At 48.0% G+C, this 230,686-nt stretch carries 201 protein-coding genes, 5 tRNA genes, 3 rRNA genes, 3 pseudogenes and 1 riboswitch (1 of these 213 cut by a window edge); of the genes and pseudogenes, 115 read left to right on the top strand and 97 right to left on the bottom strand.

What is annotated here, in order from left to right; genetic code table 11:
- Both JOY44_RS14500 and JOY44_RS14495 read left to right on the top strand, forming a co-directional pair.
- On the top strand, positions 1 to 874 hold the 3' portion of the coding sequence (locus JOY44_RS14500) for a CHAD domain-containing protein (RefSeq protein WP_171574385.1). Its footprint begins 176 nt before the window's first position; only the last 874 of its 1,050 coding nucleotides appear in the window; the start codon falls outside the window, past its left edge; it ends in the stop codon at positions 872 to 874.
- 123 nt (positions 875 to 997) lie between these two features.
- Positions 998 to 1,375 carry a hypothetical protein gene (locus tag JOY44_RS14495; protein ID WP_171574384.1) on the top strand — a complete coding sequence of 126 codons (378 nt, stop codon included), beginning with the start codon at positions 998 to 1,000 and terminating at the stop codon, positions 1,373 to 1,375.
- 29 nt (positions 1,376 to 1,404) lie between these two features.
- On the opposite strand, the gene JOY44_RS14490 is transcribed toward JOY44_RS14495, so the two are convergent.
- The 3 genes from JOY44_RS14490 to sufR form a co-directional block, all read right to left on the bottom strand.
- The gene (locus JOY44_RS14490) at positions 1,405 to 1,779 is read right to left on the bottom strand and encodes a hypothetical protein (protein WP_171574383.1); all 375 of its coding nucleotides are present in this window, start codon (positions 1,777 to 1,779) and stop codon (positions 1,405 to 1,407) included.
- A 56-nt stretch (positions 1,780 to 1,835) separates the two neighbouring features.
- A complete protein-coding gene (locus tag JOY44_RS14485; protein WP_171574382.1) occupies positions 1,836 to 2,330 on the bottom strand; it encodes a DUF3592 domain-containing protein in 495 nt (164 codons plus the stop codon).
- Positions 2,331 to 2,905: 575 nt separating this feature from the next.
- The gene (gene sufR / locus JOY44_RS14475; RefSeq protein ID WP_171574380.1) at positions 2,906 to 3,559 is read right to left on the bottom strand and encodes an iron-sulfur cluster biosynthesis transcriptional regulator SufR; all 654 of its coding nucleotides are present in this window, start codon (positions 3,557 to 3,559) and stop codon (positions 2,906 to 2,908) included.
- Between the two features lie 168 nt (positions 3,560 to 3,727).
- On the opposite strand from sufR, the gene JOY44_RS14470 reads away from it, so the two are divergent.
- The 6 genes from JOY44_RS14470 (at position 3,728) to JOY44_RS14445 (ending at position 9,807) form a co-directional block, all read left to right on the top strand.
- The gene (locus JOY44_RS14470) at positions 3,728 to 4,090 is read left to right on the top strand and encodes a ferredoxin-thioredoxin reductase catalytic domain-containing protein (RefSeq protein WP_171574379.1); all 363 of its coding nucleotides are present in this window, start codon (positions 3,728 to 3,730) and stop codon (positions 4,088 to 4,090) included.
- Between the two features lie 106 nt (positions 4,091 to 4,196).
- A complete protein-coding gene (gene sufB / locus JOY44_RS14465) occupies positions 4,197 to 5,633 on the top strand; it encodes a Fe-S cluster assembly protein SufB (RefSeq protein WP_171574378.1) in 1,437 nt (478 codons plus the stop codon).
- A 106-nt stretch (positions 5,634 to 5,739) separates the two neighbouring features.
- On the top strand, positions 5,740 to 6,357 hold the full coding sequence (locus tag JOY44_RS14460; RefSeq protein WP_171574377.1) for a restriction endonuclease subunit R: 618 nt from the start codon (positions 5,740 to 5,742) through the stop codon (positions 6,355 to 6,357).
- 32 nt (positions 6,358 to 6,389) lie between these two features.
- Positions 6,390 to 7,178 carry a Fe-S cluster assembly ATPase SufC gene (sufC, locus tag JOY44_RS14455; RefSeq protein ID WP_322091348.1) on the top strand — a complete coding sequence of 263 codons (789 nt, stop codon included), beginning with the start codon at positions 6,390 to 6,392 and terminating at the stop codon, positions 7,176 to 7,178.
- A complete protein-coding gene (sufD, locus tag JOY44_RS14450; protein WP_171574376.1) occupies positions 7,175 to 8,512 on the top strand; it encodes a Fe-S cluster assembly protein SufD in 1,338 nt (445 codons plus the stop codon). Before sufC ends, sufD begins: the two co-directional genes overlap by 4 nt.
- A gap of 29 nt (positions 8,513 to 8,541) precedes the next feature.
- Positions 8,542 to 9,807, top strand: a complete 1,266-nt coding sequence (locus tag JOY44_RS14445) for a SufS family cysteine desulfurase (RefSeq protein ID WP_171574375.1) — start codon at positions 8,542 to 8,544, stop codon at positions 9,805 to 9,807.
- Between the two features lie 34 nt (positions 9,808 to 9,841).
- Here JOY44_RS14445 and JOY44_RS31410 read toward each other — a convergent pair whose 3' ends face one another.
- Positions 9,842 to 10,972, bottom strand: coding sequence for an N-acetylmuramoyl-L-alanine amidase family protein (locus JOY44_RS31410; protein WP_171574374.1), 1,131 nt, complete (start codon positions 10,970 to 10,972; stop codon positions 9,842 to 9,844).
- 145 nt (positions 10,973 to 11,117) lie between these two features.
- Entirely contained in the window at positions 11,118 to 12,530 is a 1,413-nt protein-coding gene (gene rlmD, locus JOY44_RS14435) for a 23S rRNA (uracil(1939)-C(5))-methyltransferase RlmD (RefSeq protein WP_171574373.1), read from the bottom strand.
- Between the two features lie 381 nt (positions 12,531 to 12,911).
- Here rlmD and JOY44_RS14430 point away from each other — a divergent pair, with 381 nt between their 5' ends.
- From JOY44_RS14430 to JOY44_RS14415, 4 genes are all read left to right on the top strand, one after another.
- Positions 12,912 to 13,406, top strand: coding sequence for a DUF2721 domain-containing protein (locus JOY44_RS14430; protein WP_171574372.1), 495 nt, complete (start codon positions 12,912 to 12,914; stop codon positions 13,404 to 13,406).
- Positions 13,407 to 13,565: 159 nt separating this feature from the next.
- Positions 13,566 to 14,051 carry an allophycocyanin subunit alpha-B gene (apcD, locus tag JOY44_RS14425; RefSeq protein ID WP_171574371.1) on the top strand — a complete coding sequence of 162 codons (486 nt, stop codon included), beginning with the start codon at positions 13,566 to 13,568 and terminating at the stop codon, positions 14,049 to 14,051.
- A gap of 484 nt (positions 14,052 to 14,535) precedes the next feature.
- Entirely contained in the window at positions 14,536 to 16,347 is a 1,812-nt protein-coding gene (locus tag JOY44_RS14420; RefSeq protein ID WP_171574370.1) for an iron uptake porin, read from the top strand.
- Between the two features lie 244 nt (positions 16,348 to 16,591).
- On the top strand, positions 16,592 to 17,764 hold the full coding sequence (locus JOY44_RS14415; protein WP_171574369.1) for an alpha/beta hydrolase-fold protein: 1,173 nt from the start codon (positions 16,592 to 16,594) through the stop codon (positions 17,762 to 17,764).
- A 24-nt stretch (positions 17,765 to 17,788) separates the two neighbouring features.
- On the opposite strand, the gene JOY44_RS14410 is transcribed toward JOY44_RS14415, so the two are convergent.
- The gene (locus JOY44_RS14410; RefSeq protein ID WP_171574368.1) at positions 17,789 to 18,547 is read right to left on the bottom strand and encodes a DUF429 domain-containing protein; all 759 of its coding nucleotides are present in this window, start codon (positions 18,545 to 18,547) and stop codon (positions 17,789 to 17,791) included.
- Between the two features lie 81 nt (positions 18,548 to 18,628).
- Between JOY44_RS14410 and JOY44_RS14405 the strand changes: the two genes are divergently transcribed.
- The 4 genes from JOY44_RS14405 to JOY44_RS14390 all read left to right on the top strand — a co-directional run bounded on the left by JOY44_RS14405 (position 18,629) and on the right by JOY44_RS14390 (position 22,946).
- On the top strand, positions 18,629 to 18,853 hold the full coding sequence (locus tag JOY44_RS14405) for an NAD(P)H-quinone oxidoreductase subunit O (RefSeq protein ID WP_171574367.1): 225 nt from the start codon (positions 18,629 to 18,631) through the stop codon (positions 18,851 to 18,853).
- Between the two features lie 139 nt (positions 18,854 to 18,992).
- Positions 18,993 to 20,015 carry a 2-hydroxyacid dehydrogenase gene (locus JOY44_RS14400; RefSeq protein WP_171574366.1) on the top strand — a complete coding sequence of 341 codons (1,023 nt, stop codon included), beginning with the start codon at positions 18,993 to 18,995 and terminating at the stop codon, positions 20,013 to 20,015.
- 89 nt (positions 20,016 to 20,104) lie between these two features.
- A complete protein-coding gene (locus JOY44_RS14395; RefSeq protein WP_171574365.1) occupies positions 20,105 to 21,166 on the top strand; it encodes a glucokinase in 1,062 nt (353 codons plus the stop codon).
- A gap of 106 nt (positions 21,167 to 21,272) precedes the next feature.
- Positions 21,273 to 22,946, top strand: a complete 1,674-nt coding sequence (locus JOY44_RS14390) for a glucose-6-phosphate isomerase (protein WP_197985382.1) — start codon at positions 21,273 to 21,275, stop codon at positions 22,944 to 22,946.
- 37 nt (positions 22,947 to 22,983) lie between these two features.
- Here JOY44_RS14390 and JOY44_RS14385 read toward each other — a convergent pair whose 3' ends face one another.
- The 6 genes from JOY44_RS14385 to JOY44_RS14360 all read right to left on the bottom strand — a co-directional run bounded on the left by JOY44_RS14385 (position 22,984) and on the right by JOY44_RS14360 (position 30,757).
- A complete protein-coding gene (locus JOY44_RS14385; RefSeq protein ID WP_242541785.1) occupies positions 22,984 to 24,483 on the bottom strand; it encodes a RecQ family ATP-dependent DNA helicase in 1,500 nt (499 codons plus the stop codon).
- 45 nt (positions 24,484 to 24,528) lie between these two features.
- Positions 24,529 to 25,083, bottom strand: a complete 555-nt coding sequence (locus JOY44_RS14380) for a 5-formyltetrahydrofolate cyclo-ligase (protein WP_171574364.1) — start codon at positions 25,081 to 25,083, stop codon at positions 24,529 to 24,531.
- 31 nt (positions 25,084 to 25,114) lie between these two features.
- A complete protein-coding gene (gene murQ / locus JOY44_RS14375; protein WP_171574363.1) occupies positions 25,115 to 26,080 on the bottom strand; it encodes an N-acetylmuramic acid 6-phosphate etherase in 966 nt (321 codons plus the stop codon).
- 26 nt (positions 26,081 to 26,106) lie between these two features.
- Entirely contained in the window at positions 26,107 to 26,526 is a 420-nt protein-coding gene (locus tag JOY44_RS14370) for a DUF3110 domain-containing protein (RefSeq protein ID WP_171574362.1), read from the bottom strand.
- Positions 26,527 to 26,722: 196 nt separating this feature from the next.
- The gene (locus JOY44_RS14365) at positions 26,723 to 30,034 is read right to left on the bottom strand and encodes a COR domain-containing protein (protein ID WP_171574361.1); all 3,312 of its coding nucleotides are present in this window, start codon (positions 30,032 to 30,034) and stop codon (positions 26,723 to 26,725) included.
- Positions 30,035 to 30,250: 216 nt separating this feature from the next.
- Positions 30,251 to 30,757 carry a molybdenum cofactor biosynthesis protein MoaE gene (locus JOY44_RS14360; RefSeq protein WP_171574360.1) on the bottom strand — a complete coding sequence of 169 codons (507 nt, stop codon included), beginning with the start codon at positions 30,755 to 30,757 and terminating at the stop codon, positions 30,251 to 30,253.
- A gap of 165 nt (positions 30,758 to 30,922) precedes the next feature.
- On the opposite strand from JOY44_RS14360, the gene JOY44_RS14355 reads away from it, so the two are divergent.
- The 3 genes from JOY44_RS14355 to JOY44_RS14345 are packed head-to-tail and all read left to right on the top strand — an operon-like array spanning position 30,923 to position 32,730.
- The gene (locus JOY44_RS14355; protein WP_171574359.1) at positions 30,923 to 31,708 is read left to right on the top strand and encodes a YdcF family protein; all 786 of its coding nucleotides are present in this window, start codon (positions 30,923 to 30,925) and stop codon (positions 31,706 to 31,708) included.
- Between the two features lie 45 nt (positions 31,709 to 31,753).
- Positions 31,754 to 32,092, top strand: coding sequence for a DUF952 domain-containing protein (locus JOY44_RS14350; protein WP_171574358.1), 339 nt, complete (start codon positions 31,754 to 31,756; stop codon positions 32,090 to 32,092).
- 11 nt (positions 32,093 to 32,103) lie between these two features.
- On the top strand, positions 32,104 to 32,730 hold the full coding sequence (locus tag JOY44_RS14345; RefSeq protein WP_171574357.1) for a class I SAM-dependent methyltransferase: 627 nt from the start codon (positions 32,104 to 32,106) through the stop codon (positions 32,728 to 32,730).
- 1 nt (position 32,731) lies between these two features.
- On the opposite strand, the gene JOY44_RS14340 is transcribed toward JOY44_RS14345, so the two are convergent.
- Positions 32,732 to 34,153, bottom strand: a complete 1,422-nt coding sequence (locus tag JOY44_RS14340; RefSeq protein WP_171574356.1) for a Rieske 2Fe-2S domain-containing protein — start codon at positions 34,151 to 34,153, stop codon at positions 32,732 to 32,734.
- Between the two features lie 175 nt (positions 34,154 to 34,328).
- Between JOY44_RS14340 and JOY44_RS14335 the strand changes: the two genes are divergently transcribed.
- The 4 genes from JOY44_RS14335 (at position 34,329) to JOY44_RS14320 (ending at position 37,314) form a co-directional block, all read left to right on the top strand.
- Positions 34,329 to 34,508, top strand: a complete 180-nt coding sequence (locus JOY44_RS14335; protein WP_171574355.1) for a hypothetical protein — start codon at positions 34,329 to 34,331, stop codon at positions 34,506 to 34,508.
- Positions 34,509 to 34,607: 99 nt separating this feature from the next.
- Positions 34,608 to 35,780, top strand: coding sequence for an AI-2E family transporter (locus JOY44_RS14330; protein WP_171574354.1), 1,173 nt, complete (start codon positions 34,608 to 34,610; stop codon positions 35,778 to 35,780).
- Positions 35,781 to 35,855: 75 nt separating this feature from the next.
- On the top strand, positions 35,856 to 36,617 hold the full coding sequence (locus JOY44_RS14325; protein ID WP_171574353.1) for an HAD family hydrolase: 762 nt from the start codon (positions 35,856 to 35,858) through the stop codon (positions 36,615 to 36,617).
- Positions 36,618 to 36,762: 145 nt separating this feature from the next.
- Positions 36,763 to 37,314: an FKBP-type peptidyl-prolyl cis-trans isomerase gene (locus JOY44_RS14320; RefSeq protein WP_171574352.1), complete on the top strand. Its 552-nt coding sequence runs from the start codon at positions 36,763 to 36,765 to the stop codon at positions 37,312 to 37,314.
- On the opposite strand, the gene rbsK is transcribed toward JOY44_RS14320, so the two are convergent.
- The gene (rbsK, locus tag JOY44_RS14315) at positions 37,311 to 38,237 is read right to left on the bottom strand and encodes a ribokinase (protein WP_171574351.1); all 927 of its coding nucleotides are present in this window, start codon (positions 38,235 to 38,237) and stop codon (positions 37,311 to 37,313) included. The two genes, JOY44_RS14320 and rbsK, sit on opposite strands and share 4 nt — an antisense overlap.
- Before the next feature lie 3 nt (positions 38,238 to 38,240).
- A complete protein-coding gene (locus tag JOY44_RS14310) occupies positions 38,241 to 38,735 on the bottom strand; it encodes a DUF427 domain-containing protein (protein WP_171574350.1) in 495 nt (164 codons plus the stop codon).
- A 308-nt stretch (positions 38,736 to 39,043) separates the two neighbouring features.
- On the opposite strand from JOY44_RS14310, the gene JOY44_RS14305 reads away from it, so the two are divergent.
- From JOY44_RS14305 to JOY44_RS14290, 4 genes are all read left to right on the top strand, one after another.
- Complete coding sequence (locus JOY44_RS14305; RefSeq protein WP_171574348.1) at positions 39,044 to 39,559, top strand: hypothetical protein; 516 nt, start codon at positions 39,044 to 39,046, stop codon at positions 39,557 to 39,559.
- Positions 39,560 to 39,635: 76 nt separating this feature from the next.
- Positions 39,636 to 39,896 carry a glutaredoxin 3 gene (gene grxC, locus JOY44_RS14300; protein WP_171574347.1) on the top strand — a complete coding sequence of 87 codons (261 nt, stop codon included), beginning with the start codon at positions 39,636 to 39,638 and terminating at the stop codon, positions 39,894 to 39,896.
- Positions 39,897 to 39,978: 82 nt separating this feature from the next.
- Complete coding sequence (gene gshB / locus JOY44_RS14295) at positions 39,979 to 40,941, top strand: glutathione synthase (protein ID WP_171574346.1); 963 nt, start codon at positions 39,979 to 39,981, stop codon at positions 40,939 to 40,941.
- 125 nt (positions 40,942 to 41,066) lie between these two features.
- Positions 41,067 to 42,221 carry a PEP-CTERM sorting domain-containing protein gene (locus JOY44_RS14290; protein WP_171574345.1) on the top strand — a complete coding sequence of 385 codons (1,155 nt, stop codon included), beginning with the start codon at positions 41,067 to 41,069 and terminating at the stop codon, positions 42,219 to 42,221.
- An 82-nt stretch (positions 42,222 to 42,303) separates the two neighbouring features.
- Here JOY44_RS14290 and JOY44_RS14285 read toward each other — a convergent pair whose 3' ends face one another.
- Positions 42,304 to 43,326 (bottom strand): 2-hydroxy-3-oxopropionate reductase, encoded by a 1,023-nt coding sequence (locus tag JOY44_RS14285; RefSeq protein ID WP_197985378.1) that lies wholly within the window; start codon positions 43,324 to 43,326, stop codon positions 42,304 to 42,306.
- A 48-nt stretch (positions 43,327 to 43,374) separates the two neighbouring features.
- Between JOY44_RS14285 and JOY44_RS14280 the strand changes: the two genes are divergently transcribed.
- Both JOY44_RS14280 and JOY44_RS14275 read left to right on the top strand, forming a co-directional pair.
- Positions 43,375 to 43,512, top strand: a complete 138-nt coding sequence (locus tag JOY44_RS14280) for a photosystem II reaction center protein K (RefSeq protein ID WP_171574344.1) — start codon at positions 43,375 to 43,377, stop codon at positions 43,510 to 43,512.
- A 250-nt stretch (positions 43,513 to 43,762) separates the two neighbouring features.
- The gene (locus JOY44_RS14275; RefSeq protein WP_171574343.1) at positions 43,763 to 44,323 is read left to right on the top strand and encodes a DUF4126 domain-containing protein; all 561 of its coding nucleotides are present in this window, start codon (positions 43,763 to 43,765) and stop codon (positions 44,321 to 44,323) included.
- A gap of 138 nt (positions 44,324 to 44,461) precedes the next feature.
- Here the strand turns inward: JOY44_RS14275 and hemH are convergent, their stop codons facing one another.
- On the bottom strand, positions 44,462 to 45,622 hold the full coding sequence (gene hemH, locus JOY44_RS14270) for a ferrochelatase (protein ID WP_171576002.1): 1,161 nt from the start codon (positions 45,620 to 45,622) through the stop codon (positions 44,462 to 44,464).
- Between the two features lie 351 nt (positions 45,623 to 45,973).
- Between hemH and JOY44_RS14265 the strand changes: the two genes are divergently transcribed.
- A complete protein-coding gene (locus JOY44_RS14265; protein ID WP_171574342.1) occupies positions 45,974 to 46,405 on the top strand; it encodes an FKBP-type peptidyl-prolyl cis-trans isomerase in 432 nt (143 codons plus the stop codon).
- Positions 46,406 to 46,552: 147 nt separating this feature from the next.
- On the opposite strand, the gene JOY44_RS14260 is transcribed toward JOY44_RS14265, so the two are convergent.
- Positions 46,553 to 46,625: transfer RNA gene (locus JOY44_RS14260), tRNA-His, on the bottom strand.
- A gap of 228 nt (positions 46,626 to 46,853) precedes the next feature.
- Here JOY44_RS14260 and JOY44_RS14255 point away from each other — a divergent pair.
- The 5 genes from JOY44_RS14255 to JOY44_RS14235 all read left to right on the top strand — a co-directional run bounded on the left by JOY44_RS14255 (position 46,854) and on the right by JOY44_RS14235 (position 51,029).
- Positions 46,854 to 47,267: a DUF4359 domain-containing protein gene (locus JOY44_RS14255; protein WP_171574341.1), complete on the top strand. Its 414-nt coding sequence runs from the start codon at positions 46,854 to 46,856 to the stop codon at positions 47,265 to 47,267.
- Positions 47,268 to 47,381: 114 nt separating this feature from the next.
- Positions 47,382 to 47,834 (top strand): Spy/CpxP family protein refolding chaperone, encoded by a 453-nt coding sequence (locus JOY44_RS14250; RefSeq protein ID WP_171574340.1) that lies wholly within the window; start codon positions 47,382 to 47,384, stop codon positions 47,832 to 47,834.
- A 117-nt stretch (positions 47,835 to 47,951) separates the two neighbouring features.
- A complete protein-coding gene (locus tag JOY44_RS14245; protein ID WP_171574339.1) occupies positions 47,952 to 49,466 on the top strand; it encodes a hypothetical protein in 1,515 nt (504 codons plus the stop codon).
- A 197-nt stretch (positions 49,467 to 49,663) separates the two neighbouring features.
- Complete coding sequence (locus JOY44_RS14240) at positions 49,664 to 50,491, top strand: alpha/beta hydrolase (RefSeq protein ID WP_171576001.1); 828 nt, start codon at positions 49,664 to 49,666, stop codon at positions 50,489 to 50,491.
- A 10-nt stretch (positions 50,492 to 50,501) separates the two neighbouring features.
- On the top strand, positions 50,502 to 51,029 hold the full coding sequence (locus JOY44_RS14235) for a pentapeptide repeat-containing protein (protein WP_171574338.1): 528 nt from the start codon (positions 50,502 to 50,504) through the stop codon (positions 51,027 to 51,029).
- Positions 51,030 to 51,123: 94 nt separating this feature from the next.
- Here the strand turns inward: JOY44_RS14235 and JOY44_RS14230 are convergent, their stop codons facing one another.
- The 3 genes from JOY44_RS14230 to JOY44_RS14220 form a co-directional block, all read right to left on the bottom strand.
- Positions 51,124 to 54,054 (bottom strand): ATP-binding protein, encoded by a 2,931-nt coding sequence (locus JOY44_RS14230; protein WP_171574337.1) that lies wholly within the window; start codon positions 54,052 to 54,054, stop codon positions 51,124 to 51,126.
- Positions 54,055 to 54,319: 265 nt separating this feature from the next.
- Complete coding sequence (locus JOY44_RS14225) at positions 54,320 to 55,648, bottom strand: TldD/PmbA family protein (protein WP_171574336.1); 1,329 nt, start codon at positions 55,646 to 55,648, stop codon at positions 54,320 to 54,322.
- 93 nt (positions 55,649 to 55,741) lie between these two features.
- Positions 55,742 to 56,602, bottom strand: coding sequence for a Tab2/Atab2 family RNA-binding protein (locus JOY44_RS14220; protein ID WP_171574335.1), 861 nt, complete (start codon positions 56,600 to 56,602; stop codon positions 55,742 to 55,744).
- Positions 56,603 to 56,951: 349 nt separating this feature from the next.
- On the opposite strand from JOY44_RS14220, the gene JOY44_RS14215 reads away from it, so the two are divergent.
- The 10 genes from JOY44_RS14215 (at position 56,952) to JOY44_RS14170 (ending at position 67,607) form a co-directional block, all read left to right on the top strand.
- Entirely contained in the window at positions 56,952 to 58,541 is a 1,590-nt protein-coding gene (locus JOY44_RS14215; protein WP_171574334.1) for a B12-binding domain-containing radical SAM protein, read from the top strand.
- Positions 58,542 to 58,820: 279 nt separating this feature from the next.
- A complete protein-coding gene (locus JOY44_RS14210; RefSeq protein WP_203032031.1) occupies positions 58,821 to 59,114 on the top strand; it encodes a hypothetical protein in 294 nt (97 codons plus the stop codon).
- A 341-nt stretch (positions 59,115 to 59,455) separates the two neighbouring features.
- The gene (locus JOY44_RS14205; protein ID WP_171576000.1) at positions 59,456 to 62,011 is read left to right on the top strand and encodes an ATP-binding protein; all 2,556 of its coding nucleotides are present in this window, start codon (positions 59,456 to 59,458) and stop codon (positions 62,009 to 62,011) included.
- A 312-nt stretch (positions 62,012 to 62,323) separates the two neighbouring features.
- Positions 62,324 to 62,740, top strand: a complete 417-nt coding sequence (locus tag JOY44_RS14200; protein WP_171571820.1) for a helix-turn-helix domain-containing protein — start codon at positions 62,324 to 62,326, stop codon at positions 62,738 to 62,740.
- Positions 62,653 to 63,294: an IS630 family transposase gene (locus JOY44_RS14195; RefSeq protein ID WP_171571819.1), complete on the top strand. Its 642-nt coding sequence runs from the start codon at positions 62,653 to 62,655 to the stop codon at positions 63,292 to 63,294. Before JOY44_RS14200 ends, JOY44_RS14195 begins: the two co-directional genes overlap by 88 nt.
- 234 nt (positions 63,295 to 63,528) lie before the next feature.
- Entirely contained in the window at positions 63,529 to 64,542 is a 1,014-nt protein-coding gene (locus JOY44_RS14190; protein WP_171574331.1) for an ABC transporter substrate-binding protein, read from the top strand.
- Between the two features lie 10 nt (positions 64,543 to 64,552).
- Positions 64,553 to 64,846: an ATP-binding cassette domain-containing protein gene (locus JOY44_RS32395; RefSeq protein WP_197985361.1), complete on the top strand. Its 294-nt coding sequence runs from the start codon at positions 64,553 to 64,555 to the stop codon at positions 64,844 to 64,846.
- A gap of 103 nt (positions 64,847 to 64,949) precedes the next feature.
- Positions 64,950 to 66,200, top strand: a complete 1,251-nt coding sequence (locus tag JOY44_RS32390; RefSeq protein WP_197985353.1) for a sugar ABC transporter ATP-binding protein — start codon at positions 64,950 to 64,952, stop codon at positions 66,198 to 66,200.
- On the top strand, positions 66,197 to 67,189 hold the full coding sequence (locus tag JOY44_RS14175) for an ABC transporter permease subunit (RefSeq protein ID WP_171574330.1): 993 nt from the start codon (positions 66,197 to 66,199) through the stop codon (positions 67,187 to 67,189). The genes JOY44_RS32390 and JOY44_RS14175 overlap by 4 nt, the downstream gene beginning before the upstream one ends.
- A gap of 76 nt (positions 67,190 to 67,265) precedes the next feature.
- Positions 67,266 to 67,607, top strand: coding sequence for a hypothetical protein (locus JOY44_RS14170; protein ID WP_203032030.1), 342 nt, complete (start codon positions 67,266 to 67,268; stop codon positions 67,605 to 67,607).
- Positions 67,608 to 67,660: 53 nt separating this feature from the next.
- Here the strand turns inward: JOY44_RS14170 and JOY44_RS14165 are convergent, their stop codons facing one another.
- On the bottom strand, positions 67,661 to 73,477 hold the full coding sequence (locus tag JOY44_RS14165) for an alpha-2-macroglobulin family protein (protein WP_171574328.1): 5,817 nt from the start codon (positions 73,475 to 73,477) through the stop codon (positions 67,661 to 67,663).
- Positions 73,478 to 73,718: 241 nt separating this feature from the next.
- Between JOY44_RS14165 and JOY44_RS14160 the strand changes: the two genes are divergently transcribed.
- A complete protein-coding gene (locus tag JOY44_RS14160) occupies positions 73,719 to 75,914 on the top strand; it encodes a sensor histidine kinase (protein ID WP_171574327.1) in 2,196 nt (731 codons plus the stop codon).
- 181 nt (positions 75,915 to 76,095) lie between these two features.
- Here the strand turns inward: JOY44_RS14160 and JOY44_RS14155 are convergent, their stop codons facing one another.
- Both JOY44_RS14155 and JOY44_RS14150 read right to left on the bottom strand, forming a co-directional pair.
- The gene (locus JOY44_RS14155; RefSeq protein WP_171574326.1) at positions 76,096 to 76,485 is read right to left on the bottom strand and encodes a hypothetical protein; all 390 of its coding nucleotides are present in this window, start codon (positions 76,483 to 76,485) and stop codon (positions 76,096 to 76,098) included.
- Positions 76,478 to 77,035, bottom strand: a complete 558-nt coding sequence (locus JOY44_RS14150; protein ID WP_171574325.1) for a Panacea domain-containing protein — start codon at positions 77,033 to 77,035, stop codon at positions 76,478 to 76,480. The genes JOY44_RS14155 and JOY44_RS14150 overlap by 8 nt, the downstream gene beginning before the upstream one ends.
- Before the next feature lie 362 nt (positions 77,036 to 77,397).
- Between JOY44_RS14150 and JOY44_RS14145 the strand changes: the two genes are divergently transcribed.
- Positions 77,398 to 78,909, top strand: coding sequence for a UbiD family decarboxylase (locus tag JOY44_RS14145; protein ID WP_171574324.1), 1,512 nt, complete (start codon positions 77,398 to 77,400; stop codon positions 78,907 to 78,909).
- A 9-nt stretch (positions 78,910 to 78,918) separates the two neighbouring features.
- Here JOY44_RS14145 and JOY44_RS14140 read toward each other — a convergent pair whose 3' ends face one another.
- From JOY44_RS14140 to JOY44_RS14090, 11 genes are all read right to left on the bottom strand, one after another.
- Positions 78,919 to 79,140 carry a hypothetical protein gene (locus JOY44_RS14140; protein ID WP_171574323.1) on the bottom strand — a complete coding sequence of 74 codons (222 nt, stop codon included), beginning with the start codon at positions 79,138 to 79,140 and terminating at the stop codon, positions 78,919 to 78,921.
- Positions 79,141 to 79,476: 336 nt separating this feature from the next.
- Positions 79,477 to 79,869: a BON domain-containing protein gene (locus JOY44_RS14135; RefSeq protein WP_242541784.1), complete on the bottom strand. Its 393-nt coding sequence runs from the start codon at positions 79,867 to 79,869 to the stop codon at positions 79,477 to 79,479.
- A 213-nt stretch (positions 79,870 to 80,082) separates the two neighbouring features.
- Complete coding sequence (locus tag JOY44_RS31405; protein ID WP_197985351.1) at positions 80,083 to 81,264, bottom strand: YsnF/AvaK domain-containing protein; 1,182 nt, start codon at positions 81,262 to 81,264, stop codon at positions 80,083 to 80,085.
- 428 nt (positions 81,265 to 81,692) lie between these two features.
- Positions 81,693 to 82,844, bottom strand: coding sequence for a site-specific integrase (locus tag JOY44_RS14125; protein ID WP_171574321.1), 1,152 nt, complete (start codon positions 82,842 to 82,844; stop codon positions 81,693 to 81,695).
- Between the two features lie 252 nt (positions 82,845 to 83,096).
- Positions 83,097 to 84,380 carry an MFS transporter gene (locus tag JOY44_RS14120; RefSeq protein WP_171574320.1) on the bottom strand — a complete coding sequence of 428 codons (1,284 nt, stop codon included), beginning with the start codon at positions 84,378 to 84,380 and terminating at the stop codon, positions 83,097 to 83,099.
- 709 nt (positions 84,381 to 85,089) lie between these two features.
- A complete protein-coding gene (locus tag JOY44_RS14115) occupies positions 85,090 to 85,716 on the bottom strand; it encodes an RloB family protein (RefSeq protein ID WP_171574319.1) in 627 nt (208 codons plus the stop codon).
- Positions 85,716 to 87,011 (bottom strand): AAA family ATPase, encoded by a 1,296-nt coding sequence (locus JOY44_RS14110; protein ID WP_171574318.1) that lies wholly within the window; start codon positions 87,009 to 87,011, stop codon positions 85,716 to 85,718. Before JOY44_RS14110 ends, JOY44_RS14115 begins: the two co-directional genes overlap by 1 nt.
- A gap of 149 nt (positions 87,012 to 87,160) precedes the next feature.
- Positions 87,161 to 89,785 (bottom strand): ATP-dependent chaperone ClpB, encoded by a 2,625-nt coding sequence (gene clpB, locus JOY44_RS14105; protein ID WP_171574317.1) that lies wholly within the window; start codon positions 89,783 to 89,785, stop codon positions 87,161 to 87,163.
- 310 nt (positions 89,786 to 90,095) lie between these two features.
- Complete coding sequence (locus tag JOY44_RS14100; protein ID WP_245404949.1) at positions 90,096 to 90,686, bottom strand: sugar transferase; 591 nt, start codon at positions 90,684 to 90,686, stop codon at positions 90,096 to 90,098.
- Between the two features lie 507 nt (positions 90,687 to 91,193).
- Entirely contained in the window at positions 91,194 to 91,769 is a 576-nt protein-coding gene (rdgB, locus tag JOY44_RS14095) for an RdgB/HAM1 family non-canonical purine NTP pyrophosphatase (protein ID WP_171574316.1), read from the bottom strand.
- A gap of 82 nt (positions 91,770 to 91,851) precedes the next feature.
- Positions 91,852 to 92,802: a cytochrome c biogenesis CcdA family protein gene (locus JOY44_RS14090; protein WP_171574315.1), complete on the bottom strand. Its 951-nt coding sequence runs from the start codon at positions 92,800 to 92,802 to the stop codon at positions 91,852 to 91,854.
- A 399-nt stretch (positions 92,803 to 93,201) separates the two neighbouring features.
- Here JOY44_RS14090 and JOY44_RS14085 point away from each other — a divergent pair, with 399 nt between their 5' ends.
- The 5 genes from JOY44_RS14085 to JOY44_RS14065 all read left to right on the top strand — a co-directional run bounded on the left by JOY44_RS14085 (position 93,202) and on the right by JOY44_RS14065 (position 99,878).
- Positions 93,202 to 94,179, top strand: a complete 978-nt coding sequence (locus JOY44_RS14085) for a caspase family protein (RefSeq protein ID WP_171574314.1) — start codon at positions 93,202 to 93,204, stop codon at positions 94,177 to 94,179.
- Positions 94,176 to 95,852 (top strand): tetratricopeptide repeat protein, encoded by a 1,677-nt coding sequence (locus JOY44_RS14080; protein WP_171574313.1) that lies wholly within the window; start codon positions 94,176 to 94,178, stop codon positions 95,850 to 95,852. Before JOY44_RS14085 ends, JOY44_RS14080 begins: the two co-directional genes overlap by 4 nt.
- 342 nt (positions 95,853 to 96,194) lie before the next feature.
- On the top strand, positions 96,195 to 98,384 hold the full coding sequence (locus JOY44_RS14075; RefSeq protein WP_171574312.1) for a serine/threonine-protein kinase: 2,190 nt from the start codon (positions 96,195 to 96,197) through the stop codon (positions 98,382 to 98,384).
- A gap of 242 nt (positions 98,385 to 98,626) precedes the next feature.
- Positions 98,627 to 99,304, top strand: coding sequence for a TIGR04283 family arsenosugar biosynthesis glycosyltransferase (locus JOY44_RS14070; protein WP_197985347.1), 678 nt, complete (start codon positions 98,627 to 98,629; stop codon positions 99,302 to 99,304).
- 247 nt (positions 99,305 to 99,551) lie between these two features.
- Positions 99,552 to 99,878, top strand: coding sequence for a hypothetical protein (locus tag JOY44_RS14065; RefSeq protein ID WP_203032029.1), 327 nt, complete (start codon positions 99,552 to 99,554; stop codon positions 99,876 to 99,878).
- Between the two features lie 116 nt (positions 99,879 to 99,994).
- Here the strand turns inward: JOY44_RS14065 and JOY44_RS14060 are convergent, their stop codons facing one another.
- Both JOY44_RS14060 and JOY44_RS14055 read right to left on the bottom strand, forming a co-directional pair.
- Complete coding sequence (locus JOY44_RS14060; protein ID WP_197985345.1) at positions 99,995 to 100,816, bottom strand: DNA adenine methylase; 822 nt, start codon at positions 100,814 to 100,816, stop codon at positions 99,995 to 99,997.
- Positions 100,817 to 101,402: 586 nt separating this feature from the next.
- Positions 101,403 to 101,657, bottom strand: coding sequence for a DUF2281 domain-containing protein (locus JOY44_RS14055; protein WP_171574309.1), 255 nt, complete (start codon positions 101,655 to 101,657; stop codon positions 101,403 to 101,405).
- Positions 101,658 to 102,053: 396 nt separating this feature from the next.
- On the opposite strand from JOY44_RS14055, the gene JOY44_RS14045 reads away from it, so the two are divergent.
- Entirely contained in the window at positions 102,054 to 103,448 is a 1,395-nt protein-coding gene (locus tag JOY44_RS14045) for an HNH endonuclease domain-containing protein (protein ID WP_171574308.1), read from the top strand.
- 211 nt (positions 103,449 to 103,659) lie between these two features.
- Here the strand turns inward: JOY44_RS14045 and JOY44_RS14040 are convergent.
- The 3 genes from JOY44_RS14040 to JOY44_RS14030 form a co-directional block, all read right to left on the bottom strand.
- Positions 103,660 to 103,731, bottom strand: a tRNA-Val gene (locus tag JOY44_RS14040).
- 68 nt (positions 103,732 to 103,799) lie between these two features.
- Positions 103,800 to 104,378: an Npun_F5749 family FMN-dependent PPOX-type flavoprotein gene (locus JOY44_RS14035; protein WP_171574307.1), complete on the bottom strand. Its 579-nt coding sequence runs from the start codon at positions 104,376 to 104,378 to the stop codon at positions 103,800 to 103,802.
- Positions 104,379 to 105,149: a M48 family metallopeptidase gene (locus JOY44_RS14030; protein ID WP_197985341.1), complete on the bottom strand. Its 771-nt coding sequence runs from the start codon at positions 105,147 to 105,149 to the stop codon at positions 104,379 to 104,381.
- Positions 105,150 to 105,195: 46 nt separating this feature from the next.
- On the opposite strand from JOY44_RS14030, the gene JOY44_RS14025 reads away from it, so the two are divergent.
- The gene (locus JOY44_RS14025; RefSeq protein ID WP_171574306.1) at positions 105,196 to 105,897 is read left to right on the top strand and encodes a GNAT family N-acetyltransferase; all 702 of its coding nucleotides are present in this window, start codon (positions 105,196 to 105,198) and stop codon (positions 105,895 to 105,897) included.
- A 9-nt stretch (positions 105,898 to 105,906) separates the two neighbouring features.
- On the opposite strand, the gene JOY44_RS14020 is transcribed toward JOY44_RS14025, so the two are convergent.
- On the bottom strand, positions 105,907 to 106,458 hold the full coding sequence (locus tag JOY44_RS14020) for a cell division protein SepF (protein ID WP_171574305.1): 552 nt from the start codon (positions 106,456 to 106,458) through the stop codon (positions 105,907 to 105,909).
- A gap of 278 nt (positions 106,459 to 106,736) precedes the next feature.
- Between JOY44_RS14020 and JOY44_RS14015 the strand changes: the two genes are divergently transcribed.
- Entirely contained in the window at positions 106,737 to 107,222 is a 486-nt protein-coding gene (locus JOY44_RS14015; RefSeq protein WP_171571905.1) for a helix-turn-helix domain-containing protein, read from the top strand.
- A 27-nt stretch (positions 107,223 to 107,249) separates the two neighbouring features.
- Positions 107,250 to 107,816: an IS630 family transposase gene (locus tag JOY44_RS14010; protein WP_171571904.1), complete on the top strand. Its 567-nt coding sequence runs from the start codon at positions 107,250 to 107,252 to the stop codon at positions 107,814 to 107,816.
- 51 nt (positions 107,817 to 107,867) lie between these two features.
- On the opposite strand, the gene JOY44_RS14005 is transcribed toward JOY44_RS14010, so the two are convergent.
- Positions 107,868 to 108,368 (bottom strand): pentapeptide repeat-containing protein, encoded by a 501-nt coding sequence (locus JOY44_RS14005; RefSeq protein ID WP_171574304.1) that lies wholly within the window; start codon positions 108,366 to 108,368, stop codon positions 107,868 to 107,870.
- Between the two features lie 124 nt (positions 108,369 to 108,492).
- Here JOY44_RS14005 and JOY44_RS14000 point away from each other — a divergent pair, with 124 nt between their 5' ends.
- The 4 genes from JOY44_RS14000 (at position 108,493) to JOY44_RS13985 (ending at position 110,723) form a co-directional block, all read left to right on the top strand.
- The gene (locus tag JOY44_RS14000; RefSeq protein ID WP_171574303.1) at positions 108,493 to 108,684 is read left to right on the top strand and encodes a hypothetical protein; all 192 of its coding nucleotides are present in this window, start codon (positions 108,493 to 108,495) and stop codon (positions 108,682 to 108,684) included.
- A 63-nt stretch (positions 108,685 to 108,747) separates the two neighbouring features.
- A protein-coding gene (locus tag JOY44_RS13995) for an IS630 family transposase (RefSeq protein WP_197985745.1) occupies positions 108,748 to 109,702 on the top strand; the annotation gives its coding sequence in 2 pieces (ribosomal slippage) (positions 108,748 to 109,082 and positions 109,081 to 109,702; 957 coding nt in all).
- On the top strand, positions 109,675 to 110,178 hold the full coding sequence (locus JOY44_RS13990; protein WP_171574302.1) for an ISAs1 family transposase: 504 nt from the start codon (positions 109,675 to 109,677) through the stop codon (positions 110,176 to 110,178). The genes JOY44_RS13995 and JOY44_RS13990 overlap by 28 nt, the downstream gene beginning before the upstream one ends.
- Complete coding sequence (locus tag JOY44_RS13985) at positions 110,169 to 110,723, top strand: ISAs1 family transposase (RefSeq protein WP_171574301.1); 555 nt, start codon at positions 110,169 to 110,171, stop codon at positions 110,721 to 110,723. Before JOY44_RS13990 ends, JOY44_RS13985 begins: the two co-directional genes overlap by 10 nt.
- Before the next feature lie 21 nt (positions 110,724 to 110,744).
- Here the strand turns inward: JOY44_RS13985 and radC are convergent, their stop codons facing one another.
- A complete protein-coding gene (radC, locus tag JOY44_RS13980) occupies positions 110,745 to 111,476 on the bottom strand; it encodes a RadC family protein (RefSeq protein ID WP_171574300.1) in 732 nt (243 codons plus the stop codon).
- Positions 111,477 to 112,297: 821 nt separating this feature from the next.
- Between radC and JOY44_RS13975 the strand changes: the two genes are divergently transcribed.
- The 5 genes from JOY44_RS13975 to bioB all read left to right on the top strand — a co-directional run bounded on the left by JOY44_RS13975 (position 112,298) and on the right by bioB (position 117,241).
- Positions 112,298 to 112,579, top strand: coding sequence for a Nif11-like leader peptide family natural product precursor (locus tag JOY44_RS13975; RefSeq protein ID WP_197985339.1), 282 nt, complete (start codon positions 112,298 to 112,300; stop codon positions 112,577 to 112,579).
- A gap of 144 nt (positions 112,580 to 112,723) precedes the next feature.
- Positions 112,724 to 114,688, top strand: a complete 1,965-nt coding sequence (locus JOY44_RS13970) for a S9 family peptidase (RefSeq protein WP_171574299.1) — start codon at positions 112,724 to 112,726, stop codon at positions 114,686 to 114,688.
- A 67-nt stretch (positions 114,689 to 114,755) separates the two neighbouring features.
- Positions 114,756 to 115,409 (top strand): rhomboid family intramembrane serine protease, encoded by a 654-nt coding sequence (locus JOY44_RS13965; protein ID WP_171574298.1) that lies wholly within the window; start codon positions 114,756 to 114,758, stop codon positions 115,407 to 115,409.
- A gap of 2 nt (positions 115,410 to 115,411) precedes the next feature.
- Positions 115,412 to 116,239 carry an NAD-dependent epimerase/dehydratase family protein gene (locus JOY44_RS13960; RefSeq protein WP_197985337.1) on the top strand — a complete coding sequence of 276 codons (828 nt, stop codon included), beginning with the start codon at positions 115,412 to 115,414 and terminating at the stop codon, positions 116,237 to 116,239.
- A 33-nt stretch (positions 116,240 to 116,272) separates the two neighbouring features.
- Positions 116,273 to 117,241, top strand: a complete 969-nt coding sequence (gene bioB, locus JOY44_RS13955) for a biotin synthase BioB (protein ID WP_171574297.1) — start codon at positions 116,273 to 116,275, stop codon at positions 117,239 to 117,241.
- 48 nt (positions 117,242 to 117,289) lie between these two features.
- On the opposite strand, the gene JOY44_RS13950 is transcribed toward bioB, so the two are convergent.
- The gene (locus tag JOY44_RS13950) at positions 117,290 to 118,195 is read right to left on the bottom strand and encodes a S1 RNA-binding domain-containing protein (protein WP_171574296.1); all 906 of its coding nucleotides are present in this window, start codon (positions 118,193 to 118,195) and stop codon (positions 117,290 to 117,292) included.
- A 187-nt stretch (positions 118,196 to 118,382) separates the two neighbouring features.
- Here JOY44_RS13950 and JOY44_RS13945 point away from each other — a divergent pair, with 187 nt between their 5' ends.
- The 3 genes from JOY44_RS13945 to JOY44_RS13935 all read left to right on the top strand — a co-directional run bounded on the left by JOY44_RS13945 (position 118,383) and on the right by JOY44_RS13935 (position 121,252).
- A complete protein-coding gene (locus JOY44_RS13945; RefSeq protein ID WP_171574295.1) occupies positions 118,383 to 118,925 on the top strand; it encodes a hypothetical protein in 543 nt (180 codons plus the stop codon).
- Between the two features lie 273 nt (positions 118,926 to 119,198).
- Positions 119,199 to 119,819, top strand: a complete 621-nt coding sequence (locus tag JOY44_RS13940; protein WP_245404926.1) for a TRAP transporter small permease subunit — start codon at positions 119,199 to 119,201, stop codon at positions 119,817 to 119,819.
- Between the two features lie 89 nt (positions 119,820 to 119,908).
- Positions 119,909 to 121,252: a TRAP transporter large permease gene (locus tag JOY44_RS13935; protein WP_171575991.1), complete on the top strand. Its 1,344-nt coding sequence runs from the start codon at positions 119,909 to 119,911 to the stop codon at positions 121,250 to 121,252.
- On the opposite strand, the gene JOY44_RS13930 is transcribed toward JOY44_RS13935, so the two are convergent.
- From JOY44_RS13930 to urtA, 8 genes are all read right to left on the bottom strand, one after another.
- Complete coding sequence (locus JOY44_RS13930; protein ID WP_171574294.1) at positions 121,247 to 122,359, bottom strand: TRAP transporter substrate-binding protein; 1,113 nt, start codon at positions 122,357 to 122,359, stop codon at positions 121,247 to 121,249. The genes JOY44_RS13935 and JOY44_RS13930 overlap by 6 nt on opposite strands.
- A 221-nt stretch (positions 122,360 to 122,580) precedes the next feature.
- A complete protein-coding gene (locus JOY44_RS13925) occupies positions 122,581 to 124,764 on the bottom strand; it encodes an ATP-binding protein (protein ID WP_171574293.1) in 2,184 nt (727 codons plus the stop codon).
- 141 nt (positions 124,765 to 124,905) lie between these two features.
- Positions 124,906 to 125,526, bottom strand: a complete 621-nt coding sequence (locus JOY44_RS13920; RefSeq protein ID WP_171574292.1) for an SET domain-containing protein — start codon at positions 125,524 to 125,526, stop codon at positions 124,906 to 124,908.
- A 5-nt stretch (positions 125,527 to 125,531) separates the two neighbouring features.
- The gene (locus JOY44_RS13915) at positions 125,532 to 126,521 is read right to left on the bottom strand and encodes a PRC-barrel domain-containing protein (RefSeq protein WP_171574291.1); all 990 of its coding nucleotides are present in this window, start codon (positions 126,519 to 126,521) and stop codon (positions 125,532 to 125,534) included.
- Positions 126,522 to 126,572: 51 nt separating this feature from the next.
- The gene (gene smc, locus JOY44_RS13910; protein WP_171574290.1) at positions 126,573 to 130,250 is read right to left on the bottom strand and encodes a chromosome segregation protein SMC; all 3,678 of its coding nucleotides are present in this window, start codon (positions 130,248 to 130,250) and stop codon (positions 126,573 to 126,575) included.
- Between the two features lie 129 nt (positions 130,251 to 130,379).
- Entirely contained in the window at positions 130,380 to 131,474 is a 1,095-nt protein-coding gene (locus JOY44_RS13905) for a sugar transferase (protein ID WP_171574289.1), read from the bottom strand.
- A gap of 204 nt (positions 131,475 to 131,678) precedes the next feature.
- Positions 131,679 to 132,587 (bottom strand): SDR family oxidoreductase, encoded by a 909-nt coding sequence (locus JOY44_RS13900; RefSeq protein ID WP_171574288.1) that lies wholly within the window; start codon positions 132,585 to 132,587, stop codon positions 131,679 to 131,681.
- A gap of 158 nt (positions 132,588 to 132,745) precedes the next feature.
- On the bottom strand, positions 132,746 to 135,487 hold the full coding sequence (urtA, locus tag JOY44_RS31395) for an urea ABC transporter substrate-binding protein (protein ID WP_281063305.1): 2,742 nt from the start codon (positions 135,485 to 135,487) through the stop codon (positions 132,746 to 132,748).
- A 367-nt stretch (positions 135,488 to 135,854) separates the two neighbouring features.
- On the opposite strand from urtA, the gene JOY44_RS13880 reads away from it, so the two are divergent.
- Positions 135,855 to 137,258 carry a malic enzyme-like NAD(P)-binding protein gene (locus tag JOY44_RS13880; protein ID WP_171574287.1) on the top strand — a complete coding sequence of 468 codons (1,404 nt, stop codon included), beginning with the start codon at positions 135,855 to 135,857 and terminating at the stop codon, positions 137,256 to 137,258.
- A gap of 286 nt (positions 137,259 to 137,544) precedes the next feature.
- Here JOY44_RS13880 and JOY44_RS13875 read toward each other — a convergent pair whose 3' ends face one another.
- Positions 137,545 to 138,231, bottom strand: coding sequence for a universal stress protein (locus JOY44_RS13875; protein WP_171575989.1), 687 nt, complete (start codon positions 138,229 to 138,231; stop codon positions 137,545 to 137,547).
- 167 nt (positions 138,232 to 138,398) lie between these two features.
- Positions 138,399 to 138,538: riboswitch (cyclic di-AMP (ydaO/yuaA leader) on the bottom strand.
- Between the two features lie 307 nt (positions 138,539 to 138,845).
- On the opposite strand from JOY44_RS13875, the gene JOY44_RS13870 reads away from it, so the two are divergent.
- The 6 genes from JOY44_RS13870 (at position 138,846) to JOY44_RS13845 (ending at position 145,054) form a co-directional block, all read left to right on the top strand.
- Positions 138,846 to 141,524: a DEAD/DEAH box helicase gene (locus tag JOY44_RS13870; protein WP_197985328.1), complete on the top strand. Its 2,679-nt coding sequence runs from the start codon at positions 138,846 to 138,848 to the stop codon at positions 141,522 to 141,524.
- Positions 141,525 to 141,555: 31 nt separating this feature from the next.
- Positions 141,556 to 142,317: a WecB/TagA/CpsF family glycosyltransferase gene (locus tag JOY44_RS13865; RefSeq protein WP_171574285.1), complete on the top strand. Its 762-nt coding sequence runs from the start codon at positions 141,556 to 141,558 to the stop codon at positions 142,315 to 142,317.
- Between the two features lie 71 nt (positions 142,318 to 142,388).
- The gene (gene ftsE / locus JOY44_RS13860) at positions 142,389 to 143,144 is read left to right on the top strand and encodes a cell division ATP-binding protein FtsE (RefSeq protein ID WP_171574284.1); all 756 of its coding nucleotides are present in this window, start codon (positions 142,389 to 142,391) and stop codon (positions 143,142 to 143,144) included.
- Positions 143,145 to 143,302: 158 nt separating this feature from the next.
- Complete coding sequence (locus JOY44_RS13855; protein ID WP_171574283.1) at positions 143,303 to 143,626, top strand: 2Fe-2S iron-sulfur cluster-binding protein; 324 nt, start codon at positions 143,303 to 143,305, stop codon at positions 143,624 to 143,626.
- A gap of 43 nt (positions 143,627 to 143,669) precedes the next feature.
- Positions 143,670 to 143,867: a hypothetical protein gene (locus JOY44_RS13850; RefSeq protein ID WP_171574282.1), complete on the top strand. Its 198-nt coding sequence runs from the start codon at positions 143,670 to 143,672 to the stop codon at positions 143,865 to 143,867.
- 110 nt (positions 143,868 to 143,977) lie between these two features.
- On the top strand, positions 143,978 to 145,054 hold the full coding sequence (locus JOY44_RS13845) for a DUF3326 domain-containing protein (protein ID WP_171574281.1): 1,077 nt from the start codon (positions 143,978 to 143,980) through the stop codon (positions 145,052 to 145,054).
- Between the two features lie 134 nt (positions 145,055 to 145,188).
- Here the strand turns inward: JOY44_RS13845 and JOY44_RS13840 are convergent, their stop codons facing one another.
- Positions 145,189 to 145,359 carry a hypothetical protein gene (locus JOY44_RS13840; protein ID WP_203032027.1) on the bottom strand — a complete coding sequence of 57 codons (171 nt, stop codon included), beginning with the start codon at positions 145,357 to 145,359 and terminating at the stop codon, positions 145,189 to 145,191.
- A 48-nt stretch (positions 145,360 to 145,407) separates the two neighbouring features.
- Between JOY44_RS13840 and JOY44_RS13835 the strand changes: the two genes are divergently transcribed.
- The 4 genes from JOY44_RS13835 (at position 145,408) to JOY44_RS13820 (ending at position 150,265) form a co-directional block, all read left to right on the top strand.
- The gene (locus tag JOY44_RS13835) at positions 145,408 to 148,896 is read left to right on the top strand and encodes a COR domain-containing protein (RefSeq protein WP_171574279.1); all 3,489 of its coding nucleotides are present in this window, start codon (positions 145,408 to 145,410) and stop codon (positions 148,894 to 148,896) included.
- 86 nt (positions 148,897 to 148,982) lie between these two features.
- Positions 148,983 to 149,228 (top strand): hypothetical protein, encoded by a 246-nt coding sequence (locus tag JOY44_RS13830; RefSeq protein ID WP_171574278.1) that lies wholly within the window; start codon positions 148,983 to 148,985, stop codon positions 149,226 to 149,228.
- A gap of 76 nt (positions 149,229 to 149,304) precedes the next feature.
- The gene (locus tag JOY44_RS13825; protein WP_242541830.1) at positions 149,305 to 149,598 is read left to right on the top strand and encodes a type II toxin-antitoxin system RelE/ParE family toxin; all 294 of its coding nucleotides are present in this window, start codon (positions 149,305 to 149,307) and stop codon (positions 149,596 to 149,598) included.
- Positions 149,599 to 149,668: 70 nt separating this feature from the next.
- Positions 149,669 to 150,265 (top strand): CPBP family intramembrane glutamic endopeptidase, encoded by a 597-nt coding sequence (locus JOY44_RS13820; RefSeq protein ID WP_197985326.1) that lies wholly within the window; start codon positions 149,669 to 149,671, stop codon positions 150,263 to 150,265.
- A 93-nt stretch (positions 150,266 to 150,358) separates the two neighbouring features.
- Here the strand turns inward: JOY44_RS13820 and lpxA are convergent, their stop codons facing one another.
- The 5 genes from lpxA to JOY44_RS13795 form a co-directional block, all read right to left on the bottom strand.
- Positions 150,359 to 151,168 carry an acyl-ACP--UDP-N-acetylglucosamine O-acyltransferase gene (gene lpxA, locus JOY44_RS13815; protein ID WP_171574277.1) on the bottom strand — a complete coding sequence of 270 codons (810 nt, stop codon included), beginning with the start codon at positions 151,166 to 151,168 and terminating at the stop codon, positions 150,359 to 150,361.
- A 380-nt stretch (positions 151,169 to 151,548) separates the two neighbouring features.
- Complete coding sequence (locus JOY44_RS13810; RefSeq protein WP_197985324.1) at positions 151,549 to 152,058, bottom strand: low molecular weight protein tyrosine phosphatase family protein; 510 nt, start codon at positions 152,056 to 152,058, stop codon at positions 151,549 to 151,551.
- A complete protein-coding gene (locus JOY44_RS13805) occupies positions 152,040 to 153,152 on the bottom strand; it encodes an extracellular solute-binding protein (protein ID WP_171574276.1) in 1,113 nt (370 codons plus the stop codon). Before JOY44_RS13805 ends, JOY44_RS13810 begins: the two co-directional genes overlap by 19 nt.
- A gap of 72 nt (positions 153,153 to 153,224) precedes the next feature.
- Positions 153,225 to 153,947, bottom strand: coding sequence for a hypothetical protein (locus JOY44_RS13800; RefSeq protein WP_171574275.1), 723 nt, complete (start codon positions 153,945 to 153,947; stop codon positions 153,225 to 153,227).
- A 116-nt stretch (positions 153,948 to 154,063) separates the two neighbouring features.
- A complete protein-coding gene (locus JOY44_RS13795; RefSeq protein WP_171574274.1) occupies positions 154,064 to 155,785 on the bottom strand; it encodes an extracellular solute-binding protein in 1,722 nt (573 codons plus the stop codon).
- A 199-nt stretch (positions 155,786 to 155,984) separates the two neighbouring features.
- On the opposite strand from JOY44_RS13795, the gene JOY44_RS13790 reads away from it, so the two are divergent.
- Positions 155,985 to 156,890, top strand: a complete 906-nt coding sequence (locus tag JOY44_RS13790) for a carbohydrate ABC transporter permease (RefSeq protein WP_171574272.1) — start codon at positions 155,985 to 155,987, stop codon at positions 156,888 to 156,890.
- A gap of 22 nt (positions 156,891 to 156,912) precedes the next feature.
- On the opposite strand, the gene JOY44_RS13785 is transcribed toward JOY44_RS13790, so the two are convergent.
- Together JOY44_RS13785 and JOY44_RS13780 are read right to left on the bottom strand one after the other, a co-directional pair.
- On the bottom strand, positions 156,913 to 158,310 hold the full coding sequence (locus JOY44_RS13785) for an aminopeptidase P family protein (RefSeq protein WP_197985322.1): 1,398 nt from the start codon (positions 158,308 to 158,310) through the stop codon (positions 156,913 to 156,915).
- 24 nt (positions 158,311 to 158,334) lie between these two features.
- A complete protein-coding gene (locus JOY44_RS13780) occupies positions 158,335 to 158,973 on the bottom strand; it encodes a TetR/AcrR family transcriptional regulator (protein WP_197985320.1) in 639 nt (212 codons plus the stop codon).
- Between the two features lie 526 nt (positions 158,974 to 159,499).
- Between JOY44_RS13780 and JOY44_RS13775 the strand changes: the two genes are divergently transcribed.
- Entirely contained in the window at positions 159,500 to 159,868 is a 369-nt protein-coding gene (locus tag JOY44_RS13775) for a Mo-dependent nitrogenase C-terminal domain-containing protein (RefSeq protein WP_171574271.1), read from the top strand.
- Positions 159,869 to 159,915: 47 nt separating this feature from the next.
- Here the strand turns inward: JOY44_RS13775 and JOY44_RS32165 are convergent.
- Positions 159,916 to 161,030, bottom strand: a pseudogene (locus JOY44_RS32165) (ATP-binding protein).
- Positions 161,031 to 161,071: 41 nt separating this feature from the next.
- Positions 161,072 to 161,773 carry a hypothetical protein gene (locus tag JOY44_RS32160; protein ID WP_171574270.1) on the bottom strand — a complete coding sequence of 234 codons (702 nt, stop codon included), beginning with the start codon at positions 161,771 to 161,773 and terminating at the stop codon, positions 161,072 to 161,074.
- Between the two features lie 317 nt (positions 161,774 to 162,090).
- Here JOY44_RS32160 and JOY44_RS13755 point away from each other — a divergent pair.
- From JOY44_RS13755 to JOY44_RS13740, 4 genes are all read left to right on the top strand, one after another.
- A protein-coding gene (locus tag JOY44_RS13755) for an IS1 family transposase (RefSeq protein ID WP_171572708.1) occupies positions 162,091 to 162,920 on the top strand; the annotation gives its coding sequence in 2 pieces (ribosomal slippage) (positions 162,091 to 162,432 and positions 162,435 to 162,920; 828 coding nt in all).
- Between the two features lie 113 nt (positions 162,921 to 163,033).
- On the top strand, positions 163,034 to 163,801 hold the full coding sequence (locus tag JOY44_RS13750) for a hypothetical protein (protein WP_171574269.1): 768 nt from the start codon (positions 163,034 to 163,036) through the stop codon (positions 163,799 to 163,801).
- Positions 163,802 to 163,920: 119 nt separating this feature from the next.
- Positions 163,921 to 164,211, top strand: a complete 291-nt coding sequence (locus tag JOY44_RS13745; RefSeq protein ID WP_171574268.1) for a hypothetical protein — start codon at positions 163,921 to 163,923, stop codon at positions 164,209 to 164,211.
- A gap of 10 nt (positions 164,212 to 164,221) precedes the next feature.
- Complete coding sequence (locus tag JOY44_RS13740) at positions 164,222 to 165,460, top strand: murein transglycosylase A (RefSeq protein WP_197985315.1); 1,239 nt, start codon at positions 164,222 to 164,224, stop codon at positions 165,458 to 165,460.
- Positions 165,461 to 165,546: 86 nt separating this feature from the next.
- Here the strand turns inward: JOY44_RS13740 and JOY44_RS13735 are convergent, their stop codons facing one another.
- The 3 genes from JOY44_RS13735 to pyrE form a co-directional block, all read right to left on the bottom strand.
- Positions 165,547 to 167,871 (bottom strand): amylo-alpha-1,6-glucosidase, encoded by a 2,325-nt coding sequence (locus tag JOY44_RS13735; RefSeq protein WP_171574267.1) that lies wholly within the window; start codon positions 167,869 to 167,871, stop codon positions 165,547 to 165,549.
- 414 nt (positions 167,872 to 168,285) lie between these two features.
- A complete protein-coding gene (locus JOY44_RS13730) occupies positions 168,286 to 168,630 on the bottom strand; it encodes a hypothetical protein (protein ID WP_171574266.1) in 345 nt (114 codons plus the stop codon).
- 271 nt (positions 168,631 to 168,901) lie between these two features.
- The gene (gene pyrE, locus JOY44_RS13725) at positions 168,902 to 169,501 is read right to left on the bottom strand and encodes an orotate phosphoribosyltransferase (RefSeq protein WP_171574265.1); all 600 of its coding nucleotides are present in this window, start codon (positions 169,499 to 169,501) and stop codon (positions 168,902 to 168,904) included.
- A 348-nt stretch (positions 169,502 to 169,849) separates the two neighbouring features.
- Between pyrE and JOY44_RS13720 the strand changes: the two genes are divergently transcribed.
- On the top strand, positions 169,850 to 170,341 hold the full coding sequence (locus tag JOY44_RS13720; protein ID WP_203032025.1) for a hypothetical protein: 492 nt from the start codon (positions 169,850 to 169,852) through the stop codon (positions 170,339 to 170,341).
- An 88-nt stretch (positions 170,342 to 170,429) separates the two neighbouring features.
- Here the strand turns inward: JOY44_RS13720 and JOY44_RS13715 are convergent.
- Together JOY44_RS13715 and JOY44_RS13710 are read right to left on the bottom strand one after the other, a co-directional pair.
- Positions 170,430 to 170,502: transfer RNA gene (locus tag JOY44_RS13715), tRNA-Ile, on the bottom strand.
- A 140-nt stretch (positions 170,503 to 170,642) separates the two neighbouring features.
- Positions 170,643 to 172,202: a metallophosphoesterase family protein gene (locus JOY44_RS13710; protein ID WP_171574263.1), complete on the bottom strand. Its 1,560-nt coding sequence runs from the start codon at positions 172,200 to 172,202 to the stop codon at positions 170,643 to 170,645.
- Positions 172,203 to 172,522: 320 nt separating this feature from the next.
- On the opposite strand from JOY44_RS13710, the gene JOY44_RS13705 reads away from it, so the two are divergent.
- A complete protein-coding gene (locus JOY44_RS13705) occupies positions 172,523 to 172,945 on the top strand; it encodes a hypothetical protein (protein ID WP_415881126.1) in 423 nt (140 codons plus the stop codon).
- A 219-nt stretch (positions 172,946 to 173,164) separates the two neighbouring features.
- Positions 173,165 to 173,527 carry a hypothetical protein gene (locus JOY44_RS13700; protein ID WP_171574262.1) on the top strand — a complete coding sequence of 121 codons (363 nt, stop codon included), beginning with the start codon at positions 173,165 to 173,167 and terminating at the stop codon, positions 173,525 to 173,527.
- A gap of 137 nt (positions 173,528 to 173,664) precedes the next feature.
- Here the strand turns inward: JOY44_RS13700 and JOY44_RS13695 are convergent, their stop codons facing one another.
- Positions 173,665 to 173,886, bottom strand: coding sequence for a DUF4327 family protein (locus JOY44_RS13695; RefSeq protein WP_171574261.1), 222 nt, complete (start codon positions 173,884 to 173,886; stop codon positions 173,665 to 173,667).
- 362 nt (positions 173,887 to 174,248) lie between these two features.
- Positions 174,249 to 175,361 carry a 4-hydroxythreonine-4-phosphate dehydrogenase PdxA gene (pdxA, locus tag JOY44_RS13690; RefSeq protein ID WP_171574260.1) on the bottom strand — a complete coding sequence of 371 codons (1,113 nt, stop codon included), beginning with the start codon at positions 175,359 to 175,361 and terminating at the stop codon, positions 174,249 to 174,251.
- A gap of 101 nt (positions 175,362 to 175,462) precedes the next feature.
- On the opposite strand from pdxA, the gene JOY44_RS13685 reads away from it, so the two are divergent.
- Positions 175,463 to 175,564 carry a PetM family cytochrome b6-f complex subunit 7 gene (locus JOY44_RS13685; RefSeq protein ID WP_171574259.1) on the top strand — a complete coding sequence of 34 codons (102 nt, stop codon included), beginning with the start codon at positions 175,463 to 175,465 and terminating at the stop codon, positions 175,562 to 175,564.
- 167 nt (positions 175,565 to 175,731) lie between these two features.
- Here the strand turns inward: JOY44_RS13685 and JOY44_RS32385 are convergent, their stop codons facing one another.
- Entirely contained in the window at positions 175,732 to 175,821 is a 90-nt protein-coding gene (locus JOY44_RS32385) for a hypothetical protein (RefSeq protein ID WP_281063328.1), read from the bottom strand.
- Positions 175,822 to 176,364: 543 nt separating this feature from the next.
- Here JOY44_RS32385 and JOY44_RS13675 point away from each other — a divergent pair.
- From JOY44_RS13675 to JOY44_RS13655, 5 genes are all read left to right on the top strand, one after another.
- Entirely contained in the window at positions 176,365 to 177,357 is a 993-nt protein-coding gene (locus tag JOY44_RS13675) for an SDR family oxidoreductase (RefSeq protein WP_171574258.1), read from the top strand.
- 112 nt (positions 177,358 to 177,469) lie between these two features.
- Positions 177,470 to 178,387, top strand: a complete 918-nt coding sequence (locus tag JOY44_RS13670; RefSeq protein WP_171574257.1) for an NAD(+) kinase — start codon at positions 177,470 to 177,472, stop codon at positions 178,385 to 178,387.
- A 207-nt stretch (positions 178,388 to 178,594) separates the two neighbouring features.
- Complete coding sequence (gene nblR, locus JOY44_RS13665) at positions 178,595 to 179,287, top strand: response regulator transcription factor NblR (protein ID WP_171574256.1); 693 nt, start codon at positions 178,595 to 178,597, stop codon at positions 179,285 to 179,287.
- A 1-nt stretch (position 179,288) separates the two neighbouring features.
- Positions 179,289 to 179,900 carry a DUF192 domain-containing protein gene (locus tag JOY44_RS13660; RefSeq protein ID WP_197985312.1) on the top strand — a complete coding sequence of 204 codons (612 nt, stop codon included), beginning with the start codon at positions 179,289 to 179,291 and terminating at the stop codon, positions 179,898 to 179,900.
- Between the two features lie 564 nt (positions 179,901 to 180,464).
- Complete coding sequence (locus tag JOY44_RS13655; protein WP_171574255.1) at positions 180,465 to 180,656, top strand: DUF2949 domain-containing protein; 192 nt, start codon at positions 180,465 to 180,467, stop codon at positions 180,654 to 180,656.
- A 96-nt stretch (positions 180,657 to 180,752) separates the two neighbouring features.
- Here the strand turns inward: JOY44_RS13655 and JOY44_RS13650 are convergent, their stop codons facing one another.
- A complete protein-coding gene (locus JOY44_RS13650; RefSeq protein WP_171574254.1) occupies positions 180,753 to 181,907 on the bottom strand; it encodes a pyridoxal-phosphate-dependent aminotransferase family protein in 1,155 nt (384 codons plus the stop codon).
- A 98-nt stretch (positions 181,908 to 182,005) separates the two neighbouring features.
- Positions 182,006 to 182,200: a hypothetical protein gene (locus tag JOY44_RS13645; protein WP_245404925.1), complete on the bottom strand. Its 195-nt coding sequence runs from the start codon at positions 182,198 to 182,200 to the stop codon at positions 182,006 to 182,008.
- A gap of 198 nt (positions 182,201 to 182,398) precedes the next feature.
- Between JOY44_RS13645 and JOY44_RS13640 the strand changes: the two genes are divergently transcribed.
- The gene (locus JOY44_RS13640) at positions 182,399 to 184,579 is read left to right on the top strand and encodes an NAD(P)/FAD-dependent oxidoreductase (protein ID WP_197985310.1); all 2,181 of its coding nucleotides are present in this window, start codon (positions 182,399 to 182,401) and stop codon (positions 184,577 to 184,579) included.
- Here the strand turns inward: JOY44_RS13640 and JOY44_RS13635 are convergent.
- The 3 genes from JOY44_RS13635 to JOY44_RS13625 form a co-directional block, all read right to left on the bottom strand.
- Entirely contained in the window at positions 184,576 to 186,516 is a 1,941-nt protein-coding gene (locus JOY44_RS13635; RefSeq protein ID WP_171574252.1) for a hypothetical protein, read from the bottom strand. The genes JOY44_RS13640 and JOY44_RS13635 overlap by 4 nt on opposite strands.
- Before the next feature lie 392 nt (positions 186,517 to 186,908).
- Positions 186,909 to 187,391 (bottom strand): NUDIX hydrolase, encoded by a 483-nt coding sequence (locus JOY44_RS13630; protein WP_197985308.1) that lies wholly within the window; start codon positions 187,389 to 187,391, stop codon positions 186,909 to 186,911.
- Positions 187,392 to 187,635: 244 nt separating this feature from the next.
- A protein-coding gene (locus JOY44_RS13625; RefSeq protein ID WP_171573290.1) for an IS1 family transposase occupies positions 187,636 to 188,465 on the bottom strand; the annotation gives its coding sequence in 2 pieces (ribosomal slippage) (positions 187,636 to 188,121 and positions 188,124 to 188,465; 828 coding nt in all).
- A 218-nt stretch (positions 188,466 to 188,683) separates the two neighbouring features.
- Here JOY44_RS13625 and glpX point away from each other — a divergent pair.
- A complete protein-coding gene (gene glpX / locus JOY44_RS13620; RefSeq protein WP_171574251.1) occupies positions 188,684 to 189,721 on the top strand; it encodes a class II fructose-bisphosphatase in 1,038 nt (345 codons plus the stop codon).
- Positions 189,722 to 189,824: 103 nt separating this feature from the next.
- The gene (locus JOY44_RS13615) at positions 189,825 to 191,117 is read left to right on the top strand and encodes a glutamyl-tRNA reductase (RefSeq protein WP_171574250.1); all 1,293 of its coding nucleotides are present in this window, start codon (positions 189,825 to 189,827) and stop codon (positions 191,115 to 191,117) included.
- Positions 191,118 to 191,243: 126 nt separating this feature from the next.
- Here JOY44_RS13615 and JOY44_RS13610 read toward each other — a convergent pair.
- Positions 191,244 to 192,121 (bottom strand): IS630 family transposase gene (locus JOY44_RS13610; RefSeq protein ID WP_242541783.1). Its coding sequence is split into 2 segments (ribosomal slippage): positions 191,244 to 191,789 and positions 191,792 to 192,121, totalling 876 coding nucleotides; the frame shifts between segments, so codons are not numbered across the junction.
- Between the two features lie 231 nt (positions 192,122 to 192,352).
- On the opposite strand from JOY44_RS13610, the gene JOY44_RS13605 reads away from it, so the two are divergent.
- Positions 192,353 to 192,934, top strand: coding sequence for a dihydrofolate reductase family protein (locus JOY44_RS13605; protein WP_197985306.1), 582 nt, complete (start codon positions 192,353 to 192,355; stop codon positions 192,932 to 192,934).
- 46 nt (positions 192,935 to 192,980) lie between these two features.
- On the opposite strand, the gene ftsH3 is transcribed toward JOY44_RS13605, so the two are convergent.
- Positions 192,981 to 194,855: an ATP-dependent zinc metalloprotease FtsH3 gene (ftsH3, locus tag JOY44_RS13600; RefSeq protein ID WP_171574249.1), complete on the bottom strand. Its 1,875-nt coding sequence runs from the start codon at positions 194,853 to 194,855 to the stop codon at positions 192,981 to 192,983.
- A gap of 280 nt (positions 194,856 to 195,135) precedes the next feature.
- Between ftsH3 and JOY44_RS13595 the strand changes: the two genes are divergently transcribed.
- Positions 195,136 to 195,507 carry a hypothetical protein gene (locus tag JOY44_RS13595; RefSeq protein WP_171574248.1) on the top strand — a complete coding sequence of 124 codons (372 nt, stop codon included), beginning with the start codon at positions 195,136 to 195,138 and terminating at the stop codon, positions 195,505 to 195,507.
- Between the two features lie 129 nt (positions 195,508 to 195,636).
- Here the strand turns inward: JOY44_RS13595 and JOY44_RS13590 are convergent, their stop codons facing one another.
- Both JOY44_RS13590 and rpaB read right to left on the bottom strand, forming a co-directional pair.
- Complete coding sequence (locus JOY44_RS13590; RefSeq protein WP_171574247.1) at positions 195,637 to 196,803, bottom strand: cysteine desulfurase family protein; 1,167 nt, start codon at positions 196,801 to 196,803, stop codon at positions 195,637 to 195,639.
- 36 nt (positions 196,804 to 196,839) lie between these two features.
- Complete coding sequence (rpaB, locus tag JOY44_RS13585; RefSeq protein WP_171574246.1) at positions 196,840 to 197,577, bottom strand: response regulator transcription factor RpaB; 738 nt, start codon at positions 197,575 to 197,577, stop codon at positions 196,840 to 196,842.
- 194 nt (positions 197,578 to 197,771) lie between these two features.
- Between rpaB and radA the strand changes: the two genes are divergently transcribed.
- Both radA and JOY44_RS13575 read left to right on the top strand, forming a co-directional pair.
- Complete coding sequence (gene radA, locus JOY44_RS13580; RefSeq protein ID WP_171574245.1) at positions 197,772 to 199,259, top strand: DNA repair protein RadA; 1,488 nt, start codon at positions 197,772 to 197,774, stop codon at positions 199,257 to 199,259.
- 82 nt (positions 199,260 to 199,341) lie between these two features.
- Entirely contained in the window at positions 199,342 to 199,821 is a 480-nt protein-coding gene (locus JOY44_RS13575) for a DUF2141 domain-containing protein (RefSeq protein ID WP_171574244.1), read from the top strand.
- 23 nt (positions 199,822 to 199,844) lie between these two features.
- Here the strand turns inward: JOY44_RS13575 and JOY44_RS13570 are convergent, their stop codons facing one another.
- A complete protein-coding gene (locus JOY44_RS13570) occupies positions 199,845 to 200,591 on the bottom strand; it encodes a creatininase family protein (protein ID WP_171574243.1) in 747 nt (248 codons plus the stop codon).
- Positions 200,592 to 201,296: 705 nt separating this feature from the next.
- Between JOY44_RS13570 and JOY44_RS13565 the strand changes: the two genes are divergently transcribed.
- Together JOY44_RS13565 and JOY44_RS13560 are read left to right on the top strand one after the other, a co-directional pair.
- Positions 201,297 to 201,611, top strand: coding sequence for a DUF6679 family protein (locus JOY44_RS13565; RefSeq protein ID WP_171574242.1), 315 nt, complete (start codon positions 201,297 to 201,299; stop codon positions 201,609 to 201,611).
- Between the two features lie 657 nt (positions 201,612 to 202,268).
- Positions 202,269 to 203,705: an HlyD family type I secretion periplasmic adaptor subunit gene (locus tag JOY44_RS13560; RefSeq protein WP_171574241.1), complete on the top strand. Its 1,437-nt coding sequence runs from the start codon at positions 202,269 to 202,271 to the stop codon at positions 203,703 to 203,705.
- Positions 203,706 to 203,717: 12 nt separating this feature from the next.
- On the opposite strand, the gene JOY44_RS13555 is transcribed toward JOY44_RS13560, so the two are convergent.
- The 4 genes and pseudogenes from JOY44_RS13555 to JOY44_RS13540 all read right to left on the bottom strand — a co-directional run.
- Entirely contained in the window at positions 203,718 to 206,678 is a 2,961-nt protein-coding gene (locus JOY44_RS13555) for a glycerol-3-phosphate acyltransferase (RefSeq protein WP_197985304.1), read from the bottom strand.
- A 124-nt stretch (positions 206,679 to 206,802) separates the two neighbouring features.
- Positions 206,803 to 207,270 carry a bactofilin family protein gene (locus tag JOY44_RS13550; RefSeq protein ID WP_197985303.1) on the bottom strand — a complete coding sequence of 156 codons (468 nt, stop codon included), beginning with the start codon at positions 207,268 to 207,270 and terminating at the stop codon, positions 206,803 to 206,805.
- Positions 207,271 to 207,502: 232 nt separating this feature from the next.
- Positions 207,503 to 208,585, bottom strand: a complete 1,083-nt coding sequence (psbA, locus tag JOY44_RS13545; protein WP_171574240.1) for a photosystem II q(b) protein — start codon at positions 208,583 to 208,585, stop codon at positions 207,503 to 207,505.
- A gap of 125 nt (positions 208,586 to 208,710) precedes the next feature.
- A pseudogene (locus JOY44_RS13540) lies at positions 208,711 to 209,182 on the bottom strand (IS1 family transposase); the annotation flags it as partial.
- A 98-nt stretch (positions 209,183 to 209,280) separates the two neighbouring features.
- Here JOY44_RS13540 and JOY44_RS13535 point away from each other — a divergent pair.
- The 5 genes from JOY44_RS13535 (at position 209,281) to JOY44_RS13515 (ending at position 211,768) form a co-directional block, all read left to right on the top strand.
- Entirely contained in the window at positions 209,281 to 209,523 is a 243-nt protein-coding gene (locus tag JOY44_RS13535) for a hypothetical protein (protein ID WP_197985302.1), read from the top strand.
- A 27-nt stretch (positions 209,524 to 209,550) separates the two neighbouring features.
- On the top strand, positions 209,551 to 209,832 hold the full coding sequence (locus JOY44_RS13530; protein ID WP_197985301.1) for a hypothetical protein: 282 nt from the start codon (positions 209,551 to 209,553) through the stop codon (positions 209,830 to 209,832).
- Positions 209,804 to 210,124 carry a transposase gene (locus tag JOY44_RS13525; RefSeq protein WP_242541829.1) on the top strand — a complete coding sequence of 107 codons (321 nt, stop codon included), beginning with the start codon at positions 209,804 to 209,806 and terminating at the stop codon, positions 210,122 to 210,124. The genes JOY44_RS13530 and JOY44_RS13525 overlap by 29 nt, the downstream gene beginning before the upstream one ends.
- A gap of 136 nt (positions 210,125 to 210,260) precedes the next feature.
- Complete coding sequence (locus JOY44_RS13520; RefSeq protein ID WP_171571961.1) at positions 210,261 to 210,440, top strand: hypothetical protein; 180 nt, start codon at positions 210,261 to 210,263, stop codon at positions 210,438 to 210,440.
- The gene (locus JOY44_RS13515) at positions 210,440 to 211,768 is read left to right on the top strand and encodes an IS110 family transposase (RefSeq protein ID WP_171571962.1); all 1,329 of its coding nucleotides are present in this window, start codon (positions 210,440 to 210,442) and stop codon (positions 211,766 to 211,768) included. The genes JOY44_RS13520 and JOY44_RS13515 overlap by 1 nt, the downstream gene beginning before the upstream one ends.
- Before the next feature lie 126 nt (positions 211,769 to 211,894).
- Here the strand turns inward: JOY44_RS13515 and JOY44_RS13510 are convergent, their stop codons facing one another.
- Complete coding sequence (locus JOY44_RS13510; protein ID WP_171574238.1) at positions 211,895 to 213,196, bottom strand: IS701 family transposase; 1,302 nt, start codon at positions 213,194 to 213,196, stop codon at positions 211,895 to 211,897.
- Between the two features lie 337 nt (positions 213,197 to 213,533).
- Between JOY44_RS13510 and JOY44_RS13505 the strand changes: the two genes are divergently transcribed.
- Both JOY44_RS13505 and JOY44_RS13500 read left to right on the top strand, forming a co-directional pair.
- Positions 213,534 to 213,902 (top strand): IS630 transposase-related protein, encoded by a 369-nt coding sequence (locus JOY44_RS13505; RefSeq protein WP_171574237.1) that lies wholly within the window; start codon positions 213,534 to 213,536, stop codon positions 213,900 to 213,902.
- Positions 213,889 to 214,482 (top strand): IS630 family transposase, encoded by a 594-nt coding sequence (locus JOY44_RS13500; protein WP_171575977.1) that lies wholly within the window; start codon positions 213,889 to 213,891, stop codon positions 214,480 to 214,482. Before JOY44_RS13505 ends, JOY44_RS13500 begins: the two co-directional genes overlap by 14 nt.
- Positions 214,483 to 214,598: 116 nt before the next feature.
- On the opposite strand, the gene rrf is transcribed toward JOY44_RS13500, so the two are convergent.
- The 9 genes and pseudogenes from rrf to JOY44_RS13460 form a co-directional block, all read right to left on the bottom strand.
- Positions 214,599 to 214,715: ribosomal RNA gene (gene rrf / locus JOY44_RS13495) — 5S ribosomal RNA — on the bottom strand.
- A gap of 59 nt (positions 214,716 to 214,774) precedes the next feature.
- Positions 214,775 to 217,646 (bottom strand): 23S ribosomal RNA (locus JOY44_RS13490).
- 225 nt (positions 217,647 to 217,871) lie between these two features.
- Positions 217,872 to 217,944 (bottom strand) — tRNA-Ala (locus JOY44_RS13485).
- Positions 217,945 to 217,952: 8 nt separating this feature from the next.
- Positions 217,953 to 218,029, bottom strand: a tRNA-Ile gene (locus JOY44_RS13480).
- A gap of 113 nt (positions 218,030 to 218,142) precedes the next feature.
- Positions 218,143 to 219,630 (bottom strand): 16S ribosomal RNA (locus tag JOY44_RS13475).
- Together the 16S, 23S and 5S rRNA genes with 2 tRNA genes alongside form the textbook arrangement of a ribosomal RNA operon.
- Positions 219,631 to 220,056: 426 nt before the next feature.
- Positions 220,057 to 220,220, bottom strand: a pseudogene (locus tag JOY44_RS31380) (ISNCY family transposase); the annotation flags it as partial.
- A gap of 148 nt (positions 220,221 to 220,368) precedes the next feature.
- Entirely contained in the window at positions 220,369 to 221,016 is a 648-nt protein-coding gene (locus JOY44_RS13470) for a pentapeptide repeat-containing protein (RefSeq protein WP_171574236.1), read from the bottom strand.
- Between the two features lie 20 nt (positions 221,017 to 221,036).
- Positions 221,037 to 222,434: a DICT sensory domain-containing protein gene (locus JOY44_RS13465; protein WP_171574235.1), complete on the bottom strand. Its 1,398-nt coding sequence runs from the start codon at positions 222,432 to 222,434 to the stop codon at positions 221,037 to 221,039.
- A 15-nt stretch (positions 222,435 to 222,449) separates the two neighbouring features.
- Positions 222,450 to 224,021, bottom strand: coding sequence for a photosystem II high light acclimation radical SAM protein (locus JOY44_RS13460; RefSeq protein WP_171574234.1), 1,572 nt, complete (start codon positions 224,019 to 224,021; stop codon positions 222,450 to 222,452).
- A gap of 282 nt (positions 224,022 to 224,303) precedes the next feature.
- Here JOY44_RS13460 and JOY44_RS13455 point away from each other — a divergent pair, with 282 nt between their 5' ends.
- Together JOY44_RS13455 and gshA are read left to right on the top strand one after the other, a co-directional pair.
- A complete protein-coding gene (locus JOY44_RS13455; protein ID WP_171574233.1) occupies positions 224,304 to 224,669 on the top strand; it encodes a DUF1830 domain-containing protein in 366 nt (121 codons plus the stop codon).
- A 183-nt stretch (positions 224,670 to 224,852) separates the two neighbouring features.
- Positions 224,853 to 225,989 (top strand): glutamate--cysteine ligase, encoded by a 1,137-nt coding sequence (gshA, locus tag JOY44_RS13450; RefSeq protein WP_171574232.1) that lies wholly within the window; start codon positions 224,853 to 224,855, stop codon positions 225,987 to 225,989.
- A gap of 72 nt (positions 225,990 to 226,061) precedes the next feature.
- On the opposite strand, the gene xth is transcribed toward gshA, so the two are convergent.
- Entirely contained in the window at positions 226,062 to 226,844 is a 783-nt protein-coding gene (xth, locus tag JOY44_RS13445; RefSeq protein WP_171574231.1) for an exodeoxyribonuclease III, read from the bottom strand.
- Between the two features lie 124 nt (positions 226,845 to 226,968).
- On the opposite strand from xth, the gene truB reads away from it, so the two are divergent.
- Entirely contained in the window at positions 226,969 to 227,880 is a 912-nt protein-coding gene (gene truB, locus JOY44_RS13440) for a tRNA pseudouridine(55) synthase TruB (RefSeq protein ID WP_171574230.1), read from the top strand.
- A 132-nt stretch (positions 227,881 to 228,012) separates the two neighbouring features.
- Here truB and ebsA read toward each other — a convergent pair whose 3' ends face one another.
- Entirely contained in the window at positions 228,013 to 228,390 is a 378-nt protein-coding gene (gene ebsA, locus JOY44_RS13435) for a type IV pilus biogenesis protein EbsA (protein WP_171574229.1), read from the bottom strand.
- Positions 228,391 to 228,919: 529 nt separating this feature from the next.
- Here ebsA and JOY44_RS13430 point away from each other — a divergent pair.
- The gene (locus JOY44_RS13430; protein ID WP_171574228.1) at positions 228,920 to 229,918 is read left to right on the top strand and encodes a radical SAM protein; all 999 of its coding nucleotides are present in this window, start codon (positions 228,920 to 228,922) and stop codon (positions 229,916 to 229,918) included.
- A partial coding sequence (locus tag JOY44_RS13425; protein ID WP_171575976.1) for a glycosyltransferase family 2 protein occupies positions 229,848 to 230,686 on the top strand: 839 nt, incomplete at its 3' end. The genes JOY44_RS13430 and JOY44_RS13425, both read left to right, overlap by 71 nt.

Below are 230,686 nucleotides of genomic sequence, written 5' to 3'. Positions count from 1 at the left end.
GCGCAAATTGAGAACGGCATTTCAGGTGTTTGGTATGGCAATACAGATGCCCAAAGGTGCTAACCCAAAACGCGTTAGTGCGATCGCCAAAATCTTGGGTAAACTGCGCGACTTAGATGTGCAAATCGCCGCATTAGAAGGTACTTACTTGCCTCTAGTGGATGGGGTTGAAGAGGATTTGCTGCACGAGGCGCTTCAAGTGCTATACAAACAGCGTCGGCAAGCATTTGCCGTAGTTGAACACACCCTTGCGCGATCGCGTTACCAAGATCTCAAAACCAGCTACCAATACTGGCTAGAAAACCCCGAATATACGTCTTTGGCAACACTGCCTATTATTCCCCTACTGCCTGACCTGCTTAGTCCTCTGCTTGCCGATTTACTATTGCATCCGGGTTGGTTGATTCCGGCGAGTGGGTCTTCAACCGCAGGCGGAGAAATCCTTCACGATTTGCGAAAAGCTTGCAAACATGTCCGCTATCAAGCAGAGTTCTTTGTGCCGTTTTATAGTCAACCCTTTCAAGCTTGGATTCAAGAGATAAAATTGCTGCAAGACAATTTAGGCAAACTGCAAGACAGCTATGTTCTGCAAGATCTTTTAAAAGAATATCTACCCAAACGTGCTGAGATGCCAGCTTTGCAAGCAACAATTCATCAAACCCGCTCGGAGGCGTTAGCAGACTGGGATACGGTGCGGCAACAATATCTTGATCCAGCTTTCCGCAGTTACTTGCACCAAATGTTGCTAGAACCCGTTTTGCCAGTTGTTGAGCCAGTTGTCGTGGATGCGGCACCCACAAGTACTCGTAAAAGAGCCGCTGCCAAAAAAGTTGCTAAAACCGCTACCGAAACGAGAGCGATTCAGAAGCAGTAATCTTTGCTCGTTTGATGGGTTATCCCTAAAATAGTGAAAGCGTCCTGTAAAGTTTTGAGTAGCTTACTAGACTTCTACGTCCGCTGATTTTAAGTAGTAACCAGGCTGTTTTGGCAGATTTTTATGAGTACTGATAATTTAAATTTTTTGGATGATGGTGAATCGATCGCGTCAACCGTGAGCCAACTGCATCATTATTTCAAAACAACGCACTCTCGCTATAAGTTGAAGCAGGGTAACCTGTTAAACAGAGTGCATGTAAATGCCAAAGAGACTGCCCAAGTTCAGGAAGATGTGCAGCATTTGGAAGAAGTGATTGCTCTATTTGGCATATTGACTGATTCACTGTCAGTCGCAAACCGGGTGCTGCACTCTGAGGCGATCGCCCAAATTATTGGCTCAGATGCAGATGTTTATAAAACTCATCTAGAAGATGAGCAAGAGCACGCTTCTGAACGGGCTGCTGCTGAGCGTAAGGTGGCTCAACGAAATAAAGAGTAGTTCGGCATTTGGAAGTGCTTTTATCGGGGTCAATTTTTTTCTAGCTTTTTCTTTGCTTCTTTTTCAAACCAAATGATTACTTGGGCGATCGTTAAACGTTCAATGTCAATGTCTGCTTCCCTGGCAATGCGTTTGAGCGGTTTGAGGGATGAAATTACCAGTTGGGAAAAGAATCGGCGAAAATCACTATCTCCAGCTTTTTGCAAGCTTTCATCCTGATAAACCCACTCTTCAATTTGAGTCGATTGCAACGTTGCAATAGGAATGTCGGTTTTCTGAGCAATTTGCTTCAGAGATCGCAGCGCATAGATAGTCACTCGTGTGGTGAATTTATCATGCGAGGTCAGCAGCGCTTTATCTACTTCAGCGCATTCTTCGGGCGTTAGAAACTCAGCAGACTGCATCCTATTCTCCCGTAAAGCAATCATTTAGGATAACCCTATTGTGCAGCGATCGCTGGTTATAAACCATTTGCATTTCGCAACTTCCAACCCTCCCACAAACGAGCAACACCAATCACCATCAACAAGCCTGCAACTCCCACAGGTACTCCAGCCAGCAACAAGGGGAACCAATGATATTTTGTGCCTTCCTCCAATGAGGTTCTAGCGTTTTCGGGGGCTTTGCTGTCATACACAACATAAACTGGAGTTCCCACTCCCAGCCGCAAAGAACAGTCTGTCTGTTTAACTAGCTTCCCTGTTTCCGGCTGGTACTGCACAATTGGACAAAGCACTTTTTGCCATTGAAGGCACTTTAAGGCATTCCCGCGCTTAGTACGTTGACAAACTCTGGTTGTCTCTTGGGCGATAACCGTTCCCATTACCTCTTTTTGTCGCCATGCTTGGTCAAAGCTTTCTAAAAAATTGCCCGACACAAACGATAAAAGCACACCACCTGCCGTGATGGCGAGAATTCCAGAAGCGATCGCATCAGCCTGTTTAAGCCAATTCATAAAAGGGTTCACTCACTTTGAGGCTGGGTTGCATCCGCATACCTAAACATATTCTGATGGCAGCAAGCACGGTAACAGTATGGGCGCAATCTTTGCAAGATATTCAAATGGAAAAATGTACCAGATGTTTAAAGTTATTTAACAGTGACATCAGCTTTGAGCCGGGAAAAATCCAAGACAACCAACAATTAGAAAGGCAATATTCCACCCAACAGCCCAGATAGCACTCAGTACCGTCACTACCCAGCCCAGCCCAGAAAATCCAGGCTGCCTGCGCGCTGACAAACGCTTAGGGATGTTATATCCCAGAATTAACAACGATAATCCGGGAAACAGATTAACTATCCAATGAATCAGCCAAAATTCAGGGCTTGGCGCTGGTTTTGTGTTTGGCAATGAGACACAGATTTCGGAAAAGTGGGTGAAAACATAGAACCACAGCGCCATAATGCCCACTCCAAGCAAAATTAGCAACAGGCTCAGAAGCAAAGTAAAAGTGAAAAGACATCCCGATTTTCTTGATGAACGCTGCATAGCGATGACTGGCAAAAGAGCTTTGTGTCAAACTTCTCTTTTTACTTCGATTGAATTAAATAGCCGCAGCGGTGTTCTCCATCCACAATCCAGTGAGTGCGCTCTACAGTGCAGCCTTGCAGCGCAACCGCAAACATTTCTAACTCATGCCCACAGACGCTAGGAAACGATTCTGCAATTTGAGAAATAGCGCAGTGATGCTCCGTCAGAACAAATCGATTCCCGTCTGCTACTGCTCCATCTGTATCTATCGAATGGCACTCTGCCATATATCCTTCTGCCTGACGAATTGCAGCTAGCTTTGTCACCCGATCTTTGAGTAACCCACTCCCAATGCGATCGCGATATTCCAACGCCTTCCGCTCCCACTGCTTTTGCAGAATTGATTTCATTTGCTCTTGGCTAATGGTTTCTGCCAGCGTATCTAATAAAGAAATTGCAAATTCGTCAGAGCGATCAGGAAAGCGATCGCGTCCAGACTGACTTAAGCCATAAGTGTGGCTTGGGCGACCCATCCCCGTCTGCACCGCCTCATGCACAATCAGCCCTTCCTCTTCCATATCTTTCAAATGACGGCGAACTGCTTGAGGACTGATACGCAGACATTCAGCCAGATTTTGAGCGGTGGCTTGTCCCTGCTTTAGAAGGTGTTGCAGGATATCTTGCTTTGTTGAATGCTGCTGGGTTGTCGTCATTCGCGCGCGTAGAGTCGAGACTTACAAACACAATTCAAGTCTATATGCTAACTTTAGCAACAAAACTGTTTCTAAAGTGTTTTACAATAAGGTTAAGCAACAAAGATGTTGTTTTAATTATAAAATTCGTTTGTTACATTATTCCACTTGTTATAGTGTTGCCTGCCCATGAACACACAAATGAAACCCAACCAAGCGTCCGAAAAAAGCTTGGAGGCAATGAAGAATTTTTCAGAAACCTATGCCAAGCGTACAGGTACTTATTTCTGCTCTGATTTAAGCGTTACTGCCGTCGTGATTGAAGGGCTTGCCAAGCATAAAGATGATTTAGGCGCTCCCCTTTGCCCTTGTCGGCATTATGAAGACAAGGAAGCTGAAGTCGCTGCCGTCTATTGGAACTGTCCCTGTGTGCCGATGCGAGAGCGCAAAGAGTGCCACTGTATGCTTTTCCTCACGGCTGATAATCCCTTTGTGGGCGACAAGCAAGAGATTTCTATTGAAGAAATTCGTGCCACTACCAATCAGGCGTAGCCATTTTAGATAGCAGATTGAAGATTAAAGATTAAATGCGAGATCTATATAATCTTCAATTCAAAATCTTCCATACAAAATCCGATTCCTCAGAGAGAACACTTCGATGACTGCATCCGTTCAAAACCTGGTTAACCAGCCCTATAAATATGGCTTCGTCACCAACATTGAATCTGATACGATTCCTCGTGGCTTAAGCGAAGACGTAGTTCGTCTGATTTCTAAGAAGAAAGGCGAACCTGAATTTATGCTGGAGTTTCGCCTGAAAGCTTATCGCCAATGGCTAAAGATGACTGAGCCAAATTGGGCTGAGGTGGGCTACCCCGCGATCGACTACCAAAACATCATTTATTACTCTGCGCCCAAGGTGACAGAGAAGAAAAAAAGCCTGGATGAAGTTGATCCCGAACTGCTGGATACCTTTGAAAAATTGGGTATTTCGCTGTCCGAACAAAAGCGGCTCAGCAATGTAGCTGTGGATGCGATTTTTGATAGTGTTTCGATCGCCACCACCTTCAAAGAAAAGCTAGGGGAAGTTGGGGTCATCTTCTGCTCAATTTCCGAAGCCGTTCACGAACATCCTGAACTAATCAAAAAATATCTGGGTAGCGTCGTTCCTGTTGCGGATAATTACTTTGCCGCCCTGAACGCGGCGGTCTTCAGTGACGGTTCCTTTGTTTACATCCCCAAAGGCACCAAATGCCCCATGGAGCTTTCCACCTATTTCCGCATTAATAATGGTGACTCAGGGCAGTTTGAGCGGACGCTGATTGTTGCCGAAGAAGGCAGTTCCGTTAGCTATTTGGAAGGCTGCACTGCCCCCATGTATGACACGAATCAGCTTCACGCGGCTGTCGTGGAACTGGTGGCGATGGACAATGCCGACATCAAATATTCTACGGTGCAAAACTGGTATGCTGGCGACAAAAACGGTAAAGGCGGCATCTTCAACTTCGTCACCAAACGCGGGTTATGCCAAGGCGTGAACTCCAAAATCTCCTGGACTCAGGTAGAAACAGGATCAGCTATCACCTGGAAATACCCAAGCTGTGTGCTAGTGGGCGATAACTCCGTCGGTGAGTTCTACTCGGTGGCGTTGACCAACAATTACCAGCAAGCTGATACGGGTTCCAAGATGGTTCACATCGGCAAGAATACCAAAAGCACGATCATTTCCAAAGGCATCTCTGCTGGCAATTCTCAGAATAGCTATCGCGGTTTGGTCAAGATTAATCCCAAAGCAACGGGTGCCCGTAATTATTCTCAGTGCGACTCGATGCTGATTGGCGACAACGCTCAGGCAAATACGTTCCCCTACATCCAGGTGCAAAACGACAAGGGCAAAGTTGAACACGAAGCTTCGACTTCCAAAATTGGGGAAGATCAACTGTTTTACTTCAAACAGCGCGGCATTTCAGCAGAAGATGCGGTGTCGATGATCATTAGCGGCTTCTGCCGAGATGTATTTAACCAACTGCCAATGGAGTTCGCGGCCGAAGCAGACAAGCTTCTCGCCCTCAAACTCGAAGGCAGTGTGGGTTAGTCATTATGTCTGAGTGCAGTGTGAGAATCGCCAAGCGATCGCAAATATCTACCTGATTCCAAATTAAACAGAAGTCGTTAGTGTCAGATTGATTTTGGTAAAAGCGATGGTTGAGATCTTACAAGCTAGAACTGTCACGATTCGAGACTTGATTGATGACTTCAAGTTGGAGCTTGTGCGCGATCGCGATTTTTTTGCCGAGTGGCGAGAACATTTACCAGAACTGACGGATCAGGAAAAGCAAACGCTTGATATTGTGCAAGAAGGCTTCTTTAACTTGATGGAGTACCCACCCTACTTAGAGAAAGCGGTTCAAATCTCTGTTCTATCGCCGTTGCTACTTCTGGGCGGGTTCTTTTTGCATCCCTTTCAAATTAGAGCAGAACAGTCCACTGAGATTGTTAGCCAAGATGGGGGCGTGGTGATTCGAGGACAGCTTGATCTAATTATTTTGAAAGAGCGCTTCTGGGTCCTAGTTATTGAATCCAAAGGATTTGCTTACTCTGCCGAAACAGGTTTAGCCCAACTCATCTCTTACATGATGGCGAATCCAGAAGTAGAAAAACCTTGTTTTGGAATGCTGGCAAATGGATTGGGTTTTAGATTCGTCAAGTTAATAAAACATCCCCCACGCTATGCAGTGTCGAACCAGTTCAACCTGTTAGATGACGGAAACAAGCTTTACCCAGTCCTACAAATTATGAAACGGTTAGGGCAGTTATAGGGGAAGATTCAGATGAAAATTAGAGGGGTTGAATGGTGATTCAAGAGAACAGTGAAGTGATTTTGTCGGTGAAGAATTTAACTGCTGAGGTAGAAGGAATCTCTATCCTCAAAGGGTTAAATTTGGAAGTTAAATCAGGCGAAATTCACGCGATTATGGGACCGAATGGATCGGGAAAAAGCACCTTTTCCAAAGTTTTGGCGGGGCATCCTGATTACACCGTGACGGGTGGAGAAATCACCTATTTAGGACAAAATTTGTTGGAGTTGGAAGCGGAAGACCGATCGCGTTCTGGCATTTTTCTCGCCTTTCAATATCCCATCGAAATTCCTGGTGTTAGCAACCTCGACTTTTTGCGCGTGGCATACAACTCCAAGCGTAAATTTGCAGGTCTGGATGAGCTGGATACCTTCGATTTTGAAGACTTGGTGCAGCAAAAGCTAGATGTTGTGAAAATGAATCCAGCTTTTCTTGATCGCAGCGTCAACGAAGGCTTTTCCGGTGGCGAAAAGAAGCGCAACGAAATTCTGCAAATGGCTCTGCTAGAACCAAAGCTGGCGATTTTAGATGAAACCGATTCTGGGCTAGATATTGATGCGCTACGGATTGTGTCGGGTGGCGTGAATCAGTTGACCACACCCGATAACGCCGTGGTGCTGATTACCCACTACCAGCGATTGCTCGATTACATTGTGCCCGACTATGTGCATGTGATGGAAGGTGGACAGATTGTGACTACGGGCGGCAAAGAACTGGCGCTAGAACTGGAAGAGCGTGGTTACACCTGGATTCGCGAAGAAGCGGAGGTTGCAGCACGATGATTGAATTGTCTACTGTTTCCGAAATTGGCAATAGAGGACTTTCTAGCAAAGTAGATCGCGCCGCCTATCTGCAAACCTTACTGCATCTTCGACTCCCACTGCCTGAGTCACTGATTGGTTTGCAAGTCATTCGCGATCGCGCCACAGCCAGAATTCAAGAATTGGCGATTCCATCCACTCGCGATGAAGAGTGGCGATTTGCAGATTTATCAAGTCTCTTGCAAGTTGACTTTCAAACCGTGAGTGAGCCGTCCAGTCTTAGCTTTCCTCACATTCAGCCGTTTATTCTGCCAGAAGCGATCAACAGTCGCCTGGTGTTTGTGAATGGTGTATACGACCCAGCGTTGTCGGCAGTGGATGGCTTACCCGATGGAGTGCTGGTCACCAATCTGGCAACAGCGGCGGAGTTCAGGGACTGCTCGACTTATCTTGCACAACAGCCGGGAGCAGAAGAAGTCTTTACAGCCTTAAATACCGCAAGTTTTACAGATGGCGCTTTAATTTGGGTTGAAAAAGATCAGGTAATTGATTCACCCATCCAGCTTTTGTATGTGTCAACGGCAACTCAACTCGCGATCGCTCACCCTCGTTGCCTAGTGGTTGCCCAATCTGGCAGCAAGCTCACACTAATTGAGGAGTTTGTGACGTTGCATGAAGGTATTTACTTCACTAACGCAGTTACAGAAGTTGTGGTTTCTGATAGCGCTGAGGTGAACCATACACGGATTCAACGCGATAGTGTTGAGGCGTTTCACATTGGCAAAACGACCGCGACTCAAGCGCAGAATTCTCGCTATACCTGCAATGCTGTTAGCTTGGGCGGCAAATTGTCTCGCCATAACCTGGAGGTTTACCAAACAGGTGAACAAACAGACACAGTGCTGAACGGACTAACAATGATTACGGGCGATCAGGTCGGCGATACCCACAGCGCGATCGCGTTTACCAAGCCCCACAGTACTAGCCATCAGATTCACAAATGCGTTGTCGATGATCACGCCCACGCGATTTTTAACGGCAAAGTGTTGGTGCCTAAAGCCGCTCAACTTACCAACGCCGGACAGTTAAGTAAAACCCTACTGCTGTCACCCAAAGCGCGAATTGATACAAAACCCCAGCTTGAAATCGTTGCCGATAATGTCAAGTGCGCCCACGGAGCCACGGTCAGCCAACTCGACAACGACGAAGTGTTTTATCTGCAAAGTCGTGGCATTGATGAAGCCAGCGCCCGCAAACTGTTGGTTTATGCCTTCGCCTATGAAGTAATTGATCAAATTCCCGTTGCTTCGTTGAAAGAGCGGCTGAGCGCAATCGCTCGACCTCAACAGCCCTAACACTGCTAATCCCTTATTTTTCTTGCGCTATGACTTTCACCCAAGCTAAATCCCTTGCTTCAGCCGTCCGCGCTGATTTTGCCGTTCTCAGCCAGGAAGTGAACGGCAAACCATTGGTGTACCTGGATAATGCTGCCACATCCCAAAAGCCGATCGCGGTGTTAGAGGCCCTGCGCTATTACTACGAACACGACAACGCCAATGTGCATCGTGGGGCGCACACCCTCAGTTCCCGGGCTACGGATGCTTACGAAGGCGCACGGGATAAGATTGCTGCCTTTATCCACGCCGCTTCCCGCAATGAAATTATTTACACCCGCAACGCTAGCGAAGCGATCAATCTGGTTGCCTACAGCTGGGGCATGAGTACTCTGCAACCGGGTGATGAGATTATTCTGACGGTGATGGAACACCACAGCAACCTAGTGCCGTGGCAGTTTGTGGCACGGAGGACAGGCGCGGTGCTGAAGTTTGTTCAACTCACCGACACGCAAGAATTTGACTTTGAACAGTTCAAATCACTGCTGTCAGACAAAACGAAGCTCGTGTCTGTGGTGCATGTTTCTAACACTTTGGGCTGCATCAATCCGGTGAAGGAAATTTGCGCGGAAGCTCATCGTTACGGGGCAAAAGTGCTGCTAGATGCCTGCCAAAGTGCGCCCCATTTGCCGCTGGATGTCCAGGAGATTGACTGTGATTGGCTGGTGGTTTCCGGACACAAAATGTGTGCGCCTACGGGGATTGGCTTTCTCTACGGCAAGCTGGATCTGCTGAATGCTATGCCTCCGTTTATGGGCGGCGGCGAGATGATTGCCGATGTATTTTTTGATCACTCGACTTACGCCGAACTGCCCCACAAGTTTGAAGCGGGAACCCCTGCGATCGCAGAGGCGATCGCCTTAGGTGCTGCGGTTGACTACCTGAGCGCGATCGGTATGGACAAAATTCACGCCTATGAAGAGGAACTGACCGTTTACCTTTTTCAACAGCTTGAGCAAATTCCTAATCTGCAAACTTTAGGACCTAAGCCCAAAGCAGACGGCAGCGGACGAGCAGCCTTGGCAGCGTTTACCGTGGGTGATGTTCACGCGAATGATCTATCAACCTTGCTCGATCAAGCAGGGGTGGCAATCCGTTCAGGACATCATTGCACCCAACCCCTGCATCGCCTGTTGAATATTTCCTCCAGCGCCCGTGCCAGCCTCTACTTCTATAACACTCGCGAGGAGATCGATGTTTTTATTGCTGAGCTAAAGGAAACTGTAGAGTTTTTCAACGGCGTTTTTGAGGAATAGCCCCGAGTCATAGACAGTTTCAAAAGACTGGTCTTCATGACTGCACATATTGCAAAATAGCACGAGCGATCGCTTGGGCGATCTTGGTGCGTCCTGTTGCACTCGCCAGTCGTGCCGCATCTTCTGCACCTGTGACAAAGCCAATTTCCACTAGTGCCGCTGGCATATCCGTGTACTTGATGACATAGAAGTTTGCCTGCTTCACACCGCGATCGCGCGCACCCAATTCTTGCAGCAAATTGGTTTGAATCGTTCGGGCAAGCGATAGTCCATCGCTAGAAGAATAATAGGTTTCAATCCCACTCACATCAGTCCGGCTTGCAGTAAAAGAATTGGCGTGAATGCTGACAAACACATCAGCATTTGCCTGTTCTGCAAAGTCTACTCGCGGCGCTAATTCAACTTCTTGGTCACCCGATCGCGTCAGCACCGCGTTAACTCCTTTCTGCTTTAGCAACGCCACCACCTGCTGTGACACCGATAGCGTGATCTCTTTTTCCTGTAAACCGCCGATGCCAATTGCGCCGGGATCGCCGCCACCATGCCCGGGATCGATCACCACAGTAATGCCACTTTTAGGAATAGGCAGTGGGGTGAGGGTAGGGTTGAGCGATGGGCTAGTAGACGGAACAGGTTTAGAAGGCACTTCATTTGCCTGCACCGGAAGAATCATCGCCTGCAAATTGTTGCGGTTCAAAATCTGTTGCAATTCGGTAGCTTTGCCTTGTTCACGAAAAACGCCTGCTTGTACAACGCTTTGTCCATTCACCAGGGTCCGAAATGCCCCCGGAACTACGGCACTCACACGGGCAGCATCCGCACCGTTCACCACCACTCGATAGGCTAGCTTGCCATTCAAAATCGACGGTTGGGGAATGGGGGTAGGAGTAATTCGATTGGGTAGCGGTGGCAATTTACCAGAACTGGTCCCCGTTGGATAAGGTGTTGGATAACGGGGCAACGGTGATGAGTTTGGCATGGGAATCACTACCGCGGCACCTGGCGATCGCGAGTAGGGAAAAGCTCCACCCGCTGAAGTCGGCGCATTAATCGGCACGGTGGGAACTACAAAAGATCCGGGAGCGGCTAGGGCAGCACTAGCGAATCCTAAAGGACTGAGAGCGATCGCGCTCCAAGTCAAAAACCGAAGAGGAGAAATATTCATGGGCGATGTGTGAGGTGCTCTTTGGATACAAACTCCACCATCACTACTCGATCCGGATAAAACCACGCGATCGCATTTTAATCGACTGTTCGCTTCAATCAGCAACAGACAAAGATCTGCGATCGCGTCTTCGCAAACTAGCGGCTTACCCTAGGAAATTGGTTCTTGTGAGGAAAGCGGCACATTCCACATGGGCCGTTTGAGGAAAGAAGTCGGCAGGTTGCACGCGGGTAAGAGTATAGGCTCCGGCCTCGCACAGCGCCTTCAAGTCGCGGGCAAGAGTGGCGGGGTTGCAACTAACGTAGACGATGCGATCGGGCTGGATTTGCAATAGTGTTTCAATCACGGAGCGATCGCAGCCTTTGCGGGGCGGATCAAGGATAACCACATCTGGCTGTACTTCCAAGCTGGGCAGCAGCTTTTCCACGGTGCCCAACTGAAAAGTCACGTTATCGAGTTGATTGAGGGCTGCATTCATCGCCGCTTGTTCAATGGCTTCTGGCTGCGCTTCTAGACCAATTGCCTGTTTTGCCTGTTTCGCCAACGGCAGGGTGAGCGTACCCACACCACAGTAAGCATCTAAAACAACCTCGGTTCCTTGCAGGTTGAGTTCTGTCAAAATTTCCTGCATCAGCGCTTCCGCATTTTCAGTGTTGATCTGAAAGAAGGTATCAGGCAAAATTTGGAAGGTCATTCCAGCAAAGATTTCGTGAATGTAGGATTGTCCAGCGATCGGGTAGGATTCCTTGCCAAAAATCACGTTGCTGCGATTAGGGTTGATATTCAGCCCCACCCCCACCAAGCTAGGGTAACGCTCCATCCATTCTGCCGCTTGCTCTTTCATCCCTTCCAGATGCCCCTCTTTGACCACGAGGGTCAGCAGCATTTCTCCGGTGTGGCGACCAATGCGGAAGCTCAAATGGCGCAGCTTGCCGCGGTGTTTCTCTTCGTCGTAAATGCTCCAGCCGCGCTTTTGAATATCTTGCTTCACTTCAGCAAGTAAAGGATTGAGCCGTTGATCTTGAATGGGACACTGGTTAAGGTTAATGAGCAAGTGGCTGCCTTTTTGGTAGTAGCCTGCTTGCACTTGTGCCGTAGGAGATCGCCGCATGGGATAGGTTGCCTTGTTGCGATAGCCCAACGAACCTGCCACTTGAATCATCGGACCAATGTGCGGCTGGCTAAACCCACCAATGCGCTCTAATGCTTGCAATATCTGATTTCGCTTCGCCTCTGTTTGATAGCTATAGTCAACATGCTGCCACAGACAGCCGCCACATTTATCTGCCACGATGCAGCCCGGACGGATGCGATGCGGTGAGGGTTCTAGCAATTCATGTAATTTGCCGTTCGCATATTGAGGCTTTACCCGCACCAGTCGAACGATCGCGCGATCGCCGGTAACGGTATCGGGCACAAACACCACTCGCTGATTCACTCGCCCCACACCATCGCCGCTGTCGCTGAGATCGGAAATGACCACCTCCACCAGTTCGCCCTGTTGCCAGCGTGGGTCTTCTAACGGGGCGGAATCAACAAGATCTGGAGAGTATGTCATGGCAAAAAGGTTCGTGTAAATGCGCGATCGCAAACGACTATCCTAACAGTTCAAACCCATAGTTAGAAAAGGAAATCTAGAGGAACTTCTGTAGTATCAACTAACCAAAAGAAACCTACAAAACGCTAGATAAATCTAGATTAAATTGGTCAAACCTTTAATTTGTCATGAGCTTGGTTTAGCAAATGGTCGTGAGTATAAATTTCATTGTGTAACAGGATTGCCAAACGCGCCTCGTTTGCCACGCGCTTCTACTTGGGAAAATAAACGTTCACAGAATTCAATGGTTAACTAGCTGCATTTTCTATATCTATGCCAACTGATTTTAATATCGCGATCGCCTAATGTGATTACTGAAAACCAGAAAAGTAGGAGTAAGAGATGATTTTTGAAATGAACGCTGAATCCGTTGCTCGTACGATTCAACTGATTATTGCGCCAGCAGTACTAATGTCAGTCTGTACGTTGGTGCAAAATGGCATATTAGCTCGGTATACATCGGTGGGCGATCGCATGAGAAAGATCGATCAGGAACGACTGGAGTTTCTCCAAAAAAGCACCACGGAAACTTATTGGAAAGAGCGCTTAAACTTGCTAGATCAACAAGTTCCAGTTTTTGTCCGTCGTCATGGGCTGTTGCAAAAAGCCTCCCTCAGCATTTACATCGCACTTCTGACACTGTTACTGTGCATGTTTGCGATCGCCCTGACCGTCATTTTGAATTCCAACTGGATGGCGATCGCAGTGCTGGCGCTCTTTCTCATCGGTGCTGGCGTTTTGGTCACGGGTGTCTTTTTCTGCGCACTGGAAGTTCGCATCTCTCATATAGCGATTTGCTATGAACTTCGCCGTCTTTCCATGTGGGAAGAGATTTAGAGGCGGCACATCTTTACAAAACTTTATCGTTTCTCATATATCTAGCGCGGTACTCTCTTGAGAGTGTGGCGAACCTTGCTGCGAAACAATAATTGTCTTTATTTGCGACCCCAAGACTCGTTAAACTATAAACCAATACCCTAAGACACCACGATAATTATGAGCGTAGTTAGCCAAGTCATTCTTCAAGCCGATGATGAGCTTCGCTACCCAACCTTTGGCGAACTCCAAACCGTAAAAGAATATTTTCAAACTGGCGAACAGCGCACTCGCATCGTCGAAGCGCTGTCTGTAAATGAGAAAAAAATTGTTCAAGAAGCCAGCAAGCAGCTTTGGAGAAAGCGCCCTGACTTTATTGCTCCGGGTGGCAACGCCTATGGTGATAAGCAGCGGGCGCTTTGCCTCCGAGATTATGGCTGGTATCTGCGATTGGTTACTTATGGCGTTCTCGCCGGTGATAAGGACCCGATCGAATCAATTGGCATTGTCGGCGCACGCGAGATGTATAACGCTCTGGGCGTTCCTGTTCCCGGTATGGCGGAAGCAATTCGTTGTCTGAAGGCAGCCTCTCTGGAACTGTTAAGCGATGAGGATGCGGCAGAGGCTTCACCCTACTTCGATTACATTATTCAGGCGATGTCTTAGGCGTTAGAGAAGCCTCTACAAAGTAGACTCGCGTCTTGCTCAATTTCAACTTTTAACTTAAGTTTCCCATGGAGGGCAATGCTCAATAGTATCAGGCTATCAACGTTGTCTTCCGTGGGAAATTTTTTGAGTACTTCCCAAATGGAACTCACTGTATTGCAATTAGCGTGTTGCGAGCGCGCATGTTAGGTAACAGAAGCATTGAGCAACACCATAGAACCTTAAAGCAAAGAAGAGTACAGCTCATTTTCTGGAATGTGGAAATCATGCCCGCTTAAGCTTAGAAGCTTTTCAATCCATGAAGTAAAGTCACAAGTCGTCCAGCATAAAAGCATTTTTTTAGACATTTTCTAGAAGAAAATCATGATTAAATACTTAATGACAAAAATACAAACATGTTTTGTCAACCTTTCTAAAAAATACAGTCTTCACTAGATTTTAGTTTTTAGAGAATCGAATTTAGTGTGAGGAAAAAGTGCTTAACATGTTACGAAACTCCCCCTTGGTCAGCTTGCTCATGCTGAGTGCTGCGCTGGCTATCCCAGTTTCAGCCAACGCGGCTGAGAACCAAGCAGCTTCTAGCGCAAAAAACACCTTAGTTGCTGAGCCAAACTTTACTGCTATTTCCCCTTCTGCTGATCAACTTGCTCCAGCAGCTAGCCAAGCGCAACCAGCTCCAGCCGTTGTAGCTATGGAGCCAGTCGTTAATCCCTTGATGACTCAGGTTACTTCTGTCTCCCAGTTGTCCGATGTTCGACCAACGGATTGGGCATTCCAAGCTCTCCAGTCTCTAGTTGAGCGGTATGGATGCATCGTTGGCTATCCCGATAGAACCTATCGTGGCAATCGTGCAACAACGCGCTACGAGTTTGCCGCTGGTTTGAATGCATGTTTAGATAAAATTCAAGAACTGATCGCTGCCGCCACTGCGGACTTTGTGCGGAAAGAAGACTTAGAAGTTGTCAAGCGGCTCCAAGAAGAATTTGCTACTGAATTAGCAAGCCTGCGGGGTCGAGTGGAAGTTTTGGATGTGCGGACGGCTACGCTCGAGAAGCAGCAGTTTTCCACCACTACCAAACTAGCGGGTGAAGCGATTTTCACGATCGCTGATGCTTTTGGTGACTATCCAAGACAAGGCGATACCAACACCGTCTTCAACGATCGAATTCGGCTGAACTTTCTGACTAGTTTTACTGGGCAAGATCGCTTGAGAATCCGGTTTCAGGCTGGCAATGCCATCCGGCTTCTCAGCAACCCCACCATTCCTAATGCGCCAAATAACTACCAGCGAACCAATGAGGGCAACCTCCCCTATGATGGAGCGGGTCTTGCGGCTGGTGGCGTTGTTACCGATTCAAACAACGGCGGCAACAGCGTATTTCTAGATGTAGTAGATTACCGCTTCCCACTGGGCAAGAATCTAACCGTTACAGTGTTAGCTAACGGGGGATTGCACCACTATTATGCCGACACTATTAATCCCTTTTTTGAAGGCAATGGCGGTGGTCAAAATGCAATTTCTCGGTTTGCCGAACGTAACCCAATCTATCGCATTGGACCACTCGGTGCCGGGATTGGAGTTAACTTCAAATTTAATGACAACTTTAAGCTTGATGTAGGGTATCTCTCCAACACAGCTAGCAATCCGGGAAGCGATGCAGGGTTGTTTAACGGCAACTACTCAGCCTTGGCGCAGTTGGTTTTCACCGGCGGCAGTAAATTCAAGCTTGGACTGACTTACGTTCGCGGCTATGAGAAAAATAATCCTGCCTTAGCGGCTGGCAACAACTTTAACTTGGGTGGAACGGGCACCACGTTTGCCAACTTAAACAATAATTCGTTGCTACGAGGACGCTCCTTCCCCGTTGAGAGTAATTCTTTTGGGGTCGAAGCTTCATTTAGACCCACTCCTGGTCTGATTATCAATGGGTGGGGGGGATACACTGATGCCAATTTGGTTGGTTTAGGAAGTGCAGACATCTGGAATTTTGCCCTCGCCGTTGGCTTGCCAGATTTCGGCAAGAAAGGGAATTTTCTAGGCTTTGTTGGGGGAGCAGAACCCACCTTAAGAGGGATTGGCTTTGCTGGCTCTAACTTAAGCCCCGCTTTTGCCAGCAGAAGTCAGGACTTCGCCCTTCATTTCGAGACCTTTTACAAGTACCAACTCAACGACAATATTTCGATTACTCCCGGTGTAATCTATCTGCCCAGCGTGAACCAGAATGCTGGTATTCCTGGCCGCAACTCCAATAGCGATGTTTTTATTGGCGTTATACGAACGACCTTCACGTTTTAGCAGCTAAATTTGGAGGATGTTTTAAGGTTTAGGCATTCTCTAAGTTTGGAGCGATCGCGTTTCTCTTTGTTTATTTCAATTCCCACGGTGGGCAGCACTCGGTAGCATCCGTCTACAAAGGTTGTCCTCCGTGGGAATTTTTTTACTCGCTTTTCACCTCAGCTTGCGGAATTTGGGAGTCGGAAATGGTTGCTTGCAATGATACAAGCGATTTTTGAACCATTAGCCCCCACAAAAAATTGGCATGAGTACCTTCATTTCTCCCAATGCTGAGCAGATCAACCAAACAAAGGCGGCGATCGCGGCTTATGTTGACCGCATCGATCGCAACCCTGAACGACGCGATGGCGCTTACCCTTACTGTCTATTTCATGAACCGGGTCAGCCCATTCGCGGCACAGTGATGATGTTTCATGGATTTAGCGCCAAACCCCACCAACTGTGGCGATTAGCAGACTATTTGTTTCGTAATGGTTTTAACGTTTATCAACCTTCCATTGCAGGGCATGTGTTGATCAATCCGGCTCAAAACTGGGCGCAGGTCGATCTAAAACCAGAAATTGCTGCGCCGCTGAAAGTCAAAATTCAAGAAGACCCGGTTTTAAGCAACTATTTAGGCAACATCGCTGCCAATCCAGATGGCTTTACCCGCCCTAGCTACATGCAGCGCCTTGCTCTGATTGCTCGGCTAGTGGCGATCGAACCCCGCCTGCTAGATATTGTGAAAGCCGTTGAAACCCCAGATAATCCTGACTTCGATCGCTACTTTATCTCCTCCCATCTCGATTATCTTAGCGATGCCCAAGCGCGATTGGCAGACCTGGATGCGATGCCTGGTGGCGTTTACACGGTTGGGCTATCGGTTGGCGGCTCGGTTGCTCTGGGACTTGCCGCTGCCCGCCCCGATCGCATTAAGCAAGTCGTTGCCTATGCGCCTTTAATCCACATCTATGGAGAAGAACGCCGCCAATACATCAACTTGGCAGGTCCGCTGGACATTAGTGAATCGGGGTGGGACCCCAATCTACGTTTTCCAGTGGGGTGTCTCACTGCCGCCGACCGCTTTGGCAGTAGTGTTGTTCTCAGCCAAAACTCTGTGAACGCCCTACGAAAAATACCCGTTTTTATGGTGCTCACCGAAAATGAAGACGCTGCTGACATCAACACCAACACAGCCCTGTTTGACCAGATTGGCGGCAGTTCAAATGGCAACCACTTCTATCTGTATCCGGCAAAAGACTTGGTGCCCCACCCCCTCGTTGACCCTACCGAAATCAGCCAGGGGATGAGCAACCGCTTCTGGCAAAGCTTGTATCAAGAAACTTTCCGCTTTTTGACCACAGGCAACGTCAATCTTGAGAACTTGGGCACTGTGGATCAAGATGCTGATGTGCCTGCGGTACCACCCGTGGAATGAAGTGCGTAGTGCAAGTAGAACTTGCTATTCGTCACTGGAACTTTCATTCGTCATGTTTGGAGTGGGCACAACGATGTAGCCTTCAGAGCGATCGCCTAATACCAAATTTCGCTCAAGACCCCAATGCCACCAGTGGGCAGCAATATAGGCACAAATGAGGCTGTCTAGCTGGTCTTCCACGGCTTTCAGCTCAGCCCCTTTCAACGGAATCTCTGGAATAGCAATCGTGCTGAGGCTCACGTCTAAGGGCGGATCGTGCAGCGGCAGGAACTCGTGAATGTAATAGCGCAATCGGGCAAGTTCAGGGCGACGTTCTGCGAGAGTTCCTTTTTTGTACTTCAAGATGCGCGGCAAGCTGAACAGATGGACGATCGCAGGGTGAGGAAAGGCTTCAATTTGCCAGCGTCCTCGCTGCTGGGGCTGAATGATCGGCGCATGATGAAAGCCGCGTTTTTCCAAGCTCAAGCCAAATGCCAAAGTGCGTTGAGCAAACGTGGAACCCAGATTTGCCGGATAGCAGCCTGCATGATATTTGCCAAAATGCTTGTGAGCCAAGCGATCGCATAGGCGCATCCCGGTTGCGTTGGGAATTAGGGTTGGGGCATCTACCGCCACCATTCCAGGCTGATCGGGCGCAATCCAATCATCGATCCAGGCGAGGATATCGGCGATCGCCGATATCCTCTGCAAATCCAGTAGCGTCAACTTGCCCGATCGCCACTCTAAACAACACAATCCACTCGCCCCCGAACTCCAGCCCAAATCAACGCCGATAAACTTCATTTATCGTTTCCACTTCTAACTTCTGATTCCTTACGCCCTTCACACCTTAGAATATCGAAAGATCTTGATTGTAGTGACCCTATGCCTATCAAACGCGGTGACTTTGTTCGTGCCATCAAAGAAAAGCTAGAAAACAGTCTAGAAGCCAAAGCCAGCGATCCGCGCTTGCCGTCCTATCTGTTTACCAGCAAAGGTGAAGTGGTCGATCTCAGTGGCGACTACGCCTTGGTAAAGTTTGGCATTACTCCCACTCCCAACATTTGGCTGCGACTGGAGCAACTGGAAGAATTTAAAGATTCAAAATGAGGATCAAAGGGCTTTTATCTTTAGCGAATTGTATTGGCGCGATCCACTCTGGCAGGCCCCCTGAGTCACACGACACTGCAAAAAATTCACTCATAGGGTAAGTTTTGGAGCAATGCTTTCTCGCTAAGAGGTTTGCGCCATGAAAGTTGCCATTTTTAGCACCAAGTCTTACGATCGCCAGTTTCTAACAGGTGCCAACACCGATTACGGGCATGAACTTATTTTTCATGAAACCCCGTTGAATCCTGCTGCTGCGACCCTTGCCAGTGGATGTGAGGCGGTGTGCATTTTTGTGAATGACGATGCCACTGCCGACACCTTAAAAATTTTAGCGGCGGGAGGCACTCGATTCATTGCGTTGCGCTGCACCGGGTTTAACAATGTGGATTTAAACGTGGCGGCTGAATTGGGCATCAAAGTCGTGCGGGTGACAGTCTATTCACCCTACTCGGTGGCAGAACATGCAGTGGCGCTGCTGCAATGTCTCAATCGAAAAATTCATCGGGCCTATAACCGCACCCGTGACAGCAACTTTGCTCTCGATGGATTGATGGGTGTGGATTTGCACGATCGCACCGTCGGCATCATTGGCACCGGAAAAATTGGTCAGATCTTTGCCAAAATCATGTCGCAGGGCTTTGGTTGCAAGCTACTTGGCTATGATTTACACCCCAACTCAGCGTTTGAAAGCGAACTGGGCGGCAAATACGTCACCCTCCCGGAATTGTTTAGCCAGTCAGATGTAATTTCGCTCCATTGTCCCCTCACGCCAGAAAATTATTACCTGATCAACGCTGACGCGATCGCGCAAATGAAGCCCGGTATCATCATCATTAACACCAGCCGAGGCGGCTTAGTGGAGACGGAAGCCGTGATTGCGGGGTTGAGAGCCAAACACATCGGGGCCTTAGGGCTGGATGTGTACGAACAAGAATCTGAGCTATTTTTTGAAGATTTGTCCTGTGAAATTATTCAAGATGATGTGATTGAGCGGCTCTTGTCGTTTCCAAACGTGATTATGACGGGTCACCAGGCATTTTTCACTCAAGAAGCGATCGGAACTATCGCCAAAACCACCCTGGCCAGCATCACCGAATTTGAACAAGGAAAGCCACTGTCTAATGAGGTCAAGCCACCTGAAAAGGTGCCTGCCACGGCTTAAGTGTTTGCCATTTTTCAAACGGAAGATGACGCTTAGCCCTGAAGCAACGCACAATTGAAAACGTAATATGAGCAGAGTGGAGGGTAGCTATGACAATCTTGCTGGCTGGAGATGTTGGCGGCACAAAAACGATTTTGCGTTTAGTGCAAGCTGAGCAAACAGATTCCGCCAGGTTGCCTTCCTTAAAAACGCTTTATGAACACACCTATTCCAGCCGCGATTTTCCTGATCTGGTGCCGATGGTGCGGCTGTTTATGGATCAAGCCAAGGATGTGATTGGTGAGGTGCCGCTGCCTGAATCCGCCTGCTTTGGGATTGCGGGACCCGTCGTTCACAACGCCTCAAAGCTAACAAATTTAGGCTGGGTTTTACAGGTAGAAGATTTGCAGCGAAGTTTGCAAATTCCCCTGGTGACGCTAATCAATGATTTTGCTGCCGTGGGCTATGGGGTGCTGGCATTGCCACCGGAAGATATCTGCACGTTGCGATCGGGTCAGCCTGATCCCACGGGGGCGATCGCCATCATTGGAGCCGGAACTGGACTCGGACAGGGCTATGTAATCCCGCAGCGGGTCGGCTATCGGGTGTTTGCCACCGAAGGCGGACACACTGACTTTTCACCCCGCTCTGAACTGGAATATCAGCTTTTGCGCTTTCTCAAAGAGCGATACGATCTGAGGCGCGTGTCGGTCGAACGGGTGGTATCTGGCATGGGAATTGAGTCCATTTACTTATTTATGCGAAGCCGGGGGGGGGCCAAAGAATCTCCAGAAATGGCTGAAATCTTTCAGACCTGGCAACAAGAGACTGGCAAAGAAGAAAAAACCGTCGATCTACCATCAGCAATTTCTCGTCATGCTCAAAATAACCGAGATTATTTGTGCCAGGAAACGATGAATTTATTTGTGCGCGCCTATGGAGCCGAAGCAGGCAATCTTGCCCTGAAGCTATTGCCCTATGGGGGCGTTTACATTGCAGGTGGCATTGCTGCTAAAAATTTGCCGTTGATCCAACAGGGCGATTTCTTAGAAGCGTTTGATGACAAAGGTCGAGTGAGTAAAGCGATCGCCCAGATTCCGGTGCATGTTGTGCTGAACCCCCGCGTGGGGCTACTTGGCTCGGCGCTTTGTGCGGCTCAACTGCAAAACTGACCCAACGAATAGATGTATCGTAGGACATAACAAGAAATCAAAGAACTTCGCAAAATAGACTTAGCGCTTCTTGTTGGCTCCTCTCTTCCCGTGGGAGAGACTTGGGGTGAGGGCAAGCGAAGTAGAACAGTGGGCTGATTTAAACACGTTGAAACAATGCGGTAGCGTCATTATGGTTGCAAGTGTGAGTAAAGATATGGACACTCAAGCACTCTGGAAGCGTTACGAGGAGTGGCTCTATTACCACGAGGGGCTAGGGCTGTATCTGGATATTAGCCGAATGCGATTTACAGACTCATTCCTAGAGTCGCTTAAACCTAAATTTGAGCAAGCATTTCAAGACATGGCAGCTTTGGAAGGCGGTGCGATCGCCAATCCTGATGAAAACCGCATGGTGGGTCACTATTGGCTACGTGATCCCGATCTTGCCCCACCCTCATTGGGTCAGGAAATCATCGAAACTCTAAAGCGGATCGAATCCTTTGCCCAGAGCATTCATGCTGGCGAAATTGTTCCACCCGAAGCGACTCACTTTACCGATATTCTTTCTATTGGCATTGGCGGCTCTGCCTTAGGACCTCAGTTTGTGTCCGAGGCGCTGTCTCCGCTGGATTCCCCAATGCCGATTCACTTCATCGACAATACCGATCCTGCTGGGATTGATCGGATTTTGAACAAACTGGGCGATCGCCTGAAAAGTACCCTTGTAATCGTTACCAGCAAATCCGGCGGCACACCCGAAACGCGCAACGGCATGTTGGAAGTCAAACACGCCTACGAACAGCAAAAATTGAATTTTCCGAAACATGCCGTTGCCATTACCATGCAGGGCAGCAAGCTAGATGAATTAGGTGGACTGGAAGGCTGGGTTGCCGAGTTTCCCATGTTTGATTGGGTCGGCGGACGCACGTCTCAATTCTCCGCAGTTGGTCTGCTGGCAGCTTCTTTGCAGGGCATTGATATACACGCCATTTTGCAGGGGGCAAAGGATGTGGATACTGTCACTCGCATTCCCGACCTAAAACAAAATCCCGCTGCCTTACTTGCCCTCGCCTGGTACTATGCCGGAAATGGCAAAGGCGAAAAAGATATGGTGATTTTGCCCTACAAAGACAGCTTGCTTTTATTCTCACGCTATTTGCAGCAATTAGTGATGGAGTCTTTGGGCAAGGAAACGGACTTGGATGGCAAGGTCGTCAACCAGGGAATCGCGGTGTATGGCAACAAAGGCTCTACCGACCAACATGCCTATGTTCAACAGCTACGGGAAGGAGTTCCTAACTTTTTTGCCACCTTCATCGAAGTGCTAAAAGATCGTGATGGCGGCTCCATGGAAGTAGAGCCGGGAGTAACATCGGGCGATTACCTTTCTGGTTTGCTGCAAGGCACTCGCCGCGCCTTATACGATAATCGTCGTGATTCGATCACCCTCACCATCTCCGAAGTGACACCCTACACCGTGGGGATGCTGATTGCCCTTTATGAGCGCGCTGTGGGCTTGTATGCTTCCTTAGTGAATGTCAACGCTTATCATCAGCCGGGGGTGGAAGCGGGCAAAAAAGCAGCGGCTTCGGTGTTGGATCTGCAAGCAAAAGCGATCGCAGCCCTGAAGGGTGCAGGTCAGTCGATATCTCTAACTGAGCTAGCGGCTAAAGCAGGCGCACCCAATGAGATCGAAACGATCTACAAAATCCTCCGGCATCTAGAGGCAAATGATCGCGGTGTTCAGCTACAGGGTGATCGCGCTAAGCCCTCCAGCCTCACCGTTTCTGCTAGCTAGATTGCTAAAAAATAATTGCCAAGGACTGGGCGATCGCTCATCCTTGACAATTATTGCAGTGACCACAGCGAAACGTTTGAGCTTCGTGGGTGAACCCAAAGGCGTTAAGAAGAAACTGCCAGCGACAGGCTTTTGTTTTTAGATAATCCGTCATTTGACGAACGGCACCGCTATTGGACTGGCTAAATTTTGGCGATTGTGCTCCCGGTTGAAGTGCGTAGTGAAACGGATCGGTCCATTCTAAGCAGCCGGCTTGATGCAACAGGGAAAGGGCGATCGCGCTTCCTGGAAACTGTTTGCTGATGGCGGTGACATCCCCTTGCAACGGCAGTTTGCGGACGAGATCTTGAGCGGTGCGATATTGCCTTTGGGTTTGAGTTTCAAAAAATTGTCGGCGCTGTTTATCCTGTGGATCAAGCAATCCAGTTGGTTCGCTGATCAGGGTAAGGGCATGGGCGAGGTTGCCATCTCGTCCGGCGCGCCCCACTTCTTGCACATATTCGCTCAGCAACAGCGGCGCATGGAAATGCACAATCCATCCCACATCAGGCTTATTGATGCCCATGCCAAACGCGCTCGTGCAAATCACAAATTGCAGCGTGTCGGCGATCCAATCTTGCTCAATCTGACGACGATCTCCTGCATACAGTCCAGCATGATAAGCCGCTGTGGAAAATCCTTGTTGGGTCAGCCAATTCGCTAGTTCTTCACTTTCCCGGCGCGATCGCACGTACACCAAGCCCGACTGGTTGGGGTGTGCCTGGATAAACTGAAGCAGGCGAGATCGTCGTTGGCGAGGGGTCCACACGACTTGAACGTTCAAATTGAGATTGGCACGATAAGGATTTTGCCGGAAAATTTGAGGTTGGTTGAGCTGCAAAACCCGCTGAATCGTTTGCTGAGCGATAGGGTCAGCCGTAGCGGTAAAAGCAGCGATAAAGATTTGGCTGCCTGGTGGTTTTGCCTGCAACAAGGCTGAACGCACCGCTCCTAAACGATAATATGCTGGACGAAATGTGTCTCCCCACTGCACCAAACAATGGGCTTCATCTAAGATCAGCCCGTTAATTTTTAACTCTGGTTTGCACAATCGCTCCCAAATTGCCGGACTCAGTAAAGTTTCTGGAGAGAGGTAGAGTAAGCGCAACCGCTGGTGCTCCAGCGCCCAAAGCGTTTTTTGAAAGGGCGATCGCGCTAGTTCACTATGCAACAGCGCCACGGATTGTTGAAAGCGGCGATCTCGCTGATGCAATTCTTGGACTTGGTTTTCCATCAATGCGACCAGCGGTGAGACTACAAGCGTTAAACCAGGCTGTATCAACGCGGGAAGTTGAAAGCAAAGCGATTTGCCGCCACCCGTGGGCAAAATAATCAGTGCATCGCGGTTTTGCAATAAACAGTCAACGATTTCTCGTTGGGGCGGACGAAAGCTGGAGTAACCCCAAATTTGTTGCAGTGTTGCTTGAATCGCCGTCTGGTTGACTGGCTGGTTCAATGGCTGGCTGGAGCGTTTGATCGGTTGAGTCGTCATAGTCATGATGGCATCCTGAGTAACTTCAGAGTTCCCACGAGGCAAACACACTCAACAAGAAAATAATCCAGATTCGGTGCAGACGGCTTGTAAGCGCTGATCCCAAGGGTCCTTGGGCAAGGCGGGCAGATGGGCAAAGTCGAACACGATGCCAATGGTGGCTTTTTGGTTCCAGGGAGGGCTGCTGAGTAGGCGATCATAAAAACCGCCGCCGTATCCTAAACGATACCCCTGGCGATCGCAAGCAACGGCAGGCAGCAGGATCAAATCCACTGCATCAGACTGGATTAAGGGCGAGTTTGGATGGGGTTCTAAAATGCCAAAAGCTCCTTTTTGCAAAGGTAGGGAGTTATTTAATGACCATTCATGCCAGCATAAGTCAGTGGATACACAGCGAGGAAATCCCCAGTGTTTAGGCAGTGCAAATAATGAACTCAAATCTGGTTCTTGACGAGTGCTAAAGTACGCCAAAATCAGTTTTGCATTGATAAACAATTGAGCGTCTTTTAGATTCTGACAAATCTGCAAGCTTTGATGCTGATGAGCTTCTGATGATAACGATTGACGCTTTTTAAGCAGCGATCGCCGTAGTTCTTTCTTATCCACAGTTCAGAGTTCGGGGTTCAGGGTTCGGGTTTTAGGGTTCGGGATTCGGGGTTTGGTTTTTGCACTCCGTACTCCGTACTTCAAACTCCGCACTCATTTCTTGTACCGCAGTTCTCAAATTTCCCTGATGATGGCTGAGCAAGCGATCGCCTGCTGTTTTTTCCAATCCTGTCCAGTGCATCAAGAGGGCGAGTTTGACGTTGCGATCGCTGCGCTCTAGCAAAAAGCCTGCATCTTCACGGGACAGTTCAGTTAAATCGCAAAGAATGCGGAGGGCGCGATCGTGGAGCTTAGTGTTTGTCACCGCCACATCGACCATACGATTGCCGTACACCTTACCCAATTGCACCATAGTGCCTGTGGAAATAATATTGAGGGCGAGCTTGGTGACAGTGCCTGCTTTCAGGCGAGTAGAGCCTGCGAGAATTTCGGCTCCAACCAAAAGTCGAATATCAATATCGACATCGGCAGCAACTTGATCTTTGGGCACACAGGCAATGAAAATGGTCGTGGCTCCGCGTTGCCGTGCGGCTTTCAATGCGCCGTGAACGTAAGGGGTAGTGCCACCGGCGGTAATGCCAATGACGACATCTCGAGAATTAACCTGATGATGGGCGATCGCGCTGGCTCCATCGTCGGGTCGGTCTTCCAAATCTTCTGAACTGCGAACCAGTGCGCCTGCGCCTCCCGCAATAATGCCTTGCACCTGCTCTGGATCAGTACAAAAGGTAGGAGGGCATTCGGCGGCATCTAGCACGCCTAACCGTCCGCTGGTGCCAGCGCCAATATAAAATAGGCGACCACCCTGCCGCATTGCCGCAGCCGTTCGGGTAATGGTTTCTGCCAATTCTTCTCGCGCTTGGGCGATCGCGGCAATGGTCTTCGCATCCTCTTGAACAAATAAATCCACCAGTTCTAGTGGCGATCGCTGGTCTAAATTGTCGCTATTTGGGTTTACCTGCTCTGTCAACAGATAACCGCGTTGCAAATCCTTCATGCAATCCCTAATCCACTTTTTACTACTTACAATAATCCTTCCAACTGCCGCCGAATCTGTTCTAAAGCGTCCTTTGGCATGGTGCTATCTGAGTCGTCTGAGTCCGCTTGATTTTCAACGGCATGACGGTTGATTTGCCACTCAGCGTCGTCTACGTTTGTTTCAGGCGGAGCGAGTAGCAGCCGTTCTGCATCAGATTGGGGTACAAATCCTTTGGGCACAATTTGGCACTGGTAGCTAGAACTTTGGCAAAACTCCTCAATCTCTTCCTGGTCAAAAGCTTCTACTCCAGGAACTGGAAAATCTTGGGCTTCTAGCAATAATGCATAGCGAGTTGCATCGTCTTCTTCTTCAAACATCAGCACAACATTATGGTCCCCAATTTGAAGGCTATGAAGACCTTCATTATTAGTTCCAGCATTAAACAACAATATGAATACACGCATATATTTCAGTGATTTAAAGTTGCACTTTCTTCCAATTTTACTGGAGATTTACACTTGCACTAAAATCCATCAGGCGTTAGCAGTTGTTTTGACTCACTCCAGCGCTACAAGCTGATAGTTATTTGCCTCACTTCTTAGTAAACCAAGCAACCATCAGTTCGTTCATTCCACCATATTTTTTGCCCGCTTCTCAAATTTAATACTCGCCTACAAACTGTGGGTGAACCCACAAGAACTCACGGCGCTTGGTCTGCACACGCATCAAACCGCCAAAACCTGGATCTTCTTCCTTCAGCAAGGCATGTAGTTCCCGCAGCATGGAGCCTTGGGCACGAATGGCCTCGTCTGATTCCCATTTAGGAGCATCGCTCTTTGCCTGCCAATCGAGGATGGGGTCACCGCCTTTGGACGCGAAATCGAGACTCTTTTGCCCTAGATCAAGCTCCTCTTTGATGCCTGCATAGGTTGGGTCGTCCATGACGAGTTGGGTAGCAGAAACCGCTACGGGTGCAACCAGGCTCAAGGTTTTGAACAGAATTTTGAGAAACGGTGTCGCTTTTGCCAGCCATTCACGGGATAGCGTTAACTCAATAATCCCTTGCTTACTGCCTTCCTCATTCAAAGCGGTTAAAGGCTTAACCGAATGTTCGCACCAGAGCGTGAGTTGAAACTTCGCGCTCATCCATTTGGGTCGATCGAAAAATCCTGGATCAACGGGCTTAAAGCTAAATAGTCGTGGACCCTCTTTTGCCTCATCGGTGAGCATTTGCATCAGGTCAGCAAATTGCTGATCAACTCGGCTGATGGTGGCAAGCTGTTTTGTGGTCAAGTCTTGATAGCGCAGTTGGTCCCGTTGATCTTTAACCTGCAGTTCTTTACGAATCAACTGTAAGGTTGCCTGCACATCGGTCAGCTTTTCGTTCAACGCAGGTTGAGACATTGGCGCGTTGTAAAGCAGTTGGTCAATGTTTTGCCATTCATCACAGCCCGAAATTGGACAGGGAAACTCGTGGCGATCCTTCTTTTTGCTTTCAATCAGCTTTTGCACCTCAAACAATCCGTGCCCAAGTGTATTCATCCCACAAGGCTCAATGCAAGACACCATCACGTTGCAGCGTAAACCCTTCCAACCAAAGGGATTATTAGGGTTTTCAACCAACCATTTAATCTCTTCCGTGAGATAGGACAGAAAGCGTTCTGGATAGGCAGCCCGGACGGTAATCTTGACATCAGTGCCAACTTGTTCAAGCAAGGCTCGACCGTTGTAGTCGTTGTCGAGCATTAAACCTCGCTGCCAGTGGATGCTGTTTTCGTAGTTGGCGCGTCCCAGTGAGTATTTATGCAGGCGCACAATGAGCTGATAAAACAATCCTTCAGCGTTTGCCAACTGTCCGCGATCGTCCACAATGCGGCAAATCTGCACCTGTTGTCGATCGCCTGCTCCCGGTTGTTCATCCCAATTGGGCAGTTGCTCTGGGCGATTGTCGCGCACCAGTTGAGCGATCAGGCTGGTGCTGCTGGGTGCAGCCGGGTCAAGCACGACCTTATAGGACAGATCAAAGCGTTCCATGAGCCGCAGGAACACGGGATGGAGTGCTTTCGGATAGCCTTCTTCGCCTGCGAAAGGAGGATGGCTCCATAGCTGGCTGAGATAGTCAAACTCCACCAGTCCATTGCGGCGACGGGTGATTTTATCATCCAGCACAAAGCTGATCGCCTTGGCTAACCAGTCGGGTTTGAGGATGACAATATCGCGCAGGGTAGAATCGTAGTGGTAATGGATCAAATACCCCAGCGTGTGCGAAACCCGGACAAACAGTTCGGCAGCAAAGCCTTCCAGACCTTGTGCTTCACAGAGGGCAATCACCTCGCTGTAAGGCAAATGAGTTTTGCCGGACGCCTCCAACTGTTCCCGAATATGTTGCCATTTAGTGGGAACGCTTCGACCCATGCCGGGTAACGTGGCAGAAATGTTCGCAATGGCTTCTCTTAATGCCGCAATGCCAGTACAGTTCGGGTTTTCCTCATTAGGTTTGCTATCGACATAGAAGAAATCAACAACGGTATCGCTGCCAAATAGGTCAAGGAGTTCTTGACGGTCAATATCGGGCTGGCGCTGTCCGGGTCCGCCGTGAGTTGCCACCACCAGCACTTTGGCATCCGGTTCCCGATGCTTGATCAGCGTAATCCACTCTTTGACAAAGCCCTGCTGCGGACCTTCTCGCGGCTTCCACACCACCAGATACACCGCAGGTGCACTGAAAAACAGCTGATGCGTGGGACGATACACTCGCTGCCCACCAAAATCCCAACCGTTCAGCGTGATTTCTGTGCCGCTGTCGGGAGCCGTGACAATCACAGGTTTAATCTCAATGCCGTGGGTTGTGGGGCGACTATCTACCCACGCATCTCCCCGCAACGCTCCCAACAAACAACTCTTGCCGACCTCTCCCTCTCCCACCAAAATCAGCTTTGCCTCATTCAGCGTTACCTCTCCCTCTGCCCTCGCCCGTAGGTATTGCATGACGGCTTCAATGCCTTGCTCATAAGCAGCAGCAAGGTCAGGGTTAAGAGAATTATCATTAAGACTGAGCTCTTCTAGCTGAGGAAGCTGACTTAAGGAAGTTGGCAATTCGGTTAAGTAATTAGCTGTTAAGTCAATTTTTTTGAGTTCTTTAAGTTCACCTATCCAATCGGGTAAAACGTTCAACTCACAATCAACTGCTTCAAGTATTTCAAGCTCCTTTAATTGTTGAACAAATGATGGAAGTTGGGTTAATGGATTACCACCAAGACCTGCCATACCCAAAGAAAGGCTTTTCAATTTTTGTAGTTCTTTGAAGGAGTCCGGAACTTCTTCAATTCGATTAGAGTGAATAGCTAAATGCTTGAGAGATCGTAATTCACTAATCCATTGAGGGATGACAGTTAGATTATTCTTCCAAAGGTACAATTTCTCTAATTGAATCAATCTCCTCAAAATCTCGGGAAGTTCAATAAACTGATTTCCACCTATGACCAATGTGTGTAATTGTCGAAGTTCAGCGATTCCTTCTGGTAATGAAGTCAACCGGTTATAGCCAAGTTGTAAATAACTTAATTGCGTTAAATTTTTAATTTCTTCTGGCAGTTCCGTCAATTGGTTGCCAGAGAGGTCAAGCGTTTGCAATTGAGTGAGGGATGCGATCGCCCTTGGTACTTCCGTCAATTGGTTATCGGAGAGGTGAAGCGTTTGCAACTGGGTAAGGGATGCGATCGCCCTTGGTACTTCCGTCAATTGGTTATCGGAGAGGTCAAGCTTTTGCAATTGAGTGAGGGATGCGATCGCCCTTGGTACTTCCGTCAATTGGTTATTGGAGAGGTGAAGCGTTTGCAACTGGGTAAGGGATGCAATCGCCTCCGGCACTTCAGTCAGTTCCATATTGCTGAGATAGAGTTTTGTGGCTCCCTCTTGACGTGCGGCTTCAATGCGATGCGATGCTTCCCGATACGCTTCATCTCGTGCCATGACCCGTTCCTTTTTCTCTCGTCCAACCGTTGTCTCGACTCAGTTATAGCCTGAACATTCGCTCTCTATGGTGAGCAGCAGAGAGCGATCGCCTATATGTAGATTTAATTCAATCGCCTCAACGGGGAGGCCTAACTGCCACAGTCGCGTAAACTCTAGTAGCAACTAAATAGAGCAAAGTAAGCTAAGACGGTATGTTGCGATTGTTCCAGGTTCTCAGCAACTTTCCCCAGGCTGTTCGCAGGCACCAATGCTGACCCAACTAGTGGAACCATCTGCCCAATGTTCTTTTTTCCAGATCGGGGCGTTGTGTTTGAGGGTATCGATCGCATATTTGCAGGCAGCAAACGCCTCTGATCGATGGGGGGAGCCGACCGCCACTAACACGCTAATTTCGCCCACCGATAGCCGCCCCACACGATGGTGAATTACCACACCTGTGACATCGCTCCACGTGGTTTGAATATCCGCCGCAACTTGCTGAAACACTTGCAACGCCATTGGCTCATAGGCTTGATATTCCAATGCCACCACTGCATTGCCCTCTGTGTTATTTCTCACCATGCCGCTCATCACCACCACAGCCCCATTCGCCGGGTCATCTGCCAAGCCATACACCTCTTCCAAAGATAGAGGCGCGATGCGGATTGCAAAATAGGCAGGGTGTTTCGGAATGGATGGGGTCGAGAGGCGTTCAGGTAATGGGGCAATCGCGTCAGCCATGGCTCGTTGGGTGAAATAAAAGGTTTACAGCTGATCCTATCGTAGTTTTCTGGATGGAATCTTTTTAGAACATCGTCATCTTGCTTACAACCGACTCGTTTCTGTCCACACTATAGTGAAGTCGGTGCTTTTGACTGCTGTGTTAAGCGATCTACCAATTAAGCCATGCTGGATATTAGTTCCTGTCCTGCGTCTGTGCAATCTTGGCTCACCTTCAAACATTCTATTAGCAATGGTTTGGGTGACCTTGTTGCCTTTTCTATCAAGCCAGCATTTGATATTTGTCTGGTTCTGTTTGCCCTTGGTTATTTTGGGATTCTCAGACGGTTTAAAGCTCAGCGAACCTCTAAGCAATTGAGCTGGCAGCGATCGCTGCCAGCCATCCTGATTGGCATTCTTTTCAGTGGTTTACTGTTGCTCTCCTCACCAGGGTTAGCCCTCGCTTATCAAGGCTTAGTGAGGCTAGTACCCGCTGATAGTGGTGAATCGGCTGAAGCGATCGTGATTTTAGGACGCGGCAAGTTTCTCGCACCCCAACGAGCAGAGAGTGCTGCAACCCTTTGGAGAAGCCAGCGGGCACCGCTAATCTTTGTCAGTGGAAATCATCAGGAGTTTCTTGATCTGGTCCGTGAACTGAAACAGCGAGGCATTCCTGACGCAACGGTAGATGGCGAGTTTTGTTCCAAAACGACTGAAGAGAATGCTGAATTTACGGCTTCGGCGCTTTTTTCCCGCGGCATTCGCCGAATTTTGCTCGTGACCGATCCACCTCACCTGATGCGATCGCTGCTCACCTTTCAAAGCCTTGGGTTTACCGTGCTGCCTTACCCCAGTCCTTTGCCTGAAGAACTGAATCGCCGCGACAAAACCATGCTGACCCTGCAAGAATACAGTGGGCTGGTATCCTACGCGCTTCAAGGACGCTTCTTTCCGCGCACAACTACTTATTGACGCAAGGGTGACTTTGTAAAAGCGCCCCTCACTGAGGAGAACAGTATGATTTTGCATATCACAACGCGATCGCGGTGGGAACAGGCGCAGCAAATTGGCGAATATCGGGCAGATAGCCTAGAAACAGAAGGCTTTATCCACTGTTCCACGCCTGCCCAACTGCTCTGGGTCACTCAGCGTTTCTATTCAGGGCAAACCGGGCTAGTGCTGCTGAAGATAGACAGCGATCGCCTGCAAGCCCGTTTACAATTCGACGCGATCGCAACCGGAGAACTCTTTTCTCATCTGTATGGCGCACTCAATCTTGATGCCGTCGTTCAAGTGATAGAGTTTGAACCAGGCGCAGATGGATTGTTTCAACTGCCAGATGCGATCCAGGAATAGGAACTAGTTTTATGGCAACGATTCTTCGAGATCTCAGCTACCGCTATCAATGGCTTTATGACGGCATTTCTCGATTGTCGGCGTTGAGTGTGGGTGGCGAAGGGCGATTTCGCAGGCTGGCACTAGAGGGATTGACGATTGAGCCGGATACTAAGGTGCTGGATTTATGCTGTGGCAGTGGGCAGACCACTCAGGTATTAGTTGAGCGATCGCGCCAGGTGACTGGGCTAGATGCCTCACCATTTTCCATCAAACGCGCTCAACACAATGTGCCCCAGGCAAAGTATGTCGAGGCGTTTGCAGAGGCAATGCCCTTTGCAGAGAACCAATTTGATCTGGTGCATACCAGCGTTGCCATGCACGAGATGGAGCCTGACCAACTGCAAAAAATCTTCAGTGAGGTACATCGAGTGCTGAAGCCAGGAGGCTCCTTTGCCATGATTGATTTTCACCAGCCAACCAATCCGTTGTTTGTGCCGGGAGTGGCAGTCTTTTTGCTGCTGTTTGAAACTGAAACCGCTTGGCAGTTACTCAAAACAGATTTGGCAGCCGCACTCGCGGCGATCGGATTTAATGTCACCAAGCAAACGTTTCATGCTGGCGGCAGTTTGCAGGTGATTCAGGCGCAAAAAAGCTAACCTAATTTTTCTTCTCCAGCTTTTTCTTGTCTGGCAAATTGCGAGGCGGCACAGCGCGTCCATGATAAAACTGGCGTTCCAAATTACCCAGCCACAGCCATAATCCACCTGCTGCCAGGGGAATCACCGCCATTAAAATTGCGACCGATACGGATGGAGCGCCCAACCAAAGGGTGAGTAAGGGCAACACTGCCCACAAAATTGCACCCGCGATCGCCAGTCCTAGCCGAATCTGTTGGATGTTAGCAAGGGCAGCCCGACAACTGGCGCAATGCTGGGTATGGGACTGGTAGCGATCGAGCAGCACCGCATCAGCCAAAGGTGGCGACAGCACCTGCCCCGGAAACGGATCAGCTTCATACTCAGTCACCCACTTTCGCAGTGCAGAAACATACGCATCGGCGGAAGTCGGCAAATAAAATGCCTTGGCAAGATTGGCACCACCGCCTTTAGCTTCTAGATAGCGTTCTTGGTGGTGCAAGAAAATTTGGTCGTCTTCCAAAATGGCATTGTTGCCGATGTGAGAATACCAACGCGGTGTGAGCTGGATGAAAAAGGCAGGCAGCTTAGAGGAAAACTGAAATGGAAACCGGGCAAACACACGACACTCGCCTTTTCGCGTGGGAGTGGCGTAGACCACCGTCATCGTGCGCCCAAACTGTTTAGAGGTGAGGTCATGCCACATTAAGTTAGGGGCGATAAACTTTGTGTGCTGCGATCCTAAAGTGCCTTTTCGGGGTCCTGCTTCCCAGAAGCCATCAAACCCCTGCTTTCCAGCTTCCAACACTTCCAGTTCCACAGTCGAAGCGTTGGATCGGTTTCCCACAGAGCGGTGATGGGTAAAGGGAACATGGCTGGCATCCAGCACATTTTCTAGCAGAGTGAGAGCATCGTAGGGCAAATCGCGAAAAGTATTGAGGCAAATCCACTTGTCTGGTTCTTCTGCTAATGGCTCGATGATTGGAACGCTGACCCGCGATGCATTTTCAGAATTGCCAGGGTAGATAAACAGTAAACCCTGTTGTTCAGTAGTGGGGAAAACAGTTGCACAGGCTCGCTTCGATTCGTTGGCGCGATCGCCCATCGGCTGCTGAGGAATGCGATCGCACGCTCCGTCGCCCTTAAATGCCCAACCGTGATACGGACACTCCAGCAGCCCATCCTCTGCAATTCGCCCTTCCGACAGCGGCACCAACCGATGCGGACATTGATCCGCAAAAGCACGCCAGCAGTTAGCCTGTTGATCCCACCAAATCACCAGATCTTGCTCTAACAACGTGAACTTAGTCGGCTTCGCTTTATCTAGATCGCGAACATAGTGAACGGGATACCAGGCTTCGGTAGGATAAAAGCGGGTGGGGTCACTGCCGCCTGCAAGCAGCGTGTTCGTTGAAAGGGTAGAGATGCGATCGTCGGTCAGCATGACAAGATTGTGCCTTGATCAAGGAAGTGTGCTTTGCAAATCGTAACAATTTTAAGGGCGACCCGCAGATGTTTTCACGTTGCGTGCAATCTTTGCCTGCTATGTTTTGGATTAAACAAAACCTTTACCTGACCGTTTTACGTTTCTAAATCACGTTTTACATTTCTAAATCACAATGGCTGGTTTTATTATCAAAGTTTTTGGGCTTTCAACTCTCATCTCGGTTGCTATTAAATATGGTGCGCCCTATCTGAAGGTTTCTGAAACCAATACAACCGCGTTCATTGTGGTCTTGTTGCCGAGTATACTAATGGCGATCGCGCTGGGGTTGCGATCGCGATATCCTAAGTTTTGAGTCTTGAGTAGTGAATTTTGAATTGGCGAGCCTGCGTCACACCTTAAAATTGAAACTTCATCGCTCACCGTTCAAAACTATTCATTTCGGGAGCGGCTTGTGAAACTGGGAGAATGGATTGCACTGCTGGCGTTGGTCGCCTCTATCTACATCCTTTGGCAAATTAAGGATGTGTTGATGTTGCTCTTTGCAGCAGTGGTACTCGCCAACAGCTTAAATTTGCTAGCGCGATGGTTGCAAAAAAAGTTGGGGATAAAGCGAGCGATCGCTGTATTGATCGCAATTGGGACTTTGGTTGCCGCCCTTGTGCTGTTTTTTCAAATTATTGTGCCGTCCTTTAGCAAACAGATTCAGGAAATCTATGTGCTGGTGCCCCAAGGGATACGCCAGTTAAATGTATGGCTCAATTCCATCAATGATGTGGTTCCCGATAATCTTGAGCGCTATATTCCAGACCTTGATAGCCTCATGCAGCAGGCAATGCCGTTTGGGAATCGTCTGCTCGGTGGCTCCTTTGCATTCTTCTCCAGTTCGTTAGGTGCAGTGATTAATGTGCTGCTGATTGTAGTACTGGGCTTAATGATGCTGGTGAATCCTTCTGCCTATCGCGGTGGTTTTATCCGATTTTTCCCATCGTTTTATCGGCGGCGAGTGGATGACATTCTAAAAGAGTGTGAAACCTCCTTGGGAAGTTGGATTGTGGGAGCGCTGATCAGCATGAGCGTAATTGCCGTGCTTAGCACTCTCGGGCTATCCATTATTGGGGTCAAGGCAGCGTTGGCAAATGGAGTGTTGGCAGGATTGCTGAACTTTATTCCCAACTTGGGTCCTGCCTTTAGCGTAGTGCCCCCCATGGCGATCGCCCTGATTGACTCGCCCGTCAAAGCGCTCTTGGTGCTAGGTCTTTATATCGCCATTCAGCAGTTTGAAAGCAACTTTCTCACGCCTTACGTGATGTCACAACAGGTCAATTTGCTGCCTGCCGTCACCTTACTTGCTCAAGTGTTCTTTGCCACTATCTTTGGTTTCTGGGGATTGTTGCTTGCTTTGCCCCTCGTCGTCGTATGCCAAATCTGGATTCGCCGCGTCCTAATTGAAGACATCATGGACCCATGGAATGCGCCACCCCACACCAAAGATCGCCCTTTTCAATCTCCCAATCCCGACGCTCCCCCCGCCGTCCTCACTGAAACTGTGCTGCAACCCAGCTCTAATCCCCTTGAACCAGACGACCTTTGGGCAGACGTAACGGATAAAACAAAAGAAAAATAGTTTTGAGTTTTTCTCTTCCCTCTTTCCCCAGCAACCGCTGTTTGTAATTCCTCATTTCACCCTTCTCTAACTTTTATGCCCAAACTTCAAGCCCTCATTTTTGATGTAGACGGAACCCTTGCCGACACCGAGCGAGATGGACACCGAATTGCCTTTAACCGAGCCTTTGCAGAGTCAGGTTTAGACTGGGAATGGACAGTGGAACGCTACGGCGAATTGCTGGAAACCACAGGCGGCAAGGAGCGATTGCAGCGGTATTTGCAGGAAGATCAGCCCGGTTATCCGTTAACTACGGATGCGGCAACGTGGGCAGCCACAATCCACAAGCTAAAAACAAAGCACTATAAAGCGTTGATTCAGGCAGGTAGCATTCCTTTGCGTCCAGGAGTGCGGCGACTGATTCAGGAAGCGCGTGACGCTGGAGTCAGGTTGGCGATCGCTACCACCACCACTCCAGAAAACGTGACGGCACTCTTGGAAGCGGCGCTAGCACCCGATAGCCTTTCCTGGTTTGAGGTGATCGCGGCGGGAGATATTGTTCCCGCGAAAAAGCCTGCTCCTGATATCTATCTCTATGCTTTGGAAAAAATGGGGTTAAAACCAGAGGATTGTTTGGCGCTGGAAGACTCGCAGCAAGGCTTAAAATCTGCGGCTCAAGCGGGGCTAAAAACGGTGATCACCTTGAATGATTACACTAAAAATCACAACTTTTCGGGAGCAGCGATCGTGCTCGATCAGTTTGGCGAACCGGATGCGCCCTTTCAAATCATCGCAGGCAATCCAGGTGAAAAATCCTACTTTGATATAGCTCTGGCGCGATCGCTAGCAGAAACTTAGTCGTCACGCTAATCCTAAAAACTGCCGCTAAAACTGTGAACGAACTCAACAGATCGAACGAACACCGAAATGGTTACAATGTCTAAGCGTTAGCGTTGGTGTTGCAACGGCTGACTGTAAACAGATACGACACAGGAGACTTGCTGTGAAAGATATTTTAGTCAGTGTAGGAGTCATGCTGGCATGTGTGCTGGTTCTGGTGATTGCCCAGTTTGGTGGTGGACAACCGACTGCGATCGCGTCCAAGCTACCAACCACGGAAGCGATTGAAGCCACCCTGCCCAAGACTGCCCAGCTAATCGCCCAATCGTCTGAAACCCCAATTACAACTGCAAAAAAAGTGGAAGCTTCTAAAAATTACGTTACAACTGCCTCTGGTCTCAAATACCTTGATTTGGTTCAAGGTACGGGTGCTGACCCTGTCAAAGGTCAAACCGTGAGTGTGCATTACATCGGCACTCTGGAAGATGGCACCAAGTTTGATAGCTCTCGCGATCGCGGCACTCCCTTTAAGTTCAAGCTGGGTGCTGGACAAGTAATTAAAGGCTGGGATGAAGGGCTTTCCACCATGAAAATTGGCGGTCGCCGTCAACTTGTGATTCCACCCGACTTGGGCTATGGCGCTCGTGGAGCCGGTGGAGTCATTCCGCCCAATGCAACCCTAGTATTTGATGTGGAGCTTTTGGGCGCAGGCTAAGACATTACTCCATTCGCGGCAAGAAATGCATTAAAAGTGGGGCGATCAGGCATAGCGGCTTGCGCCCCTTTTTTAATGGTCGCCAGAGCCCCAGCGGCAGCACCCCAAATCACTGCCTGCTGGAGCGATGCACCTTCTACCAAAGCCGCCGCCAGGCCTCCAGCAAAGGCATCTCCTGCCGCTACCGTGTCGATCGCCTCAACGTTAAAAGCTGGAACAAAAAATGTTTCATCTGGCGCTGCACAAAATACCCCTTGAGCGCCTAGCTTGACGATCACCGTTTTAGCTCCCTGTTGTTGCAGCACCCTAGCTGCCAGTGCAGCTGTCTCAGGGGAATTGACCAAAAATCCAACCAACTGTCCGGCCTCTATTTCGTTAGGCACGAGAATATCAATGAAGGGATATAAAGGGGCGATCGCTTCAGCCGGGACCGGAGCCGGATCGAGAATCACCTGCACACCCAACCCATGGGCCACTTGTGCCGCTTGCTTTACTGCCGCGATCGGCACTTCTAGTTGTAGCAGTAACAATTTAGTCTTTGGTAGCACTGCTTTCAGCCGCTCCACATCAATCTGATCCACATTGCCGTTTGCCCCAAACACCCCAATAATTTGGTTCTCGCCCGTTGCCGCTACGGTAATCACGGCAACGCCTGAATGTGTGGCATCCACCAAAACACCATCCGTTCCAACTCCAAGAGCTTTTAATTCAGCAAGAAGCTCTAAGCCAAATGGATCCGTTCCTACCCGACCAATTATTTCTGTCGAAATGCCTAATTTTGCCACTGCCACCGCTTGATTGGCACCCTTGCCGCCCGGTGTTGTGTAAAAATCTGAGCCAATCAGCGTTTCACCGGACTGAAGTAAGCGGGGTGTTCGCACGACCAAATCCATATTCAGGCTGCCGAAGACAGTTACAGACATGGCTTACCAACCCCAACTCCCAGCCGCACCCTTAAAAGGTCCAACGATATCACTGGTAATCCAGCCGCCATAAAAGCTACCAGGTTGAGGTTCTACTTTTTCGCCATCTATGTAGCAAGCATCCATGGGGGCCGGATAAAAAGCAACGTGATCTTTGATAGCGGCAAAGTCATCTGTGGGCTGCGGATAGTACCAGCCCACGTTTTCAGCCTGCTTATCGCCAACCACAATGGTGTAGTAAGCACCCTGTCCTTTCCATTCGCAATAGGTAGAGCGTGGGCTTTTTACCAAATATTCCAGCTTGATGTCAGCAGGAGGAATATAGTAAACCGGCGGATGGCTAGTTTCCACCACTCGTTTAGCCTGATGGGTATCGGCGATCGCCACTCCATTAAAAATAATTTGGATGTGTTTTGAGGTTTCTTCCAATCGCGGAGGACGGGGATAATCCCACACAGACTCTTGACCGGGCTGAGGATCGATGCGATCTGGATGCATATAAATTAGTTAAGAGTGGGTGACGGTCAAACTAGAACTTCGGAATAGCCTTTAGTACTGAGGTACCGCTAGGTATCGCTTCCGTGTTCAACTCCAACCATTTGACAAGCTGCGCTGCGATCGCACAATTCTCATTCAGATTAATCATGCAATCAACCACCGCTATACCATCGTCGCAGAAATCTATACTGAGATGACAATCTTTAAAGAGCGCCATTCCAATCAGCGGACAATGAATCATTGCCAAAGATCCACTGCCAAAGTTTGATATGGTCAAAAGCAGTGTGGTTTAGCACTCGTCCCTCATCATGCCAGAAAATCAGTCTTGGATTGAGCAAATTAGCCGTGTAGGTTCGCCTATTGCGATCGCGGCAATTATTGGCTATGGCACCTGGGACTTGATACTTCAACCTCTATTTAAGAGTGAAACTGCTGGCAACATTTGCAGGGCAAGAATTCTCAGTGTCTCTGTCAACAGGCTCAGCCTCAGTCCGGAGCTATCTGCCGAAGAACCTCAGCTTCCCGAAGGACTGCCCATTGCCGTTCCAGTCGGGGAGAAACGAGCCATTACAGTTCGGTTAGAAAATCCAGATCGTCAGCCCGTGCTGTTCACTTGGAAAGCCGAGTACGGTAAGCTCAATCCTCAAGGCAGTTCTGCCAACAGCCGTTCCGTTTATACGGCTCCTAAAACTCTAACGAATGATCCGATCACGGTTCAAGTTCAAGTCCAGGGATGCGATTTAGAAGAACGTTCCTTGACCATAGCAGTGGTGCCTTCAACCCCAACGGCAACGGATAACCCCTTGCCTACCAGTCCTCCGTAGTTCTGATAAAACGGGCTATCGCATGTCTACCGCACACAAACGAGTAGAATGAAGCTAAACATAAATGTAAAGAACTATGTCTGCCAACGTGGAAGTTTATACCTGGAGTACCTGCCCCTTTTGTGTGCGGGCGAAAGCTTTGCTAACCAAAAAAGGAGTTGAGTTTACAGAACACTGTATTGATGGAGATGAAGCGGCACGGGCAGTTATGGCGAAGCGATCGCAGGGACGGCGATCGGTGCCTCAAATCTTTATCAACGATCAATATATTGGTGGCTGCGACGACCTACACGCCTTAGACTCAGCAAATAAGCTCGATCCCCTTTTGGCAGGTTAGTTTTTGGAACTGGATGGCCAGCCGTTCCAAGATTTATTTTCCCAATGCTTACCCCTTCTTGCTTTAACCCCAGGAACTACTTGTGAAATTTACCTTCATCATCGATCCGATCGCGCGGCTAGATCCAGGTCACGACACCAGCGTGGCATTAATGGAAGCTGCCCAAGTGTTAGGGCATGAGGTTTGGATTACTCAGGCAAACTCCCTTGGCGTCATTGATGGGAAAGCTTCCGCGTTGCTTCAACCTGTACAGCTTACGCCCGTCACTTTAGTAGATGGGCTGTGGGTCGCAGCAACGCCCTGGTTTGAAGTGGGTCAACCAGAACGGCGACTGTTAGAAGAGATGGATGCCGTTTTCATGCGAACCGATCCACCCGTTACGGTTCCCTATCTCTATGCGACTTATATTTTGGATTATGTTGATCCGGCAAAGACCCTGGTAATCAACGCGCCCCAAGGAATTCGCGCTGCAAACGAGAAAATGTATGCACTGCAATTTACTCAGGCAATTCCTGAAACCATCGTGAGTCAGGATAAGCAGGTGATTCGAGAATTTTTGGAACGTAAGGGAGCCGCCATTATCAAGCCTTTGGGCGGCAAGGCGGGAGAAGGAATTTTGTTTCTTGATCCCGGCGATCGCAACTTCAATTCCCTGGTCGAAATCAGCACTTTTCAAGCACAGGTGCCTGTTATGGTGCAAACCTATTTACCAGAAGCCAAATTGGGAGACAAGCGGATTATTTTGCTGAATGGTGAACCCATTGGTGCTGTTAACCGCGTTCCCACCGGAAAGGAGTTTCGCGGCAATATGGCAGTGGGCGGCAGAGTGGCCCAAACCGATATTAGCGATCGCGAACGAGATATTTGCGCTCAGCTTGCACCCACCCTGCGTCGTGACGGTCTGCTCTTTGTTGGGATTGATATTATTGGCGGCTACCTGACCGAAGTGAATGTGACTAGCCCGACAGGCATTCGAGAAATCGATCGCCTTGATAATATTCGCTTAGGACAGCAAGTGGTTGAGTGGATTGTCAAACGACCATAAACCAAAAACAGCTAAACTTCACCGTCTCTTTATAGCCTGCCTGAAGCTTTTGTTGGTTTGAATACATCGTAGATATACGTAGACTTCGACAATGAGTCTACATATTCTGCCTAATTAAAAACTTCATGCTCAATCCATTCAACTCATCTGTTGCCTTCGGTGTTTTTGCGATCTTAGGCATTACCTCAATGCAAGCGGAAGCGGCTCTTTTAGTTGGAAACAGTGCCAGCGATCGCATTATTCTGTTCGATGAAACCACAGGCACCTTTTTAGGAGACTTTACTAGTCCTGGAATGAATGGATTAGAAGATCCAGACGATCTGACCTTCGGACCGGATGGCAATCTATATGTCAGTGTGGGGGGCAACAGTGGCGGCAATTTATTTGATCCTCTTTATCCCACTAATTCCGCTGTGCTGCGGTTTAATCCTTATGGGCAATATTTGGGAGTAGCGGCGGCTGGCAATGGCTTAACTCGTCCTTATGGCAATGCCTTTGGACCCGATGGCAACCTTTATGTCAGTAGTTTTCGTAGCAATCAAATCCTTAAATTTGATGGGACAACAGGCAATTTTTTAAGTGTTTTTGCTTCCGATAACAATGGTGGCTTAGGGACTCTCGACGGGTTGAATGGTCCAAATGGTCTGCTATTTGCCCCCGATGGTAGCCTGTATGTCACCACGCAGGGCACGGTCAATAAACCCAATGGGGATCTAGGGTTTCTCTATGACAGTCAAGTTCTACGCTATAGCCCAGAACAGGTGTTGGGGTTAGCGCCGACCACCACGCCCACAGTCTTTATTGAACAACCGGCACTCTTGCCAGAATCACCAGGATTTATCAGCCTCTTAGGGTTGGCGATCGCGCCCGATGCTCAAAGCCTATATGTAAGCGATTTTGCGGGTGGCATCCGCCAGTATGACTTTGCGGGAACTCTGTTGAGTGTGCTGTCAACCAATTACACAGGCACCATCCCTAGCAAAAACTATGTTGGTAGCCTGACGTTTGGTGCTGATAGCAACGATCTGTATGCAATGGGGTTCGATACGCGCAATCAAAACATTGGCTCAATTCTGGCATTTGATCAAGCGCAGGGAAGCGCCTCTATTTTCTCAGGTGATCTGTTCACAGATGGCAGTTTGCTGCGTCCAATCGGCATCACAGCGGTTCCTGCTGCCGCGGTTCCCGAACCTGCAACCATTTTAGGTGCCTTGTTGGGCTTGGGCGGACTTCGCACCCTTAAACGCCAATTGAAGAAAGCCGATGCTAGCGATTTGTAACCTAACTTTTTTCTAAGCTAAAGCTGTCTCATTAATACTGTTTGGGTGGAACCTTCGACGGCATCACGGAATATTGGTCTCTCTAATCCATTCCGCCTAGAATTTCATACAGGGTAATCAGAGCAGAATTATCTAATTCGCCTTTACCCTGGGCGATCATCGCGTTCATCAATTCAGTGACTTGGGCAGCGCCAAGAAGGGGCAAATTTAGTTCTTTACCAGTTTGCAAGACGATGTTCATGTCTTTGCGGTGTAGACGCAGCTTAAAACCGGGTTGAAAGGTGCGATCTATCATTCGCTGTCCATGAACTTCTAATACGCGACTTTGGGCAAAGCCACCCAGCAAGGCGTTACGAACTTTTGCTGGATCAACTCCCGATTTTTTTGCCAGGGTTAAGGCTTCGGCAACTGCCTGCACGGTCATTGCTACCACAATTTGGTTGCAGGCTTTGGTCACCTGTCCAGCGCCAGCCTCACCTACATGGATGATATTCTTGCCCATAGTTTGCAGAATGGGAAGAGATCGCTGAAAGGCGGCCTCATCACCACCCACCATAATCGACAGTGTGCCCTGCTGTGCTCCAATATCTCCACCGGAAACGGGTGCATCCAATGCATTTATGCTTATAGTTTTCAGAGTGTCGTAAAGTTTGCGAGAGGTTGCTGGGGCGATCGTTGAGTGATCGATGTACAGCATTCCAGGGCGGGAACCTGACAAAATACCATTTTCACCTAACACAACACCCTCCACATCAGGCGAATCGGGCAGGCAGGTTAGCACTACGTCAGACTGCTGGGCAACCAGACTAGGAGAGTTTGCCAGTTGCGCCCCTAGGATCGCCATTTCATTCATTGCACCCCGACTACGGTTAAAGACGGTAACGGCATACCCCGCCTTAAGTAGATTTTTCGCCATGGGCTTTCCCATCAGTCCAAGTCCAATAAATCCGATGCGTTCCATGAAGGGAAAAAATGTAATAAGGACAGCCGATAGGGCGCAATGATAGCCCAATTTAAGCAAAAAAATAAACGGCAAAAAATAACCATCGCATTCATCTTCACCACAAGTTGGGAAGAACCAGTCATTCTCCGCGTATCCTGCCATGTTAGGATCTATGGAAATTCTAAAATTTGTGCAAGAGGTTATTTATTCATGCAAGTAGCGCTGCTCTTAGCAAAACTGCCCGAAGCCTACGCGATTTTCGATCCGTTAGTGGATATTCTACCGATTATCCCAGTCTTTTTCTTGTTGCTGGCGTTTGTCTGGCAAGCAGCTATCGGTTTTAGATAATTACGTTAATCATCAATTTTTTGAGAGCAGAAGACCAATCTGCTCTTTTTTATGGGCGATCGCCCTCAAGAGCACTGTCATTGATACAGATTCTTTTCAAATTCAATGACACACTCAATCAAATAAACTTTTTCCTGATAGCGTCATCATCATAGATGCGATCGTAAGCTGGATGGTTCGTCATACCATTTCGCGAACATTGCTGCCTAAAGAAGTAGCCATTAGTTCCAAATCCAGTTAGCTTGATTTCATGCTTGAACTTTTAGCAGTACTTTCTGCCTCAGCCGCCGCGGGGCTACGTCTTGCACTGCCTCTGTTGCTGATTGGCTTGCTTTACGGCGATAGCTTATGGTCTCAAGTGCCCATTCTTTCCAGAATGAATCCTTCGGTTGTTCTGGGCATCCTAGTTGGCTGGTCTTTACTTGAAATTTTCGCCTCCAAAAATCGCTCCAGTCAACGCTTTTTGCAAGCGATTCAAATTGTATTCAGTCCAATCGTCGGTGCCATTATTGGTGTAGCGATCGCACGCACGACCATAAAATCAGAATGGCTAGTCTGGTTATTGGGCATTACGGGCGGCTCTCTGGCACTGGTGCTACAGCTTGTTCAAACGGGTTGGATCTACCGATTCAAGCAGATTCCAGTTTGGGTCGTTTTTGCCCAAGATGCGCTTTGCATCACCTTAGTATTTTTTGCATTTGATGCTCCCAAACAAGGAGGGCTGATTGCCTTATTGCTCCTTTGGATTGCCATTCGTAGCTCTAAAGAATGGTACCGCTGGTACACCCAACAATCAACAGCAAAGCAATAAAGACCAAGGGGTTATAAGAAAGACCCCGATTAAAGGCATTTGAGGCTTAGCGCATTTACAGAATCTATTTTTTTAGTAAAGATGCTACGCGAATGGCACTTTTCTATCTCGCCGCCAATTTTTTAAAAGAAGAAAACTCTATAGCAGCCCGATCGCGTGCAAAAGGCCCCTTCCGGTAACCAGTTCAATAACTACGGCTACAATTCCTAACATTGCTAGCCGCCCGTTCCACACTTCCGCAGAAGTTGTTAAACCCATTTCCCAACGCTCTTGAGGATACAGCTTGACGTTCTCAATTTGCATCACGTCTGCCAATTTGAGGCTGGGTGCAGCGAGAGCATCAGTTACTAAAGTTGCCAAATCACTAATAAAAACAGGGTGAGTATCAAGCGCAGGTACTCGATGAAAGTTTTCAATCCCTGCCTCTTCTGCTAATTCTCGATATTCAATGTCAATCTCTTGCAATGTTTCAATATGCTCAGAGACAAAGCTAATCGGCACAACCACGATATCTTTCACGCCTTGGGTTGCTAGCTCTTTTAACGCATCGTCAGTGTAGGGGCGAAGCCACTCCACCGGACCCACGCGACTTTGATATGCCAAGGTATGAGGATTAGGTCGATTCAGCGTTTTCATAATTAGCTCACTGCAAGCTTCGATCTCACGCTGATAGGGGTCACCGACCTCCTCAACATAGCTCACAGGCACTCCATGGGCACTGAAAAAAACATGCACCTGATCAGGATTAGGAAACTGGTCTAGCTCGTGGGTAATTAGTTGCGCCATCGCTTGTAAATAGCCGGGACTGTCGTACCAAGATGGAATAACAGTGTGATCGATGGCTTGAAGTTCTGGATCACTTGCCAAAATTTGTTCTAGCAAACGAAAACTAGAGCCGCTGGTGCTAATAGAAAACTGAGGATACAGCGGTAAGATGACTAATTGTTCAACGCGATCGCGCTTAATTTGAGCAACAGCTTCTTCGGTAAATGGATGCCAGTAGCGCATTCCCACATAAACCTTGGCATCCTGCCCTTGCTGCTGAAGCTGCGCTTGAAGAGCTTGAGCTTGTTCATCAGTGATGCGACGAAGAGGAGAACCCCCGCCAATTTGTTTGTAGTTTGCTTGAGATTTTTTTTCTCGCGAGGTTGAAATGAGCCACGCCAGAGGTTTTTGCAACCAGGGGGAGGGCAGCCGAATAATTTCAGGGTCGGAAAATAAATTAAACAAAAATGGACGGACATCTTCTAGCCGATCGGGTCCACCCAAATTTAGCAATAAAACTCCAATTCGACCCATGATTGCCACGGTTTCCAATTTTTCATCCTCGTAACCGATTTTAACAGCAAGGTAGAAGAAAGTGAGTAAAAGATGGCATCTGTCCGAGGAGCCTGCTTAGGGAAATCCAGTGAACATTTCACGCGATTGATTTTACACACCTCTTAAGGAGTAGGAGCTTTCACCATTTGCCATCTAGCAAGACATGGAGCTTTACGTCTTACTCTTAATATAAGCGTGCGTTGCAAAAAAACCATTCTTCATTTTATCTTCGTGTTCCATTCCTTAAATTACTTGGGAGAAATGGGTTTGAAACGTATTCGCGATCGCACTATGTCCTAAAGAGATGCAGAAACGCAAAGGAGAATCCAAATGTCGCAGGCTAAACACGGTGATACTGTAAAAGTCCATTACACCGGAAAATTGGACGATGGCACGATATTCGATTCGTCTCTTGAGCGCGAACCTTTGGAATTTATTATTGGGGCTGGCGGAATTATTCCTGGGTTTGAGCAAGCGCTAATTGGCATGACTCCCGGCGACTCTAAAACTGAACTAATTCCTACGGATAGCGCGTATGGGGCTTATTTAGAAGAAATGGTATTAGTCATCGATCGACAGCAAATGCCTTTAGATGTGGAACCAGAAATTGGACAACAGCTTCAGCTTCAGCATCAAACTGGTGAACTCATTACAGTCATCGTCACTGATATATCCCCTTCTACCATCACGCTAGATGCAAACCATCCCCTAGCTGGAGAAGATCTAACCTTTGATATTCAACTCGTCGAAATTGCCGCTTAAACTCTTGAGAGAAAAACTTCCCGATTTCGCCAAAAATCCGCGTAGATAAAAATGACGAGAGCAGCTTTAACACCACTCTCGTCATTTTCATGTATTTGCCAGACACCAGACCTAAGGAAAACCCCAAATTTGGAATACTGTTATCAGGGCGAACGATGGGACTTGAACCCACGAATGGCGATACCACAAACCGCTGCCTTAACCACTTGGCTACGCTCGCCATGCACGTTTCTTACTATAACAGTTTTGCTTGAAATTAGTCTATACGAAAAAATCCCTCGTATAATTGCTGAGAAATCTTTGAAGATTGGTCTAGATGGAAGAATGCTCCGTATGATCGCTGAAAAATGTATTTGACAAGTGAGCCACTTTGAAAAGTTCGTGATTAAATTCTTTTCAAGAGCAGCACTGCACAAATTGGAAGAGTGGTGAATTAGGAGAAAGACAGATGGCATTAAGTTGGCAGCACCACCGATTTCCACTTGGAAGAATGAGTTTTTTGGCGGCATTCGGAGCCGCTTCATTCACTTGTATAGGAGCCGTCATGGCAGCAACCAATCCAACTCCTGGGGCATATAGTCGCTACGCTACACATCAGTTGACTCACTATGCCGAATCTAATATTTGTGCTGAAGCGCCAGCCGCATTCGGCTTAAAAGAAGAATGTCGATCGCTGCTCAAGTCAAACCGAGCTGAGATTCAAGATTTTATTATGAGCAACACTGATCGCCGTAACTTTTTCTTTTTCAGCGTGTATACCACTGATCTTGCGATCGCTTCGTTTTTACCCACTTATCAGTTGCAAACCATTGGGCTGTTTCAGGGATTTTATGTGTTTAACGGTGAGGCAGTAGAAATTTAGCAGCCCAAAATTTCAGCAATGCATGAACCTTTTTCAAATTACAACTGTCTTACAAAATACATTCATCGATTGAGTGACGTTACTAATCCTTTAGACAGTTTCTACTACTGAGCTATGAACATTAAACACATCTTGCTACTCCCAGGCGTATTAGCGTTGACTCTTGCCGCTGTGCCTTTCATGCCCGCGTCTGCTCAAGGCCAAACCGCTCCCAATCAGGCTAATCCCCCTAAATGGGGCATGAATCGTTTAAACCTGACGGACAGTCAAAAGACTCAAATGCAGCAAATTCGTCAGAACACAAAGTCTGAAATTAATGCATATCTCCAATCTCAAGGAATTACCGTTCCTCAAGGACAAAATCCTCGTGAGGCAATGCGATCGCTCAATCTAAGCGAAGCCCAGAAGGCTCAGCTTAAGGCAATCTACCAAAAGGGTAAACAGCAAGTTCAAGCGATTCTAACCACTGAGCAAAAAGCCATGATGCAAGAACGTCGTGGAAAAATGAAGGATCGTGGGCAGCAACGCCGCCAACCCGGACAAGCACCTGTTCAATCTGGAATTTAGCCGATCAGCAAGGAATAAGGGATAGTGGTAAAAGTTGTTGGGTTAGTTCTTGGTAATCAGGTTTGTCCTATTCCTGACACCTTGCACCCGACTCCTGATCCCTAACTTCCTCCTTGCATGACAACTGTTCCCGAAGTGATCAGACACAGCGAATTAATTAATCAGTTGGTGCTAAACCGCACCACACTTGAGGAATTTGGGCGGGTAGAGATACTGTGGATGTATCCTCCCGCCCATCGCGTGTTGGGGTTTATTTGCAAATCGGGTTTTTTGGGCAATCAAAAATCAGCGTTTAAGCTATCTCAGATTGAGGCGATCGGAGTTAACGGCATTTTGACCCGTTCTCAGCCAGATGCAACCGATGCCGAGCGGGTTCGCCAGCTTGAGTCACTGATTCACTCGGAGGTATGGAGCAACGGTGGTGAAAAGGTTGGCAAGATTATTGATTGTGTGTTTAATCTGCGAAGTGGAGCAATTTCAGACTATCTCGTGGTGGGCGATCGCCTAAGTAAACTAGCGGGCACTATTTACCGTCTGCCCATCAACCGCATCAGCAGTTTGGGACACAAACGGGTTCTGGTCAGCGATCGCACCATTCAATCTTTCCCCCTATATCGCGAAGGCATTCAACAAAAAATTTCAAAAGCCAGCAACGCTGTTAAAGATGATTATACCCAAGTCACTCAAGAGTTAAGATCTATCGCCCAACGTGCCCAAGACACTCGACTGCAAACCACTTCTCAGTTAAGAAATTTTGCAGAGCAGGCAAAAGATCGGGCGCAATTATTGGCAGAGCAGGCAAAAGAAAGAGCGCAGGAACTCAACGAACAGATCCGAGAAGGAGCAGAAACGTTTGTTGAACAGGCAAAAGAAACTACTGAAACCTTAGTGGAACGACTTCAGGAACAAGCCGAGAGTTTAGGTGGTGATAGCACTTCACGCGACGCAACCGTTCGCCCAGGCACAAACCGATCTTCAGACAATGCAGAGTTTGAAGTAGACAGTTGGTTTGAAGATGAGTTTGAAGACAAAGAAGATAAATTTGAGAAAGCCAATCCCGATGATTTAATCATTGACGAAATCGAAGAGATTTTTGAAGAGATTGAGGACATTTTTGGGGTGTCAACCAGTCCCGTTGCCAAGGTGCCCGTTGCAGATGTTGCCCCACCGAACCCAGACGCTTCGTGGATTGAAGATTTGCCCTGGAGCGCCGAGAAAGTTGAGTTTTGGGATGGGAAAAAGCTAGATCAGTGGGATGTGCACGAGGATGACGATCCCTGGGATATTACTGAACTACCGCCGCCCACTAATTTAATTATTCCTTTACTTGACGTTTCGGAATTCCCGGATCTCGAAACCGGAGAGTTAGAAACCGAAGAGTTAGAAACTGAGGAATTGGAAATTGAGGAGTTAGCTGAGGAGGTAGAAATTCAGAATTTGGAGAGATCGCCCACTGAGAGCTCTAATCCAAAATCATCAGACTCCGATCCGCTCGAAACCATCCATACTGCCGTTGTTGAAGTGGTAGACGAGGAAGAAGAGCGATCGCTTTCTTTACCTGCTGAACCTGAACCCAAGCAAACTATTGTGGTGGAAGTTGTGAGAGATAAAGACGATGAACCCTGGATTTGAAAATCCTTATATCTATGCACTTCTCTGTATTTCTTATCACATCAACATTTCTTGTCACATCAACGGTAAATTAGTAACGCGGTGCATCGTACAGTGATCTTGTGGTGACCAATCAATCGTCTTTAGCAGAATCGCAAAACAACTCGAACAGGGGTGATCGGGTGCGGGAGTTCAAATGGTCATGGAAGGGGCAGCCCATGACTATTGCCTATGAAGTTTTGGGAGAAGGCAACCCGGTTTTGTTGTTGCCTGCCTTAAGTACAATTTCAAGTCGGGCTGAAATGCACGGTTTAGCCGAGCAACTCTCCGAGAAATTTCAAGTGTTTGTAGTCGATTGGGTGGGTTTTGGGGAGTCTTCTCACCCGCTAATTGACTATCGTCCTGCGTTGTATCATGCGTTCTTACGAGACTTTGTAAGATCGATGTTTTCCCAGCCCGTGGTGGCGATCGCGGCAGGTCATTCCGCAGGCTTCATCATGCAACTTGCCCACCAAGATCCCTGTCCTTGGTCTTACGTTATCCTGACCGCTCCCACTTGGCGAGGTCCTTTCCCTACCATGGGCAACCATCGCTGGTTCTATAAGCGCGTGCAGCAGTTGATTGGGTTGCCAATTATTGGGCAGTTTCTCTATTTGCTCAATACTCTTCCCTGGTTTCTCCGCTGGATGATGAGCCGACATGTATATGGCGATTCAAAAAACATCACTCGTAGCCTAGTCACTGCAAAATGGCGAACCACCCAGCAGCGGAACGCCCGATTTGCCTCAGCCGCCTTTGTTACCGGCGCACTTGATCCGATTCGCACGCGTCAGGAGTTTATCGACTATTTTCAACCGTTGCCCGTCCCTGTGTTAATGGTGATTGGAGAACAAACCCCGCCGAAATCTCGCGAAGAAATGGAGTTTGTGGTTCACTTTTCTGGAGTGCAAGTTTACCGGATGCCGGGTTCTCTGGGATTACACGAGGAATATTCCCGTACCCTGATGAGCGGCATTTTGCCCTTTTTAACTAAAGTCCTCTCATGATGTCACCTGCATGAAACCTTCTTTTGCTGTTCTATTTGCATCGATCGCCGCTGTTGGCTGGGTCACCACTGTTCTAGCTGCTAACCCTGAGCAAGTGCAGCAGTTGATCAACACTCGCCAGTGCGAAGGCTGCATTCTGACGGGCGCGTCGCTCTATAGCTACAATCTATCGGGCGCTAATCTACAAGGGGCTGATCTAACATCAGCGGCACTGCAAGGCTCAAACCTAAATTATGCTGTGCTAACTAATGGCAAGCTGGAAAAAGCAAATTTAGCACTGGTTAAACTACGGGAAGCTGACTTAAGCGGAGCGAATCTGGCTGGAGCCAGCTTGCTAGGAGCCGATTTGGCAGGCGCAAATTTAACAGGCGCAAATCTACAAGGAGCTGTACTGGAAGGCGCAGACCTACGTAGAGCCGATCTAAGTGGAGCCAACTTGCAAAAAGCAAATCTATTAAAAGCACGCATGGCTGGAGTCAAACTGGAAGGTGCAATTTTGAAGGGCGCACGGATGCCCGATGGGAGAGAGGCAAGGTAATCCGTAGTGGGTGAACTAATGAGATTGTGGACTCAAAATATCTTCTACGGAGAGGCTACGCTTTGACAACGCCAATCCGAAAGACTGACAAAACTCAAGCTGTTACTATTTGCTCTTGCGATTGATGTAGGGGAATTTCAATCATAAATTCTGTACCTTTACCCGGAGCAGAGATGCATTTTAGTTGCCCACCATGCTTTTCCGTCACAATATCGTAGCTGATGGATAAGCCTAACCCCGTTCCTTTGCCAACCGGCTTGGTGGTAAAGAAGGGATCGAATAGTCGCCGCTGCACGGTTTCTGGAATGCCACAGCCATTGTCAGCAATGCGGATGACAATTTGTTTAGACGGAGAGAGTTCGGTATGAATGCGAATGGTGGGCAGCGCTGGAGCGTGAAGAGTTTTGACCTCCGTTGAGCGAACCGAACCCAGTTTTGAGTTTTGAGTTGCCATATCTGCTTTAGAACTCAATATTGAGAACTGAGGACTTTCTTCTAAGGCATCGATCGCGTTGCTGAGCAAATTCATAAACACCTGATTGAGTTGTCCGGCATAGCATTCCACCAGGGGTAACTTGCCGTAGTCTTTAATGATTTGAATGTCTGGGCGATCGCCTTTTGCCTTCAGCCGACTTTGCAAAATCATTAAGGTGCCTTCAATGCCATCATGAATATTCACTTCCTTCACAGCCGATTCATCCGTGCGAGAAAAATTGCGTAGAGACACGACAATTTGCCGAATGCGATCAGCTCCTACTTTCATGGAACTCAACATCCGAGGCAGATCTTCCAGGATGAAGGATAGATCAATTGCTTCTGATTGAGCGATAATCCTTTCCCCAGGATCAGGAAATTTTTGCTGATATAGCTTCATTAAACTCAGCAAATCTTGGGTATATTGATCGGCGTGACTTAGGTTGCCAGAGATAAAGTTGACGGGGTTGTTGATTTCATGAGCGACCCCTGCCACGAGTTGTCCCAAGCTAGACATCTTCTCGCTTTGTATTAGTTTGGATTGGGTTTGCTGCACATAGCGTAAAGCCTCTTCTAACTGTTGGGTTTGCTGCCGCAGTTGTCCTTCCGATTGCCGCAGCGATGCTTCTGCCAGGGTGCGTTCGGTAATGTCGCGTAAAATCACCACGTATTCTTGCCGGTCTGCCTGAGCACGATCTGAAATTGATACCTCTAAAGTCTGAGGCAGGCCTAGGTGAGAGAGCCGCAGCTCGCTTCTGGCTCCCCACTGCGCTGGTTCACTGGTTAATTCAGTCAATTGATCGCTCAGAGGATGTCCGATTAGGGTGGCGGAATTGAGCCCAAATAGGGCGATCGCAGCTGGATTTGCCTGTCGAACGACTCCCGCTTCATCCACCACCACGATGCCATCTTGAGCAATGGTAAACAGATATTCAGCAGACTCGCGGGCTTCTGCCATTGCCACCACTTGGGGCAAACTCGTCCAGCAGGCGATCGCTACGCCCACAAACGCCACCAGCAGCAACAGCACCACAATCAAATGGCTGCCGCGCTCTTGCTGAGTCATATCCAACAGTGCGCGGAACTGCCAACCCGCCAACATGGCAGCACACAGCAAAACAATCAACATCGTCACCTGCACCACAACCGAATCACGGGCAATGGTCATGGGTGGTCGCTTATACTGCTGAATCCACCACTCTGGCTGACAAATGCCGACGGGCGCGCGTCGAATTCCCCCATCGATCGCCAAAATGATTAAGGGAACCGCCAGCCCTATCACAAACGCCTGCCAACCCCAGGCAATGCCGCCAACTAGCAGCACTACTACTTCTAGCCCAAAGATGGCGATCGCCACCCAGGGCAACAAAACCTCCGGTTTATGCCGCTGCAACCATAGCCCCAAATGCACCGCCATAATCGAGACAAACCAGCCCACATTTCCCACGACTACCGTTTCTGCCACATTGCCACGAAGTAAACAGAACAAACTTAGCCCCAGAGTTAAAGTCAAGGCTGGACCCAACACTCCCCGCTTAGAGACCACCGCAAACACAGGCGCAAGGTGTTCATCCAGGGCAAGCTGATGCAACATTCGGGGACAGTTTGATACGACCGTCGCACAGCACAGCAAACAATCCGCTGCCAGCAAAAAGGTGATAATCAACGCTGCCCAGTTGCCCCAAAAAGGCTGAGCCGCCGCCAAAAGGCTAAGAAAGTGGTTCTCCTGAAACGCACCTGTAGAAAGGCGCAAAAGTACCCAAGAGCCACCCAGGTAAATACAGGGCATTAACCAGGCAGCAATGCCCAAAAAGCGCAGCGACCCTTTAGGGTTGCGACTGTCGGCAACAAATGCCGAAGCCGATTCACAGGCATAGGAGGCATAGCTCACAAATAAGAACCATTTTGCCCACTCTAAGAAACTTGGTGGCCCTACACTTTGCAGCCCTATCCAATCGCTCGGGAAAAAGCCTGGACTTGCTGGAGAAAGCGCCAGCCAACCCAGCCCTTGAAGGCAAAATGCTAGCAACAATCCGATCGCAGGAACCACAAAAAACAAATGCAGAATGCTGAGGGCGCGAGTGCCGCTGAATGCCACCACAAATGGCAAGAGTGTAGATCCAACCTTGAGCAACCCTTCAGGACAAGCAATCCCTAAGCTATTTAAATTGACGCTAATCAAATCTGTGAGGACGATCGCATTAATGGGCAGTACCGATACCCAGCTAAAGAAGTAGCCGATCGCAGCATAGCGGGCCAGCCAAGGATAACCGTGCAATAGACGTGTGGCATAGTTGGGGGTACCGCCTGCCACATCCATAAAGTGAGTTCCTAACCGTTTAACCTGGTAGTTCAACAGCATGCCAAATAACGTTGCCGGAATCCAAACATAAATAGCTTGAAAGCCCAACGCTTCATGCACCGATGGCGCTACATTAATCCAGATAATGTGCCCAGTTAACCCAAAGCCCCATGTTTCAGCAGCGCTGAGGCTTCTAGTCAAACGGGTAAAAGAAGACTGACGCAAAGCAGTGCTATCAAGGGAGGTCATAGTTAAACCAGTTTGTTACAGAAATAATTATGCAAACCCTATCCAGCTTACAAACTGCTAGATAAGACACAAAAAGTTCAAAGTAAGACGCACCATGTTGATAAATGCTTTGTGTGGAAGGCAAGATGCCCCTGCATTGCAACCTGCGATCGCAAACGCCCACCAATCTAACATTTTCCTAATCTAAGGGAATTTAGATTTTCTGGTAAGCCGCGATCGTTGAAGTCTCGATAAAGATTGTCTGAAATTGCTTAAAACGCGATCGCTACCCTTGCCCAGTCACCGACAGCCCGTCAACGATAAGCGAGGGCGTATAGCAAGACCCATTCCAATCACCATCGCCCCCCAGCTCAACCAACTGCTTAAGCGCCGTGTAAACGTTGCCTGAAACCATCGTGTCTTTAACGCGCCCTAAAATTCTGCCATTTTTAACCCGATACCCCAAATCCACGTTAATGGAAAACTCACCTGAAATACCGGCTCCGCCACCCAGCATTTGATCCACAATGATGCCGTCATCCAAACTCGCGATCAGCTGGTCTAAAGATTTTGCAACAGGCGATCGCTTAGCTCCCGCTTCCACAATCAGATTAAATAAGCCGGGTGTGGGATAGCTGCCCAAACCAGGACGAAAGCCGTTGCCTGTAGTGCCGCTGCCAAGGGCGCGTCCGGTCGTGCGATCGACGTAGAACAGCTTTAACACCCCGCTGTCAATAAAGGTAATCGGTCGCGTTGGCGTGCCCTCATCATCAAATGGGCAGCTAAAGGGACCGCGATTAGGATGTTGGGAAAGCGTCAACGCTTCAGAGGTGACGATCTCGTTGAGGCGATTACTCCAAGGCGATGCTTCTTCAATCACATGCTTACCGTTTAACGCTTCCTGCACCGTGCCCCACAGCATATCGGCGGCTTTGGAGGTAAACAAGATCGGAATTCTTCCGCTGACAGTTTGAATGTTGTCGGTTGCCCAACGCAATCGCTGTAGGATTTGTTCAACCAGAGCCTCAGGCTCTAGGCGATCGCGCTGGATTTGCCCATCATAAATGCTTAAGAAATCATCCCCACGGACCCATTCAGCCGACAGTGAAGCACTCAGCGTCGTATCGGTATAGCCACAGTCCAAGCCTTTGGATGTGATCAATCGCGTAGTCTCGGCATCACATTCCCATTCCGCTTCACACAGCACATCAGGATAGGCATCACGCACTAGGGCGATCGCCTGTTTGCCCCAATCTACCAATTGCTCCACAGACACCGCTTCTCCCATGTCAGGATAATGCACCTGGGAAGCCTCTGCCAGTTCAATAGTTTCTGGCTCATTCAACTCACTCAATGCCAACGCCCGTGTAACCAAATCTTGAGGTTCTACAGGACCATAGGCAACTGCCAAACCTGGGCACCCCTGCCGCCATAGCCGCAGTGCCACCCCTTCTGCCTGAGCGCTTTCTAGCTGCTTTAACCGATTTGCTTCAAAAAAAACAGGACGAGACAAAGACTGCGATTGAAAGACTTCCACAGCCTCAGCACCCGACTTCATCGCTAGCTCAAGCAGTTGCTCTGCTAGCGTTTGGTTTTGCAAATCCTGCGAATCCATAATTATTTAATCGATGGCAATGGCAATGAGTCCTCATGAGGCTTAGAGAAGGTCAACAGCCAACCGACTAAGCCATTCACGACTATCATCAACTTACGCCAAATTGGACTCCTGCAATAACCAGAATCCAGCAAAGGACTCTACATCCGGTGAAGATTGAACGGCTAAAAAGTGGACTCCCTTTGCTTGCTGTTTTGCGGTTTCAAAGTTGGTTGCCTCAGTTTTGAGGCTGGCATTCACCAAATCGGCAAGAACCCAGCGATCGCTCACCCCAGTTTCTAGCACCAAGCGAGGTGGTTCTCGATCAAATTTGAAATATCCCAACTCCAGACCCGACATCCATGCCGCTAGCGGAGTTGCCCGGTCAGAATAAATGACCAAACCCGGAATCACGGCATCAGCAGGCAGCCCAATCAAACTGAGGGGAAAAGATTCGCCAAATCCAATATCCCAGTCAGTTAAGTCATCAAATGCAATGGATGGCAGGGTCACCAGTGCCCATTTTTGACCCTGCAATGCATCTGGCAAAGAAAGTGCAGTTGTAGTGCCAAAACTGACGGTGGGATTAGCGCCAGGCTGAAATCCGGGCTGTTTTGGATATTCTTGCTCAAGGCGCTGCTGCATCCATTGGTTGAGAGCATAGGTACGCCGACTCATGGCTACCGGAACGCCGAGATCCGTGCAGGCTTTGGTGATCATGTTGTTCATTGCCTGCCGAAAGAAGCGGATTTTATCGGGCGGGTTAGGAGCCTGAGCGATCGCGTTTTCCAAAACTTCCTTCAGCTTGACCGAATTAACCTCAGCATTAGAGCAATATTCGGCATAGCGGAACAGATTTTCCGGGTTAACTTTCACATCAACCGGACTCTCACACACCAGCACTTCCCAAATTTTCTTCTCATCTTCATCCACAATCGGACGAGAGTAAAAATCTATTTCCCAAATTGTCGTCATAAAGCGACCACCAGCAGAACAAAGCCAAGATACCTGTAAACCGTATCACGGATAGGTTTTGCGTAAGCGATGGGATTCTAACGAACTCAAAAAAATTACCTAGTTAGGAGTTAAATCACTTAAAGATTTTCTATCCTATTGCTAGGCAGTTCAAGCTCATCGTGACATTATGAACCAGAGTCTCAATAAATAAAATGCGACAGTGACAGACTTGATAGGAACTTCCTGCCATGTCTTTAGTCAATTTGGTACAGGTCATTACACTCTGAACCAGTGCCATAATGTACGGGTTATACCTGATCGACAATCACGGTACGACCACAACTCCTAATACTACGTGTGAGTTTGAATGAACGTTTTACTCCTATATCCTCGGTTTCCCAAAAGTTTTTGGTCGTTTGAAAAAACGCTGGCACTGCTCAACCGCAAAGCAATGTTGCCGCCCCTTGGGCTGATCACAGTTGCAGCAATTTTGCCCCAAGAGTGGAATTTTAAGCTAGTTGATTTAAATGTTCGGGAAGCCACAGAGGACGAGTGGAATTGGGCAGAACTCGTGATCATGTCTGCAATGATCGTGCAAAAAGACGACTTGATTGCTCAAATTCGAGAATGCAAGCGGCGCGGTAAGCGAGTAGCAGTGGGCGGTCCTTATCCTACTGCTCTGCCAGAAGAAGCGAAGGGTGCCGGTGCAGACTACATGATTTTGGATGAAGGGGAAATTACTCTGCCCATGTTTGTAGAGGCGATCGCCCGGGGCGATCAGTCGGGCGTTTTTCGGTCAGGTGGCGAAAAACCTGATGTGACAGGCACTCCCGTTCCACGCTTTGATTTGTTGCAAATGGATGCCTACGCTGAAATGTCGGTTCAGTTTTCGCGGGGATGTCCCTTTCAATGCGAATTCTGCGACATTATCGTGCTGTATGGTCGCAAACCCCGTACTAAAGCTCCAGAACAGATTCTCGCCGAACTTCAATATCTCTACGACTTGGGTTGGCGACGCAGCATCTTCATGGTGGATGACAACTTTATTGGCAACAAGCGCAACGTCAAGCTGTTTTTGAAGCAGATGCAGCCTTGGATGGTAGAACATGCTTTTCCGTTCTCCTTTGCTACTGAAGCGTCTGTAGATTTGGCACAAGACCAAGAACTGATGGATATGATGGTTGCTTGCAACTTTGGCTCGGTGTTTTTGGGCATTGAAACCCCAGATGAATCCAGCCTTGCCATGACTCAAAAATTTCAAAACACGCGTGATCCACTCAGCGATGCGGTCAAAAATATTGCCCGTTCTGGGTTACGGGTGATGGCGGGATTCATCATCGGTTTTGATGGTGAAAAAGTGGGCGCTGGCAAACGAATTGTCAAATTCGTTGAAGAAACGACGATTCCAACGGCGCTATTCAGTATGCTGCAAGCATTGCCCGACACCGCACTGTGGCACCGTTTGATCAAAGAAGGGCGACTGCGCGGCGAGTCGACGTCTGGTAACCAAACTGCATTGATGAACTTCGTTCCCACTCGTCCCTTAGAAGACATTGCTCACGAGTTTGTAGAAGCGTTTTGGGAACTGTATGAACCCAAGAAATTTTTATCGCGCACCTATCGCCACTTCATGCTGCTAAGTGAAGCGAACTACCCAGATAAGGGCAAAGTGGCTCAGAAAAAAATCGATTTAATCGCGCTACGAGCGATCGCCATCATCTTTTGGCGGCAAGGGTGCGTGCGGGATACCCGTTGGATGTTTTGGCGCTATTTATGGGGTATGTATCGTCATAATCGAGGCGGTCTTAGCAGCTACCTTTCAACCTGTGCCCAGATTGAACACTTTGTCGAGTATCGCGAAATTGTCCGCCGTGAAATTGAAGCACAGGTCGTAGAGTTTTTGCAGCAAGATTCGACCGTTAAAGTTGAAAAAAAAGTTGCCCATCCAGTTGCTTAACCACTGGTCTCTCTACTCGTCCTGATGGAGCGCTGAAACTCTGTATCCGTTAGTGAACTGTCCGTAATTTGCTGAAGTGCTTTTCACGGTGTCACGGCGGATACAGCCTCTGAGCGTTGCCAATATTCTTACCGCGACACCCTTACCTCGCTTTCGGAGGTAATTTTTTACAATGCCATGCAAGACTTGCAGCCTGGACCGGGCGATCTCTCCAGCTATTTCAATATAATCCTGATGGTTCCGCAGCAGTGTTAGTACGAACCAACGAGCAAGGACGGTTTGTCGCACGAGAACTGCAACGCTGAAGTTGACCGTGCCCAGATTCGCGCTCAAGTGCATCACCAGCCTAATTTTCCTGACATGTTAGCTGCGTGGCATCGCGCCCAAAACCTCAAAGCTGCTGAAGCATTCTGCCTGCTCTATGTTGCCATGACTCGTGCCAAACGCCTGCTGTGGATGTCTGCTGATGCTAAAGCACCTTGCACTTGGAATAAGCTTGATAACATTGACGATCGCCAACGTTGTCCATTTTTAGCACTACAAGAGCGCTTTCTATGTTCAGTCATAGAGTGAACATACAGCAAATGTGCCATTAATTCATCTCTATTGTTTTGACTTTGCTTCATAGTTTTAATTTTGTTTGTAAGATTGCGCGATCGCCTAAACTGTAAAGATTATTTTTGAGTTTGGTTATAAATAAAGCTTGTTCAAACACCTTACATTTTGGGAAATATTTACTTGTAAGATTTTCTTAAGGGTGATGAAGTTAAGACACACCTCGTAATTTTAAGAACTAAAATGATTGAATTTCAAATGATTGAATTTCAACTCAAAAAATAAAATTCATCTGAGCTTAGGCAAACTTCAGTAATATTTAAATCTATAGAAGGTATTCATAAAGTATGAACCCTGGAATGAATCAAACAGCAGCAGTCATCTACGATTTGACAAACTGCGATCGCGAACCCATCCACATTCCTGGGATGATTCAGCCTCACGGAGTTCTCTTAGTGCTGCAAGAACCTGAGCTGACGATTTTACAGGTTAGTAACAATATAGAGATTTTTTTTGGATTACCCCCCGATTTACTGCTGAATCAAACCTTAGAAAAACTGCTGGGTTCTTATCAAACAGACAGCCTAAAACAGGTCCTTACAAGCCATTCGGACTTGCAGACAATTAACCCATTTAAGCTATCGATTCAATCGACAAACAAAAGCAATAGTTTTAATGGGTTATTCCATCGCTCTGAAAGTTTTCTAATACTGGAGTTAGAGACTTCTTTATCTCAAGAACTTTTAGGATTTTTAGATCTTTATCATCTCACTCGAACTTCTGCTAGAAGCGTTCAGAATACAACGTCATTCCAAGATCTTTGCCAAGTGATTGTGCATGAAATTCGCAAGTTGACTGGACTTGATCGCGTCATGCTCTACAAATTTGATCCCGAAGGTCACGGCACTATCCTTGCAGAAGAAAAGCAAGAAAAGTTGGCTCCATTTTTAGGATTACGCTATCCCAAAACGGATGTGCCGCAGCAGGCTCGGCAGTTATATCTAGAAAGCTGGGTTCGCTTGATTACTGATATCAACTATGAGCCAGTAGAAATTATTCCGGCAACTAATCCGATTACTCATCAACCCACTGATTTGAGTCAGTCAGTACTAAGAAGCGTCTCTCCGTTGCATGTTGAATATTTGCAAAACATGGAAGTTGCGGCTTCCATGTCGATTTCAATTATTAAGGATAAGCAGCTTTGGGGATTGATTGCGTGTCATCACTATTCACCAAAGTTTATTTCCTATGAGATTCGATCAGCTTGTGAATTTTTGGGGCAGGTCATGTCTCTTCAACTTCCCTACGTTGAAAATCAAGAACATCAAGACTATCGAATTGCTTTAAAGACAATTCACAATCAGCTAGTTGAACAAATGCTGCGATCGCTATCATTTGTAGATGGTTTGTTCGATAATCACCCTAACCTGCTCAATTTGATCAATGCTCAAGGTGCGGCTGTTTGGAATTCTGGTGATTGCCGAACGATTGGCATCACGCCTCAACCTGATGAGATTCAAATGATTGTTCAGTGGTTAGCTGAGAGCAGCGATCGCGATATTTTTCAAACTCATTGTCTTTCTAGTTTGTTGCCTGAAGCTGAAACACTTAAAGACTTTGCAAGTGGTTTATTAGCAGTTTTAGTATCTCCTCAACACTATATTTTGTGGTTTCGTCCAGAAGTAATCCAGACCGTCAATTGGGCTGGAAATCCTCAGAAACCTATCAGTCATGATGAAAATGGCAATGTGCGATTGTCTCCCCGGAAATCATTTGATTTGTGGAAAGAAACGGTGCAGTTGCAATCATTGCCATGGCTATCTTGCGAGGTTGATGCAGCAGTAGAACTTCAGCAAGCAGTTGTTAAATCTGTGTTGTATCAAGCGGCTGAACTGGCAAAATTAAATCAGGCATTACAGCGATCAGAAGCTCAAGAACGCGAGAAAGCAGCACAACTCACGATCGCACTTCAGCAACTTCAGCAGACGCAAACTCTCCTAATCCACGGTGAAAAAATGTCGAGTTTAGGGCAGCTTGTGGCAGGCATCGCCCATGAAATCAATAATCCTGTTAATTTCATCTATGGCAACTTGGATCATGCGAAGCACTATGCTGAAGGTTTATTGAATATTTTGGCGCTTTATCAAACGGAAGTTATAGAACCGAATGCCACAATTCAGAAAGCCATCGATGAGGTTGATCTAGAGTTCTTAAAAGAAGATCTGCCAAAACTACTTAAATCAATGCAAGTCGGTTCAGAACGGATTAAAAGTTTGGTCACTTCGCTACGAAACTTTTCGCGCCTTGATGAAGCCGAAATGAAAGCAGTGGATATTCACGAGGGCATTGATAGCACATTGCTGATTTTAGGACATCGCCTTAAACCTCGCTCCGATCATCCCGGCATTCACCTGGTAAAACAGTATGGCGAATTGCCCTTGGTAAACTGTTATGCCAGTCAGTTAAACCAAGTGTTTATGAATCTGCTGGCGAATGCGATCGATGAGTTAGAAACTCGCGATCGCGCCCGTAGTCTAGCCGATATCATCGCCAATCCCAGCACTATTCACATTTCCACAGCCATTATTTCGCGATCGCCCTCATCCCCTAATTTAGAGAATTTCGGCTTCGATCAATCCTCTCCAGTCGATACACTGGTCATTCGGATCAAAGACAATGGTTCAGGAATTCCTGAAGAACTTCAACCGCGATTGTTTGAACCATTCTTTACGACAAAGCCGATTGGACAAGGAACTGGAATTGGGCTAGCTATTAGCTATCAAATTACAGTCGAGAAACATAAGGGAACTCTGCAATGTGTATCTCAGCCCGGTCAAGGAACCGAGTTTGTGATTGAAATTCCCTTATATCCTTTTGCTCACAAACTCCCATCTGATTCTGAGACATCCTCTTAAAGCTTAGTGCGATCATCCTGTAATTCAATACCTATTTTGAAGCTGAATTAGTTAGAGCATAGTCACAAATAACATCGTGAAAATCCTTTTTATTTAACTCTTGTTCGACTCAAGTTAAAAATTAATTTTTAACTTGAGTCGAAGATCTAACTTTGACAAAGTAACGGTTTGTTTCTCGTCGATTGAAGCTTTGTAATATAAGTTTAGAAACAATCAGATAAAAATCAAGGTTGCTCGGTCATTAGGAGGATGGAGACGCAGTAGCTTTTTTGATATGTTCAAATACAGCGGATTGCAGTCAGATAGAGGACAATGAAGGATTACAACGTTGGGTCAAAAATGAAGCCGTATTCCATAGACTTTCGAGAGAAGATTGTAAGTGCTATGGAGAAGGGTGATAGCTCGATCCGAAAAGTTGCTGCCCGCTTTGCTGTCAGCAAGAGTTGCGTCGAGAGATGGATGATTCAGAAGCGCACAGAAGGTCACGTCGTTCCCCATAAGCAGGGTGGTTCGGTGAGTCCTGTGATGGAGCACAAAGACCAGTTAGTGGCGATCTTCGAGAACCAGCGCGATGCGACCTTAGCGGAATATTGTGAGCTACTCTTTGATGAGACTGGGCTATGGGTTAGCCAAAGTACTATGTGCCGAACCTTTCAGAGACTCAATTTACCGCGCAAAAAAAAACGCTCCGCTCCAGCCAAGCCACCAGCGAACGAGTCCAACTCCTGAGACAGGAGTACTGGGCACAGGTGACGAGTATAGAACTCAAAGATTTAGTGTTTCTCGATGAGATGGGTGTTCTACTGGGACTCATGCGAACCCATGCCCGTGCTGCACCTGGGGAACGAGCGTATGACTTCAAACCTTTTTATCGGGGCAAGAAGGTGAGTGTCATGGGCGCGATTACCGTCTCAAAGGTGCTGGCTGTGATGACGATAGATCAGTCGATGGACGCGGTTGTCTTTGAGGTGTACGTCTCAAAGTGTCTTGTGCCTCAACTGTGGAAAGGGGCTGTCGTGGTCATGGATAACCTGCCTGCTCACAAGGTAAAAGCCATTGCACCTTTAATTGAGGCGGTTGGAGCGAAGGTTCTGTATCTGTCTCCTTACTCTCCCGAATTTAATCCGATTGAGCATTGGTGGTCACAGTTAAAGGCTTTCCTAAGACAGTTCTCGCCGACAACCTCGAAAAGGGTAGATACCCTCATTGCCACAGCGATGGATTTGATAGATCCTCAACATTTGCACAACTGGTTTGCACACTGCTGTTACTGTCCCTCTTAACACTGCAATCCGCCGTATATTCAGATTATTGATTTGCAAATTTTCATTCCTAATGCTTTTTACAACTCTGTTTCAATAGCATCTATTTGGGAAGTACAGTCGTAAAGAATTGCAATTAAAACTAATTCAACTGTTCGTTGATCACCTCTGCAACGAACAGTTGAGGTAGTTTTGGTTTGATTCGATTTGCAGATCTTATTCTGTTGACTCTAAGAAAGGAGTTAGTAAGAAAAGATGAGCAAAAAAACAATAAAAGTTCATGCAGCGATTCAAAGTAGCATTGCGATCGCTCTTGTAAGTGTTGCCAGTGGAATTCTGGCGGCTTGTTCCCCCAATCCTTCTAAGGATGGAGCAATCACGCAAGGTAACTCAAATCCAAATGCCAAGCTCAAATCGGTCGCTGTCACCGTTGGCGATCTCAGCAATCCATTTTTTGTGTTGATGGGGCGTGGTGCAGAGACGGAAGCCAAAAAAATCGGCGGTGCAGAGACCCAAGTAACGGTGGTTTCTAGTGGATATGACCTAAATCAGCAGTTTAACCAGATCGAAAATTTTGTTGCCGCCAAAACAGACATCATCATTCTGAATGCGGCAGACAGCAAAGGCATTGAGCCGGCGGTTGAGAAAGCTAAACAGTCGGGCAGCGTGGTGATTGCAGTGGATACGGCGGCGGGGGGTGGCGTGGATGCCACTATCACCTCCAACAATGTGCAAGCAGGGCAACTGAGTTGTCAGTTCATTGCTGATCGCCTCAAGGGGAAAGGCAACATCGTTATTGTGAATGGACCGCCCGTGATTTCAGTCATTGAGCGGGTGCAGGGCTGTGAACAAGTGCTTGCTAAATATCCCGGTATCAAAATCCTCTCAAAAGACCAGAACGCTGAAGGTAGCCGAGATGGTGGACTGCGGGTAATGACTGATTTACTCACTTCTTTCCCTCAACTAAATGCGGTGTTCGCCATTAATGATCCGTCGGCGGTGGGGGCAGAACTCGCCGCAAGACAAGCCAAACGCAGCGAATTTTTCATTGTGGGCGTAGATAGGGCACCCGAAGCAACTCAGGCGATCGCTGACCCTAGCAGTCTGGTGGTGGCAACTGCGGCTCAAGATCCGCTGGGAATGACCCGAAAAGCTGTGCAGGTTGGCAACGATATCTTGTATGGCAAGCGACCCGCTAACCCCAACATTCTGATTCCGGTCAAGTTAATCACCCGCGAAAACGTCAGCCAATACCCAGGCTGGAAGTAAGGAGTTACTTATGACAACTAGCATTCAGCCCTCGCCTATATCTGCACCCAGTTTGGCTTCCGTGCTGGAAATGCGAGGCATCACCAAGCGATTTCATGGGGTGCCTGCACTTCGTGATGTGAATCTAACGATTTATCCTGGTGAAGTCCATGCGTTGATGGGGGAAAACGGCGCAGGCAAAAGCACGTTGATGAAAATCTTGGCAGGAGCCTACATCGCCGACGAAGGTGAAATCTATGTCAACGGGCAACGGCTAAACATTACGGATCCAGGCATGGCACGGCGATCTGGCATCAATTTATAGCGTTTCCGGCTCCTGTGAGGTACAAACTAAAGGCTCAAACCCTTGCTCTCTATTATTCTGCCCGTACCTCATCCGACAGAAAACCGCTATAATTTATCAAGAGTTGAATGTCGCCCCGAATCTGACCGTTGCCGAAAATATGTTTATGGGCAGCGAATTGCGGCGGGGACAACTGCTCGATCGCGATGGCATGAAACGGGAATCGGCGCGAGTGCTGCACAGTTTGGGAGCCACTTTTGCCCCCAATGATCTCGTGTCTAGCTTGTCGATCGCCGAGCAGCAACTGGTCGAAATTGCCCGTGCGCTCAAAGACAACAGCCGCATTCTAGTGATGGATGAACCCACCGCCGCCCTCAGAGATCGCGAGACAGAGCGGCTGTTTGAAGTGATCCACAAGCTACGGAGTGACGGCATAGCCATCATCTACATCAGCCATCGGATGGAAGAGGTGTATGCCTTGGCAAATCGGGTCAGCGTGTTGCGAGATGGTCAGTATATTGGCAGCCTCACACGAGATGAGATTTCACCAGACCGATTGGTGCAAATGATGGTGGGTCGCCCAATGCAAGATTTTTACGAGCATCAGCGGCAGACAGAACCCGGTGCCGTGGTGCTAGAAGTTAAAAACATTAGCGACGGTCGCAAGGTTCAGCCGACTAATCTGACTCTCCGGGCTGGAGAGATTGTCGGGCTAGCGGGGTTGGTGGGCGCAGGACGCACTGAACTCTCTCGCCTGATTTTTGGTGCCGATCCCAAAGCTAGCGGAGAGGTGTGGCTGAATGGCAAAAAACTGGAGATTCGCTCGCCTGGAGATGCGATCGCGGCGGGAATTGGCTACGTTCCAGAAGATCGCAAAGATCAGGGCTTGTTTCTGGAGATGACTTCTGGCAAAAACATCATCCTGAATATGTTGAAGCAAGACTCTAAAGTTGGCGTGATCAATTGGCGATCGATGGGCAAGATTGCCAACGATGCTGTGGAAGACTTCAACATCCGACTTGCTAACCTCGAAATTCGGGCAATGGATTTGTCCGGGGGCAATCAGCAAAAACTCCTACTGGCACGATGGCTGGCAATTAAGCCCAGAGTGCTGTTGTTGGATGAACCCACGCGCGGCGTAGACATTGGTGCCAAAAGCGAAATCTATCGCATTATCAGCGACCTAGCTCAACAGGGCGTTGCCATTCTGATGGTGTCTAGCGAATTGTCAGAAGTAGTAGGACTGAGCGATCGCGTCTTAGTCATGCGCGAAGGTCAATTGGTTGGTGAACTGGGCGGTTCCACGGGTACAACCATTACTCAAGAAAACATCATGGCGTATGCCACTGGCGCATCGGAGGTCGCCGCATTATGAGTCAAACTGAATTGCGTCCCCTAAAAGATAAAGCGGACAGTTCGCTATCACGCAAGCGCAACGTCGCCAACAACTGGCTTCAGGTCGCGGGAATCTTGCCGATTTTGGTGCTGATCTGCATTCTATTTTCAGTACTAACTCCCAACTTTGCCACGGCTGGAAACGTCGTCAATATTTTGCGGCAGGCATCGATCAATATTGTGCTGGCAACGGGCATGACCTTCGTCATTCTTACCGGCGGCATCGATCTATCCGTTGGCTCAATTTTGGGCGTGTCGGCGGTGGTTGGGGTTCTCGTCTCGTTGATGCCTGTCCTAAGCTGGGCGGCGGTGCCTGCTGCCCTATTGACGGGTTTGCTAATTGGCTTAGGTAATGGTGCTTTGATCGCCTTTCTCGATTTGCCGCCTTTCATTGTCACTTTGGGCGGATTGACTGCCCTGCGCGGCGTTGCCTATCTCATTGCCAACGGCACCACCGTTTTGAACCGAGATCTCAACTTTGCCTGGATTGGCAACAGTTATCTGGGTCCCTTTCCTTGGCTGGTCGTGATTGCGTTGCTAGTCGTTCTTGCTAGTTGGTTTATTCTCAAACGAACAGTTTTAGGCGTACAAATTTATGCCGTCGGCGGCAACCAACGAGCCGCACGACTCACAGGCATCAAAGTCAATCGTGTGCTGCTGTTTGTCTATGGTTTGAGTGGCTTACTGGCAGGTTTGGCAGGCATCATGAGTTCCAGCCGACTCTATAGTGCCACTGGTTTGCTGGGCAACGGCTATGAACTAGACGCGATCGCGGCGGTAATTTTGGGCGGAACTAGCTTCACCGGCGGCATAGGCACCATTCCCGGAACCTTGCTCGGTGCCTTGATCATCGCCGTTCTCAACAATGGCTTAACCCTGCTGAATATGTCCTTTTTCTGGCAGTTAGTGGTGAAGGGGTTGGTGATTATCGTCGCCGTCACGATTGATCGCCTTCGCAGACGGAGATGACGCTAATTAATGCCTGTCATTATGCCAGCAAAGTGTTTTATATGCTGGGTTGATTTATTTGGGAGATTAGCCGCCCATGGTTGAGCAGCAATTTCTACGCCTTTCTGGGTTCACTAGAGCAGACCGGCTTCAGATGACGGATCGGGTGAGTGAGGCGATTAACCGAGCAGGAGCTTGGATCACCGACTTTCATCTTTACTCGAACATCTTAATTTGCATTAACTTTGAAGTGCCGATCTCCAACCTAGGTAGACTTGCTGCATGTGTACAAGAGACAGGTTTGCATTTAAGCCAGGAAAGCCTAGAGCAACTAGTAGCTGCTGACGAATCAGCCCTGAAACAGGAAGAGCTACTAGGGACATTGCAAATTACCTTTATCCACAACGAACCCGACTTGCTTCGAGAGGTGCCAGGGTAGGGTCTTACTGGTCAATACCCCGCTCCCCTCCCGGATTCGATTGGGTTCCGTTGCTACGAACCCTTGCCTTCCTCCACAATCAGGGTTGTGGAAGCCGATCGCCCAAATTCCTCCGGTGCATACTGCAAATAAACTTCGGCACCAGGATAGATGAATGTGCCTGGGGTGACCGATCTCACCAGATAATGCAGCGTATACACGCCAGGGTTAAGGCGATCGCCAAAGGCAACAATCCGGTCTTTGTACGTGGTTTGATAGCTCACCTGCCAACTGTCCCCCTTCGCTTTGAAGTAAGGGGTGGATGTTTGAAAGCTGTCATCTACGGCTTCAAACCCGGCAGGTAGCGGATCGGTAATGATAACTTGATCCACCGGATGATCCGTGATGATTTCCAAGCCGACATCATAGACCTGACCCACAGGCACTTTCAGCGAATCTACTGCGTAGAGTCCAGTGGTATGAAGGATCTGTTCCTGATTAGCAGGGCGCAGGGTGCGAGTAATTCGTAATCCGTTAAGGCGACCGGGCTGATTGCCTTGTAGCCGATAGCGATAGGCGACGAGATAATGCAGAATGCCGTTACCTGTTTTTTTCAGAGTTAAATCATTTTTGCCACGGGGCAAATCGGAGAGTGCAACTGTGACGCTTTTGCTTGGATTCTGGTAACCCTGAAACGGCGCGCTTGCTAGAGTTTTTCCAGCAAGTTCCGCCGTTGCCGTAAAGTTGGGCAGCGTGGGTTGAAGCTTACTGGTTTCAACTAGGGCAGATAGGGCAGCAGCGTTGTCGTAGGTGCTTTGCCAGGTGCCATTGCGCCGTTGGTTGAGCAATCCTTGGGCGAGCTTCGCAATCGCGTCGGGTTTCGCTTTTTGGACAACTGCCAGCTTTAATGCCTCTGCCTGGGTAGCCGTGGATGAACTCAACCAGCGCCAGCCTTGGGGCAAGTTTGCCTGTGCCGATCGCCCGGTTTCGCGAGTCATTTCTTGCAGATCCTTTGCCATGCTGTTGGCTTCCTGCCGCCAATCAGGAAGTTGAGAGAGATGGCGTGCCAGTTTGATTTGATCAACCGGATCAAGTTGATCCCGCTGAGTGTAAATGTCTGCGACAAATTCAGTCCGCTTATCGCCTAAATCCGCCAGGGCAATCAGAGTTTGCAGGCGCAGTTGATTTTTGCACAATGACTGTTTGCAGAAATCATATTGACCCGGATCAGCGAGAGTTTTGCTGAGGTAATTCCGCAGAGTGGGAAAGGTTTGTGCTTGCTTTGTTTGAGCGATCGCTTGGGCGGCATAGGCGGTGACAAAGGGATCAGATTTCTCTGCACCTGGATAGGCAGCAAAACCACCATCAGGTTTTTGTAAGGCTTTTAGCTGATCGATAGCGCTGTTTGTCTGTTGACTGGGGTTAAAGCCGCTGAAGGTTTGCCCATAGGTTTGGGAGAGAGTTTGGAGGTTGGCAGCGATCGCGAGTTTGCTGGCGGCGGGTTCTGCAAAAGGCAACTGATCGTCTAAAACCTGTTGGGCAGGAGCCACCAGTTGGGGAATGAGAGAACTTGCCAGAGAAATGTCTAACCCTCCAGCATCAGTGGCAACATTGTTATCGACATTTAGGGGAATGGTTGCCTGATTTTCAGTAGTGCCAGACTCCACGACTTGTTCCGTCACGTCGAGCGGTTTCACTTCCAAGGGCACCTCAAAGGCATCCTCTCTGCCGCTAAGCTGGGTGGTGAATTTTATCTGCGCCGTGCCCGGTGAACTGACCACTACGGGAAAGCGGGTGGCGCTGGTTCCAGTGCTTGCTTCGACTTGCTCAGAGCCATTTGAGTTATCAAACTTGAGCGGCTCGGTCACCGTACCATTCACCACCATAATTCCGGCTTGCCCGGTGTTGTTGGTAACCGACACACCCACCTGGAAGCGATCGCCCGGTCGAGTAAACTGCGGCAATATGGGATTGCTAACTAGAGGCTGGCTGGTGATAAACGTAGTATCGCCCTTACCAAAGTGGAGGTTGCCATCGGTTGCCACTGCCATCACGCGCCAGGTGGTCAAGTCATCTGGCAAGGTGAATTTGACTTGGGCTTTCCCGCTGTCATCGGTGAGAACCGCACCGTTGTAGTATGCCAGTGCTTTGAAGTCGGTACGGGTGCGGGTATTGGCGGCTCCAGCAGATACGCCGCCGCCGTAGCCCCAGCCTTTTTGTAGGGGCGAAGTCATGGGACTCAACACGACATCCGGGCGATTATCCGCGAGGCGGGTGGAGATGGGCTGTTCGGCAAAAACGGTTTTGACGAGATCGGGGGGACGGTAGCCGCTGAGTTGCAGCACCGCTTCATTCACCACCATGACGGTAAACTCTCCCTTAGTTGGATTGCCTACCGCATCTTTGAGCATCAAGTTTAAGGTTTGCTCGGTGCCAGGTTGAGCAGGTGTAGATGCTGTAGAGCCAACCGTGGGTTGAATTTCAACGTTGAGATAGCGATCGCTCAACTCGGTGTTGAACGACGCGAAGCCTATTTTTACTAAATCATTCAGGCTACCCGGTTCCGTTTGTTCCAATGGCTTACCCTGGCGGATCAATACTGCTTCGACCGCAGCATTGGGCATCATCTCTGGTGTAACCGTGAACTGGATTTGGGGCGCGCTGCCTTTTACCTGGATCGCAGTTTGAGAAAGCGTGCCATGCCGGACGACTGCAAAATATAACTCCGCATCGGGGTAAGGTGACTGAATAATCGCTGTTGCCATATCGCCCGCACGATAGCTTTTTTTGTCTAGCTTCACTTCTAAGCGATTGTTGTTGTAGCGATCGCCCCAAAAGGTCGGCTCGTTGCCCGTTGCCCACAATTGCACTTCGGTTGCCGCAGCTTCATTGCTGTTCCCTGCTAGCATGGCGCGAATTCGATATGAACCAGACTTGGGGGCAATCAATCGCGCAGTCTGAGCCGCTTGTTCAGAATCTACTTCCGTTGTGGAAACGGTTTTGTATTCCACCTGGTTTTGAGCGGTGCGGCTACCTTCCACCAAGCGGGTGATGTCGCTGTAGGTCATGGATTGCAGTTCTACTTTCACCTTTTCGGGCATGGGTTTGCCTGCTGCGTCGGTGACAATCACCTGCACTGGAAACTCTTTGCCAGCCTCGGCAACAAAGTCAGTTTTCAAGCCAATCAGGCGATCGCTGGGCAACGCCACAAAGGTTTGTGAATCCGCCACCGACAAATTTGACACATCCGAGACTTGCGCATCCACTCGATAGGTCATGGGATAGGGCAAATCTTTTGCAACTGTGACGCTCTGAGTTGTCTGACCCTCTTTGCTTAAGGTTTGGGTGGTTTGCAGCACATCACTGGGCACTTCGGGTGCTTCTTCGGGCCATAGCCAACGTCGTCCAAAGGAGTAGCCATCCCAATTTTGGGGCGCAAACTCGGTTTGTTGGCGGGTCACATAATACTTCGCTTCTCCTCCTTCAACGGGTGCCCCAAACAAGTAGTTGCTTTGAGCGGTTGCTTCAATTTTTTGGTCGGGAAGAGCGATCGCCACGGGAGCCGAGGGTGCATCGGGTTCCGGTGGAAAGTCTCGATTTGAGCTGGTGCCTTTGCCGTCACTCACGCCGCTAAGCGACAGTTTCACCTTAAAGTTGGGCGGCTTAAACTCCGCAACCCGAAAATCTCCGGTGATTTCAGCACCGCTGTCTCCTTTCGCCCGCATCGTGTAGGTGCCCAAAGGCTGTGTTTTTTCCAGGGGCACTTCTAAGGAAAAAGTTCCAAAAGCGTTGGTGCTTTGGCTATCTAGCGTCTTCTTCTGACCATCAGGACTTTCTAAAGTAATGGCGTAGCGAACGTTTTTATCCTGCTTTAGGGTGCCAGCCTGAAGATAGTAGGCGGCTCCAGTGAAATGAGCCGTTTCGCCCGGTTGGTAAAGCTGGCGATCGCTAAAAATTGTCCCCCGCGACAGTGGCTTACCGCTCTCCCATCCGCTATCTACGCCGTAACCGTAAGCGCCGCTGTATTCAGTGGTGCGAGTGAATGCCCAATCTTTGCCTGACTGGGCGATCGCGAGTAAGGGCGGTGCAGTCTCCGAACCGGAAGTCCGACATCCCTGAAACTGAGCAGCACTCAAGGTTAGCATCCCAGCCGCATCCGTTTTGCCCGTCGCGCAGGGTGTAGGCGTAGAGCGGTCTTTTGCCTCCAGTTGGGATTTGTAGATCTGCACAGTTGCATTGGCAACCGGAAGCCCATCTGACAAGTGATGCACCCGCACCAATCCAGAATCGGGGAACCACTGCGCAAACACGCCCAAATTGGTCACTTGCACCATGCCGTAAAAATTTGGCTCGCGCCACTTTTGCTTGCCTTCTTCCTGATACTGCACGGTTCTCGCCTGTACGCCATACGCCAGCATCCCTGTCGAGCCACCCAACAGCTTTTGCAGCGGCACCGTGGATTCCACCGACTGATTCTTTTGGTTCTGGACTTTGGTCGTTTTCCAGGTAGAAACGTTTGGTAGTAAATCTTTGCCGTTATTTTGCGGATAGGCAGAATCGCTATAGACTAAATCGGTGGGCTGAACGATCGCAAAGGCCGAGCGGTAGGCTGACAAATTCACCGTTGAAATGTTCAGTTGTAAGGGCGAGTCGATTTTTGCTTGGGCCGTGGGAAAAATATGCAGCTCGGTGGGTGCCCAAATATCTGGCGCAGTGTCGCCCGTCTGGTAGCTGACTGTCACTGGCTTATCCAAGGTTTGCCCAAAGCTATCCTTCAGGTCAGCCCCAACAGTGATGGTGTAATTGGTTGCGGGTTCTAGTGCCCAAGGATTCAAGCTGACGACGCGATCGCCCTCATAAGCTCTGACCAGGGGCACATCCTTATTTTTTGGCTCTGGCGAGATGGAAATGTTGGCAAGGGCTGATTCGGCGGCGATCGAATTGTTAAACTCTAGCTGCGCTATACCATTTACAAAGCGTCCGTAGGCACCGCCACCATCGGGCTTGCCAGTTGCGGTCTGCTTTTGAAACGCTAGCGGCGCATAAGTTTCTACCCGGCTAACAAACGACTCTTCACTGGGCAGATTCCCTTTCAGTGGACGTAGACCGGGCGTAACTTCCAGAGTGTATTGGGTCGCTTTTTTCAGGGCTGATTCCGGCTCTAGCGTATAGATCCAGCTTTGGGTCGAGGGGTCAAATTCTGCTTCGGGGTTGGGCGTGTCGCTTACTTCTGGCTGTTTTTCTAATGCCACTTTCAGCGCTACGCCGTCGGTTTGCCCTGATTCTTTCAGCTTGGCATGTTCTTTCAGCGATGCTTGATCCAATTCCACATTAGAAAAAACTTTCAGCACGGGTTTGATGTCCAGCGGTTCGGTTGCCACCTTTGGACTGTCTGCACTGTAGGAGGTCGGTAGGTTTGTGAGCTTCAGGCGATCGCTTTGAAATGTCCAGGCAAGATCTTTATCCAGCTTGTGATTCTTTAAATCTGCCAGTCCTGCTTTTAGCGTTACCCGCACCCGCGTTGCCTGGGGAATTGCCTCATCGGCTTGAAAGCCCACCATGCGCGGCGTGAGAAACCGAAACTGCCCTTTTAACGCTGGCACCACTTCAAATTTTTGCAAAAGCTGCTGCTGATCTTTGCTTTCCAAGCTTTCTACGGGAATCAGCGCCTCCTTAAACCGAATCCGGATCTGAGCCTGGGGTTTGGCATTTCCAGTGGGGCTAATCTCCTCGATCCAGTCTGGCAGGCTGGGCTTTTCCAATACTGCCACCGTTGTCAGCACCTCTGGCGCTTTCGTCATGGTAGTGGTGCTACAGCCCGAAAAGCTGACGGCGATTACAATGCCGCACAAAAACAGCAACGGCAGCACGAAGCGTTTGCCCAATCTCATAGTCTCTCCCCACAGTAAACAGGCGATCGCAATAGCTCACGCAGCTAACCTCCATTCCTACTCTCTTCTAGGGATCAATTCCTGCTAACTTCAATAATTCTTTACTTCATTCATTGCTGATGGTCAGGCGATCTCAATTGAGTCCATCAAATAGTGCCCTGCTTGGAGCAAAGCTCACTGAAAGTTAGGTACGTGAGCATTATGGGAATCTTATATGAAGATTAGTGTCGTCTTCCCTACAATGAAAATTCATCAGCCTCGCAGAGTTAGCGCGTTTCCATTACAAGTTGTCCTTATTGTTCCTTTCGTTCTCCAAATTCTTGGAGCCGTTAGTCTAGTAGGTTATTTGTCCTTTAAAAATGGACAGAGAGCGGTCAATGACTTAGCAGAACAGTTGATGGATCGCACTAGCGATGTTGTGGATGAACACCTGAAGTCCTATCTGGCAATTCCCCAAGCCCTCAACCAAATCAATGCAGATGCCGTCCGCAGAGGAATACTGGATGTGCGCGATCGCCAAATTGTTGGCAAGTATTTTTGGGATCAGATGCAGGTCTATGACCTGACCTACATTGGGATTGGGTTGACGACAGGGGAGGGAGTCGGAGCCGCTCGTTACGATGGCAAAACCATCACCATTGATGATTGGACAGCCAACCTTCCTAACAACACTACCAACTACGCTACAGATGCAAAAGGTAATCGGACTCAAATTACTGGTCATTGGGATTGGGACAACTTCAGTGAAACCTGGTATACCGAACCCATTGCTGCTGGTAAACCCATTTGGAAGATTGTTGCTACAAACCTGCCAACAGGTCCTTACATCACTGCCTCTGCCAGTCGTCCGATCTATGATTCGCAAAATCGTTTGTTAGGAATGATTGCAGCCGATATTCACCTGCTGAAACTTAGTGATTTCTTACGCGATTTGGATATTAGTCAGTCTGGGCAGGTGTTCATTATGGAGCGGAATGGCACCCTAGTCGCTAACTCTAGCAAAGAGAAGCCCTTTATGCTCGTCAACAAGAAAATTCAGCGATTGCGGGCGATCGATAACCCTGATTCAACGATTCAGAGCATTGCCAGCCACCTTCAAGTCTCCAAAGGGCTTCAGTCCATTACCCAATACACAGCCTTTCAGCTTGAGGTGCAAGGAGAAAGGCATTTTGTTAATGTTGTGCCTTGGCGCGATCAGTATGGCTTAGATTGGCTGGTAGTAGTGAGTGTGCCAGAAAGCGCCTTTATGGGACAAATCAATGCCAATACGCGCACCACGATCGCGCTTTGTCTAGGGGCATTGGTGATTGCTTCTCTTATGGGTGTCCTTACATCCCGTTGGATTGCCCGTCCAATGCTTCGCTTAAATCAGGCAAGTGAGGCAATGGCATCCGGTAATTTAGATCAGACGGTGGAAACGAGCGGTATTCGAGAACTCAATACGCTGTCCAATTCCTTTAACCATATGGCAGAGCAAGTGCGTGAGTCGTTTGCTGCCTTAGAGAACAGCAAAGAGGAATTGGAAGACCGGGTAGAAGAGCGCACAGCCGAACTCAAAAATACATTAGAGGAATTACAGCGCACTCAATCTCAAGTGATTCAAAGCGAAAAAATGTCGAGTCTGGGGCAGCTTGTCGCCGGAGTTGCCCACGAAATTAATAACCCGGTCAATTTCATTCACGGTAACCTCACCCATGTGCAGGAATACACCGAGAGTCTATTAGAGTTTGTGCAGTTGCAGCAGCAGCATGATTCTAACCCTGCTCCTGAAATTCAATTGGCGGCTGAAGATATCGATCTAGAGTTTTTGCAAGAAGACCTACCGAAGATGCTGGCTTCTATGAAACTGGGAACCGATCGCATTCGCCAGATTGTCCTATCGTTGCGAAACTTCTCTCGCATGGATGAAGCGGATTTCAAAGCGGTTGATATCCACGAAGGAATTGATAGCACCCTGATGATTTTGCAACATCGCCTTAAAGCCAGACCCGAACGACCAGACATTGAACTGGTCAAAGACTATGCTGAACTACCGCTCGTAGAGTGCTATGCCGGACAGCTCAACCAAGTATTTATGAATATCTTGGTGAATTCGATTGATGCAATAGACGAGAGTAACGCTGAGCGTACCTATCAAACTATTAAAGATCACCCAAATCGAATTACAATTCGCACGTCGGTTGTGAATGCAGAATGGGTAGAAGTGGCGATCGCCGATAACGGGGTGGGTATTTCCAAAGAGGTTCAGCAACGAATATTTAATCCTTTCTTTACGACGAAGCCGCTTGGAAAGGGCACTGGGATGGGGATGTCCATCAGCTACCAAATCGTCACGGAGAAACATTGCGGCAAGTTGGAGTGCTTCTCAACCCCCGGTGAAGGAACGGAGTTCATCATTCAGATTCCTTTCCGGCAACACATTAATCCAGAAATTTAAAGAATTTGCGATCGCGTACCAATAAGATTTTGATCGTATCCCCACCGAGGAGTTACAGCATAAAGTTTCGGCTGAGCGGACGCAAATAGTTATAGGTCCCAACAGGAACTGAGATTCGTTCTATTTCAACGGGCTTATTAGATCTCAGTTGTCCAAAAATACACACTCAACAAATTCTAAATTATTTTCCTAAGTAAGCTTTGAGGGCATTTTTATATTTATTCGTTAATCTCTTGGAAACTAAACCACCCTGCTGAATCTGTTTCAGAATAGCTACCGAACAATATCCTTTTGGAATAGGACTACCAGCAGTAATCAATCCCGCTAGTTCAGTAGCATTCATCTCACGAGCAAATCGATAAGCTATTACCGACTCTCGCACTATAAAACTTGGCACATCTGAACCTGGTAAGAGAACACAGGTAATTTCAGAGCTAGGTTTGCGGCTAGTAACGTTAACAAATAGATAGTCGCTTTCAGAGGTTTGTGCAATGGCGATATAAAGATGCTGAGCGTTTGGAGGCGTATCCAACAAAAAGGCATCTCCCAAATTAATGGTGATGCTAGTCATTCAAAACTCCATCTAGGTATGCCTCCCGGATGGCTTCTTGCTGGATTTCACTTATTTCATCGTCGCTCTTACCCACATTTTTCAGAATATCCTCTACCGCAATCGGAATAGCTGAACCATGAGGATCTTGCCATTCTGGAAGATCATGAGTCCACTCAGCAACCAGAAAAGGATCAAGATGTCCAAAAGCTTGATAAACCTGTTGAATGATTTCCTCCTCCTCTTCACAAAGATCTGCCTCCCCTGGATCCTTTAACAGGGAAACATGATGCTCATTGCGAGGAGAAATGAACTTAGACCAGAGAGGTAAGGCGTTATCAATGGGCTTCCCCTTAATCAGGTCATAAACACCACTGAGGACGGGACCATAATCCATAGATACATAATGATCACCAGTAATCGGTTGCTCCATGCGCTCCAACGCAATACGGTCAGCTATGTAAAGCATCTTAAGTATGCCTAAATATTTCATAGGCTTACCGTGTAGCTTTAAGAGCACCGCTGCGGCTTCAACAGCTTTCTCTGGATGAAACCGAAATTGGATTGGCATAAGCCTTCTGGACGTGTGTTGTTACATTAGTACAACTTCATTGTAAACCCTCATGATTTGTCAGTCATTAGTGCTTTGACAAAGCATTACAGAAGTCCGAGGTTCTGAGGTCTAACTATTGAATATACGGAAAATTTCCGTATATATCTCTGGTTTAGGTGGCTATCCCAAAGATTTCAGTGTAGTTTCAACACGATCGCCCTAAGAAAGTACCATGCCGTGATGCTAACCCTTATTCCCGTTCTTTTAGGGATCAATGCCTAGTCACTTCAATAATTCTTTACTCGATTGATTTTTTAGAGAACAGGCGATCGCGGCGTTCTGCGCTTCATAATGAGAGGAGGTCTTTACAGTTCTTCATCATGGCGCGTGATCTTCGAGGGTTTATTCAGCAGCTTGAGCAACGGGGACAGTTGCGGCGGATTCAGGCATTGGTTGATCCAGAGCTAGAAATTGCTGAAATTGCGAATCGGTTGCTGCAAGGGGGTGGTCCAGCGCTGTTGTTTGAAAACGTCAAAGGGTCAGCCTATCCCGTGGCGATTAATCTGATGGGCACCGTGGAGCGGGTGTGCATGGCAATGAACATGGACAAACCCGAAGAACTGGAAACACTGGGTAAAAAATTGGCGTTGCTCTATCAACCGCGCCCGCCGAAGAAGATTTCTCAAGCGGTGGAACTGGGCAAGGCGCTATTTGATGTGATTCGGGCGAAACCCGATCGCGACTTGTTTCCGCAGTGTCATCAGGTGGTGCTGAAAGATGACGCGGTAGATCTGACGAAACTGCCACTGCTGCGAGTCTATCCCGGTGATGCAGATAAGGTGGTGACCTTGGGCTTGATGATCACCAAAGACCCAGAGACAAAGATTCCGAATGTGGGCGTGTATCGCTTGCAGTTGCAGTCTAAAAATACGATGACGGTGCAGTGGCTCTCAGTGCGAGGTCCAACGCGCCATTTGCGAAAAGCGGCGGAGATGGGTAAAAAGCTGGAAGTGGCGATCGCCTTGGGAGTCGATCCACTCATCATCATGGCGGCGGCAACTCCTTTACCGATAGACCTGTCGGAATGGCTATTTGCCGGAATTTATGGTGGTGCTGGCGTACATCTTGCCAAGTGCAAAACCGTGGATTTGGAAGTGCCTGCGGATTCTGAATTTGTGCTAGAAGGAACGATTACGCCGGGTGAAACAGGAGTAGATGGACCTGCTGGTGATCACATGGGATACTACGGCGGCGTGAATGAAAAGGCTCCGCTGCTACATTTTCACTGCATGACTCACCGCAAAGATCCGATTTACCTGACGACGTTCAGCGGTCGTCCACCGAAGGAAGATGCAATGATGGCGATCGCCCTCAATCGTGTCTACACACCTATCCTGCGGCAGCAAGTACCCGAAATCATCGACTTCTTCTTGCCGATGGAGGGGTTGTCTTATAAAGTTGCAGTGATTTCAATTGAGAAAACCTATCCCGGTCAAGCTCGTCGCGCTGCCCTGGCATTTTGGAGCGCGTTGCCTCAGTTTAACTACACCAAATTTGTGATCGTTGTAGATAAGGACATCAACATCCGCGATCCGCGTCAGGTCGTCTGGGCAATCACGTCAAAAGTCGATCCGGCACGCGATGTGTTTATTCTGCCTAATAATCCGTTTGACTCCCTCGATTTTGCCACCGAAAAACCTGGCTTGGGTAGCCGTATGGGAATTGATGCAACGACGAAGGTGTATCCCGAAAGCGATCGCCCCTGGAGTGAGACCCTTAAACCTAATCCTGACACTGCTGCTTTGTGCGATCGCCGCTGGGCAGAATATGGCTTGGCAGATCTGAAGCTGGATGAAGTGAACCCCAACCTGTTTGGCTACGATATGAAGTAGTTCTTTAGCTTAATGTCCACCCAAATTCGCGATCGTGGTTTGACTATTCCCCAAGTCAGCGGCGTTTTCTCGCCCTAACTCTTCCGCGTGAACGCCATCTTTTGCGGGATGTTCAACAATCACATCGCCTTCTTGGTCATCTTTATCGAAAACTGGATCTTCCTTCACAGCCTTTTTCAACTCACTGGGGTTAGGAGTATTAAACGGAATGTCGTTGGATTGGTTGCTCATTATCCGTACCTATATTTCTAGTTTCCACACTTTTCAGTGTCAAAGGTTTGACTAGGACGCACGTCATTCCAGAGATAGATCTCGTTTGGTCAATGGGGCGATCGCGTATTCTCTTACGGGTTCATCCTTTAGATGAATGTTTCTGCAACGAGCCTTGAATTAGAGAAGCTAGTCAGGCCTATCAATGCGCCTAACTAGCTTCTAATTTTTAAGCTCAGCCCTGTTACTTTCAATCTGCTTCACTCTCATTAAAGCAAAAAAAGAAAAAGGGTGATCCGCAATCGTTGGAACCTGTAATTACAAGCTCCAGCTATTTCCAAAGAAAGCCGATACGTCCTAGTTTTTACCAGTTTGCGCGTCTATAGGCACATTTGACCCAGGCTTTGGTGGCTCCGGTTTGGCGGCTGAAACGGTGGCAGTGATGGCGACACTTTTCACACCACCAATTTCCATTGCTAATGGTTCGATTTTTTGCAGTTGCGCTTCGTTGACCACTGAGCCACTGACAGTGACTGCTCCATCCTCAGCGTCGATCGCCAGCGCACTCGCAGGTAGATTGGCTTCCAATTTCGAGCGTATCTGAGATTCGAGAGTGCCATCAGTCTTCACACTCTTGTCACCCGCTATATTATTTCGCTGTTCATTTGCTCGAACATCAGCATTCAGCTGCTTCCGGCGCATCTCACTGGTCGCATCATCCTGGTTGGTCTGAGCAGTTGACTTCTCCACAGTTTCCGTAGCTGCGTCAGTTGAGTTCGGGGCCTCGCTGCTGGTCTTCGCAACATCACTACAGGCGGCAACACTTAAGACTAGAAGACTGTTTAGTAAAAAAAAGGCTGGTTTATTCATTGCTTTATCGTTTGGTTGAGTGCTAATTGAATTGGAGAGCATGAAGAATAGGTAGCAGAGCTGTAGTACAACTTTGCTACCTTGGAGTAAGGTTTAGGCGCGATCTGTACGGATGTCATTTGGTCTGGTTTCCACGACAGGTTGCCCTTGGGTATCAATCTTCAGTTCTTCTCGGCGTAGTGTTTCTTCCGCATTAACGGTTTCTCGATCAACCTCTTTACGGACCTTAATTTCTTCCCGCACAAAGGCTTCTTTCTGAAAGTCAGGCGATTCTTCGTAAACTTCCATCCGGACTGCTTGGCTGTCCTGAAAGGCATCAGTACCGGGAGTCACAGGAGTGCCATCGCCCGTGGAATGCCGTTCAATTACAACACGCTCTTTCTCGATCGGCACTGAGGCACGAACCGTTTCGGTTTCAACCCGCTTGCCGATCGCAACTTCGCCCGTTTTTTCACGGTCTTTATCTACCACTAGACGCTCTTCATACAACTTCACTGAGTCGTTATTAGTGCCAGGGTGTTCTAAAACGGAGGGAGTAGTTGCTGAAGTAGAAACAGGTGAGATAGGGTGAGCCGACTCATTGTCTGACTGACCAATCTGCCGCTCTTCAAATTTTCTAACGGCTTGTGCAGTTGTGCCAGCGGAAGAAACTGTAGCGGCAGGCATTACGGACGCGGACGAGCGATCACCCGAAGCGGCTTTAGTCCCAGGAATGTCGTAGACTCCCCATTCTTCAATCCCGCGATGATTCAAAATGGCTTCAGATCGAGCAATCTCAGCATCGCTGCCGTCCACCATTACCAGATATTCACCTGCCGATACGCGATCGTTGTAGACCTTAGCCCGCTCTTCAGGAATACCCAGCCCAATCAAGCCGCCCAGCAAACTACCAGCAGCAGCTCCGATCGCGCCACCTGCCGCCGTAGTTGCCAACGCGGTTGCAGCCGCACCTGCCAGCATGATTGGACCAATACCAGGAATCGCCAAGGCTCCAATGCCGACTAATAGTCCCGTCAAACCGCCTAAAGCACCACCAGATAGGGCACCCACTTTCACACCATCATCGGACTTGTTGTCGGCAGTATCACGCACACCAGCTCCGGCAATAGTTTCATTGTGGGCTGAGTCTTGAGCGACCACAGACACCCGATCCATCGGAAAACCAGAATCTCTAAGTTCGTGGAGCGCATGTTCCGCCGCGTTACGATTTGGGAAAGTACCAATCGCTCGTCGATGGTGATTGGTAGTAATTGAGTTTGGCTGATTTAACGACATTTGCGCTCCTTGCAAAATTTGATGCGTGCTACAGGATTCATTTCTAACCGTGTAACTCCATTAACTTCCTATCCATCGATGAATTAGTCATCCCTGAGACGCAAATCGCTTAAATCGTTGGGATGAAAGACAGATCAGCAAAGATTGAAGCCGTTATTAAATGGGCGTTGCAGAGATTAGACCTGTAGAATCTGATGAAACAATCGAGTCTCTGTGACGCAAATCATGCCTGCTGTAAATTTGTCAGCCCAACTCTTAGAATTGGCAGACCCTTTGTTGCGAGTCATGATGATGGCATTTGTTGCGATCGCTGCTGCCAGAGTTTAGGGTGTCTCAACCACTGTACGAACAAATTTTGCAAACGGTAGATGAATAGCAATTCATCATTGAACCAATCAACGTAACAATTTAACGGGCGATCGCGGAAGCTACCGACTATTACGAGCCAGTGCTGTATCCACTGCCTGCTGCTGATCTCGGCGGGTCATCCACTGATGATAGGTGCGTGTGTGAACGCCAACTGAGTGACCCATCATCCGGGCGGCAACCGTATCTGGCAAGCCGATATGGATGGTTCGCACTGCCCAGGCATGGCGCAAATCATAGGGTGAGAAGGGCAAATTATAGCGACGAAACTGGACGCTCACCAGTTGTCCAACTCGCTGAAGTGTCGTTTTCGTTAAATCGGTTTGAACCAACGGCAGAGTCCCTGCTCGAAGATTGAATCGCTCAATCCATTCTGGGTGAAAGGGCCACACCTCGTGCATTCCAGTTTTGGTCGTGCTGAGAACCTGAATAGTTGGTTCTGATTCACTTTGCAGAGCAGAGTAGTCACTGAAAAAAACTTCGTGGTTCCGCAAGCCGTAGGTTGCCATGATGCCATAGACGAACTGCCAACTTGGATTGGGAATCGCTGCCCAAGTTTGTAGGATCAGTTCATCGGGGGGCAATTCGCGCACCTGAGTTCGGGTAGTGCCATAGCTGCCCCAGTAGGTTTTCAGATTTTCTGGCAAATCAAGCTGAATAAATGTGGCAAATGCTGTGAGCGCAGTACAGCAGACTTGCCGACTGCGGCTGTTGACTTCGGTGGTGCGAACCGTGGCGTAAATGGCTTCTACTAGGCTAAGACTAGGATTCGATTCGGCGATCGCTTCTAGTTTTCGCAGGTAGGGGGCGTAAGCAAATTCCCAGGTCGTTTGGGTTGAGGTGGGATTGCTTGCTCGCTTGGGTTCATCTTTAAATTGACGTTCAAACGCGCGGATTTGCTGCGTTAGCCCTAGCTGATCTAATCGCCCCCAGCCTGCGCCATTCACATAGTTTCGCCAATCAAAGCGGTTTTCAATCAGTTGCCCTGCGATCACTTTCACTTCCTGCTCGGCTTGTTTTAATCCGGCAGCCGTGGCGGGAAACCCTAAACTCAGCCGCTGTTGGTGGGGTTTCAGGCGATCGCTCCCTGGACGAGGTGGCAAGGTTCCCCGCAGCCCCAGCTTTTGTCCACGGCATTCAATTTGTAACCCCAATTGGGCAAGCTTTAGCCGCTGATTGATTTGAGCAATTTTGGTATCGATTGATGAATCCATTGCGATCAGGAGTCAATTCTCTTAATTAAAAACGAGCGCCACAAAGGCTTCAAACCTCACAGAAACGATTTTAGCCATTCTTAGCTGCAAAAACTTGACAGGTACGGCGGTTCAGCATTAGGTCTTCAAACTACATTGAATCTTCATCTAATTCTTGGGTGCAGCGTATGCCCAGTGTAAGTAGGAGTTTTCATTTCAACAGTCAATGTAGCTTTCCTCTTCTGCTACCTTCAACGTATCAAGGGTGCTCATTTAGGGCTCTAAATCAGGAGGAGCCAACTCCGGATGAGATGCCCAGACCATTCGCCGCAGTTTGGGCAACTGGCGGGCATAAAAGATTGCTACCACGACACAGATAATGCCATTTATGGCTACAGTAGTGGGCGCTCCAATGAAACTCACGAGGGTGCCTTGAAACAAATTTCCAAACGAGATCATGCCGAGGAACGACATAATATAAATGCTCATCACCCGTCCTCGCATCTCATCGTGAACGAGCGTTTGAATGATGGTATTACTAGAGGCAGTTTGCAAGAGTGAGCCGAAGCCCATGATCGCAAGTAACACAGCCGAGAGCCAAACCGATCGCGATCCAGCAAAAGCGATCATGCCCACTCCGGAAATGATTGGGGCGATCGCCACCAACTGCCCTAATCCTCGCACCTCTCGACGCAGACTAAGTTGAACAGCAGCAATCAGCGAACCTACTCCAGACGCAGCCATCAATATCCCTAGAGTATTGGCATCGCCATGTAGGATTTCATGGGAAAAGACCGGAATAATAACAACAAAATTAACGCCGAGAAAGCTCACCAGTCCAACCATAATCAGGAGAGAGCGAATGGGTGCAAAGCCGAAGGCATAAACAAATCCTTCCTTCAAATGTTGCACAATGGCAGCAAGCGTGAAAGGTGTTTGAGCAGAGCTTAATGTCTTGGGTTTGAGCCGCATGGCGGTCAGAGCCAGTAAAACGGCGATATAGCTAATCCCATCTAGCAGAAAGCAGTAACCTGCCCCCACCTTAGCGAGCAGCAAACCCCCGATCGCAGGACCGATTAACCTTGCCCCGTTGAAGATGGAAGAGTTGAGCGCGATCGCGTTAATCAGACTCTCTTTACGCTCCACAATCTCTGGTACAAAGGCTTGACGAGTCGGCGCATCAATTGCATTCACAATGCCTTGAAACAGGCTCAGAGCAATAATTTGCCAAATCTGAATCGCATCCGTCAACGTGAGGATTGCCAGCGCGAACGACTGAAGCATAGACAGGGTTTGCGTCACGAGCAAGATGCGTTGGTGGTTCCAGCGATCGCTCAATACTCCGCCAAAAGGAACCAGTATCAGATTGGGCACCTGACTCGCAAAGCCCACTACTCCCAGAAGCACGGATGATTGGGTCAGATGATACACCAGCCAAATCATTGCCACCATCGTGATCCAGGTGCCAATGAGAGAAAGTCCCTGACCCATAAAAAACAGTCGATAGTTTCTCGACTGAAAAGCTGGAAATGGAGGAATCTGTTTGATGGAATTCAAGAGTTATACGCCTTAAAGGCTTGATCATGCTTTAGCTACAACGGCGATCGCCTGCAAAGAGCAGAACCATTGAATATGGCCTGTAGGTTTAACCAAGCGCAATAGTAAATTTATATGCAGTGCCTTTAATGCACTCCATATCAAACACAGTTTGGTCTACCCCTTAAAATCCTTTGGTCAATGCTTTGAGAACAATATCCTTGAAATTTGACGACCACAGTCAGAGCGCCCATGGAGTACCAGATTCTCGCTTGCAGTTACAACAGTCTCAGTGGACTTCCTTAAATAGCCTTTGGAACTTCACTTATGGTGAAAGGCAGCATAGACGACCAGTGACATTTCGATGTAGGGTCAGCATATCGAAGTTCCCTTCGCTCCTGGATCTATCTGGAGTGGGATTCACCATATTGGGTTTCATTCCAACTGTTGGTATGAGCGAGAGTTTAATGCAGAAGCTAAAGTTGAGGACGTTAAACTCTTGATTAGACAAAGGCTAGAAAACCTGAAGGCGGGTTAGGGTTAACAGTAGCGTGAGTGCCAAAATTTAAGGATTCTGGGATATGTTAAATGGATGAATCATGTCAGAGAAATAAGATGGGTGCACTGCTTTAGAGATAGGGCGCTCGCGTCACTGAACCGGAACAGACGGTAATCGTCACCGAGTTTAACGGATTTTTCGTCACTTATCAGCATGGATGGCTAAGTCGTTTTAGGTTGCCAACTTCAGCAGACTTTCCACAAGTTCTGGCAATTCACTACAGCAAGGATTAGAGAAAGGAGCAAGCTGATCGCGTTGAATTTGCTCAGCAATTTTCCTAGCCCGTTGAATCGCTTGAGTCGTCAACAGCGAAAGAGGTTCAGGATAAAGGCAAGCAGCTTTCTCGTAATCAGAGACATGTTGTTTTAGTAGAGCCAGAGTTTTGATACGGTCAATCTGGGCAAGGTGGTCGCGAAAATGGATTAGATACCAAAACTCAAAGCAAGGATTGGTAATGGCAAGGTCAATCTTTTGACTTTTAGCTTTAGCAAGGGCACTGCGCCAATTATCAGGATTGTTTGCAATATGTTCATCGCCATCAAACACTGCCCAAGCGCGATCGCCCGTGATCCAAGCCTTGTCTACTTTCATATCTTGCCGCCCTGCGATCGCCGCTTCCACAATGCGAAGCGGGTCGGTTCCTAGATGGGGCAAGATTTTGATTTGCACTGTACTCAATCGCAGAGATTTGCGGATGCCCTCGAAGTAAGCAGGTTCAGTCTTGCTGCCTTCGCAAGCAATCAAGATTTTGTTCCGAATCTCGCGACTCGCTGGTTTCCGCTCAAACTTTCTTGCCACTATTCCAATATTTTGGAAGTCAACTCATCTTCAGAAGGCAAGATGGGAACAGCCCCAAACCGTCCATCTAAATAGGCTTTATCAATCGCTAAATCATTCCGAACTTTGAAATCTGTTAATGGATACAACTCTGTACTGTGATCAAGGCGTTTCTGCGTAAACCAAATCTGATCACGTCGCAGTAAGTTGTTCCTTTGTAGCGTATTATCATGACTTGTAAAAATAAGCTGAGCGTGGTTGGGGTTGCTTTTTTCACTTTGAAACATTTGGATTATAGCTCGTGTAATATTTGGGTGAATGTTTGCACTAATCTCATCCAAAATTAGTAAGCATCCCTTATCAAGGGCAAGTAAAAGCCTAAAAGCAAAGTTAAAGAGCCTTTGAGTTCCTAAAGACTCTTCCTTAAATAACCAACGAACTGCATTACCTTTTATTGATTCATGCACGGCATAAATATTGTTGATGCCATCTTCTATTTCATTGCTTTTTCTAACTTCGATTTCAACGATTCCTGTATCAAACTTTTTGATGATTTGAGTGATCCTTTTCAGAAAATCATGAGACATCCTTTCATCAGCCATAGCGGTCAACATAAAAGCTTGCTCAAACCCAAGAATATTTTGATTGGCATTGCTGAGACTAAACCTTAACCAGTTTTGCAAAGAGGTAATTACTTCTATGTTTAAAGAGCTTAATATGCTTAAAAATATCTCGCTATTTTCAAGATTTTTCCTCAATTGAAGATGAGAACCTTTAAAATCAGAGCCATGTTTCCAATCAAATTTATTGTCTTTATAATTCCAAACTCGTCGAAATAAACATCGACTTCTCTTTGTTGAAGCTAGCTCGTAGTCTAAGGTTTCTGAAAAAATCTGAGTTTGAGTGAGTGATAAGGAGTAAGTGTAAATAGCAAAATTGGCAACAAAGCGTAGTTTAAAGGTGGTTGGCTTTCCAATAGTAGAACTATCAAGATTAAAGGAAGTTATCTTAGCCCGTGTAAAGGTATGTAGCCTCTCATATGCATGACCAATATTTATAAGAGATATAAGACAATCAATCGCCTGAACTACATTACTTTTACCGGATGCATTAGCGCCAAAAATACCTAGAGTAGGCAAAACTTCAATATCCCAATTTCCTAGAGAATAGGTAGAAGCAATTTCATCATCAGATTTGACTCGCTTGCGTTTGCTGTTCTCATTGGATTGAACATGCCGTTGCTTTTGAGCGACTGCACTTAAAGTGACAGGCTCTTTAATGGAGCGATAGTTGGCAACGGTAAAGTCTAAAAGCATTTTGGCAGATTACGTAAAGCCGATTTTTGTGAGTTTTTCACACAAAAGACTACTTCATCCTACTTCAAAGTGTATTTGAACCTAAAAAAAATCCCAGCTTAAATATCTAGGTATAAAGAAGGGTGGGTATTTGCCCACCCTTTATTCGGTTACTGAGTGGTCACCACTTCGGATGGGAGACGTTGGAAGGAGAGGCGTTCGTTTTCGCCGACATCCACGAAGATAGTATCGCCGTTATGAAAATCGCCACGCAGGATGGCTTTGGCGATCGCGGTTTCTAATTCCTTCTGGATGGCACGCTTAAGCGGACGAGCGCCATACACGGGGTCGTAGCCAACTTCGGCAATAAAATCGATCGCCGCATCGGTGAGCTTCAGCGACATTTTGCGGTCTGTCAGACGTTTCTCCAAACGAATCGTTTGCAGTTTAACAATGTTGCGCAGTTCGCTCTTCTGCAATCCGTGGAAAATGATAAACTCATCCACCCGGTTGAGAAATTCAGGGCGGAATTGCGATCGCATCGCTTCAACTACACGGCTCCGCATTTCCTCATATCGGTCTTCATCACCTGCGACATCTAGAATGTACTGCGAGCCAATGTTGCTGGTCATGATAATGATGGTGTTTTTGAAATCTACCGTATGACCCTGGGCATCGGTAATCCGTCCGTCATCTAGCACTTGCAGCAAAATATTGAACACATCCGGGTGCGCTTTTTCAATTTCGTCAAACAGGATGACCGCATAGGGGCGGCGGCGGATCGCTTCGGTTAGTTGTCCACCTTCGTCATAGCCCACATAGCCGGGAGGAGCACCAATCAGACGCGAAACTGCGTGCTTTTCCATGTATTCGGACATATCAATCCGAACCATTGCCTCTTCTGTGTCGAATAGGTAAGCAGCCAGCGCTTTTGCCAGTTCAGTTTTGCCCACGCCCGTAGGCCCGAGGAAGATGAAGCTGGCGGTTGGGCGATTGGGATCGGCGAGTCCGGCACGCGATCGCTGAATGGCATCAGCAACCGCAGTCACGGCTTCCTCCTGACCAATCACTCGCTGATGCAATTCGTCTTCTAAGTGCAGCAATTTCTGCATTTCTGATTCCACCAGTTTACTGATCGGAATGCCCGTCCATTTGGAGATGATTTCGGCAATATCCGCCTCAGTGACTTCTTCCCGTAGCAGAGATGAGCCACTCTTCTGAGTTTGAGCGGTTTGAGTTTCTGCTGCTTGAAGTTGGCGATTTAGATCTGCGAGGGTGCCATATTTCAATTCAGCCGCTTTATTGAGGTCGTAATCACGCTCTGCCTGCTGAACTTCAAGATTGACCCGATCAATCGCTTCTTTTAACTCCTTGATCTGGTCTCTGCCGCTCTTTTCCGCTTGCCACTGCGCATTCAAACGACTCTGTTCTTCTTTGAGGTTTGCCAGTTCGCGATCTAATCGCTCTAACCGATCACCGGAAGCCAGATCGGTTTCCTTTGCCAAAGACAGCTTCTCCATTTCCATCTGGCGAACTTTGCGATCAATCTCATCCAGTTCTTCTGGCTTAGAGGTTTGTTCCATCTTCAGCTTAGCGGCGGCTTCGTCCATTAGATCGATCGCCTTGTCTGGCAGAAAGCGATCGCTGATATAGCGGGATGACAGCACCGCCGCTGCAATCAGAGCGCTATCCAAAATCACTACGTTGTGGTGCAGTTCGTAGCGGTCACGGAGTCCCCGCAGAATCGAAATCGTGTCTTCCACCGTCGGCTGATCGATAAACACTTGTTGGAATCGGCGTTCTAGGGCAGCATCTTTCTCAATATATTTGCGGTACTCATCCAAAGTGGTCGCACCAATACACCGCAGTTCGCCCCGTGCCAACATTGGCTTGAGCAAGTTGCCAGCATCCATTGCACCTTGAGTTGCACCTGCGCCTACAACGGTATGAATTTCGTCAATAAATAAGATGATAGTGCCTTGAGCTTCCGTCACTTCTTTGAGAACTGCCTTTAAGCGCTCCTCAAATTCACCTCGATATTTCGCACCCGCAATCAGAGAACCCATATCGAGGGCAATCAGTTTGCGATCAAGCAAGGATTCTGGAACGTCTCGGTTAATAATTCGCTGCGCCAATCCTTCGGCGATCGCAGTTTTGCCCACACCCGGCTCTCCAATCAGCACCGGGTTATTCTTAGTGCGACGGGAGAGGATCTGGATAGTGCGGCGGATTTCATCATCTCGCCCAATCACGGGATCAAGTTTGCCCTGTCTTGCCATTTCTGTCAGGTCGCGCCCATATTTCTCCAGGGATTCGTACTTGCCTTCAGGATTGCGGTCAGTCACTTTTTGGCTTCCTCGGATTTGATCAATCGCCTGCTTGAGTTTCGCTTCATCGAGTTTAAATTCTGTAAATAGCGCTTTGCCATAGCGATCGTCCTTGGTAAAACCCAGCAAAATATGCTCAATCGAAATCACTTCGTCGTCATACTGCTTGCGGTGACTGTCGGCGCGATCGAACAGAGCATCTAAACTGCGCCCCAAATAAACACTGCCGCCTACGCTCGAAATTTTAGGCTGTTTGCGGATAAAATCTTCCGTGCGATCGCGCACCTGGGCCACAGGCACATTCAGCTTGTTGAACACACTGTTGGCAAGCCCATCTTGCTCTAGCAGCGCTTTCATTAAATGTTCAGCCTCGATTTGCTGCTGCTGTGCTTGTTTGGCAATATCAGGTGTACGGGCGATCGCTTCCCACGCTTTTTCTGTAAATTGGTTGGGGTCGGTTGGTTGCATAAGTCCCCGTTAAATAGCAGTTTTTTTAGAATGACTATCTTTATTGTAAAGACACGAACGCGATCGCCCAGATCGGTCTTCACACCACCAGCACTGGTATTAACCCAGCAATAATTGGTTGCATATATTCCAGTTCACTAGCAGAAGGTATAAAGGCAATTACAAGGAAAAACGGCTGCAACTCAAACATCAAAACCTTGCCATTCCCAACAAATTAAAATCCCCTCAGACACGGCTGCCTAAGGGGATTTTCATCCACTGCCTTAATCAAAACTATAAGGTCGCACTCACATAATCAGCACAGGTTCAACTAACAAGCACCACTACGCTTGGTCAGAAGCACAAGAACAGTTTTGCAGATCAGAAACAAATCATAGAAGGGATGCCACTGAGCTTGATAAAGCAGATCAAGCTGAACAATATCTTCAAAATCTTTAACCAAAGAGCGACCGCTAACCTGCCATTCACCTGTAAGACCTGGCTTGACGTTCAAGCGCTGCCAATGGTGACTACTGTATTGAATGACTTCATCGAAAGTTGGGGGTCGGGTTCCAACCAAACTCATTTCGCCTTTCAGCACATTCCAAAACTGGGGCAACTCATCAAGACTGGTTTTTCGCAGAAAACGACCGACCCATGTGATACGAGGATCATTTTTGTTCTTAAAAATTAATCCTTTTGCCTCATTTTTTATCTGCGCCTTCAGTTCGTCTGCATTTTGCACCATCGACCGAAACTTATAAAGATAGAAAGGATTTCCCATTAGCCCATAGCGCTTCTGAGAGTAAAGAATGGGACCGGGGCTATCAAGCCTAATAGCTAAAGCCACTGGGAAGAAGATTAATCCAAAAAATACTAGCCCGATCAGACTACCGACAATGTCAATAGAGCGCTTGAACAAACAATATACAGATGGATGCGGAGTCCCTTGTTGAGGGAAGGTAGATGCATAGGACTTAGAATCCTTTCCTGACAGTGCTGACTGCATGGCTTGGGTTTCGCTGTTTAGTGAATGAGGCGAGTGCCGTAGAAATACGGAGAGTACTTCAAAACAATATAAAGGAATTTTCAAAGCTCAATGTGTTGAATTGGAACACTATTTCAATCTTCTTGAAATCTTCACATAGTTTCATAAATATGAAGGAATGATGAAGCTCAGTTGATAAAACCCTGCAAAAGACTGACTGAACGGCATCTTGCAGTTTTCCGTAAAATTACGGAATCTAATAATTGTTAATCAAAAAAAATAAGCTTATCTCTCTCAATATTTTCTAGATTGCGAAAGAAAATATGGAGCTCAAGACATGCTTGTATTACTTAATACGCGAAACTGTGATTTAAAGAACATTCTTAAAAGAGCGAGTTTTTAAAGCATGGTTAAAAACTTACTTCACTTAGCTCAATATTTTTAATTTTTCAGTTTTGAAAGTTGGGGTATGAGCTGCTGAAAGGCTTTTCCTCGATGACTGATAGAGCGCTTAATTTCAGGAGGCATTTCAGAAAAAGTTAACTGATGCTCTGGACTGTAGAACACCGGATCATATCCAAAGCCACCCATTCCTTGCGGCGCTCGGAGAATTTCACCCGCACAAATCCCTTGAGCTTGCAGTGCAATCGTTCCATCAGGGCGCGCGATCGCAATGGCGCAGGCAAACCGGGCAGCTCGGTTAGATTCATTCTCTAATTCTTTCAGCAGTCGTGCAATGCAAGCAGCATCGCTTTCAGCATAACGAGCAGAAAAAACGCCTGGTGCTCCCCCCAGTGCTTCCACTTCCAATCCCGAATCATCGGCGATCGCCCATTCACCCAGTGCAAGTGCTACCTGAGAAGCTTTCAAACAGGCATTTTCGGCAAAGGTGGTGCCCGTTTCCTCTACTTCTAACTCAGGCGGTTTCAGGCGTAACTCCCAGTCCAGATCGACAAGGTGAGCTTGCATTTCTTTCACTTTGCCTGGGTTTCCGGTTGCTACCACCAAAATTGTCATCTAAAGTCCCTTTTTACCGCTGATATTATACGAAGTTGCAACTCGATACATAATTTTGAGGTCAGTGCGAGGTGCGGAGTTGCTAAGCCCAGGTTGCAATGATCCACTGGCTACCGTTAATGACGTAAAACATACCCACCACCAGCAAAGCAACATTAGCAAGCTGAATAATGGTGTTTGAGTGCAGCAACAATGTGCGGGTTTGTTTGGCAAGTCCAGTGAACAAGCTAGCAAGAAAAATAATGGCGGTATAACCAAAAGCGTAGCTAATCATAGTGAGTGTGCTTTGCCATTGCGAACCTGTGGCGGAGGCGGCTGTTAGTACTGAAATCATGATTGGGCTAGTGCAGGGAGAGCTGACCAGAGCAAAGGTAATTCCAATACCGTAAGGACCTGTGAGAAACGAGGCAATTAACGACTGAAGCCGCGATCGCCGCGACATTTTTTCTCTGAAGAGAAGGGTATTACAGCCTGTTGCCTTGCGTGAGGCGAAGCGCTTTAAACGCAGATGGGGGATTTGCACACTGCCAATCAGGTTTAACCCCATCAGCACAATGAGTGTGCCAACAGCGACCTGAATATATCCCCGAAACTGAATCAGAATCAGACTGGCTGCCAAAGAAAATAGCCCCAGGAAACTGAGAACAGTGATTACCCCGAAAACAAAGGAACCCGCCTTAAAAAAGGCATCTCGACGGGAAACGATTTCGCGGGTGCCAATGTAGCTTAGGTTGACAGGCAATAGGGACAAAATGCAGGGGGAAATGCTGGCAACCAATCCACCCAAAAACGCTAGCCCAATCAGTGCCAATGAATTATTAGTCTGATATTGATGCTGAGTAAACCACTGTTCGTAGCGATCGCCAGTCCAAAGTGCAAACTGCTGTAGCGATTGATAGACTGAGCTTTGGAGTAATCCTTCTAGGAGTAAAGTTAGGGCGATCGCGCTAACAAATAGGGTTATCAGCAGCAGTGGATGCTTTGAGTGGGAAATTGAGCGATTGGGTAACTTGGACAGTTTGACACGAGCCATAACAATTTAGTCTGCGAGCAGCAACAATACATTACTTTTCAAACTGTTGAGAGCCTTGATAGTCAAAGAGCATTGAATTTTCTTGAAGCTCGTTTGAATGTTTCACGCTCACCCAACTCAGCCAGTGACAATAGCCAACCCGGGAGCACGCTATCCGCTTAGTTGCAACTATCTTTAGTTGTATTCTAATCACCCCTATAAAACAGTGATTTCCCTCACTCGTAAATTCTTCTCATACGTTGAGTCACTCCCTTAACCATCCTTTCATTTTTCCCTGTTCTCCATCACCTATTACCGCAAAATTTAATCTTGTAGAATGAGCCAACCTGGCAAGGCTAGCCTACACTGCTAACGGCGCATGATGGGTAAGCAAGAATTTGAGGAGCGTGGAGGGAAGTTGTGGGAAAGATCGCGCTGCTAGTTGGGGTCAGTGTCTGTGACATGGGGTTTCCTCCTTTGCGAAAAGCCCGCACCAACGTGGAAGTGCTGAAACGAGCGCTGCAAGGAACATCCTCTGGCTTTGTGGTGCAAACGCTGAATGATCCCAGTTTGCAAGACATGATGGAAGCGATAGAGCAACTGTTTCGTCATCGTGAGGAAAATGATCAGGTCTTATTCCTCTTTTCTGGCTATGGCATTAAAGATGTGGATGGGCAACTTTACTTTGCAGCTCCCCATACTGCACTCGACGATCGCGGCAACCTCATTCGCTCCCGCACCATGCCTGTCAGATTTTTGCACAATGTGATGGATACTAGCCCCGCTTGGCGACAAGTCATCATTTTTGACTGCTGCTTTCGGCAGACGGGCGGAATTTCTCCTACAGAGGGCGAAACCCTGATGGAGGATACTTTTGATCACTTGATTGGCGATCGCCGCGTGATTTTGTCTGCCACAACCTACACTCAGCACTTACCAGAACCCGATAGTCTGGATGCCTGGAGCTACACTCGCTATTTGGCAGAGGGCGCAGCAACTGGGGCAGCAGATATCGACTGCGACGGTAGCCTTTCTGTTAAAGAGCTTCATTACTATTCCCAGCGCAAGCTTCACGTTGCCGCCCCCGATCAACACCCGCAGTTTTATGGATCAGAAGATACGGCTAACCAATTGGTATTACAGGTTCCCAGCCAAACTCCTACCGTGCAATATCGTCAGTTTTTAGAAAAAATGGCTCAAACTAGCGAAATTGACACAACCGAGTTTCGGATTTTATCTGGGCGCAACACTCTCAATACATTTCGCCAACATTTAGGATTGTCGCCTCAGGATGCATCCGAAATTGAAGCTCAGGTACTGCGCCCCTATCGAGAGCATCAACAGCGGATACAGTTGTATCAAGAACTTTTCTCTAAGCTGGCACAAGAGACAGAATGACTCCCAAAGAAGAGGTCTACCAGAAATTAAGGCAGTGGCAAAAGGCGCTGAGCTTAAACGATAGTGATACCGGGTTAATCAACACGGTGCCATCTGTGAGTCGGCTGCAACCTAAAGCCCGGCAAAATGACCTGAAACTCTATGAACAATTGCTAGAACGGATGCTAGCAGAAGCCAGGGATCGACAGTCTTCCTTGCAAGCGCGCGATCGCCATGAACTTCAAGCCCTCCAACAAGTGCTGCATTTAGCCGACGAGGATGTAGCGGAAATTGAACACCGTTTGACGACCCAATCCGCTCAATCAGCCGAAACTGTTTTGCCTACTGTTTCACCTAAGAGTGGCTCTGATAGCTTAACCAGTCCACCGCTCTCGAGCTTTAATTCCTCTACGCAGAGTCCATCGACAGAAATCCCCTCGACAGAAATCCCGCCTACACACATTCCATCGGCACAGGTTCCATCGGCACAGGTTCCATCGGCACAGGTTCCATCGACAATTCCGCCTACACAGATTCCGCCTACGCAGATTCCATCGGCAGAAATCCCTTCATCTGCTAGTGGCGAGGTGAATTATCCAGCAAATCTAACGGGCGTAAAAGGGCAAGTAGTCAAACGCAAGATGGAAATGGATGCAGCCAACACCTCAGTCAATCCGTCTCCAGTTGACCAATCCACACCTCAAAAAGCCGTCAGCCAGACAGTGACAGAGATTGCTCCCCCGGCTGCGGTTCCTGCGGTTCAGCTTACGGAGTCTGCCCCTGCATCTTCCACCTCTGCGTCTGCTCAAGTTGTCTTTACAGAACCACCTCCAAAAGTTCAGCGAGATCGCCGCCCATTACTGATTACCCTGGGGTTGCTTTTGCCTCTGTTAGGAATCATCGGCGGTATTTGGCTGGCACTTCGCTCCAATTTGGGCAGGAATACCGTCCCAACGGACCCAAAAGTCGCTCTGCAATTTATTGTGTCGGGCACTAAAAAAAATCAGCAGCGACAGTATGCCGCAGCGATTCAAGATTTTAACCAGGCAATTCGCTTTAATGAACAAGATGCCACTGCATACCTCAATCGTGGTTTTGCCCATCATCAAATGGGGCAGCTAAATGAGGCAGTGGAGGATTACGACAAGGCACTGACGTTCAATAACAAATTCGCGGAAGCATACAGTAATCGCAGTCATGTCCGATTTGACCAAGGACGACAGGATGCAGCTCTGGAGGATGCAAGTCGGGCGATCGCGCTTCAACCCAAACTGGCAGTTGCTCATTTAAACATGGGCAATGCATTACTTGCTAAGGGAAATTTGGACGGTGCCTTCCAAAAGTTCAGTCAAACGCTTCAACTCAAGCCATCAAACATCGTTGCGGCAAGAGCACACAACAATCAAGGCAACGTTTTTGCTGGTCAGAAAAAAATTGATGAGGCTATTGGAGCTTACACCCAAGCGATTCAATTGGATGACACCTACGCGGATGCTTTTTACAACCGGGCGATCGCTTTTGAGCGGAAGGGAAATCGTCAGGGCGCGATCAATGATTTTAGAGAGGCTGACAGCCGTTACGAAGCTGCGGGTAATAAGGAGATGAGCAATAGAGCAAAACGTCGAATTGAGCAATCGCAAAAAAACTCTACGCCTATGCCCCCTGCCCAATCGCCCCCGACTCAATCTATTTAGCGATTCGACTCTTTAAAGAGACACTCCGCGAACAGCATCCACCCAACAGCTGGATTTTGCCATCCCATCCAAAAGAAGTCCGAAACCCTCTCTGTTTGCACCGAGAAGGTTTCGAGCCGATGTTTTGGAGAGCAAGGGACAAAATTTACCCTTACTTCATATCTTTAGTCGTTCAGTTTCATCGGGTTGTTCCGGAAAACGCTCGAAAGGTCAGAAAAACTTACCAACTACGAATAAAGTTTCCTGATTTAGCGGGATGTAGTGCGTAGCAGTTTTTTGCCCATACGCCATCCTGTAAATCATTTCTTTGCGGTCAATCTTTCAAATCTTCGGAGTGTTCCTATGTCAAATGTGATATCCCCCGCAGTTGTTCACTATCCTGAACTCAACGGGCCTCTCAATGGACGCTACCAAGTCAATGAAATCTTAGCGGCTCGTCTTTGGGAGCGCACCTACCTTGCCCAAGATTTGCATCATTCTAGCCAGTCAGAGTGCATCATTCACCATTTCAAGCAGATCGCAGAGATACCGAACTATGCAGAATCGGTACGCAGCCTATTTGCCAAAGAAGTGGAACGGCTAGAAGAGTTTGGCACCCATGAACAAATTCCTCAGGTGCTGGCTTATTTTGAAGATGATGAAGGATTTTATGTAGTGCAGGAGTTTGTGGAGGGGCGATCGCTGAGCCAAGAATTAATCCCTAACTTGCCCTGGAGCAGTGGGCAGGTTGTAACGTTACTGCGAGAGGTGCTGGAACCTTTAGCATTTGTCCATCACCGAGACGGGCTGCACGGAAACATTAAGCCAGACAACCTTTTGCGGGGGCAAGCGGGTCGATTAGTTCTGATTGACTTTGGCAGCATGGCGCAGATCCAGCAAGAGTGCATGGCTGCTTACGCAGTGGAGGGCGACCCTACGCAGCTGTCGGAACAAAGTTATCAGCCGATGGAGCAACTTCAGGGATTGCCTTGCGCTGCAAGCGATGTGTATGCAATTGGGATGATTGCGATCCAAGCGCTGACGGGCAGACATCCTACGCAGTTTAAAGTCGATCCGCAGTCGGGTAAGGTGCTGTGGCTGCCTTATTACAAAGAGGCGATCTCGCCCATCAATCGTGGGCTGGTCGGAGTTATCAACCGGATGGTGCAGTCGGATCTATCGCAACGATTTGGATCGGCAAGGGAAGCACTTCAGGCCTTGCAAACGGTAGGCGGTGTGACTCAAAATCAGGCGAGATTGCCGATGGAAAGCCGTCCAGCAGTTGCCCCGATTACGATGACCGTTCCAGCAACGTCAACCAATGCCAAAACGGAGGTAGCCGAAACAGAAATAGCCGGAATAGAGATAGCCGGAACAGATAGTGAATCGGTAGCAAATCCTGTGCCTCATCAGCCTGTCTTTCTAACGCGATTGTTGATGAGCGCGATCGCCAGTCCTTCTGTTCACATTGGAGTTGGCGGCACGCTGCTTACGGCGATCGCGGCAGCAATTGGCTGGAGCTTATTAAACTCAGTCAATTGGTCGCAACCCAATCAAATTTTGGGAAAAGTCAGCAAAAAATTGCAAAAATCTCAACCCCCGGTTCAAGCTGGATTAGCAAAACCTGAGCGGATGCAGACGGTCTCCGACGCGTGGCTGCAAGATTGGACCCAGGCAACCAATACCTTCCAGCAAGCCGAACAAGCCGTAGACAAAGGGAATTGGCTAGAAGCGCGGCAACTGACTCAATCAATGTCTACTAAGATTCCTTACTGGAAAGATAGGAATAATGCGTTAGCCAAACAAGTCATCGCTAAGGCAGAGGTTGATTCTAAAAATCTGCTACAAACTGCTTACGATCGCGCTCGAGATCGTGATTTTGTTGCTGCATTAAGCACACTGAAGCAAATTGTGCCAGAAACCACTGCTGGGGCGATCGCCCAAACCAAAGTGGATGAATATAGGATGAAACGAGCTGTCAAAGCCCAAGCCGATCTACAAAAAGCTTACGATCGCGCCATTCTGCGAGATTTTACTCAGGCATTGACCTATTTAGGACAGGTTTCTCAAGACACTCCTGCGTACGAGATCGCCCAGAGAAAGGTGGTGGAATATTCTCGTAAAGCACAGGTTCGCGCCCGGTTGATGCTCAAAGCGGCTGCCGATTATGCCGAGCAGCAAAACTTTTTGGCGGCGCTGACCACCCTCGAAAAAATTCCCAGCGACTCATTGATAGACGGAGTGATTGAGCAAAAACTGACTGAATATACGGTACAGCTAAACCAGCAAGCAGCCGAGTGGTTGCAACAAGCCAATGCTGAAGCGGCTACTGGACGGAAAGCAACTGCGATCGCATTTCTGCAAAAAGTCCCAATTGGCACTCCTGCTTACGCCCAAGCCCGTGAACAACTCGCAGAGATCGCCCAAACTTCAGCGGTTGATCAGCACAACCTAAATCCTATAGTTTCTGCTATGTCAGTGTCAGATTTGAACCCTGGTACCTACCTGCGAGAAGCCACTGCAACCCTGATACGGCAAAATAAGAATGGCTGATTGCCATAAAGTACATCTCTTCAACTTTCGCTGCCTGTACGATGTCAAGGAACGTGTGAGAGTTAGGACCGTGTGAGATCGTCTTATCTGCCCATGGGCTTGATAGTTGAGGCGATTTCTCCAGCAGAAAGTGCTTTCGAAATACGCGAACTCTGATAGGAAAGCTTAGAGCATGGCTTGCTTCTTCTAAGGCAGCTTTGCGATGACTTCCTTGTAATTTTATGGTTAGGATAGCTTTTCCAGTGGCAATCTCAATTGTGATTCCAGTGATAAATGAGAGTGATCACCTGGCTAAAACCCTGACCATTGTGCATACAGCCGCAGATGTTGAGGTGATTGTGGTTGATGGCGGCAGTGAAGATGACACAGTTCAAATTGCTCAGGCTTTTGGAGTAGTGGTGATTCAATCTCAACCGGGGCGCGCCGTTCAAATGAACGCTGGAGCCGCGATCGCAACTTTCCCTAATCTGCTATTTCTCCACGCCGATACCTGTCTGCCAATCGGCTACGACTGGCTGATTCACGCAACATTAGCGCAACCTGGGGTAGTCGCGGGAGCGTTCGATTTAGCGATCGCAGGTTCTCAGATTGGCTTGCGGCTAGTGGAATGGGGCGTTAAATGGCGATCGCATTGGTTGCACATGCCCTATGGGGATCAAGGACTTTTTTTGAAAGCTGAGGTATTTCATAGTCTTGGTGGATTTCCAAATCTGCCCATTATGGAAGACGTTGTGCTGATGCGACGGTTGAATAAACTAGGAAGAGTAGCGATCGCCGCTGCTGCTGTGTCCACTTCTAGTCGCCGCTGGCAAACCCTCGGCATCTTCAAAACCACCTTCGTGAATCAGTTAATGATTGTGGGCTATTTCGTTGGCATTTCTCCTGCAACTCTGGCCCAATGGTACCGATCAATCAAGTAGCATCTAAAAATTTTAGTTTGCTTACCATCGCAAAAAAGTCTATCTAAATCAATAGAGACTAAACACAGTAGGTGTTCTAAATTTGAAGTGGCTACTATTCCAGCTTAAAAGGAATGTAATTATGTTCAGTCAATCCTGTTCATGCCCTTCAGTTCTCAACTCTTTAAAGGCTACCCTGCAATCTGCACTGAGTAGAACCATCGTTTCGATTTCCGCTACCAGTGCCCTTGTTTTAGTTCCGATCGCTATGGCAACGAGTCAAGTCTTGCCCGAATCGTCTATCCAGTTACAAACATCCACTACCAAAACACAACTTCTCGCTCAGTTTCCTCACCATACTTCAGCATCATCCACACTAGGCTTTTTAGTAACGAACTATTCAGTTTATTGTCAAACAAATGATTCCAGTACCATGGATACCGTTACCATCAAACCGTTGTGTAGCGGTGCTGGTGAGGGAGAAGTTGCGCCTCAGTTCCAAGTAGACAACAGTCCTGTTTTTCTAACAACTTCTTTAGAGCCCATAGTCTTGTTTCAAAATGACAAAGCAATAGTACTTCTCGGCGATTTATGAGGTTTTAGAAGCTTGACTGGGCGAATTAAAAGTTTCCGCAAGTTTCTGCATATTTAGCATCAGAAACTAACTATCAGTGAGGTAAAAAACCGTATCTGAAGTAGTATGCTTCAGAGTCACAACAACTTGTTAAGGTTGATTCCTCTAGTGGCAAGGATCTCTCTTGCTGGCTTGCGATCGCCATTACAAGAAATGCGCCTTGGTGCATCTAAAAAGGTTATTGAGAAATTAAGGCTTTGGTAAAGCGCCAGGACTCTCTCTGTTGCCTGGTTAGAAGCAACGACAGGTCCCTTGTGACAAGCTAACCATTCAGCTAAGCGTATCTGATCGTTCCACTTGAAATCGCTAGCACTATACCTGGTAAATTGAACATCGTAGGGAGGATCAGCGTAAACAAAATCATTGGGTTGCAGATATAAATCTACAAAATCGACTGCGGAGAAATGCCATTTTCTCAAAACGGGTACGTACCCCAAAAAGTCTTTGGGATAATTAAGGGATTTATAACGCCCAAAAGGAACGTTAAATTGATTTTTACTATTAAATCTACAAAGTCCGTTATATCCTGTGCGATTCATGAAATAGAACAGATTAGCAGCCTCTTTAGTATCCGCTTCTCCATTTAAAATAAGCTGATTAAATCGCTCACGGCATGAGTAGTAATAGCACGAATCATTTTTAAAGTTCACATCAGCATGAAGCCCTTTTTGAAGCCAAAAATAGAAATTCATTAAATGAGAATTAGAATCATTGAGCAGAGCTTTTTGAGGTCTTAAACCAAGCGCAACTGCCATACCCCCAACAAATGGTTCCACTAATCTATAGCCAGAATAGTGCTTCCACATAGTATGCAAAATAGGTACTAGCCAACGTTTTCCTCCAGCCCACTTCAATGGAGGATTGAGAACTTCATGCTTGACTTGCAATTCAGAAACCAATTGATCGTCTCTCTTTAATTCAAGTACCTTGCTCTAAAAAGGTTATTAATATGTCTACCTCTTCAGCTTTGTTTGCATAAATTTCACGGCATTTTTAGTTGGGGCATTCAGCGAACTTTTGAATTCATGCCTTTTAATACAATTCTACTACTTAGCCCTGTTTTTTATACATTTTGGGTAAGAATTCAGGTTACGTAAGGCTATTAACGACTTGATTGCAGCCTCAGCGTCAGTCTATTCAACGACCTTCTTTTCATATCTGAAAATTACATTTAACAACGCAACTACGTGTTACTTCCACCATGAAACGTTGTCGTTACCGTGAGTCAGATGGACAGGTAAACCTACTTTTGAAACAGGACGATCTAAGCGTTTAAAGGAGCAGTTTGCGATCGATAACGGAATCAAAAACACCTAAGCCATACCAAAAGAACCAACTTTTATAAGAGGTTTAAAGCGACTGAAGGGCAAATTCTATTTTGCCAATCCCTCGATATTCCGGGCTTTCATCAACCGCTGAAGTAAGATAGCGCCCATGCCCTCGCCGATACACTGCGATTGCACTTTTAATTCGATCTGTCGTGGGTCAAAGCTCATGTGGGCAACAAAATTCACTGCCTGAGTACGGTTTCTTGTCTTTTGCCTTCTCAATTAAATAGTCGATAAAATCCAAGACCTCACACTGCTTATTTGCTGGCAAAGTTCTAATTTTCTTCAGAAGCATTGTCATGAATAAGCTCTGAGTCAAGTTAAATATTTCCTGGTGTTGCTCCTCTAAGAGTAATTCTAAGTAACTATTGATTAAATCAATGGTTGGAGTACCTGTAGGCTCTGTTACCATTTCCTTTCTTCCTAAAATGGGCTTTTTGACTACGTGCAAGTGCCTATTTTACGACCTTTTAAGCTCGTCTACGGCTTGTAAGTCTTCAAGCGCACCTACAATTGTTGGTGTAGGCGGATCGAATATTACAAGGAATTTACCGTCAGGAGTTAGCTGGCGTAGGGCTTTTGCGTAGCCAGCCGCGTCTGATTCCTTGCGAAATCTGCATATAGTGATTCGCTGCATATCTTTCAGGAGGCGAATCACAGCCCAAGATTGCAGACGCTTTCCGTAAGACACAGAGCAGTTATCTAAACTCGTTGCTCGAATGTTATCATATCTGACAACCAATTCAATACATTTGTTATCAAATAAGATAACATTTACGGGTTTGTACTTCTTTGTCACGATTAAAAGATGGGCAAAGTAAGCGATGCACTGAAGCAGGTCTTAGGAAAGTACGGAATCAGCCAGAACCAGTTGGCGATAGCGTTGGGTGTAGATCGCCCTATCTTTTTTCGTTGGTTTCATGGGCAAGTAGATCCCTCAGCCGAAACTGTTGCGGATATTGCTAAAGCGATTCATAACATTGATAGCGACGCATCTAGGGAGTTTGCAAGGCTCTATCTAGGGTGTTGGACAGACAGTGAGCAAGAAGGCTTAATAATTCCAGAAGTAAACTATCTTCCCCAATCCAAGGATTTAGATGTCGCTGCACTCTCTAGGCTATTCTCAGATACAACAACGTCTTACAAATATCTTTTCTTTATTTCGCTCTTAGACATTCTTAAAAGACGCCAGTTTGACGTTCTATCACCTATCAGCTTTCAAGAGATAATCGTTGAGATGCTTGCTAATGCCTGGTATCCACATACTTACTTTAAGTTATCGTTCGGTTCTCAGGACAAGATTGCTCAGAAGCTAGATTCATTAATTCTCGACATCAGTGAACCTATCCTCAAGTTTACAGATATCGATAAGAAACTATTGCGTAAGGCGATTGCATCTCAGAATCTAAAAGATGTCATCAGCCATTTGAAAAAATATGTCCCCTTTCGCCTTATCATCCCCTTTTTGGAGCAAGAACTAGAAGGCGTTAACCGAGGTAAAGGGAATGAGTTAGATGTTGCGATGCCTGCGATCGCTGAAAAACACTTTGAATCTAAAAAACCTCTCTATCGTTTTGATTCAAACAAGTATAACGAGTGTCAATCCATCATCATTCATCAAGAGTGGTCTTCTTATATCGAAAAGCATTACGCACTGGTGCGTGGTTGGGCATCATGGGAATGGCTAAAGTATATGCAACAAAGAAATCCAAGTGTTCCAGGTATTGTCAATAAAATATTTGTGCCTCAGCAAAGAGGCTCTTTATCTAATCAGACTAAATATTGGAAATTGATACTTCAACATCAATCTATAAACTGTATTTATTCAGGACAGCCTCTAAGTCCAGATAAAATTGCTCTTGATCACTACATACCATGGTCATTTGTAGCGCATGATCAAATCTGGAATTTAATTCCAGTAGTTCCAGAAGTAAACTCGTCAAAGTCTAATAATTTACCCGCAAATCAATATTTCTTAGAGTTTGTTGTCGCTCAACATTTAGGTCTAGTGGCTGCTCACGAACACTTAGGAGAAAAATCTTGGGCGAACTATATGGAAACTTATATCAGTGACCTCAAAGTCAATCTTGAAGATTTATTAGACATAGAGAAGCTGAGGAATGCTTATGAAACTACAGTTCAACCTTTGATGACTCTAGCAACAAATCAAGGTTTCTCTCCACATTGGATCTACCGGATTTAGTGTGATTATCGTGTTTCCCTGTTGATTCTAGAGTATTCGGGATCAACAGCTTGCTAGCTTGCTGTTTTTCATCTGTATTGGCTAACCCAGCACTTGATGACATTAGAGTGTTAACGATAGACAAAAAATGCTAGATGCCAAAAGAACGTTAATGACGACACTAATTTGTTATCGATGACAAATAAGGTGTTACCCGACAATTTCATATATATGGGCGATACTGGATTTGAACCAGTGACCCCTTCCGTGTGAAGGAAGTGCGCTACCACTGTGCTAATCGCCCACAGAAAACAAATTGTTTTATTGACTTTTTCTAGGATAGCTGAAAGTGGTTGAGTTTTAGACAATTCGCTACGGATTTACTGACTGCATTGACCAACCTATCGCGTCGCTGAAGGAATAAATTGAGCGATTTTGAGGGTCGCCTTTCAATTCAAGGTGATCAATACGAGTGGAATCTAGCAATAGCAAGCAGAAGTGAGAGAGGGGTGTAATAGCATCAGGCAGTGGAGGGTTGAACCCGGTGTCGTCTCTGGGAACGCCGGGATTTGACCAGGCAAATTGGACACGGGCAGCATCGGAGAGTTCTTGCCACGATCGCGCTCTTGCCTCAAGCAAGTGAGCATCTGTGCAGTTGTCGCGCACTAGGGTTAATTGTCCCAGCAGGCGAAACTGTTCGCGGGTTTTTGGGAAATACCAGCACGCTTCACCCCAAGCGTTCTGATCAATTTGATCCGCTTTTTCGCTACGGGCATCGGTTATCATTTTGAGTTGATTAGTGTTGTCTAGAAAGCCTCGAAAGACAACGGTGCGATTTGCAGGGTGACCATCGGCACGAATGGTTGCAAGTTGAAAGTAGCGCGCATAAACTAATGAGCGATTACGGTGAAGAGCGCGAGCAAGAGGCGATCGCCAGGGAGCCAATGTCATTTATTGCTCCATCCACCAGGGAACCAGATAGCGAGCATCTCGTAGATTGTCATCAAGCACTTTGTAATCAGGCTCATGTGTACCAACGAGCGCCCAGAAATTGCTGGAGTGATTGAGGTGAATGGTGTGGCAAAGTTCGTGAATCAGGACATACCTCACAAGGGACGGTGGCAAAAATAGCAATTTACTATTGAGGCTAATAGTTTTACGGATTGAGCAACTACCCCAAATCGTTTTTTGTTGGCGAATCGATACACCCTGAAAGGGCAGCGCTAGCTCGTGGCTGATGCTCCGAAGCCATGGAGAGAAATGGACGCGGGCTTTGTGAGCGATCCAGCGCTGCAAAATAGTCTTGCAATCATCTGCGTTGACCATGTCGCCCTGTAAAACTAAGCGGTAGCCAGAATATTCTTTTGCTCGAATACCCGGTTTCTGATTGGCAGAATACTCAACGTGCCAGTTTTCAGCGATCGCCTGAAGTGTAATTCGTTCTGGGCGATCAGCTACCACATCAACGCCTGCTAAGGCTTGCTGAGTCACCATGCGACGTGTAACCCGTTCAATCCAGCTTTGTTTTTTCTCTAAGATCTCAGGAATGCGCTTTTGATCAAACCCTTTAGGAATAATCACCTCTAAGTTTCCCGTGATAGACATCTTCAAGGAAACATGTTTTGCTTTAGGGCTTTCTCGAACAATGTATTCTAGCGACATTTCAAACTGTGAAGTAACGGCGCTACCCACCCATAATGCCTTAAATAAGGGGTTTCTCATCTTAAAAAATCCAAAAATCAAGCAGTTTTTTTCTACGGCTTATGCAATGCCATTTGAGGAGACAAACCCTATAGACTTAAGAGAGTTCACTGTAGGCGTGAAATTCATGCTGCTTCAGCCTTTAATTAGCAATTTAACGCTGCGTCGGGCGATCGCAGGCGATGGGAACTGGGCAGCCCCGCTTCTTTTTTCAATTTGCCCTGCTTTATTCAGCTACATTTTTGCTTCTACTTCTGAACAAGCTCAAGATGTTTTGCAGCAGGCGTTTGTCTATCCGGGCCATGCATTTAGCTATGAGCATACCTGCGTTATCGAAATTCAAGGACAGCCTGTAGGGCTGATGATTGGCTATCCCGCAGTGATCAAGCGGCAAGCGGATGAAAAAGTGCATGGAGTGATGGCACGCATTACCCCACTGAGAAAACTGCCAAGAATTTTGATCAATGTTGCCGATTTTAATCGCATTAAGCAAGATATTTCTTCAGAAGACTATTACCTGCTAGGAGTGGGCATCCTGCCAGAATTTCGCAACCAGGGATTAGGCACCTACCTGTTAGCTCAAGTCGAGGCACAAGCGCAAGCTGCCGACTGCCAAGCAATTTGTCTAGATATTACTTATATAAATAGTTGTGGGCGTAGATTTTTTGAGCGCAATGGTTATTGCATTACTCTTAGTAAAACGACCGATCGCTTTGAGCAATTTACTCGATCCGGTGGCATTCATCGGATGGCTAAATATTTAATTTAGGTCGCCTTGCTACATCCGAAATTGACTATCGGAAATTGCAATGGTCGGCGCGATGGAAGACATGGTGTGTAACATTGACGGCTGAGCTGGTTCTACAGGCATCGCCGGATTGAAAGAAGGTTGGGCAGAACCTTGAGCTGTAATTTGCACGACATTAGGAGTGAACAGAAAAATATTCTCGCCTAAGCGCTCTTGATGACCATCGATCGCAAACACTCCCCCCGCTACAAAATCAACCGAGCGCTGTGCTTGCTCTGGGTCCATATGCAGCATATTTAGGATGACGGATTTCCGCTCTCGCAAAATCCTAACGGCTTGAGGAATTTCTTCAAATGAACGGGGTTGCAAAATAACAACTTCAGAAATACCAGAGGCCCGATTTGGCATACCAATAACGTTATTCGCTGGAGCGATCGCACGCTCACGGGGAAGCGTCGCCGCTTCTTGCATCATTGTTGGATTTTGGGCATATTCTTCATCACCGTACTCATAGTCATAGTCGGCATCTTCAAATTGCTCTGCAAACCCCAACGAACCCCAAACACGCTGAAAAATATTCATGGCAAGCTAGCTCCAGATCAGTCCACCCATATGTTAGTTCGCCTGTTCTACTTATTGCAAATGCAAATGCAAAAAATAAAATGCAGATGCAAGAAATGTGAGAACCTCGCAGCCCGATGCTGAGTCATCGAATAGGGCTTGGTAGATGGTAGTCGATGGTGGCAGAGTGGGAAGATTTTTTTGCGATCGCGTCTCTGTCAAACACATTATTATACCAAATTAAATTGGAGTAGTTACAGATCAGATAAACTGAGGAATGTAGAGGTGAGAGTCTAATCATGGCTGGTGTCAGCGCAATCGTAATTAAAGAAAGTCTCGAGGAGTTAGGCACCCGCTTGCGAACGGTTGAACAGCCGATAGTTAAAGAACGATTGCAAGTGTTGTACTGGCTCAAACGAGCGCAAGCACCGAGCATCAGCCAGATCGCGGTTGCAATTGGCAGGCATCGAGGCACGGTGCAAAAGTGGTTAGCGCTGTATCGAGCACAAGGATTAGAGGCATTGCTGGTGGTCAAGCCAACGCCAGGAGGAGGCAACCGGATGATTCCAATGTGGGCAGAAGTTGCCTTAGCAAAGCGATTGCAGGAACCGGACAATGGGTTTGACAGCTATGGGGAGGTGCAGCAGTGGCTCTTGGAGAGTTTAGGAATAGAAGCCCAGTATCATGCGGTCTACCAGATGACCCGTTATCGGCTCAAAGCCAAGCTAAAAGTGGCTCGTCCCCAACAACCTCAAGCAGAACCGAGCACAACGAGAGGCATTTAAGCAAACCTTGCAGACGACCTCGATTTGTTGAGCCAATACGCTCGGCAAGTGCGCCAGGATAAACGACCTATTCGCTATTTTGCTGGGGATGAGAGCCGCTTTGGGCTGCATACCATTATCGGGCGTTTGATTACAGCCTTTGGAGTGAAACCCATTGGCTCATGGCAACGGGTGTTCAAAGCATTCTGGCTCTATGGCGCTGTGGAACCTGCCACCGGAGAATCCTTTTTCTGGCAGTTCTCCCATGTCGATACCGAGTGCTACCAATGCTTCTTGGATGAGTTCTCCAAGGCTTACCCCGATAGTCTCAATATCCTGCAAGTGGATAACGGACGGTTCCACAAAGGCAAAGCGTTGATTGTGCCACAGAACATTATCCTGGTGTTCCAACCGCCTTACTGTCCGGAGTTAAATCCAATTGAGAGGCTATGGGAATATCTCAAGGCGGATCTCAAGTGGGTTTCGTTCAAAACGCTTGACCAACTGCAATCCAGAGTAGATCAACTCTTATCCCAGTTAACCCCTCAAGTGATTGCTTCTCTCACGGGCTACCCCTTTATCCTCAATGCACTATCTGTCATTGAAACCATTTAAATTGGTATGAGCAACCGATCTATCTTTGCAAAATATTTAAAGGAGTTCCATTTAACGACAGCCGAGCGATTCTCGTGTGTCGATGCCTGTAACAGAATTAGTGCCGCTCGCTGTTTCGCATAACCGCAGAACCTGTCCGCGATCAAGGGCTGCATCGCTAAAGTCTGCACCTGTCACCATCGTATTTTTGAAGCTAGACTTCAGCATCATGGCAGACGTAAAAACCGCATTACTCAGATTTGCTCCTGAAAAATCCGTCAAATACGCAATGCCATTGCTAAAATTAGCGTTACTCAAATTGGCATTGATTAGGCTTGTGCCGTTAAATACAACGCCCCGTAGATCCGCGCCGCTGAAATTTGCATCCTTAAAGTTAGCATCGGCAAATTCAGCTCTAACCAAATTTTGCCCAGAAAAATCTTTGTTGATTGTCTCGTTATCATCGATCGCTCGAATCGCCGCCGAACTTGCCGCATAAGCAACACCGGACAGAAATTGAGTGGATAGCACCAAAGCAAGCAGAAGCCCAAAGAAAAGTCGAAATAATCGCATAAAAAATTTACTTGACCGATAACGTTCCTTCGTCAAAGTAGCACTTGCTGCATTCAAAGACAGTGTTCCTCTTGCAAAAACACTACTTTGGGGCAAAAATTAGACACATTAAAAAGCTGAGGGCATGGTACACACGCCCCTACTTACTCTAGGGCTGATTCATTCTAGGGGAAGAAAATTCAAGCTAACAGAGGCAGCAATTAATTCGCGTCCCTCCCATCCGACCATGACCTTGATAGAAGCTCTGCAAACGATTCCAGACCATCGTCGCGGTGCTGGACAGCGCTATCCCCTGTGGGTGTTTCTGCTGTTATAGCCTTTTCCTATTGAATGAGGTACGATTCTAGTAATGTTTAGTAGCCTAAATGAATCGGTAGTGATGAAAGCGTATTCTACAGACTTGCGCCAAAAAATCATTGACGTTTACAAAGACGAACCCATCTCTCAACGCCAACTAGCCAAGCGATTTAGCGTGGCAACCAGTTTCATTATCAAACTGCTTAAACAATACCGAGAAACGGGCAGCATTGAGCCAAAACCTCATGGAGGAGGTAAGCCCGCTCAACTGACGCTTGAGCATCATCAAGTGCTTGCCGAATTAGTCGAGGCTACCAATGATGCCACGCTTGCCCAGTTATCTGAGCAATTCGAGGCGAAAGTAGGAATGCGAGTAAGTCGTTCAACGATGGGACGAGCGGTGCAACGCTTAAAGCTCACCGTCAAAAAAAACCTTTCGAGCAACTGAACGAGACCAGGAGCAGGTGCAGCAGGCACGGGTTGAGTTTTGGCAAATGATTACTCAAGTCGAAGCCAAAGACCTAGTATTCATCGACGAAGCCGGAGTAAATCTAGCAATGGCAAGGCTCTATGCCAGAGCCCTTCAAGGACACCGCGCTTACAGTCATCGTCCACAGAACCGAGGAAAAAACCAAACCATCATTGGAGCGCTCACCCTTGATGGCATCATTGCGGCACTGACCTTTGAAGGGGGAACGGACGGACGGGCGTTTCAAACTTTTGTCCAACAGGTGTTAGTGCCAAACTTGTGGAAGGGAGCCTGTGTCGTTATGGATAACTTTAGTTCTCACAAAGTCGATGGCATTGCCCAAGCGATTGAAGCAGTGGGTGCAAAATTAGTCTATTTACCCTCCTACTCACCCGACTTTAATCCCATTGAGCAGTTTTGGTCAAAAGTCAAAGCAATCCTCCGCGCGATTGCTCCACGAACCAAACAAGCGTTAGACGAGGCGATGACTCAAGCGTTTGCTCAAGTGTCGCTTAAAGATATTCGTCATTGGTTTACTCATTGTTGCTACTGTACCTCACTCGACTGAGAACCGCTATAATCATTCTGGGCACGATGAGTGGCTACCGAGGGTATCGGGGTTTATCGCGCTTCATGCTCCGCCACCAGGAGCATCTGGCAGAGCGCTTAGGCTTGCGCCGAGCGCAGTTACCGAGTTATTCCACCATTCGACGCTTGTTGATGGAGATTGACTTTAATGCAGTCGCAACCGCCTTTAACCAATGGGCGCAGAGTGCCGGATTGGTTAAAGCTGGAAACAACTGTGCAGTGGATGGCAAAAGCTTAAAGAACACGCTCACCGACACTGACACGGCACAGCAAAACTTTGTCAATGTCGTGTCAGTGTTTCAGTTAGAACAGGGACTGGTGGTGGGACAAGCCGTCTTTGAAAATCAGCATCAGAGCGAGATTAAGGCGGTCTATGAACTGCTGGAACATTTGCAGTTATCTGGGGTAACGGTGAGTTTGGACGCATTGCACACTCAAAAAAACCCGTGGAATTAATTCACAGCCAAGGAAATGATTACGTGATTAGTGTGAAAGCGAATCAGAAAACGCTTTATCAGCAATTACAAGACCTGGCTCAGAGGGATACGGTGTTCAGTATTCATCTTGATGCCGAACAGACGCGGGACCGTCAAACGACCCGAATTGCTGCGGTTTTTCCCTTGCCAGATAGTCTGAAGCACCTTTGGAGCGGTGCTCAACAAGGAGTGGAGGTGATCCGCCTGGGCAAGCGCCAGGGAGAACCGTACTATGAGCGTCGATACTACATCACCAGTTGGTCGCAGCAGGCAGATGCCTTGCAAGCCCGCATTCGGTCGCATTGGGGGATTGAGAATCCGCTGCATTGGGTCAAAGATGTCGTGCTCGGCGAAGACCAAAGCTCGATTGCAGCGAAACCTGCTGCTACCTTGATGGCGTTCATTCGCAATCTAGTAATTACCTTATTTCGTCGAGCAGGGCATCACTCGATTACGGCTGCCATCGACCGCTTCAGCAATGACTTGAATCAGTTATTGCCCATGCTGGACTTTCCCTCTGGCTAGAATGAATCAACCCTACCCTGCTTACTCCTCTTGAGGCTGCTCCTTCCATAATGAAGTTGTTTGTCTCATGCTGAGAAAATCTCCATTTCCCAAAATCAAATGATCCAGCAACGGAATGCCCAAAAACTGTGACCCCGTGAGTAATTGGCGAGTAAGAGAAAGATCTTCCGGGCTAGGCTCCACATTTCCAGAGGGGTGATTATGGGCAACGATAATGCGCGTAGCACCCTGTTTCAGCACTTCTCGGAAGATTTCGCGGGGATGTGCCAGAGTTTCAGTTGCGGTGCCCACACTCACAACGCGAGTGCCTAGGAGGCGATGCTTCACATCCAAAAACACAACGGCAAAGCGTTCTTGAGATTGCCACATCAGATCGTGACTCAAGGCTGCTGCCGCAACAGCTGGGTCGTCAATCAGAGTGGAGTCGGCCGGACGAGATTGAAAAACGCGCTTACCTAATTCGATCGCCGCCAGAATGGTAGTTGCTTTTGCCTCTCCGATACCCGGAACCCTCGTCAACTCAGCAACCGTCACAGTTCGCAAAGCAGACAGGGGATCTTGCTGATATTTGCCTAATTCATGCAGCAGATATTGCCCTAAACCAACCGCCGAAAGTTTTCCTGCTCCTTGCCCTGTTCCCAGCAAAATTGCAATTAGCTCCGCCGTAGCCAGATGACGCGAACCGTAGGATATCAAGCGTTCGCGTGGACGTTCACTTGCAGGCATATCTGCAACTTTGAGGGAGTAAGTCATGGACGCACCGAAAAAGTTTGGAAGAAAGAATCTTGTTCAGTTATCCCAAAATCAGTACTTTTAGAACCATTCCCCTGAACAAGTAGTCGTTGATATAGAAATATTTGGCTATGGTCATCTATTACAGATATTGCTTTACAAGTTAAAGCGATGACCAACTAGACCATTGGCCGCGATTTTTTGTGGAAATCTGTAAGCCTCTTTGTCCCTCGACAATAGCAACGTCTAACACGTTATTTGTATAAAACTTGGCTCGATAGACCCACGTTGTTTGGTTGCCCCTATTAGGATTGGGACCAGAACAAACTGGATAAAGTGTCTTGACTCCTCCTTGATATCGACTATTCAAGAATTGAGCGATCGAATTCGTTAATCTTTGGTTTGGTGTATTGGCATTTCTGATGCAAAAGTTGTAGTCAAAATTCTTTGCTTGTGCCTCAAGAGCGGGTATCAATAGCAAACTACTGAGCAAGACAGATGATGCAATAACCCTAAAATATTTCTCATTCATAATAAGTACTCAAATTGACTACCAAAATCAGAGTGCCCTGATCACAAGACAACTAACGGGGTTCTATTTTTCCAAGACCTTGCAAGGGGCGAAGGTAACGGTGAAACCGTTGGCGAAGTATTTCTTGATACTTCAGAAGCCTGAGAACATGTTGTGCTGGGCTAAGACTTTCAAAGTCCGCAAAGCATCCAACAAGAACGTCAACGTTGCAAACGTTAAAAATATGGTGGTGCTTTTTACTTGATGAATATATTCGGACTGTTTTTGTTTAAGCGGCACTGGGTTTTAGAGTATAAGGCAATATAGCGATATGCTTTCTGCCGACCAGAACATTAGCATCATTATGGAGATTTTGACGATGTCTTTAGAAAGTGCAAGTCGATTTTTGGAAGCTGTTGCCTATGATGAAACGTTACGAGAGCGGTTTGATCACATGCAGGGACCAGAAGAATTCCTGAAAATCGCTGAGCAATTAGGGTACAGCTTTACCACAGATGAATTGTTGACATTGGCCCGGGAGCAAAGCGCGGGAATTACTGTGCGGCGGCATACGGGTGTGTGGAAGTGGTTACGCAGCATTAACTGGGTTTGACGAAGGGTCAAGGGCGAGGGACGAGAGGCAAAACTCAAAACTTGAAAATCCCGACTCAAAATTCCCAGCATTTTATCTACTTGTCGTTAGCAAGATATACACGTTAAAGTCGAGTGCGATTGAACTCCCTACTGGATTTGGCTGATGCAATTTCTGCGCTCTACTATTGCCTTGCTGTTAACGATCGCGTTCAGTTTAGCTACTGCTTCGCCAGGACTGGCAGCAAGTTTCGCGCCAAATGAAAATTTAGTAGTCGAAGGAGTTCCGGCGATTCCGTTGGAGCTAGTGGAAGGAGTCAAACGCTATACAGAGTTTCGCTCGGCAAGCTTGGCGAGTTGGCACCCACAGCGGCGAGAAATTCTAATCTCCACCCGATTTGGCAATAATGCTCAGGTGCATCGCGTGCGATCGCCCCTCGCGGCTCGGACCCAACTAACGTTTTTTACCGAACCCCCTTCTGGAGCTACCTATCAGCCCACTCAAGGCAACTACTTTGTCTTTAGCCGTGATACAGGCGGCAATGAGTTTAGCCAAAACTACCGCTACGATGTGGCAACCGGAGAAGTGACGCTGCTGACGGATGGTAAGTCTAAAAATAGTCGTGGCGTGTGGTCTACTAAGGGCGATCGCATGGCCTATACTTCAACGCGGCGCACGGGTAAAGATGCCGATTTGTATGTGATTGAGCCGATGAAACCAACTAGCGATCGCCTGCTGGCAACCGTGGAAGGCGGCGGTTGGGGACCGTTGGATTGGTCACCAAACGATCGCCAACTTTTGGTGTCGCAATATCTTTCTGCGAATGAAAGCTATTTATGGTTATTTGATACGCAGACGGGTAGCCGCACCCTGCTTACTCCCAAGGGCAAAGAAACAGTGCTGTATGAATCGGCAGTGTTTAGCAAAGATGGCAAGGGTTTGTATGTGGTCAGCGATCGCGACTCTGAATTTCAGCGACTCGCCTACTACAACTTTGCCAACAAGCGCTACACACCCCTCACCAGCAAGATTCCGTGGGATGTAGAAGACTTTGACTTGTCGGAAGATGGCAAGCGCCTTGCCTTTGTCACCAACGAGGATGGAGTCAGCGTGCTGCATCTGCTGGATACCAAAACACGCCGAGAGCTTACCCTACCCAAATTGCCGAATGGACTCATTCTGGGCTTAAATTGGCACCGCAATAACCGCGATCTTGGCTTTGCCTTTGTGTCGGCTCGGTCCACTGCTGATATTTACTCCATTAATGTCACCACAAACAAGTTAGAACGCTGGACGGAAAGTGAAACGGGCGGCATCAACACCCGCACTTTTTCGGAAGCTGATTTAGTCCGCTGGAAAAGCTTTGACGGCAAAACCATCTCTGGCTTTCTCTATCGTCCTGCTCAAAAATTTGCAGGCAAGCGTCCCGTGATTATTGATATTCACGGAGGACCTGAGAGTCAGTTTCGCCCAGTGTTTTTGGGACGGCAAAATTATTACTTGAACGAACTAGGTGCAGCGATCCTATTCCCAAATGTGCGGGGTTCCACAGGCTATGGAAAATCCTTTTTGAAGCTGGATAACGGCTTTTTGCGAGAAGACTCTGTGAAGGATATTGGGGCATTGCTCAACTGGATTGCAACCCAGCCGGATCTAGATGCTAGTCGGGTGATGGTTACGGGTGGCAGCTATGGCGGCTATATGTCACTGGCGGTCGCGACAACCTATAGCGATCGCATCCGAGGGGCGATCGACATCGTGGGCATCTCCAATTTTGTTTCTTTTCTGGAGCGTACCGAAAGCTATCGCCGCGATTTGCGCCGCGTGGAATATGGTGACGAACGCGACTCCAAAATGCGAGAATTCCTACTAAACATCTCGCCGCTCAACAACGCTGAAAAGATCAAAAAGCCTTTGTTTGTAGTCCACGGCAAAAATGACCCCCGCGTTCCCCTCAACGAAGCTGAACAAATTGTGGCAACCGTCCGGAAAAACAATACCCCCGTCTGGTATCTAATGGCAAAGGATGAAGGGCACGGATTCGCCAAGAAACCCAATGCCGATTTTCAGTTCTATACCACCGTGCAATTTATCAAAACCTATTTGTTGAATGAATCGGGTAGTCAATGAGTTGAATTTAACGCTACAACTCAATTAAGGGAATTCATACAGCCGACTTTACGAGAAAGGAAAACCCATGACACGGGACGGAGACAAACAAAGCGTCTTTAAAGAAATCACAACCCAGCTAGTGATCTTGGGTGGGTTGGTGCTGTTGGCATGGGGGGTGGAATTATTTGACCTGTTTGTACTGCGGGGCGGCTCCCTTTACGGTGGTTTTAGCCAATGCCGAACGGATTTACGCGGTGGCTCGCAGTGCGGTCTGGACCAATTTGGCATTATTCCGCGAAATTTGATTGGGCTGCGGGGCATTTTATTCGCGCCTTTTTTGCATGCAAACTTGGCACACTTAATTGGTAATACCATTCCCTTTATCACCTTGGGCTGGCTGATTATGCTGCGCGAAATTAGCGACTTTTTCGTAGTTAGCGTCATTTCTGCGGTGGTAGGTGGGTTCGGTACTTGGTTGCTTGGTTCTTCGGGCATTCACATCGGAGCCAGCGGCGTCATTTTTGGCTATTTGGGCTATTTGCTGTCGCGGGGATATTTTGAACGCAAGCCGCTTTCCATCGCCATGTCTTTGTTTGTGTTGGTGCTGTATGGGAGCCTGATTTGGGGATTGCTGCCTTTCCAATACGGCATTTCTTGGGAAGGACATCTGTTTGGCTTTTTTGGCGGGGTGGTGTCGGCAAAGTTGCTAGCGCGGGATGGTAAATCGGTTAGAGGATAAACGTGTTGACGAATGCCGTGATTTTGGGATGTGGCTATGTTGGGCGATCGCTGGCTCCTCGTTGGCGACAAACGATGACGGTAACTGCCACCACGACCACCATAGAACGCCTGGCGGAATTGCAAACTTTGGCAGACTCCGCCGTAGTGGTGAAAGGGAACGATGAAGTTGCCGTGCGATCGCTGTTGCAAAATCAGCAAGTGCTTCTGGTGTCTGTCGGTGCGCCCAATGCCAATGCCTATGAAGAAACTTATCTGAATACTGCAAAAACGGTGGTTGCAGCGTTGAAATCGTCCTCGGTGCAGCAAGTAATTTACACCAGCAGCTATGCGGTTTATGGCAATCGCGGCGGTGAATGGGTGGATGAAACTACCACCGTTACACCGATTAACCCAAAAGCTGAAATTTTGGCAGAGACAGAACGAGTGTTGCTCAGTGCTGCCCATGACTCGCTCAAAGTCTGTGTTTTGCGGCTAGGAGGCATTTATGGTGCTGGACGAGAGCTGATAAAAATCTTTCGATCTGCGGCGGGCAGCGTTCGGGCTGGAACGGGTGAAGAAGCTTCAAACTGGATTCACATAGATGACATTGTGGGCGCGATCGCCTTTGTCCAACAGCAATCTTTGAGTGGCATTTACAATCTGGTCGGCACTGTTCCACTCACCACCCAAGAATTACTTGATCGTATTTTCGCCGCCCATAATCTGCTTTCAGTAACCTGGGATGCTTCACAGCCAAGCTCTCGGTCTTACAACACCCGTGTATCGAATCAAAAGTTGCGAGATGCAGGATATGAGTTTATCTACTCAGAGATCCAAGAAACGCTGTAATCTAGGCTTCTAGAAAGCAAGCGACTGTTTCCCATGCATACTGTTTCGTCAAGTCCGATTCCATCCCTGAGCACTAAAGATCACATTGCTCAGGTCTATCATCAACCTCTGCCCGACCTGCTATTTGCGGCCCAAACTATCCATCGGCAACACCATGATCCCCATGCGGTGCAGTTGTGTACGTTGTGCAGCATCAAAACTGGAGCCTGCCCGGAAGACTGCGGCTACTGTTCCCAAAGTGTCCATAATCAAACAGATTTGCAGCCAGAGCCGTTAATGGATGTGGCAGCGGTGCTATCAGAAGCGGCGATCGCCAAAGCCAGTGGCGCCACCCGTTTTTGTATGGGAGCCGCATGGCGCGAAGTGAAAGACGGTGCCCAATTTGAGCGCGTACTGGAGATGGTGCGGCAGGTGGCGGCACTAGATCTGGAAGTCTGCTGCACTTTGGGAATGCTGAAGCCGCATCAGGCACAGCAGTTGAAAGCAGCCGGACTAACCGCCTACAACCATAACCTGGATACCTCGCCTGATTATTACGAGCAGATCATCACCACCCGAACCTATCGCGATCGCCTGGAAACTATTCGCGCCGTTAGCGAAGCCGGAATTTCTGTTTGCTGTGGCGGCATTGTGGGTATGGGCGAATCCGTGAGCGATCGACTCGATCTACTAGAATCCCTTGCCAACTTATCTCCCGCCCCCGAATCTATTCCGATTAACTGCCTTGTTCCCGTCGGCGGCACCCCTCTGCAAGGTGTGCCGCCCATTGACCCAATCGATCTGGTGCGGATCATTGCTACAACCCGCATTCTGTTCCCGACCGCAATGGTGCGTCTCTCTGCAGGACGATTGACTATGAGCGACGAACTGCAAGCCTTGTGCTTTTTAGCAGGAGCTAACTCCATTTTTACAGGACCTAAACTCCTGACCACACCTAACCCCGCAGGCTCTCAGGATGGCGCATTGCTGCAACGCTTGGGCATGGTGGCAAAAGCGCGATAGCGGAAGTATTGCTACGGCACGGAGCCGTAGCAATACTTCTGATTCACTTTACCCATTCATCAGGAGCTTACGGGCTTTCTCTTGGCGGGTTTCGGCTTCTGCCATCACATCTGCCATTTTTTCCAGCATTTCACCGGGATAATTTTCTAGCACTTTGGTAGAAAGAGAAATTCTGCCCTTAGCTTCGTCCAGGTCGGCGATCATGACTTTGATGATTTGCCCTACTTGAAAGAGGTTTGGCAGTGATTCCACATAGTTCTTGCTGATTTGGTTAATGTGAAGCAAGCCGCTAGTGCCACCTAGATCTACAAATGCGCCAAACGGTTTGATACCACTGATTTTGCCTTCTATCAGTTGCCCAATTTCAAACTGACTAACGGCGGCAGAGCGAGTTGCTAACCGATTGGAGAGAACCAGTTTTCCTTTTTCCTGGTTGATTTCTAAGATGTTGGCGGTGAGGGTGGTGCCCACGAGTGATTCCAGATTATCGCGCTCTAGCAGGTGCGATCGCGGAATGAAACCTCGCAATCCTTGCACATCTATCGTCACGCCACCCTTATTAATGCCTGTCACCTTGACAGATAAACTTTGGGTACTCTCTTGCAATTCAGCCATGCGCTCCCACATCTGCCGAATCTCTAGCTGCTTTAGCGAAAGAGTTACCTGCCCATCTGCATCCTGTTCTCGAATGATCAAAAAGTCACACGATTCTCCAATGGGCAAAATTGCTTCTGGGTCGCGAATTTCCCGTAAACTCGCTTCGTCGGCAGGTAAAAAGGCAAGAGATTTGGCACCAATGTCAATGTAAATGCCATCGGTTTCATAGCTGATGGCTTTGCCGGATACTGTTTGTCCGCTCTGAAACCCATAATCATAGTTCTCCAAAGCCTTGGCAAAGTCATCCATTGAGAAAGATTCCGCCGCTGAATGGGAGGCAGTTGATTTTGGTTCCATAGATCTGACAGATTAGTTAGCCTTTCTACTATAAAGCGTGGCGAGAAATATCGTATGTGACGAGTTGTGGTGGGTTATGCTTGTCATCCACCTATATCTTTCGGACGAGCAAGAATCCCTTTATGGGTGGAGACGAAGTGATAAGCAATACCAGTACAATTCGGTAATTGAACTCTATAACTTAACTATGACCAACTTTAATAAACCAGATCCTCGCGATGATATTAATCCTGCATCAGTACCTCCTCAAAACATTGATGCTCAAAATCGAAACATTGATGCTCAAAATCGACTGATTGAGCAACGCAATTCTGAAGCTGCTCAGCGTGATCGTGAGGACAGCAACACTTTTGGAGGATTGCTCTTAGGCATGTTGCTAACAGCTTTGGTCGGTTTAGGTGTTGCAGCCTATTATTTTCTAAATCAAAGACCTAGCACGACTAATATCATCACTCCTGCTAACCCTGTGACGAGTCCTTCTCCTCAAATAAAGGAGCGAATTATTGAGCGCGATCGCATCGTTCCTGTGCCTCAACAATCCTCGGCACCTGCTCCTAATGTAAATGTAACTATTCCCAATCCAATACCTCAGAGGGCACCAGCAGCACCAGCAGCGCCAGCAGCAAGACCTGCGCCAGCAGCACCAGCAGCGCCAGCAGCACAACCCGCACCAGAGCAACGTGTTCCAGATGCTCCGGCTCCTGTTTCCCCCGCTCCGGCTGGACAATAGCCAAAAGAAGTGCGATCGCTTGGACGTTTGGGTGATCACCTGGATATCTAGGACAATCAGGGCAAACATTGACAGCCGCAATCAAAGCATGAAGAAGTGCCAGGAATCTTTCTTACTAGTTTGAGTAATTATTCTTGCTAGTTTGAGGAACTAGAGGATTCCTGCCTCTAAACAAATTGTTTTCTGGCAGCCTCCGCTACCCTCTTATTTCTAGTCGAACTGGCGTGATATTATCGTGTGCAAAACTTATAGGCTCTATTGAAGTCCTCAGCCTTGCATACCTTTCTCAAGCCTTCCCATATTCGTACTCTCCTTAGACTCTCTAAAGCTATCGATCGCGTCACTGACGTTATCGGTAACTTTAGTGCTTGGATGGTCATTTTGACGATCGCGGTTGGGTTCTACAACGTCATTGCTCGCTATGTTGGGCGATTAATTGGACTCAAACTATCCTCCAATGCGTTGATCGAACTGCAATGGTATTTGTTTTCGTTAATGTTTCTTCTGGGATTTGCCTACATCCTGAAACATTCGGCTAACGTTCGTGTCGATTTTCTCTACACCCATTGGAGCGAGAAACGACGAGCGCTGGTCGATTTTTTGGGCACAGTCTTTTTTCTGATTCCCTTTTGTTTGCTGGGAATCTGGGTTAGTGCCAACCCTGTTTTGCAGTCCTGGGGGTACCTACCGGATGGTACATGGGGAAGTTGGGAAGTATCCCCGGATGCAGATGGCTTGCCGCGAGCGCCCATCAAAACAATGATTATTGTTGCTTTTGCCCTGTTGCTTGCTCAGGCAATTTCGCAAGCTATCAAATATTTGGCGATTTTGAAGGGATACGCCCAGGGCGGGCAGATCATTCAATCAGATATAGAGCAGGTGCCCCTTGAGTAGGTTGCCAGGGGTCTATTCTGCGAATCTAGCTGGCTACAATCATCTGGATCAGTGGACAACGCGAAACATGACGTTTGAGCAGAAAAACTATGGGCTTTGAGTGGTTAGCGATCGCGATGTTCATTGGCTTCTTTTTTATCCTCATGAGCGGCTATCCGGTAGCATTTTCATTCGCGGGAACGGCGATCGTCTTTGGGTTGATCGGATGGTTTGTGGACGCGTTTGACCCCAGTCGGCTGCTGCTGTTGTCGAACAACTGGTTTGGCACTATGTCCAACTTCACGCTGTTGGCAATTCCCTTTTTTGTGTTTTTGGGTGCAGTTTTAGAAAAGTCGGGATTGGCAGAAGAACTGTTGGAAACCATCGGAATTGTACTAGGACCGCTCCGAGGTGGAGTAGCACTGGCGGTGATTTTTGTTGGCACCTTGTTGGCGGCGACCACAGGTGTTGTAGCAGCCACGGTGATCATTATGGGAATGCTGGCATTACCCGTGATGCTGCGCTATGGCTATGACAAACAACTGGCTGCGGGGGTGATTGTCGCGTCGGGGACATTGGCTCAACTCATCCCTCCGAGTCTGGTGCTGCTCGTCTTAAGCGATCAACTGGGCGTGTCGGTGGGTGACCTGTTCTTGGGGGCGTTGATTCCGGGATTGATGCTATCGGTAGCTTATGCGCTGTATGTTTTGGTACTAGCCTTTCTCAAACCGAGCGTCGCGCCTGCACTGCCGCTGGAAGCTCGACAAATCAGTGGGATGGCACTATTGCGACGGGTGATGAAAGCCGTCATTCCCCCCTTGCTGCTTATTTTTGCTGTACTGGGCAGTATCTTCTTTGGCTTTGCTACGCCAACAGAAGCAGGCGCAGTGGGAGCTGTAGGGGCCTGTGGGTTGGCTGCGCTCAATCGAAAACTCAATTGGGCATTGATTAAATCGGCGGGTCACTCAACGGCGGTAGTGTCATCGGTTGTGTTGATGATTTTGTTTTGCTCAGCGTTTTTTAGCATTGTTTTTGATGGCTTGGGTGGCAAAGCCCTGATTACAAATCTTCTGGTAAACTTGCCGGGTGGCAAGATTGCTTTTCTGATTGTTAGTAATATTGTGATTTTTATTCTGGGCGTGTTCTTAGAGTTTATTGAAATTTGTTTTATTGCCATGCCCCTATTAGTGCCTGCCGCGCAACAGTTAGGGCTTGATATGGTTTGGTTTGGGGTGGTAATGGCGATTAATTTGCAAACCGCCTTTATCTCACCTCCCGTAGGTTTTTCTCTGTTCTATTTGCAAAGTGTTGCCCCCAAGGAAGTCAGCACGATTGATATTCACAAAAGTGCGTTTCCATTCATGGTGTTGCAAGTGGTGGTGTTGCTCATAGTGATGGGCTTTCCTCAAACAGTACGCTGGCTGGTCGATCTGTCTGCAAAGCCGATTTTATAGCTTGAGGGTGGCATAACTATGGCGGGCAAAGCTGCCCTCATTGATGTTGTTCCAGGCATAGATGCGATCGCGGAATTGTTTCCATTCTGCAAAAATACTCTTGAAGTCTGCATCTTTGGCAGAAAATTCGTCATACAACTCAAAGGACGCTTTTTCTGCTGCTGCCAAAATTTCATTGCTGTAGGGACGCAGGGTAACACCACCTTGGATCAGACGTTGAAGTGATTCATTGTTGCGGGCATCGTACCGAGCCAGCATTGTCATGTTTGCTTCAAAGGCTGCCGCTTGAATCGCTGCCTGATATTCGGCTGGCAGCTTCTTCCATTCATTCAAGTTAATTTGCACCTCCAACGTTGGACCGGGTTCCCACCAGCCAGGGTAGTAATAGAATTTGGCAACTCTATGCAGTCCTAACTTTTCGTCGTCGTAGGGACCCACCCACTCAGCCGCATCGATCGCTCCTGTTTGCAGCGCCTGAAAAATTTCCCCACCCGGTAAGGTCTGCACCGTCACGCCCAGTTTGCCCATGACCTGCCCCCCCAGTCCGGGAATACGCATCTTTAACCCTTGCAGGTCGCTGACCTTCGAGATTTCCTTGCGAAACCAGCCGCCCATCTGCCCTCCCGTGTTGCCTGCGGGAAACTGAATCACACCAAACTTTCGAGCATATAGAGCTTGCAGCGTTTTCAACCCGCCTGCTTCATACAACCAAGCGTTTTGCTGTTGAGCATTTAAGCCAAAGGGCACCGCGGTGCCAAATGCGGCAGCGGGACTTTTACCTACATAATAATAGCCAGCCGTATGACCACAGGGGACTGCGCCTTGGGAAACCACATTTAGCACTTCTAGGGGCGGAGCTAACTCCCCTGCCGCACGCGGTGTAATCTTAAACTTGCCCCCGGTAATCGCGCCCACGCGATCTGTAAATGTGGTGGCACCGCCAAAGATGGTATCCAATGCGGTGGGCCAACTCGTTGCCATCTGCCAGTTAATTGTAGGTAAGGACGCATTTGCGCCTGATGCACCCGTATTGGCTCGACAAGCGACGAGGGCTGAACCTGTAGTAGCACTGGCGATCGCGGTTTGGACAAATTGTTTACGTTTCACGCTTTTTCTAGGGTAAAAAATCCTTCAATTTTACTCGATTGAGATTCATACCATTCGAAAAAACCCAATATTCCCTTGCTATATAAAAAAATCTCTAGGATGATATTTCACTCGCCCTCTAGTGATATCCGAAGTCAGCATTCTTTTACAGGAACCGAGGTTTTGTAATATTCCCAGCGACTAATTTAGTTTCAGACTTTTTGCCACGGGTGGCTTCTGCCTTAAGCTTCTAGAGATTTGTTTTCTTGTAATACGGGAATCTCGATCCGAAATTCTGCGCCTTTTCCTGGCTCCGAAACGCACTTGAGCATCCCGCGATGCTTTTCGACCACAATCTGATAGCTGATTGACAATCCCAGTCCAGTTCCCTTGCCAATCGGTTTCGTTGTAAAAAATGGGTCAAATAGACGAGATTGGTTTACAGCAGGAATGCCCGAACCATTATCGCGAACGCTAATTAGAACTGACTTAGCAGTCGAGCGGAGTGAGGAACTTGGCGAAAAGTCGGAGTTTTCCTTGGCAATGGCTTCGGTATGAATCGTGATGATAGATGGGTTGGCAGAAACGTCTTCCCGCGATCGCCGTTGGTTGTATTGCTCTAACGCATCAATTGCGTTGCTTAAAATATTCATAAATACTTGATTGAGTTGCCCAACATAGCATTCAACTAGAGGCAGTTCTCCGTAGTCTTTGACCACTTCAATTGCGGTTTGTCCAGCAGTGCCCTTCAGTCGATTTTGCAAAATTAGCAATGTGCTATCAATGCCTTCATGCACGTTAACGCGCTTCATTTCGGCTTCGTCTAGTCGAGAGAAATTTCGTAGCGATAGGACAATTTCTCGAATGCGATCGGCTCCAATGCTCATCGACTCCAGCATTTTTGGCAGGTCTTCCATCAAAAAGTCTAAGTCAATGGATCGTTGATAGTTTGCGATCGCCGGGTCAGGATTCGTATAGATCGCATCATAAAGCTTGACCAACCCCATCAAATCCTGGGCATATTCTGAAGCGTGGGGCAAATTGCCATAGATAAAGTTAATTGGGTTGTTAATTTCGTGGGCAACACCCGCGACTAATTGTCCCAAACTAGACATTTTTTCAGTTTGAATAAGCTGCGCTTGGGTTTGTTGAAGTGCTTGAAGTGCCTGAGCCGATTTTGCTGTTTCCTTCCGCAAACGCCGCTCATTCACGGTCACCTGACCCAGCAACGCATAAAAGGAAATCGTCAGTCGCCCCAATTCATCCTCTCGGCTCATGAGTTCTTCACTTTTAGCGTTCATTTCTGCTAGGCGATTGCACTCATCCATGATGGGTTGCAACCGCTGATTCAAGCGCCGCACAAACAAAAACACTACGGCTCCTTGAACAATAGAAGCACCAATTACTGCGCCTAAAATTCCTGCTGCCAGAAATCGCCATACGGGACCCAGCACAACAGATTCTGGCACTTGTGCCATCAAAATCCAATTGTTGTTGGGTATTTGTTGATACGCCCAGAACTCCGATTTGCCACTGGCATCTCGCCATCGCAGCACGCCAGTTTTCTCGCCAGCAGTTAGATTTATTTGAATTTTTTCCCACAAACTTTGATAGTTACCAATTTGAGGAAAAAGCATCAGATCTAGAGCTTTTTGAGGATTGGGGGGATACGCAAGCAGATTGCCTTTGGCACTGACCAACACAAAATAGCCTGCATTTCGCATGGCAGACACACTCAGTTTTTGACTTAAAAAGCCTAACTCTAAATCTTGGCTTAACACTCCAAGCAACTGCTGCTTGTCAGTATAGAAGGGTAAAGAATAGGCAGTACTAACGAGCTGTTGCGGCGGATTAAGCGTCGTTTCTGTGTACCGTTCTGGCTCTAGCCAAACGGGCTTACCTGCGGCGATCGGCTCGGTAAAGTAGCGCTTTTGATAATCACCCGGATCGGTTTCTCCGCCTTTGGATGTGATTTGCCCACTTTTGTCTCGCACAGCATAGGGATAGGCAAACTGACGATTGGGCAAAATTAAGCGGCTGGTAGGAGGTTGCCCAAATCCTAACCCTGTGCCAACCGGAGAGGTTTTCAATGACCGCCGCATGAGATCTACGTAGACCTGTTCTCGTCGCTCACCCGCAACGTAAAGGTTTTGCAAGGCATCGGCAACGGTTTTAGTGGAGTACTCAACAGTATTGAATGAGCCTTCTAAACTTTCGGCTTTTACTTGAAGACTAGAAAGCAACTCGTTTTCAGATTGCCGGGTAAGTTCACGGTAGGACCAATAGGTGGTGCCCAATAAGCCAATTAAGGAGCCGCCGACCACTGAAAGGAATAGACGCGAGCCAACCGATCGCAACATGGAGAAACCTGAACTGCGGCGCGGGAAGGAGGTCTCTGGTGGGGTTGGTGGTGCAGCAGTCTGCATGAATAAGCTCCTAAGTTGAACACAGCCGCAATCGTGTTAACTATGACTACGCTGGACAAGTGTGCCCAGCTTAAAAAGGATTTCTTACAAATTACTCTGTTTTAGCTTGATGGGCACAATATTGCTGCTGGCTTCTATTCCCTAACTGGCTGCTTTTACTGCTTTTAACTGATCAGGAGTGTGATAGTAGCAAGTAAGGATAGAGTCGATCGCTTCTTTGCCAACCGCGATCGCGTTTACTTTTTCGCTATGCGCTGGATCAATCAGGTGCCTGAGAGGCTGCTTTACGCTGTTGAAATGCCGCATTGCTTCTGAGGCTTTGTGATCCCATTCGGCATAGTAATGCAGCATGTCATCGGGCATGACTGTGGTGCGGGTAGTGTTTGGCTCAGGCAAACAGTGGAAAGGCTTATCTAGGTTGAAGTAGCCGTAGTCATCCGTGATCTCATCACCAGGGAAAATATCTGTGGCAGCAAGCTCAAAATTGTAGGGGGTGGCGATCAAGGTCGAGTTGAAGCTGTGGTTCACGTAGCGGGCAATATCCCAGCACAAAATATATTGCCCATGTTCGTCGCGAAAGCAATACTTAAGCAGGCGATCGCGCAGCAGCAAGTCCAGAGACATGACGTACGCTTCGTCAAATTTCTGATCTAGCTCATCCAAAATCCAGGTAATAGTGCCTTTCGGAATGAGTTGAGTTGCAAACACACCATAACCGATGGATTCGTCGATGAATCGAAGTTCTGTATGTGGATGCATCATTGTCGTTAGTAGCCTTCCTCTTCGTATTCAGGAGTTTTTGTTTTTTCGGGAATGTTGACACGAGGTGCAGTGTAGCTATTAGGCTGTTTATCTGCCCAAGCATCTTCTTCTAAATCGTCGAATGGCGCGTCGTACTGGTCATCATAATCATCGTCATAGTCGCCTTCGCTATAAGGCTGGGCTTGGGGTTCGCTTTTGTAGCGATCGCCAGCAGTTTTTTCGCTCCAGTTATCGCCTTCATCATCCTCGTCCTCGTAATAAAGCGGTTCTGCACGACGCTCTTGCTGACGAATTTGGCGAGGTTCTGGCTGCCCCCAATTATCCTCATCCCAAGTTTCTTGAACCGCAGGTTCACGTTGCCGAAGTTGAGCGTTGACAGGAGTTCGTATGCCGGTTCCAAGCTGATTTTCAGACCGCATTGGGGCGATGTAGCCTTCGTCTTCGTCTCGTTCCCAAGGTGGGCTGCCAATGCCTAACCGCTCTAATACGCCTACTGATAGCTGAATTAGGCGGTCTTCTGAGCCTTCAAACACAATCAGGCGATCGGGTCCACTGCTGACAATTTCTTCAATTGGCAGTTCATAAGTGCTGACGACTTGATCGGGAATCAGAGGAAGACCAATAGACGCGATGATTAAAGACGTGACTTTGCCGTCGTCTACATCAAATTTGAATCCGCGTACTTTCCCTAGAAGTTCGCCTGTTTCAGTGATCACTTCACAGTTGATCAAGCTGCTATAAACTTCCGTATCAATTTCTTCAATCACATCTTCATCGTCGACCAGAATGACATCGCCAATTTGCCGGATGCTAGTTAGCAGCATGGGTTGGGGAGTGCCATAGAGCAGATTGGGTCGAAGGCTCAGCGCTATGACTTCACGCTGGTCAATATCGACCCAAAGTTGGCTGACTACGCCAAGTTTTTTTCCACTATCACGGGTGACCACTAATGTACCGAGAATGTCAGAGCGTTGGCGAATTGCTTCAGATGCCATTTATTTTTTCCCGAATCCTAATCCGCGAATCATGTTAGATGTTATATCAAATCACAGAGAGGCTCTTTGTGGAACTAGGTCAATTCCTAAAACTTGTGTGAACGCACCACGAGCCTGGGTCACCCCAATCTGACGCTGGGCAGATTCAATCATGGGACGACGAAGACTCACGACAATAAACTGCGCCTGCTGCGATTGCTGTTTGATCATTCTAGCTAATCGCTCTACATTTGCCCCATCAAGAAACATATCGACCTCATCAAACGCATAAAACGGAGAAGGACGGTAGCGCTGTAAGGCAAAGATAAAGCTCAGCGCGGTGAGGGATTTCTCCCCCCCAGACATGGAAGCAAGACGCTGAACGGGCTTGCCTTTGGGGTGGGCGACTAAATTTAAGCCGCCGTTGAATGGATCATTGGAGTCATCCAGTTGCAGATGTCCATCGCCATCAGAGAGGATGGCGAAAATAGATTGAAAGTTTTCGTTGACCGCATCAAAGGCTTCTTTGAAGGCGCGCTGTCGAAGGGTAGTAAAGTTTTCGATGCGAAGCAGCAGTTCGGTGCGCTCTTCTTCTAAAGTGTGGAGTTTTTCGCTGAGTTCATCCAATCTGGCTTGGGTACGTTCGTGTTCTTCCAATGCCAGCATGTTGACAGGCTCCATTGCCTGAAGCCGCTTTTGTAGCGATCGCAGCTCTTGCTGAAGCTGTTCCAAGCCAATGTCTTCTGGCACTTCGGGTAGAGGATCAGGCAGATTGGTGTGCTGAGTCTGCACCTGGGCTTGCAGGGCAATCAGTTGTTCGCAGCGGTTTTGCTGGGTTTCCTGCACTTTTTGCCGATTCCATTCTCGCTGTTGATGCTGCAATTGGCGATCGCGCAGTTGTCGTTCTGCGCTGTCTCGTTGTCCTTTTTCGGCTCCCAGACGTTTTTCCAGAGAAACCTGGGTTGAGCGGGATTCTGTAATTTGGTCGTTGATGGTGGACTGCTGAGTGTTGAGCGCTGACTGTTGCTGAAGGTGCGCGGTTTGCTGCGTGCGGTAGTTCTGTATACGTTCCTGAGATTGACCAATTTTTTCTGCTAAACGCTGGCATTGGTTATCTAGCTCGCGGAGGCGTTGTTCGACGGTTCGCAGTGCCAATTCTTTTTGACTTAAATCTGCTTCTTGCGATCGCAGGGTTGCCTGAACTTGCTGCCATTCACTGTGAGTATGAGATTGCTCCAACTCGGTCAGGGTTTGCCGCAATTGGTGCAATTGGGTGTCTTGAGCTGGGATCGCGGCTTCTAAAGTTTGTAAGCGGGTTCGAGCGGTGTTGAATTCTTGGGTTTGCTGCGTTTGCTGGGAGTGCAGGTGAGCAAAGTTGGCTTCTAGGGTTTGCAGGTCTTTTGTAAGCTGGTTTTTCTGAATCTCAGTTTCGCGATGCTGCTGGCGTAGCGCGGTGAGTGCCTGAGTGCGTTCTCGAACCAGATCTCCGGCGCGATGGATGCTGTTGTCGCAGTGGATGAGGATGCGCTCAATTTCCTGGAGGCGATCGCGTAGGGCTTTAACTTCATCGGAGTCACCAGAATCCATCGGGCCAAAGTGAAGCGACTGACGGGTGTTGCTGCTGCCGCCAGTCATAGCACCAGAGGATTCCAGCAGGTCGCCTGTGAGCGTCACAATCCGGTAATCGCCCAGGTGACGACGGGCATCGCTGAGAGTCTCAAATACGACGGTAGAGCCGAAGACGTAGGCAAAGACATCCCGGTAGCGATCGTCAAATTCGATCAGGTCGAGAGCATAGCCCAGACAGCCACCTAAGGAGCGCAGCGTGCCCCGATTGGGCGATCTCCCCGCTTGAATTTTGTTCAGCGGCAGGAAGGTGGCACGTCCGGCTTTGCGCTGTTTCAGCAGTTCAATGGCGGCGGCGGCAACGCCATCGTCTTCCACCACTAAATTTCCCAGTCGGGCACCTGCGGCAGTTTCCAGCGCCAGTTGATAGCGAGGTTCTACCCGTCCCAGTTGGGCAACCAAGCCGCAAATGCCACCTAGGTTCATTTGCAAAATCAACTGGGTGGCGTGGGTGCCCTGGGCTTCTTGCAGGGCTTGAGTTTGAGCTTCTAGCTTGTCGAGACGACGCTGTTTCTCGCGCTGTTCGTGTAGCAGGCGATCGCGGGTTTCTTGCTGAATTTGTAGTTCTTGCTCAGCATTCGTCAATCCTTGCGCCAGAGATTGCACCTGCTGTTGAAATGCAGCGAGTTGTGTCTCTACCGCAGCTTGTTGGGTCTTTTGCTCCACAAGCTGCTGTTCCAAAGCTTGCTGTGCTTGTGTTTGCTCTTGCAGTTGGCGCTCTAACAGATGAATGCGCTCTTGCAGTTGGGCTTGTTCGGTACGCTGAGGATTGAGGATTGCCAGAACTGCATCAATTTGGTGACGCAGATCGGTTTGCTCTTGCACCCAAGCTTCCGCAGTGGCGGCACTAGCGCTGGCGGCTTCGCGGCTGAGGTTTAGCTGTTGCAGAGCGCGATCGCGCTCTGCCTTTAGCGTCACAAAATCCTGTGTCTCTAATATTTTTTTCTCTTGGGCCAAAGCATCTAACTGGTGCTGCTGCTCTTGGAGTTCTTGCTGAGTGCGGCCCAGATTCACTGTCAACTCGCGGCTAGCAGTTTGCAAGTCATGCTCTTGCCGCTGCAATTGGCGCAGTTCGGCTTCGCGGGTTGCCAGGGTCGCCTGCAATGCCAATAGTTCTTCTTCGCCTAAGGCTTTAACGCGGACGTTGAGTTGCTCTAGCTCGGTCGTGGATTGCTGAATTTCGAGCGCCAGGGTCGCTAGCTGGTCAGTAAAATCGGCGATCGCCCGTTCGTCGCTGCCAAGCTGCTGTTGAAGCTGCTGTATGGCACGGGTGGATTGGCGATATTGAATCACCGCGTCCCATTGTTCTTTGCGCTGCAATTCTTGCCGCAGTTTTTGGTATTTTTCTGCTTTGATGCGGTCTTGGGCAAGGCGATCTCGCTGGTCAATTAGTTCGCGCTCAACAATGTGGTACTTGTCTTCCCGATCCTTGACCGCATTCAGTTTTTCTCGCGCCTGGACAATTTTGCGATCAAACGCCGCTACGCCTGCCAGTTCGTCAATTATTTCCCTGCGCTCCCGCGAATTCATTGAGATAATGCGCGTCACATCTCCTTGCAGCACGACATTGTAGCCTTCAGGATAAACCCGCAGTCGATTTAGGGAATCGTGAAGTTCTGTGAGCGTGCAGGGTTCGCCATTGATGTAATAGTTTGAGGTGTAGGTGCCCTGCTGAGTCACTCTCAGCTTGCGGGTAACACTCCATTCGCGTGCGGATTGATGCCCATTTCCGTTGCCATTCGCGCCATTTTTAGCCTGTCCGTTAAGCTCTGCACCACTCAATAAATCGGACTCAGCCACCATTGAACCATCACCATTCACTGATTGTTCAATTTGATCATCCATCGACAGCGGCTCATCGCCCAGGTCGAAGGTGACGGTGACACTGGCTTCCACGGTAGAACGGTTGCGCGTACTTTGGGTGTGGTTTACTAGGTCAGGGAGCCGTTCCGCTCGCATTCCTTTAGAACCCGCTAACCCCAAGCAAAACAGCAATCCATCGATCAAGTTGGATTTGCCTGATCCATTTGGACCCGAAACCACGGTAAACCCCGGCAGCAAGGGAATCGTTACCTTACCGCCAAAGGATTTGAAGTTAGAAAGTTCCAGGCGCTTAATATACAAAGCCTGTCAAGTTTAGGGGGTTAGGAAAGGGCGAGAAGTCGTGTTAAGTGTAATTGCTAAACGTGAAACTAAACAAAAATCTCAAAATTCCCTTTCCTTATAACACGAACTAGAACAAGCGTCCTAAAATTACATTGCACCAGATTTTTTGTTGAAGATGACCAGAATAGTTTTGACAATTAGCTCTAGATCATATTTCAAGCTCCAGTTTTCCTGATATTTCAGGTCAAGCTGCACAATATCCTCAAAATTTTTCACCGAAGATCGCCCGTTTACCTGCCATTCTCCCGTCATGCCGGGTTTAATATCCAACCGCTGCCATTGAGGAATTTCATATTTTTCCACTTCATCAGGAGTCGGCGGGCGGGTGCCCACTAAGCTCATTTCACCCTTCAGCACGTTCCAAAATTGGGGTAGTTCATCTAGGCTAGTTTTTCGCAAAATGCGACCAACGCGGGTAATGCGAGGATCGTTCTTTGCCTTAAAGATTGCGCCTTCTGCGTCATTTTGAACCAGGTGCTTTTTGGCTTCGGCATCGGTAATCATCGACCGAAACTTCCACATTTTGAAGCGCTTGCCCATTTGGGAACATCGAACTTGCCCAAAAAAGAGTGGACCGGGACTGTCGAGTTTGATGGCGATCGCGATCGGAACAATCGCCACGCCCGTAATTGCTAGCCCAATTATGGAACCCACAATATCAATTATTCGCTTTGGCACCGACTTGACGGAAGGATGAGTAATAAACGGCTGCTCATCCGCTTTGCCAATATTTCTAAAGCGCTGCGGCATTAGCCTCCCTGGAGCGCCCTCAATAGACCTTCTTACCAAGTTTGATGATGGATCGACTGGTTTAGCTGCTGCTATAGAGCCAGAGGAGAATACCGATGGCTCTCCCTGCTCAATCACAAAGAATTTATCTAAGTCAGCTAAGGCAAGCGCAGACATCACCTGCGGTGGCACATTTTGCAACACGAGGTTGAACCCAGTTTTTTGCGCCATTTTGCGGCTGGCGACCAGGGCACCAATTCCACTGCTATCCATAAACTTTGTTTCGCTGAAGTCTAGCGCAATGCGCGTTAAGTCAGGATTATTTTGGCAAACTTCTTGAAAGCTCTGCTTGAATTCCACTGCCTTCTTGACCGTAAAAACGGGGGGAATGTGAATAGAGCAGGCGTGATCCACTATTGTTACTTGACAAGGGTTTCCGTTAGATTCAACCACAGCGCTAGCTCAACTTATGTAAGTGGACTGTAAAGCAATTGATTGGTAGATAATGCGGCAATATATCGCAGTCTCTATATTGCACCCTGCATCTTAGCCACGAAATTCTTAAATCATCGTGGAAAGCTTACCCATTTATTAACCTCTTGAACTCAATTCACAGCATTCACACATTGATATTCCTCGCAGTAAAAACTCTAAAATTCATTGATGCGATCGCCGCCACTCTTCAGCCACCAAATCAAGCCCATAAAAACGCTGCCAAAATCGATCAACAGTTCTCGTAGATAGCACCTTCGTCAGGAAAAACAGTAAAAACCGACCTCCTGTGGCTGCCACATAGCGCGGCTGGGGACGACTGGTATTCAGTGCTTTGATAATCACCCCAGCTACTTGTTCCGAAGTCCAAGCGTTGGCGTTTGTTTGTTGTTCTAGCGTCTCCATTTTTTGAAAAGCCGCCCGGTAAGGCGTAGTCTCTGGGTTGGGGAATATTTTGGTAATCTCTTGCCTCACTACTTCAAAAAAGTTAGTGCTGACTGGACCCGGTTCGATCACGCTCACCTGAATGTTGAAGGGTTGCAGTTCCATTCGCAGGGTATCGCTGAGGGCTTCTAGGGCAAATTTGGAAGCACTATAAAGTCCACCAAAGGGAAAGGCCGTTCTGCCGCCAATAGAGCTGATGTTGATAATTTTGCCACCGCCGCGATCGCGCATTGCCGGAATCAGCGATTGGATCAGCGTCAACGGACCTAATACATTCACCTCAAACTGGCGACGGGCTGCTTCGGGAGGAACCAGTTCCAAAACGCCCATTTGCCCATAGCCCGCATTATTCACCAATGCATCTACCTGACCAAAGTGATTTAATGCCTCCTTTGCCAGAGCGTGAACTTGATCGAGCTGGGTCAGGTCAGTGGCAACAGTCAGGGTTTCTGCCCCAGATTTATGGCACAGGGTCGCCACTGCATCAAGTTTTTCTAGGCTACGAGCCGCTAAAACTAATCGAATGCCTGGGTATTGCTGAGCTAAAACCTGCGCTAAGGCAGCGCCAATTCCGGTAGAAGCACCTGTAATCAAAATGACTTGTTCGGCAAGATTAGAAGATGGAGACATGAATCAACAAGGGAACCCATCGGTAAGGTAAGGACGCTACTATCTTGGCACTCTGTGGGATGAATCGCACTTATTGTTCCCTTAAACTCCGTAGCTTCAACCTATCTTCATCAATTATTTTTAAGCGAAGCTGAGATAAAAAACGAGGCCTACAGCGATTAACGCCGCTTTAATACCAGTAGGGTAATGTCGTCAAAAACGCGTTGATCGCCGATAAACTCCATGACATCAAAAATGACACGCTGCTGGATTTCGGTTGCTGAGCGATCGCGATTCATTTGCAGAGCTCGATGAAAGCGCTCCAATCCATATTGCTCTTTTTTTAGATTCATGGCTTCGGTAATGCCATCGGTGTAGAGTACGGCCACATCGCCAAGGTTTAGCTGAATGTTAGTTTGCGCGACAAAGGCACTGATGTCTTTTTCCAGCCCTAAAGGAAAACCCAACTCAAACGTATCGATACATTCGATCTCCCCATCGGTTCGCAATATAATCACGTCTTCATGCTGCCCGGTCAGATTCAGTACGCCCATTTCGTACTGAAGCAGGGAAAGGGTCATGTTTTTTTGGGATTTCATCCGGTGAGTGTTGTCATACAAAGTGCTGTTAATCGTGTTCAGCAGTTTGATTGGATCCTCTTCGCCATTCGCAATCAAAGTTCGCACGGCAGTTTGTGTCATCAGCATCAGCACACCGCTTTCCAAGCCGTGTCCGGTAACATCGCCAATGCCAATCCTAACTTTGCCGTTGTGCTGCACAACATCATAATAATCGCCGCCAACTTCTTCGGCAGATTGCATGAATCCAGCAATATCTAGGGGTAAGATTGCTTTCAGTTCGGCTTCTCGTGGGAGCACCATTTCTTGCAATTGGCGCGTTACAGCTAGCTCAGCACCCATTCTCAGATTTTCTGATTTTAACTGTTGATTCAGCGTCACAATTTCTGCGTGGGCTTGAGCTAGGGCAAGTTCTGATCGCTTGCGATCGCTGACATCCCGCACAATAATCAGTACTTCATTTTCTTCAAAAGGGATAATACGTGATTCCTCATACTGGAGCGTCCCATCGACTTCCAACGTGGATTCAAACAGTTGTAATTCGCCCGTTTGCAGTGCCCTTTCAACATAATGCATTCGCTTTTGAGCATGTTTAAGCGGCATCACTTCGTACTCGCTTTTGCCAATGAGTTCCTCACCAACCACATTGAAATTAGTCGGTGGAATAAAGTCTAAATAAATTCCTTCGCGGTTCATCTGTAACATCAAATCGGGAATAATTTCCAGCAATGCCCGCTTTTTGTTCTCGCTTTGGCGCAAGTCTGCTTCAACTCGTTTCAGGTCACTAATGTTTCGCGCTGCCCAAATGACTGTGGTTTCCGTCAAGGGCGCAACATAGGCAGAATACCAGCGGATCTCGCCTTGAATGGGCAGTTGATACTCAACGTTGACCGCCTGCTGAGTTTGTAAAACCTGCTGAATGTGATGCAGATGATTATCTGCTTGGTCTTTTGGCAACACATCATAGAGCGTTTTACCTAGGCGATCGATTTCTGGCTTGTATAAAACGCTGGCTTGGGCAGATAAAATTTTGAGATACTGCCCCTGCCCATTGTGAACCACCACATAATCATTCATTGCCGTGAACATTGCTTGGAGTTCGGTTTGGGTTTGTTGTCGTGCTGTGGTTTCGTCTTGCAGTTGGATAAGAGTCGTTTCTAGTTCTTGAGATTTTTGCTCTAGCTGGGAGATGTGTTGAACGGCTTGAGGCACCTCTGCCAGCAGGTTCATCAGCAGGTTTTGCATGACTGGATCGGTTAATTCCTTGATGCCGAGCCAAGGCATGGGCTGAATGGATTGATCGCTGCCATACACAATCTCAAACTGTCCATTAGGCTGCGCTTTGCCCAGGTAGCACCCTTTCCAGAGATGCTGGTTTTCATCAATCCGCACTAAACCACTTGGAGCCTCAAAGGTTTGCCCAATGGCAGAATTTCGGACGGCATTAATCTCCAGCGATCGCGCCGCTTCCACAGCTTGCTTCCACAGATACACCTGGGTATAGGCGGCTTCAATAGGGTCGCTGGTAACGCGATCGCTGCCATACCTCGCTTGAAAGTTTTGGACAAATTGCTGGTTTTTGGGGAGGTCTAAACTTTGGAAGTAGCTCCAACTGGCATAGGTGCCTGCGGCTTCTGCGGCGATGCGTTGTAACTCTGGCTCGGCAACACTGACCGCCATGATCGGCATTTGAGCAGGCTGAATTCCAGATTGATAATACTGCTGATAAAATGCCACATTGCTGTCGCCATTGAGCGTGTTGAAAATGACATCAGGCTGTAGCTGAAGAATGCGATCGAGAATGTGGGTGAAATCCTTGCCGCCCAAAGGCACGTAGGCTTCTTCAAGCACATTGCCACCCAATCCTTTCAGTTGAGCATCAATAATTTTATGAACCGTGCGTGGAAACACATAATCTGATCCCACTAAATAAAACCGCTTGCCGTGCTGCTTCACAAGCCACTCTAGGGCAGGTTTAACCTGCTGATTGGGACAAGATCCGGTGTAGAAAATGTGCTTAGATTCTTCTAAGCCTTCATATTGCAGTGGATACCAGAGCAGGACATCCAGGTCTTCCAAAACGGGAATGACCGCTTTTCGACAGGCAGAAGTCCAACAGCCAAATAACGTGGCAACCTGATCTTGCTGGATCAGCTTTCTCGCTTTTTGAGCAAAGGTTTTCTCATTTGAGGCTCCATCTTCAATACTGGGTGCGATCGCTTGACCCAATACACCGCCAGATTGGTTGATTTCGGCGATCGCCATCAGGGCAGCATCAACGAGCAATGATTCGCTAATTGCCATTAAGCCAGTTAAAGAATGCAAAATACCAACATTTATCATGAGAACGCAAAGGCTCAATAGAATTTTTGGCGGTTCAGCTAATTTGGCGCTTTAGCTAATATTGTTCCCTGTGCGGTTAAAGATGGCTAGTGCAGCCTTTCAAAAGGTTCTTCAAAGTGACGAAAGGTGATGCAATATCAAGCGTATAGTTTGTTCTCTTTTTGCACCAGCCTTTGAGATCTAGATGAGCTTCACGCTTCAAAAGGCTGAACTCTCACAGTTGCGTTATCGGTTGGTGTGACTGAGTACAGTTGCGGGATTTATATTTTTTTAAGCTAATCATAAAGAGCATTTAAAGTTTGGCGTATCTACTAAACTCTTGAATGCTCTGCAACGAAGCAGTGTATCCATACTTTAACGAGGCAACATGATAGATCCGACACCCACACTGACCCCCAATTCTAGTTACAGTCTCACGATTCGCTTCCAATTTCCCAATCGCCCTGGCATGTTGGCAAATGTGACGACAGCGATTTCTTCTTTGGGCGGCAGTCTGGGACAAATTGACCTGATTGAGCAAACTCGTGAGGTTTCTGTGCGAGACATTACAGTGGATTGCGCCAGCACTGAACATGCTGAAACGATTGTAGAAGCGGTCAAGGCGCTGCCGGAAACTAAGGTGATTAATGTCTACGATCGCACCTTTACCATTCATCGAGGCGGCAAAATTACGGTAAATAGTCGGATTCCGCTACGAGGACAAGCAGATCTGGCAATGGCATATACTCCCGGAGTGGGGCGAGTTTGCTCAGCGATCGCCGAAAATCCTGAAGAAGTATACAACTTGACGGTTAAGCAAAATATGGTGGCGATCGTAACGGATGGCAGCGCCGTTTTGGGTTTAGGCAACCTTGGACCCGAAGCCGCCCTGCCAGTGATGGAAGGGAAAGCTATGTTGTTTAAAGAATTTGGCGGCGTGGATGCGTTTCCTATTTGCTTGGCAACCCAAGACACCGATGAAATTGTGGAAACCGTCAAGCGAATTTCCCCGGTGTTTGGCGGCGTGAACTTGGAAGATATTGCGGCTCCGCGCTGTTTTGAAATTGAGGCACGGCTTCAGCGCGAACTGAATATTCCCATCTTTCATGATGACCAGCACGGCACCGCGATCGTCAGTTTGGCAGCGCTGATCAACGCTTTGAAGGTCGTGAAAAAGCAAATGGCAGAAGTGAAAATTGTGATTAATGGTGCGGGAGCCGCTGGGATTGCGATCGCCCGGTTACTGCGAAAAGCCGATGCTCACCATATCTGCCTATGTGACTCAAAAGGGATTCTCTCCCGCGATCGCGCTGATCTAAATGATCAAAAACGTGAGTTTGCTGTGGAGCAAGGCGGCAATCTGGCAGATGCTATGAAGGACAGTGATGTTTTTCTAGGGGTGAGTGCACCGGGAGTCGTCTCTCCAGAAATGGTGCAATCTATGGCAAAAGACCCCATTGTGTTTGCGATGGCAAATCCTATTCCCGAAATTCAGCCCGAACTGATCAGTCAGGATGTGGCGGTGATGGCGACGGGGCGCAGCGATTATCCGAACCAAATTAACAATGTACTGGCATTTCCGGGGCTATTTCGAGGTGCGCTTGATTGTCGCGCTCAAACCTTCACCACCAGCATGTATTTGGAGGCAGCCCAAGCGATCGCGGAGCTGGTCAAACCGTCCGATCTCAGCCGTGAATACATTGTTCCTTCTGTGTTTGACGAACGCGTGGCAACGGCAGTCTCCGCCGCCGTTCAACGCGCCGCCCGTCAAGATGGAGTAGCTAGAAATTAGGAGCTAGAGCATAGTCATAAAACCGATTTTAGATCTTTTATGAAACTGCTACTGGTAGGGCATTTCAGCAAAAGTAGTCAATTTGCCGAAAATGCCCTCCGTCCAAGAGAAGAAGATGGAACGAAAAGTATCAAATTGATCGTGGACAACAACTCGTTGAACAATCCACTAAAAAAGTGATCGACAAAACCACACGAAACCAAACTGACCGCTTGCTTCTAGAACGTTTTTCTTTAGCTGAAATTCCCAGCACTACCGAATTATGTTTTTACCTTTTGACGATCGCTCAGGGAAAGGACGGAATTCCAAGTATCGGACATGGAAAGTCATGTTCCAATTGTTGGACTAAAGAATGATTGGAAGATTTGCACCCTAAAACCAAAACAGTTGCGGACTCTGCTTTTACAACCTGACGAAGCTCATCTGCCAAGTTACCAAACCGAAGATGGGTTTTAAGCGACCCCCGCCACTCATCTGCCAAATGACGTGCTTGCCACAGAATGTGATCTGCTTGCTCAAACTGGTGCATTTGCCAGTCAAAAATACCGCAAACACTACCCTGAGTCGGATCTGGCAATTCAGCAACTAAACTGGCTCCTATTTTGCTCAAGGGTTGCACCTGGGTAAATTCGCCAGATTCCCGGACAGGCAAGGAATAAGCCGCACTCTCCATTGGATCGGGGCGATCAAGGGGATCCAGATATCCAGTGCGATCGCTGCCCTCAGCACTTTTATCCACCACATAAATGACCTGCACCATCACCGACTTTTGAGTTGCCAAGCGCGTTTGGTGAGCAATCCACAGGGTTAAATCAAGCGCAGTCTGGCTATGGGGAGAGGCGTTGTAGGCAACCAAAAGATTAATTTCATTGGAATTTGCCAACGTATCATCATCGGTCCCCTGTTTAGGAACCAGCACCATTCGTTTAGCCATTTCGGGACAGCCAAGCGCGTTTTCAAGTCGCGCTAGCATTGGGAGAATTTTCACGTTTTTTTGTCCTCTCAAGATCTTTTTTTGGGAGAGGTGGGTCAAAGCGACAAATACGCTGAAACCACATGCTTTGAATCGTATCGAGCATGAAAGTTGAATATGTATTTGTCAGGAGACACCAATGACCATGACTATAAAGCCTCAGCATTGGGCGCTCCTTCCATTGCCGACGGAGTTAGCTGACGGGCTAAGACTGGAAGGTGTCTCTCTTACCCAAATGGTAAAATTCGCCCCGAATACACTGGTTCCTCCGTTCCAGACAGTGTTTTAATTTCAGCAAGATGAGTCTGCTGTTACACTGCACTCAGATTAGGCTACCCACTAGGTTGACAGGTGATGAAATCGATCAAGGCGTGTTGCTGAATAGTGTTCAAGAACTAACCTCATGATTAATGAGATATGACTCTACAAAACTGCTACCTTCAAAACAAATTGGCCTTACGATAGATTGAGTCTAGACTGCAAACATACTTTGACAATATAGCTTGCTGATTTCAAAACAGCCATGTTCCCTCGGAAGGTTTACATCAATTATAGAATATGCAAAATATGCAGTACAAAGATAGGCTTTTTGCACACGGTTGGATCTTTTGAGCGTGACTTCTCTTACCGCTTCAGGGCTTGACTTAAACCAATTGTTTCCGTTTGATTTGGACGAGTTCCAGGAACGGGCGATCGCTGCACTAGAAGCAGGGCGATCAGTCGTAGTGTGTGCGCCAACGGGTTCCGGCAAAACCCTAATTGGAGAATATGCGATTCATCGTGCGATCGCGCGCGGACGGCGGGTTTTTTACACCACACCACTAAAAGCTCTGTCAAACCAAAAGCTGCGAGATTTTCGCGAAATGTTTGGGTTTGACCAGGTTGGATTACTAACAGGCGATGTCTCCATCAACCGAGATGCGCCCGTGTTGGTGATGACCACCGAAATTTTTCGTAACATGCTTTATGGCACGCCCATCGGGGAAGTGGGCACCTCGCTGACAGGCGTAGAAGCGGTGGTGCTAGATGAATGTCATTATATGAACGATCACCAGCGGGGTACCGTTTGGGAAGAATCCATCATCTATTGCCCTCCAGAAATTCAACTTGTTGCGCTCTCAGCCACCGTTGCGAATAGTGACCAACTCACCGATTGGATTCACCAGGTGCATGGACCCACCGAGTTGATCTATTCCGACTTTCGTCCCGTTCCCCTCAGCTTTCACTTTTGTAATCCCAAAGGGTTGTTTCCCCTGCTCGACGACAGCCAAAAACGTATTCATCCCCGGCTCAAGCCGAAGGGTGGCAAAATGGCGGGTCGGATGGGTGGCGGTCAGCGTGCGCCCAAACAAGACAGCGCTTCGTTGGCATACATCGTCAGCCAATTGCAACAGCGGGATATGCTCCCTGCTATTTATTTCATTTTTAGTCGGCGAAATTGCGACCAGGCGATTGAGCAAGTACGTAACTTTTCATTGGTCAATCCTGCCGAAGCGGCGCAGCTAAAGCAGCAGATCGATGAGTTTTTAGAACGCAACCCAGAAGCGGCAAGAGCGGGTCAGGTTGAGCCACTGTATCACGGTATTGCTGCCCATCATGCGGGGATATTACCGGCCTGGAAAGGCTTGGTGGAAGAACTTTTTCAGCAGGGATTAATCAAGGTAGTGTTTGCTACGGAAACTTTGGCGGCGGGAATTAACATGCCTGCTCGAACAACGGTGATTTCTAGCCTTTCCAAGCGGACTGATTTGGGGCATCGCCTGCTGAATGCGTCCGAATTTTTGCAAATGGCGGGACGAGCCGGGCGACGCGGCATGGATGTGCAGGGCTATGTAGTGACGGCACAAACGCAATTTGAAGGCGCAAGAGAAGCCTCTTATTTGGCAACAGCGGGAGCCGATCCACTGGTCAGCCAGTTTACTCCCAGCTATGGCATGGTGCTAAATTTGCTGCAAACTCACAGATTGGAGGAGGCACAGGAGTTAATTGAGCGCAGTTTTGGGCAATATCTCTCGACGCTCTATTTGCGACCTCAACAAGAGGCGATCGCTCAATTGGATGCTGAGCTTGCCCAGCTAGATGCACAAATTGAAGCGGTAGATTGGAACCTGTTAGCGCAATACGAGAAGTTACAAGAGCGGTTGAAAGAAGAACGCCGCTTGCTCAAAATTTTGCAGCAACAGGCAAACGAGGTGAGATCGACCGATATGGGAATGGCGCTTTCCTTCGCTGTTGCCGGAACGATTATTAGCCTAAAAAGTTCGCAAAACGGCATCTCTTACCTACTCGCTGCCGTTTTAGTCATGAAGACGACTGGCGCTGGACAGTATCCATACCTGATCTGTCTCGGCAAAGATAATCGCTGGTATGTCGCCACGGTGGGCGATGTGGCAGATTTGCGCGGTGAGATTCCCCGCATGACCGGAGTAGATGACCTGACTCCGCCGCCCGATATGCTGTTCAAACCGGGGCAAACTCGCAAAGGAGATGAACAAACTAGGGCGATCGCCCAAAAGATCCCCCCTGCACCTGACTTGGCGGATCACGCTCCAGAAGTGCACATCCAACAGCAGCGAATGCAGGGTGTAGAAGCTGAACTGCAGGCTCATCCGGTGCATCAGTGGGGCAACCGCGCCACGATTCTAAAGCGACAGAAACGCATGACTGCCATTCGTGAAGAATTGCGAGATCGCCGCACAAAACTCAATCACCAAGCCCATCGCTACTGGGAAGCCTTCCTCGACCTGATCGACATCCTGCGAGACTTTGGCTGCTTAGATGACCTGATTCCCACACCGCTAGGGCAATCTACCGCTGCCATTCGTGGCGACAACGAGCTTTGGCTTGGCTTAGCGTTGACCTCTGGCGAACTGGGAGTTTTGGAACCCCATCACCTTGCAGCCGCCTGTGCTGCCTTGATCACCGAGGTTTCTCGTCCTGATATGTGGACTCGCTACGCGCTTTCTGGGAAAGTGGAAGAAGCCTTAAATGGACTTCGTAGTATTCGTCAGCGCTTATTTCAGCGGCAGCGCAGGCTTCAGGTGGTGCTGCCGGTGTGGCTAGAGTACGAATTTGTCGGCATTGTGGAACAGTGGGCGCTAGGCATTGAGTGGACGGAGATTTGCGCCAACACTAGTCTGGATGAAGGCGACGTGGTCCGGATTCTGCGCCGCACGTTAGATTTTCTCTCCCAAATTCCGCACGTGCCCCACTTGCCAAATGAGCTAAAACGAAATGCAGTTAGAGCCGTTCAACTGATCGATCGCTTCCCTGTTAGCGGTGCAGTGGAGTAGGCATAGTGGAGCGAAGGATGGTGAAAAGATAGTGCCTCAGTCAGACTTACCTCAAGAATTACAGCCGTTTGCCGTGCTGGGTGTGCCTGTCCATCTCACGAGCGATTATTTGGGCTGGTTGGTGTCTCAGGCAGCCCAAAAGCGCGGTTGCCATGTGGTGACACTAAACGCAGAAATGACCATGCAAGCAGGGCAAAATCCTCAGCTTGCCGAAGTTGTTCAGCGGGCAGAACTGGTGATTCCCGATGGTTCCGGCATTGTGCTGTATCTGAAGCTATATGGCAAGCAGGTAGAGCGTCGCCCCGGAATTGAACTGGCAGAAGGAATGCTGCAAGCCTTTGGCAAGTCGCAGAAATTGGGCACCGTGTTTTTCTATGGCGGACAACCGGGAGTCACGGATGCCGCTGCCACGGTTTGGCAACAACAGTTTCCGGGACTGATGATTAACACCCAACACGGCTATCTCAAACCAGAGGAGCAGTTTGGGTTTGAGCAGCAATTAAAAGACTTGCAGCCCGGATTGATTTTGGTGGGTTTGGGTGTGCCTCGGCAAGAATTTTGGATTGCAGAGCGTCGTCATCTTTGCCCTGATTCCATCTGGATTGGAGTGGGTGGCAGCTTTGACATTTGGGCAGGCACGAAAACTCGCGCTCCAGAGTTCTTTCGCAAAAACCATTTGGAGTGGCTATATCGCCTCTATCAAGAGCCGTGGCGCTGGAAGCGAATGCTGGCGTTGCCCCATTTTGCATGGCGATCGCTCCTTTATCGGGCAGGAATAGGGAATAGAAAATAGGGAATGGGAGCTATTTGGGGGCTTGTGTGCTCTAATAAACGAGAATTTGCGATCGCTCAATTTTTGTACCTATGCCCCAAGGTTCAACCCGCTTGCCGCTGAAAGAAACGAGCCAAGAAGCCAACTCGGTATCACCCTTATCGGATGAGACTCGGAAGGCGATCGTATCTTTGCGGCAGGTTCACAAAGCCTATAAGAACGGCTTCAACGCACTCACGGATATCAATCTGGAGATTCAAAGCGGCGACTTCCTGTTTGTCACAGGACCTTCTGGTTCGGGTAAATCCACTTTTCTAAAGCTCCTGTATGGCGAGGAACGGGCAACAGCGGGTGATGTGATGGTGAATGGCTTAAATGTGGGTGGCTTAAAAGGCGATCGCTTGGCAGCCTTGCGGCGACGGATTGGTATTGTCTTTCAAGATTACAAGCTGATTCCCCGGCGCACAGTGGCAGAAAATGTGGCGTTTGTGCTGTGGGCACAGGGCTATGGTCGTCAGGAGATTCAGCGTCGCCTTCCCCCTGCCCTCAAGATGGTCGGACTCCAGCACAAGGCGGATAGTTTTCCCGATGAGTTATCGGGTGGAGAACAGCAGCGTGCCAGTATTGCCCGGGCGATCGTGAGCACACCACCGCTTGTGCTTGCCGATGAGCCGACTGGCAACCTGGATGCAGACAATTCCTGGCAGGTGATCAAAATTCTCAAAAAACTACACGCGATCGGCATTACGGTTATCGTCACGACCCATGACGAAAGCTTGATTCGCCTCTCAAACCATCCCGTGGTTCAAATTCGCAATGGTCATCTTTATCGTCCTCAGCCAAAATGACAGAGTTATAGCAACGCCGAAAGTATGGAATGCGAGAATAGCGAATTGACTTAGACAGTTCTTTAAATTGGATTCCCAAATCGAGTACTGTAGAAATCTAGGCGCTAGAGCTTGACCAGAGCGCTGATTAACCCGCTACTTAATACCTGCAACCAGCGATGTCCAATATTTATACTGTTGAAATTCATCATCAGGGCACCACTCACACCATTCAGGTGCCCGAAGACAAAACCGTCTTGGAAGTCGCCGATGAGCTTCAGTTAGACTTGCCCAGTTCTTGCCATGCGGGGGTCTGCACAACATGTGCGGCTCAGCTTTTAGAGGGAACTGTTGATCAAGCAGAAGGTATGGGAATCAGCCCAGAGCTACAGGAACAAGGCTATGCGTTGCTCTGTGTTTCTCATCCTCGTTCCAATCTAAAAGTTGAAACTGAAAAAGAAGACACGGTTTATAATCTTCAGTTTGGGCAACCTCAAAAATAAGTTTGCTTGTGTTAAAGTTTCTAGCTCTTTACTTTATTGCGCCATGACCACCCATTTCATTACTGCCGAAATTGATTTACAAGAGTCGCCATTGGCACTCCAACGCGAGGTAGAAGCAGAGTTGCAAAAGCGAGGAGAACCACTACGTTGGTCAGTCACAGCGGTTGATTTAGAGCGCCAGAAGGCTGTGGTTGAGGCGATCGTCACTCAATCGACTCAAACTGAAGTGCCGACTCGCTAACAAACTATTTGAAAAGCAAGAGGCAAGAGGTGAGGGGCGAGAGGGAAACTCAAAACTCAAAACTTCTATCCCAACTCCGCACTCTGAACTCCGCACTTCGCACCTGACCCATGAAACGCCCCTACACCGTGATGCTGATTGTGCCCACCGGGATTGGGGCATCGATTGGCGGCTACGCGGGAGATGCATTGCCAGTAGCACGGGCGATCGCTGAGGTGGCAGATTGTCTGATCACCCATCCCAATGTGTTGAACGGGGCACAGCTTTACTGGAATTTGCCCAACGCGCTGTATGTGGAAGGCTATGGGCTAGATCAGTTTGCAGCAGGGGCTTGGGGCTTGCGTCCAGTCCATCACAATCGAGTGGGGCTGATTCTTGATCGCGCGATTGAACCCGATTTGCGAGTCCGCCATTTGCAAGCGGCTGATGCCACTCGCGCCACGTTGGGGCTGAGTTTGACGGATTATGTCGTCACCGATATGCCATTGGGCGTGAATTTGAAGACTGCTGATTCTGGAGCAACCTGGGGCACACTTGACCATCCCGATAGCCTGCTGAGAGCCGCAGAGCAATTGATCACGAAAACCGGAGCCGAGGCGATCGCAGTAGTCGCTCGGTTTCCCGATGATATAGACAGCGATGCGCTGCACAATTATCGCCAAGGTCAGGGCGTAGACCCGCTTGCCGGAGCGGAAGCCGTGATTAGCCACTTGGTCGTTCGCACGTTTCGCATTCCCTGTGCCCATGCGCCTGCCCTGCTGCCTTTGCCGCTCGATCCCACCATTTCTCCTCGCTCTGCCGCCGAAGAGTTAGGGCACACGTTTTTGCCTTGCGTATTGGTGGGGCTGAGTCGGGCACCACAGTTTGTAGTCTCTAACAATGCCGCTGCGGGCGATATTTGGGCAAATCAAGTGGATGCGATCGTCATTCCTGCGACCGCCTGCGGTGGTAGTGCGGTGCTGAGCCTTTGCCAGCAGACTCACACGAAGATTGTGGCAGTGCGCGAGAATCAAACCAGAATGCAAGTTCCGCCCGAAGCGCTGGGCATTGCGGCAATTCAGGTCAATTCTTATCTGGAAGCGTTGGGAGCATTGGTGGCTGATCGGGCAGGCATCAGCTTAGAACTACTCAATCCTGCGAGCCGTGAAATTCCTACAGGAATCGCGTCCTTGAAATGTCTAACATGAAATCCGGCAGGCATAACTTCTCATGCCTGATCTTTGCTTGCGGAAAATACCCGAATGATTTCGCGATCGCCTGAAATGAGAAGACCAACAAGCAAAATGAGCCAGCAAATGGCTGTTTTGCTTGCGGAAAATACTCAAATGAATTCGCGATCGCCTGAAATGAGAAGGCAAATAGACAAAATGAGTAGGCAAATGACCAGTTTGCTGATGGCATCGTTGGTAAAGAGCAGGAGCGATCGCTGATTCTCTTTGTTTGCACTCTTGGTTTTTAGAGTGCCAAGCAGCATCGGAATAGGCGATCTCATGGGCGACTGTTACAGTAGTGGTCAATATCCTTTGGTTCTATAAAATCCATGACCCGCGACGAACTGCTTCAACTGATCGATCGCGCCCAGCAGGAAGGGTGGGAAGCACTCGATTTGGCTGGCAACGGTTTAGAGGAACTGCCGCCCGAAATTGGCAGGTTGACCCAGCTAAAAACCCTCATTTTGGGGAAATGGGACGAGGAAGAAGAGGAGCGGAAAGGCAACCAACTGAGCACGCTGCCAGAGTCGATTGGGCAGTTGACCAACCTGCAATCCCTCGACCTCAGCTTCAATGAGCTGAGCACACTGCCAGAGTTCATCGGGCAGTTGACCAACCTGCAATCCCTCCACCTCAGCTTCAATGAGCTGAGCACACTGCCAGAGTTCATCGGGCAGTTGACCAACCTGCAATCCCTCCACCTCAGCCGCAATGGGCTGAGCACACTGCCAGAGTTCATCGGGCAGTTGACCAACCTGCAATCCCTCCACCTCAGCCGCAATGGGCTGAGCACGCTGCCAGAGTTCATCGGGCAGTTGACCAACCTGCAATCCCTCCACCTCAGCTTCAATAAGCTGAGCACGCTGCCAGAGTTCATCGGGCAGTTGACCAACCTGCAATCCCTCAACCTCAGCAGCAATGGGCTGAGCACACTGCCAGAGTTCATCGGGCAGTTGACCAACCTGCAATCCCTCAACCTCAGCAGCAATGGGCTGAGCACACTGCCAGAGTTCATCGGGCAGTTGACCAACCTGCAATCCCTCGACCTCAGCAGCAATGGGCTGAGCACACTGCCAGAGTTCATCGGGCAGTTGACCAACCTGCAATCCTTCAACCTCAGCAGCAATGAGCTGAGCACACTGCCAGAGTTCATCGGGCAGTTGACCAACCTGCAATCCCTCCACCTCAGCCGCAATAGGCTGAGCACACTGCCACCGGAAATTAGGAATTTGAAAAAATTGAAAGTTCTAAAAATAGGAGATGGCAGTAGTGGATCGAAAGGTAATAAGCTCACTAAATTTAGTATCGAGATAGGAAGCTTAACAAGCCTGATTGAACTAGACCTCAGTAATAATCTGCTAGTTGAAATTTCTTCAGAAATCGGCAAATTGGTTAACTTAAAGCGACTAAGCTTACACAACAACAATTTGCTAATCCTCACATCAGAAATCGCTAACCTTCGCAATTTGACTGAGCTATTTCTTGGCTGCAATAAGCTAGAGGATTTGCCGCGTGAAGTCAGTCAACTGAATTGCTTGGAGAGCCTTTACATTTTCGATAATCAGCTAAGTAAACTACCAGCAGAAATCGGACAGTTGACCAACCTGCAATTCCTCAACCTCAACGACAATGGGCTGAGCATGCTGCCAGAGTCGATCGGTCAATTGACCAACCTGGAATCCCTATACCTCAGCTTCAATTCGCTGAGCACGCTGCCAGAGTCGATCGGTCAATTGACCAACCTGGAATCCCTAGACCTTAGCAACAATTCGCTGAGCACGCTGCCAGAGTCGATTACGCAAATGGCATCGCTCACAATGCTAGATTTGCGGGGCAATCCGATTCCGATTCCCCCCGAAATTTTAGAATCAAAGGGACCGTATAAAGCTCCAGGCGATCTGAAAGCGATTCTCAGCTTCTACTTTCAGGTGCAAGACCCAACTGAGACGGAGCCGCTGTATGAGGCGAAGCTCTTGATTGTGGGGGAAGGCGGAGCCGGAAAAACCTCTCTGGCAAAGAAGCTTGAAGATGAAGACTATGACCTTGACTCTCAAGAAAAGTCTACGGAGGGCATTGAGGTGATTCGCTCGGGGTTCCCGCTTCCCAACGGGCAGGAGTTTCGCGTCAACATCTGGGATTTTGGCGGGCAGGAGATTTATCATGCCACCCATCAGTTCTTTCTCACCAAACGTTCCCTCTATGCCCTGGTTGCCGACGATCGCCAAGAAAACACCGATTTTTATTACTGGCTGAATGTTGTAGAGCTGCTCAGCGACAACAGCCCCGTGATCATCATCAAAAACGAAAAACAAGACCGCCAGTGCCCGATTAACGAGCGCCAACTGCGGGGAGAGTTTAGCAATCTAGAAAAGACGCTGGCAACCAATCTGCAAACCAAGCGCGGCTTAGACGAAATCAAAAATGCGATTCAGTTTTACCTCTCCCGGTTGCCCCACATCGGCACCCCCCTACCCAAAATCTGGGTGCGTGTCCGCTCTGCCCTGGAAAACTACGCGCAGCACTGCAACTACATCAGCGACGAGAAATACTTTGAGCTGTGCCGCCAAAATGGGTTTACTGATCGACCCAATATGCTGCAACTCAGCCACTACCTGCATGATTTAGGGGTCTGTCTCCACTTTCAAGAAGATGACCTGCTAAAGAAAACCATTATCCTCAAACCCGAATGGGGCACCACCGCTGTTTATAAAGTGCTCGACACGAAACAGGTCAAAGACAACTACGGCAGGTTTACCCGCAATGACCTGACCGAAATCTGGAGCGACTCCGAGTATTCTGAGATGTGCGGCGAACTGCTGAAGCTGATGATGCGCTTCAAGCTCTGCTACGAAATTCGCGACCAGCCCAATCATTACATTTCACCGCAACTGCTCAACATTGAGCAGCCCTCTTACGACTGGGATAAACGCGACAATCTGATCTTGCGGTACAAATACGACTTTATGCCCAAGGGCATCCTCACTCGCCTGATTGTGGAAATGCACCAATCCATTGAGCAACAAATCCTGGTCTGGAAAACGGGTGTCGTGTTGAGTAACAACAGAGCCAGAGCCGAAGTCATTGAGGCTTACCACAAAGGCGAAATTACCGTCCGCGTTTCTGGGAACGGCAAAAAAGGCTGGCTCTCCATCATCGACCACGAATTCAACAAAATCCACGCCTCCTACGATCGGCTCAAATACGACAAGCTTGTTCCCTGCAACTGCAACACCTGCAAAGGCAGTCAGGAACCTCATGCATACCCAATGGAAAAGCTTTTGGAGTTTTTAAGCAATCGCGAACAACGCATTCAATGCCAAAAAGGTCGTTACGAAATGGTTGATGTTCGTAAGCTGATTGATGATGCCTTGGACTTTGAAACGGCTGTTGAAGAAGAAAAACGCAAAAGTGGAGATGGTGTCTTCTCTGGCTCTACTATCGGAACAGTTATTTATCAGCCACATCAAAGTGAAATCAAGCAAGGAGATACTACCGTGAATGAGCCGCCAGAAACGTCTTCACCAGAACCAAAGGTTACGTTGCCTTCAGCATTCCGCAATGGCATGTTCTACCTGTTAGTGTTTGAAGTTGTTTTCTTTTTAATCGCTATTGCCGCAGGCTACTTACCGCTGCCTTCGCTCATTGTTGCAGTTATCGCTACTCTCCTGGCGTTTGTCTTAATTGGTGTCTTTCAACTACGCTCAGACGATCGCCTCTCCGAGAAAACTTTTGGGGAACTGGTTACTCTGGTCATTGAGCAATTGCCCGTGTTAGGAGGCTTCTTTAAACAAGTTTCGAAGCTGTTTGGCAAAGGATAAGTCACCACTCATTGCAAAAGCATAAATCCTAAAGCAAGAGTAGAAGGAGCGCGAGATCATGCAACAACTCCAATTTATAAAACCCTATGAAAGCAATTGAAACCACCGCTACTGTCAACGACCAGGGACAACTCCTGCTTGATAAACCCCTTACCCCAACCGAATCTCGTCGTGTGCGAGTCATCGTCCTCATCCCCGAAGACGACGAACTTGACCCTGACGATACCCCCACTGAAGTCGTCCTCGAAGGGATTCGCCAGGGCTGGCATGAGGCGATGACCGGGCAAACCTATCCAATCGCCCAACTTTGGGATGGGATTGATGCCGACTGAGCTACCCATCATTCAGGTTTAATTCACCTCCCGCTTTCAGCGCGATGCCCGTACCCTTGCCAAACGCTATCGCAGCATTCACGATGACATTCAACGGCTGATTGAGCAGCTTAAAGCAGGAGAAATCCCCGGTGATCAAGTTCCTGGGTTGGAATACACAGTTTTCAAAGTCAGAGTCAGAAACAGCAACATTCAGAAAGGTAAAAGCGGCGGATATCGTGTCCTCTACTATCTCAAAACCCCTGACCGCGTTGTGTTTGTGACGATGTACGCCAAGTCAGACCAAACCGATTTCGTTGTCGAAGAAGTTCGAGATATTCTTTCGCAGTATGAACAGCAGTCTCTTGAATCAGAGAACTCAGCAGATTAAGGCTCCAATTGAAATGTCTGAATTCATCAGCAAAGCTTGTTAGTATTTAGCCGTTGCGCTATTTTTTCCTGTGGCAGATCCCTTTTCTGATGATCCTGAATTTGTACCATTGACACGCATCCAAGTGCTGGTTGCCATGGGAATCACGGCGGTCGTGCTGTTGGTAGTGAGTAAACTGTGGGTCAAGTTTGGAGCGGGGCTAATGCTGCCGATCGCTTGGTCTAGCGAACACGCTCTGCTGGGAGTCGGGTTAGGCATTGGCATCACGCTTGCAAGTTCAGTCATCTATGCGCTGTGGTCTGAGTATCGTCAGAGCGCCGACTACTACCTGCAACTGGTCTTAAAGCCGCTGGTGTTTCCTGACATTATCTGGTTGGGCTTGCTGCCTGGACTCAGCGAAGAACTGCTGTTTCGCGGGGTCATGCTGCCGACCTTTGGCTTAGATACCGCAGGCATTCTATTTTCGAGTCTCTGTTTTGGCATGTTGCACCTCAGCAGCTTCAAACAATGGTCTTATGTGGTGTGGGCAACGGCGATCGGGGGAGTGCTGGGAGTCAGTGCCCTTATGACCAATAATTTGCTGGTGCCTATTTTGGCGCATATCACCACCAACTTTATTTCTGGCTGCTTATGGAAATGGCGCGGTTTCAAAGATGATGTCGCATAAAACGATTATCACAAAGACCAGGACACACATGTTTTTTGAATTGCGATCGCTGCTTGATTTCCAAGCTCCGTACTCCAAACTCCGCACTCTCCTTTACTCGATCGCGTCCTCTTCACTTTGGCTTGAGCGCTTGAAGAACTTGCAGATGCCCCGTTTAGAGCCTCGAATGAATTGGCACCATTCCTGCACCAAAGCAGACTCGAACTGCTCTAGTTCATCAGTGGCTTGAGAGATGTTGAGTCCAGAGCTATACAGCACTTTGAGGGCTTGTTTCAGTTCGCGGCGATCGCTGGCAGTGAACCCGGCGCGACGCAAGCCGACTACGTTCAATCCCATAATTGTATTGGGACTGACGCTACGGGTGATGCAAAAGGGCAGCACATCTTTTTGAACTGCGGAACCGCCTGACATCATTGCCAATCTGCCCACGCGGGTAAACTGATGCACTAAGCAATTGCCGCTAATGAAAGCGCGATCGCCCACTTCTACATAACCCGCCAACAGCGCCCCATTTGCCACAATCACATCATTGCCCACCTTGACATTGTGCGCCGCGTGGCTTTGCGCCATGAACAAGCAGCGATCGCCAATTTCCGTTACGGTGCCAGCTTTGGTGCCGCGATGAATCGTCACCCCTTCCCGAATCACGCAGTTTGCGCCAATTCGCACAAAGGATGCTTCATCTTTGAATGCCAAATCTTGCGGCACATCGCCCAGTACCGCACCAGAATGCACCTGACAGCCTGCACCCAAGCTGGTGTAAGGCAAAATCGTGACGTGGGGATTAATTAGGCAGCGATCGCCCACTTTGACGCTGTGACCAATGTAGGTAAAAGCTCCTATCGTTACGTCTTCGCCCACTTCTGCGCCATCTTCAATCACCGCGGTTGGATGTATGATCATCTCGTCCTCATTCCCACGCTGTACACACTGTCCAAAATTTTGGACTGCTTATGGATTATGAAAGGCAAGAGTTTCCCTGTCAAAGCGATCCCGTTTGAAACTGGGTCAGTAACCAAGCTCCGACTTGGGATTGATCGGTTTCCCAACTGCGAGCAATGAGCTTCTTCAAGCTGGAAGAAGCTCATTGCTCGTTGCATTTCACACTTGTTTAGACAGTTTTTCTATCGCTCTGCTTTACCCGCTGTTAGTAACGTCTTCCTTCTTACAGACAGCCTTGATACCATCGGTGTGCAAGCAGGGTTATCATGCCCCATAGCTTTGTTAACTTTTACAATTAGCTCTCACCAAATCACCTTAAAGATTTCCTAATTTAGCTTCCTTTAAAAAGTTCCCAACAGTGGCATCACTTTTCTCTTCAGTAACTCCACTAGAGCTGACTCCATATACTCATACTCATCAGGAATATCTAGGCAGATCACTCGTTTACATTTGAGGTAGGACTGAAATTTTCTTGAGAGTTTGCTTCGATGAGACTTTTCCATCACAAAGATAATATCTGCCCATTGAATTGCTTCGCTACTCAATAGTATTTCTGCTTCTCGATCTAATCCCGCTGAATCTACCTCTAATCCTTCATACCCTGCAAATACTGCTTCAGCAGTAGGACTGCGTAATCGGTTCTTGCTGCAAACAAACAACAATTTCATAAACAACGGTTTAATTGAGTATGACAGGGTCTTGCTGGCAACTTTAGAGAATTTTGTGTTTGACAAGACCAAGCTATCAGCTTTCGGCTGTGTCTTCATCAAGGTTGAACAGACTACCAATAGTTTAGCTCTTGTTTTTGAGCAAGATAGGATCGAATCAGGCGCTAATTCGATCGCTCCCATAGGCGCTGAATTTCTTCTATTACCGATGCATCGGGTAGCGGAACTATTTGAGTCGCCGGCTTTACTTCACTGCCAGGGATATTTTGCCGCCAGGGGCTATTGGGTACGGACTGGAGATCGACGGAAGCATTCACAGGACGAAAGCCATATTGTACAAAGACAGCCTGCTGCTCTGGCTGGGTCAAAAAGTCAAGGAACTGCTTAGCAGCATTGGCTTTGCCGCTATCCACATCGCGTTGAACGATCGCGGCAGTAGAAGTGGTTTCCATCGTGGGGTTCAAGTAGTAAATCTGATACGGCTTGCCCTGAGTAGTTGCCGATTGCTGCCAGCGGTACAGCACATTGCTTTCGTATACCGTTGCTACATCGGCATCATTCTGACCTCTAACGATGAACTCTTGCAGCAATGCATCGCTGGATCGGGGCGGTTGATAGACTGATCGCTTGACTAAACTCACTAAAGATTGAGCATTCGGAGAATTCAACTCGGCTGCCGTCAGCGTTCCACCCAGTTTGGATTGCAGCCATAGGCTGAGGGTGAGTTGCCCACTGTTAGAGCGAGTGGGGTCAGTCATGACAAAATCAAAGCTGCCCCAGTCTTTTTGTCCACCGAGCTTATCCCAAGAGCCGCTTTGCATCGCCTGCTCTAAACGCTCCCAGCGGAAGCTGCCATCGGGAAACAAGGCTTTGCCACGTTCTGCCCAAGCGATCGCTACAAGCATCGTTTTTGCTATGGGGCGAGGCGCTTCCTGAAACGGGTCGCTGTTGTTTTGAGTTTTCCAGCGGGTTTCTAGCTCTTTGAGTAGATCGCCATTGGCAGGAATCAGAACTGTCGGTTTAAAGTCATTCTGGTCGTTCAGATATTTGTTGACCAGTTCCTGCGAACCTTGAAACTTAAGTGTCAGATCAATGTTGGGATGAGCCTGTTTGAATTTGGCTTCCATCGCTTGCAGCGGTTCTTGAAGTTCCGTGCCGCTGACCACCACGATCGCCTGTCTCAACCCAGGAATGGGCGCATAGGCTAAAACCAGGGCGGTCAGAATGATGGCACCTGAGAGCAGCGATCGCCGAGTCAGTTGATCTTTCTTTTTCATTGCTAAAATCCTTGCGTAAGTGCAAAGTAAAAACTCAAAACTCAAAACTCAAAATTGAGAACTCGCCCCTCATCACTTGCCATTCGTTATTAGCCCGATGTGTTCTTGGAAAAAGCTGAATTCGTTGCTCAGCGATCGCAGTTCTTCAGCTTGATCTGCGTCGGTCAAGTTAGCGGTACGGATTTGGTTTTGCATTCCTTGCAGTACTCCAGCCGAGTCAAGAATCAGGGTAGAGAGGCTCACCACTTGGGCTTGACGAGCATCTTCTCCTTGGCGTGCCATTTGGATATTGTGGCGCAGGCTGTAAGCGAGGCGGTTGAGTTGGTCACGGGCAACACCCGCACTAGTCGGAATGCGAGTCGTCACTTCTGCTAGTTGTTGCTCTAAGTCGTCTACGGCTAAAAGGGAATCAGCCCCATGCATTCGCCGAGTTAGCTGATCAATTTTGGCAGGAAGTTCCACGGCGCGATCGCAAGCAGACTGCACCATCACCAAGAGATCCATCTGATTCGCTTCACTTAACAAACGGCTTGCCTCTTGCCGCAAACTGTTTGCCTTGGCTGCCAAATTGGTCGCTTGCAACCGAGCCGATTTCAATTCCTGATCTAACGCTGGATTTTCTAAAATGGGCGTTGGCTCAGAGGCTTTTTGCACCATCGCACCGCCCGTTGCGATCGCCGCTGCCATCGGCAACATCACCCATGACGGCAGATTTGCCAACCGCACTCCGGCAACCAACACTACGGCACCCGTCAAAACAGCCAAGGGATAGAATAAAGGATTTGCCAGTTTCATATCAAGGGAAAGATGAGGGGCAAGGGGCGTTCGGTGTTTAGAATTCGGTGCTCAGAGTTCGGTGTTCAGAGTTCGGTGCTTTAAATTTTGTACTTAGCACCTCGTACTCCGCACCTTTAAAACTCCACCTGTAAATCTGCCATCAGCTTGGCGATCGTTTCTGGTTCGCCTTTAGAGTAATAGCCACCATTTAAATCAGCAATCTTTTTCAAAGCGTTGGGGTCAAATTCCCCTTCGTTGCCATAGCCAACTGTGAATAAGGCGATGCGTTGATCACTGTTGAAGCCACTTTTTTGCAGTTCGGCGTTGAGTCCATCCAAATTGATCGAAGAGCCGGTATCTTCGCCATCGGTCAACACCAACACAGCGTTGATGGCATCTTTGCGAAGATTTTGCTGGAGCCAGTTGCGACCCGAAAGCGTGGCATCATACAGACGGGTGCTGCCATCAGCATTGAGGCTGCTGATAAACTGGATGCCGCGATCGCGTCCTTCTGGAGTGCCATCTGCCATCACAGGCGCACGCACCTCGGAATCAAAGTCAATCAGCGCAATTTTATCTTTCGGTCCCAAGCTGTTGACGTAGGTTTGCAGCGTGCTTTGGACGGCTGGAAGCTTATTACCAGTCATAGAACCAGAGGAATCAACCACTACCACCACCAGCGAAGGTTTCTTAGCAGTAAGCTGCCACGATTTCAGCATGGCATTGACTACTTCTGGTTTAGGCGGACGGTAAGAGTCGTACCGCGCTTGAGGATTTACCCCAAACTCGGCAGTAAATTTGGGGCTGAGAGCAACTCCGGGTTTTCCAGGTCGTAACCCTAAACTGGTGACAATTTCTTGAGCTTCTGGTGTTTGCAAATAGGTAATCACCTTCTCTGCGGCTGCTTTTTCATCCGCGCTAACCCAGGGAGCTTTGGGCAAAATCACCCGCATATTAGAGGAGAAAGTAGACTTTGGATAAATCGCTTGATAGCGCTGTTGTCCTGGTTGCAGCGTGGAGTTAGCTTCAATTACGGAAGATTCGTAGACCGAGCCAACCGATGCCCAAAACGCGCCATTTTTCACCATCGCCTTTGCAAGGGAATTGGTAGACGTACCGTAGCGAGTGACTTTGCTTTGAATCTGCTGCACTTGAGGCTGGTAGCGGGTGACATCCTCGACTGTCAGTTGTTCTGGGCGCTTGCCAGAAACGGAAGCAAACTGCGAGACGAGGGTTTGCAACCCAGAGTTGGAGCGGGTGGGAGCCGTTTGGACATAGTGAATCGCGATCGCTGGACTCGCGGGATCAATATCTTTATGGGTTTTGGCAGTTCCCAACACCTTAAACGGGTTATCTACCTTTTGCAGACCTGGGGCGACATCCGCTTGCGCCATCAGCACTATCGGACTGTTGGCAATCAGCGGTGAATCGGTAATGTCAGGAATATACTTTTGCCCCGGAAACAGTTGATTCATTTGATAAATCAACTGGCTTTGATAGATTTCACCATCCACAGAAACCAAGACAGGAAAATCTGGCGAATCTGCTGGAAGAGTCCCCGATTTAAACTGCTGCGCCTTAGAAGCCACATCGGTGACCACATCGCCGCTACCTTCTGCTTTGCAAGACAGAAAAAACTCCTTGCCATCATCCAGTTTGGGGCGCTGCTGGTTGAATTTTTCGGCAGTCTGATTACAAACCTCTGACAGGGCGCTACCCACCAAAAACTTAACTTCAAATCCGGGATATTGAGTTTGAGCGGATGGATTGTTGGTTTTCTGGCTGCAACTACTCAGCAGCAACAGCCCAACGAGGGGAATAATGCATCGATTGTACGATCGCCAACTTAGGTTCATAGGTGCAATGCAGGTTAGGAGACGGTGCGGAATTGACATCAACCTTTGTCTTCTTAGTATCACAATTATCAGGAGTTGCTGATAATTTGCGATCGCAGTTGATAAAGCTAACTTCATGAACGCGATCGACCATTTCGGAGAATTAGACAACCACATCCCACCCAGTATGATGAGCTAGACGACTTGCGAAAATTGCCCCATGCCCCCCTGGAAATCTAAAAACAGCGATCGCCTTTATGCCAAGCTTACGCCCTACCTGTTTTTGCTACCTGCCCTGATAGTGTTGAGCCTGACGGTTTTCTACCCTGCCCTACAAGCCTTCTTCCTCAGCTTTACTCGCTATGAATATGACCTGACTCAGCCGCCCCTGTGGATTGGCTTTAAGAACTTTCAGCGCCTTTGGATTGACCCCGTTTTTTGGCAAACCTTCCGCAATACCTTTTTGTACTTAATCTGTGTTGTGCCAATTTTGGTCACCGTTCCGCTGGCACTGGCAATTTTAGTCAATCAAAAGCTGCGCGGTATTCAGTGGTTTCGGGCGGCATTCTATGTGCCCGTGGTCATTTCCATGGTGGTTGCAGGCATCGCCTGGAAGTGGCTCTATGCAGATAATGGATTGCTCAATCAGTTGTTGAGGATGTTTGCTGTTCCAGCCGTGCCCTGGCTCACCAGTCCGGCTTTGGCAATTTTCAGCGTTATGGCAGTGACGGTGTGGAAAGGACTGGGCTACTACATGGTGATTTACCTGGCAGGATTACAGGCGATTCCCCAAGATTTATACGAAGCCGCTGCGATCGATGGTTCCGATGGCATCAAAAAACATTGGGATATCACTGTGCCGCTGATGCGCCCCTATTTGTTGTTGGTAGCCGTGATTTCTGCCATATCCGCCACCAAAACCTTTGAAGAACTCTACATCATGACCCAGGGTGGACCGCGCAATAGCTCCAAAACGCTAGTCTATTACCTGTATGAGCAAGCCTTTCAAAATCTGGAAATGAGCTATGCCTGTACGATCGGATTAGTGATGTTTTTAATCATCTTGAGCTTATCCATTCTGCGATTGAGCCTAGAGCGTTTGACTGAGAAAGCAGAATCAATTTGAGTTTACGGAGCATTGCTCCAGATTAATTCCCACTGATCAATTGCTCGATCGCCTCAATACGGGTTGGCAATGCAGCCGTCAGTACCTCCGTTCCGGTGGCTGTGATCAACACGTCATCCTCAATTCGAATGCCGCGCACATCAGAGAACTCTGCTAAGCGATCCCAGTTGACGACATCGCCGTACTTTTCTCGTCGGGCGCGATCGTTCAAAATTGCGGGCACCTGATAGAAACCGGGTTCAATCGTCACCAGCATTCCCGTCTGCAACGGTCGGTTGAGTCGCAAATAGCCCAAGCCAAAGCGATCGCTCCGCTGTCTGCCTGGGGCATAACCTGCCAGGTCGCCAAAATCTTCCATGTCATGTACATCTAACCCCAACAGATGCCCAATCCCGTGAGGAAAAAATAGCGCGTGAGCATCCATTTCCACTAAATCTGTAGGATTGCCGCGCAGAATGCCTAGATCGACTAATCCTTCAGCAATCATCCTAGCGGCGGTCAGGTGAATCTCTTGGTATTCAACGCCTGGTTTTATCGTGGCAATGCAGAGGTCATGCGCCAGTAGCACAATGTCATAAATGGCGCGTTGGGTGGGTGAAAATTTGCCCGATACTGCCCATGTGCGGGTAATATCCGCCGCCCAACCAGAAGTCGTCTCCGTCCCCGCATCCACCAGCAGCAGATCCCCCAGTTGCAATTCATGGTGATACTGATTGTTGTGCAGCACTTCCCCATGAACCGTGACAATGCTGGTATAAGCGGTGGTCATGTTGTTTGCCATCATCACCTGTTCGATCGCCGCTCTCACTTCAGCTTCCGTTTTAGCAGTGCGGGTAGCTGCCATTCCTGCTTGCTGCGCCTGAATGCTCACATCAGCAGCATGACGAAGTTCCGCGATCGCCGCCGCATCGTGAGTCATTCGCAAAGTCGCGATCGCGTGGATTAGCGCTAAATCATTGCCTTTGGCTCCGTCAGCGGAAGCGATCGCCCGATTTAATACTTGAGATTGCCAGTGGCAACTCGCCGAATCTTGCACCAGCACAGTGGCGCAGTCCTTTACCATTGCTTGCAACTGAGCTAACGGATAAGCAGCATCTGCACCGATTTGTTGAGCGATCGCGTTTCGTGTGGGCAACTCTCCATGCCACAGCGCACTCGCTGCACTCGCATCATCCATAAACAGCGTTAGTTTGCCCTGCTCTAAACAAATCGCGGCATTCTCCAAAGGCAATCCCGCAAAATAAAGAAAATGGCTGCTTGCCCGAAATGGATAGGTATTCGCTGGAAAGTTGCGCGCACTGCTGCGCCCCGACCATAAAGCGATCGGAAAATCGACTAATCGCGCCAGCTTTTCTCGTCTTACTTTGAGCGCTTCAGCAAGGGTGATTGGGTGCAGAGTTCGCATGATTGCAGCAGACACAGAGGGTGCCTATCATCGTAAGGTTTAATGCGCGTGTTCGCCTTTGACCAGCACACCATTCAAAAAGATCTCTGCCAGGGCTTCTGCTAGGTCTTGCATCTCGGCGGCGGCAGCGGCAGGAGACATCACTGTGCTCTGGCTAAATCCAGCGACCGCAAACATTCCTAAAAATACTCGCGCCACCATTTTGGGATTCATCGGGCGATACACGCCTTGATCCATAGCGGTTTGAAAAAACGCTTCAGCAACATCAGTCATTTTTTCGATCACTTCAGTTTGAATGCGATCGCGCAAATCGGGATGAAACTGTGCCTCTAGGAAGCAAACCTTGAGCATATCGGCATTTTCGCTCAGGTGCAGCATTCGCCGCCGCATGACCTGTGCCACTGCTTTATAGCTGCCCATGCCGCTCAGTTCCGTCAATAAATCGGTCAAAATATCAATCCAGCCTTGGGTCGCCACCTCAATCAAAATGGCTTTTTTGTTGCTGAAGTGGCGAAACAATGTGCCCTCTGCCACACCTGCCGCTTCTGCCAAATCTTTTGTGGTAGTTCCATCGTAGCCCTGTCGAGCAAACAGTTTTAGTGCCGACTTGAGGATACGAGTGCGGGGTTCAGATTCCGAAGTGGGGGCTTGATAGGATTGCATAAGTGTTTTAGGCATTGCCCATGAACAAGGTGCTGTAGCACTATCTTGTAATATAGACGGCTTGTAGCGATCGTTGCGCTATGGATCATTACAGAATCCTCTCAAATAGAAGAGAGAGGGTAAATGGGTGGATAAGAATTGACAATCTGCCTCACAAGCGTTTTGAATGGCCTTCGCCATGCCGCCTCATCGTTATTGAAATTCATGGTCTCTCGTTTGAAAATTGCTGTAAGTTGTCAGAATTTCCGTATGGCAAGGAACAAACTCTTCTATCGTTCATTCAGTATTGTTTGTCTAGTCGAATAGAGGATTATCAAAATCTCAGTGATTTTGCTCATAAAAAACTTGAGTGTTCTGGGCAATATGGCATTGTCAGGTAAAGAAAACCGACCTTCCGATCACCAACATCCTGAACACGATCATCGACGTTGCTACTAGACTGTAAAAGCTCACAATTAAATTCAGTTTGTCCAGTAATCATTGGCTGAACCTGTGTAGCTACCACCGGGAAAATAACCCACTAAAAGTGAGGAAAACATGTATGGAACGCGCTCACTACGAACCTGAATCGCTTCAAGCCACTCGTTTTATGTGGATTGCTTCTGAAATTTCAGCGAAACCCAAGGCAATTCAATCACCGGTGAAAACACCGTTTGCGCCGTTGAAGCCCCTTCGTCAATGGCTAGATGGAATTGAGATTTGCGATCGCGATACTGCCCACGTCTTATGCTCAGTGATCCCCGCTCAATGTCCGTTTGAGCGCACCATTAAATTCTTTGGTCGCCCCGTTTTGCATATTCCACCCCTGTGCAAGCTCAACCCGTTTTATGATCAAGTGGTTGGGTTGCGTTTCCGCTCCCTGTGCTATTTGGCTGATGAATGCGGCGAAGATATTTCTCCCTATTGCTAGAGTTTGAGTGGGTCTTACTCAAATCCGGTGCAGTTTGACTTCCCTAATCAAGCGGCTTCACGAACCTGCTGCCGAAGAGGAATTTGAATTATAAACTCCGCTCCCTTGCCGGGAGACGAAAAGCAATTTAGCTTCCCTCCATGTTTTTCGGTGATGATTTGATAGCTGATTGTCATGCCCATGCCCGTACCTTTACCGACAGGTTTTGTCGTAAAAAATGGGTTAAATACTTGTTTTTTATGCCTTCGGGAATCCCAGATCCATTGTCGGCGATCGCGATTTTGACCCACTGCGAAGCCACAGAAGTCCGAATTGTGATGCGACCAGGATTATCTTTACACTCTTGATAGGTTCGCTTGGCATTCACTTCGTTAAGCGCGTCGATCGCATTTGCCAAAATATTCATGAATACCTGATTCAGTTGTCCGGCGAAGCATTCCACTAGTGGCAAAGTGCCATAGTCTTTAATCACTTCAATTTCTGGGCTTTCTGGTTTAGCTTTTAGGCGATGTTGCAAAATCAGTAGCGTACTATCAAGACCTTCATGGATGTTGATCGCTTTGAAGTCAGCTTCATCCATGCGGGAGAAGTTACGCAGCGACAACACAATCTGACGAATGCGATCGGTGCCAATTTGCATCGAGCTAAGAAGTTTGGGCAAATCCTCTTGCAAAAATTCCAGGTCAATTTCTTCTGCTTCCTGGGCAATTTCAGTAGGTGGGTTGGGATAGTGCTTTTGGTATAGCTGCACGTAGTCCAGGAGATTGTGAGCGTAGTCCTGAACGTGCGTTAAGTTGCCGTAAATAAAGTTAACTGGATTGTTAATTTCATGGGCGATCCCCGCTACTAGCTGCCCCAAACTGGACATTTTTTCACTTTGCACAATTTGAACCTGAGATTGATGCAGCTTTTCCAAAAGCTCTTGCAGTTGGCTGTTTTTGTTGCCTAGTTCTTGAGTTCGTTGTTCTACCCTGCTTTCCAAAGTTTGGCTATAGTCTGCAAGTTGCTGGTTAGCAATCTGCTGCTGCCCTACTAGCTGTTTCACCGAATCAATTAGTTGATTAAAGGAACTGGCAAGTGAACCGATTTCGTCGTTACTGCTGACGGGGGCTTGCAGGTCAAAATTTGACTCTTTGGTAGAGCGTTGGGCAATTTGAGTCAATGCCTGGATGGGGCGAGCGATCGCACGACTGGTTAAGATGGCTAGTAAGCTGGCATCGCTACAGACAAACCAATACTCCCAAGCACAATTTTTTGAGACAGATCATTGGAGCGATGGGAAACTTCTTCTGCTGCAACGGCTTCTTTGTCTGATTGCTCAATCAATCCCACTAAACCATCTGAAATCCCATCAAACTCGAGCGCAAGCTCACTGTTGGTAAAGTCCAGCAATAGTTTTTGGGCTTTGGCAGTACCCCTTGGAGAGGCAAGATTAAGTGTGCGAATTTCTCGAACTAAGCGATCCAATTCCTGCAAGTAGCGATCGGGTATCGTTTGAGAGGTCTGCAAGAAGTCTACTATTTTTTGATGATGGTCATGGTTTGCCCAAGGCGATTGAATTTTCAAAAAGCGGTCAAGTTCTGGTATCGTCTGTTTGATTTCCTGACTGTGTTCCAAAATGTGAGCATATTCTGCATCAAAGTCTTTTGGAACTTTAGCTAGGGGAATGAGTTGCTGCTGATGAGTCCGAGATTGAAGAATACTCGTCTGTAGGCGACGAAGCAAACTCAATTCCTCTTGGGTGTGTTCTTCTTGCTCAACAGCTTGATGTTGATAATGATTGCCAACGCTAAAACCTGCGATCGCTCCTGATGCTGCTATTCCAAGAGCAAGCGTATAGCCCACACCAATTTTTTGTCCGACTGGCAAGCGCGATAGCCAATGCGTGAAGCTTATCTTTGACATAGTCAATCAGCCCAATCTTCATAGAACCTCTTCTATATAGCGTTTCCGGCTCCTGTGAGGTACAAACTAAAGGCTCAAACCCTTGCTCTCTATTATTCTGCCCGTACCTCATCCGACAGAAAACCGCTATAGTCATGCCTGCTCAGGTAAAACCCGAGTTAAGAAATCTTTAAGAAAAAGTAAATTTATTGATCAATCGCTTTTTTGTGAATTAAAACGACCTTAGATGGAGAGGGAAAAAGCAAGGTAAATTCGATTGTGCGTTAAAGGATTGTGGGCTTGGTAAAGTAGGATCAATTCTTTCCCCTCAAGAAGCTATGGAATGCCGACTTTGTGGTCATCCTAAGTGTCATAAGCATGGCAAGCTGCCCAATGGACACCAACGCTATTTCTGCCCTCACTGCCAGCAAACCTTCTGTGAGAGCTTTGACACGCTGTACTACTGGCGACGAGTGAGTCCGGAACAAGTTCAGCAGGTGCTACAAGCTCATAGTGAGGGCAGCAGCTTACGAGGGATTAGCCGAATTACAGGCTTGGCATACAACACCGTGGTCAGTATTGTTCGGGCATCGAGTGCCAAGGCTCAGCTAATTCATAACGACCAGGTCAAGCAAGTGGCAACCGCAGAGGGGAGTGCGGATGAGATGTGGTCTTTCGTGCAAAAAAACAGAAGCAATGTCTTTCCAATGAATTAGAAGTGGGAGACTGCTGGATAGGTCTGAGTTTAGCGGACTCCAGTGGACTGATTTTAGCGGCACGAGTGGGCAAGCATACAGACGAACTTATTGAGGAATTGGTAATTAGTACACAGGGAAAAACGGCTTGCAAACAGTGGAACAGTGATGACTGGGGAGGCTATGAACGAGTCCTTCCGCCTGAAATTCTGCACTATGTTGGCAAAGACAAAACGCAGCGCTTAGAGCGAACCAACGGCATCGTCCGACAACAAACTGCTCGATGGCACCGCAGGCAAAACAAGTTCGGCAAACGGTGGGAGCAAACGAAAGTGACAACACGCTTAGTAGTCAGCTATTTCAATTGGATTTGGCGGCATAGTCGATTCAAAACAACTGCGGCTCAACGAGCAAAACTGGCTGAGCAGCCTTGGACCTGGCAGGATGTCGTTACCTACCCCACAATCCTTTAGTGCACTACCGTAAATTCTAAGGCGCTAGATACAATAAATAAACGAGAGAAAATCACTCAGAGAGTAAAATTTGGGTGCAGCTGTAGTTTGAAACTGAAAGGAAAAGGCGCACCATGGCGATTATTGCTCTGAAAGCGTGGTATCTCCGAGAATATGAGCCAATTAAAGAGCTAGAAAAACGTCCTCATGATTTGCGCTTAAGCCGAAATAGTTTGTTGAAATCGGGCTTGCGAGCAGATTTTTTGGATGATATTGAAGAAGTTAGCCAGTCGGAATGGTTTCAGCGCTATCTTCAAGGCGACTCTACCGAGTTCTATATTGAAGGCAGCGGTGGCTATACCATTGCCAATATTGACCTTCGCAGTCACGAAATTTATTTCGCCAAACAGGAAGTGATGGCTCATTTGGAGCCAATTATTTATTTTTGCTATCAAACGGAGTTTCCCGAATCAAGCGAGTTGCTGCGGGATGAATTGCAGGCTGTAATCGAAAAGCTGAATCAAAAATCTCGATTGCCGATCGCGCTAAAAGAATCTCATCGGCTAACCGATGGTCCAGTCCGTTCGGAAAGTACTTTGATGCGATCGCTGCGCCAGAGTTTGCTGTTTATTGCCGATACGACAGCGATCGCGCCCAATCCAGCGATTCCAAATCAAGTGCTGCTGAGTCCGACGGTTTGTGTTGAGGTCGGCTATGCATTACACAGCAAGCGTTCTGAGCAAATTTTAGTTGCCCAAATGGAGCGAACTGATTTGCCAGGCCAGTTTCCGCTGGATTTGCCTAGTCAGCAGCGCCTGCCATTTAAAGATAAATCTCAACTCCACAAAACCTTACCTGTTTTAGTGGAAACTCAATTGCAGCGATTCAACTTATTTTCCTAAAATGTGTAAGAGTTTTCAGTCCCTAGTAGTTACTTGATATTTTTTAATCCAGTCTGGGCAAAGTGATTGTATCTGGCATTCCTGCTGGATAATGGCAGTACATAAACACAGTAGGCGATATGACGCAAGCAACAGATGGGGAACAGCGGAAAAGCAAGTATGCCCGCACACCGACTGAGTATGCGGTGCATCTTTTGATTGATGGAGGGCATCGTGAAGAAGTTCGCTTTTCCACCATTCAAGAGTTTCAAAAATGGTATAGCGGTGAATTGGTGCCCAAAGCGGCTTCCAGTGATTTCATCACTGTGCCAATCAAAAATATCCAGGGCGAATACATGGTGCTACGCCCCTCCAAGGTGCTGGCAATTCGGGTAGAGCCTGTGTTTAGTTCCAGTGTGGAACGGTTCTAAGGAATTGATCATGCGACTTTGGACGATTCCCATGAGGGATGCGCTTTGCGGAATCGCAACTTGTGCCTTCAGCGTCTTAGGACTGCTGGGAGTTGATCATAGGCGTGTAACCGCAACGTTAATTGCTGCTGCTCCGATAGTTAAGCCTGTTCCAAAACCTGCTGCCAAACTCAAGCCGCTAATCCCGGTTTCCACGCCACCGACTTTGGGTTTAGATCTGCAATTGTTTGGCACTGGGCAGCAGTCTGGCGATCGCAAAACCCTAGTGGCGGCAATTGACCACAGCTTGAGGTATTTAAGAACCCAAAAGGCGATCGCAGACTACGGCAAGCTGTCTACAACTATCCCGATAGACCGAGTGCAACGCAGTCTGAAGCGATTTCGCTCCCTGTTAATCACTAGCCGATCCCCAACAGAATTGAAAATGGCAGTTCAGCGCGAGTTTGCCTTTTATCAAGCCACTGGCAAAGATGGCAAAGGCACTGTCGGCTTTACAGGCTATTTTGAACCTGTTCATGCGGCGAGTCGCACCGCAACAAGCGAGTTCCGTTATCCAATTTTTCGGCTGCCTTCTACTTTTTCTCGGTGGTCAAAGCCTCATCCAAACCGCGCCGCTTTGGAAGGAGACGATGGCTTACAGTTTGCGAAAGGGTCGCTGAAAGGGTTAGAAATCGCCTGGCTGCGTGATCGCCTGCAAGCCTTTCTGATTCAGGTGCAGGGTTCCGCTCGGCTTAACCTTACTGACGGCAGCACCCTGACGGTCGGTTATGCCGGAAGTACGGATTACCCTTACACAGGTGTTGGGCGAGAACTGGTAAAAGCAGGCAAATTCAAACTAGAGGAACTGACCCTGCCTGCCCTGACTCAATACTTTCAAAAGAACCCGGCTGAAATGAACATTTATCTACCGCGCAATCAGCGGTTTGTGTTCTTTAAAGAAACTCAAGGTTCACCCGCCATGGGCAGCATTGGTGTGCCTGTGCTACCGGAGCGCTCGATCGCCACCGATAAAACCTTGTTTCCCCCTGGTGCCCTGGCAATCATTCAAACTCAAATGCCCTATCCAGCTACTGGCGGCAAGTTAGCTCAGCAGCAGGTGACCCGCTATGTATTAGACCAGGATACAGGCAGCGCGATTAAAGGTGCAGGACGGGTGGATGTATTCGTGGGAACAGGAGTTTTAGCGGGCGATCGCGCTGGACTGATCAACTCCAGCGGACAACTTTATTACCTGCTCCTGAAACAGTAAGACGTTGCAAGAAGCTGGGCGATCGAAAATAATCTAAAGGAGCGTTTTGCGAAACGCCCCTTTAAGAAGTGTCCTTTCGTAAAAATCTACGCCTCAATCACTACGCGCAAATTGCCTCGCTTTTTAGAAACACGGCAGGCAGTCGTGCCATTAGAACGCTCAAATTCTAGATCCAATAATGTTGGACCCACCCTCAAATTGTGCAGCGAAAGTTGATTGATGGAAGGAGGTAAAGCCGGGTCAATAATTCGCAGGGTGTTATTGGGCGCATCTGGCACCAAGTTGACCATCATTTGCAGTAATTGAAAGATGCTACCCGTTGCCCATGCTTGGGGCGAACAGGCAACCGGATACTGCACCGGTTCACTGCCATCCGTGCGTTCAAAGCCACAAAACAGTTCTGGCGGGCGTTGGTAGGGTTGGCGGTGGGTCATATCAAGAATTCCTTGAGCCACTTCCAGTGCTTGATCAATTAAGCCTAAGGAGCGCAAGCCGACCGCAGTCAGAGCATTGTCATGAGGCCATATAGAACCAACGTGGTAGCCCATAGGGTTATATGCCGGGGAAAGGCTACTCAGGGTGCGAATGCCCCAGCCATTAAACATATCTGGTGCACGCAGACGTTCGGCAACACTATAAGCTTTTTCCGGAGTAAAAATGCCTAAGTTGAGGCAGTGCCCAGGGTTAGAGGAGATGCTATCTACAGGTTTACCGTCTCCATCAAGAGCAATAGCGCAGTAATCTTGGTCTTCCATCCAGAAGTCGCGGTTAAAGCGAAATTTTAGATCGCGGGCTTCTTCTTCCCACTGGTCTGCCAAGTCGATGCGCTTTTTCATCCGGGCAACTTGAGCAAGGCGAATTTTGGCAGCATACACGTAGCCTTGAACCTCGCAGAGGGCGATCGCACCTTGAGCAAGATGCCCTTGTCGATTAACAATGCAGTCGTCGGAATCTTTCCAACCCTGGTTATCTAAACCACGACTAGATTTGCGATCGTACACGAGATAGCCAGTCTGCTTGCGCCCCCGATCAATCCAATCCATTGCCGCCAATGCATTGCTCCATAACTGGTCTAGCGTTTCGTGATCTGCTGTCCAAGCAAAGTACTCAGCATAGAGCATCAGCCATAGAGGCGTAGCATCCACGGTGCCATAGTAAGGCGTGTGAGGAATTTCCTGGCAACGCGCCATTTCACCGAAGCGAATCTCGTGTAAGATTTTGCCCGGTTGCTCATCTCGCCACTCATCCTCTTGCTTGCCTTGATAATGAGCCAGAATTTTCAGGGTTTCACGAGCAATTTGCGGATCCAGCATTAAGATTTGAGATGCGGCGATGATGGAGTCACGCCCAAACAACGTCGAGAACCAGGGAACCCCAGCAGAAAGGGCTTTGCCCTTATTAAAGGATTGCCGCAGCAGGTAAATATCTTGTTCAGCTTGCTCAATGATTTGATTAAAAGTGTTTTTATCGGAACGGATGGAGGTAGCCTGCTGGTGCCAGGTTTGTTCTTCCATCAATTCCGCTGCTTTCGCCTGCATTAATGTTCCTGGAGCATTGACCGTGGAAGCGGAGCGTCCATTTACAAGCGTTTGCAGGCGGTAGCCCAGGCGTTGGGTTTCGTGAGATTGTAAGTCTAGTTGCCAGACGGCAGTGTCGCCCTTGAGTTGGTCGGGTTGACGATCAACAAAGGAAATTCGCGATTCTATCAGCACACCGTCAAGCCCTTGATAAGCAAGGCTGAGTTCTGATAGCAAAGGAGGGAAGTCGGGAGAAGGGCGGGGAAGAAGAGAAGATGTGGGGAAACTTTCGACCTCTGTGCCTTCCTCTGAATGGCTTTCGGTTTCCCGCCCATTGTCGGGATTTTTTTCTACAAATGGGGCTAAGAGCCGTAAGCGATGTCCCTTATGTTCTCGGTTGAAGCCACGAATTTCAAATAAATCTACAAAATCCGCATCAAAACTGAGGCTTAGCTCAAAGCTGACAGGATTCGTACTGTAGTTGGAAATTTCAATTTCTTCAAAGAGTCCACCATTAATCACAAGCTCTCGCTTAATGCCAATAGATTCGGCTTTGATGCGATCGCCCAACGTAGGATTAGTACACAACACTGACAGCACAAATCCCTTATCAGCAGTACTGCTCAGCAGAGTGGGCGATCGCCCCTCAATTTGCAGTTCCAAACGGCTAAGAAAGCGAGTGTCTCCACAGTACAAACCCATACTGCTGCTGCGATCGTCGCCCGTACAGCCACCAATATTACCCAAAATATCGGTCAACAAAAATAGATCGTCATCTTTGAGAGTCAAGTGGGCTTGGGGCCGTTCGCTCAAAACACATGCCCACTCAGGTTGGGGAAGCTGATCGGCCCGAATAAACTGTCGTCCGCCGATTTCAATAGTTTCCAAAGTCATACCATCCATAAGTTGGAAAGAACTGTCAATAAAGAGTGAAGTATTGCACGTGTCGGGAAACCCAAAAAATCATGCAAGCTTAGCCTAGCAAACCGTTAAGATTGATGCCGTTCCAAATGAAATAATAGATATTTCAATCCTCTCAAATGGAAAACTTCTCTTTTTCTAGTCTCATAAGATCTATCCTGCTGGATTACTCGCGCTGTGGGCAGAATGTCTTAAGCAGTTTTAGAGAAAATCCTAGGTGAGTCGAGGATATTTACGGTGAGAAGACAGAAAACAAGCAAACTGTATGTGAGTGAGAACCGTTTTAGCAAAATTAAAGAGGCATCTATAAAATAAAAGGTAATTTATAAAATTATAAAATTTTGCTGACTTCACATCTATACTTCGCACTTCACACTGCTTGCCCGTCTAAGCGGCGCGAAATCGGGAATGTTGCTTTAAGGTGTCAGTCTGAAAATTCTGAATCCACTTCAAGAAAGAACCTGAACATTCGTCGTCAATTGGTCGGAGTAACAGCGCAGTATACTGAGTGCGCTGTTTGACAATCACTGCAAGATATTCTTGCCCTTCAATAGTGGCATGGTGAAAACCCTCAAGCTGCAAAGAAGACATGAGCAGCGATCGCAAGCCAAGTGCTTGAAAAATAGTTTGCACCCAACTCATGTTAGTGCTTTCAAGGGTGGTGAAATACTCTTTGGGTAGACCATTCAAATCAAAAATGGCTGCACCAATAATGTCATCAAGGTAAGACATGGCTGAGTTTATTACCCGTGGAGGGGATATTAACTCAGCATTTGTAGGAGAAGGAGGCATCGGTTTATCTTTCAACTGACGAGGGCGATCGCAGTGCAGCCTAGATTGTGATGAGAGCTTTGTTTCTAGCTTGAGCGATTCAATAATCCTAGTTGGTTCAGGGTCTCACATGACGAATTGATTAAAACTCTCAACATCACTCAAAGAACTATTGTTTTGTAGTCTAAACAACTTTTCAGACTCTTACGACCGTAAAATCCCGCAAGTAAATTTATGCCGAATGGAGTTCACTCCAGCGTTGCTGCAAATCTGAAATAGTAAAGACAGGTTGAAAAGGAATCTCTGCTTGCTGATAGCACTCTGCGCCACCTTGAAGCCGATCCACTAAAGCCAGCACGCCGTTTACCTGATAACCCGCAGATTTTAAGCGATCAACTGCTTGCAGCGCAGACTTTCCGGTAGTCACCACATCCTCTAAAACGGTAACTGAGCTTTTTTCTGGTAAGCTGGGACCCTCAACATAGGCCATCGTGCCATGCCCTTTAGCTTCTTTTCTAACAATCAGAGCAGCCAGCGATCGGCCTGCATAGGCAGCTACCACACTGGTTGCAGTCACCAATGGGTCGGCTCCTAACGTCAGCCCCGCAACAGCAATCGATTCAGACGGCACCATTGCCAGCAACAACCTGCCAACCGCCACGCCACCTTGAGGATGAAGCGTCACTTGCTTGCCATTGATGTAATAAGAACTGGTTTGCCCCGATGACAAAACAAAATCCCCTTCTTGATAAGCAACTTGACACATGAGATCTAAGAGTTGGTGACGAAGCACGGGCAATTCGAGAGTCGAAAATGAAAGGGAGGGTGGCATAAGTACTTAAAATAATGCGAGATGAATTGATATGAAGCTAATGCATCCAACTGAAATTGTGAGAAAGCTTCCGCTAGAAAAACCGTTTCTCGTGGCACTTAGCTGACAGAAAAAAGTTTAGAACTGCCATAAAAGTGAAGCCAAAAAATTGTTCCAAATTAATGACATCAATTTAGAAAGTCATGAGTACAATTGGAATGCTTATGAGTAAATATTAATCGGTTTGGTTAAGAAAGCAGGTAAAACTGTCGCTGTTTTGAAAAAAATGCCAATCCTAACCTTGCTCATAACAGTGAGCAATTGTCAAAAAACTTGAGGAGTTATCGCATGAATTTTGAGAGTCGTTCTATGTCTATTGGCTGTCGATGTGCGATCGCGGGATTGGCAGCAGCTACGGTTGGGATCGGGTTTTCTGCGGCAGCGATCGCCCAAGATGTCCCATTAGTTTCAGGCGTGCCTTTTGGACAGGTTTCCAACAAGTTTGATGATGCTTTCTTCAAACGCGGTCCTAGTTTTTATGGCACTAGTACTCTTGGAGGACAACTCAAAGTTCTCTTAGGTCCCTTTAGCGAAAATAATATCGCCCGTGATGGTAGATCTGTCAATGAAGTCTATCGAGAAGTACTGTATAAACAATTAAACGCAGGTCCAATCATTCGCACATTGGATTTACCCAACCCCTATCCATACTCTGTGCGTGACCTACCTGAATCAGTCGTAGTTCTACCCAATGAGGCAGCGCCAACGCCGGTGGTGATATTCCCTCAAGCAACCCAAGCACCTCAAGCACCGCAGCCCGTACCAGCGGCACCCCAAAAGCCAGTTCCAGGGCTTTGGTAAAGGTCTGGCGATCGCCATTTTCGGCTACACGATCATGAGACCGAAAATTTACTGCTAAAAATCAGTAATATCAATAATGCTAAATCAATCCAGGGTGCAGGAGTTGAACCTGCCTGGGGCGAATTATGAGTTCGCTGCCTAAACCGCTCGGCCAACCCTGGGTTTAGCATTTATTGTATATCGATTTTCAGTTTTGGTTGCTTTACAATTCTGCCTATCCGCAATTATCCGTCAGCGTAAGAGCAAGTCACTATATTCATCCCAACGTTTGCTGGCCTGAAATTCAGCTGTAGCGGTGCCATTAAAAGGTAAAAGGTTCAATTGCGTATTCTTTCCACTTGCGCTGATACCATTCGGCAATATAAGGGCGGACAGTGAATTTAGGGGGGCAGCCGTCTTCCACGTCAATCCGAATAAAAGAGTAAGGGCGGCGTTTCTGAGAACCTTGTCCAGTGCGACCGATAAATAATTGAGAGCGAGCAACAGAATACGGTTGTCCTAAGCCTTCCAATAGTTCTGAGCCTTCCAGTCGCTGTCGCCTCAAGCTAAAGCCACTACCACCACAGACAATCCAGTTCGTGTCAGCATCTGCGTGGCTCGTCTTGGTGGTGCGAAGATATTCCAGGCAGTGAGCATGACCTGTAATCACGAGGTCAACGATCGAGCGATCGCCTGCTGTCTTACCTACTGCTTTGGCAACTGCATCTAATACTTGCCGCAACCGAAGACGAATTGCCAAAGTTTGCGCTTGATGCCATTTAGTTGCCTCCGTCACGTAAGGCGGATGATGGAAATAGAGAATGCGTCCTCGCACTGACTCAGTATTCCAGGAGTCAATTAAGCGCTGCTCTAGCCATTCCAACTGTTCGCGATCGCTAAAACTGGTTTCATCTACATTTAGCTGTTTGTCAATGTCGCGAATAATTTCCGCCAATTGCTCTACCTTTGCCTGAATGTCATTCCATTGCTCTTCTTGTTCTGGCTGTTTGATGTCTAGGCGATCGGCTTCTTCAAGCAGCGATCGCTGTTCCTGCTCCAGTTCATCCCGTTTTCGATGTAATGCCTGTCGTGCGTCTTCTCCATCCAAACCAGTAGGCAATGGTAGAGGCGCATTAAAGGTATTAGAGTCAAGCGCGAAAAAATCGATTCCTCCTGCCTGAAACGTATAGTAGCGATTGGGTAATCGAGTGAACTTTCCAGGTTGGTAGCGCAGACAACGCCCAGCATCAGTTTTCGCCGTGTAGTGCTGGTCTAGGTGACGTTCCAGCTCTGCATCGGTCATAAATCGCTTTAAATAGTCCAAAAAGGCCTGGGCATAGGCATTACCTTGACCAGAGCCATGCCAGCCTATATCCAAATCTAGCCGATGGCGAATCAGGTATCGAAAGGGGACAGCGGCTTGGGCGATCGCCCCAGACCACCAGGGAAGATCGTAATAATCATGGTTTCCTGGGGTTGGTAGGAAGGGTTGATTGAAAACCATTTGATCGTATTTAATTCGACCAGGGCGATTGCCACCGACTAAAAACTCCCGATAGGGTTGAATAAAATTTTTGGGATAGTATTCGCTAGAGCCAACCATGTAGATTACATCGCCCGTGTGCAGCACAAAGCGACAGTCTTGGCGATGGGGCAGCATTTGTTCCGCAATTTTTCGCTGGGGATTGTGCCCACGATGATAGCCAGAGCCAGTGTCGCCAATCACCATAAAGGAAAAATCAGGGCTGTCATCCACACCGTCATCTAGCACCAGCGTTGTTTGATCAATGTTTTTTTGAGCAATTATGCGATCGCGCCAGCGCACCCGCTGCTGCATTTTGACAATTTTCGTTGCGCTATCTGGATCGACGATAAAAGTCATTTCTATACCTGCTGTACTTACTGATCACTATCCACGGTTCGCTTCAGCAATGGATCAACCCGTAGTTCTAGTTTTAACCAAAACTTAGTTGAGTCAGAATGACATATACCCTACGCGAAACTTGCCTCCTCAAACAAGCTTCAGGATCACCACAAACCCAAATATGAGCATTACTTAGATGACGGTGTGATTTACTTTAGAATCAGGGCGATCGCTTCAGAATTTTCTTTTGTTGAGGCGCATATCTATATGAGCAGCGATGATATGCCACCGATACTGCCCCGTTGATTGCCGCACCAATCATCAGAGTGTCAATCTTGATGACAAGAGAGATCGCGTCTGTCCCCGTTGCCCCTTACCATAAGAGTGCCAATCATTCGGTTTTCCGGCAAATGCCTACTCCTCCATTAACACTCAATTTAATTGAAGGGGCGGTTTCTTTTCAGTTCGCTCCTGAAGCCGCCCAAACGCTGCAAGGTCAAATTGCTGAGCTAATGACTAGCCTAAAAGTCGTTGCGACAAAAGGTTCGCCTGCTACCAAACCAAAGCCTCAAAAACCGATGGAATATCGCTTTACCGGAGACGTTTTTCTAGAAATCTTTTGTAACCCCAATATTTGGTCTTCACCCTTTGCTGCAAAAGTGCTCATCACGCTCAGAGACGATCGCATTCGCTTAACAACTGAAGCCGAGCTTAGCCGATTGGTAGAAGATGTGAACCAGTATCTAGAGCAAGCTAGTTAAATTCGCCATCTCTTCGGCAGGAATCAGTGAGATTACAGTAGAATCATTGCAGTTTTTCTTTCAGAGCTTTTATAGTTCCTTCTGAAAGCTTTTATGGAAGTCGCACTGCCATAAAGAGTCCTGTAGAAAGCTTCGCTAACGTTTCACGAATCGATAGCTGCACATATCTTACGCTAAGCATTTAGCAACCATCCGCTTGATATTAAGGAACGACACCTGATGAATTCTGAGACGTTAATTCAGTTACTGCAAAATGGTTTTCGTGTCACACTAGGCGCGACGGCATCCATGATTGAGGTCGTCCAAGATCCGCAAAAGCGGCAGGAGAACTTATCGAAACTTCGTCAAGAATGGAGCCAACTTGCAGAAGAATGGGCAATTAAAGGAGAATTAACCGAGCAAGATGCTCGTAACTTTGTAGACACTGTTTTGAGTCAACGCCGCGCTCAAAGTCCTTACCCCTCAAGTTCCGCCACTACGCCTGTCTCAACTGAGCCTAGTGTACAAACTGAAATACAAGAACTTACTACTCAAATCGCTACCATTCGAGCAGAACTCGAAAATCTAAGGAGCCAAGAGTAGGAAATGTGGGAAAACAGTTCTTTTAACGTAAAGACACAACAAGCATTTCATTGCCAAAGCTTGAATGCGTTGATGAAACTTTTAGATGTGAGAGCGAACTGTGGGAGTGATGCATAACTCTAAACCAGGCTAGCGGCTTAGTCGTTCTCCCACTTTTCATAACCAATCAGATCGCCAATCCGATCCCTTAGCAGAAAATTGCAGCGCTCTAGTTCACATTCAATCCATGCCCATTCGCGGGCATGGATATATTGGCACAGAATATAGATAGGTTGATGTCGGCTTACGAGTCCTTCTTGGACTAATTGACGAGCCTCATCTTGAATCACGGGTAAGGAGTACTGAATTGATTGAAGCATAATCACCCTTCTAAGCTTCGTAGCAAATTCAAACAATAAGCAACGGAATACAACTAATTAAGCAATTAGATGAAAATTCAAGTTTTTAATGGTGCAAAAAGATTGTTTCGGGACAGGAAGAATTTTCATCTGTAGCCTGATATACCGTATAACTTGCATTCTCATGCCAATCTTCTTCTGAGTATATTAAGAAAATTTGCGAAAGTCACTAAACCTTGACCAATATCTGGTTAAAGTTCTTATTTAATTCGGCTGGATAGCTAGGGTTAGCGTAAGCCTTGGAGAAATTGGCAGATGCCCATATGATGGACAGCCAATCAGATTTTTGAACGCACAATGTGTAGCTTTTCCATTTCTTTAAATTAGGTAAGCAACTGGTGACGGCGATCGCTCAACTCTACGGCAAGCTCTATCGCAGCTTTCATGCTGGTAGCATCAGCGATTCCCTGGCCAGCGATGTCAAATGCAGTGCCATGATCGGGCGAAGTACGAACGAATGGTAACCCAATGGTGGTGTTTACAGCTCGATCAAACGCCATAAGTTTGACAGGAATTAATCCTTGATCGTGGTAAAGGGCTAGATAAGCATCGGCAACATTTTGTGTTGTGTGTGTTGTGTGTTGTCTGCCTTCTTCAGCCTTTTCTCTGGTTGGTGTACCTGGGCCAAACCAGGCTTGTCCGGGTTTGACCCAAAGCGTGTCGGGTGGAATGGGGCCTTCTAAGTCAATTGAGGGGAAGCGATCGCGCATTTCATTGAGCCAAGGAATTAGCCAATCTTGTTCTTCCCGTCCCAATTGCCCCTGTTCACCGCTATGAGGATTAAGTCCTGCGATCGCGATTCGAGGAGCTTCTAAACCAAAATCCTGCTGTAGACAATTGAGCAACAACTCTAGTTTCTGAGTCATTAAATCCACTGACAGGATTTCAGAAACTTGCTTTAAGGGAATGTGGGTCGTTGCCAGCAGGGTTCGCAATGTCCAACCCGTATGGGGCGATCTCGCCACAAACAACATGCCAAAGCGTTTTACTCCGGCTCGTTCAGCCAGCAGTTCGGTTTGCCCTGGATAATCGTGACCAGCGGCTTTCCAAGCCGATTTTGCGATTGGGGCCGTGACGATGGCATGAAAATTACCTGCGAGGGTCTGTGCGATCGCTTGCTCTAAAAATTGAAAACTGGCTGCACCACTAGCAGCATTACCACCTCCTAAGAGAATCTGCTGCTCAAGTTCTGGATCTAATTCAACATCTAATAAAGACAAATCATCTGGATGTGGTAGCGGATTTTCTGTTCCCACGGCTAGCAATCGGGAATAGGTTTTTTCTAACAATGCTCGGCTGCCAATCAAGGTGATATCGTTTTGGCGGATCTGCGGATTGGCTAGAGCTTTTAATACCACTTCACTTCCAATTCCAGCAAGATCGCCCAAAGGAATTGCTAAGCGGGGATGAAATAGAGGCTTGTAGGGTTTATCCATTGTTACTGGAAGTATGATCAATCTGGTTTAGAATTCTTGTAAGAGCAATACTCTTATTTCACACTTTAAGTTGACGCGATCGCATAAGGAGCAGCCAGTTCATGGGAGAAATTTTTACCTCTGCTATTTTGGCATCTAGCCTAATTTTGGTAGGGCTAGGGTTAGGGTTTGTCATGTTAAAACTACAAGGCGGCGAAGAGTAAAAGCCTAGTCGAAGGATGAACAATCCCTTTGAACGTGACCTTCATCCTTCTACGCCTTCGCTCAAGAGTCTTCAGGCTCGTCCAAAGGCTTAGCAATTTCACAATATAAGTTCAAAATATAATTATCTTTAGGGAAGTAAAACATATTCTGTCCTTGACGACGATATTCAACTAAGCGCATGGTGCGGAGCGTTCGCAATTGATGTTGAAACTGCAGATTCAGTTACTTCTACTGCTGCTAAGTCGCATACACACAATTCTTGAATTGCCAAAGCAGAAAGAATTCTCAATCGATTCCCATTGCCAATAAGCTACGAATTCTGCCAGCCGTTGAGATATTTTAAACTTAAGATGTCTTGGTAAATTTGGTGAGGCTGATTGACATCAACAGAATCTTGAATGATGCAATTAGGCTGTTTGATTAAACTTTATTTAAGTTCTTTTGAAGAAACATTTGAAAAATTTATAGCTTTTTGCTTAAGCCTGGACATGTTTAGTGAAATATCAAAATAAAAGATCACTCATCTATTTTTACACTGATGTAAACCAACTGTAGGGTCATCGATTCACCTAATACAGCGCATCATAATCTTCTCATTCGCCTCGGCATTGACTAAGGAGCCTGCGATTCATAAAACGTTGGCGAAGCTTTGTACCAGAAGCCTTGGCGAATCGTGCCGACTTCCATAAACTGCCTAAAGAAAATTAAAGATTTAGTGCTATTCAGCAAAATCCCTTAGGGGGTCTGTCTATTCTGATAGTATCTTAGTAAAAGTTAAAATTTCTTTACTTAATCCTTCATGAAACTCTTAGTTGTTGGTGCCACAGGTACTTTAGGAAGACAGATTGCCCGACGAGCATTAGATGAGGGATATGAAGTCCGATGCTTAGTACGAAGTCAGAAAAAAGCAGCGTTTCTAAGAGAATGGGGCGCTGAACTTGTACCGGGAGATCTATGCAACCCTGAAACCTTGCCCTCTGCACTGGAAGGAATTTCAGCGGTGATTAATGCCGCAACGGCAAGAGCAACAGACTCGTTGAGCATTCGACAAGTAGATTGGCAAGGTAGCGTCAATTTAATTCAAGCGGCGAAAACTGCAAACATAGACCGGTTCATTTACTTATCAATTTTGGATGCGGAAAAGTATCCCGAAGTACCGCTGTTAGAAATTAAGCGATGTGTTGAGCAATATCTTGCTGAGTCGGGCTTAAACTACACTATTCTCCGTCCTTGTGGCTTTTTGCAGGGATTGATTGGGCAGTATGCAATTCCGCTTCTGGAAGGGCAATCCATCTGGGTGATGGGAACCGCTTCTCCAACGGCATATATGGATACTCAAGATATTGCAAAATTTGCGATTCAGGCGTTAAAGGTGCCTGAAACTGCAAATAAGTCTTTCCCGGTGGTGGGACCGCGTGCGTGGAGTGCGGATGAACTGATTCAGCTTTGCGAGAAGCTATCAGGGCGGGATGCCAAAATTACGCGCTTACCTATTGGCGTAGTCCGATTCACACGTCAAGTGACTAAGTTTTTCCAATGGACTTGGAATATTGCTGATCGGCTGGCTTTTGCAGAGGTGATTGCAACGGGCAAACCGTTGGTGGCATCAATGGATGAGACCTACTCTGTTTTTGGGCTTGATTCTAAAGATACAACTACGGTAGAAAGCTACTTGCAAGAATACTTCGAGCGGATTATGAAGAAGCTTCGCGAATTAGATTATGACAAACAGAAAAAGCAAAAGAAAAAATCAGACAAAGCGGACAAGAAACGAAATTATCCTCGTTTTTAGCGATCGCAGTATTCACTCGCTTGTGGTTTAGCGCAAAAGCGATCGCTCAGTCGATTACCGAGAATGGTATAGTCCCTTATACCTATTGATTAGTCCTTAGCTGAACGTTGACGTGCCTAAAGCTGGCATCATTTATAACGATATTAAGCCCGCCGCTTGTCGCATTGCCGAAGAAATCAAAGACAAGCTATCTTCTCGTGGCTGGGAAGTTCACCTAGCCACTGGCATCGGTGGAATTTTGGGTTACTCAAGCCCAAGTGGTCCAGTTTGCAACACTCCCATTGATAGTCTCAACCCTCCTGGATTTGATCGCGATATGACATTTGCAGTTGTTTTGGGAGGAGATGGCACTGTGCTGTCTGCCTGCCGACAATTAGCTCCCTATGGCATTCCTCTACTGACTGTGAATACTGGGCACTTGGGTTTTTTAACTGAAACCTATGTCAATCAACTACCGCAGGCCTTGGAAGCTGTCCTATCTGATCTTTACCATGTTGAAGAACGTTCTACTTTGCGGGTGCAACTCTTTCGAGACAAATATTTGTTATGGGAAGCGCTATCCCTGAATGAGATGGTGATCCATCGGGAACCCCTAACGAGTATGTGTCACTTTGAAGTAGAAATTGGTCGCCATGCCCCCGTGGATATTGCAGCAGATGGGCTGATCATTTCCACCCCAACTGGATCAACAGCTTATTCTCTTTCAGCCGGTGGGCCAGTGATAACACCCGGTGTTCCTGTTCTTCAACTGGTGCCGATTTGTCCCCATTCTCTTGCATCCCGCGCATTAGTATTTGCCAATAGTGAACCCGTAACCATTTTTCCAGCGAACACTAATCGATTGGTCATGGTGGTCGATGGCAATGGCGGATGCTATGTGCTGCCAGATGACCGCGTGCGAATTGAGCGATCGCCGTTTAATGCCCGCTTTATTCGGCTACAGCCCCCAGAGTTTTTTCACATTCTGCGCGAAAAGCTGGGTTGGGGGCTGCCCCACATCGCAAAGCCAACCTCAGTAGAATTGCCCTAGATACAGATTAGATACGGAACAAAACCCAAGCTGCTGGCTCAAAATTACTTGCACCAAAACTTTTGCAATCATACCTAGGGAGGATATTAGACAAAGAAGTCCAACTTAACCAAAAGAGTATGCTAAAACAGAGGGGCGATAGGAATTAATACTTATTCATCTAAGGAATTATTTTAACTGCCGTTTATAGACCTTTCTCCCCTGCTTATGAACACTGCAACTGTCGATGGCACTCAAATTCTGTTGATCGAAACTGATGAGACTCTTGCTCACAACGTCAGCGTAGATCTGCAAGAATCTGGCTATGAAACCGCGATCGCACAAGATGCCATCAGCGGACTACGGAAAATTTCAGAAGCGCAGCCATCACTAGTTGTGGTCGATCGCATGTTAGCTGGAGAATCAGGACTATGGTTTTGCAACCGTCTTCGGGCAACAGGAGCGCGAGTGCCCATCCTAATGCTGATGGCGCGAGATACTGTAGAAGATCGGGTTGCGTGCTTAGACGCAGGAGCCGATGATTATTTTCTCAAACCCTATCGAGCAGATGATTTTTTGAAGTTAGTACGACTTTATCTACAATCGGATGAAGAAACTACAGAAAAGCTGCGTTTTGGAGATTTAGGATTAGATCTGGCAACTCGTCGAGCGATTCGGAACAACCGCACGATAGATCTAACTATGAAGGAATTTGAACTGCTCAAATACTTAATGGAACACCCGCGCGAAGTGCTAACCCGCGAACAAATCCTAGAAAACGTTTGGGGATATGACTTTGTTGGCGAATCGAATGTAATTGAAGTCTATGTCCGCTACCTACGCTTGAAAATTGAAGATGAAGGCGAAAAGCGGCTAATTCAAACCGTGCGTGGCGTAGGGTACGTTCTCCGTGAGGCGTAATGTGAAGCTAATTTTTCAGAAGCAAGTGGGGCAGTGGGGTAGAATGAGCGATCGCACTCAGCGGCAATATACACAAATCGTTTCAGGCGGTATCTTGGTGCTTGGTCTATTGGTCAGCGGCTGTTCTTCTCCAGTTGCGTCGGTTCCTCTTGAAAAAAACACTACTCTTCAGACATCAAAATTCCCTTTAGAGCTAGCCAAGGTTGGGCAAATGTTACCTATTTCTGCTCAGATTCAAGCTGGCGACCAATTGATTCAACTAGAAGTGGCACGCACGGTAGAGCAACAGTCAATGGGGCTAATGTATCGCACGGCGCTGGATGCCAATCGCGGAATGCTATTTCCCTTTTCTCCACCGCGTCCAGTGAGCTTTTGGATGAAGAACGTGGTGATTAATTTGGATATGATATTTTTGCGAAACGGGCAGGTCGTTTCAGTTTCCAGTAATGTGCCGCCCTGCAAATCAGAGCCTTGCCCTTTTTATGGACCGAAAGACGCAGTTGACCAAGTAATTGAATTGAGAGGCGGTCGCGCTATTGAATTGGGTATCAAACCGGGCGATCGCCTGCTTGTGCAGTTCACTACAAAGAATCCTACAAATACCTCTCTGTAAAAAAAGCATTAGACTTTGTAGATCTTCAAATCTGCAAAGTTTTTGTATTGGATATGCGTTAGTCTTTCGTGAGACAGAGCCTATCCTTCACTCAATCGCTTAACCTATTGTTCATAAAATCTTTATTTAGAAGTTTTTTGTGTAGGGTATCGCTGGCACAAACAGCTTTCTAGACAAAGAAAGTGGTTTGATGTGGGGGTGAAAGTTTAGATTGACAAAGGGAGTTGGGTTAGTACCAACAAAAACTCATAAGGGTTTAGCTAGATTTAACTCAAAATAAAACCTTTCTAGGAAAAACTTTCTAATTTTGAAAATAGATCTCTGTAAAAAAGCCAAGACAATTTCCGACTAAAGCTTTAGAGTCTGTGTATTTGCAGATGAGATCAATCTACTTGTCTGCTTAACTGAGCATTGCAAATCTAAATCGTTTTAGGAAAATAGTTATTGATTTACAGAGATTAAATGTTTGAAGTTACGTTCCACGTCTTTACGCAGTACATTTGTACGATTTTTGAGGCAAACTAAGTAAACTAAATAGACGACTATTTTGGGAGAAGGGGCTACATGGGATCATCAACCTATTCACGTTTAATTCATTTTTTGCAGGAAGAGTTGGCTGTTTCAGCTTCTTCCATCTCGATCGCGCTTCGTCACATAGAGCAAGATCCTGGTCCCTTACCAATGATTCTGTGGCAATACGGTTTAGTCACCTTAGAGCAACTAGACCGAATTTATGACTGGCTCGAAAATGCTTAAGCTAGACTAAGTGCGGAGTTGAGAATTCAAGCAACGACTCTGAACTCCGAACCCCGCACCGTCTAGACAAAGGTGACTGAACTACACAACAGCCTGCTATAGAGTTGCGATTACCTTCGCGGCAGCAGCAACCCCAGCACCAAGAGCAAAGTTTTCATAGCCCAATTCTTGCAAGGTAGCTTCGAGAGAGGCGATCGCCGCTAAAATATCGCGATCGCTCACGAACCCTAAATGTCCAATCCGGAAGATCTTACCTTTCAAACTGTCTTGTCCGCCCGCCAAGACAATATCGAATCTTTTCTTCATCACCGAACGAATTTTTTCTGCATCCACTTGATCAGGCATCACTGCTGTAATAGCGGCACTGGCGTTCTCATCGGCCGCTAACAGCGGTAGCCCCATTGCCTTCACTGCAGACCGAGTCGCTTGAGTAAGCCGCTGATGGCGCGCAAAGATATTTTCTAAACCCTCTGCTTTCATCATCTGCAAGGATGCCTGCAAGGCAAAAATTAGGTTGATTGCAGGAGTGAAGGGGGTTGTGTTCTTGGCAGCATCTTTTTTATATTTGCCCAAGTCAAAATAAAATCGAGGCAGTTTTGCTGTGGCGTAAGCCTGCCATGCTTTAGCACTAACGGCAACAAAGCTTAATCCAGGTGGAATCATGTACCCTTTTTGCGAACCCGACGCTACCACATCCAAACCTAGTTCATCGGTTGGAATATTGACCGCGCCTAAACTGGTCACTGTGTCAACGATGATTAAGGCTTCCCCATGAGCTTTCACGTAATGATTAATCGTTGCCAAATCATTCAAAACACCCGTAGAGGTTTCGCTATGAGTGATGATCACAGCTTTGATTGTTTTGGTTGTGTCTGCTTCTAATGCAGCACGAAACTGCTCTGGATCGAGTGGCTTACCCCACTCTGCGGTGATTTTTTCAGTCTTTAGCCCATAAGCATCGCAGACTTCTGCCCAACGCTCGCCAAACTTGCCGTTGCAGCCTACTAAAACGCGATCGCCCGGACTCAGGAAATTAATAATGCCTGCTTCCATTGCCCCCGTGCCGCTTGCCGCCAAAATCAGCAGATCATTCTGTGTTTGATGCAGCCACTTTAAGTTTTCGGTGACTTCTGCCATGATTGTAGAAAAGTCGCCGCTGCGGTGCCCAATCGGATGCTTTGCCATTGCCAATAGCACGTTTTCCGGCACGGGTGTTGGTCCGGGAATCATCAGCATCAATTTGTTGTCCATGCGCTCTCAGCCTCTCAAAAGTTCAATAGTTCGCTCGTATGTTTGAGGATTATATCTTTTCGCGATCGCCGCTCTGCACTGCAACTGTCAGAGTGCAATCATAAAGAGCTAAGCGGACGCGGTAAAACTTCCCATGCGGTCGCAACAACTTCTCCTAAGCAACGACGCTGCTGCCCATCTAGCAATACATCGTCTGCTAAAACTTCCTGCATCAAATCTTCCAAAGATTGTCCATTCGAACGTGCACTTTGAATGACACCCGCGATCGCGGCAGCAATAAGTTCGTCACTCACTGACTTTGGTCGGAAAACCACTTGATGATTTACTGAAATAGAATGATTCATGGCGAAGACAACAATGGAAGCAATATTGAAACTAGGATGAGAAGGACGTAAAGATTTTCAGCGTGCGAACTTAGGGAAAGTTTGACGTAATTTAAGAATTTCTTAACCTGGTGGTTGACGGTGGTTCACAAGAGTTTATAAACGCAGATGAAAGAAGTTCTTTATATTGAAATTCCTACCCCAGATACAGCAGCAGTTAAACTCTGGCTACAAGATGCTTTTGAACTTACGATGGGTGAGAAAAGTATTACGCCAGAAGGAATTAAGATTTGGGCTTTTTCAACTACACCTCAGGTTGGAAGAATTTCTGAACCCGCGATTCGTAAACCGATTTCTACGGAAATCGTCGTGCCAGATGAACTTTCAATTTTCGTCTGGGCTGTTCAGCGCACCACCTATCTAAAGGCATTTCGCTGGGGTAATCCTCTCTTTCGAGAGCAAGACATTTTAAGATACTTGATCAAATCAATTCGGGAACAATTTTCAAATCATTACCCTGCTCCACCCAAGATTGATTTGACTCAACAGTCGATTTTTGCAGCGTTAGAGTGTCAATATCCCCTTACAGTCAAATATTTTCAAACGATGCCCAATGGGGAATATGACTTAAAACGAGTTTTCTGGTGGGAGCAGCGCTGGCGAGAAAATGTGCAAAATCCTCAGCAGCCAAAACAGGTCGTATTTAGGAAACAGGAGACAGAAAATAAGACCCCTGAGAGGCAAAAAAACTATGATTTGATCTACCTCGGGGGTGCGTTGGGCGTGATTCATGCGGCAGTAATGGCTCGGTTGGGATATCGAGTGCTGCTGATTGAACGGTTGCCGTTTGGCAGGATGAATCGAGAGTGGAATATTTCTCGTAGCGAGTTTCAAAATCTCATCGATCTGGGACTATTTACGGTAGCTGAGTTTGAAAGTACGATCGCACGCGAATATGTGGATGGATTCCATAAATTTTTTGATGCAAACAATCCACCTCAGGCAAAAGCCCCGGTCTTACATACCCCAACTGTGTTGAATGTGGGCTTAGATGCCGAAAAACTGCTGCGCTTGTGTGGAATCAAACTGCGGGAGCATGGTGGCGAGATTTGGGATGAAACAGAGTTTATTAAAGCGGATGTGGGGACAACTCAGGTAACGGTGCATTGTCAGCATTTGCCCACCCAAACTGCAAAAGAAGTCAGCGGTCGGCTGTTGATCGATGCTATGGGCACAGCATCACCGATCGCGTGGCAACTCAACGGCGGACGCACCTTTGATAGCGTGTGTCCTACGGTGGGCGCAGTGATTTCTAGCGGGTTTGAACCCGGCGTGTGGGATCAGCGCTATGGAGATGTGCTAAATAGTCATGGGGATATTTCGCGGGGGCGGCAGTTAATTTGGGAACTGTTTCCAGCGGAAGGGGAAGAGTTGACCGTTTACCTATTTCACTACCATCAAGTGAATCCTGCGAATCCTGGCTCTCTGTTGGAAATGTATGAAGATTTTTTTGCGATTTTGCCAGAATATCGCCGTTGTAATATGGAAAAACTGGTGTGGAAAAAGCCAACGTTTGGCTATATTCCAGGGCACTTTAGCGTGGGCAGCCGCGATCGCACCGTGGCGTTTGATCGGCTAATTGCCATCGGTGATTCCGCTTCTCTGCAATCACCCTTAGTGTTTACTGGGTTTGGCTCCCTCGTGCGAAATCTACCGCGCCTGACGCACTTGCTGGATACCGCCCTCAAACACGATTTGCTGCGTGCCCGTCACCTCAATCAAATTCGCGCCTTTCAAAGCAATGTGGCGGTTAGCTGGCTGTTTTCTAAAGGCATGATGGTGCCAACGGGAAAATTTATCGCGCCGGAGCGAGTCAATGCGATGCTTAATACCTTTTTTGGCATTCTGGCAAATGAATCTCCAGCAATTGCCGAGGCATTCATCAAAGACCGAGTGAGTTGGCTGCAATTTAACCGGATGGCATTGACGGCTGCCTGGAAAAATCCCGCTCTTTTGCTATGGATTTGGCAAATGGCAGGGGCAAAAGATTTGCTGCGTTGGCTTGGCAGCTATTTAGATTTCACGATAGAAGCTTTTATCAGTGCGCTGTTTGCTAGTTGGTTCCCCCGTTGGATACGTCAAATTCAACCCTGGGTAGAATTCAGATTCCCCGCTCTGTGGCTTTGGTTACTAGCGCGTAGTTACAGCATGACTGATGGCATGGGTAAACCCCAAACGATTGGAAGGAAAGCAGGAGGATTTAGCTTGGAGCGCGATCGCCCTTTGACTCCACCATCACCTACCCTTTCACCTGTGCCTGAATCGACCATGGACTGTAAAAGCCCCTAATTTGCAGCATGCCGGAAGGAAGGCAAGTCTACGGCTGACATTGAGCTGAGCTTTTTAGCAGGGCGAAATGGATACAGGATTGGGGAGGGACAAGTGTTTAGCTTGTTATCGCTTGTTTCAGGTAGGCCCGGCTCGGTCGATTCCAAAGGTTCTCCAGACGGGGCAGTCTTTTTCTCAAACTGAGACAGATTAGCGGTTGCAGTAGGCTCAGGTTTTGGCACAGCGTTCAAAGCTTCAATGTTCTGAGCATTGGTCGCCTTTTTTTCAATATAAGCAAAGAAATCTAAGGAAAGGGGCTTTGAAATCGGGGGACGATCACTTTTGTGACTCGCCTTAGCAGGTTCGCGATCGCTCATCAATTCATCACTTGCCAGATTAGCAGCGAGTTGAAATGGATTAGATGACGCTGTTGCTTGCCCTGCTTGCTTGGACAAGTCAGGCACAGAAGCAGATTCTATTACCGAATCTGGCTCAATTAGTTTGGCTAAATCTGCCCACAGATTATCTTCATGATTGCCCGATTTGCTCAAAACTTGGGATTGCGAGTCTATTGTTTCTTCAAGAGGCTTTTGATAGGCTGCGGCTTTTTTGGGGCGAGGCGGATGTAGTAATGGAGGTAGAATCTGCTTCGCGATCGGTCGAAGTTCTACAGCAGAAGCATTCACGGCATCAGCTTCACTTACCTCTAGAAATGGGCTAAGGTCAAAAATTGCTTCTTGAGGATTAGGTGTAACTGTAGGAGTTTGCGAGTGAGAATCACCCTGCCCCGGAAAGATTAAACCCATATATTGAGATACATTTTCGGGGGTCATAGCTTCCGGCAAAGCAGATAGCATCTCATCCGATGGCGCTGACACAGCATCAGCTTTAGCAAATTGATTTTCCTTATTTACCTTTACAGGCACTGAAATCGACGCTAATTCAACCTCTTGAATTGGCGTTATTTCTACTCCTTCTATTGGCTGCTGATCCGCTATCAACAGCTTAGAAAACAGATTGAGTAAAGCATGTTCCTCGCCCCGGCAATTTGTATACGCCCGCGAATCGGTTGCTGATACCTGCGACCAAGGTTGCACAGGTTGAACTTTAGGAATGAAAGAAGTGGCAGAATCGCTGGGACTCGGTGAAATGAAATCAGACGGGGCGCTCGCCCCGTCCTGCAAAGATCCCATCTCCAAGCTTTTTTCTAGAGCTGCTTTAAACTGAAGCGCCTGCCGCTGTTGTCGGTGCAACCGCATTCGCAAATCCCGACACACATTTTCAGATTGCAACACCAGTTGTACTTGCTCGTTATATCGCTGTTGAGTAATGGCACAATCTCTTTCCAGATGGGCGATGCGTTCCTGCCCACTTTCCAACTGCTCACTGAGCGTTTCAACTAAAATCTGCTGACGATGCCCCATTTTCTGGGAAGCATCTAGTTCTTGGGAGAGTTGGCTAATTTGCTGATGAATCGAGTTCAATTCCTTAGGATTCAGCCGCAACTGAGGAGAGATCGCGGCCGCTTCAGACTCTTTGCAGTAAAAGCGAGTGACTTCTAGCTGTAGCTCCACCTGAGCCTGTGCCAAATCGCGCTCCAGTTGACGTATTTGGGCGCGAAATGTTGAATTTTCTTGCTGTAAGTGATGAATTAGATTTTTCAGATCCGACTGGTCATCTTTGGGATTCAAAGCCCTGACCTGAGCAGACTCGCTTCCAGAAGACACTGAATGAGATGGCTTGATCAGTCTCACTTGATCAAGAAATTCCACCGGCTCCCAATCGTCGCTTGCCAAAGGGTTCGTTTCACAAATCGCCCCTTGCAAAGACTCACCAGAACTAACATTTCCATGCGGTGATGGAGCGAGATTTTCCTGCTCAACAGGTCTCTCGTTAATCCTTCTAAGTTTGGGTAATCTCGAATCTCGATCGTGATTTGAATCAACCGCTTCACTCATAGCTCTGAATCCTGAAAGATAGGAAATCTAGATAGACCAACCAGCAAGATGCTAATGATATATCTGCTTTTGCAATTTGCGCCCAATTTAGGGCTACCCACAGCTGAGAACTTCCGAGGAATACCCGAAACTTACAGATAAAAACCTTGTGATGCTAAATCCCCCCAATGTCTTACCACACAACAGCTATATTTGGTGGATTGTTAAGCAAAAATGCTAAAGAGGAGTGCAGAGTTGATTGTGTGGGCTTATTTTAGCTAAGGGATTTGCGGTTCAATACTGTACCAATCAAATCGGTTTTGATTTCGCTTGACCTTCAGGAATTGCGGATTGAGCGAAATCAAAACCTAGATCACTGGTTGTTATTTTCATACCAACCCCAAACCGATTGGCTAAGAAATTCGCAAGTCTTGAACAATTTGCAGCAGGGCTTGATCAAGCGGGCTATTAGCATCTATAAGCTCATTGATTTGCTCTAATTGAATCCATTGATAGTGACAGTCATATTCGTGGCTTGTTAACTGAATTAGATGGGTTTCTGGCTCACTCAAGGCAACCTGATAGGTTAAGTTAACGCTGTGAGAACCATGATGAATTGGGGCTTGCTCTCGCAATGCAAAAGAAGTGGAATATACGCCAACATATTGAAATCGTTCGGAAGCAAGGTTATGTAGCTGAGCTTCTTCAGACGCTTTTCGTTGGGCGGTTTCAATAGGATTTTCTCCAGCGACCATTCGCCCACCAATAACCCACCAAGATTTGCGTGGGTAATGACTGCGCTTTGCTAGCAACAAGCGATCGCAGTGGAAAAAGGCAATATCTACACAGGTAAAAACGATGTGATCTAAAGCACTGCTGTAGGCTGCTTCAGGCATCAGATCTTTATGGGTTTTGGGATTGATTCGCCCTGGTTCAACAAAATGAGGTACGTGGAATAGCGGATTGGGCAACGGCTTCAGCAGCGGAGAACTCCTTCACTGGCAAGAAAAAATCTAAAAGGTCAACTTAAGTTTATCGATCGCGCCAACTAGCGAAAACAATAGCAGTTTGGCTTATTTTATCTAGTATTCGCAGTTACGAATTCGTTAATTGAATGTCCCAGCGTGACTCGGTAGTGCACTAAAGGATTGTGGGGTAGGTAACGACATCCTGCCAGGTCCAAGGCTGCTCAGCCAGTTTTGCTCGTTGAGCCGCAGTTGTTTTGAATCGACTATGCCGCCAAATCCAATTGAAATAGCTGACTACTAAGCGTGTTGTCACTTTCGTTTGCTCCCACAGCTTGCCGAACTTGTTTTGCCTGCGGTGCCATCGAGCAGTTTGTTGTCGGACGATGCCGTTGGTTCGCTCTAAGCGCTGCGTTTTGTCTTTGCCAACATAGTGCAGAATTTCAGGCGGAAGGACTCGTTCATAGCCTCCCCAGTCATCACTGTTCCACTGTTTGCAAGCCGTTTTTCCCTGTGTACTAATTACCAATTCCTCAATAAGTTCGTCTGTATGCTTGCCCACTCGTGCCGCTAAAATCAGTCCACTGGAGTCCGCTAAACTCAGACCTATCCAGCAGTCTCCCACTTCTAATTCATTGGAAAGACATTGCTTCTGTTTTTTTGCACGAAAGACCACATCTCATCCGCACTCACCTCTGCGGTTGCCACTTGCTTGACCTGGTCGTTATGAATTAGCTGAGCCTTGGCACTCGATGCCCGAACAATACTGACCACGGTGTTGTATGCCAAGCCTGTAATTCGGCTAATCCCTCGTAAGCTGCTGCCCTCACTATGAGCTTGTAGCACCTGCTGAACTTGTTCCGGACTCACTCGTCGCCAGTAGTACAGCGTGTCAAAGCTCTCACAGAAGGTTTGCTGGCAGTGAGGGCAGAAATAGCGTTGGTGTCCATTGGGCAGCTTGCCATGCTTATGACACTTAGGATGACCACAAAGTCGGCATTCCATAGCTTCTTGAGGGGAAAGAATTGATCCTACTTTACCAAGCCCACAATCCTTTAACGCACAATCCGTGACTCCTGCCTGTTGCTCGCTGCTTGGTAGTAAAACTTTACACACACTTCCACCCAGATTTCCGGTAAGCACGTCTCCGCCTTTTGATAGACTTATACATTGAAGTGGATGTGCGAAACCGCGCAAAATCAGCAGTTTGGAGGACTTACGCCGTGGAAAATACGCTCGGTCTAGAGATTATTGAGGTCGTTGAGCAGGCTGCGATCGCCTCTGCTCGGTTGATGGGCAAGGGAGATAAGAACGAAGCAGACCGCGTGGCAGTCGAAGCCATGCGGGAGCGGATGAATAAAATTCACATGCGTGGTCGCATCGTGATTGGTGAAGGAGAGCGAGATGAAGCTCCAATGCTCTATATCGGTGAGGAAGTTGGAATTTGTACTCAACCTGATGCCAAGACTTTTTGCAATCCAGACGAGCTAGTCGAAATTGACATTGCAGTAGACCCTTGCGAAGGCACCAATCTCTGTGCGTATGGTCAACCTGGCTCCATGGCAGTACTGGCAATTTCTGAAAAGGGCGGATTGTTTGCAGCACCAGATTTCTATATGAGAAAACTAGCGGCTCCCCCAGCCGCAAAAGGACATGTGGATATCACCAAATCTGCAACTGAAAATCTGAAAATTCTTTCAGAGTGCCTCGATCGCTCCATTGATGAGCTAGTGGTAGTCGTCATGGAACGCGATCGCCACGATGATTTGATCAAAGAGATTCGAGAAGCTGGGGCACGAGTGCAACTCATTAGCGATGGCGACGTAGGTGCTGCCATCAACTGCGGCTTTGCCGGAACCAATATTCATGCCCTCATGGGAATTGGTGCTGCTCCTGAAGGAGTCATTTCAGCCGCTGCTATGCGCTGCCTGGGGGGACACTTCCAAGGTCAACTCATTTATGACCCCGCTGTAGTTAAAACCGGGTTAATTGGAGAAAGCAAGGAAGCGAATATTGCTCGTCTGCAAGAAATGGGCATTACTGATCCAGATAAGGTTTACAACGCAGACGAATTAGCATCAGGCAAGGATGTCCTGTTTGCAGGAGCAGGAATTACCTCTGGCAACCTGATGAAAGGAGTCAGCTTCTTCAAAGGCGGCGCAAGAACCCAAACGTTGGTTATTTCTAGCCAATCTAAGACTGCTCGATTTGTGGATACCATTCACATGTTTGATCAGCCTCACGTGATTCAATTGCATTAAAAAGTAGAGTCTATCAACAGTCAGCCATCAACCAATTAACCCTAAAGCTGACTGTTGATAGCTGATAACCTCATCAAAAAAAGCGATTTATTAACTAAGACATATGAACATCGTTGTTGTGGGTTTGAGCCATAAAACTGCCCCGGTCGAAGTTCGAGAAAAGCTGAGTATTCCAGAAACTAACTGTGATAGGGCCATCGCTCAACTGTGCAGCTATCCTCATCTTGAAGAAGTTGCCATTCTCAGCACCTGCAATCGCCTGGAAATTTATGTGGTCGTTAACGAAACCGAGAATGGCATACGGGAGATTACTCAGTTCCTGAGTGACCATAGCAAGCTTTCGGTTGCTTCCTTGCGTCCCTACCTATTTATTCTGCTGCACCAGGATGCCGTCATGCATTTAATGCGCGTGTCAGCAGGGCTAGACAGCCTAGTCTTAGGTGAAGGGCAAATTTTGGCGCAGGTCAAACAGTGTCATAAGCTAGGTCAAGAACATAAAGGCGTGGGGCGTACCCTCAACCAGCTTTTCAAGCAATCTCTGACTGCCGGAAAACGGGTTCGCACAGAAACCAGCATTGGCACTGGAGCCGTTTCAATTAGTTCGGCAGCAGTGGAAATGGCGCAAATAAAGGTACAAAACTTAGCAGCCTGTCGCGTCACAATTTTGGGAGCCGGTAAAATGGCGCGCTTACTCGTGCAGCATTTACTCTCAAAAGGAGCCATCAACATCACGATTTTGAACCGCTCTATGGAACGAGCAAAAGAACTTGCTCGTGAGTTTCCCGAAGTAGAGCTTCAGTTGCACCCCATTGCTGACTTGGCACAACTGCTACCCCACGCCGATCTCGTGTTTACCAGCACTGCCGCAATGGAACCTATTCTTGATCGCGCCAAACTGGAAGCCATTCTTGACCCCATTCAGCCGTTGATGATATTTGATATTGCTGTGCCGCGTAATGTGCATTCTGACGTGAATGAACTGTCCCATGTGCAGGCATTTAACGTGGATGATCTAAAAGCTGTAGTTGCTCAAAACCATGAAGCTCGCCGCCGAATGGCGATAGAGGCAGAAACCCTCCTGGACGAAGAGGTGGAAACTTTTGCAACTTGGTTGCGATCGCTAGATACGGTTTCTACCATTAGCAGCTTGCGTGACAAGGTGGAAGCCATTCGTGCCCAGGAATTGGAAAAAGCGTTGTCTCGCTTAGGAACAGAATTTGCCGAAAAGCACCAGGAGATCATCGAAGCGCTCACTCGCGGCATCGTTAACAAAATTCTGCATGATCCAATGGTGCAACTCCGCGCCCAGCAAGATATTGAAGCTCGACAACAAGCGATGCAAACGCTAAGTGTTCTGTTCAATTTAGAGAAAACAGCTAACAAACAGTTTAGTTAATAACGCAAATCATTCAATCAATAAAATAGACAAGAGACGTGAGCGATCGCGTCTCTTGTCATGTGTTAATCCATAGAAGAACTATGCCATGACAGAAGTTGTGCTGTATAGCTACAGACAACAGTGTTAGGATACGGCATCTCTTAGAACCGACTCCATTGCTTGGCGTAAGGAACTAAAGCTAGACAAGCTGTTGCGAATGCGACTTTTGAGCCAAGCCCAACACTTTTCAATCCGATTGAAATCTGGAGAATAAGCGGGTAAATATAACAACCGACACCCCGCAGACTCAACCAATTGAGCAACGCGACCACCATGATGAAACGTCGCGTTATCGAGAATCAAAACCTTCCCAGGCTTTAGTGTTGGCAGTAAACAGGTTTCTAGCCAGATTTCAAACACGACTCGATTACAAGAGCCGTTCACGGTAAAGGGAGCACTCAACTCGAGCTCACAGTAAGCCGCAATCATATTGATTCGTTGACCCCGTCGCCCTGACTTGAGTGCTTCAAATCGCACACCGGGTTCACACCAACCATATCCATAATCCTCTCGCTCATCCATTCCTGATTCATCGATGTACACCCGGTCGGATAAAGACACTTTGGCTAGCTGCTCTAGGAACTCTGCTCGTTTGTGCTCATCGCGTTCAAGGTAGCCATAGGTCTTTTTTTTCGACTCAAGCCCAGTTTGTGTAACGCCCTGGAAATTGTGCGAACACTGAGTTGGTCTTGCCACAACTCGACCATTTGCGCTTGGGTTTTGCCCCCATGCTGCTTGACAAATTTGGCAAACTTGTCCCAATCGGTGATTTTGCTGCTCGTTCGGTGCGGACGAGTTGTTTTGGCTTGGTAGTCTCCGGTTTCTTTCTGTCGCTTCAGCCATAAATTGATCGTGTTGCGACTGAGTTGAAACACTTGGGCGGCTTCACTCTGCTTCATGCCGTCTAATTGGATGGCATTGATCACCTTTTGCCGCAAGTCGTAACTGTACGCTTTTGCCATAGATGCACTCACTTTCCTATAGGGGGGAATGCCTCTCAGTCTATGTCCTAATTGTCCTGGCAATAGCTATATCCCTCATATGTCACTCTAATTAAAGTAAAATCCAGGCAAAACGCTGAACGTCTTTCACCGACTGCTGTCTGGTATATACGCTTCATTGTCAAATGTTTTGAAATATCGGAAATAAGCTACATATGCTAAGACTCAAGCCGTATAGAAGCTTCAGCATTTTTGACTAAATTTGCTTTTCCGAAAGTGATTCAAGAGGGATATATCGCCACGAGCCTCGATGGCTACATTGCCCGGAGGAACGGTAGTGTGGACTGGCTCCCCTCCGAGGACACAGGTGAGGATTTTGGTTACGCTGCCTTTTATCAATCAGTGGATGTGCTGGCAATGGGGCGCACAACCTACGAGCAAGTTTTAAGTTTTGGCGAATGGCCATACCCCAGCAAACCGTCCTATGTGTTTACTCAGCAGGCTCTTATCAGCGATCGCCCCGATGTTTTTTTCACTTCAGTCCCGCCGGATCATTTCGTGCAGGAGATGACATCACAGGGATTTCATCGCATTTGGCTTGTAGGAGGAGCTGCCCTCGTTGCCGCTTTTTTGAAACTTGGACTCATTGATCAATACATTCTCTCTGTCATGCCTGTAATCTTGGGAGATGGAATTCCCCTATTCTCTTCGCCACATCCAGAAACCGCACTGAAACTGGTAAAGGTGCAACAGTATCACTCCATTGGAGCGGTGCAGATCACATATCAAAACAAAAGGGCGACCTCAACTGAGGTCACCCCTAATAAAAATTAGCTTGTCACAGGACAGCTACCAAGTGATAGCTGGCAGCAACTTACAATCAGGCAATAGTTGCCATTTTGACATCACTGGTTGCCAAAAGTTCTTGCAATTCGTCAGAATCAACCGTTTCTTTTTCAATCAGCAGGTTCGCGAGATCATCCAGCACATGGCGATTACCAGAAAGAACTGATTTAGCGCGACGATAGGCTTGATCTACTAGGTTGCGGACTTCATCATCAATCGTTGCCGCAGTTTCTTCAGAGAAGTCACGCTCAGCAGCAATATCGCGCCCCAAGAACATGTTGCCCTGCTGACGACCCAATGCTACGGGACCAAGGCGATCGCTCATACCAAACCGTGTCACCATTTGACGGGCAACTCGCGCCACCTGCTGCAAATCATTAGAAGCACCTGTTGTTACTTCTTCTTCACCAAAAATCAGTTCTTCAGCAATGCGTCCACCTAAGGCAACCGCCATCTGATTTTGCAGATAAGAGCGAGAGTATAAACCAGAATCCATCCGGTCTTCGCTAGGTGTAAACCAAGTCAATCCACCAGCACGCCCCCGGGGAATAATGCTGATTTTTTGAACTGGGTCATAGTCGGGCATCAAAGCGCCGACTAGTGCATGTCCGGCTTCGTGGTAGGCAACCAACGTTTTACGCTTTTCGCTCATGACACGATCTTTCTTTTCAGGACCTGCCAAAACGCGATCGATCGCATCATTAACTTCATCCATCGAAATCTCTGTCAAATTACGCCGCGCCGCCAAAATTGCCGCTTCGTTTAGCAAGTTGGACAGATCCGCACCCGTGAAACCCGGTGTGCGACGAGCAATCTTGTCTAGATCCACATCGTTTGACAAGGTTTTGCCACGTGCATGAACCCGCAAAATCTCTGATCGCCCAGCGAAATCAGGGCGATCAACCACCACCTGACGGTCAAATCGACCGGGTCGTAGCAGCGCAGAGTCTAGAACATCAGGTCGGTTGGTTGCTGCAATGATAATGATGCCAGTATTGCCTTCAAACCCATCCATTTCAGTCAGCAACTGATTGAGGGTTTGTTCCCGTTCATCATTTCCACCACCTAAACCAGCCCCCCGTTGGCGACCAACGGCATCGATTTCATCAATGAATACGATGCAGGGTGCGTTTGCTTTAGCTTGTTCAAACAAATCACGAACGCGGGATGCACCCACCCCAACAAACATCTCTACAAACTCAGAACCAGAGATAGAGAAGAAAGGCACGCCTGCTTCTCCCGCAACAGCACGGGCTAGTAGAGTTTTACCTGTTCCTGGAGGTCCAACAAGCAAAACGCCTTTAGGGATTTTTGCACCGATCGCAGTGAAGCGATCTGCGTTCTTGAGGAAGTCTACAACTTCGTTTAGCTCTAGCTTTGCTTGATCAATTCCAGCCACATCGCCAAATGTAACCTGGGTCTGAGGCTCCATTTGTACTCGTGCTTTGGATTTGCCAAAGTTCATGGCTTGACTGCCCGGACCGCTTTGGGCACGACGTAGCAGAAAGAACAGACCAACAAGCAGCAAAACCGGGAAGAATAGACTGCTTAGTGCTTTAAACCATTGGTCTCCTCCTTCGGCTTGAGGCATCACGGCTATATCCACACCGTTCTTCGTCAAAATATCAATTAAGTCAGGATCGCTTGGCAAGTTAACCGTGACATCAGTGTTGCCATCACGGAACCGCGCATAGGAGCGATCGCCATTAATCCGAACTTTGCCTATCTTCGTGTTTTCAGTTGCTCCGGGTCGCGGTTTACCTGCTTCAACCCGCTGCACAAATTCACTATATGGCAAACTATCTCGTCCACCTTGGGTCTGACGACCATCTAAGAAAGCGGTTGCCAAAGAAATGACAACGATCGCCAATAAAGCGTATAAACCAACGTTTCTCCACCGCTTATTCACCGGGGTGTATCCTCCTAATATCAGAGTTCGGAGCCATTTTTATCATGCTGTGTTAACTAATATTAACGTATCTGAGAAGACACTGAACGGAATTCTCAGAAACCAAATTGGCAAAAAACACAGTTCAGCCGTTTATTTGATAGTGAGCTTCAATCCTAGCGATTCATTTTTGCAAGGTGCAGCTCTCACGGGGAATTAGAAAGAAATGGTTGCTAAATGGGATGGCTAGAAGAACGGCGATCGTGCTCCCTTATTTGCTTTTAACCTTCATCTTCTACCCATGTCTTCCCCTGGCGAGGTTTTGATTGCAATCCTCAACAACCGATCAGATATGGACATTGTTCGCAATCAGCACTGGTATCGTATTCCGGGTAACCAGATGGCAAAGCTGAAACAGCAACAATGCTGGCAACCAAAGGGGCTAGCGTTCTATCAAACGAAGGTGTTTGGCGCTGAAGCTTATACGATTCATTACTACGCTGAGGTGACTGCGATTCATGAAGTTCACCGCTGGAAATTATTTCCTGAAGAACCCCGAAATGCCAAAAGTGAAAAGCATTATTGCAAATTAGAGCTATCTTCCTTGGAGAAACTGAGCAAGCCCATCATTAGCAATCGGTTAAGGCGAATCACTTTCATTCCGACAACCTAGGAAAAGCTTACGCTTGCAGAAAAAGATGATGATTTATGGCGTGACAGCCCATTGGAAAATCAATTGTAGAATTCAAAAGATTCAGTTGAAGGCTTGAGTTAGCAAGCCTTAATTTTGCACTCCGATAGATCACACTCTTGCAAGCAGGGTGCTTGGGGTGAGTCTCGATAATACTTGTTTCAGTACCATTGCAGTCCAGTCGATGTCTGCCTTGGTGGTATGATGTCCCAAAGTGAGGCGGATGCCCGATTTGGCGACGCGATCGCTGTATCCCATTTCCTGCAAGATTGGGCTAGGGGCAACCTTGCCACTGCGGCAGGCGGCTCCGGCACTAATGCCAATCCCTGCTGAGTTCATTTGGCGAACCAGTGCCTTACCCGTGAGAATTTCACTATCGGCGTAATCAAGGCAAAAGCTGACATGATGCGGCAATCGATGCAGGCGATCGCCCGTGGGCACCAATCCCGGCACATTGACAAGCTGGTCAAACAAGCGATCGCGTAGATACAACAAGCGTGGCGTTTCGACTACCATTTCTGTGGCAGCCATCTCAGCGGCAATCCCAAAGCCTGCGATTGTTGCAACAGCCTGAGTGCCTGAACGTAATCGAGATTCCTGTCCACCACCTGTCAGCAGCGGCAGCAGCGCCACACCCGGACGCACATACAATGCTCCTACCCCTTGCGGTCCATAGAGCTTGTGGCTAGAAAGCGACAGCAAATCTACGGGCAGCGTTTGCACGTCAATCGGCAATCGTCCAATAGCCTGTACGGCATCGGTGTGAAACAAAGCGCCGTGGCGATGAGTTATTTCTGCCAATGTAGAAATGGGCTGTAGCGTCCCCACTTCACTTTGACCATAAATAATCGATACCAGCACTGTATTGGAACGTAACGCTGTTTGCAAATCAAGTGGGTTGACTCGTCCCTGCCGATTGACTGGCAGCCGAGTCACCTGCCATCCTTGCTGTTCTAACAAACGAACAGGTTCAACAATCGCTGAATGTTCCACGCTGGAAATGATCAGGTTCTGGGGAGTGTCATATTGCTGAGCAACTCCCATAATTGCCAGATTATCGGATTCAGTGCCGCCAGAAGTAAAGACAATGGACTCTGGAGGAGCATTAATTAACCGAGCAACCTGTACCCGAGAGCGCTCCAGCGCGATCGCAGAGCGTTGCCCCCAAGCGTGCAGGCTGGATGGATTTCCCCATTCCTCTGCCAAAACTCGTTGTATCGCAGCGATCGCCTCTGGTCGAGTCGGCGTAGTAGCACTGTAGTCCAAGTAGATTTGCATAGAAAAAAATCAAGAAAACAGCGGGCTTTTAATAGCTTACGCCTTCTCAAGTTCGCCCGGTTCAAGAATCCGCTGGAATAAGTAGCCAGTCCCCCTTGCTGTCAAAATTAGTTCTGGATTGCTAGGGTCGTCTTCTAACTTGGCACGGAGCCGAGAGATATGCACGTCTACCACTCGTGTATCTACATGGCGCTCAGGTGTGTAACCCCACACTTCTTGCAAAATCTCAGAGCGAGAAAACGCTTCGCCAGAACGACTCACTAGCAGTTCCAATAAGCTAAATTCCATTCCAGTTAAACGAATTCGTTCATCCCCCTTATACACTTGGCGCTTATTCGTATCAATCCGAATACTGTTGATATGGATTACACCTGAGCTAGGAATGCCAGAGCTGCCCGTTTTTTCAACACGGCGCAGAACAGAGCGAATTCGGGCTTCTAGTTCTTTAGGAGAAAAAGGCTTGACCACATAATCATCAGCACCGAGTTCTAAGCCTGTGATGCGATCGGCAACATCGCCCAGTGCAGTCAGCATAATAATGGGAACGTCCGATTCTTTGCGTAACTCTTGACAAACCCCATAGCCATCAAGCTTGGGCATCATCACGTCCAGCACAACTAGATCAGGAGCGGCATTCCGAAAGGTATCCAGTGCTTCTTCTCCGTCCGCCGCCGTCACCACATCGTATCCAATCATCGAAAGGCGCGTTTCAAGAATACGGCGAATGCTGGCTTCATCATCCACAACCAATATTTTTTCTTTATGGTTTTCCAACGTTCTTCCGCTCCTTAACTTAAGTAGAGTTTCTAATCATTAATTTTCGTACCCTATCATTAAGATAGTACTTCATACCTCAACATTGAAATCCTCAAAGATTCCTGCCTGGCTACATTTCAGTGTTTTTTCAAAAATTTCTTACGAATACGTCCATATTCTTGAACAAAGCTATTTTATAACTTATAAAAATAATGGCTAAGTCGCGATCGCTATATGTTTGCAATCAGTGTGGGGCTGAATTTTCTCAATATTTTGGCAAATGTTTAGCCTGTGAAAGCTGGAACTCCTTACAAGAGCAACTGGTTTCAGCGGTCAATGCATCTACGCGGCAAAGTGGCAGCATCAGCCGCACTACAGGTCGCAAACGCACATCCACGCAAACCGCTGCTCAGCCCAAAGCTTCCCTGACCCTGGCTCAAATATCCGATCATCCTCAAGCCCGCCTTGCCTCTGGTTATATTGAACTTGATCGCGTTCTTGGCGGCGGCATTGTTCCTGGTTCGTTAGTGCTGATTGGCGGTGACCCAGGCATTGGCAAATCGACTTTACTGCTTCAAACTGCCAACCAATTGGCGCAACACTATCGAGTGTTGTATGTGTGTGCTGAAGAATCAGGGCAACAGGTGAAACTGCGCGCCATGCGATTAGGCGGCGGAAATGGGGAAACAGGAGCAGGAGCAGAACTCCAAACTCCTAACCCCGAACCTCTCATCCCTTCTAACTCTTCCCTTTACCTCTTACCTGAAACTGATTTAGACACAATTTTGGAAGAACTGGAGTCGCTTCAGCCGCAGGTAGCCGTAATTGACAGCATTCAGGCGCTACATTTCAATGCGTTGACTTCGGCTTCAGGTTCAGTGGCGCAGGTGCGGGAATGCACTTCGATGTTGATGCAGTTTGCCAAACGGCAGAATATTTCCCTATTCATCGTGGGTCATGTGACCAAGGAGGGGGCGATCGCGGGTCCTAAAGTGTTGGAACATTTAGTAGATACGGTGCTGTATTTTGAGGGCGATCGCTTTGCCAGCCACCGATTGCTGCGATCAGTCAAGAATCGGTTCGGACCCACTCACGAAATTGGCGTGTTTGAAATGGTGGATCAGGGCTTGCAGGAAGTGCTAAATCCTTCAGAATTATTTTTGGGTAACCGCGAGGAAGTTTCGCCCGGAAGTGCGACGATTGTTGCCTGTGAGGGAACTCGTCCAATTGTGGTGGAACTGCAAGCGTTGGTTAGTCCCACGAGTTACAGTTCGCCCCGCCGCTCCACCACAGGCATTGAATACAATCGGCTGCTGCAAATTTTGGCCGTGTTGGAGAAACGAGTGGGCATTCCCTTGTCGAAGTTAGATGCTTATGTTGCTTCATCGGGTGGGCTGAGCGTGAATGAACCCGCCGCAGATCTCGGTGTAGCGGTTGCCGTAGTTGCCAGCTTTCGCGATCGCTTAGTTGATCCACGCATGGTATTGATTGGCGAAGTTGGCTTGGGTGGGCAGGTGCGCCCCGTCTCGCAAATGGAACTCCGGCTAAAGGAAGCTGCCAAGTTGGGTTTCAAGCAGGCGATTATCCCAAAAGGTCAATCTTTTTCGCTACCTGGCTTTGAAGTAATCCAGGTAGCGCGCGTGGTAGATGCGATCGCAACGGCCTTAGGAGGGCGACCTGCTGTAGAGGAATTCGATTAATCTAGAATCGGCAACTATTCACCGCCTGTTTGCGTCTTGCCACAAGTGTTTTTGTGTGCGCTCACTTTTTTGGAGAATTGTCATGTTGAGGAGTTTACAGGTTGGGTTGGGTGCGATCGCCCTATTGAGCAGTGTCATGCTAGCCAAAACAATTTACGCTCAATCTAGCGCCCAGCCTAAGTTTAGGGGTAGCCTGACCGTTGAAATTAGTGGACTGCAAAACCAAAAGGGTTTACTTTGCATTCGGCTATTTAATGAAAGCAAAGGCTTTCCTGAAGGAGACGGAAAATCTACTAAGCGAGAGTGCATCAAAATTACCGAGGAACCGATGCAATTTTCCTTCAAAAATCTAGCGGCAAGCAGCTATGCAGTGGCAGTATTTCACGATGCGAATGGCGATCGCAAACTCAACCGCAATGCCGCTGGAATACCCACTGAAGGTTACGGTTTTTCCAACAATCCCGTGATTAAAACGGGACCGCCGAAGTTTGGTCAAGCTATTTTCTTAGTTGCAGGTCCTAATACCGGAGTCAAAATTCAGATGAAATACTCCAGTCTCTAACTTCTGCCTCCAGTTTCTAAACTTCATTCTGCTCCCAAAAACTCTAGATAGTTATTGCTAAGTTCTTTTACTGCCAAGTCATAAAACTGATTGCCATGTTCAGGCGTTGCTAAAGCTGGGTTAGATCCCATTCGACCATCAGGATAGCGGTGTCGAAAATCTGCGGCTCCATAAATTCGGTGGTCTTTGGAAACGTCTGGGTTTAGATCAGCCTGCTTGATGGCTTCTGGGTAAATATATTGCGTTAAAGCCACTTCACTAGGGGTTGCATGGGAGCCTTCTTGATCGCCATAGAGTAGTTTTGCCAAGCTGTAGACAGAACCGCACATATACCAATTGCTGACTTGGCAGCGCACCTGATCGGCATTTGCCACATTTAAGTCAGCTAACGTCGCGTAAACCTCTGCAAAAGCAGCCTTCAAAGTTGCAACATTGCCACCATGCCCATTGATAAAGAAAAACCGGGTAAACCCTACTTTTGCCAAGCACGTAATTGTGTCTCGAATGACCAAAATTAATGTGCTGGGGCGCAGGCTAATGCTCCCAGGGAAAGCCGTATGGTGCAGTGCCATGCCAACATTAATTGTAGGAGCCACGATCGCCTGGGTCGCTTCTCCCACCCCACGCGCGATCGCCTCAGCACAAATTGCATCAGTACCGATCAATCCGGTCGGTCCGTGCTGCTCAGTCGAACCAATCGGAATTATTATTCCCGCAGACTGCCCCAAATAAGCTTCAACTTCTGTCCATGTACTTAACTGCAGCAACATTATTTTTCTATCCTCAGATTATTAATTCTTATCTTTGACTTTTTATCCTGTGAGCAAAGTCAGATTTTTTGATTTCTATTTGGCTATAAATAGTTCAAATAAGCCAAACCATTTATCGGGATCATACTTTTCTAATGAGTGAAATACATACGAGTTCACTTAACAAAGGCTAGAATAGTTGGTACAATCCGATACTTAAGATGATCAAATTCATCAATACTATCAAGGTTCGTTTATTTGCTGGATGGTGGATCACAGAAAGTAATAGCGCCCATCAGGTGTTAAGTCATTTCTCCCTCATCTACCTAGTGCATGTTCAGCCAAGGCTTAGATGCCTGAATTACCTCTCGATAAAGGTTTGCTCTTGCCTACCCAACAAAACGTTTCCACAAATGTATTTGCCTTGTCACAAGTAATGATTTCAAGGCTGCTCTCCACCTGGAAGTGCTTTAGAATTCTCAACGCCTCTACGAACGCTACAGATTGGTGTTCATACTTCCGACAATTTTTTTGGGAATTAGACGCATTTTTTATAGCCCAGATCTTAAGCAGGAGTTGCATATGATACCTGCTTAAGTTTGAAATGTGGGTTGCGATCGCCTTCTGTGGCAACTTACAGATAAATAAATTCAAAAAAGTTTTTAGCCATTAAAGTTTTCTGCTCGTCTGTAAAAATTGATAACTAAGTGTTCAGGAGAAGCAACCATGCTACACCGCAAGATCTATCAGCTCTGTTGTGATGGTCGTGAAGTCTGGATTTTCTTGCGGGATCAGCAGCGCTGGATAGAACGAGCCCGCATCCTTGATATTGAAGGGGATTTGGTAACTCTGCGCTATGAGACTGATGAAGAAGATGAGAATTGTTCTTGGGAAGAGATGGTGCGTTTAGAAAGCATTGGCGCTGTTACCCAGAAGCTTGCATCGGTGCCGAAAGGAAATGTAGAGCCGCTTATTTCTGATGATTGCCCTGAAGCGGAACAAATTCCTAACAATCGTTTTCCAGATAATAACCCCGACTAGATAGCCTTCAAGCCAATCAGTTAAACCCAATTGCAGCGATCGCTTTTTACGGTAAAAAGAGATCGCTGCAATTTTTATGTTCTTTTTGCTATGCATGACTGGCTATCCTGAAAATATTTTGCCTTCAGCCCGTTGCAAGGACGTGGTAAGAAAATCTATTTATAAATCGATCGATGAGGGTCAAAATCAGGGCAGTTAATGGCCTCTTCTGTTAGCGCATTAGAGGGATGTACCGTACATTTGAGCTGATAATTACTCGTGAAAAAACGACAATTGGAACAAGGAATTTGATGCATTTTTTGCGTTAGCATTGCCGCATCTCTAAGTGCCGTCCACACATTCCAAGTTACTAATAAGACAAGAAACCAAGCCACCACGAAGCAGAACATGACCAAAAATGGCTGAATTGCTTCAACAATTGGTCTCAAAATTTGGAACACCGTAATTACCAGTCAGTAAGAAATTGACAAACGCTATCAATCAGCTAATGATCGTCTTATATGTCTTCTCAGCAGAATGGCTGGCAACAAGACGTTCAAAGAAATATTAAGCCTTTATAGTCATTAACGCCTAATCAAGCTTAATTTAGGTATCTCTAAAGAAAGATTGGCTACCCTGGTAATGGCACATCTCTAATCATTGTGATCGTAGCGCTCCATGAAAGTATCCATATCGTCTAACCCCGCTCAATCTCGACAAGTTCGGCAGCAATTAGCAAACCCAGATGAGTCATTGACTTATGAGTTAGGCAAGGCGGTTCAGGAATTGCCTCCGCTTTACACTCGCTTGCTAGCCGGCACAATTAGCGTAATGGTTTTTGGAACTATCGCTTGGGCATATTTCAGCAGAGTTGATGAAGTTGCTGTAGCACAAGGTGAGTTGATTCCCTTTGCCCAAGTACGACCGGTGCGATCGCTGGGCGGCGGCACGATTCAGCAGGTGTATGCAAGAGAAGGCAAGAGCGTTAAAAAAGGCGATGTTTTGTTGGACGTTGAGCCTGAAAAGACGAAGGTTATCGATGCAGACATTGCCCGTCTCGAAAAATCCTCCAAGCTGATTCAAGATGATCTCAATCGCTTAGAAGCTGAGCGATCGGGCAATGGAAGTGCTGGAACTGCTATTCAAGACGAATTTTTGAACGCTCGACTCAAAGCATTTGATGAACAGAAAGCTGGAGCTGAAGCCGAAGCCAATCAACAAGTTGCCGCGATTGGAGAAGCTAGAACCCGCCTTTCTAGGCTAGAAGAAAATTTGATTAACGCTCAAGAAAATCTTAAAAACGCGAGAAAAAATTTAGAAAACGCTAATGAGCAAGAAAGAGGATTACGAACCCTGCTTACGGATAGGGCCGTTCCTCGACTGGAATACATTCGTGCGAAAGATAACGTCACGAATGCCGAAGACAAAGTTGTTTCTGCACAAGATAAGGTCGTTTCAACTCAAAAAGAGCTTGCTGGACAGCTAGACCGAATTCGTCAGTCAGAGCAAGGCTATCAAGCGGCAAAAAGTAAAGCCGATGGACTTGCATCCCAACGCCAAAGTGAAATTCTCACAACTCTGACCAAGCGCAAAGAAGAGATTGCTTCTATGAAAGGGCAATTAGATCAGTCTAGAAAACAACGAGAGTTGTCGAAAATCACTGCGCCTGTTGACGGTACGGTTTATTCCGTCAAAGCAACGAGAGGACCAGTGCAACAAGGTGAAGAGTTACTCTCAATTTTGCCTAAAGGCGAAGAAGTCGTTTTAGAAGTCAAAGTCTTGAACCGCGATATTGGCTTTATCCAAGCGGGGCAAAGAGTAAAAGTGAAGATGGCAACGTTTCCTTTCCAAGAATTTGGCATTGTCGAAGGGACTGTTATGAAGGTCAGCCCCAACGCAATTGTTGAAAAGGATCAAAATGGTCAATCTCAGGGACCTGTTTTTCCTACGCGTATTCAGCTAAACAAACAGGCGATCGATGTGAATGGGAAGAAAGTAGAACTTACTCCAGGCATGTCCGCAAGTGGAGAAATTGTCACACGCAAAAAATCAGTTCTAACCTTCTTGATAGAGCCTGTGACTCGCCGATTTAGCGAAGCTTTTCAAGTGCGCTAGCGGTTGTTTTTCTTACGCCAGGATTTCGATTGTGCCTTGCTGCCCATCAATACGAATGAGTTGCCCATCTTGCAATCGTTGGGTTGCATTCTGCACATCCATCACTGCCGGAATCTGGTATTCTCGTGCCACGATCGCCCCATGAGAAAGTCGCCCTCCAACCTCAGCAATTAAACCACCCGCCCGTGCTAATAAAGGTGCCCATCCAGAATCGGTGTAAGGCACCACAAGAATCGTATCTTTTCCAATATCTGGAAGTGCCGCTAATGTCGTTACAATTTTTGCTCGCCCTTCCACGATGCCAGAGCTAGCACCAATCCCCTGAAAGTGTTGAACGGTAGGTCTTTTGCTGATTACTGGCATGGGAGGCGCATAACCGTAGACCAAAAAAGGAGTGGATGGCAGCGCACGCTCGCGGTCTAACTGCGAGCGTCGCTGAGCAATCACATCGTTCACACTCATCTTGAGTACTAACTCTTTCTGTTCAATCAGTTGCCGGATCTCTTGAACTTCTAAGTAAAAAATGTCGCCTGATTGCGATAATCGCCCACTTCTTGTCCATTGCTGCTCCAAAGCTACGAAACTCCAACGGAGTTCAGCTAACAACCGACTATAAATTTCAGTCACTCTGCCTTTTATGTTCATCCGGTTCTGCACCGTATGTGAGACCCCCCGGAGTGAGGCAGGTGCAAGCGGTGCAGAAGTTGGGGCAATACAAAATTGAGCAAACAACTCACGTACAGGGTTGGGGGCCTCCTTCCAAGTAGGCACTGCAATATCGGTACCCACTTCACTCAGGTACCCGTATTGCTCTAGCAACTGGTCGAATCTTGCAAGAATTGTTTGCCCATCTTGCGTTGCACTTAGTGTCTCAAATAAAGTGACAGAAGAAAGGGGCATCTCGCCTAGCTGAGGCAAGATTAACCGAGCAGAATGAGCCAATGCTTGCAGCGATCTCAACGCTGCAATTTCGGGAGTTGCACCGTTGTCTAAATTGGCATCATTCACCTTGAAGACTGCTCTTCGTAATGCTGCGCTTAGAGGAGCCAAGATACTATAGTACGTGGCTGATTTCAGCAGAGCCAAAATAAAATCAATCCGGTTTAACAACTCAATCTCAGTTAAATTTTCAGCAGGCTGTCGAGCAAATTCAGTCAAGGCAGGAGTCAGTTGCAGGCGATCGAACTGGGAAAAGTCCTTCGCCAAACTCAATTCACGCCCTAGCAACCTCATCAGTCCAATAGAATTTTGTAGCGTTGAAACCACAGGCGGCTTGCTGAATTTTGCACCTTTTGTTAAAAATTCTAAACTCTCAGGTGGCAGACCCATTTGCCGGAAAATTTTTCCTAGTAAAGACGCATTGAAATAAGCACGAGAATAGTGCAGCGTAGCCGTTTCGTCAAAATTTAATCCAAGCGATCGCTTTCCCAAAACCAGAGTGAACAGATCGCCCCAAACTCCACAGGTCAAAGGACGATTAATCGACCAGGTAAGCGGACAAATTAGTCCTGGAATCACTTCTGCTGCTATCTTGCGGGTCCAAATCGGCAACAGCGTTGTAATCGGACGAGTTTGTAACAGCCAGAGAGTCTGCCCATCATAGCTCCACTCTATGTCCTGAGGAATGCCCTGGTAATGAGTTTCCAGCTGTCTTGCCCAGTAAGCCACCTGTTGAATAATTCGGGGTGGTACCTCCCCAATCCCATCCACTTCCAGAGTCATATTATCTGGCAGGGTCCAAAGTTGTGACTTGTCCGGCGATCGCGCAAGGCCTGACTTATCAGTTCGCTGCAATAATTCATCGTCCACAAACACGCGATAGGTTTCTGGCGTTAATCTGCCAGAAACCACCTGACTGGCACTTCCAGGTAACGCCTCAACTACAACCATTTCGCCACTTTGAAGAATGGGATCACGGCTAAAAGCAACTCCTGAAAAGACTCCGCAAATCTGCTGCTGAATCAAAACCGCCATTGAATTTTCCTGCACCCCTAAATCTCGCCGATATTGAGTGGCAGCAGATCGGTTATAAGACTCAAAACAGCGAATAATTGCGGGTTGCAACCCTTCACGTTCTGTAATGTCAGCAATACTTTCATATTGCCCAGCAGCAGATGCGCCCTCAGAATCTTCCCCGATCGCAGATGATCGCACAATCAAAGGGAACTGAGGCGATGGATTTAATATCTGAATTAAAGGTTGCGGATCATCTCCTACTGCCAACACCCACCCCATTGGCACCGGATAGCCCAATTTTTTGAGATGAGCTAACGTTGCTGCTTTTTGCCCATATTTGTGGACATCCAAAAAATCATTTAAAGAACGGATAGCGCTGTGTTGAAAGGGATCTTTCAATGAGTCTCCTTGAAAAAAATTAAACGCACCACGAGAGCTGGCTTGGACAGACTGAGAATTAAGACTCAGATCATCAGGAATTTTGGTATAAATCCAGCCCAACAGGAATGCTAAGACTGCCGTAGCAACAATCAAATTTTGCTGCTCCGGATGTAACAAAACAGTGACTAAAATCAACAATCCTAAAACACCAAACTGAGCCTGTTTGCGATCGCGCAAAATCGTAAATCCAATGCCACCAATTAAACAGACAAGCCCTGCTACAGCTGGATCATGAGCAAAGTATCCCCACACAACATTGGTTGTTCCCGCGCCCCCACTAACCCAATAGCGCCCCATCACCAGCATAATTAATGCGATAACTTCCCACACTTCATCAGTAGGGAAAAAGAACTTTGCTAGTAAAACAGCAACAATTCCCTTCAAAGCTTCTGAACAAACTGCCAATATTCCTGCTAAACGCCCACCATGATAAAAAGCCGCAGACACACTGATGTTGCCGGTACCCAGTGTTTTCAAATCTTTTGCGAAAAAAAATTTTGTAAGTCCACGAATTAACGGAAGCCCACCCAGTAAAGGGCAAACGGCAAAAATAACTAAAGCTCCCCAAACTTGCATCGGTTTTATCAGCCTGCTTTATGCTTTTTAATCAAAGCTTTCGATATATATAGTGAACCCAAACAAATAACTCTTTTCCTTTAACGCACCGACCTTCTTTTCTACTTCGAGTTTCCTGATTCAGCTATTCTCGACTTGCCATTAACTCAGGTCTATTTTGAATTCCAGGTAAAACCTTTGCATCTCCAGTCTCGATATATCCCACATAGAATGCACCAGCCTCAACATCAAGAGAATTTGCAACCACATCGCCCTCCAAACGAGCAGCACGGCTAAGAGTCAACCGACCCTGTGTGACAACTCTAGCTTTGATAATGCCATGCACAACTAAATTGCGAGCACGCACTTCAGATCCTTCTACAAGACCTGTTGCAGAAATTTCCATATCACCGGTAACATCCACTGTGCCATGAACAATTCCATCCACCCGCAGATCCCCATCTACATGAAGATTTCCATGAAATTCACTATTCGAAGCTAGATAGGTCAGCGATGTCGTAACTTTATCTTTACTCTTATTAAACATAATCTTCTCCAAATAAACACGAAAGTGTTGGCTGAGATAAGCGATTAAACTATTGCTTTTGTCCATTACTCTAATGATTATTAATATCACTCACTATCCGATGCTGAAACGCTTATACAAAAGCATTTCGCAACTTTTAACGAACTTTCAACTAAAAATTATTTGGTCTTCTCATCTTCAAGAGAATGCTACAAGATTACTAATAAATTTAGTAGTAAGTAGAAAACAAATTTGGTCATTAAAAAGCCCTCCCCGGTTTGGGGAGGGCTTAAATCATGCAACTGAGTAAGTCAAAAGACTAACCGTTGATAGCAGGAGCGACTAAAGCAACCGGAGTCGCTTCGCCCGCAGCCAAATCCAACGGGAAGTTGTGAGCATTGCGCTCGTGCATCACTTCCATTCCCAAGTTGGCGCGGTTCAATACATCCGCCCAAGTGCTCACCACTCGACCTTGTGAGTCGATGATGGACTGGTTGAAGTTGAATCCGTTCAGGTTAAAGGCCATAGTGCTAATGCCCATGGAGGTCAACCAGATACCAATCACAGGCCATGCACCCAAGAAGAAGTGCAAGGAGCGTGAGTTGTTGAAGCTGGCGTACTGAAAGATCAACCGTCCGAAGTAGCCGTGCGCTGCAACGATGTTGTAGGTCTCCTCTTCTTGTCCGAACTTGTAGCCGTAGTTCTGAGATTCGGTTTCAGTGGTTTCACGGACCAAGGAAGAGGTGACCAACGAACCGTGCATGGCGCTGAACAAACTACCACCGAATACACCCGCTACGCCCAACATGTGGAAGGGGTGCATCAAGATGTTGTGCTCTGCTTGGAAGACAAACATGAAGTTGAAGGTGCCGGAGATGCCGAGGGGCATGCCATCAGAGAAGCTGCCTTGTCCAATGGGATAGATCAAGAACACTGCGGTTGCGGCAGCAACGGGTGCTGAGTATGCAACGCAGATCCAGGGGCGCATTCCCAGACGGTAGGAGAGTTCCCATTCGCGTCCCATGTAGCAGAAGATGCCGATCAAGAAGTGCAATACAACTAGTTGGTAAGGTCCACCGTTGTACAGCCACTCATCCAAGGATGCGGCTTCCCAGATGGGGTAGAAGTGCAAGCCGATGGCGTTGCTGGAAGGAACGACTGCGCCGGAGATGATGTTGTTTCCAAACATCAGGCTGCCTGCAACAGGCTCACGGATGCCGTCGATGTCAACGGGAGGAGCAGCGATGAAGGCGATGATGAAGCAGATAGTGGCAGAGAGCAAGGTAGGAATCATCAGGACTCCAAACCAGCCTACATACAGGCGGTTATTGGTGCTGGTGACCCATTCGCAAAAGTTCTGCCATACAGACTGGCGCTCGACGCGCTGTAATGTCGTGGTCATGGTTTTATAAGTGCAGTTAGCTAGTATAAATTAGGTGATATTTTTCTCCTATTCATTATAAGAATAGCAAAAGACTAAACTTTTGTAAAGAATCTAGCGACCACAAATATTTGTTTGGTAGTGCATCAGATTATTGTTGGGGAGGTAACAAGGTCATGCCAACTCCAAGGACGGTCAGTGAGTCCTGCTCGTTGAGCCGCTGTTGTCTTGAGGCGACTATGCTGCCAAATCCAATTGAAACAGCTGACCACCAATCGCGTGGTCACTTTCGTTTGCTCCCACACTTTGCCAAATTTATTCTGCCGCCGATGCCATCTTCCCGTCTGTTGCCTGACTATGCCATTTGTCCGTTCTAATCGTTGGGTCTTATCCTTGCCAACATAGTGCACAATCTCAGGCGGCAATACTTGCTCATGACCTCTCCAGTCATTACTATTCCACCGTCTGCAAGCCGTTTTGCCTTCTGTGCTCCTCACGAGTTCGTGGACTCAGTTCATCCGTGTGTTTACCCACGTGGGCTGCCAAGATCAACCCACTTGAATCCGCTAAACTGATTCCAATTCAACAATCTCCCACTTCTAATTCTGCTGCGAGACAACAGACCTCCTGCACGAATAGTAAAACAGTGTGCCAGTTGAGATCGCGTCGTTGCACAATCATATAGCAGGCAAAGAGCAAGTCCAGGAAAAATCGCCATGTTGTACCGAGAGATCGAGTTTCTTTCAGATGGTGAGTTCAAACGCTTATGTGGGGTGAGTCGTGAAACATTCAGTGCGATGGTCGAGGTGGTAGACCCTGCTCTAGACCGACGAGGACGCAAGGGCGGTCAAGCCAAACTGAGCGTGGAAGACCAACAGTTGGTGGCATTGGAATACTGGCGAGAGTATCGCAGCCAGTTTTATAGCGGTTCTCTGTCGGATGAGGTACGGGCAGAATAATAAAGAGCAAGGGTTTGAGCCTTTAGTTTGTACCTCACAGGAGCCGGAAACGCTATATATCGGGGTGAGTTGGGATTGCATGAGACCACGGTTGGGCGAATTGTGCGAAAAGTGGAAGACCTTTTGGTCAAATGTGGCAAGTTCCGGCTACCGAGCCAACGCCAGTTGTACCAACCCGGTTGGGAGTGGAAGGTGATGATGGTCGATGTGGGGGAGATAGAAATCGAGCGCCCTAAAAAAACAGAAACGTTACTACAGCGGCAAACAAAAATGTCACACCCTGAAAGCGCAAGTGGTGGCGGAGTTTGACACCGGGCAAATCATTTGTACCGCAGTGGATATAGGTAGAACGCACGACTTCAAACTGCTTAAGCAAAGTCGTTTACCGTTTGTTTCTTCGCAGTTGTGTTTAGCAGACCGAGGCTATCAAGGCTTTGCCAAACTTCATGCTGGCGCTTGTACCCCAACCAAAAAGCCTCGCAAGCAGCTATTACCAAAGGAAGAAAAGCAGCATAACCGAGCTTTAGCACGACTGCGGGTGCGAGTTGAACATGTGATTCGGCTTCAAGATCTTCCGCATCTTTTCAGGGCGTTATCGTAATCGTAGAAGGCGGTTTGGCTTACGCTTAAATATCATCGCTGGCTTGTTGAATTACGAACTGACACAGGCCTCATGATTTATGCAGGAGACATCATGAGCGATTGCTCACACCCTGGGATGAAAGTGGTAACGTCAGATGAACTGGTTTAGAGGTCGAATTGGAACTAGTGCCAATCAGCCTGAGCAGGAGACTGACCGTACCCGCCCTTGGGACACCCATTTGTGCATTTCGCCGACTGCGAGACAGCACGCAAAGCAGGATCAATTAACGACATGGCGGGTGAACCAGCTTAACCCTAATCAAGGAGAAGCCTGATGCAAGTCACCCATGAGCGCTGCGCTGGAATTGATGTTCACAAAAAGACGGTCGTGGTCTGTTGCTTAAGTTTGGATATGAATGGGAAACCGCAGCGCGAAACCCGCACCTACGGTACGACCATCCGCGAGTTGTTAAATCTGTGCGACTGGCTATCGAGTAGCGAGATCACGCACATTGCCATGGAAAGTACAGGGGAATATTGGAAACCCGTGTACAACGTATTGGAGAGCAGCTTTGAGGTGATAGTCGTGAACTCGCATCACTTCAAGCAAGTACCTGGACGCAAAACCGATGTCAAAGATGCCGAGTGGTTAGCCGAGCTACTGAGCTATGGACTCGTCCGTGGCAGTTTTATTCCACCCCTGCCCCAACGTGATTTGCGCGACTTGACCCGCCAGCGCACGACGCTGATTCGCGAACGCGCGAGTGTCATCAATCGCCTGCAAAAAGTGTTGGAATGGGCAAATCTGAAGCTGGCATCGGTGGTCAGTGACATCGGGGGAGTCTCGTCGCGCGCCATACTCAAAGCACTGGTGGCAGGAGTTGAAGACCCAGAAGCCCTCGCTGAACTTGCCAGAGGACGCATGCGATCCAAGCAAGCCGAACTGATTGCAGCGCTCTCGGGTCGAGTGCGGGACCATCATCGGTTCTTGATCCAAATGCATCTCGACCATCTAGAGTTTCTCGACCGCCAGCTCAAACCGTTTGACGCGCGAATCGAGCAGTTGATTGAGCAGCACATGCCTCCGGTCGAAGTCCTCGTTCCGGCGGCTGAATCCAAGCCTCAGACAGATTCTTCCTCTGACCTGCCGTTGGCGTGGCAGCAAGCGATGCCGTTGCTCGACAGCATTCCGGGAATCGCCCGTCACAGTGCTCAACTGCTGCTGGCAGAAATCGGGAGTGATATGCGACGCTTTCCCAGCGCCGCGCATCTGTGTAAGTGGGCTGGGGTTTGTCCGGGCAATCATGAGAGTGCGGGCAAACAATACTCTGGCAAAACTCCACCCGCAAATCGCTGGTTGCGAAGCATCTTGGTACAAATGGCAAATGCTGCTGTGCGCTGCAAAGCCTCCCATTTTGCTACGGTCTATCGCCGACTTGCGTCCCGTCGGGGACACAAACGCGCCATTGTTGCCGTCGCCCACCGCCTGTTGATTGCGGTCTATCACATCCTCAAACAACACCAACCCTACCGCGACTACCGCACTACCGATTCGGGGCAACGCACCCAACACCAACTGCTCCAAACCTTGCAGCACCGGATAGAGCGGTTGGGATATCAGGTTCAATTAACGCCCCTTACCGCCCCTCAACCACCGAGCTAGTCCTCTATTTTCAAAGCAGGTCTTATCTATAAGTCGAACAGCGACTGCCCCAAATCGACACCTCTAAGGAACTTAATATTTATCCCTCATTTTTTACTTTAGCGAGAGAGTTTAAGGTGAGGACGGTCAAGCCGCTTGCGGGAGAGGGATTAGAGCTATTCGGAACGTATTCATCCAGTCTATCAATTGATGAAGTGCACGCTTGAGTCCCGGCATCGGAAATACCTGTAACCAGACTTCTAACCATCCCCAACACCAATAGGGTCGTAGATTGTTCAACGCACTCTTCCAAGTTGTTCCAAGTTCCCAGTGCGGATGCTGAGTAAACGGCACTGGCGTTGCTGTTGCCTGAGGTGTTTTATTCGTGTGACTTTGCAGTTTCTGCCTGAATGCATCGGCGTGGATGCTGACAAACAAATAGGCACTAAACACGATTTCCCCCCAGCGTTCAATGCTGTTGTAGTCGGTTAAGCGATAATCGTGCCAGCCCAGTTGATGCTTAACTTGCTTGAAGCCATACTCAATCCAAGTTCTCAGACTGTACTGAGTTGCAACACTGAGCAAGATGTTGCCTTCTAGGTTGGTCATGATGAACCAACTGTCTGCTTTATCTGGGTTATCGGTGCTGCCTTTGGTGATCTGGTAGTAGCACACTGTGCGGCGATGTCCAAAGATGATTTCCCGAATGTGACGACGTTCGCTCGGATGCTCTGCTAACGGTTGGTCATAAGCACGCCATCGGTTGTAGCGCACTCGTTGCCCCTTTGCCATCAACACTCCATGATTCGAGCGAATTGCGACGATGTACGGCAAATTCAACTTCTCTAACGCTCGGATCACCGCTTCACTTTCGCCATACAAGCTATCGGCTAACACCCGCTCAATCACAAACCCCAAGGCTTGGATCTCGTGAATGATTTGCACCGCTAACTGCGGTTTGCTCTGGTACTCATCACTCGCTTTGAGTCGAGATTTAGGTTTATAGATTTTGAACAACAACGGGTAGGTGATGTTCAAGGCCACGGCATAAGCATTGACGCTGACTATGCCATTGGCGGTCTTGCCGAGATTGCCGATGTATTGTTTCGCCACATAGTCTGTGGTTTCTCCTTTCTTGACATCACCCGTTTCATCGATGCATAAGCTGATGGGTCGGGTGCCAATTTGTTGCCCAATCAGGTGCAGTCGAATGGCTCGAACTTGAGCGACATCCCACACCGCATCGCGCAAAAAGTGATGCAAACTTTGTCCATCTTTCAGACCATTGAGTTTGGCGATCTCGGGTAACGTTTTGCGCGGTAGCGGACTCATAATGCTCAGGTGCAACCACTTAAAGCATTCATACAACCGCACATCCTCAAACATCGAGCGGTAAAGCAGACAATACTCGTCAATGAAGCTGACTGTAGCGATAGGTGGGCGTAACATGATCTCAACCTGAACACAGCTACTTCTAGCTTATTTTGTTCTCGCTAAAGTAACAAATGAGGGGTCATACCAATTTAAATGATTTCAACGACAGATAGAGCATTGAGGATGAAGGGGTAGCCCGTGAGAGAAACAATCACTTGAGGGGTTAACTGGGATAAGAGTTGATCTACTCTGCATTGCAGTTGGTCAAGCGTTTTGAACGAAACCCACTTGAGATATTCCCATAGCCTTTCAATTGGATTTAACTCCGGACATTACAGCGACTTTCAGGTAATCAGCCCTCTTTTGGTATAGTGTGAGTTGAAAAACTACCCGGTTTGTAAAATTTTGTAAAATGCCCGTCGCTTACTCTACTGACTTACGGACTCGTGTCATTGATGCTTGGACGGCAAAAGAAGGAACCCAAGCTCAACTGGCCGAACGATTCAAAGTGAGTCAAAGTTTTGTCAAACGAGTGTTGCGTCGATACCGCAGCAGTGGACAAACAGAAGCGAAACCGAGGGGAGCAACGCTTGCTCCCACGATAGATGGAGAAACATTGAAACTGGTGCAAGGCTGGATTGAGCGCAAACCCGACATCCATCTAGACGAATTGTGTGAGCAATTAGAAGTGCATCAAGGAATTAAAGTGAGTCAGCCTACGATGTGTCGAGCGGTGCAACGCTTGAGAATGCCCCGTAAAAAAAACACTGTACGCGAGTGAGCAAGATTCTCCTGGAGTACGCAAGCAGCGAGATGAGTACCGTTGTTGGTTAGAGCAGGTGGATGTGCGCAACTTGGTGTTCATTGACGAAGCCGGCATTCATCTGGGCATGGTGCGCTTGTTTGCACGAGCGTTTCGAGGACAACGAGCAGTCGATGGGGTTCCTCGCAATCAAGGAACGAACGTTTCTGTGATTGGGGCACTGAGTCTCGATGGGTTGATTGCCTCTATGACCCTGAAGGGCAGTGTGGATACGGCAGCATTTTTAAGCTACGTCAACGATGTGTTAGTCCCACAATTATGGATAGGGGCAATTGTGGTCATGGACAACCTGAAAGTTCATCATGCCCACTCGGTCCGAGCTGCTATTGAAGCGGTGGAAGCACAGGTGGTCTTCTTACCCCCTTACTCCCCAGACTTATCTCCCATTGAACTGTGTTGGTCGAAACTCAAGCAATTTCTACGTTCCAAAGCAGCTCGTACTGACCCAGCCCTTGACCAAGCTATGACGGAGGCGGTCCACTACATCACCGAAAATGACGCGCTCGGCTGGTTCAATCACTGCGGTCTATTCACTTGAAAATCGCTGTAAGTCGGTTGGAACACCAGGATAATGTTCTCTAGCACAATTAAGTTTTTGCCTTTCATGAAAAAGGTCTGAACAACTTTAGTTGTTCAGACCTTTTTCATTTATAAACCTGGCATCGAGCTATTTTTGCAGGACGCAGCCGTCCAACTATCTTTGCCGCAGAAGCGTTTCACAGCTGAGTTCGAGATGGATCAGAGTGGTTCCACTACGCCATAGACACCAGGAAATCATGTAATAACTAAAACCTTAAAGGCTGCATAGTACTTGTCAACACCAACGATCTGAGGTCAAGCCCTCGGTCTATTAGTACTCCTTGACTACATGCATTGCTGCACTTCCATCTAGAGCCTATCAACGGGTGTTCTGCCCGTGACCTTACTGGGTTACCCCATGAGAGCACTCATCTTGAGGTGGGCTTCCCACTTAGATGCTTTCAGCGGTTATCCGCTCCGCACATGGCTACCCTGCGTTTACCGTTGGCACGATAACAGGTACACCAGCGGTGCGTTCCTCCCGGTCCTCTCGTACTAAGGAGGAATCCTCTCAATGCTCTTACGCCTGCACCGGATATGGACCGAACTGTCTCACGACGTTCTGAACCCAGCTCACGTACCGCTTTAATGGGCGAACAGCCCAACCCTTGGGACGTACTACCGCCCCAGGTTGCGATGAGCCGACATCGAGGTGCCAAACCTCCCCGTCGATGTGAACTCTTGGGGGAGATCAGCCTGTTATCCCTAGAGTAACTTTTATCCGTTTAGCGACGGCCTTTCCACGCAGCGCCGTCGGATCACTAAGGCCGTGTTTCCACCCTGCTCGACATGTTCGTCTCGCAGTCAAGCTCTCTTATGCCTTTACACTCTACGGCTGATTTCCAACCAGCCTGAGAGAACCTTTGCGCGCCTCCGTTACCTTTTAGGAGGCGACCGCCCCAGTCAAACTGCCCGCCTGAAACTGTTCCCTCGCCGGATAACGGCAAAGGGTTAGAATTCTAGCCTCACCAGAGTGGTATCTCACCGTTGACTCCACAATCCCCACAAGAATTGCTTCAACGTCTCCCACCTATCCTGCGCAAGCAAAGCCCGAACCCAATTCCAGGTTACAGTAAAGCTTCATAGGGTCTTTCTGTCCAGGTGCAGGTAGTCCGTATCTTCACAGACAATCCTATTTCGCCGAGCCTCTCTCCGAGACAGCGCCCAAATCGTTACGCCTTTCGTGCGGGTCGGAACTTACCCGACAAGGAATTTCGCTACCTTAGGACCGTTATAGTTACGGCCGCCGTTCACCGGGGCTTCAGTCGCCAGCTTCGCTTGCGCTAACCGACTTCCTTAACCTTCCGGCACTGGGCAGGCGTCAGCCCCCATACATCGTCTTGCGACTTAGCGGAGACCTGTGTTTTTGGTAAACAGTCGCTTGGGCCTCTTCACTGCGACCACCTCTCGGTGGCACCCCTTCTCCCGAAGTTACGGGGTCATTTTGCCGAGTTCCTTAGAGAGAGTTATCTCGCGCCCTTGGGTATTCTCAACCATCCCACCTGTGTCGGTTTCGGGTACGGGTCAGTTTAGATTAACGTGGTTAGAGCTTTTCTTGGAAGCTTGACATCACACACTTCGAGGACGTATCCCCTCGTACTCGCGCCTCCGCTCAGAACGTTTTCTCCGTTCCTCATTGCCTTGGACGCTTGAACCGGTAACCAACATCCGGCTGTGTTAGCCTTCTCCGTCCCTCTTCACAATCTAAACTAAGTACGGGAATATTAACCCGTTGTCCATCGACTACGCCTTTCGGCCTCGCCTTAGGTCCCGACTAACCCTCCGCGGACGAGCCTTCCGGAGGAAACCTTGGGATTTCAGGGCATTGGATTCTCACCAATGTTTGCGCTACTCAAGCCGACATTCTCACTTCTGCTTCGTCCACACCTGCTTTCGCTGATGCTTCAAACTACAACAGAACGCTCCCCTACCATTCTTTCGAATCCACAGCTTCGGTACATCGTTTAGCCCCGTTCATTTTCGGCGCAGGAGCGCTTGACCAGTGAGCTATTACGCACTCTTTTAAGGTTGGCTGCTTCTAGGCAAACCTCCTGGTTGTCTATGCACTCCCACCTCCTTTATCACTTAACGATGATTTGGGGACCTTAGCTGGTGGTCTGGGCTGTTTCCCTCTTGACGATGAAGCTTATCCCCCACCGTCTCACTGGCAACGTGTGCACTGGGTATTCAGAGTTTGACTCGATTTGGTACCGCTCTCGCAGCCCGCACCGAACCAGTGCTTTACCCCCCAGCTATAATCGTTACCGCTGCGCCTAAACACATTTCGGGGAGAACCAGCTAGCTCCGGGTTCGATTGGCATTTCACCCCTAACCACACCTCATCCGCTGATTTTTCAACATCAGTCGGTTCGGACCTCCACTTGGTGTTACCCAAGCTTCATCCTGGACATGGTTAGATCACCCGGGTTCGGGTCTATAAACACTGATTAACGCCCTGTTCAGACTCGCTTTCGCTTTGGCTTCGTCATTCTCGACTTAACCTACCAGTGCCTATAAGTCGCCGGCTCATTCTTCAACAGGCACACCGTCACACGTTAAATCGTGCTTCGATTGCTTGTAGGCTCACGGTTTCATGTTCTATTTCACTCCCCTTCCGGGGTTCTTTTCACCGTTCCCTCGCGGTACTGGTTCACTATCGGTCACACAGTAGTATTTAGCCTTACGAGGTGGTCCTCGCTGATTCACCCGGAATTTCACGTGCTCCAGGCTACTCGGGATTCAGCTAGTATCTTTAAGTTTTCGACTACAGGACTTTCACCTCCTCTGGTACAGCATTCAACTGTTTCGTCTAACCGCTAGATTCCATATCGCTGTCCCACGACCCCAGTAAGCATGCTTACTGGTTTAGGCTGTTCCCGCTTCGCTCGCCGCTACTAGGGGAATCACGTTTGTTTTCTCTTCCTACAGCTACTAAGATGTTTCAATTCGCTGCGTTCGCTCTCGCCACCCTATAGATTCAGGTGGCAGTATGTAGGGTTGCCCCATTCGGAAATCCCCGGATCAATGCTTGCTTCCAACTCCCCGGGGCGTATCGCCGGTAACTGCGTCCTTCTTCGCCTCTGTGTGCCTAGGTATCCACCATGAGCCCTTATTAGCTTGACCACTATCTTTAACTTTCTTAAGTTACACATTGGTGTCTGTGAATCAATATCTAGTATCAAAGTTTTTGATGTGTTCATCAAAAACAAATCACTATCTATTGTTCCTACCTGACAAGTTACTATGCAGTTTTCAAGGTTCTAACTGGACTTTAATCCAGCAGGCTCTCTCAACTAGAATAAATACCCTTAGGTATAAACACTCTTGAAATAAGATGCTGAATTGGAGTGGAGGTTAACGGACTCGAACCGTTGACATCCTGCTTGCAAAGCAGGCGCTCTACCAACTGAGCTAAACCCCCCAACAAGATGGTGGGCCATCCTGGACTCGAACCAGGGACCTCACCCTTATCAGGGGTGCGCTCTAACCACCTGAGCTAATAGCCCATATCCCTTACCTAGATAGTTTGAAAGCCATTTAATACATAGACCTCGACCGACCTTAGGTTGACCGTCTAAACCCTGCTATCAAAAGCTTGGTCTAGCGGGAGGTCTCCCTTAAAGGAGGTGATCCAGCCACACCTTCCGGTACGGCTACCTTGTTACGACTTCACCCCAGTCATCAGCCCTGCCTTCGGCATCCCCCTCCTTACGGTTGGAGTAACGACTTCGGGCGTGGCCAACTCCCATGGTGTGACGGGCGGTGTGTACAAGGCCCGGGAACGTATTCACCGCAGTATGCTGACCTGCGATTACTAGCGATTCCTCCTTCATGCAGGCGAGTTGCAGCCTGCAATCTGAACTGAGCCATGGTTTATGAGATTAGCTTGCCATCGCTGGCTTGCAACTCTTTGTCCATAGCATTGTAGTACGTGTGTAGCCCAGGGCGTAAGGGGCATGCTGACTTGACGTCATCCCCACCTTCCTCCGGTTTGTCACCGGCAGTCTCTCTAAAGTGCCCAACTTAATGATGGCAACTAGAAACGAGGGTTGCGCTCGTTGCGGGACTTAACCCAACATCTCACGACACGAGCTGACGACAGCCATGCACCACCTGTGTTCGCGCTCCCGAAGGCACTCCCGACTTTCACCGGGATTCGCGACATGTCAAGCCCTGGTAAGGTTCTTCGCGTTGCATCGAATTAAACCACATACTCCACCGCTTGTGCGGGCCCCCGTCAATTCCTTTGAGTTTCACACTTGCGTGCGTACTCCCCAGGCGGACAACTTAACGCGTTAGCTACGGCACTGCACGGGTCGATACGCGCAACACCTAGTTGTCATCGTTTACAGCTAGGACTACAGGGGTATCTAATCCCTTTCGCTCCCCTAGCTTTCGTCCATGAGTGTCAGTTTCGGCCCAGTAGCGCGCCTTCGCCGCTGGTGTTCTTCCCAATATCTACGCATTTCACCGCTACACTGGGAATTCCCGCTACCCCTACCGTACTCTAGTCTCTCAGTTTCCACTGCCTATATGGGGTTAAGCCCCACGCTTTAACAGCAGACTTGATAAACCACCTGCGGACGCTTTACGCCCAATAAATCCGGATAACGCTTGCATCCTCCGTATTACCGCGGCTGCTGGCACGGAGTTAGCCGATGCTGATTCGTTAGGTACCGTCAGTTCTTCTTCCCTAACAAAAGCGGTTTACGACCCAAAAGCCTTCGTCCCGCACGCGGTATTGCTCCGTCAGGCTTTCGCCCATTGCGGAAAATTCCCCACTGCTGCCTCCCGTAGGAGTCTGGGCCGTGTCTCAGTCCCAGTGTGGCTGATCATCCTCTCAGACCAGCTACCGATCGTCGCCTTGGTCAGCTCTTACCTAACCAACTAGCTAATCGGACGCGAGCTCATCTACAGGCACTAAAGCTTTCACCTCTCGGCACATTGGGTATTAGCAGACGTTTCCATCTGTTGTCCCCAACCTATAGGCAGATTCTCACGCGTTACTCACCCGTCCGCCACTAAAGTCCGAAGACTTTCGTTCGACTTGCATGTGTTAAGCATACCGCCAGCGTTCATCCTGAGCCAGGATCAAACTCTCCATGTTATTCCAACTCTCTCAAGTTGATTGGAGTTTGTAGCTCTACTTATATCAAAATAAAAGACCTATACAGATCCCTTATCCATCCAAACTGTTTAGGGTTTTAACCCCCTAAACTATTATCTATTGACGAGGTTCTTATGTCTCTCGTGGCTTTCAAACTATTACTATGTCTAGGTCCTGGCGGTTTTAATCAGAGTCGCTCTCGCTCCCCCGTTTCGACCGCTTTACTAAGATAACCTCCCTAATCTCACTTGTCAACTAAATTGAATGGGGAATTTCTATTCTTAGCTTTGGCACTTTGAGATAACTAGAGCTCTAGCCCTTTGTAGCAGGATAATAAACGGGCAATACCAACGGTCGAAATTAAAATAATGGGTAAAGCCCATAAAGAATTGAAGAAGGCTTTGCAAATGGCTAAATTGTCTATGGCAGTGTGTGCTTCTGGTCAGGTAGCTTCAGCCAAGTATGGGTTGGCAGGGACAGGATGTTGAGGGATGCGAGGAATGAGAAAAGATGCTACTACCATGCCCAAAATTGTGTTCCAAGTTGGAACTTTTTCGTTTGAGAGTATAGCTATACTCGTTTTCCACTTTTCACCGAGTATGACCGACTAAGACAATTCTCTGCCGTCGTTTCATCAGTAATGAGTAAGCGATGCAGATAAACAACAAAACCGGGAGGTCTCTACCGAACGGGTAGAAATAGAACATTAAATCGGTGGCATCAATTGCCTACTGCCTATTAACGTTTGAGCAGTTTGTTTTCCACAACAGTTCCGACTAAACATGCACCTGCTAGATTCGTGCCCAGTAAGTTGATATCCTCTAAATCAGCACAGAGAAGATTTGCGCCTGCTAGATTTGCGCCTGCTAGATTTGCGCCTGCTAGATTTGCTTCTTCTAGATTTGCTTCCGTTATGATCGCGCCTTGAAGGTCAGCCTCCATCAGATTGGCTCCATGCAGATTGGCGCTACTAAGATTAACACCGCGTAAATCGGCACCACGCAGATCGGCTCCTTGCAGGTTACAGCCCATCAGGTTTGCCCCACTGAGAAACGATCCGGCAAGGGTTGCTCTCGTTAGGCGCGATCGCATCAAGTTTGCACCCCGGAGATTTGCACCCCGGAGGTCGGCTTCGGTCAAGTCAGCCTGCATCAGGTTTGCGCCCATCAATGTCGCTCGGAGATCTGCTTTAACCAATTGGCAACCCAAAAGGTTTGCGCCTTCTAAAGAGGCTCCGGTAAGCTTAGCGTGCTTAAGATCGGCACCCATCAGCCGCGCACCGGTTAGATTCACGCCTTGCAGAGCTTTTCCTGACAAGTCAGCTTCTTCTAAATCAGCACCCGGCAGATATTTCACAGTTTCGGAAGATTGAAGATCAAGTGTCATAGGAGGAGAAGTTCAATGAACTAAAAGCGAGGAACAAGAGCTTCGTCATGGGAATCTAATAACCAGAGTCCGGCAGAAATTTTTGGCATGCTCACAGGCAGGTTGAGTCCCTGTTGTAGTCCCGACACTAGTAGCGTCAGGGTATCAACCAGTTTAGGGTCCCAACGGCGGCTTTGCTCTTTGTGACATTGAGATAACGCGATCGCAAGACACTCTGGCAGACTGCTTCCTTCGGATCGGGCACGTTGGTCAGCAACCTGCTGTTGAAAGGCAGCTACTAACCCTAACATGCGGGATTCTAGAGGGATTTCATCACCTACCAACCCACCCGGTTGCCCAGAACCATCCCAATGTTCACTGAGGTGGGTGATAATCGTGGCGATCGCCCGCATTCGAGGCATTGTGCGGAGTACCTGAGCACCTGGCACTAAAGGGCAGCAGGGCGCATCGGTGGATAAATCTTGAGAGTATCGCCCCAAACTGCTGGGAGTAAGCATTGATGCGGATGATTGCAAAGGAGCCAGACGATGGAGTAAGCTCGCCAATTTCAAGCGATTTAGCTGCCATACAGGCAGATCTAAAAATTGTCCCATTGCTTCAACGAGGGTAGCAACCTCAGCAGCGGCATTGGGGTTGAGCGCATCTGCTTGATCGGTCAGCTGAGCCATTCGTAGGAACGCCTGAATCTCATTCGATAGCAGGTTGCCGTCTAAAATTTGAGGCTGCTCAAAGGTGTGATGGGTAGGAGTGCTGATGGTATGGCTTTCTTGCAAATAATCCACTACGCGAGACACGATCGACTCTAGCGGATCTCGTTTTTCAATTGGCGTAGAAACGATCGCATGGATATGTTGCGTTAACGTGTCAGCCAGGACTGGATTGTACGTGCGAAGGTGTGCGATCGCCAATTCCATCGCTTCTTGCACTAGGTCTGCTTCAAACGTCCAAAAGCCATAAAACTTGCGCTCTAGATCCACCCTGGGAACGCCTTGCTTACCATACTCGGCTACTGATAGCTCTTGACACAGGACCATTGCCGAATAGGTGGGAGCCAAAATCATCAAATGCCACTCCTGCGCCACTGGATCATCAGCACTGAGGCTGACCAGCTCCACATTTTGGCGCTGGCTAGTAGGATGCTCGGCAAAACCGCTATCGGGGGCCGCCATGAGCACTACTTCCCGCGATCGCTCAGCCAATTCTGCATAGCGATCAGCCTCTTCCAAATACCACTTGCCCCGCTGAAACGCAGTAATGACCAACGGTTCGCTGCTACAAGTGAGAATGCAATCCTCTAACGCATGGCAGAGCGCCACCAGCGTATTTTTGTAATACACGCCAAAATTGAGCGATCGCTGGCTTCCTTGCGCCGATTGGTGCGCCAACTTCAACTGATAGAGGATTGAACCTTCAAGCATGGTGTAACGATTTCCTTAGACCGACAGCAGTTGTTCTTTGGGCTTTTGATCAATTGGAGCCGACAGCGCTGATTCCAGATCAGCCCGACCCAAACGCTCTTCCAAAATATCCATTACCTCGCGCCCAAAGTCATTGGGGTTGCGTTTCCATGCTTGTAGGCAAACATGCCCAAAGAAAGAGCCGAGAGGTTGGGGGTTCCAGAGGAGCTTATGTACTGTCCAAGGCTTTACATTCATCGGGTCATAGCCTGGACGCAGAATGTCATTTTTGAACGCATACTCTTCTAAGTGCGTATGAGGCTGCAAGCCAATGAAGAAAATGGCAGGCTCTACCTTGTCTGCACCCAAGATACTTTCTAGTTCGCGATGATAGGCAATAGTTTGGCGAATAGTATCGAAGGTTTCGTCAATCACGTTGAAGGAATAATTAACGGATACCAAATCGTTGAATCCAGCAGCTTTTAAATCGCGACAGTTTTGCAAAACGGTACGAAGGTTGTAGCCCATTCTCATTTTACGAACGAGTTCCTGAGAGCCGCTAGTGATACCGATTTCAAAATAGTTCATGCCCGTTTGCACCATCAGGTCGCAGAGATGGGGCGTGAGGTTGTCGGCACGAATATAAGCCGCCCAGTGGATGTCTTTCATGCCTGCATCCAACACCTTTTGCAGCAGTTCTACCACGTCATCTATATATTTACGAGCGGGGATCAGTTGAGCGTCGGTGAACCAAAAGTTGCGAATGCCGCGATCGTATAACTGACGCATTTCTGCCACCACTTCATCCGATGGGTTGATTCGCACCTGTTTGCCTTCAATCACCGTGTAGATGCAATAACAGCAGTTATGCGGACAACCACGCTTGGTTTGCACGCCCACATAAAAGTCTTCAGCTTCTAAATAGTAGTCAAACTCTGTCCAAATCGTTTGGATATAGCCGTAGTTACAAGCAGTCTTTTCGATCGCAGCTGGGATTTCGTGAATCAGGCGATCGCGGGGAGTACTTTCTCCCACAATATAGCAGCGCTCTTGAGCTAAACTTTCGCCGCGCACGATCCGTTCTAATAGGGCTTCACCTTCACCCACAGAAACGATCGAGCCTTTCGGCAGACTTTTGCCAAGCTGCTCATAAAACACGCTAACTGCACCACCACCTACTACAACTTGTGCGTCGGGTTGATATTTCTTTGCCCGTTTGGTGCCACGTTTAATCAAGCCTAGGTTACGCCACAGTTCGCCATAGTACCCGGTGGCAATTCGGGTCAACCCAAAGGCACCCCGCAATTTGACGAAAGGATTGAGCGAGTAAAAGAACTCGAATGTATATTGCAGTGGATTGCCGCCCCGCCCGCCCACAGGGGCATAAATCTGAATATCTCGCCAAGAGAACACAATCAGCGTTGGTTGAAATTCGTCAATACAAACATCCAAAGCGCTGGCGTAGTCGAGGGGAGGTACTGTGCCCAAATCAAAAATGCGCTGCTGCACAGCGGGAAACTGCTTGTGGACATGATCTGCCAGGTAAACAACGCCAATTGGAAAAATTGGATTGCAGGGGAGACGAACGTAGAGAATCCGACTTTCCATAGCGGTCACTTTGCGATGAGTCCAAAAAGGAATAATTTCTGAGTTTATGTCACACAACTTTACGATACCACTGACTTTAGTGACCTGGACAGACTTAACAGGAATTGTTGAATTGGTTCTCCTGTCAGACCAAATCGTCTGGGGGAGAAAACTTAGAAAGAAAATATAAATTCTTAAAAAATACAATTTATTAATGGTTAGTGATTGGATTTACAACTAGCGGCGATCGCCGATGTTAAGGTGGGACATCTTTTAAAAATCCTTTAGCGCAATCTACCCAATATGGCTCAAATTTTTGATCCCTTACCGTCTGATCAGCGCAGTGCAATTACTTGCTGCTATGTCAATGCCACGAGCCGCATGCAGATTGCCCGAATTACCAACATTCCAAGCTGGTATTTCGAGCGGGTTGTGTTTCCAGGACAGCGATTGATTTTTGAGACGATGCCAGAGTCATTGTTAGAAATTCATTCTGGCGCGATGGCAAGTTCGATTTTGGCAGATACGATTCCCTGCGAACGACTACAAATTGCCGATGAAATCATTTCATCCTCTGCCCCGGAACATGAGCAACGTTTGGAAGAACTCAACGATGGTTTAGGCTCACCCAACCCCTTAATCACCAGATCGACTTCCATTACGCCCTGAAGGTGCTTTGCAAGCTTTGTTTTAGGAGTCAAAACTAGCAAGCAACTTAAAACTTAAAGCTGTCTGAGCAACGGTCTCCGAATTTGCCTTGTACTCCAAGAGCCTCATGCTTTTGGTTGAATCACTCATTCACCTTTTCCCTGATACTAGAGTGGAACTGATCGCGTTCAGGGAGGAATCACTGTGCTATCTAAAGGCTTTGAAGTTGAGATTTACACCAGCACCCCTGAGGGCGATGCCGTTGGGCTTTCTGACAAGATTGTGGCGGCGTTAGATGGGTTTGTGCGAGAACCCGATAGCCGCAATGTGGAATATACTACTCCGCCCTGTCACCGCTATGAGCGGCTCTTGTGCGACCTATTGCAGCCTCGGTTTAAGCTACGCAACTATTTGAAACAGTTAGGCGACTACACACTCCTGCCGGGTAGCACTTTGTCATTGGGCGGCAGCGATCGCTTCCTGCGCTCTGATCCTGGCAATCCATACCACACTTACATCGAGCAGACCTATGGCACGAAGGTTGTCACTGCCAGCATTCATATCAACATTGGTATTTCTGATTTGGAAACGCTGATGCGTGCCTGTCGATTGGTGCGAGTGGAAGCGCCCCTAATTTTAGCTCTAACTGCCTCGTCACCCTTTTTGAATGGAGCCGCAACGGGCTATCACTCTACTCGCTGGAGCCTTTTTCCTAAAACTCCTGCCCATGTGCCCCTGTTTGAAAGTCATGCTCACTTCATCCGTTGGACGGAACAGCAGCTAGCAGCGGGCACCATGCAAAATGTGCGGCATCTGTGGAGTTCAGTTCGTCCTAATGGCGATCGCCGCCCCTACAACCTAAATCGGGTGGAACTGCGAATTTGTGACCTGGTAGTAGACCCACTATCGTTGCTGTCAATTGCAGCACTACTGGAAGCCCGATTGTTGCAGGTGATCGCCAATCCAGGTCTTGATCCATTGCAAATGAGCCAGCTTTCTAGTGAGGATCTGGTTGCTCTTACAGATGCCAACGAGCTAGCTGCTGGCAAACTCAGCCTAGATGCTGAACTGCGCCACTGGCAAGATGGTCGCCCAATTATTGCTAAGGATTGGATCGAACAGCTTTACCAAGAAGTGTGGGACACTGCCAAACAACAAGGCTTTAGCTGCTTCTTGTCGCCTTTGAAAAAGATTTTGCGAGATGGCAACGAAGCTCAGCGTTGGCTGAAACTGCATGAACAGGGAATGTCCGTAAGCCAGGTCATGCAGCAAGCGATTCGAGACACTGAGGCAATGGAACTAGCACTGGAAAGCGAGTTGTGTGGTTTGTTAGTGGCGTAGGAAAAGTCACGAAGTTTGCGTGGTTCGCGTAGGTGAGTGAACCATTGCCGTAACGCTCCATGATGAATAGGGTTAAAACTCAACGATTACAGGAGTATGATCGCTGGGCTGTTCTAGTTTACGGGGAGCTTTATCAATGGTACAAGCGATCGCTTTCTCGTACAGGCTCGGCGTGAGATAAATGTGATCAATTCGCCAGCCCATGTCACGTCGAAACGCCGCTGATCGATAATCCCACCAGCTAAAGTGACCGCCGTCTTTGATAAATTTGCGGAACACATCCGCCAATCCCAGCCGCAAAATCACTTGCAGTGCCACTCGTTCTAGATCCGTTGCCATCACCTGATTCACTCGCCCCGTGGGATCATGAATGTCGATGTCCTCTAAGGCAATATTAAAGTCGCCGCACACCAGCAGGTGATTTGGCTCCAGCATCAATGCTTTTAGGTAGTCATGCAGCACTTCCAACCAGCGCAGTTTGTAGACATATTTTTCGCTGCCTACGGCTGAACCATTGGGCACATACAAATTCACCACACGCAGATCGCCAACAATTCCTGTGATCACCCGCTTTTGTTGATCAAACTCAGCCACGCGATCGCCCAAAACTGGTGCAAATCCACGGCTAACATCGCTCAGCGGCTCACGGCTTAAGATGGCAACGCCGTTATAGCTGGGCTGCCCAAATATTTCTGCGTGATAGCCAATTTCGGTAAAAGCATCGCAGGGAAATTTCTCATCCACCACTTTGGTTTCTTGTAAACACAGCACATCCACCGAGGTGTTTTTTAACCAGTCTGTAGCGTGGGGCAGACGAGTGCGAATTGAGTTGACATTCCACGTAGCAATTTTCATCAGCAGTTGAAGGGCGATTTGTAAAACGATCCCTCAGGGAATCGCAGTGAGCTTTTTGAGAATAGCAGTTTTGCGTTTTGGGAATGTTCCGAGACAATACAAGGAAACCTAAAGCGATTTTGATATGGATGGTTTTCTAAATCTAAACAAGCCGATGGACTTCACTTCGCACGACTGCGTAGCTAAATTGCGGCGATTGTTGAACACACGGCGAATCGGACATGCAGGCACGCTAGACCCCACCGCAACAGGCGTTTTACCGATCGCCATTGGTAGAGCAACTCGGCTACTTCAGTTTTTGCGATCGGATAAGGCATATCGAGCCACCATTCGGTTTGGGGTCACCACCACGACCGATGATTTGGAAGGCGAAATCCTAAATCAGCAGCCTGTGCCCGATTTAGATTTAGCCAAGGTGAAGACTGCGCTCAAACACTTTCAAGGCACAATTCAGCAAGTGCCGCCGATTTATAGCGCGATTCAAGTAGATGGAAAACGGCTCTATGATTTGGCGCGATCTGGAAAAGCAGTGGAAGTGCCTTCTCGCACGGTGGAAGTGTCGGACATCAAAATAGTGGGTTGGCAGCCAGGAGATTTTCCTGAGTTGGAGATTGATATTGCTTGTGGTGGTGGCACCTATATCCGGGCGATCGCCCGTGATCTGGGCATTGCTTTACACACCTTCGGCACCCTCACAAACCTGATTCGCACTAAAAGCAGCGGCTTCGACTTAGAAAATAGCCTCACCCTAGATCAACTAGAAGAACAACTTCAGCAAAATGCCTTTCGCCCTATTTTGCCCGATGAAGTGCTAGACCACCTAGAGGAGATCGCCCTATCTCCCATTCTTGCCAAACGATGGTGCCAAGGACAACGCATCGCCCCTTACGACTTGCCAGATTTCACCACCAGTCGTGCTCCACTTCGCATTCACACCGAAGCGGGAACCTTTTTAGGTATTGGGCAACTCACAGATCCCCCAACCGGAACCATCCTCACTGCGCGCATTGTCTTTTTAGACAGCGCAAAAGCGTAAGCAAGCGAAGAGTATGGAGTGCGGAGTACAAAGTGCGAGCAAACTACTTACCCTACTGAACTCCGCACCTGGAAGTTTAGACCCGGAACCTCGAACGCCATACTCCAAACCTTGTACCTCGTAATCCCTGCTCTAATCCTCATACCGCATGAGCTTTTTGTAAAAATTTTGAGAAAAATCTGCCAGCCGCATCCGCTTGAAGTTCAAAATCACCTCAATCAAAAAATCAATAAACTCAAAATTCGCCAGCATCAGCTCATAACTTAAATCAGCTTCACTATCAAACTGAATCCGGCATCGGGTCAAGTCAGCAGGTAGTGCCGAGATGTTCCAGGTTGCCACAAAGGGAATGCTATCTCCCCCTTCAATTCTGCGTTCTCCTTCTAGGTTGCCTTTTTGGTAAAGGCTAATTGCATAGGGCAGAATCGATCGCTTACCTTGCTGGGGATAGTAGGGAAGATAAACTCCTACTTGCGGTTGAGGCGCGGGCTGTAGCTTGTCAATAGCCATACCAGATAGTCCTAAAGCTGTTTAGTTTACGCACGTGTAACATTAAAACCCATCTTTGAAGCAAGCCATCACCAGAGCAGTAAATATAACCTTCAAGCTCAAAATAATCCTAGATGGTTCTGTGTTGGTTAAGCTGATACTACAGACATTCAAGCAACTGACTTATGTTTCTCAAGAAAAAGATCACTCCAAAATAATGACCTGCAAAGAATTCATCCTTATGGAGAATGGGCAAAAATTCTTAATAAAGAACATTCGGCTCTAAAAAGTTTTACATCCCATGGCTTTTCTTTACCGTTCTTCAGAGTTGCTGTTCATTACATATTGGGTTAGCAGAGGGTCAGCAAACAGTACTTACTCAGAAACTGAATCAATCTGTGATGACAATCTTCCCAGTCGCCTCTCACCTAAGATTTATCGCCTACTTTAATGGGTGCTTGTGTTGTATTCATCTAAAGCTTATTGTGGACTTCAATGAACCTTGACAATTTTCTAAACCATCTCACAGTTAGGACACTGGTATAACGTTATGGCACCTCTGGTTGCAAATTATTATCTGACCTATCGCTGTAACGCGCGGTGTCATTTCTGCGATATTTGGGCGTTAGATCCTAAACAAGAAGCAGAATTTGAGACTATCCGTACGAACCTAATGGATTTGCGGCGGCTAGGTGTGAAGTATGTTGACTTCACTGGAGGGGAGCCGTTGCTAAGAGCCGATGTTCAACAGATCTACGCTGAGGCAAAACGGCAGGGTTTCGTGACTAGCATGACCACGAACACGATCCTGTATCCCAAACGGGCGAAAGAGATGCAGGGGTTGATCGATTTTCTCAACTTTTCTCTAGATGGACCTGATGCAGAAAACCACAACCAGTCACGTGGGGTACAAATTTTTGACACCCTGGTTGAATCGGTTAAAATTGCTCAGTCTTTAGGCGAATATCCAGTTTTGAACCACACGGTGACAGCTCAAAACTTCGATCGCATCTCAGAAGTAGCAGAGTTGGGTTTACGGCTCAGTGCGCGAGTATGGCTGAATCCAGCTTTTACTGCATACAGCAACTACAACTCGAAGAAAAACCCGACTCCAGATATGGTGCTGGCGATCGAAGCTGCTGCAAAACAATACTCGAACGTTGGTTACAATAAGGCTGCACTCGCTTTTATTGAAGCCGGTGGAAATGACACCCAAAATCCGCGCTGTAAGGCAGTGGATGCCGTAATTGCCATCTCACCCAACGACGAATTGCTTTTGCCCTGTTATCACTTTGCTCAAACAGGTTTGCCAATTAATGGTCGCCTTTATGAGCTTTATAAACAGTCGGAAGAAGTGGAAAGTTACCGCCAGTCGCAGGGCAAACTATCTGTTTGTGAAGGTTGTACGGTTTGGTGCTATCTGATTCCTAGCTTCTTTAAAGGAATTGACAAGTATTGGTGGTTAAATCAGGTGACCTATGCCGGAGAATTCCTGGCGCGAAAGCGATTCATTCAACGACCTGCCTCCTATCAGCGCTCTGCTAGCTGATTTATCGGAGCTGGTTGAACCGGACGAAGATCCAGACCCACACGTTTACGGAACTGAGAATCGGCGGCGCAGAGCGGCGATCGCTTTGACGGCGATTTGGAGCGGCACGATCGCCCTTCATTTCATGGCTTGGAGCTACTGGTTTGTTGCTGGTTTGACCACATTGGTGGGTATCCATGCCGTGCGAATTTTGTTCGCGCGTCCTTTGCCACCTGCCAAACCCCTAGATAATATCCAGCCTGCTTCTCTCCCGGTCGTGTCGATTCTCGTTGCTGCCAAAAACGAAGAAACCGTAATCGAACGACTGGTGACAACTTTGTGCAGTCTTGATTATCCAGCAAGCCAGTACGAACTCTGGGTGATTGATGACAACAGTACGGATGGAACATCGACTTTACTTAAGCAGTTAGCTCAACAGTATAAACAACTGCGGGTGTTTCACCGTCCCTTGGGATCTGCCGGAGGAAAGTCGGGAGCGCTCAACCAAGTATTGCCATTAACCAGAGGAGAGGTGATCGCGGTTTTTGATGCAGATGCTCAGATCACACCCGATCTATTTCGGCGTGTGCTACCGCTGTTTGAACGGACAGATTTAGGCGCAGTGCAGGTACGCAAACAAATCGCAAATGTGTCGGGGAATTTGTGGATTCAGGGGCAAGTTGCCGAAATGGCATTGGATTCATTTTGGCAAGAGCAGCGGATTGCGATCGGGGGCATTGGCGAACTGCGGGGAAATGGTCAGTTCGTTCGACGGACGGCATTGGAGCG

Origin of the sequence: Leptolyngbya sp. Cla-17 (genome assembly GCF_016807185.1) — a bacterium.
Lineage (GTDB): Bacteria > Cyanobacteriota > Cyanobacteriia > Leptolyngbyales > Leptolyngbyaceae > ULC077BIN1.
The sequence above is the reverse complement of the archived record's forward strand: the minus strand, read 5'-3'. Positions and strand labels throughout refer to the sequence as shown.

Bases quoted from the DNA above. Each gene is read 5' to 3' on its own strand.
- JOY44_RS14405 (WP_171574367.1), top strand. From the start codon at position 18,629: ATGCCTATCAAACGCGGTGACTTTGTTCGTGCCATCAAAGAAAAGCTA.
- JOY44_RS14265 (WP_171574342.1), top strand. From the start codon at position 45,974: ATGTCGCAGGCTAAACACGGTGATACTGTAAAAGTCCATTACACCGGA.
- JOY44_RS13635 (WP_171574252.1), bottom strand. From the start codon at position 186,516: ATGAGTGAAGCGGTTGATTCAAATCACGATCGAGATTCGAGATTACCC.
- JOY44_RS14065 (WP_203032029.1), top strand. From the start codon at position 99,552: ATGGCAACGAGTCAAGTCTTGCCCGAATCGTCTATCCAGTTACAAACA.
- JOY44_RS14310 (WP_171574350.1), bottom strand. From the start codon at position 38,735: ATGCATCCAGATCGCATCGATCCTCAGCCCGGTCAAGAGTCTGTGTGG.
- JOY44_RS13535 (WP_197985302.1), top strand. From the start codon at position 209,281: ATGTTGTACCGAGAGATCGAGTTTCTTTCAGATGGTGAGTTCAAACGC.
- JOY44_RS13830 (WP_171574278.1), top strand. From the start codon at position 148,983: ATGAAAGCAATTGAAACCACCGCTACTGTCAACGACCAGGGACAACTC.
- JOY44_RS13810 (WP_197985324.1), bottom strand. From the start codon at position 152,058: ATGGGAGCGATCGAATTAGCGCCTGATTCGATCCTATCTTGCTCAAAA.
- JOY44_RS14145 (WP_171574324.1), top strand. From the start codon at position 77,398: ATGGCGCGTGATCTTCGAGGGTTTATTCAGCAGCTTGAGCAACGGGGA.
- JOY44_RS13650 (WP_171574254.1), bottom strand. From the start codon at position 181,907: ATGGACAACAAATTGATGCTGATGATTCCCGGACCAACACCCGTGCCG.
- JOY44_RS13780 (WP_197985320.1), bottom strand. From the start codon at position 158,973: ATGCCTAAAACACTTATGCAATCCTATCAAGCCCCCACTTCGGAATCT.
- JOY44_RS13835 (WP_171574279.1), top strand. From the start codon at position 145,408: ATGACCCGCGACGAACTGCTTCAACTGATCGATCGCGCCCAGCAGGAA.
- JOY44_RS13935 (WP_171575991.1), top strand. From the start codon at position 119,909: ATGGGCTTTGAGTGGTTAGCGATCGCGATGTTCATTGGCTTCTTTTTT.
- JOY44_RS13790 (WP_171574272.1), top strand. From the start codon at position 155,985: ATGCCCCCCTGGAAATCTAAAAACAGCGATCGCCTTTATGCCAAGCTT.
- JOY44_RS13700 (WP_171574262.1), top strand. From the start codon at position 173,165: ATGAATTCTGAGACGTTAATTCAGTTACTGCAAAATGGTTTTCGTGTC.
- JOY44_RS14235 (WP_171574338.1), top strand. From the start codon at position 50,502: ATGAAACCTTCTTTTGCTGTTCTATTTGCATCGATCGCCGCTGTTGGC.
- JOY44_RS14350 (WP_171574358.1), top strand. From the start codon at position 31,754: ATGATTTTGCATATCACAACGCGATCGCGGTGGGAACAGGCGCAGCAA.
- rbsK (WP_171574351.1), bottom strand. From the start codon at position 38,237: ATGTCTGTAACTGTCTTCGGCAGCCTGAATATGGATTTGGTCGTGCGA.
- JOY44_RS13975 (WP_197985339.1), top strand. From the start codon at position 112,298: ATGCTTTCTGCCGACCAGAACATTAGCATCATTATGGAGATTTTGACG.
- JOY44_RS14395 (WP_171574365.1), top strand. From the start codon at position 20,105: ATGACAATCTTGCTGGCTGGAGATGTTGGCGGCACAAAAACGATTTTG.
- JOY44_RS14090 (WP_171574315.1), bottom strand. From the start codon at position 92,802: ATGGCTCGTGTCAAACTGTCCAAGTTACCCAATCGCTCAATTTCCCAC.
- JOY44_RS13875 (WP_171575989.1), bottom strand. From the start codon at position 138,231: ATGCTAGCGCGACTTGAAAACGCGCTTGGCTGTCCCGAAATGGCTAAA.
- JOY44_RS14190 (WP_171574331.1), top strand. From the start codon at position 63,529: ATGAGCAAAAAAACAATAAAAGTTCATGCAGCGATTCAAAGTAGCATT.
- JOY44_RS14080 (WP_171574313.1), top strand. From the start codon at position 94,176: ATGACTCCCAAAGAAGAGGTCTACCAGAAATTAAGGCAGTGGCAAAAG.
- JOY44_RS13705 (WP_415881126.1), top strand. From the start codon at position 172,523: ATGACAAGAGAGATCGCGTCTGTCCCCGTTGCCCCTTACCATAAGAGT.
- radA (WP_171574245.1), top strand. From the start codon at position 197,772: ATGGCTAAGTCGCGATCGCTATATGTTTGCAATCAGTGTGGGGCTGAA.
- JOY44_RS14205 (WP_171576000.1), top strand. From the start codon at position 59,456: ATGAATCAAACAGCAGCAGTCATCTACGATTTGACAAACTGCGATCGC.
- JOY44_RS13550 (WP_197985303.1), bottom strand. From the start codon at position 207,270: ATGGACAAAAGCAATAGTTTAATCGCTTATCTCAGCCAACACTTTCGT.
- JOY44_RS14275 (WP_171574343.1), top strand. From the start codon at position 43,763: ATGCTTGAACTTTTAGCAGTACTTTCTGCCTCAGCCGCCGCGGGGCTA.
- JOY44_RS14020 (WP_171574305.1), bottom strand. From the start codon at position 106,458: ATGAATATTTTTCAGCGTGTTTGGGGTTCGTTGGGGTTTGCAGAGCAA.
- JOY44_RS13590 (WP_171574247.1), bottom strand. From the start codon at position 196,803: ATGCAAATCTACTTGGACTACAGTGCTACTACGCCGACTCGACCAGAG.
- clpB (WP_171574317.1), bottom strand. From the start codon at position 89,785: ATGCAACCAACCGACCCCAACCAATTTACAGAAAAAGCGTGGGAAGCG.
- sufD (WP_171574376.1), top strand. From the start codon at position 7,175: ATGATTGAATTGTCTACTGTTTCCGAAATTGGCAATAGAGGACTTTCT.
- JOY44_RS14075 (WP_171574312.1), top strand. From the start codon at position 96,195: ATGTCAAATGTGATATCCCCCGCAGTTGTTCACTATCCTGAACTCAAC.
- JOY44_RS13575 (WP_171574244.1), top strand. From the start codon at position 199,342: ATGTTGAGGAGTTTACAGGTTGGGTTGGGTGCGATCGCCCTATTGAGC.
- JOY44_RS32160 (WP_171574270.1), bottom strand. From the start codon at position 161,773: ATGTCAAAGATAAGCTTCACGCATTGGCTATCGCGCTTGCCAGTCGGA.
- JOY44_RS14360 (WP_171574360.1), bottom strand. From the start codon at position 30,757: ATGGCTGACGCGATTGCCCCATTACCTGAACGCCTCTCGACCCCATCC.
- JOY44_RS14485 (WP_171574382.1), bottom strand. From the start codon at position 2,330: ATGAATTGGCTTAAACAGGCTGATGCGATCGCTTCTGGAATTCTCGCC.
- JOY44_RS14165 (WP_171574328.1), bottom strand. From the start codon at position 73,477: ATGAGATTGGGCAAACGCTTCGTGCTGCCGTTGCTGTTTTTGTGCGGC.
- truB (WP_171574230.1), top strand. From the start codon at position 226,969: ATGGATGGTTTTCTAAATCTAAACAAGCCGATGGACTTCACTTCGCAC.
- JOY44_RS14025 (WP_171574306.1), top strand. From the start codon at position 105,196: ATGCCATTTGAGGAGACAAACCCTATAGACTTAAGAGAGTTCACTGTA.
- JOY44_RS13675 (WP_171574258.1), top strand. From the start codon at position 176,365: ATGAAACTCTTAGTTGTTGGTGCCACAGGTACTTTAGGAAGACAGATT.
- JOY44_RS13555 (WP_197985304.1), bottom strand. From the start codon at position 206,678: ATGCAAGTTTGGGGAGCTTTAGTTATTTTTGCCGTTTGCCCTTTACTG.
- JOY44_RS14230 (WP_171574337.1), bottom strand. From the start codon at position 54,054: ATGACCTCCCTTGATAGCACTGCTTTGCGTCAGTCTTCTTTTACCCGT.
- JOY44_RS14140 (WP_171574323.1), bottom strand. From the start codon at position 79,140: ATGAGCAACCAATCCAACGACATTCCGTTTAATACTCCTAACCCCAGT.
- JOY44_RS14415 (WP_171574369.1), top strand. From the start codon at position 16,592: ATGAGTACCTTCATTTCTCCCAATGCTGAGCAGATCAACCAAACAAAG.
- JOY44_RS13840 (WP_203032027.1), bottom strand. From the start codon at position 145,359: ATGAGATCGCCTATTCCGATGCTGCTTGGCACTCTAAAAACCAAGAGT.
- JOY44_RS13925 (WP_171574293.1), bottom strand. From the start codon at position 124,764: ATGCAGACTGCTGCACCACCAACCCCACCAGAGACCTCCTTCCCGCGC.
- JOY44_RS14245 (WP_171574339.1), top strand. From the start codon at position 47,952: ATGACAACTGTTCCCGAAGTGATCAGACACAGCGAATTAATTAATCAG.
- JOY44_RS13465 (WP_171574235.1), bottom strand. From the start codon at position 222,434: ATGCTTGAAGGTTCAATCCTCTATCAGTTGAAGTTGGCGCACCAATCG.
- psbA (WP_171574240.1), bottom strand. From the start codon at position 208,585: ATGACCACGACATTACAGCGCGTCGAGCGCCAGTCTGTATGGCAGAAC.
- JOY44_RS13520 (WP_171571961.1), top strand. From the start codon at position 210,261: ATGAACTGGTTTAGAGGTCGAATTGGAACTAGTGCCAATCAGCCTGAG.
- sufC (WP_322091348.1), top strand. From the start codon at position 6,390: ATGGTGATTCAAGAGAACAGTGAAGTGATTTTGTCGGTGAAGAATTTA.
- sufB (WP_171574378.1), top strand. From the start codon at position 4,197: ATGACTGCATCCGTTCAAAACCTGGTTAACCAGCCCTATAAATATGGC.
- urtA (WP_281063305.1), bottom strand. From the start codon at position 135,487: ATGATAAATGTTGGTATTTTGCATTCTTTAACTGGCTTAATGGCAATT.
- JOY44_RS14290 (WP_171574345.1), top strand. From the start codon at position 41,067: ATGCTCAATCCATTCAACTCATCTGTTGCCTTCGGTGTTTTTGCGATC.
- JOY44_RS14410 (WP_171574368.1), bottom strand. From the start codon at position 18,547: ATGAAGTTTATCGGCGTTGATTTGGGCTGGAGTTCGGGGGCGAGTGGA.
- JOY44_RS14355 (WP_171574359.1), top strand. From the start codon at position 30,923: ATGCTGGATATTAGTTCCTGTCCTGCGTCTGTGCAATCTTGGCTCACC.
- JOY44_RS13880 (WP_171574287.1), top strand. From the start codon at position 135,855: ATGATAGATCCGACACCCACACTGACCCCCAATTCTAGTTACAGTCTC.
- JOY44_RS13915 (WP_171574291.1), bottom strand. From the start codon at position 126,521: ATGGCATCTGAAGCAATTCGCCAACGCTCTGACATTCTCGGTACATTA.
- JOY44_RS14045 (WP_171574308.1), top strand. From the start codon at position 102,054: ATGGGCAAAGTAAGCGATGCACTGAAGCAGGTCTTAGGAAAGTACGGA.
- JOY44_RS13965 (WP_171574298.1), top strand. From the start codon at position 114,756: ATGACACGGGACGGAGACAAACAAAGCGTCTTTAAAGAAATCACAACC.
- JOY44_RS14005 (WP_171574304.1), bottom strand. From the start codon at position 108,368: ATGCGATTATTTCGACTTTTCTTTGGGCTTCTGCTTGCTTTGGTGCTA.
- murQ (WP_171574363.1), bottom strand. From the start codon at position 26,080: ATGAAGGATTTGCAACGCGGTTATCTGTTGACAGAGCAGGTAAACCCA.
- JOY44_RS31405 (WP_197985351.1), bottom strand. From the start codon at position 81,264: ATGTCGTTAAATCAGCCAAACTCAATTACTACCAATCACCATCGACGA.
- hemH (WP_171576002.1), bottom strand. From the start codon at position 45,622: ATGGGTCGAATTGGAGTTTTATTGCTAAATTTGGGTGGACCCGATCGG.
- JOY44_RS14400 (WP_171574366.1), top strand. From the start codon at position 18,993: ATGAAAGTTGCCATTTTTAGCACCAAGTCTTACGATCGCCAGTTTCTA.
- JOY44_RS13615 (WP_171574250.1), top strand. From the start codon at position 189,825: ATGAACATCGTTGTTGTGGGTTTGAGCCATAAAACTGCCCCGGTCGAA.
- rlmD (WP_171574373.1), bottom strand. From the start codon at position 12,530: ATGACATACTCTCCAGATCTTGTTGATTCCGCCCCGTTAGAAGACCCA.
- JOY44_RS13630 (WP_197985308.1), bottom strand. From the start codon at position 187,391: ATGCCTGAAGCAGCCTACAGCAGTGCTTTAGATCACATCGTTTTTACC.
- JOY44_RS13430 (WP_171574228.1), top strand. From the start codon at position 228,920: ATGGCACCTCTGGTTGCAAATTATTATCTGACCTATCGCTGTAACGCG.
- JOY44_RS14340 (WP_171574356.1), bottom strand. From the start codon at position 34,153: ATGCTGACCGACGATCGCATCTCTACCCTTTCAACGAACACGCTGCTT.
- radC (WP_171574300.1), bottom strand. From the start codon at position 111,476: ATGACTTACTCCCTCAAAGTTGCAGATATGCCTGCAAGTGAACGTCCA.
- JOY44_RS14000 (WP_171574303.1), top strand. From the start codon at position 108,493: ATGGTACACACGCCCCTACTTACTCTAGGGCTGATTCATTCTAGGGGA.
- rdgB (WP_171574316.1), bottom strand. From the start codon at position 91,769: ATGACAATTTTGGTGGTAGCAACCGGAAACCCAGGCAAAGTGAAAGAA.
- JOY44_RS13595 (WP_171574248.1), top strand. From the start codon at position 195,136: ATGTCTTCCCCTGGCGAGGTTTTGATTGCAATCCTCAACAACCGATCA.
- JOY44_RS14160 (WP_171574327.1), top strand. From the start codon at position 73,719: ATGAAAATTCATCAGCCTCGCAGAGTTAGCGCGTTTCCATTACAAGTT.
- JOY44_RS13745 (WP_171574268.1), top strand. From the start codon at position 163,921: ATGACGCAAGCAACAGATGGGGAACAGCGGAAAAGCAAGTATGCCCGC.
- JOY44_RS14470 (WP_171574379.1), top strand. From the start codon at position 3,728: ATGAACACACAAATGAAACCCAACCAAGCGTCCGAAAAAAGCTTGGAG.
- JOY44_RS14285 (WP_197985378.1), bottom strand. From the start codon at position 43,326: ATGGCAGGATACGCGGAGAATGACTGGTTCTTCCCAACTTGTGGTGAA.
- JOY44_RS13850 (WP_171574282.1), top strand. From the start codon at position 143,670: ATGACCACCCATTTCATTACTGCCGAAATTGATTTACAAGAGTCGCCA.
- JOY44_RS14420 (WP_171574370.1), top strand. From the start codon at position 14,536: ATGTTACGAAACTCCCCCTTGGTCAGCTTGCTCATGCTGAGTGCTGCG.
- JOY44_RS14150 (WP_171574325.1), bottom strand. From the start codon at position 77,035: ATGCCAATCCAATTTCGGTTTCATCCAGAGAAAGCTGTTGAAGCCGCA.
- JOY44_RS13570 (WP_171574243.1), bottom strand. From the start codon at position 200,591: ATGTTGCTGCAGTTAAGTACATGGACAGAAGTTGAAGCTTATTTGGGG.
- JOY44_RS14345 (WP_171574357.1), top strand. From the start codon at position 32,104: ATGGCAACGATTCTTCGAGATCTCAGCTACCGCTATCAATGGCTTTAT.
- JOY44_RS13505 (WP_171574237.1), top strand. From the start codon at position 213,534: ATGCCCGTCGCTTACTCTACTGACTTACGGACTCGTGTCATTGATGCT.
- grxC (WP_171574347.1), top strand. From the start codon at position 39,636: ATGTCTGCCAACGTGGAAGTTTATACCTGGAGTACCTGCCCCTTTTGT.
- JOY44_RS13455 (WP_171574233.1), top strand. From the start codon at position 224,304: ATGGCTCAAATTTTTGATCCCTTACCGTCTGATCAGCGCAGTGCAATT.
- pyrE (WP_171574265.1), bottom strand. From the start codon at position 169,501: ATGCCACCCTCCCTTTCATTTTCGACTCTCGAATTGCCCGTGCTTCGT.
- JOY44_RS13845 (WP_171574281.1), top strand. From the start codon at position 143,978: ATGAAACGCCCCTACACCGTGATGCTGATTGTGCCCACCGGGATTGGG.
- JOY44_RS13775 (WP_171574271.1), top strand. From the start codon at position 159,500: ATGGAACGCGCTCACTACGAACCTGAATCGCTTCAAGCCACTCGTTTT.
- JOY44_RS14430 (WP_171574372.1), top strand. From the start codon at position 12,912: ATGATTTTTGAAATGAACGCTGAATCCGTTGCTCGTACGATTCAACTG.
- bioB (WP_171574297.1), top strand. From the start codon at position 116,273: ATGCATACTGTTTCGTCAAGTCCGATTCCATCCCTGAGCACTAAAGAT.
- JOY44_RS13970 (WP_171574299.1), top strand. From the start codon at position 112,724: ATGCAATTTCTGCGCTCTACTATTGCCTTGCTGTTAACGATCGCGTTC.
- JOY44_RS13735 (WP_171574267.1), bottom strand. From the start codon at position 167,871: ATGACTTTGGAAACTATTGAAATCGGCGGACGACAGTTTATTCGGGCC.
- xth (WP_171574231.1), bottom strand. From the start codon at position 226,844: ATGAAAATTGCTACGTGGAATGTCAACTCAATTCGCACTCGTCTGCCC.
- JOY44_RS13945 (WP_171574295.1), top strand. From the start codon at position 118,383: ATGACCAACTTTAATAAACCAGATCCTCGCGATGATATTAATCCTGCA.
- JOY44_RS14055 (WP_171574309.1), bottom strand. From the start codon at position 101,657: ATGGTAACAGAGCCTACAGGTACTCCAACCATTGATTTAATCAATAGT.
- JOY44_RS14445 (WP_171574375.1), top strand. From the start codon at position 8,542: ATGACTTTCACCCAAGCTAAATCCCTTGCTTCAGCCGTCCGCGCTGAT.
- JOY44_RS13695 (WP_171574261.1), bottom strand. From the start codon at position 173,886: ATGCTTCAATCAATTCAGTACTCCTTACCCGTGATTCAAGATGAGGCT.
- JOY44_RS14175 (WP_171574330.1), top strand. From the start codon at position 66,197: ATGAGTCAAACTGAATTGCGTCCCCTAAAAGATAAAGCGGACAGTTCG.
- lpxA (WP_171574277.1), bottom strand. From the start codon at position 151,168: ATGATCATACATCCAACCGCGGTGATTGAAGATGGCGCAGAAGTGGGC.
- JOY44_RS14325 (WP_171574353.1), top strand. From the start codon at position 35,856: ATGCCCAAACTTCAAGCCCTCATTTTTGATGTAGACGGAACCCTTGCC.
- JOY44_RS14385 (WP_242541785.1), bottom strand. From the start codon at position 24,483: ATGACTATGACGACTCAACCGATCAAACGCTCCAGCCAGCCATTGAAC.
- JOY44_RS14495 (WP_171574384.1), top strand. From the start codon at position 998: ATGAGTACTGATAATTTAAATTTTTTGGATGATGGTGAATCGATCGCG.
- JOY44_RS13470 (WP_171574236.1), bottom strand. From the start codon at position 221,016: ATGACACTTGATCTTCAATCTTCCGAAACTGTGAAATATCTGCCGGGT.
- JOY44_RS14035 (WP_171574307.1), bottom strand. From the start codon at position 104,378: ATGACATTGGCTCCCTGGCGATCGCCTCTTGCTCGCGCTCTTCACCGT.
- JOY44_RS14305 (WP_171574348.1), top strand. From the start codon at position 39,044: ATGCCAGAAAATCAGTCTTGGATTGAGCAAATTAGCCGTGTAGGTTCG.
- JOY44_RS14280 (WP_171574344.1), top strand. From the start codon at position 43,375: ATGCAAGTAGCGCTGCTCTTAGCAAAACTGCCCGAAGCCTACGCGATT.
- JOY44_RS13640 (WP_197985310.1), top strand. From the start codon at position 182,399: ATGAAAGAAGTTCTTTATATTGAAATTCCTACCCCAGATACAGCAGCA.
- JOY44_RS14015 (WP_171571905.1), top strand. From the start codon at position 106,737: ATGGCTGGTGTCAGCGCAATCGTAATTAAAGAAAGTCTCGAGGAGTTA.
- JOY44_RS13900 (WP_171574288.1), bottom strand. From the start codon at position 132,587: ATGTCTCCATCTTCTAATCTTGCCGAACAAGTCATTTTGATTACAGGT.
- JOY44_RS14250 (WP_171574340.1), top strand. From the start codon at position 47,382: ATGAACATTAAACACATCTTGCTACTCCCAGGCGTATTAGCGTTGACT.
- JOY44_RS13950 (WP_171574296.1), bottom strand. From the start codon at position 118,195: ATGGAACCAAAATCAACTGCCTCCCATTCAGCGGCGGAATCTTTCTCA.
- JOY44_RS13720 (WP_203032025.1), top strand. From the start codon at position 169,850: ATGTCTATTGGCTGTCGATGTGCGATCGCGGGATTGGCAGCAGCTACG.
- JOY44_RS14225 (WP_171574336.1), bottom strand. From the start codon at position 55,648: ATGGATTCGCAGGATTTGCAAAACCAAACGCTAGCAGAGCAACTGCTT.
- JOY44_RS13920 (WP_171574292.1), bottom strand. From the start codon at position 125,526: ATGATGCATCCACATACAGAACTTCGATTCATCGACGAATCCATCGGT.
- JOY44_RS14490 (WP_171574383.1), bottom strand. From the start codon at position 1,779: ATGCAGTCTGCTGAGTTTCTAACGCCCGAAGAATGCGCTGAAGTAGAT.
- ftsE (WP_171574284.1), top strand. From the start codon at position 142,389: ATGCCCCAAGGTTCAACCCGCTTGCCGCTGAAAGAAACGAGCCAAGAA.
- JOY44_RS13805 (WP_171574276.1), bottom strand. From the start codon at position 153,152: ATGAAAAAGAAAGATCAACTGACTCGGCGATCGCTGCTCTCAGGTGCC.
- JOY44_RS14220 (WP_171574335.1), bottom strand. From the start codon at position 56,602: ATGACGACAATTTGGGAAATAGATTTTTACTCTCGTCCGATTGTGGAT.
- nblR (WP_171574256.1), top strand. From the start codon at position 178,595: ATGAACACTGCAACTGTCGATGGCACTCAAATTCTGTTGATCGAAACT.
- JOY44_RS14200 (WP_171571820.1), top strand. From the start codon at position 62,324: ATGAAGGATTACAACGTTGGGTCAAAAATGAAGCCGTATTCCATAGAC.
- JOY44_RS13795 (WP_171574274.1), bottom strand. From the start codon at position 155,785: ATGAACCTAAGTTGGCGATCGTACAATCGATGCATTATTCCCCTCGTT.
- JOY44_RS14255 (WP_171574341.1), top strand. From the start codon at position 46,854: ATGGCATTAAGTTGGCAGCACCACCGATTTCCACTTGGAAGAATGAGT.
- JOY44_RS14460 (WP_171574377.1), top strand. From the start codon at position 5,740: ATGGTTGAGATCTTACAAGCTAGAACTGTCACGATTCGAGACTTGATT.
- JOY44_RS13800 (WP_171574275.1), bottom strand. From the start codon at position 153,947: ATGAAACTGGCAAATCCTTTATTCTATCCCTTGGCTGTTTTGACGGGT.
- JOY44_RS14240 (WP_171576001.1), top strand. From the start codon at position 49,664: ATGACTATTGCCTATGAAGTTTTGGGAGAAGGCAACCCGGTTTTGTTG.
- JOY44_RS14365 (WP_171574361.1), bottom strand. From the start codon at position 30,034: ATGGCACGAGATGAAGCGTATCGGGAAGCATCGCATCGCATTGAAGCC.
- JOY44_RS31410 (WP_171574374.1), bottom strand. From the start codon at position 10,972: ATGAATATTTCTCCTCTTCGGTTTTTGACTTGGAGCGCGATCGCTCTC.
- JOY44_RS13750 (WP_171574269.1), top strand. From the start codon at position 163,034: ATGGCGATTATTGCTCTGAAAGCGTGGTATCTCCGAGAATATGAGCCA.
- JOY44_RS14170 (WP_203032030.1), top strand. From the start codon at position 67,266: ATGGTTGAGCAGCAATTTCTACGCCTTTCTGGGTTCACTAGAGCAGAC.
- sufR (WP_171574380.1), bottom strand. From the start codon at position 3,559: ATGACGACAACCCAGCAGCATTCAACAAAGCAAGATATCCTGCAACAC.
- apcD (WP_171574371.1), top strand. From the start codon at position 13,566: ATGAGCGTAGTTAGCCAAGTCATTCTTCAAGCCGATGATGAGCTTCGC.
- JOY44_RS14155 (WP_171574326.1), bottom strand. From the start codon at position 76,485: ATGACTAGCATCACCATTAATTTGGGAGATGCCTTTTTGTTGGATACG.
- JOY44_RS13685 (WP_171574259.1), top strand. From the start codon at position 175,463: ATGGGAGAAATTTTTACCTCTGCTATTTTGGCATCTAGCCTAATTTTG.
- JOY44_RS14370 (WP_171574362.1), bottom strand. From the start codon at position 26,526: ATGCGTGTATTCATATTGTTGTTTAATGCTGGAACTAATAATGAAGGT.
- JOY44_RS13460 (WP_171574234.1), bottom strand. From the start codon at position 224,021: ATGGAAAGTCGGATTCTCTACGTTCGTCTCCCCTGCAATCCAATTTTT.
- JOY44_RS13730 (WP_171574266.1), bottom strand. From the start codon at position 168,630: ATGTCTTACCTTGATGACATTATTGGTGCAGCCATTTTTGATTTGAAT.
- JOY44_RS13510 (WP_171574238.1), bottom strand. From the start codon at position 213,196: ATGTTACGCCCACCTATCGCTACAGTCAGCTTCATTGACGAGTATTGT.
- JOY44_RS13655 (WP_171574255.1), top strand. From the start codon at position 180,465: ATGGGATCATCAACCTATTCACGTTTAATTCATTTTTTGCAGGAAGAG.
- JOY44_RS13740 (WP_197985315.1), top strand. From the start codon at position 164,222: ATGCGACTTTGGACGATTCCCATGAGGGATGCGCTTTGCGGAATCGCA.
- JOY44_RS14215 (WP_171574334.1), top strand. From the start codon at position 56,952: ATGAACGTTTTACTCCTATATCCTCGGTTTCCCAAAAGTTTTTGGTCG.
- JOY44_RS14125 (WP_171574321.1), bottom strand. From the start codon at position 82,844: ATGGATTCATCAATCGATACCAAAATTGCTCAAATCAATCAGCGGCTA.
- JOY44_RS13855 (WP_171574283.1), top strand. From the start codon at position 143,303: ATGTCCAATATTTATACTGTTGAAATTCATCATCAGGGCACCACTCAC.
- JOY44_RS13515 (WP_171571962.1), top strand. From the start codon at position 210,440: ATGCAAGTCACCCATGAGCGCTGCGCTGGAATTGATGTTCACAAAAAG.
- JOY44_RS14110 (WP_171574318.1), bottom strand. From the start codon at position 87,011: ATGCTTTTAGACTTTACCGTTGCCAACTATCGCTCCATTAAAGAGCCT.
- JOY44_RS13565 (WP_171574242.1), top strand. From the start codon at position 201,297: ATGCTACACCGCAAGATCTATCAGCTCTGTTGTGATGGTCGTGAAGTC.
- JOY44_RS32395 (WP_197985361.1), top strand. From the start codon at position 64,553: ATGACAACTAGCATTCAGCCCTCGCCTATATCTGCACCCAGTTTGGCT.
- JOY44_RS14335 (WP_171574355.1), top strand. From the start codon at position 34,329: ATGGCTGGTTTTATTATCAAAGTTTTTGGGCTTTCAACTCTCATCTCG.
- JOY44_RS14030 (WP_197985341.1), bottom strand. From the start codon at position 105,149: ATGAGAAACCCCTTATTTAAGGCATTATGGGTGGGTAGCGCCGTTACT.
- JOY44_RS13710 (WP_171574263.1), bottom strand. From the start codon at position 172,202: ATGACTTTTATCGTCGATCCAGATAGCGCAACGAAAATTGTCAAAATG.
- pdxA (WP_171574260.1), bottom strand. From the start codon at position 175,361: ATGGATAAACCCTACAAGCCTCTATTTCATCCCCGCTTAGCAATTCCT.
- ebsA (WP_171574229.1), bottom strand. From the start codon at position 228,390: ATGGCTATTGACAAGCTACAGCCCGCGCCTCAACCGCAAGTAGGAGTT.
- JOY44_RS13560 (WP_171574241.1), top strand. From the start codon at position 202,269: ATGAAAGTATCCATATCGTCTAACCCCGCTCAATCTCGACAAGTTCGG.